Below are 230,686 nucleotides of genomic sequence, written 5' to 3'. Positions count from 1 at the left end.
GCTCGGCGTCGTGCACATGCCCGGCGATCTGGAGGTCACGGTGGAGGTGACGGGTACACCCGTGGAACTGCCGGGCGACCTGGACCACGCGTTGCTCCGCGTGGCCGGAGAGGCACTGTTCAACACGGCGGTGCACGCCGATGCGACACATGCCCGCGTCCAACTCGGATACGAACACGACCGCGTCCGGCTCGCCGTCGACGACGACGGCTCCGGCGAACCCGGCGCGCTCCGCTCGATGCTCGCGGTGTCGAGTCGGCGCGACATCGGCGGACTGCATCGGGGTCTGGCGAACATGGCCGGACGCGTGGCCGACGTCGGTGGCGAGTTCCGCGTCCGTCGATCGCGGCTGGGCGGCGTGCGGGTGGTCGCGACCATCCCGATCGGCGCCGGTCCTCTCGTCCCCGAAGCGGTGGGGGACGAGTCGTGACGACGATCGCCCTCGTGGACGACCACGCCATTCTGCGCGAGGGTCTGCGGTCGGTCCTGGAACGTGAACCCGATCTGACGGTGGTGGGTGAGGCGGCCACGAAGGAAGAGGCCGCGGTCATGGCCGGCCATCACACGCCCGACGTGGTGCTCATCGACCTGAAACTCTCTGCTGGAGCGGATTTCGAGGGACTCGCACTCTGCGCGGAGCTGTCTCGATCGCACCCGTCCATGGGTCTCCTGGTCCTCACGACATCTCTGGACGAGAGGCTCGTGGTGGAGGCGGTGCACGCCGGGGCGCGGGGCTATGTCGTCAAGGACGTCGACACCACCGAGTTGGTGCGTGCGATCCGGGCGGTGTCGCGGGGCGAGTCGGCCTTCGACTCACGCAGCGCCGCGGCGATGGTGCGATCGGTGGCCGGTGGAACTATCGCGGACACCCGACTCAGTGAGCGCGAGCTCGAGGTGCTCCGACTGCTGGCGGCCGGACAGTCCAACGCCCAGATCGGGGCATCCCTGTACATCTCACCCACCACCGCCAAGTTCCACATCAGCAACATCATGCGGAAACTGGGTGTGCGACGTCGTGCCGAGGCGGTCTACGAGGCGAGCAAGTCCGGTCTCATCTGAGCGGTGGGTCATCCCACGTCGATCACCAGCCACCCGCCGTGATGGTCGAACACGATGTAATCCACGCCCAGTTCCGACCCGATGCAGTGCAGCGATGCGCGGTCGAAGGACCGCACGTGCCCGTGGCAGAGTTCCGGCGCGGCCTCGTACGGCACCGCGACGACGACGCGTCGCCGGGCGACGCGGCACGCCTCGCGCAGAACACGCATGCCTGTGCCGTGGTCGACGTGCTCGAGGAGGTGGAGTGCGGTGACCGTGTCGACCATGCCGTCGGGGAAGGGCAGGTCGGCCGCGTCGCAGGCGCGGGTGACGACCGGGACCCCGATGCGCCGCGAGGTCCGGGCGAGGAGTTCCATCGTGGCCCGGTGGACGTCGGTGGCGATGACGGAACGGTCGGGATCGGCGAGCGCGAGCTGGAGCGGGAAGAAGCCGAAGCAGGAACCGAGGTCGAGGACCGACCCGGTGGTCAGATCCGCGGCGCGGCGGTGAACGGGCGCGAACGCGGCGGTGCCGTCCAGCAGTTCGGCGAGCGAGTTGCGGTAGAAGGTGGCCCAGGCCTCGTGAGGATCGTCGACGGTGGTGCGGACGAGACCCACCATGGCCGTCTCGAACTCGGCGCGACCCCCGCCGGCTGCCGTCACCACCGATGTCACGCTGTCGACCAGGCTGTCGGCGAGATGCCGGGCGGCGAGGTTGTGGCGCACCACGATCCGTCGATCCTCGCTGTAGGCGGTGACCGACCGCGTCGGCAGGGAGGTGTCGCGGCGGACGATCGTGCGCCCTCGCTGCCAGACACCCGGAGACGCGGGTGCGAGACAGTCGAGCTCGACGGTGCTGCGCGGTGCGTGGGTGGCCATGGTGCTCTTCTCTCGCGCGGGGCCGGACGGTCGGGAGATCTCGGGCCACGGTAGGAACGCTCCCGCGAGCGCGATGGGGAGTTCGTCAGACGTCGACCGGACGGTCGACGAGAACGCACTGTCAGGGCGGGTGGCCGGCCTGCCCGATCGGGTGGGTCGGCGTTCCGAACGGTGGGTTCGCGTTCGACCTGCGACGACAACGCCGCGGCCACTCCTACGGTGAGCGCACACGACCACCGATCGAGAGGAATCATGATGGCCGAGAACACTGTTGCCACCGGCGTCGACGCACGCGAGTCGGCGGTCGAGGTCCCCGCCGCCGACCTGGTGTCGGAGAGCCTCGTCGAGGAGGTCTCGATCGACGGTATGTGCGGGGTCTACTGAGATGGCGTCGCCCGCCGCCCTCGGGTTCGACGCGTCGATCGCCTGGGTGCTCGACCCGCGGGTGGCGGTGCGACCCGAGCCGTTCGGCGCCCTGCTCTATCACTTCGGTACGCGCCGGTTGTCGTTCCTCAAGAGCCTCGCTCTCGTCGAACTCGTCCGCTCCCTCGGCGACCACCCGACGGCCGCAGAGGCCGTGATGTCCTCCGGCATCGCGACCGAGGATCGTTCGGTCCACCTCGCCGCGCTCGCATCGCTCGCCGCCACGCGAACCATCGTCCCCGTGGACACCGACCAGGAGATCTCATGACCTCGATGCTCGACCGCCCCGCTTCTCAACCGGTTCCGCGTCTGGTGGATCAGTTCGAGCGCGGCCTGGATGCGCCGATCTGCCTGACGTGGGAGCTGACGTATGCCTGCAACCTGGCGTGTGTGCACTGCCTGTCGTCGTCGGGCAAGCGCGACCCCCGCGAGCTGTCCACCGAGCAGTGCAAGGCCATCATCGACGAGTTGCAGCGGATGCAGGTGTTCTACGTCAACATCGGTGGCGGGGAGCCGACGGTGCGGTCGGACTTCTGGGAGTTGGTCGACTACGCGACGGAGCATCAGGTGGGGGTGAAGTTCTCCACCAACGGGTTACGGATCACCCCGGAGGTGGCGGCCCGGTTGGCGGCGTCGGATTACGTGGACGTGCAGATCTCGCTCGACGGGGCCACCGCGGAGGTCAACGACGCGGTGCGGGGTGCGGGGTCGTTCGACATGGCGGTGCGTGCGCTGCAGAATCTCGCCGACGCCGGGTTCCGCGACGCCAAGATCAGTGTCGTCGTCACCCGTCACAACGTGTCGCAGCTCGACGAGTTCAAATCTCTCGCGGATCGTTTCGGGGCGACGTTGCGGATCACGCGGTTGCGTCCGTCGGGTCGGGGTGCGGATGTGTGGGATGACCTGCACCCGCGGCCGGAACAGCAACGCGCCCTCTATGACTGGCTGGTCGCCCATGGGGAGGGTGTGTTGACCGGGGACTCGTTCTTCCACCTGTCCGCGTTCTCCGACGGCTCACCCGGCGGTGCGTTGCCGGGGTTGAACCTGTGCGGTGCGGGACGGGTGGTGTGCCTCATCGACCCGGTGGGCGATGTGTATGCGTGTCCGTTCGCGATCCACGAGAACTTCCTCGCCGGCAACGTCACCGAGCCCGGTGGCTTCCGGGAGGTGTGGCAGCACTCGGAGCTGTTCACCGAACTGCGGGAACCGCAGAGCGCCGGCGCGTGCGCGTCGTGCAACCACTACGACTCCTGTCGTGGCGGGTGCATGGCGGCGAAGTTCTTCACCGGCTTGCCGTTGGACGGCCCGGACCCTGAATGCGTGCAGGGCTACGGGGAGTCGCTGCTCGCCGGCGACCGCAGCACGCCGACGCCGAACAAGGACCACTCCCGTGGCGTGCCCCTACAGCTCATGACCCGACCCCCGTCGCGGGACTGCGACGAGAACCCCCTCGCGGGCTTCGCCCGCTGACGACCACACCGCGGGCTTCGCCCGCTGACCTCTCCACGAAAGCAGTTGATCACCCATGTCGAATCCCTGGTTCGAGACCGTTCTCGAGGCGCAGCGTCGCGCGAAGAAGCGCCTGCCGAAGTCGGTGTATTCCTCGCTCGTCGCGGGTAGCGAGAAGGGAGTCACTCTCGCCGACAACGTGGAGGCGTTCTCCGAGATCGGGTTCGCGCCGCATGTCGTCGGTGCGCACGCCGACCGCGAGTTGTCGACGTCGGTGATGGGCCAGGAGATCTCGCTGCCGGTGATCATCTCGCCGACCGGCGTGCAGGCGGTGGACAAGGAAGGCGAGGTCGCCGTCGCCCGCGCAGCCGCCTCCCGCGGCACGGCGATGGGTCTGTCGAGCTTCGCCAGCCGGGCGATCGAGGACGTCACCGCTGTCAACGACAGCATTTTCTTCCAGGCCTATTGGCTGAACTCGAGGGAGGACATCCTGCGGCGAGCCGAGCGTGCCCGCGCGGCCGGGGCGAAGGGTCTGATCGTCACCACCGACTGGTCGTTCTCCATGGGGAGGGACTGGGGGTCGCCGGAGATCCCGGAGAAGGTCGACGTCAAGGCGCTGCTGAAGTTGGCCCCGGAGATCGCGATGCGCCCGCGGTACCTGTGGGACTGGTTCAACAAGGGCAAGCCCGTCATCCCCGATCTCACCGCCCCGAACGTCGTCGACCAGGGCCAGAAGGGCCCGACGTTCTTCGGTGCGTACGGGCAGTGGATGCAGACCGCGCCGCCGTCGTGGGAGGACCTGGCCTGGCTGCGGGAACAGTGGGACGGGCCGTTCATGGTCAAGGGCATCACTCGGCTCGACGATGCGCGTCGTGCGGTGGACATCGGTGCGACGGCGATCTCGGTGTCGAACCACGGCGGCAACAACCTGGACGGGACGCCGGCCTCGATCCGCATGCTGGGACCGATCGCCGACGCCGTCGGTCACGACGTCGAGGTACTGCTCGACGGCGGTGTCCGCCGCGGCAGTGACGTGGTCAAGGCCGTGGCGCTCGGTGCGCGTGCGGTGATGATCGGCCGCGCCTACCTGTGGGGTCTTGCGGCCAACGGCCAGGCCGGCGTGGAGAACGTCCTCGACATCATGCGCGGCGGCATCGACTCCGCACTGATGGGACTGGGCCGCAAGAGCATCCACGAACTCACCCGCGACGACCTCGTCATGCCCGAGGGCTTCGAGAAGCGATTCGGACACGACGCTGTCCGCTGACGGCCCGGCGAGTTCCGGTGTCCTACCCGACGGATTCTGTGTCGAGGTCGATCGCAGCGGGTTCGTCGTGGTCGACCCGTGGCTCATCGGCGGATGGCCCCTGCGGACGGTGCGCCTGGACCAGACGACCTCACGGTTGGCGAGGCGGGATCGGTTCGTCGTGGGCGACCCCGCGTCGGCGCGGTTCGCGCGGACGCTCATCGAGCTGGGTGTCGCGACCCCGATCGTGCGGTCCGGCAGGACGGGGATCGCGGTGACCGTCGTCGTGCCCGTACGCGACGACGCGGCGGGTCTCGACCGGCTCCTGCGATCGGTGCGGGACACGCCGGTCATCGTGGTGGACGACGCATCCGCGATCCCGGTGCGGGTCGACGTCGACGTGCATCCGTCGGTCACCGTGATCAGGCTGCCCGTGAATCGTGGTCCGGGGGCGGCGCGGGTGGTCGGTGCGCGTGCGGCGGGCACTCCGCTCGTGGCGTTTCTCGACTCGGATGTCGTCGCCGAAGCCGGTTGGCTCGACCACCTGCTCCCGCATTTCGACGACCCCCTCGTCGACATCGTCGCGCCCCGCGTACTCGCCGACACCGGCAGCGACGGCGTCGTTGCGCGATACGACGCCGCGACCAGCTCACTCGATCGCGGCGACCGGCTGTGTCGTGTCGCACCGCACACGGCGGTCACCTTCGTGCCCGGTGCGGCGATGGTGGTCCGCAGCACGTGGGCGACGGCGTGGGATGAGGATCTGCGCATCGGTGAGGACGTCGACCTGTGTTGGCGTGTGGTCGCCGCCGGTCGAGCCGTCCAGTTCGTGCCCACGGCGCGGGTCCGACACCAGCACCGGCGTACCGGTCTCCTCGGGGTGCTGCGTCGTCGCCATCAGTACGGCACAGGGACGTGCGGTCTTGCCCGGAGGCACCGCGCAGCGGGGGCGCCGATCGAGCTGACGCCGCTGACAGCAGCGGTCCTGCTCGCCGCGACCGGCCTCCCGTGGCACATCCGCGCAGCCGCCGGTGTGATCGGGCTGGCGACGGACCACCGCCACCACCGGCGCCTCGTCGCACAGACACCCGTCGCGAGCGCCGTCGCGACGCGTGTGGTGGCACGGGCTGCACCCCACGCGCTGAGGCATCTCGCATCGCTGGCGGTCCGCGTCTACGCGCCGGTCGCGGTTGCCGTCGCGGTGGTGTCACCCGTGTCCCGCCGATGGGCAGCAGTGGCGATCGCCGCGGACCTCGTCCTGCGGACACGGGACGCGGTGACGCCGGCCTCCCACGGCGCCGGGAAGCGAGCCGTCGACGTCGTGGCGTTCCCCGTCATCGGTCTGCTCGACGACCTCGCCTACTGCGCCGGCGTCTGGAGCGGCGCCGTTCGCGCGAGGTCGGTGGCCGGTCTGCTGCCGACCGTCCGACCTCGCGCGCGGACGGCTCAGGTCGCCGGGGCGGTGAACATCCCGACGACCTCGCGGTGGAACGCGTCGAGGTCGTCGGGGCCGGCGAGGTCGCGGTCGAGTTCGCTGACGCGGTACCACTCGGCCGCGTCCTCGTAGCGGACGCGAACCGTGGCGTGCGCAGAATCGTCGCAGTCGCAGACGATCTCGACCGATCCGGTGATGACTCCGACCTCGTCGGTCATGACGGCACCGGGGGTGACGGTGGTGACGGTAAACAGTTCGGGCACGGTGGATCCTCTCAGCAGGCGTCGAGTGCGGCGGACAGTGCGGACTTCTCGGAGGACTGGAGGCTCAGGCCCCACGCGTCCTTCGAGCCGATCCACATGCGGGCGTAGGTGCATCGGTAGGACGTGAGCGTCGGCTGCCACGTGGACGGGTCCTGGTCGCCCTTGCTGCGATTCGCACTCGCCGACACCGCGATCAGCTGTGCGTGCTGCAGGTCGTTGGCGAACGCCTGCCGCCGCGCCGTCGTCCACGACGCCGCACCCGACCGCCACGCCTCGGCCAGTGGCACGACGTGGTCGATGTCGACGTCGGAGGCCGCGGTCAGCGTCGCCCCGTCGTAGGGCGAGTACCAGCGGCCGGACGTCGGGTAACAGTCGCTGCCGGTGACGACGCTGGTGCCGTCGCGCTTCAGGACGGTCTCGCGGGTGTCGCAGGTGCCGGACTGGGCGATCCAGTGGGGGAACAGGTCACGCGAGTACCCGGACATCGAGCCCTCGGCGGCAACGGTCAGCCCCGCGAGCATCGATCGCGCGGTCGACGCCGACGGGATGTCGGGTGGTGTGGCGCCGGCCGGTCCGGCGACGAGAGTCGTTGCCGACGTGGCGAACACGACCAGCAGGGCGGCAAGGAGCCGCCCGCGTGACAGCAAGGGCATGGGTTGTGGATCCTTCGCGTCGTCCCCCGTCGTCCCCCTTGTCGCGGACGCTAGGGACCTCGGATGCACGGACAGTTGCATCGACACGAATGGTGTGCGAACTAACGGAATGGCCGAATGCCGCCGGTGCCGAGCAGCGCGTGGCAGGCTGGTCGGCATGACTGACGAGCACGACGGTGTGCGGGTGACGACGGCTGCGGGTGTCCTGCGGGGAGCGCGGGTGCCGGTGGGGGACAGCACCGTCCACGCGTTCCTGAACATCCCGTACGCCGCGCCGCTGGTGGGGGAGGCGCGGTTCGCCGCCCCGGCTCCCGTCCACCCGTGGGACGGCGAGCGCGACGCGACGGCGCACGGCCCGACCCCGCCGCAGACGCCGTACGTCGCACCGTTCGATCAGTTGCTGCCGGCCTCGGTCTCGCCGGGTGACGAGTCGCTGAACCTGTCGGTCTGGACGCCCGACCCCGGCGCCCGCGGGCTGCCGGTGATGGTGTGGATCCACGGTGGCGCGTTCGTCCGCGGCGCCCACAGCATCCCGACCTACGACGGGGCGGCGTTCGCGCGCGACGGTGTCGTCATGGTCGGCATCAACTACCGCCTGGGCGCGCTCGGGTTCCTCAGCCTCCCCGGCGCGCCGGACAATCGGGGCCTGCTCGACCAGATCGCCGCGCTGCGGTGGGTGCAGGACAACGTCGCCGCGTTCGGCGGAGACCCGGACCGCGTCACCGTCTTCGGGGAGTCGGCCGGCGCGATGAGCATCGCGTCGCTGCTGGCGTCACCGCTCGCCGCGGGCCTCTTCCGTCGCGCGGTCGTCCAGAGCGGCAGCGGGGCGGCCGCGGCCGAGGTCGCCGACGCGCGTCTCGTCACCGCCGACTTCACCGAGCGGTTCAGCCTGCCGCCCACCGTGTCCGGCGTCGCCCAGCTCGACACCGACACGATCCTCAAGGCCCAGACCGACCAGACGGTCGCGCTGATGACCGATCCGAACCCGCAGCGATGGGGTCGCTCCATCGTGTCTCGCGGGCTCGGGATCATGGCGCTGTTCCCCACGATCGACGGTACCGTGCAGGAGCAGCTGCCGATCGACGCGCTGCGCGGCGGCGCGGGCACCGGTGTAGACGTGCTCGTCGGCACGACGCGCGACGAGTTCCGTTTCTTCCTCGTGCCGACCGGGGTCGCCGGTGGTGTGACCGAGGAGCTGCTGCCGGCGGTGTTCGCGCGTTTCGGCATGGACGGCGACGCGGCGTCGGTCTACTCGGGCAACCGTCCCGGCGCGACCCCCGGGGACGTCCTGTGTGCCGCACTCACCGACCACGCGTTCCGGTCGGGCAGCGCCGACATCGTCGACGCGATCGCCGCGCGCGACGGGCAGTCGGCGTGGCAGTACGAGTTCGCCTGGCCCACACCGGTGCGCGACCTGCGCTCGGCGCATGCGCTCGAGCTGCCGTTCGTCTTCGACACCCTCGACCGAACCGCGGCGATGACGGGCCCCGAGGCGCCGCAGTGGCTGGCCGACGACGTCCACGCGACCTGGGTCCGGTTCGCGACCACCGGCGATCCCGGCTGGGACGCGGTACGTCCGGACTCACCTCGCCCTGTCCGCACCTTCGGCGACCCCGACCTCGCGCCCGACGCCGTCGTGCACGACCCCCGCGCCGACGAACTCCCCCTCACCGGAGTCCGCTGACGCCGATCCGTAGCGATGTTTCCCGCTGAGCGGGAACGATCACTACGCCTGTGTGATCGGCACGAAGTGCTCGACGGTGGGGAACGGGTCGTAGAAGCGGTGCAGCAGTTCCTTCCGCCGCGTGTGGCCGGATGACCCTCGGAAGCCGCCGGTGTGCGCCTCGACGGATTCCCACCGGACGAGCAGCAGATAGGTGTCGGGCGACTCGATCGACCGGAGCAGCTCGAGCCCGCCGAACCCGGGCGATGCAGCGATGACGTGCCGCGCCTCGTCGAACGCGGCCTCGAACTCGTCGGCGCGATCGGGATCGACGGGCAGCAACGCGTGTTCGGTGATCACCGATTGATCGTCGTCGATACGGGCGAAAATCCGGTCGACGACGGGTCGCGTCCGGCCGTACGGTTCCCGCCTGTGGAGATCAGGCGACTCACCGGCGACGACTGGGCGGAGTACCGCGCGTTCCGGATCTCCGCTGCGATCGAGTCGCCCCACGCGTTCGGGGCCACTCCCGAGGACATGGCCGCTCGCCCCGACCAGTCGTGGCGGTCGCTCCTCGAGGCGCACCGCGATCCACACGGCGTCGCTCTCGTCACCGTCGACGGTGCGCGGTGGATCGGTTCGATGCGCGCACACGTCGCGGACGGCGTGGCCTGGGTCTACAGCGTCTATGTCATCCCGGACGAACGTCGATCGGGTGTGGCGTCCGCGCTTATGACCGAGCTCGTCGCGTGGTCTGCACAGCACGCGCCGTCGGCCATGCTCCACGTCGCCGAGACGAACGACCGCGCCCGGCGCCTCTACGAGCAGTTCGGCTTCGCGCCCACCGGCGTCACCGTGCAGAACCCCGCCTACCCGTCGTTGACTGAACTGGCGATGCGACTGCCGCTGCATCCGTGATCTGGACGCACGAGGAGGCGGTTGTTCCCGCTGGCCGGGAAGAACCGCCTGAAACCGGGATCCGATCTGTGCCACGGTGGATCGGTGAGCATCCCGAGCCTCGAGGAGATCCTGGACACCGCGCAGGTGGTGGCGTTGCCGATGCGAGAACGGTTCCGCGGCATCACGACCCGCGAGGTGATGGTGTTCCGCGGGCCGGCCGGATGGGGTGAGTTCGGACCGTTCCCCGAGTACGACGACGCCGAGGCGGCCTGGTGGTTGGCGGCCGGGATCGAGGCTGCGTGGCAGGGCCCTCCGTCGCCGCTCCGCGACAGCGTCGAGGTCAACGCGACCGTCCCGGCCGTCCCCGCCGACGACGTCGCAGCCATCCTCGACCGCTTCCCGGGCGCGACGACGGCGAAGGTCAAGGTCGCCGAACCGGGGGACACCCTCGACGACGAGGTGCGGCGCGTCGCGGCCGTCCGCGACCGCGTCCCGAACGTCCGTGTCGACGCGAACGGGAAGTGGACTCCGCAGCAGGCGATCTCGACGATCCGCGAGCTCGGCGAGCTGCAGTACGCGGAACAACCGTGCGCCACCGTCGAGGAGCTGGCGGCGGTTCGCGCCGCCGTCGACACCCCGATCGCGGCCGACGAGAGCATCCGTCGCGCCGAGGACCCGCTGCGGGTGGTCCGCGCGGGCGCGGCCGACGTCGCCGTGGTCAAGGTCGCACCGCTGGGTGGGATGCGACGGGTCCTCGCGATCGCCGCCGACATCGACCTCGACATCGTCGTGTCGAGCGCACTGGACTCGGCCGTCGGCATGGCCGCGGGTGTCTCCTGCGCCGCGGCCCTCCCCGGCGAGACCCTCGCCTGTGGGCTGGGCACCGGGACGATGTTCACCCGCGACGTCGCGACGCCGTTCGTCCCGGTCGACGGTCGGGTCCACCCGCGCCTCGTCGCCCCCGACGACGACCTCCTGCTCGCCGACCCCGTCCGCGCGACGTGGTGGCGCGAGCGGCTGACCCGGACCCACGCCCTGCTCGCGGCTGGACACGCCGCGTCGGAGTGGGCGCGAGTGTGACCTGGTAGACACCGGCCGCCTCCAAAGATACGATTCTTCGTATCTGTTCCAATGGAGGTGCATGAGATGACGGCCACGACGTTCCGGGCTCCGACCGACAGCGGCTTGAAGGAGGTCCCGCTCCAGAAGAAGAACGGGGTCATGGCCGTGCTGCAGATGCGCCACGACCCGTTCGGATTCCAGCGCAAGCGCCTCGCCGAGTTCGGCAAGATCTCGGCGCTGAAGATGTTCGGGCGCGACTGGGTCGTCGCCTCGGGGCCGGAGGCCACCGAGCAGGTCCTGATGAACAAGGACAAGGCGTTCGCGAACGGCCCGGCGTGGACGTTCCTCATCGGACCGTTCTTCAACCGGGGCGTCATGCTGCTCGACTTCGACGAGCACCGCAGCCACCGGCTGATCCTCCAGCAGGGCTTCAACCCGGCCGTGCTGAAGAAGTACATGGCGCTGATGCAGCCGATGATCGCCCAGCGCATGCAGACCTTTCCGACCGGTCAGGTCGAGCTGTTCCACGAGTTCAAGGCGCTCACGCTGGACGTCGCCCTCGAGGTGTTCCTCGGCCTCGAACTGCCCAAGGCCGAGGCCGATCGCATCAACAAGGCGTTCCTCGAGACGGTGCAGGCCGGCGTCGCGGTGATCCGCAAGCCGATCCCGGGCACCCGCTGGGGCAAGGGGATCCGCTCGCGCAAGATCCTCGAGGACTTCTTCTACTCGCACATCCCGGCCAAGCGGGCCACCAAGACCGACGACCTGTTCTCGGTGCTGTGCCACGCGGAGAGCGAGGAGGGCAAGACCTTCTCCGACGAGGACATCGTCAACCACATGATCTTCGTGCTCATGGCCGCGCACGACACGTCGACGATCTCGATGACCCAGATGTGCTACCGGATGGCGAAGTCGCCGGAGTGGCAGCGCCGCGCCCGCGAGCAGTCGCTGGCGATGGACTCGGAGCTGTCGTACGACGACCTGGGCAAGTTGACCGAGCTCGACCTGATCTTTAAGGAGTCGCTGCGGATGTGCACCCCGGTGCCCGCCCATCCGCGCGCCGCGGTGAAGGACACCCAGATCCAGGGCTACTTCGTGCCGAAGGGCACCTTCGTCTCGCTGACGGCTCTCAGCGACCACTACGACCCGGAGATCTACAGCGATCCGTGGCGCTTCGATCCCGAACGCTTCGGTCCCGACCGGGCCGAGGACAAGAAGCACCGGATGGCGTGGCACCCGTTCGGCGGTGGCGTGCACAAGTGCATCGGCCTGTACTTCGGGCAGATGGAGATCAAGACGATCATGCATCAGCTGCTGCGGAACTACGAATGGTCGGTGCCCGACGACTACACGCTGCCTATGAACTACAGCTCGCTGCCGATCCCGAAGGACGGGTTCCCCGTGACGCTGCGGAAGCGATGAGCCGCAAGACCCGCAACACCGACGACCCGGAGCTCCAGGAGGAGGCGATCCTCACCGCCGCCGCGCAGGAGTTCACCGAGGTCGGGGTCCGCAAGGCATCGGTCGACGAAATCGCCCGCCGCGCCGAGGTGTCGCGCAGCACGCTCTATCGGCGCTTCCCGAACAAGGAGTCGTTGCTGGTGGCCGTGGCCACCCGTCTCTACAAGGACGGGATGGCCCAGATGGAGCAGGCGATCGTGGGCCTCACGCCACCGGAGGCGATCGCCGAGGCGTTCGCCGTCGGCGCGCAGCTCATCCTGAAGGATCCGCTGATGCACCGGCTCGTCGTCGACGACCTCGAGATGAAGGGCATCACGTCGTCGTCGGTCACGTCGATGTTCATCGACGCGGTCACCGCGCGCACCGTCCGCGCGTTGCGCGGGGTGGGGGCGGTGCGCCCCGACCCCGACCTCACCGACGCCGTCGAGATCATCGTCCGACTTGTCATCTCACAGCTCGAGGTCCCGGGGTCGGAGGAGAAACAGGAACCCGAGTACGTCCGCGCCTTCGCGGCCAAACATCTGTCCCCCATGGTGTGGTGACGCGCCGCGCGCGCACCACTCCGCACGAGAGAGAAACCAGGAGTACCCCATGAGCCCGAAGACCGGCATCCTGTCGCGGGTGCGCGGCAAGCGCGCGACCGCCGACCGTCCCGACGTGCGCGGCCTGACGATCGCCATCACCGGTGCCGCGCGCGGCATCGGTCTGGAGACCGCGAAGACCCTCCGCGACGCCGGCGCGACCGTCGTCATCGGTGACATCGACGACGAGGCGGTCGGCAAGGCGGCCGCCGACCTCGGCCACGAGGGCTTCGTCCTCGACGTCACCGACCCCGAGTCGTTCGAGAACTTCCTCGACGAGGTCGAGAAGGTCGCCGGACCCATCGACGTCCTGATCAACAACGCCGGCATCATGCCGACCGGTCCGCTGCTGAACTACGACCTCAACGTCATCAAGCGGAACTTCGACATCGACCTGCTCGGCGTCGTCATCGGTACCCAGTGCGCGGCCAAGCGCATGATCGCCCGCGGCGGCGGTCAGGTCATCAACATCGGGTCGGTGGCCGGCCGGCTTCCGGTCCCGGGCCTGACCATCTACAACGGCGCAAAGGCCGGCGTCATCACCTTCTCCGAGGCCGCCGACGTCGAGCTGGCACCGCAGGGTGTGCGGGTGAAGACGGTCAACCCGACCTTCACCCGGACCGCGCTCATCTCCGGCATCGCGACGAACAAGTTCGTCCAGACCGTCGGCCCCGAGGACGTGGCCCGCGAGGTGCGCAACAGCATCCTCGGCTCGACGACGCACATCACGGTGCCGCGCTCGATGGCGTGGGTCCACGCGAACCCGGTCATGGCCCCCGGCCTCAAGCGATCGCTGGGTCGTCTCACCGGGATGAACAGCATGTTCCTCAGCTACGACGACGTCGAGCGCGCCGAGTACCTCAAGCGGGTGAACGGCACCCCCGTCGCCAAGTAGCAGCGACCCGCCACACGACGAGACCCCGCCGACGGATGTCGGCGGGGTCTCGTCGTGTCAGGAGCGAGTCGAGCCGGGACTCACCACTCGTCGAGGCGCGTGTAGCCGTCCTGGATGGCGCGGGCGAACAGGTTCGCCTTCGAGCGGGCGGGCCGACCGACGGCGGTGTACTTCGCCCGGATGCGGGTCAGGTGGGTGTTGACCGTCGAGGCGGTGATGTAGAGGGCCGCGGCGGCCTCGGCCTTCGACTCGGCGGCGAGCCAGGCGAGCAGGACCTCGACCTCGCGACGGGACAGCGACGGGCGCTCGACAGGGGGCGCGGGCGGCGCGGCCTCGACCGCCGGCGCGGGCGGGGTCGGGACGACCCGGAGTGCGGAGGGTCGGCGCAGCGGGTGCGTGGAGGCGGGTGCGCTCGACGCCAGTCGGGCGTAGGGGGACACAACCGGCATATGGGGGGCCACGGACATGGGTACGATTTCCTCCGGTCGGGGGACCTGTGTGCACCTGCAGTTGCTGAACAGGTGTGCGATGTGAGAACTATCTCCGGCGGGGCGTGCGCGTTCCAGCGGTGGCGGCACGTACGGCCAGGTCCGTACGGAGGTCCGTACGTCGTACAGCCGGGTGACGGGTGAAAGCCCAGGTGGAGGGGATCTGTGCGACCCGAGACGATCGAGACGCGCGAGGAGCTCGCGCGTGCCCTGACCGAGCAGAAATCGGTCGCGGGGCTCTCGATCCGCGAGATCGCGGGCCGGGCGGGCGCCAGCGCCGCGACCGTCGGGGGATGGTTCGCCGGGCATCACGCCCCGCAGTCACAGATGGAGGACGCGCTCCGGCGCGTGCTCGAGGCGATCGGGGTCGCCGAGCCCGAGCACGACGAGTGGCTGGACGCCGCGGCCCGTGCGCGGCGGCAGGCGCCGCGGAAGAACGCCCTCCCGGCGTCGCCCTATCGGGGGTTCACCCCGTTCGAGGTCGACGACCACTCGGTGTTCTTCGGCCGCGCCGACGTGACCGACCTCGTGATCGAGACCGTCCTGGAGCAGTCGGAGCGCCCGACGGCGATCGTCACCGGCGTCGACCGGTTGCCGGTCGTGACGCTCGTCGGTCCCTCGGGTGCCGGGAAGTCGTCGGTGCTGCGGGCGGGACTGCTCGCGCAGATCGGCCGGGAGGGCCCGTTCGAGGACTGGCGCTACCTCCTCTTCACCCCCGGCGGCGACCCCGTCGGGTCGTTCCGCTCGGCCGTTGCATCGCTGCCCGCGGGAGACGGGCCGGTGCTGATCGCCATCGACCAGTTCGAGGAGATGTACACGGTCAACGACTCCGACGCCCGCCGCGACCTGATCGTCGCGCTGGCGGAGTTCACCGCGTCGCGCCGGGAGCGGACGTTCGGCGTCATCACCGTCCGGGCCGACTACTACGGCGTCCTCGCCGAGAACCCGCGCGCCGCCCGCGCCCTGCAGAACGCGACGGTGCTGGTGCCCGCGCTCGACCACGGTCAGCTCCGGGACGTCATCGTCGGGCCGGCCGCGGTCGCGGGCATCACGGTCTCCGACGATCTCGTCGACCTGCTCATCGCCGATCTGCGTCCGGGGCTCACCGCGACCGGTCTCGGCAGCGCTCTGCCCCTGCTTTCGCACGCCCTGCTGTCGACGTGGTCGCGCTCGAACAAGCGGACACTCACCGTCGCCGACTACGTCGCGACCGGACGCATCCGCGGCGCGGTGGAGCAGACCGCGGAGCGGGTCTACAGCGAGCTCGACTACGCCGAGAAGATGGTGGCCCGCCGGCAGCTGCTGGCCATGACCATGGTCGACGACGACACCACGTCGCGTCGTCGTGCGCCGTTGGCCGAACTCGGCGTCCCGGCGGCCGACAAGCCGGACGCCAAGCGTGACGTCCGCGAGCGCCGCGCGGCCGGAGTGCTCGACAGGTTCGCCGCCGCCCGCCTGGTGTCGGTGTCGGAGACGCACGCCGAGATCGCCCACGAGGCGCTGCTGTCGGCGTGGCCCCGTCTCATGCGGTGGGTCGACGAGGACCGCGACCAGCTCCTCATCGCCCGCCGCCTCCAGGCCGCGGTCGAGCTCTGGGTCGACGGCGACGAGGCACCCGAACTGCTGCCCCTGGGCGGCCGCCTCGACCTGTTCACCGAGTTCGCCGACTCCCCGGAGAACGCCATGCGTGTCACCGGCGAGCAACGTCGCTTCCTCGACCGGGCCGTGGCCCGTCGCGACCACATCGCCGAGCGCGGCAAACGACAGGCCCGTCGGATGCGGGCGATCACCGTCACCGCCTGCCTGTTCGCCGTCGTCGCCCTCGTCGCCGCGGTGCTGGCGGTGGTGGCGCGGTCGGAGGCGGTGTCCCAGCGCAACGCCGCCGAGAACAGCCGGCTCGACGCGACGTCGGCGCGGCTGGCGAACGTCGCCGACGAGCAGCGGCTGCGCAACCCCGCCCTCGCACTGCAGTTGGCGTTGGTCGCGTATCGGCTCAGCCCCACGATCGAGGCGCGCTCGGCCCTGCTCGACCTGACGTCGGGACCGATCCCCGCGCGGCGCGCCACGGCCGGCGGGGGTGTCGGGCTGGCGGTGTCACCCGACGGCACGTTCGTCGCGGCGGCGTCGTCGGATCACCGCGTGCGGTTGTTCCGACTCACCCCGACGGGTCTTTCGCCGTCGATCGCCACGGTCGGCGCGGCGAGCGACGATCAGCGTCTGCTGGGTGTCAAGTTCTCGCCCGACGGGTCGACGCTCTGGGCGGCCGGCACTGACGGACTCGCGGCATGGGACGTCCGAGACCCGGCCCGCCCCAGAGCGCTGTCCGACATCCCTCGCGTCACCACGTCGATCGTCGACCTCGCGCTCGACCCCACGGGTCGGATGCTCGCCCTCGCGCTCGACGGGCCGGGAATCCAGGTCTACCGACGGGACGCGTCGCACCGGTGGACGCCGCTCGCGACACCGCCGTCGTTCGCGGGCGCGGCGACCATGGTCGCGTTCAGCCGTGACGGGCGGATCCTCGCGAGCGCCAGCGCGTTGCAGCGGGTGGACATCAGCGCCGTCGACCTCGATGCGATCCGCCCCATCTCCGCCATCGCGTTGCCCGGGGCGAGCAACATCAGTGCCGACGACGCGGACTTCTCGCCCCGCACCGGTGAGCTGGCGCTCGCGCTGAAGAGTCGGGACATCAAGACCTATTCCATGACGGACCCGACACGCCCGGTGATGACCGCCGACTACACCGACTTCGGCAGCTACGTGAACGGAGTCGCCTACAGCGACGACGGCACCCACCTCGTCGGCTCCAGCAGCGACGACACCGCGCGCGTCTACGACCTCGTGAACCGGACACCGCCGCAGGCGTTGCGGGTCGGCAACACCGTCTCGCAGGCCGCGTTCGCGGGGAGCACGGTCGTGACATCGAGCGGGGACGGCGCCGTCGCGGTGTGGCCGTCCAGGCAGTACTCCGTGCAGGCCGGGCCGAAGAACACCTTCCAGTTCGCCTTCCAGTCCGACGGTCCGCGCTTCACGGTCAGCACCTCCGACGCCGACGGCGCGTTCTCGCAGTGGCGGATCGACCCGACCGCCGGCCTGCAACGCGCGGGTCCGAACGTGTCACCCCCCGCCGGAACGGGTTTCACGGCGTTGGACATGACGCGGGACGCGAGACTCGTCGCCGTCGGGACCGTCGACGGGCGGATGTACATCGCGGACGTCTCCGACCCCACCCGGGCGTCCGTGGTGTCACCGCCGGTCGACCTCACCCCCGGGAAACTCGTCGAGACCATGGGTGTCAGCGACGAGAGCGCGGTGGCGATCGGTGGCTCGACGCTGTCGACGCAGATGCCGGTCATCGACATCGCGGACCCGCGTGCGCCGCGACAGGTCGCCTCGCTCGACATGGGCGACGGGCTCGCGTGGGTGTCGATGGCGCCGGGCGGCCGTCGCGCGGTCGTCTCCACCGTGAACGGCTACGTCGTGGTGGTCGATCTGTCCTCGCCGTCGCGCCCCAGGATCCTGTCCCGCACGAAGCTGTTCGAGACGGGTGCTCTCGCGTCGCGGTTCTCTCCGGACGGCCGGCGGGTGGTGGTCAGCTCGGCGACGAGTCAGGTGAAGTTGGTGGACGTCTCGGATCCGGCGGCCCCGCGGGTGGTCTCCGATCTCGGCGGCCCGACGGGGGCGGTCTACGGGGCGACCTTTAGCCGCGACGGGACCAGGGTCGCGGCGGGTGGTGCCGACGGGCGACTGTGGGTCTGGGACGTCCGCGATCCGCGGCGTCCCACCGCGTCGGCGCGCCTGCAGGCGTTCCCGGGGCGCATCTACGACGTCCAGTTCGGGCCGGGAGACAAGCAGGTGCTCGCCACCGGTGCGGCCGGCGTGGTCGGGTCGTGGGACACCGACGTGACCGGCGTCGTGGACGCCGCGTGCCGCATCGACACCGACCCCATCTCCCGCGACGAGTGGGCCCTGTACGTCCCGGGGCTGCCGTACCAGCCCCCGTGTCGGTGAGATCGCCGCGACCCGTGTGACACCTACGATGTGCGGGACCGGCCGGGGGTGCAGCGGTCCCGGTCGAGAAGAGGTGAGGCGTGGGTTCGGACAGGCGGGATGCCCGTCGGGCGGTGCGCCGTGCGCGGCGCGAACTCGTCGCCGCCGAGGCCGACCTCCGACGCCTCGAGGGGGGCGCCCGCGCGCCGGGCGTACCGCGATGGACGATCGCGGCCCTCGTCGTCGTCCTGGCGGTGGCCGTCGCGGCCGGGATCGTCGTCGGGCGCCGAATGGCCACCACCGTGCCGAGCGACGCCGACGTGCTCGCCGCGGCGCGAACGCTGGCCACCCCGCTGCTCACCCCGGACTCGCGTGATCCCGACCGGGCAGGTCGCGTCCTCGACGACGCGACGGGGGAGTTCCGGGACGAGTTCGCCCAGTCGAGCGGTTCGTGGAGTGCCGTCGTCGCGCGGCTCGGGACGCAGACCACCGGTGACGTCGACGGCGTCGCGCTCGTCGGCCGTCGTGGCGACGGGGGGTCGGTCCTCGTGACGGCCGTGCTCGTCACCCGCCGCACCGACGCGGCCGTGCAGGAGGGCGATCCGCGCCGGCTGCGGCTCGTCGTCGACGTCGCCCGCGACGACGGGCGGCTCAAACTCGCGTCGGTCGGGTTGGTCCCGTGACGCCGATCCGACGTGTCGTGCAGATGTGGGTCGGCGGCGCGGGGCTGACGGTGGCCGTCGGCCTGGTCGCCCTCATGGCGATGGTGGTCGGCACGCCCGGCTGGTGGCTGTCCCTGCTGCTGACGTCGGTCGTCGCCGCCGTGGCACTCACTGTCGCGGTGCGCGTGGTGCGAGCTCCCGAGGCGGTCGTCGCCGTCGGCGCGGGCGTCGTGGTCCTCGCGGCCGCCGGCGGTCTCGTCGGCGTCGCCGCACATGAACGGTCCGACGCTCGGTCGGTCGACACGACGAGGGCGCAGGTCGGGCAGGTGGGCGCCGCGACCGTCTGTCGCGTGCTCGAGCGCGGGTCGCCCGAGCGCCAGGCAGCGGCGCTGGCCGCCGCGACCGGCGACCTCGCCGACAGGTTGCGTTCGGGCGCAGCCGTTCTCGGCGGTTCGGAGGGACGGGCAGATTGTCGTCCCCTCCAGACCGGGGTCACCACGGCGTCACCCGCCGCCGCCGGCGTGGTCGCGCTCGTCGAGGTGACCACCGACGGAGCGAGCGCCACGCGAGCGGTGACGGCCGAGCTCCGCCGCGTCGATGGGCGCTGGGCGGTCGCGACGTTGCAGGTGGTCCGATGAGCGCGGACGCGTCCACCGGCGCCGGGAAGGACTCCCGTCGGCTCGTCGTCGCGCGCGAGCGGGTCGTCGCGGCGCGGGCGGCGGTCGACGCCGCGACGGAGCGTCTCGAGGCAACCCGGGCTCATCCGTCCCGGGACGGACACCGGATCGCGGTGGCCGCGACGGGGATCGGCGTCACCGTGGCGATCGGCGCGGCGATCGCGAGTCCGATCCTGCACGCGCAGAGCGCATCCGGCCCGTCGGACGACGTCGTCCGCGCCGCGTCGACCGCGGTCGCCACGGTCCTCACCGCCGATCCCGCCCACCCCGACCGCTACCTCGCGGCTGCCCGCGCGGTGAGCGGTGGGGAGTACCGCCGGCGGGTCGACGCGGCCGGTCCGGCGATCGAGTCCGCGGTCGCGTCGCTCGGCGCCGCGGGCACCGGTCAGGTGGTGGCGGCCGGCGTCGTCGGTGGCCCCGTCTCGTCGTCCGGACCCGCCGACGTCCTCGTCGTCGCCGAGACGACCGCGCCGCAACTGGTCGGGGGGAACGTGGGGGATCGGCGGATCGTGCTGTCGGTGAGCATGATCCGCGAGGCGGGATCCTGGGTGATCGGACAGGTGGCGCTGCGATGAGGGCCGTGCGGATCGTGGTCGCGCTCGTCGCGCTCGCCGGTGTGGGTGCCGTCCTGTGGGTTCTCGGTGCCCCGGGCTGGTCGATCCCGCCGGCGGTGGCACTCGCGGTCGCGGTGGTCTGCCTGGCCGCCGTCGGTGTGCGGTCGTCGCGTCCGGTTCGCCTGGTCGACGGGGGGCTCGTCGGCGTCGCGGTGGGGACGGCCGTCGCGGCCATCGTCGTGGCTCTGGTCGTGCCGCGGTCCGGCGACGCCGACGACGCCACGCTGCGGGGGCGGACGGCGGAGGTGGTCACCGCCTATCTGACCATCGGGCCCGGGGCCGACAGCCCCGCCGCGGTCGCCGCGCGACTGCGCACCCTCACGCCACTTCTCACCGACCGCGCCCTGGCCGACCTCCGCAGCCAGGGTCCCGACGCCGCGCTCCCGGGTGCGGTGGCCACGTCCGCCACCCAACAGGCGGTGGTGCAGTCGGTGGGTGTGGCCGAGAAGAGTGGCGGCACCGCGCGGCTCCTCGTGTACGCCGCACTTCGAGCGACGATCCCGCGGGTGTCCCCGGACGCCGCGACATCGTCGATCGCCCGCTGGGCGGTCATGCGTAGAGTCGATGACACGTGGCGGCTCGCCGACATCTACCCGGTGGGTCCGGGCGGATGACGCGCCGGCGGCACGGTTCTCCGCACGACGAGCAGGAGGGTGGTCCGATGGGCGCTGGTGTGGTGATCGTGGGAGCGGGTCTGGGCGGTGTGCGACTCGCCGAGAACCTCCGTCAGGCCGGGTACTCCGATCCCGTCACCCTCGTCGGCAAGGAACCGCACCTCCCGTACGACCGCCCGCCACTGTCGAAGGCCGTCCTGCGCGGCGAGCGCGGACCCGTCGAACTGAAGTCGCGGGAGTGGTACGACGACAACCACATCGCGCTCCTGCTGGACACCGAGGTGACGTCGATCGACCTCGACGGTCACACCGTCTCCGTCGGGTCCGGCGAGACGCTCGCGTTCGAGTCGCTCGTGCTGGCCACCGGCCTCGACCCCCGCTTCCTCCCCGACGACGTCCTCGAGGGTCAGGAGGCGACCTCGGTCGCCGAGCTGGGCGGCGTGCACGTCGTCCGCACCGCCGACGACGTCTCGGCGCTGCGTGAGGAGCTGCGGGACGGTGTCCGGATCGTGGTGGTCGGCGCCGGTTTCATCGGGTGTGAGACCGCGGCCAGCCTGTCGACCCTCGGCGCGCAGGTGACGATCGTCGAGCCCGCCCCGTCCGTCCTGCACGCCGCGTTGGGGCGGGAGATCGGTGCGCGCGTCGAGAAGATGCACACCGACCGTGGCGTCACTGTGCGCACGGGTGTCGGGGTGACCGGTCTGACCGTGGGCGACGGCGCGGTGCGGGGCGTCGTCCTCGACGACGGCTCGACCCTCGACACCGATCTCATCGTGATCGGCATCGGTTCGATCCCGATCACCGAACTCGCGAAGTCGGTGGGTCTCACGCTCGCCGACAGGGCGGTCGGTGGAGGGATCTCCTGCGACAGCGGCGGTCGCACGTCGGTACCGGGTGTCTACGCCTTGGGCGACGTGGCCAACTGGGCCGACGAATCAGGTGAGTTCGGTCGCCGCGTGGAGCACTGGAACCACACCGTCGAGCAGGCGAAGGTCCTCGCCGACGTGATCGCCGGCACCGAGAAGGCCGCGACCGCGCCTGCGGTGCACTACTTCTGGACCGATCAGTTCGACGTCAAGATCCAGTGCCTGGGCACGCCGGCCGCCGATGACGACATCCACGTCGTCGACGAGGACGGCGAGAAGTTCCTCGCCTACTTCAGCCGCGACGGCAAGCTGACCGGGGTCGTCGGAGCCGGACGGGCCGGCGCGGTGATGAAGATGCGGAAGACCGTCGCCGACGCCCCGCCGATCGAGGAACTGCTGCAGAAGAACTGACACCACGCCGGGCGTGGATTACCCACAACTGTTGGGCACCAGGAATTTTCGAGTGGGCGCTCACCGACGTCGAGTGGGCGGTTGTCGACGTCGAATGGGCGGTTACCGACGTCGAGTGGGCGGAGGGCGCATGACGCGACGGGGCGTGCTGCGGGGATCCGACCCTGGCAGCGTCCGTTCGATCAACGTCGGACGTCCGACAGATGGTTGCCGACGCCCGACAAGCGGCTCCGGCCGCCCACTCGGCGTCCAGAACCGCCCAGTCGACGTCCGGAGCCGCCCACTCGACAGGCGGGGACGGGCTAGAACTCGATGGTGAGTTCGTCCGACGTCGGGCGGGCCTGGCAGCCGAGGATGTAGCCGTCGTCGATGTCCTCCTGGTCGAGGGCGCCGACGTTGTCCATCTGCACGGTGCCGTCGACGACCGTGCATGCGCAGGAACCGCATTCGCCCTCGCGGCACGAGTAGGGGACGTCGAGTCCGGCCGCCAGCATGATGTCGACGAGAGTCTTGGACCGGGGCCACGTCAGTTCGTGCACCGTGCCGTCGAGCTCGACGGACACGGTCGCGGCGTCGGCCGACTCCTCCTCGGACGGCGCCTCGAGATCGGGGTCGTCGAACGGGTCGCCGGACAGCGACGTGAACACCTCTGCGTGGACACGGTCGTGGGGGAAGCCGGCGTCGGCGAGCGCGGTGTGCACCGCGTCCATGAACGGCGCGGGGCCACACATGAACGCGCTGTGGCCGGAGAACGGGGCGACCAGCGCCCGCAGCGCCGGGGCCGAGGGCAGACCCTGCACGGACTCGAGCCAATGGATGACGGCGAGCCGGTCGGGGTTCTCGGCGGCGAGCGTGCGCAGCTCCGCCCGGAAGATGACGTCGCTCTCGGACCTGTTCGCGTACACCAGGACGATCGGGGCGCTGCCCTTCTCGAGCGCCGCCTTCAGGATCGACATGATGGGGGTGATGCCGCTGCCTGCCGCGAGCAGCAACAGCGGTGCGTCCAGATCGCCGGGGGTGAAGACCCCCGACGGGGGCAACACCTCGAGCTCCGTCCCCGCGGAGACGTTGTCGCAGAGCCAGTTCGAGCCGTACCCCTCTGCGGTGCGCTTGACGGTGACCTTCGGGCGGGTGTCGGTGAACGGCGACGAGGAGAGCGAGTAGCAGCGGGCGACGGAGCCGGTGCGGTCACTGGGGATACGGACGGTGAGGAACTGGCCCGGCCGGTAGGCGGTGAACTTGTCGGCGCCCTCACCGGGGACGTCGAAGACGATCGAGCGCGCGTCGGCGGTCTCCTCGATCACCTCGGCGACGGTGAGCACAGCACTGCGGACGCTGTGCGGCGTCAGGGACGTCATCATCACCCTCCGAAACGAGAACACGTTCTAGTTCATCTGCACGCTACCGCGGTGCGGCGTGGCGCCGCCAGATCCGGTCGACCCGGCGGATGGCCTAGAGGCCCCGATCGAGGATACGGCTGCCCTCGGTGAGCAGTCGGTCCAGGTCGGCGCGGTCGTCGGCCAGCCACTGCTCGTAGGCGGCGAGGGCGATGCCGAGGAGGAGCCAGGCCACGGTCTGAGGCCGATGGTCGCGGGGACGCTCGCCGGTCACGGCGGCGACGTGGTCGGCGACGACCTCCCGCCATCCGGCGTACATGAGCATCGAGTGCGCCTGCAGTGCCGGCACGGTCAGCAGCAGGGCCATCCGTCGCCGGTGAGCGGGCACTTCGGAGGGATCGAGGCGGTTGAAGGCCACGAGCGACGAGCGCAGGGACTCGGCGAGACCGACCGACGGCGGGATGTCGGCGAGGTGGCGGCGCATGCCCTCCAGATGGGTGTCGAACTCACCCCAGGCGATGGCGTTCTTGGAGGGGTAGTAGCGGAACAGGGTCCGTCGGGCGATCCCCGCGGCGGCGGCGATGTCGTCGACGCTCGTCTCGTCGAAGCCCTGCTCGGTGAACAGGTCGATGGCGATCGCGCTGATGCGGGCCCGTGTGGTGCTCGGACGTCTCCCAGGCGTCGTCATCCCGCTCGCTCACCGCCTGTCGACACGATTTTTGGAACACGTTCTCGTTTTCTCTGGCGTTCTGGCACCCGGTGCCACTATAGTCCGCTGTGACCCAGTTCACGTCACCTCACGGAGGTTCCCATGTCCGACGCGCACGTCACCGCCGGTACCGACGTCACCGAGACCGAACTCGTGGCCGAGAGCCTCGTCGAGGAGGTCTCGATCGACGGCATGTGCGGCGTGTACTGACCGTGGTCGACGCAACGCTCATCGATGCCGCGGCGTTCGATCCCGCCGGTGCGTGGGAGCTGGACCCGCGGGTCGCGGTGCGTCCGGAGCCGTTCGGCGCGTTGCTGTACCACTTCGGGACGCGGAAGCTGTCGTTCCTGAAGAACACGACGGTGGTCGAGGTGGTGCGGTCCCTGGCCGACCATCTGTCCGCGGACGCGGCGATCGCGTCCGCTGTTCCCGACCCGGCCGCGCATGCGCCCTACGTGCAGGCACTCTCGACCCTGGCGGCCTCGGCGATGATCCGACGCGTCGCCCCCGATCTCGCGGAGACGACATGACGAGCACGCTCGACCGACCGGCGACTGCGCCGGTGCCGCGTCTGGTGGACCAGTTCGAACGGGGACTGGACGCCCCGATCTGTCTGACCTGGGAGTTGACCTACGCCTGCAACCTGGCGTGCGTGCACTGCCTGTCGTCGTCGGGCAAGCGTGACCCGCGGGAGTTGTCCACCGAGCAGTGCAAGGCGGTGATCGGCGAGCTGCAGCGGATGCAGGTGTTCTACGTCAACATCGGCGGCGGCGAGCCGACGGTGCGGTCGGACTTCTGGGAGTTGGTCGACTACGCGACGGCCCACCAGGTCGGGGTGAAGTTCTCCACCAACGGATTACGGATCACCCCCGAGGTCGCCGCGCGGCTGGCGGCGTCGGACTACGTCGACGTGCAGATCTCGCTCGACGGCGCCACCGCGGAGGTCAACGACGCCGTCCGCGGTGCGGGCTCGTTCGACATGGCGGTGCGCGCTCTGCAGAACCTGTCCGACGCCGGCTTCCGCGACGCCAAGATCAGCGTCGTCGTCACCCGTCACAACGTGTCGCAGCTCGACGAGTTCCGCGAGCTCGCCGACCGTTTCGGCGCGACGCTGCGGATCACCCGCCTGCGTCCGTCGGGACGTGGTGCCGACGTGTGGGACGACCTGCACCCGCTGCCCGAACAGCAACGCGCCCTGTACGACTGGCTCGTGGCGCACGGTGACGGCGTCCTGACCGGTGACTCGTTCTTCCACCTGTCGGCGTTCGGCGACGGTTCGTCGGGTTCGGCGTTGCCGGGGCTGAACCTGTGCGGTGCGGGGCGCGTGGTGTGCCTCATCGACCCGGTGGGCGACGTCTACGCCTGCCCGTTCGCGATCCACGAGAACTTCCTCGCCGGCAACGTCCTCTCCGACGGCGGTTTTCGGACCGTCTGGCAGCACTCGGACCTGTTCCGTGAGTTGCGGGAACCGCAGAGCGCCGGGGCGTGCGCGTCGTGCAACCACTACGACTCCTGCCGGGGTGGGTGTATGGCGGCGAAGTTCTTCACCGGGCTGCCGCTCGACGGACCCGACCCCGAATGCGTGCAGGGACACGGGGAGTCGCTGCTCGCCGGTGACCGGAGCAAGCCCTCGGCGAACAAGGACCACTCGCGCGGGGTACCCCTGCAGCTCATGACCCGACCACCGTCGCGGGACTGCGACGAGAACCCGCTCGCGGGCTTCGCGCCCGCCTGACCCCGAATACGAAAGCAGTCGCCCACCCATGGCCAATCCCTGGTTCGAGACCGTCCTCGAGGCACAGCGACGTGCCCGCAAGCGCCTCCCGAAGTCGGTGTACTCCGCGCTCGTCGCCGGCAGTGAGAAGGGCATCACGCTCGCCGACAACGTCGAGGCGTTCGCCGAGATCGGGTTCGCCCCCCACGTCGTCGGCGCCCACGCCGACCGGGAACTGTCGACCACGATCATGGGCCAGGAGATCGCGCTGCCGGTGATCATCTCCCCGACTGGGGTGCAGGCGGTCGACAAGGACGGCGAGGTCGCCGTCGCCCGGGCGTCCGCGGCGCGGGGGACGGCCATGGGCCTGAGCAGCTTCGCGTCCAAGCCCGTCGAGGAGGTCGCCGCGGCCAACCCGAAGACGTTCTTCCAGATCTACTGGCTGAACTCGCGGGAGGAGATCCTCAGACGCGCCGAGCGTGCGCGCGCCGCCGGCGCGAAGGGCCTGATCGTCACCACCGACTGGTCGTTCTCCATGGGCCGAGACTGGGGGAGCCCCGCGATCCCGGAGAAGGTCGACCTCAAGGCCATGCTCAAGCTCGCGCCGGAGATCGCGATGCGCCCGCGGTACGCATGGTCGTGGTTCAACAAGGGCAAGCCGATCGTCCCTGACCTCACGGCACCGAACCTCGCCGACCCGGGCCAGATCGCGCCGACCTTCTTCGGCGCGTACGGGCAGTGGATGCAGACCGCGCCGCCGAGCTGGGAGGACCTGCAGTGGCTGCGCGAGCAGTGGGACGGCCCGTTCATGGTCAAGGGCATCACACGCCTCGACGACGCCAAGCGGGCCCGTGACATCGGCGCGTCGGCCCTGTCGGTGTCGAACCACGGTGGCAACAACCTCGACGGCACCCCGGCGACCATCCGCATGCTCGGACCCATCGCCGACGCCGTCGGCGGCGACATGGAAGTCCTCCTCGACGGCGGCATCCGCCGCGGCAGCGATGTCGTCAAGGCCCTCGCCCTGGGCGCCGACGCCGTCATGATCGGCCGTGCCTACCTGTGGGGTCTGGCCGCCAACGGCCAGGCCGGGGTGGAGAACGTCCTGGACATCCTCCGCGGCGGCATCGACTCCGCCCTGATGGGACTGGGCCGCAAGAGCATCCACGAACTGACCCGTGACGACCTGATCATCCCCGACGGCTTCGAGAAGCGGTTCGGCGAGACGACGGACGAGGAGCACTGAGCGACGTGCCAGGACGATTCGACGGCGCCGTCGTCTACATCACGGGGATCGCCCGCGGACAGGGCCGCAACCACGCCGTCCGCTTCGCGCAGGAGGGCGCGGCGGTCATCGGCATGGACATCGCGGGACCGATCGCGGACCACACCACCTACCCGGCGGCCACCCCCGACGACCTCGCCGAGACGATCCGGCTGGTCGAGGAGGCCGGGGGTCGGATCCTCGCGCGCCAGGGCGACACCCGCGACCTCGCGTTCCAGGAGCAGCTCGTCGCCGACGGCGTCGAGCGGTTCGGTCGACTCGACCACGTGGTCGCGAACGCGGGCGTCCTCACCTGGGGCCGCATCTGGGAGCTGACACCCGAGCAGTTCGACGACGTGATGGCCGTCAACGTCCGGGGCACGTGGAACACGTTGCGCGTCACCATCCCGGTGATGATCGAACACGGGATCCGGGGCAGCATCACCGTCGTCAGCTCCAGCGCCGGCCTGAAGGCCATGCCCTTCCAGGCGTCCTACTCCGCGTCGAAGTTCGCCATCCGCGGGATGGCGCAGTCGGCGGCGAAAGAGCTGGGGGAGCAGGGGATCCGGGTCAACACCATCCACCCCTACGCCGTGAACACCCCGATGGCGTTCGAGGACACGAAGGCCTCCGAGGTGTTCGCGATGGAGCGGTTCATGCCGAACTTCGTGCCCATCCTCGACAAGCCGTTCTTCTCGACGTGCGACGAGGTCACCGACATGGTGATGTTCCTCTGCTCGGACTCGGCCAGGACGATCACCGCGTCGGAGTTCTCGATGGACCAGGGGTCCGTGAAGGTCTGAGCCCGTGAGGGTGCAGCCCCGGGGCCGCGTCTCAGTCGGTCCACACCTGGGCGGCCGGCGTCGCCGTGCGGACCGGGCCCTGCGGGGTGTCGGGCACGGTCCGGGAGAACCGCGGTGCGACAGAGGCCTGCGTGACGCCGTCGATGTCGGCGATGGTGCCGCGCGCCGCGAGATGCGGGTGGTCCGGTGCCTCGGTGAAGTCCAACACCGGGGTGGTGCAGGCGTCGGTGCCGTCGAACACCGCGGCCCACTCGTCCCGGGTACGGCTCCCGAACGTCTCGGTGAACCGGGCCCGCAGCTCTGGCCAGCGGGCGATGTCGTTCTGGTCGGGCAGGTCTGCGTCGGACAGGCCGAGGCCCTCGATCAGCTGGGCGTAGAACTGCGGCTCGATGGCGCCGACCGCCATGTAACGACCGTCGGAGGTCTCGTACACCTCGTAGTACGGGGCGCCGGTGTCGAGGAGGTTGACGCCGCGCCGGTCCTGCCACAGCCCGGTCCCGCGGAACGCCCACATCATCTGGCCGAGGACGGATGCGCCGTCGACCATGGCCGCGTCGACGACCTGACCACGGCCCGAGATGCCCCTCTCGACGAGCGCCGCGAGCACGCCGACGACGAGGAACATCGACCCACCGCCGAAGTCCCCCACGAGGTTCAGGGGAGGGACGGGGCGCTCGTCGGCGCGGCCGATCGCGTGCAGCATGCCGGTGAGCGAGATGTAGTTGATGTCGTGGCCGGCACGGTCGGCCAGTGGGCCGTCCTGGCCCCATCCGGTCATGCGGCCGTAGACGAGTCGCGGATTGCGCTGCAGCAGCTCGTCGGGGCCGAGCCCCAACCGTTCCATCACCCCCGGCCGGAAACCTTCCACGATCACGTCGGCCCTCTCGACGAGTCGCAGCACCTCCTCGCGGTCCGCGGGCGACTTGAGGTCGGCCTCGACGACCGAGGACCGACCGCGCAGCAACTGGTCGGCGGCCCGGCCCTCCGCGGGCAGCGATCCCGCCCGCTGCACGCGGACGACGTCGGCGCCGAGATCGGCGAGCAGCATCGAGGCGTGGGGGCCGGGACCGATCCCCGCGAACTCGATGACGCGGATGCCGCCCAGTGGGCCGGGTCGCGTGGTCGTGGACCGTGCCGTCGTCTCGGGGGTACCGGTGTTCGGGGCGCTGCTCATGGGCCACCTCGTCGTCGCTCGTTCGCCTACAGACCGAGCACTCGCTCGCCTCGTCGAACAGCATCGCATGAGCCCTGGCGCGTTCGGGCGTCAGGGTGGGGGCCGCGCCTGCGGTCGGCTGTCGGACCGCGGTCGCGGAACGGTCAATTGCGTTCGTGGATCGGGTGTTCAGAATCCGTCGCGGTGACTAGCATGGCCAGGATGACCCGCCCCGGTGGGCTCGGTGCGCAGACCTGGCCCGAGCTGGACGACCGCCGGTGGACGGTCGTGGTCCCGCTCGGAGCGCTCGAGCAGCACGGGCCCCACCTCCCGCTCGACACCGACACCCGGATCGCGGAGACCGTCGCCCGTCGGGCGGTCGATCGTCTCGCGGCGGAGGGTCACGACGTGGTGCTGGCGCCGCCGCTCGCCTACGGCGCGAGCGGCGAACACGAGGGGTTCCCGGGCACGGTGTCGATCGGGCACGACGCGCTCCGGCTGCTTCTCGTCGAGTTCGGACGCAGTGTGTGCCGGTGGGCGTCGCGGCTGCTCGTCGTCAACGCGCACGGTGGCAACGCGCACACCGTCGTCGATGCGGTCGCCCTGCTCCGGTCGGAGGGGCGGGACGTGGCGTGGTGGGCATGTGTCGCCCCCGACGGCGACGCGCACGCAGGTCGGACGGAAACGGCCGTGCTGCTGTCGATCTCACCCGACGCGGTGGTCCGCGAACAGATCGCGGTGGGCGCCACCGCGCGCATCGGGGACCTCATGGGCACGCTCCGGACGGCCGGCGTGCGCGCCGTCAGTGCGAACGGCGTCCTGGGGGACGCCCGCTCCGCCGATCCCGAGGACGGTCGTCGCATCGTCGACGGGATGGTGGACCGACTCGTCGCGGGGGCGCGGCGCTGGTCGCCGGGCGATCGGGGGGTGCTCGCATGACCGACGAGGTGCCGACCGCTGCGCAGGACGGCCCGCCGACGACCCGACTCCCCGACGGGTTCCAGGTCCAGGTCGACTCGCGCGTCACCGTCTCCGCGGACGGGCGACACCTCGTCGGCGGGTCGCCGACGCGGCTGCTGTCGCTCGCGCCGCGGGCCGCCTCGATGATCGACTGCGACGGTCGGCTCGTGGTGTCCGACGAGGCGACGGCGACCGTCGCGCGACGGCTGCTCGACGCGGGCGTCGGCCACCCGCGGCCGATGTTCGGACCGTCCGTCGACGACGTCACGATCGTGATCCCCGTGCGCGACAACCAGTCCGGGATCGATCGACTGTTGGACGCGCTCGACGCGGCGCACGTGGTCGTCGTCGACGACGGTTCGCGCGTCCCGGTGGTGGCGCCCGGCGCGGCCGTCGTGCGCACCGAGGAGAGCGTGGGCCCCGGCGCGGCACGCAACCTCGGGGCCGCCCGCGCGCAGACGCCGTTCGTGGCCTTCGTCGACTCGGACGTCGTGCCCGAGAGTGCCTGGCTGTTCACGCTTCTCGCGCATTTCTCCGATCCTGCGGTGGCCGTGGTCGCGCCCCGGGTCGTCGCACTCTCCCACGACGGGGGCGTGACCGTGCGGTACGAGGCGCTCTGTTCGTCGCTCGACATGGGACGTCGGGAGGGTCCGGTGGTCCCCGGCACCCGACTGTCCTACGTGCCGAGCGCCGCGATCATCGTGCGACGCAGCGCATTCCCCGGATTCGACGAGCGCATGCAGGTCGCCGAGGACGTGGACCTGTGCTGGCGTCTCACCGCCGCGGGCTGGACCGTGCGCTACGACCCGATCGCCCGGGTCGCCCACGACCACCGGACCGCGCTCGGCGCAGCTCTGTCCCGGCGCCGCTTCTACGGGACGGGAGCGGCGCCGCTCTCGGACCGACACCCGGGGCATGCGGCCCCTGTCGTGGTGACGGTGCCGACGGCGATCGCCGCGCTCGCCGCACTCACCCGGTCTCGGTGGGGCGCCGGGGTGATCCTGGCGATGATCGCGGTGATCGCGGGCCGGGTGTACCGCCGGGTCGAGACCGTGCCGGACGCCGCGACCGTCGCCGCGCGTCTCACCGCCGAGGCGGTGGGGTTCGGCTTCCTCCAGATGGCCGCCGCGCTGTGCCGCCACTACTGGCCGGTCTCACTGCTGCTCGCGCTGCTCTCCGCACGCTTCCGCAGCGTGCTCGTGGCGGTCGCAGTGGTCGACGGTGTCGCGGAATGGGTTCGCGCGGAGATGCTCAACCCCGACCCGATCGAGCCGCTCGGGGTCACCCGGTTCCTGGTGCTGCGCCGCCTCGGCGACCTCGCCTACGGCACGGGCCTGTGGCAGGGAGTCGTGACGACGCGGACCACCACCGCCCTGCGGCCCACCATCGTGCGGGCGTCCGGCGCCTCCCGGCCGCGGTCGGTCGCGACGTCGGCCGCGCACTGACACCGCGGATCGTGACCGTCCGGAGGCGCGTCGTCGTCGTGGGGGCGGGCAGCGCCGGATGCGTCGTCGCCGACAGGGTCGGTCGATCCGGGGTCGACGACGTACTGGTGCTCGAGGCCGGGGGCGCCGCGCCGCCGGTGGATCTGGCGGTCCTCCCGCTCGCCGACCCGTCGCGGGTCCGGGTGCACCACGACCGCGACGGGACCGCCCTGCCGCGAGGCGCCGGGCTCGGCGGGTCGTCCGCCGTGAACGGTGGATACTTCCTGCGCGCCCACGCCTGCGATCTCGCCGGCTGGGCCCGGTCCACCTGGGATCCGCAGCTCGTCGAGGACGTGTACACCTCGCTCGACGGCGGCGACGCCGGCGGGGGAGCGATGGCCGTCCGTCGCGTCCCGGACGCGGAACTACGTCCCCGTGCGCGGGCGTTCGAGGCCGCGATGCGACGTGCCGGCCACGAGCACGTCGCGGGGGTGTGGCCCACCGCGGGCATCGTACGGGTGCGGCTGAACGCGACGGGTTCGCGACGGCGGACGGCGGCGGATGCGCTCCTGTCCGCCGCCGTCGCGCGCCCGAACGTCACGCTGCGCGTCCGCAGTCCTGTCGAGCGGATCGAGATCGACTCGGAGACAGTGCGATCGGTGATCCTTGTCGACGGGACGGCCATCCCGGCCGACGTGGTCGTGTTGTGCGCCGGCACGATCGGATCCGCCACGGTGGCCGCCCGGTCGGGTGTGGCGACCACCATGCCTCTCGCCGAACACCGTGAGGTGCTGGTCCGCAGTCGAGGTGTGTCCATCGGTCCGGGGCCGATCGGGCCGGTGCTGCAGAGCGTGGTCCACACCGACGACGGGTTCGAGATCCGCTGCTACGAACACGATTTCGCGGACCACGTCGACGGTGTACCGCGGTCCGGGCCGGCGATCGGGGTGGCGGCGATGCGGCCGGTCGGACCGGGGTCGATCACGATCGCGCCCGACGGCACGTCCGACATCGACCTCGGACGGCCGGACGCGGCGGGCACGGCCCGGATGCGAGCGCTCGCCGACGAGGTCGCCGCGATGCTCGACGGACCCGACTTCGCCGGGCTCGTCGTCCCGGGATCGACGACCGTCGACGACACGCTCAGCACCTCCCACCATGCCTGGGGGGCACTGCCACTGGGGAGCGCGGCCGACTGGGACGGCCGGGTCCGTGGCGTCGACGGGCTGTGGGTCGCCGACGCGGCTGGGCTGCCGACACCGCTCTCGAGCGGACCGCACGCGACGGTGATGATGGCGGCGTCGGTGATCGGCGAGCAGGTCGCCGCGGCGGGACTATCCTGACGGCCATGGCCTCCTTGGACGACCCGCAGATCCGTGCATTCCTCTCGGAGGGGACGAGGACCGGTCACCTCGGGTGGACCGCCTCCGACGGGCGGCCGGTCGCCGCCCCGGTGTGGTTCGTCCTCGACGGGGACCGCATCGCCTTCAACACCGGCGCTGCCACGGCGAAGGGGCGTGCGATCTCCCGGGATCCGCGGGTGGTGATGACCGTCGACCTGCCCGAGCCGCCGTATGCCTTCGTCCAGGTCCAGGGGATCGCCAGGATCGGTGAGGACATGGACGAGGTCCGTCGGATCGCCACCGAGACCGGCGGACGCTACATGGGTGCCGACCGCGCCGAGGAGTTCGGCGCGCGCAACGGTGTCCCCGGCGAGCTCGTCGTCTGGATCGAACCGACCAAGGTCATCGCCTCACTCGACGCGACCGCCTGAGCCCACCTCGACGGACCGCAGCGCGGCGCGGTGCTCGTCGAGCGATGCCCGGAGTGCACGAAGGTAGGCCGTCATGTCCGGGAGCACCCGGTCGTCGGCTGTGACGCACAGTCGGACGCGGCCGAGGCCCACGACAGCGCAATGGGAGAGGGCGGTCTCGTTCCCCAGGGGGGAGACCGCGAACCCGGACACCACGGGCACGCCCGCCACCGTCGCGACCGGCGTCGTGTTGACGATCGTCGAGACCACCGTGTTGACCGCCGTCGTGGCACCCGGCATGTGGCCTCGACGACGCGCCACGGCGCCCGAGATCCGGAGTGCCGAGGCGGGCGCGAGTTTCACAGCGTGCCAGAAGTGGCTCGTCACGACGGTCTCGGCTCGCTCGCGTTCGGCTCGTGAACTGCGGGCGATCGCCTCGACACGAGCGGTGACGTCGCCGACGTCGGAGTGGAGCGAGACCGTCAGCGGCAGGAAACGGTTGGCGGTACCCGGATCGGTCTCGTCGGACTCCCATCGTCTCGTGCTCATCGGCACCAGGCAGACCAGCGGCCGGTCGGGGCGCTCGTCGGCCTCGGACAGGAACCGGTGAACGGCACCGGCGACCACCGACAGCAGCGCGTCGTTCGCGGTCGCGCCCGCTGACAGTCCGGCGATGCGGGCGAGCACGTCCTCGTCGAACTCCACGTAGTCCGTCCACCGGCGACCGCGCAGACCGAGGTTGAACCGCGTGACGGGCGCACCGCGGCGGTCGTACACGGCACCGCGGGTCGACGATCGGCGGGCCCGACGGCGAGTCTCGACCACCGCGCGCACCAGCGCGACGACGAATGTCGCCCACCGTATCGGTGACCACAGGGCATCGCGCGTGACGATCCACCACCACGCGGTGTCCAGCGGCCCGATCGGGGTGGGTTCCGCAGGTCGGTCCGGTTCGTCGGCGAGGAGACGGTGCATCCGGCGCTCCCAGGCGATGCCGTCGAACGCCGCATGATGGAAGGACACGGCGAGCACCGTCGACGAGCCGGGGCGGGAGGGCATTCCGACCACGTCGGACAGCACGACGATCGACCACAGCGGACGGCGGGTGTCGAACGGTTTCTCGGCCTCGTCGGCGATCAGCTCCTGCGCCTGCCGCCACGTCATGCGCTCGGGTCGCACCCGGATGTGGTCTTCGATGTCGACACGGGGATCGACGACCCAGTAGGGCTCTCCGACGTCCGCCGGTGAGCGTCGGAGTACCGACGCGAACATGTCGTCGACCGAGAGTCGGCTGCAGAGCAGGTCCACGAAGGACCGGCCGTCCAGTCCGGTCGGGTCGCCGTCGTCTCGTGCCAGCACCCAGCACGAGATGACACGCGAGCTGATGAACCCGTCGACCAGGTAGACGTACCCCGCGTCGCGCGGCGTGAGTCGGCGCATCGGTCTCCTCCCCCCGGGGAATCGGGCGATGTGGCGTCCGTCGAATGCACGACGGCAAACTGCGCGTTCTCGGTAACACGGGCTTTTCGATCACCGATCCCTTTACCATTGACGCACGGATCCTCATGGTGTCACCCCACACGCACTGAACGAGCCGAACCGCGAGCGGCCGATGTCAGCGCAGAGAGGCAGCGATGACCCGCTTCCAGTCCCTCACCGAGACCCTCGGCAGCACCCCGCTGGTCGGCCTGCCGAGGTTGTCGCCGAAGTGGAACAACGACGCCTACGGACCATCGGTGCGTCTGTGGGCCAAGCTCGAGGGCAACAACCCGACGGGATCGGTGAAGGACCGGCCGGCGGCGAAGATGATCGAGTGCGCCGAGAAGTCGGGACGACTGCGTCCCGGTGCCACCATTCTGGAGGCGACCAGCGGTAACACGGGGATCGCCCTGGCCATGAATGCCCGGCTGCGGGGATATCGCCTGGTGTGCGTGATGCCCGAGAACTCCACTGCCGAGCGTCAGGCGATGCTGCGGATGTATGGGGCGACCGTGGTCCTGACCCCCGCCTCGGAGGGATCGAAGGGCGCCGTCGACGAAGCGCACCGCATGGCCGAGCGCGACCCCCACCTGGTGATGCTGGATCAGTACCGCAACCAGGCCAACGCGTTGGCCCATGCGGAGGGCACCGGGCCAGAACTGCTGCAGGACCTGCCGGAGATCACCCACTTCGTGGCCGGCCTGGGCACCACCGGGACGTTGAACGGCGTCAGCCGCTTCATGCGGCGGAACAAGCCAGGGGTGAAGATCATCGCCGCCGAACCCGTCGTCGGCGACAAGATCTGCGGCCTCCGGAATCTGGACGAGGGCTTCGTCCCCGAGCTGTACGACCCCGCGCTGCTCAGTGAGCGATTCCCCGTGCACGCGGAACGGTCGGCTGCGTTCGTACGCGCTCTGCTCGCGATGGAGGGCATATTCGCCGGAGCGAGCACCGGCGCGATCCTCGAGGCCGCGATGGGCGTGGGGGAACGCGAACTGGCCGCGCGACGTCGTGCGGACATCGCGTTGATCGTCCCTGACGGGGGCTGGAAGTACCTCTCGACAGGTGCCTACGAGGAGACGGACCGCGAGGTCGTGGCGCTGTCCGACGGGACCTGAGGTCTCACGCGGCGGCGGTCAGCGTGCCGCGGCGGCCCGCCGGTAGCCGCGGATGGCGGGGTAGGTGAAGACGAGCAGCGCGCCGATCGCCCAGGCGCACGTCTTCCACAGGCTCGACCCGAGGTCTCCACCGGTCGCCAACGCCCGCATGGCGTCGATGGCGCAGGTCATGGGTTGATTCGCGACGATCGGCCGCAGGATCTCCGGGTAGGCGCGGATCGGGGAGAACCCCGAGTTGAAGAACATGAACAAGCTCGACACAAGTGACACGATCGGGACCAGCGGCAATCGCGACGACGACAGGGCGAGCGCCAAGACCATCGTCGAGAACGCGGCGCCGAAGAGGAGCGCGACGGCGAAGATGCCGAGCGACGGCAGGAGACCCTGGTTGAAGCGGAACCCGATGATCGTGCCGAACGCCGTGAGGATGATGGTGCCCAACAGGATCCGCGCCAGCTCGGTGATGATCCTCGCCGAGAGGTCGGCACCTCTGTGTACGGGCAGCGCGTAGAGCCTCGTCAACAGCCCGGTCTTCCGCTCGCTCTGCAGGCGGACGCCGCCCGCCAGTGAGCCGAACATCGCGCCGACCAACACGACGAGCGGAACCGTGCCGAACGCCGAGTTCTGGCCGGTCGCGCGACCGATCGCGTCGCCGAGCACGACCTTGAACATGATCATGCTGAGCGCGGGGAAGAGCAGCGTCTGCAGCAGGGTCGTCCGGTCGCGGACCCACACCAGCAGCTGCCGACCCGTGAGGATCGCCGTGTGCTCGCGATAGGCACGCCAACCGGTTTCGCCGGTCTCGTGCGGACGCGGGAACACGGTGGCGAGGGCACGGACGTCCGCCGGAGCCCCGGTGGCTATGGGCACGCCCCGGGCGAGGAGCGCGGTGAGCCGCACCGTCGACGCGTCGTCCACGCCGGGCTCGGGGTACTCCGGATGGGGATGACGGGGGGTGCGTCCGGCTGCGTCGTCGGAGAGGACGGTCCATGTCCCGACCACCGAACGGATCGATCCGGTGCCGGGGAACATCACCTGTCGTCCGGTTCCCGGCTGACCCGGGGGAGGAGATGGCGTGGGAGCGCTCCGGGCCCGGGCGCCCGCGTGCGGGATGGCGACGGTCTCGGCCGCCGCGATCGCGTCCGGATCGGGTGGGGTCGGTCGCCACCAGTGGTCGGCGGATGTGTCCCGGCCCGACCGGTGGCGAGGGCGACGGGTCGGCCGGGACGAGTCGCCGTCGCCGGTCGTCGGCACGCCGGTGATCTCCCAGCTCACTTGCGGTACCCCCTGGCGAAGACGACGCCGAACCCGACGACCACCGCGACGAGGATCCCGAGGGCCCAGGCGCCGGGGGCGACGAACCGGTCGATCGGGACCGACCCGTTGTCGAACGCCCGCATCAACTCCGTGAACAGGGAGATCGGCTGGTTCCGTGCGAAGGGGCGGATCCACTCCGGGAACTGCGACTCCGGCACGAACCCGGTCGAGAGCATCCCGAGGATGAGCTGGGGGAGCGCCAACGCCTGGCTGGTGGCCTCCGGGTTGTTGGCGAGGATCCCGATCGCGTCCGCGCCCACCGCCAGCAGGATCCCCACCACCAGGGCCACGACCACGAACCCGAGGAAGTAAAACACGCCGTGTTCGGGACGCCACCCGATGACCAGTCCCGCGAGCAGCGCCCACGCGAGCGACACGAGCAGCAGCAGGGTGTTCGCCAGCATTCGCGCGATCATCGGGATCATCGGGTTGACCGGCATGCTGCGGAGCCGTTCGGTGATGCCCACCGACGCGTCCGTCGCGGCGCGCATCGCCGCCGAGGTCGCCACGAAGCCGACCGACTGCAAACAGATGACCGGCATGAGGAACTGCCCGTAGTGCACCCCGGGGATCGAGTCGAAGATGCTGCGCAGGGGCACGTAGAAGCAGATCGCCAGCATGATCGGCGCGAAGATCCCGAGGTAGAACTCACCCTGGCGGAACATGGACCGCAAGGACCGTGCGGTCAGGGCTGCGATCTGGCCCATGGGGCGGACGTCGGGACGGACCCCGTCGCCGACCATGAGCTGGGAAACCCGCTCCGACGACGGCGCGACCTCCGCGGTGCCCTGCCCCGAGCGGGTCATCGGGGAGCGGGACCGGGTGACGCGGGGATCTCCGCGGGCGACTCGGTCAACTTCAGGAACACGTCGTCGAGCGACGGCCGACGCAGTCCGACGTCGGTGAGTTCGACACCCGCTGCGTCGAGACGCCGGACGACCTCGACCAGGGTCGCCGTGCCGGTCCGTGCCGGGACGGTCAGTGCGGTCTGTGTGGCGTTGCGGCGGACACCGTCGGGGGCGAGGTCGGCGAGGAGATCCGCGATGCGGTCGAGATCGTCCGGATAGCTCGGCACGACCTCGCACACGGTCCCCGCGACGCGGTCCTTCAACTCGTCGGCCGTGCCCTCGGCGATGACGCGACCGGAGTCGATGACGACGATGTTGTCGCTGAGGAGATCCGCCTCCTCGAGATACTGCGTGGTCAGCAGCGTCGTGATGCCCATGTCCCTGAGCGAGGTGACGATGTTCCACACGTCCTGGCGGCTACGGGGATCCAAGCCGGTGGTGGGTTCGTCGAGGAATACGACCTCCGGGCGCACCACCAGTCCGCACGCGATGTCGATCCGCCGTCGCATGCCGCCGGAGAACGTCCCCACCCGACGCCCGGCGGCCTCCGTCAACGCGAACGCCTCGAGCAGTTCCTCCGAGCGGCGGCGCGCCGTCTTCTTGTCCAGGCCCATCAGCCGGCCGAAGAGGACGAGGTTCTCCCTCCCGGTCAGGGCCTCGTCGAGGGCGGCGAACTGGCCGGTGAGCATGATCGACTGACGGACACCTGCGCGCTGGGTCACGACGTCGTAGCCGGCGATCGTCGCCGAGCCGCCGTCGGGGACGAGGAGGGTGGCCAGCATGTTGACCGTGGTCGTCTTCCCGGCGCCGTTGGGGCCGAGGAGCCCGAGCACGGTGCCGGTCGGCACACGGAACGACACGCCGTCGACGGCGGTGAAGTCACCGAAGCGTTTGACGAGACCGTCGGCGACGACGGCGGGGGCCGTGGCGGACCGGTCGTCGCCGGCCGGCCGGCCCTTCGTCACTGACATTCGGTTCGACTTCCTGCTCGGATTCCCGCGCGCACGGATCGGTATAGCGAAGTCGCGATGGCGACTGTCACGACGAAGATAGCCGACCGCCCGGTCGTCGCACCGCAGGCTCGGGGGCTTGTAACGCTCTCGTGAAGCCCGTCGATATACGGATCGAGTCGACCGGGAATTCGTGATGACGTATTTCTGGTTGCGACATCTCGGATATCATTTCGCCCGTCCGAAGAAGTCGGTGATCGGCAGTCGAGACCACCGTTCGTGAGGGGCACACGAGCTGGAGGAGGGACCGTGGCGACCACGCTCCGGGCAGATGTCGACACCCCGCGTGGGAAGGGCGCAGCGCCCACCCTCGGCGATCTCGTCACCCGCGCGGCCGCGACGGCGCCCGAGGCGGTCGCCGTGACCCGTCCGGATGTGCGCGTCTCGTTCGGGCAGCTCGCCGGCGCGGCCCGTGCCGCGATGACGTCGATGGCGTCTTCGTCCTCGATCGACGACTCCACCCTCACCGTGGCGTTGATGATGACCGTCCCCGGGCTCGCCGCGTCGGGGCCGTCGGGGCTGGCGGCTACGCTGGCCTCTCTGCGCGCTTCGGCGGTCGTCGCCGCCGGCGCCTGACGAACGCACTCGCTGACGAGGAGGTCGACGCCATGAGCAACCCGTTCGACGACGAGAACGGCCGGTTCTTCGTGCTGGTCAACGATGAGAACCAGCATTCGCTGTGGCCGACGTTCGCCGACATCCCCGCCGGGTGGACGAAGGTGTTCGGCGAGGCCTCACGCCAGGAGTGCCTGGACTACGTGAACGAGCACTGGACGGATCTGCGACCCAAGAGCCTCATCGAGGCCATGGAGGCGGACGCAGGCCAATGATGGCACGCGTGACCTGCACGTTCAGGCCACGCCCAGATCACAGCAGTGACACGAATCACATGGGTGACGCCTGTGTTTCTTCTGTGAATGCGGTGTCAACCGCCTGGTCAGAGGCTCTTTTGTAGGAGTCCTCCAGTAGAAAGCGTTCCAACCTGTAACGGAACGTACACACCCTCGCGCCCTTGCTGCGGTTACTGTGTCCCCACACACCGTCGAAGTCGCACAGGTACAGGGGTGAGAGATGACTTCCACAGCAGTTCGGTCGGGGGGAACGGCCGCGTCGGACCAGTCGCTCGGGGCGAAGGCCTCGGACCTGGTCACTGCCGTCCGCCGAGTTGCTGCGGCCACGCCAGGCCGTGTGGTCACGCGGTACCACTACCGTGGTCTGACGTATCGCGAACTCGATGCCGCGCTCGACCTCATGGTCCCGGTCACCCGCGGTCAGCAGATGGACGACCGTGCGGCCGTCGTCGCGGCCGTGTTCGCCGCCATCCCGTCGTTGTCGGCTGAGCGGGATCCCGCCACGGTCGCCGCCGTGATCGACGGCACGTTCGCGCGGGTCCTGACCGACCTGGCCGAGCTCGACATCGCAGCCGACAGCTCGCCTCAGCGTGGCGTCGGCACCAGTGAGATCGACCTCCGCGGGATCGCCAGCCGTCTCGCCGGCGCCTGAGTCGGACCCCGCTGACGGCGGGGCCTGCACATACACCTCTCTCGACACCGAGGAAGCTCCCGGACGCCTCTCTCGCTCGTCGTGCTCATGTAATATCGACAGGCGTTTTGCCGATGTTTCATGACGGCATTGCGATTGCACAGTCTGTCCATACAAAGGGCAGGCGGGAGGAACTGGGCGTGTCACCACGCCCGCCGGTCCGTTCATGACACGATCGATGAGCACTGCTTCAGAACAGTGCATCGCTGGTTGTGCGTCAGCGGACCCTCGTTCGGGATGGGAGCACGAGAGACTTGGTAGTCGGAGGCTCCGACACACCGCAGGGTGACCCGACGTTCGACCTGTCCGCCGCCCAGCGAGGGATCTGGTTCGCACAGCAGGCGCTGGGGTCGATCCCGATCAATATCGCCGAGTACGTCGAACTCACCGGTCCGATCGACCGCGACGCGCTGACCGCGGCATGCAATCGGATCGGTCGTGAAGCGGGCTCGGGGTTCCTGCGCCTGGTCGACACCGGCGACGTCCCCCGGCAGTGGGTCGACGACGCGCGGGATGAGTCGATCGGGTTCCACGACGTCTCGGACGAGCCGGACCCGCGCGCGGCTGCGCTGGAGTGGATGCGCTCCGATTACAGCCGCCCGCTGGATGTGTTGTCGGATCGCCTGACGATCGCGGAGCTGTTCCGTCTCGGACCCGACCGCCATCTCTGGTATTGGCGCGCCCACCACATCGCCATGGACGGGTTCGGTGCGACGGCCATGTTGTCGCGCGCGTCGGAGATCTACCGGTCGCTCGTCGAGGGCCGGGAGCCGCCGCCGTGGAAGGGTGCGACCCTGCAAGAGGTCGTCGACAGCGAGAGGTCCTATCGGGCGTCGTCGCGGTTCGACAAGGACCGGGAGTACTGGGTCGAGCGCAACGAGGGACTGCCGGCGGCGCTGTCGCTGGCATCGCGACGCGAACCGCCGGGGGAGTACTCGCGCCTGGCGTCGGTGGAGCTGACGGGCCGTGTGGCCGACCTGGTCGACGAGGCCGCGGCAGAGGCCGCGGGCAGCCCGGCGCCGGCCGTGATCGCGGCGTTCTCGGTCTACCTGTCGCGGATGCTCGACGTCGAGGACGTCGTCCTGTCGCTGCCGGTCTCCGCGCGCAACACCGCCAAGCTGCGGTCGGCCGCGGGGATGGTGTCGAACATCGTCCCGTTGCGAGTGCAGGTGCCCGTCGACGCCCCCATCGCGACGGTCCTCACCGACACGCAGACCGCCCTGACCGGCGCTCTGCGGCGTCAGCTCTACCGCCACGAGGACATGCGGCGTGACCTCGGCCAGGGCACCGGCGAGCGCGGCCTGTTCGGTCCTTCGGTGAACCTGATGATGTTCCAGTCCGAGCTGGATCTCGGCACGGCGACCGGCGCCGTTCATGTGCTGACGACCGGTCCGGTGGAGGACCTGGCCGTCAACATCTACCCCGGGGCCGCCGGCCATCGCCTGCGCATCGATCTCGAGGCGAACCCGCGGCTGTACGACGACGCCGATCTGGCCGAGCACCTCGACCGTTTCGTCGGTCTGCTCGAGGCCTTCCTCGGTGCTGATCGCGAGGCGCCGGTCGGGACGGTGTCGCTCGGCTCGGCCGAGGAGATCGACACCGTCGTCCGTCGCTGGAACGCCACCGCACACGACGTCCCCGAGGCGGTTCTGCCCGCCCTCCGGCAGGCCCGGGCGGCGGCTGTGCCCGACGCGCCCGCCCTCGTCGTCGGCGACGTCGAGCTGAGCCAGGCCGATTTCGGCGCCCGCGTCGCCCGACTGGCCCGTCACCTGATCGGGCTGGGCGTCGGCCCCGACACCCACGTCGCGGTCGCGATCCGTCGGTCCGTCGAGATGATGGTCGCGATCCACGCCGTGGTCGACGCCGGAGGCGCCTACGTCCCGATCGACCTCGACAGTCCCGCGGACCGCGTCGCGGCGATCCTCGACGGGGCCCGCCCGGTCGCGGTGCTCACCGCGTCGGCCGACGGGTTCGTCCTCCCCGATGATCTCGATCCCGCGCCGACCGTCCTCGTCGTCGACGAGCTCGACCTGACCGGTGTCTCCGACGCTCCCGTCACCGACACCGACCGTCGCGCACCGCTTCGACCGGACCACACCGCCTACGTCATCTACACCTCCGGCTCCACGGGGAAGCCCAAGGGTGTCGCCGTCGCCCACCGCGCGATCGTCAACCGGCTGGCGTGGATGCAGGGCGAGTACCCACTCGACGAGTCGGACGCGGTGCTGCAGAAGACGCCGATCACGTTCGACGTGTCGGTGTGGGAGTTGTTCTGGCCGTTGCATGTCGGGGCGCGGTTGGTGGTCGCCGCCCCGGATGGACACCGCGATCCCGAATACTTGGCGCGTCTGATCGCCGACCGCGAGGTCACTACGATCCACTTCGTCCCGTCGATGCTGGCACTGTTCGTCGAGTCGGCGCCGGCGGCGTCGTTGTCGTCGCTGCGGCGGGTCTTCGCCAGCGGCGAGGCCCTCACGCCGTCTGTGGCGTCCCGGTTGGCGGAGATCACCGACGCGGGGTTGCACAACCTGTACGGCCCGACCGAGGCCGCGGTCGACGTCACGTACCACCCGTTCGACACCGCGTCCGACACAGACGCCGTGCCGATCGGTCGTCCGGTGTGGAACACCGCGGTCCACGTGCTCGATCGCCAGCTGCGTCCGACGGTCGTGGGCGCGGTCGGGGAGCTGTACCTCGGTGGCGTGCAGCTGGCACGTGCCTACGTCCGCGACGGTGGTCAGACGTCGGGTCGGTTCGTGGCGGCACCGTTCGGTGCGCCGGGCGAGCGGATGTACCGGACCGGTGACCTCGTGCGCTGGACGCGCGACGGCGAGCTGGAGTACGTGGGACGCAGCGACTTCCAGGTGAAGGTGCGTGGTCTGCGTATCGAACTGGGTGAGATCGAGGCGGCGGTGCTGTCGGATCCGGCGGTGCGCGAGACCGTCGTGACGGTGCACGGGAGTGCGCAGGGTCAGCGACTGGTCGCCTACGTCGTCGCAGCGTCGGGTCGGGCCGTGGACACGGCCTCGGTGGTGGCGAATGTGCGGGCTCGTGTGCCGGGCTACATGGTCCCCGACGCGGTCGTCGTGTTGGACGCGATGCCGCTGGGCGCCAGCGGCAAGGTCGACCGAAAACTGCTTCCGGCACCGGACTTCTCGGCCCACGCCGCACCTTTCCGCGCGCCGGTCACCGAGACCGAGAAGACGCTGGTCGGTGTCGTCGAGGACCTCCTCGGGCGCGACGGTGTCGGGCTCGACGACTCGTTCTTCGGGCTCGGTGGCGACAGCATCATGTCGATCCAGCTCGTCAGTCGCGCGCGAGCGATGGGGTTGCGGTTCACCTCCCGGCAGGTGTTCGAGCACAGGACGATCGGCGAACTGGCAGCTGCGGTGCAGTCCGAGGTCGCGGTGGCCGAGGAGCTGCCGGGCGGCGCGGTCGGCGATGTGGACCCCACGCCGATCCTGCTGCGCCTCGCCGAGGACCCGGCCGCGGTCGGTCCCGTGTCGCAGTCGATCGAGGTGACTGCGCCCGACGACCTCGACCCTGACGCACTCGCTGCAGCCCTGCGGACCGTCGCCGATCGCCACGATGTCCTGCGTTCCCGCCTCACCGTCGACGACGGTGGTGCGCTGCACCACGTCGTCGACGCGCCCGGTGCGGGGGAGATCGCACTGACCGACGTGCCGGTCGCGGCCGAGCCCGACTCGCCGGCGTGGGTCGACGCGGTGGACGCCGCGGTGCAGCGGGCGACCGACGCCCTCGACCCCGCGTCGGGACGGATCGGGTCGATCCTGCTGCTGCGCACGGGTTCCGGCGTCGACGCCCCCGTGGCCCGACTGGTGATCGTCCTGCACCACCTCGTCGTCGACGGTGTCTCCTGGCGGATCCTGTTGCCGGACCTCGCCATCGCCTACGCGCAGCACGCCGGGGGCGCCGCGTCGGTCGAGCTCCCCGCGGTCGGCACGTCGATGCGGCGGTGGGCACGCGGGCTCACGGAGTTGGCCGGGTCGGTCGGAGTACGGGGTGAGCTCGATCTGTGGCGCGGGATCGTCTCCGACGGCGACGGTCTCGGTCTGACTGTCGATCCGGTGCGTGACACGGTGGCCACGCTGCGTCGGCAGGAACTGAGGCTCTCGCCGGAGCTCACCGAGACGTTGCTGACGCGTATCCCGCAGGCGTTCCACGGAGGCGTCAACGATGGGCTCCTCGCGGCGCTCGCGCTGGCGGTGGCCCGCTGGCGTGGCGGGGACGTCTCTGCCGCCGGATCGCGGATCGTCGTCGAACTCGAGGGCCACGGGCGCGAGGAGGAGTTGCTCCCCGGCTCCGACCTGTCGCGCACGGTCGGGTGGTTCACCACCGCCTACCCGGTGGCGCTCGACGTCTCCGGCGTCGACCTCGACGCGGCGATGTCGGGTGGGTCGGCTGCAGGCGACGCCGTCAAGGCGGTCAAGGAGCAGGTGGCCGGCATCCCGCGCCGCGGTGTGGGTTTCGGCTTGCTGCGACATCTCGACGTGCAGGGGCGTGAGGCCCTGGGTTCGGCGGCGGTGCCGTCGATCGGGTTCAACTACCTCGGTCGCCTCGTCGGCGGCGAGACCGGCGGGCCGTGGGTGCCCGCCGGCGACGCCGCACTGCGGGGGACGCGTGGCGCGGACGTCGCGGTGCGTCATGCGATCGACATCAACGCCACCGTCGTCGACACCCCGGAGGGTCCACGGCTCTCGGCGACCGTCGACCATCCGGCCGGTGCGGTGTCGGGCGAATCCGTCGACCGCCTCGTGGACCTGTGGCAGCAGGCACTGGAAAGCGTTGCCCGGCATGCATCGTCGCCCGATGCCGGTGGGTACACCCCGTCGGATCTCGACCTGGTGCACGTCACGCAGACCGACATCGACCGTCTCGAGGCGACGTTCGTCCCGCTGGTCGACGTGTGGCCGCTGACACCGTTGCAGACCGGCCTGCTCTTCCATGCCGAGCTGTCGGTCGGGTCTGTCGACCTGTACACCGCGCAGCTCGTCCTCGACGTCACCGGCGTCGACCCCGACCGCATGCAGCGTGCGGCCCAGGCCCTCGTCGAGCGGCACCCGACGCTGCGCACGGCGTTCGTCACCGCGGCCGACGGAACACCGCTGCAGGTCGTGACCTCGGAGGTCACCGTCCCGTTCACGGTGCACGACGTCTCGGGCGCAGCCGACCCGGACGAGGCGCTGGCCTCGATCGCACGCACCGAACGCGTCACCCCGTTCGCCATGGCCGAACCGCCGCTGCTGCGTTTCGCTCTCGTCGCACTCGGTGACGACCGGTGGCGCCTGCTGTCGACGAACCACCACATCCTGCTCGACGGCTGGTCGTTGCCGGTGTTCGCCGCCGACCTCTTCGCCCTCTACGCCGCCGACGGAACGCAGGCGCTCACACCGCCCCCGTCGTACCGGACCTACCTGTCGTGGCTGGCCGGCCGCGATCACGGTGCCTCGGTCGCGGCGTGGGAGTCGGCGATGGCAGGACTCGACGAGCCGACCCTGGTCGCCGGAGAGGCATCCGCCGCCGGCGACGGGGTCTCCGAGCAGGTAGAGGTCACCGTCGACGACGACCTCCTCGAGGGACTGCAGGCCTGCGCACGGTCGGCGGGCATCACCTTCAACACGGTGTTGCAGGTGGCGTGGGCGTTGGTGCTCTCGCGCCTGACGGGCCGTTCGGACGTGGTGTTCGGGACGACGGTGTCGGGTCGTCCGCCGGAGGTGTCCGGTGTGGAGTCGATGGTGGGCCTGTTCATCAACACGCTGCCGGTCCGGGTGACCATGCACGACGGCGACGACGTCGATGCGGTTCTCAAGCGGGTCGCCGACGAGCAGGCGGATCTGCTCGATCACCACTCGGTCGGTCTGGCCGACATCACCGCCGCGACCGGTCTGGACGTGCTGTTCGACACGATGATGGTCTACGAGTCGTATCCGTTGGATCGGGATGCGCTGTCGCAGGAGACATCTGTGGCCGGCGCGACGGTCACCGACGCCGATGTCGTCGACGCGACGCACTACCCGCTGACGGTGATCGCGCTGACCGACCCGTCGCTGCGGCTGTCGGTGAAGTACCTGCCGTCGATGGTCCCGCAGGAGCGGGCGCGCGCGGTGCTCGACATGATGGTCCGCGTTCTCGCCCGCATCGCCGACGCGCCCCGCGCACGGATCGTCGACGTCGATGTCCTGTCGGATGTCGACCGTGAGGAACTGCTGTCGCGCAGTGGTCTCGGCGACGTCCCGCAGGCGCGACCCCTGGCCGACCTGCTGGCCGACGCTGCTCGGATGGGTGCGGGTCGGGTGGCGGTCGAGTCGCCGCAGGGGTCCATCACCTACGACGACCTCGACGCCCGCTCCACCGCACTGGCCCGTGTGTTGATCGCTCGCGGCATCGGGCCGGAGCAGATGGTGGCGATCGGGATCGGCCGGTCGGTGGAGTTCATGGTCGCGCTGTGGGCGGTGGCCAAGACCGGTGCCGCGTATCTGCCGGTCGACATGCGGTACCCGATCGAGCGGATCGAGCACATGCTCACCGATTCCGGTGCGGTGTACGGCATCTCGACGTCGCGGTGGGCCGACGTGCGTCCGGACACGGTTCAGTGGCTGGATCTCGACGACCCGGCCACCGCAGATGTCCTCGCGCGAGAGTCGGTCGACCCGATCACGGACGCCGATCGGGTGGCGCCGGTGCGGGTGTCGAATCTGGCGTACATGATCTACACGTCGGGCACGACGGGTGTGCCGAAGGGTGTGGCGGTCACCCATGGTGGGTTGGCGGCGTTGACGGCCGAGCAGTCCGACCGTTTCGTCCTCGGACCGGACTCGCGGACACTGCATTTCGCGTCACCCAGTTTCGACGCGTCGGTGTTGGAGTTGTTGCTGGCGTTGGCGCACGGCTCGACGATGGTCATCGCACCGACCGAGGTCTACGGCGGCGACGATCTCCACGACGTGCTGGCGCAGTTCCGCGTGACCCACGGCTTCGTCACGCCGGCGGCGTTGGCGTCGGTCGACCCGGCAGGTCTCGAGCACCTCGAGTCCGTCGTGGTGGGTGGTGAGGCGTGCCCGCCGGAACTGGTGGCGCGCTGGGGCGTCGACCGCCGCATGTTCAACGGGTACGGGCCGACGGAGGCCACGTGTTTCGCCGACATCGCCGGCCCGATGGTGCCGGGGGAGCCGATCACGATCGGTCGTCCGGTGCGCGGGTTGACGTCGATGATCCTGGACCGTCGCCTGCAGCCGGTGCCGCCGGGCGTCGACGGTGAGCTCTACCTCAGTGGTCCCGCGCTCGCCCGCGGGTACCACGCCCGGCCCGGCCTCAGTGCCGACCGTTTCGTGGCGAACCCCCACGGGGTCGACGGTTCCCGCATGTACCGCACCGGTGACGTCGTCCGGTGGGTGCGGGTCGGTGAGGCCTGGGAGGTCTTCTACGTCGGGCGCAGCGACTTCCAGGTGAAGGTGCGCGGGTTCCGGATCGAGCTCGGCGAGGTCGACGCCGCCGTCGCATCGCACCCGGACGTGGCGTTCGTGACGACCATCGGCTCACCGATGCCCGCGGGGACCACCGCCCTCGTCTCCTACGTCGTGCCGGTTCCCGGTGCCACGGTCGACCCTGCGGCGATCCGCGAGCACGTCGGACGCACGCTGCCGTCGCACATGGTGCCGTCGCTGGTCATCGGCCTCGACGAGATCCCGTTGACCCGGACCGGGAAACTCGACCGTGCGGCGCTGCCGACCCCCGACCCCGCGCAACTGGCCGGAACCGGCGAGGCCGTGGCGCCACGGACGGCGGTGGAGTCGCAGCTCGCCGAGATCCTCGCCGACGTCCTCGGACTGCCCGAGATCGGTGTCACCGACTCGTTCTTCGACCTCGGCGGCAACTCGCTCGTGGCCACCCGCGCCGCGGCACGACTCTCGACGGCGCTGGGACGCCGCGTCGCCGTGCGCGAGATCTTCGACAACCCGACCGTCGAGGCGCTGGCCCGGGCGACCGACACCGCAGGGGAGCCGACCTCCGACGGCCCGGCGCTCGTCGCGGGTCGGGCCGGGGACCGACCGGTGCTCTCACTGGCCCAGCAGGCCATGTGGTTGGTGAACCGGCTCGACCCGTCCTCGCCCGCCTACAACGTGGTGCTGCCGCTGCGTCTTCGTGGCGAGCTCGACATCACCGCGTTGACCGCGGCGTTGCGCGACGTGATGGGACGTCAGCAGTCGCTGCGGACCGTCTTCCCCGACTCGCCGGACGGGCCCTGGCAGCAGGTGGTCTCCGTGGACGACGCGGCGGTCGCGCTCGACCTCGTCGACGTCGTGGCCGACGACCAGCTCGACGCCGCGGTGCGGTTCGCCGGCGACGGCTTCGACGTCACGGCCGCGGTCCCGCTGCGCGCCCGACTGTTCCGCGACGGGACCGACCACCTGCTGGTGGTCGTGATGCACCACATCCTCACCGACGGCGCGTCGCTCGCGCCGCTGGCACGCGACCTCGTGACCGCCTACCTCGCGCGCGCCGCCGGTACGGAGCCGCAGTTCACCGCGCTGCCCGTGCAGTACGTCGACTTCGCCCGCTGGCAGCGGGACACGCTCGGCTCCCTCGACGACCCGACATCGCCGGTCTCCCGGCACCTGACCTGGTGGCGCGAGACCCTCGCGGGTGCACCGGATGCCATCGAGCTCCCCCTCGACCGCCCCCGGCCGACACAGCGGACGACCGAGCCCGGCATCGTGCCGGTGCGCCTCGGCCCCGACGTGGTGGAGGGCCTCGACGCGCTCGCGCACCGCACCTCGACGTCGATGTTCATGGTGGTCCACGCGATCCTCGCGTCGCTGCTCGCGCGGTTGTCGGCGGCCGAGGACATCGTCGTCGGGACGCCGGTCGTCGGGCGCGGTCATCCCGACCTCGACGACCTGGTCGGCATGTTCGTCAACTCCGTGGCGCTCCGCACTCCCGTGGATCCGGGCGAGTCGTTCGAGGGTCTCCTCGACCGCGTCCGTGACATCGACCTCGCGGCGTTCGCGCACGACCACGTCCCGTTCGAGAACGTGGTCGGCGCCGTCGTCCCGCGGCGCGCCACGTCGCACTCACCGATCTACCAGGTCCAGTTGTCCTACCAGAACAACGAACCCGCGTCGGTGTCGTTGCCGGGTCTCGAGGTCTCCGTCGCGGCCGACGACACGATCCTGGGCGCCAAGTTCGACCTGACGCTCGTGATCGGGGAGAAGTCCGACCCCGACGGGACACGCACCCTCACAGGCCATCTCAACTTCCCGGTCGACGTGTTCGACACCGCATCGGTGCAGAACATCGCGGAGCGGCTCGTGGCCGTGGCCGCGGCGGTCGCCGCCGACCCCGGCGTGGCCGTCGGGGACATCGACATCCTCCTCGAGTCCGAACGTCTCGACGCCGCACCGGATGTCGCGCTGACGCCCGCGGCCGCCCCGACCGCGGACGACCTGCCCGCCATGCTGGCCGCGGCCGTCGACGTCGCCGCCGACGACGCCGTGCTCGACCGCGACGGTTCACGGGTCACGTTCGGCGAGCTGCACGAACGGTTCGAGCAGCTGTACGGCCCGATGTCGCAGCGCGGCATGGACGCCGAGGCGATCGCCTCCATCGCACTGACCGGTCTCGCGCCCCTCGTGGCCGCCGCGCCGGAGGGCTTCACCGCCGTCCTCGACGACGTGATCGCGCGCACCGCCGCCGCGGTCTCCGGTGTCGACCTGTCCGCGTACGCCCGCGCCACGGGGGCGGACACCCCTACGGCCGCCCCGACCTCCTCCTCCGACGAGCCGTGGACCGGGACCCCGTTGTCGGCGTGGGCCGACCGCGTCGCCGAGGACCCCACCGCCCTCGCCGTGCGCGGCCCCGAGGGTGAGTTGACCCGCGGTGAGCTCGACTCGGCCGCCAGTCGCCTCGCGCGCGAGCTGATCGCCCACGGCGTCGGCGCGGACGACGTCGTCGGTGTGCTCACCCCGCGGTCGGTGAACTGGGTGGTGGCACTGCTCGCGTCGTGGAAGGCCGGTGCGTCGTACCTGCCGCTCGACCCGCATGCACCCGCGGAGCGCGCGCTGTCCGTGCTCGCGGACACCGGGTCGCGCGTCGTGGTGTCCACGGCGTCGGAGACCGAGGACGGGTACCGCGCCGGGCTGGCCGACGCCGGGATCACGCTGATCCCGCTCGGTGACCCCGACACCGACCGACGACTGCAGGCGCACGACGACGGTCCGCTGCCGGACCGGTGGACCGAACCGGGCGCGCTGGACCGCCTCGCCTACGTCATCACGACGTCGGGCTCGACGGGCAAGCCGAAGCCCACACTCGTCAACGCGCGCGGCATCTTCAACATGTACGCGTGGTACCGGTCGGCGATCGTCCTGCGCCGCGGCGCAGGTGTGCTCATCGCGCAGTCGCCCCGCTTCGACTCCACGCAGAAGAACATCTGGAACACGTTGGCCTACGGGTGTTTCATCCGCGTCGTCTCCGAGGGGTTCGACCCCGAGGAGGTCGTCGCGGTGCTGCGCGACGAGGACATCTCGCTGCTCAACCTCGCGCCCAGCGCCTACGAACTGCTCGTCGAGATGGACCCGGACGCGACCATCGCGTCCATCGACACCGCGGTCGCCGGCGGCGAGTACAGCCTCCCGGCCGTGTACCGGACCATGCTCGGCACGAAGACCCGTCTGCTGTGCACCTACGGCCCGACCGAGACCGCCGCCACCTCGTCGGCGATCGCCTACGACCTCGAGGCCTACGACCCACCGCCACCCGGCGAGGTGCGGGACATCGGTCCCATCCCGATGGGACCCACCATCCCGAACGTGCGCCACGTCGTCCTCGACAATCGCCTCCGGCCCGTGCCGGTGGGCGTCGTCGGCGAGCTGTACATCGCCGGCGTCGCGCCCGCCCGCGGCTACGGCGGCATGTTCGGTCTCACCGCGGCCCGGTTCGTCGCCGACCCGTGGGGACCGCCGGGCGCCCGCATGTACCGCTCGGGTGACCTCGTCCGTCGCCTGCCCGGCGGTGACACCCAGTTCATCGGCCGTTCCGACTTCCAGGTGAAGGTCCGCGGTCTGCGCATCGAACTCGGCGAGATCGAGAGCGCACTCACCGACATCGACGGCATCCGACAGTCGCTGGTCGTCGCGCACGGCGAGGCGTCCCGTGCGCGTCTGGCGGCCTACGTGGTCGGCGACAACGGTCGTGACTCCGTCGCGGTCGACGACGTCCGCAGGCATCTGGCGGCCCGTCTACCGGACTACATGGTCCCCGAGGCGATCATGGTCCTCGACGCGTTCCCGCTGAGCGTGTCGGGCAAGACCGACCGGAAAGCGTTGCCCGAGCCCGATTTCGGTGCCGCGGACGACGCGATCGCGCACGTAGCACCCCGCACCCCGCTGGAGGAGGTCGTCGCCGGCCTGTTCGCCGACGCCGTCGACGCCGAGCGCGTCGGCGTCACCACGTCGTTCTTCGAACTCGGCGGCAACTCGCTCAGCGCGGTGCGTCTGGCGTCGCGCCTCTCCGAGACCCTCGGCGTCCCGATCCGTCTGCGCACGCTGTTCGAGGAACCGACCGTCGAGCAGATCGCCCGCCTCGTCGAGCGGTCCCGCGGCGGTCGGACCGCCGAGGGTGGAGACGCCGACCCCGCGGCGGACGACACCGCCCCCGTGCGATTCCCGGGACCCGCCCTCGACCGACCGGACCGGATCCCGCTGTCGCTGGCGCAGCAACGGCTGTGGTTCATCAACAGCTACGACACCGACTCGGGCGCCTACAACATCCCGATGACGCTCCTGCTGACCGGCGACCTCGACATCGACGCGCTCAGCGCGGCCCTCGTCGATCTGGTCGACCGGCAGCAGACGCTGCGCACGATCTATCCCGGCGGGCCGCAGGGTCCACACCAGGTCGTCGTCCCCACGATCGACGCCCTCCCGCCCGTCCGGGTCGACGACGTCCGCGCCGACGAGGTGTGGGAACGCCTGCGCGAGTTCGCGACCCCCGGCTTCGACGTGGCGACCACCGTCCCGATCCGCACCGCGCTGTGGCGGATGGCCGACGACGGCGACGGGTCGGGCCCCCTACGCCACCTCCTCGTGTTCGTGGTGCACCACATCGCGTCCGACGGCCTCTCGATGCGTCCGTTGATGACCGACCTGCTGACCGCCTACCAGGCGCGGCTGCACGGGGGCTCGCCGCAATGGACCCCGCTGTCGGCGCAGTACGTCGACTTCGCGATCTGGCAGTCGGAGACCTTCGGCGACGCCGCCGCGGACGACTCGCCGGCCCGCCGTCAGCTCGAGTTCTGGCGCCGCACGCTGGCCGGATCGCCCGAGCTGATCGGACTGGCCACCGACCGCCCACGTGCCGGCTCCCGGTCCGGGGTGGGAGCGACGCACCCGTTCTTCATCCCGCCGGAGCTGCACGCGCGCCTCGTCGCGCTGTCCAACGCCACCGGCGTCTCGCGGTTCATGTTGCTGCACACGGCCCTCGCGGTGCTGCTGGCCCGGCTGAGCAACGAGACCGACATCGTCATCGGGTCGCCCATCGACGGTCGTGGCAGCGAACAGCTCGACGGCATCGTCGGGATGTTCGTGAACACGCTGGCGCTGCGCACGGAGATCGGGGAGGGCGCGACCGTCCGCGAGCTCCTCACCGACATCCGTCGTCGAGACCTCGAGGCGTTCGCGCACAGCGACGTGCCCTTCGAGCAGGTCGTCGACGCCATCGCCCCCACCCGGACCTCATTGCACACACCGCTGTTCCAGGTGGTGCTCAGCGTCAACGGCTCGAACCGCATGTCCGTCGACCTCGACGGCCTCACCGTCGACCCCGGTGCGATCGACACCAACTACAGCAAGTTCGACCTGACGTTCGACCTCACCGAGAACGCCGACGGCTCCGGTGCCCCTGCGGGCATCGCCGGGTTCCTCGGGTACGCGGTCGACATCTTCGACGCAGCCACCGTCGAGGCCCACGCGCGTCGGCTGGTGCGCATCCTCGAGGGGATGGCGCAGGACCCCGACGCGGTGGCCTGGGAGATCCCTCTGCTCGACGCGGAGGAGAGCGTCGACCTCGTGCCGGTCCGCGGGCCGGCCACCGACGCACAGGGCACCCTCGACTCCCTGCTGCGCGCCGCGGCCGCGGCCGAACCCGACAGGGTCGCCATCGTCGACGGTGACAGGACCATCACCTACCGCGAACTGGACCGGCGGGCGAACCAGATCGCACGCGAGATCATCGCCCGGGGCCACGGCGCGGAGGACGTCGTCGCCCTCGGCATCACCCGCGGCATCGCGTCGGTCCTCGCGGCCTGGGGCGTCACCCGTTCCGGCGCCGCGTTCGTCCCGGTCGACCCGACCTACCCCGCGGACCGCGTCGAGCACATGCTCACCGACTCCCGCGCGGTCCTGGGCATCACCACCTCCGCCGACGCGGCCGGCCTCCCCGACGTGGTCGAGTGGCTCGTCCTCGACGGTCCCGAGATCGGTTCGCGCACGGACGAACCGGTCGAGCCGACGGAGCTCGTACGCCCCGTGCACCTCGCGGGGTGCGCGTACATCATCTACACCTCGGGGACGACCGGTAAGCCGAAGGGCGTCGAGGTCACCCACGCGGGTCTGGCGCCGTTCAGCGCCGAGCAGATCGATCGGTACGACCTGACACCCGAGGCCCGTGTCATGCACTTCGCGTCGCCGTCGTTCGACGCCTCGATCCTCGAGCTGCTGATGGCGACCGGCGTCGGGTCGACGATGGTGATCATCCCGCCCGGCACCTACGGCGGCGACGACCTACGGCAGGTGCTGGCCCGGCACCGTGTCTCGCACGGGTTCATCACCCCTGCGGCGTTGGCGTCCGTGGACCCGGAGGGTCTCGACCACTTCACCCACTTCTCGGTGGGCGGCGAGGCCGTGCCGACCGACCTCATCGCGCGATGGGCTCCCGGGCGGTCCGTGCTCATCGGCTACGGCCCCACCGAGACGACCATCATGGCCACGATCACCGACCCGCTCGTCGCCGGTGACCGCCACACCATCGGCTCCCTGGTGCGGGGTGCGTCGGCGGTGGTGCTCGACGCACGCCTGCGACCGACCCCGATCGGTGTCCCCGGCGACCTGTACGTGGCCGGTCCCGGTGTCGCGCGGGGCTATCGCGATCGGCCCGGGCTGACCGCCGAGCGCTTCGTCGCCGACCCGTACGGCCCGCCCGGCGGCGTCATGTACCGGACCGGCGACGTGGTGCGGTGGACCCGGGTGCAGCTCGACGACGGGTCGACGCGGCTCGAGCCGATCTACGTCGGACGGTCGGACCACCAGGTGAAGGTGCGCGGTTTCCGCATCGAGCTCGGCGAGATCGAATCCGTCCTCGGCGCCCACCCCGCCGTCGACTACGTGTACGTCCTCGGCGTCACCGGACCGACGGGTGACACCGCGCTGGCGGCGTACGTCCAGCCCTCGCCCGGGTCGACGATCGACGCCCGCGACCTCGCCGACCACGCAGCGCAGACGTTGCCGAAGCACATGGTGCCGTCGGCGATCACCATCGTCGACGCGTTGCCCCTCACCCCGGTCGGCAAGATCGACCGCCGCGCGCTGCCCGCTCCCGAGTTCCTCGGCGCCGCACGGGAGTACACCGCCCCGCGCACCCCGATGGAGCGCATCGTCGCGAACGCCTTCACCGAGGTCCTCGGCGGCGAGCAGATCGGCGCGGACGACTCCTTCTTCGACCTCGGCGGCAACTCCCTGGCCGCGACCCGCGCGATGGCACGGATCAACGAGTCGCTCGGTGTGCGCCTCGGTGTGCGGATGCTGTTCGAGACGCCGGGCGTGGCCGACCTCGCGGCGGCGATCGAGGCGTCACCCGACCTGTCCGGGGACGCCGTCGCGCCACTCACGGCCACCGATCGACCGGATCGGATCCCGCTGTCGCTGGCCCAGCAGCGGATGTGGTTCCTGAACCGGCTGGACCCGACGGCTGCCGACTACAACATCCCGCTCGGTCTGCGGCTCACCGGCGACCTCGACGTCGCCGCGCTCACCGCGTCGCTGACCGACCTCGTCGCCCGGCAGGAGATCCTGCGGACGTCGTACCCGGACTCGGTGGACGGGCCGTACCAGCGGATTCTCGGTGTCGACGAGTCGTCGGTGGCGCTGGAACGGCACACGGCCACGAGCGAGCAGATGGTGCGCGACATCTGCCTCGAGGTGGCGAGCACCGGCTTCGACGTGACCGCGGCGCCCCCGCTGCGCGCCCTGCTGATCGAGATCGCCCCGACCGATCACGTCCTGCTGCTGGTCATCCACCACATCGCGGCCGACGGGTCGTCGCTGGTGCCGCTCGCGACGGACCTGATGACCGCGTACACCGCCCGGGTGGCCGGCGCCGAACCGCGCTTCCGGCCGTTGACGGTGCAGTACGCCGACTTCGCGATCTGGCAGCAGACCGTCATGGGGTCTCCCGAGGACCCCGACTCGGTGACCGGTCGTCAGCTGCAGTTCTGGCGGGACCACCTCGCCGGTCTGCCGGATCTGCTCGAGATCCCGACCGACCGTCCCCGCACCGACCGCCGTTCCCTGGTCGGCGGGGAGGTCACCTTCAGCATCGACGCCACGCTGCAGCAACGCCTGCACCGCATCGCCGCCGACACCGACTCGACGATGTTCATGGTCGTGCACACCGCGTTCGCGGCGTTGCTCGCCCGCCTGGCCGGCACCGACGACGTCGCCGTCGGTACGCCGACCGCAGGGCGCACAGCGTCCGCTGTCGACGGCCTGGTCGGCATGTTCGTCAACACGCTGGTGATGCGCACACGTGTCTCGGGGTCCGACACGTTCGTCGACGCCCTCGCCCGCACCCGCGAGGCCGACCTCGCCGCGTTCAACAACTCGGACGTGCCGCTGGAGCAGGTGGTGGAGGCGGTCGCGCCTGTACGCACCCGCAAGTACGCGCCGCTCGTGCAGGTCAACCTGACCATGCAGAACATCGAGATCCCGACGGTGGAACTCCCCGGTCTCAGCGTGACGCCGCTCGAGTGGGGCGTGCGGTTCGCCAAATCCGATGTCGGCATGACGATCTCCGAGACGTTCGGCGCCGACGGACGCGGCCGCGGCATCGACGTCCTGCTCGACTACGCCGTCGACATCTTCGACGAGGAGACGGTCGCCGCGATGGGGGAGCGCTTCGTCGCGGTGCTCGCCGCCGTCGCCGACGACCCGTCGGTGACGCTGGGCGACATCGACATCCTCACCGACGCCGAACGCGACCAGCTCGAGAAGACCGGGGACGCCGACCCGCGGGGGCGTGATGCCGACGCAGAGGGTCTGCGGGGTCGGTCCCTCGACGAACTGCTCGCGACGGCGGCCCGGATCAACCCGGACGGGGTCGCCCTGTCCCACGGTGGGGTGGACGTCACCTACGGCGAGCTCCAGGCGAAGTCGACGGAGCTGTTGGCGACGCTGGGTGCGGTCGGCATCGGGCCGGAGGCCGCGGTCACGATCGCCCTGTCGACGCTGTTGCCGGGACTCCTCGACGACACCGGCGGTGCGTTCGCCGAACAGTTCTCCGGGATGCTGGCCTCGGTCATCGCCGAGTCCGGCGCGGCACCCACCACCGACGCGCTGACCCTGATCGACCTCTTCGAGGAACAGGTGCGTCGGACTCCGGCCTCGACGGCGCTGGTCGTCGAGGGCGCATCGATCGACTACGCGGAGTTCGCCGCGCGCGCGCACCGTCTCGCGCGCCACCTCGTCGCCGCGGGCGTCGGGCCCGACGTCCACGTCGGACTCGCGATGCGGCGCTCGACGGACCTGCTCGTCGGCATGTACGCCGTCGTCGCGGCGGGTGGTGCGTACGTGCCCGTCGATCTCGACCACCCCGCGGAGCGCGTCGCCTACATCCTCGACAGCGCGCGGCCCGCCGTCGTGCTCACCACCGGTCGCGACGGGTTCACCCATGACGGGGCGCCGGTCGTCGAGATCGACGCCCTCGACCTCGGCTCCGTCGACGACGGCCCACTCACCGACGACGAGCGGATCGCCCCGCTGCGGCCGGACCACACCGCGTACGTGATCTACACGTCCGGGTCGACCGGGCGCCCCAAGGGCGTCGCGGTCACCCACCGCGCGATCGTGAACCGTCTGCGATGGATGCAGTCCGAGTACCCCATCGGCGGTGACGACGTCGTCATGCAGAAGACCCCCGCCACCTTCGACGTCTCGGTGTGGGAGTTCTTCTGGCCGCTGCAGACCGGTGCGACCCTGGTCGTCGCCGCCCCCGACGGGCATCGGGACCCGGCGTACCTGGCGCGACTGATCGCCGAGACCGGTGTCACGACACTGCACTTCGTGCCGTCGATGATGTCGGCGTTCACCACGGCCCTCGCGTCGGAACCCGGTGTCGCCGACGGCCCTGTCGCCGCGCTGCGCAGCCTGCGTCTGGTGTTCGCCAGCGGCGAGGCCCTCCCGCCGCACGTCGCCGCCCGCATGGCGTCGATCTCCGGCGCGGCCGTCCACAACCTGTACGGCCCCACCGAGGCCGCGGTGGACGTCACCTACCACCCGTACACCGCCGCCGACACCGACACGGTCCCCATCGGACGTCCCGTCGCCAACACGGGTGTGCACGTCCTCGACGACCGCCTGCGGCCCGTCCCGCCGACGGTGTCCGGGGAGCTGTACCTCACCGGCGTACAGCTTGCCCGCGCCTACGTCGGCCGCCCGGATCTCACCGCCGACCGCTTCGTCGCCGACATCACCTCGGCGCGCGGCGAGCGCATGTACCGCACCGGCGACGTCGTCCGTCGCCGACCGGACGGCGAGCTGGAGTACGTCGGCCGGTCGGATTTCCAGGTCAAGTTGCGCGGACTCCGCATCGAACTCCCCGAGATCGAGTCGGCGCTGACCGAGGTGGACGGTGTCTCCGACGCGGTCGCGGTCGTCGTCGAGGCGGCGGGCGATGCGCAGCTCGTCGCCTACGTGGTCGGACCGATCGCGGCCGACGCCGTCCCGACGGTGCCCGGCGAGATCCCCTCGACCCACCCGCTCTTCGAGCACCTGCGGTCGCGGTTGCCGGCGTACATGGTGCCCGCCGCGGTCCTCGTCCTCGACGCGTTCCCGCTCACCGCGAACGGCAAGCTGGACCGTCGGGCCCTGCCCGAGCCGGACTTCGCCGCCGTGGCGGTGGAGTTCGTCGAACCGCGCACGGAGCTCGAGATCGCCATCGCCGGGGTCTACGCCGACGTCGCGCGGCGCGACCGCGTGGGTGCCGACGACTCGTTCTTCGACATCGGCGGCACCTCGCTCGGTGCCACCCGTGTCGCCGCCAGGGTGCAGGCCGCGCTGGGTGTGTCGGTGGGCGTGCGCGACGTCTTCGACCACCCCACGGTCGCGGGCCTGGCCGCCCTGCTCGAGGGCCGCGAGTCGTCTGCCGCGCGACCGCCGCTCGCACCACGCTCGCGTCCCGACCACGTCCCGCTGTCGCCGGCCCAGGCGCGCATGTGGTTCATCAACCGGTTCGACCCGTCGTCGCCGGCCTACAACCTGCCGCTGCCCGTCCGCCTGACCGGCACCCTGGACGTCGCGGCGTTGCGCGCGGCGATCGTCGACGTCGCCGAGCGCCACGAGGCTCTGCGCACCGTCTACCCCGACTCGGCCGACGGACCGCACCAGGTCGTGCACCCCGCGCAGGAGGCGGTCGCTGCGATCTACCGCGAGACCACCGTCCGTCCCGACGAGGTGCGCACGGAGGTCGTGCGCGCCGCGACCGCAGGTTTCGACGTCACCACCGGCTTCCCCGCGCGGATCGTGCTCATGCGTCTGGCCGACCGGCAGGGCGCCGAGAACGAGGCGCAGTACGTGCTGATGCTGGTCGTGCACCACATCTCGGCCGACGGTGCGTCGCTGGCACCGTTGTTCCGCGACCTGGTGGTCGCCTACGAGGCGCGGCGGACCGGCGTCGCGTCCTCGCAACCGGCCCTGCCGGTCCAGTACGCCGATTTCGCGCTGTGGCAGCGCGACCTCCTCGGTGACGAGGACGACCCCGACTCCCTCGCCGCACAGCAGATCGAGCACTGGCGGCGCACCCTGGCGGGGGTCCCCGAGTCGCTCGACCTGCCCACCGACCGGCCGCGACCCGCAGTCGCCTCCCTGCGCGGTGACGCGGTGCGGTTCGCGCTCGACCCCGGCCTGCGTCGCCGGTTGGCGACGGTGGCCCGTCAGCACGACGTCAGCCTGTTCATGGTCATGCACGCCGGACTGGCGATCCTGGCCGAGCGGTTGTCGGGGTCGACCGACATCGCGATCGGCACGCCGGTCGCGGGTCGTGGCGAGGAGGCGCTCGACGACCTCGTCGGCATGTTCGTCAACACCGTCGTGCTGCGCACCGAGGTCGACCCCGACCTCACCGTCGCCGACCTGTTGGCCACGGTGCGCGCGGGCGACGTCGACGCGATGGCCCACGCGGACGTGCCGTTCGAGCGACTCGTCGAGGTCCTCGACGTGCCCCGCTCCACCGCGCACCACCCGCTGTTCGGGATCGCGTTGTCCTTCGACAACAACGAGGCACCGGCCCTGGAACTGCCCGGCCTGCGCGTCGACGTCGTCGACGCCGACGTGGAGATGGCCAAGTTCGACCTGCAGCTGACGGTGGGCGACAACGCTCCCGAGGACGAGCCCGCCCCCGCGACCTTCACCTACGCCACCGACCTGTTCGACCAGTCGACGGTGCGGTCGTTCGCCGATCGGCTCGTGCGCATCCTCGAGGCGATCGCCGCGGATCCGTCGGCGCGCGTCGGCGCCATCGACATCCTCGGTCCCGCCGAGCGTTCGGAACTGACGGCCGTCACCGGCCCACCGGCACGACCGCGCGCGACCCTGCCCGAGCTGCTCGCCGCCGGTGTGCGGGTCTCACCGGACGCTCCCGCTCTCGTCTTCGGCGACACGGCGATGACCTACGCCGAGCTCGACCTCGTCAGCAACCGGGTGGCTCGACGCCTCATCGCTCTCGGCGCGGGCCCCGGGACGGTGGTGGCCCTGGGCATGCGGCGGTCACTGCACTCGGTGCTGGGCATCTGGGCGATCGCCAAGACCGGTGCGGCGTACCTGCCGATCAATCCCGAGTACCCGGCCGGCCGCGTCACCACGATGCTCACGGACTCGCGCGCCCTCCTCGGCGTGACCGTGGCGTCGGACCGGGACGAGCTCCCCGGCGACGTGGGCTGGCACGACCTCGCCGATCTGGTCACCCCCGGGGTCGACGACGACGACGCGCCGATCTCCGACGCGGATCGCACCCGGCCGCTGCGCCTCGACGACGCCGCCTACCTGATCTACACGTCCGGCTCGACCGGGACGCCCAAGGCGGTCGTCGTGACCCACGCCGGCCTCGCCGACCTGACCGCAGACGTCGTCGAGCACTACGCGGTCCGGCCGGACTCACGGGTGTTGCACGTGGCTCAGCCGAGCTTCGACACCTCCGTCGGCGAGATGCTCGCTGCGTTCGGTGCCGGTGCGGCGCTCGTGGTCTCGCCGCAGGACGTCTTCGGCGGCGACGAGCTCGCACGGTTGATCGCGGAGCAGCGTGTGTCGGTGGTCGTGATGACCCCGACCGCCTTGATGACCGTGGACCCCACGGGTCTCGACGGCGTGGAGTCGCTCGTCGTCGGCGGTGACGTCTGCACCCCCGAACTGGCGGCACGGTGGGCGCCGCGCCTGCGCAACGCCTACGGCCCGACCGAGACGACGGTCATCTCCACGATCACACCCGGACTCGACCGCGGCGACCGCGTCACCATCGGTGGCCCCCTGCGCGGCGAGAGCGTCCGCGTCCTCGACTCGCGTCTGCGCGTGGTGCCGCGCGGCGTCGTCGGCGAGCTGTACCTGGCCGGGTCGGGACTGGCCCGCGGCTACCACGATCGCCCGGGGACGTCGGCCGAGCGGTTCGTGGCCGACCCGTTCGGTGCCCCCGGTGACCGCATGTACCGCACCGGCGACCTCGTGCGCTTCAGTCTGGATCCGACGGCTCCGCCGAACGCCCTCGAGTACGTGGGCCGCAGCGACTTCCAGGTCAAGGTGCGCGGGTTCCGCGTCGAACTGGGGGAGATCGACCGCGCCCTCGTCGACGCGGGGGACCTCGAGTTCGCCGTCACGCTCGGTGTCGACGGCCCCGACGGCGCGACCGCGCTCGCCTCCTACGTGTTGCCGCGGTCCGGCGGGACGGTGGACACCGACGCGCTGACAGCCGCTCTGGCGGAACGGCTCCCGGGCCACATGGTCCCCGCTGCGGTGATCGTCCTGGACGAGATCCCGTTGACGCCCATCGGCAAACTCGACCGTCGCGCACTGCCCGCGCCGGAGTTCGCCGTCGTGGAACGCGAGTACCGCGCACCCGAGACCGATCTCGAGCACACGATCGCCGGGGTCTTCGCCGACGTCCTCGGCGTCGAGCGCGTCGGTCGCGACGACTCCTTCTTCGACCTGGGCGGCAACTCGCTGAGCGCGACGAAGGTCGTGGGACGCATCGGTGCCGCTCTGGACAGCACGGTGGGGGTGCGCGAGCTGTTCGCGGCGCCGACCGTCGCGGGGATGGCCGCACGCATCGCGAGCGGCCAGACCACCCGTCCGCACCGGGCACCCCTCGTCGCGCGCCCCCGGCCGCACCGGATCCCGTTGTCGCTCGCGCAGACCCGCATGTGGTTCCTCAACCGCTTCGACCCCGACTCGCCCGCGTACAACATCCCCGCCGCCGTGACCCTGCTCGGTGACCTCGACGTCGACGCCCTGCGGAGCGCCGTCGCCGACGTGGTGGACCGGCACGAGTCGCTGCGCACGGTCTACCCCGACTCCTCGAGCGGGCCGCACCAGGTGATCCTGCCGACCGCGCAGGCGCTCCCGGAGATCGACGTCGTCGACGCCGCGGCCGACGAGCTGCCGGACCGTCTGCGTGCGTTCGTGGTCGGCGGTTTCCGAGTCGAGGAGGCGGTTCCGCTCCGGATACGGCTGTGGCGCATCGACACCGACCGCCACGTGCTCGCCGCCGTGGTGCACCACGTCGTCGCCGACGGCGAGTCGATGGTGCCGTTCGTGGCCGACCTCGCCACGGCCTACGCCGCCCGCTCGGTCGGATCCGAACCGCAGTGGCGCGCTCTGCCCGTGCAGTACGCCGACTACGCCCTCTGGCAGCGGGAGGTCCTCGGCGACGAGGACGACCCGACCAGCCTCCTCTCGGCCCAGATCGGGTTCTGGCGTACCACCCTGGCGGCGCTGCCCGACCAGCTCGAGCTGCCCACCGATCGTCCGCGGCCGCCGGTGCAGTCGTTGCGAGGCAGCCAGCACCTGTTCCGCATCCCCGCGTCGACGCACACGCGGATCGCGGAGTTCGCCCGATCGCGCAACGCGTCGACCTTCATGGGGTTCCACGCCGCGTTCTCCGTCCTGCTGGCGCGGCTCTCCGGCAGCCCCGACATCATCGTCGGCACGCCGATGGCCGGGCGCGGCGAGCGAGAGCTCGAGGGCGTCATCGGCATGTTCGTCAACACGCTGGCCCTGCGCCTCGACGTCGACGGCTCGATGGACTTCGCCGCGCTGGTCGACGCCGCCCGCGACCGTGACTCCGAGGCGTTCAGCCACGCCGACGTCCCGTTCGAGCGGCTGGTAGAGGTCCTCAACCCCGTCAGGTCGACGGCGCGGCACCCGATCTTCCAGGTCGGCCTGTCGTTCCAGAACATCGCCCGGCCGACGATGGAGCTCGCGGGCCTGCGCATGGAGCCGGTCGAACTGCCCGAAGGTGTGGCCCAGTTCGACCTGCATCTGATCCTGTCGGACACCTACGACGAGACGGGCGCCCCGGCCGGGGTCGAGGCGGCGTTCACGTTCGCCGACGACCTCTTCGACCGGTCCACCGTCGAGGATGTCGCCGCCCGGTTCGTCTCCCTGCTCGACCGACTCGTGGCCGAGCCCGACCGACCCGTCGGCGACGTCCCGATGCTGTCCGCGGCCGAGCGCGTCGAGGTCGTCGAGGCGCGCAACAACACCACCGTGGTGCTCGCGCCGACCACGCTCGCCGACATCCTCGCGTCGGCGTTCGTGGCCTACCCGTCCCGGGTGGCGATCGACGCCGACGGCGACGCCACCTCCGGGTCCGAAGGCGGCACGCTCGACTACGCGACGCTGGGTGGGCGGGTCAACCGCCTGGCCCGTGCGCTCATCGACCGCGGTGTCGGTCCGGAGACCGTGGTCGGTCTGGCCATGCCGCGATCGGTCGACCTCGTCGTGGCCATGTATGCCGTGACCACCGCCGGCGGCGCCTACCTGCCCATCGACCCCGATCACCCCGCCGACCGCGTGGCCTACATCGTGGACAACTCGGCACCCGCGCTCGTCCTCGTGTCGGGGGAGGCGCCCGAGGCGTTGTCCGCGGCGCAGACACTGCAGGCGGACCGCGTGGTCGACGTCCACACCCTCGACCTGCACGACTACTCCGGTGCCGCCGTGGCCGACTTCGAACGTCTGCGGACGTTGCGGCCGAACGACATCGCCTACGTCATCTACACGTCGGGCTCGACCGGTCGCCCCAAGGGCGTCGCGGTGCCGCACTCGGCGATCGTGAACCAGCTGAACTGGCTGTCGGTGCAGTTCCGCCTCGCCGCCGACGACGCACTCCTGCTGCGCACCCAGGCCACCTTCGACCTGTCGGTGTGGGAGTACTGGTGGGCGGTCACGGCCGGGGTGCGACTCGTCGTCGCGGCACCGCAGGGCCACCGCGACCCCGCGTATCTCGCCGACCTGATCCACCGCCGTCGGGTCACCGTCACGACGTTCGTGCCGTCGCTGCTGTCGGCGTTCCTCCTCGACGTCGAACCCGCGCAGATCGCCGGCCTCACCACGGTGCTGTGCATCGGCGAGGCGCTGACCGCCGACACCGTGGCACGGCTCCGGGCCGTCGGCGACGCCGCGATCCACAACCTCTACGGACCCACCGAGGCCGCTGTCAGCGTCACCCACCAGCAGGTCCCGGCGCTGCTGTCCGACGGCGCCGTGCCGATCGGACGGCCCGAGTGGAACACCGGTGTGTACGTCCTGGACACGCGCCTGCAGCCGGTGCCCGACGGCGTCACCGGCGAGCTCTACATCGCAGGTGCTCAACTCGCCCGCGGGTACCTCAACCGCGCGGACCTCACGGCCGACCGGTTCGTCGCCGACCCGTTCGGCCGGGCCGGTGCGCGGATGTACCGCTCCGGGGACCTGGTGCGCTGGGCGCATGTCGGCGACGACCACGCACCGACCCTGGTCTACGTTGGCCGCAGCGACTTCCAGGTGAAGGTCCGCGGCCTGCGGATCGAGCTCGAGGAGATCGAGCGCGTGCTCGGCGCCTCCGATCGCGTGGACACCGCGGTGGTGACCGTCCACACCGATCCCAGTGCGGGCGAGCACATCGTCGCCTACCTCGTGCCGGCGCGCACCACCGCCGGACCTGCCGAGCTCGACACCCGGGTGGTGCTCGAGGAGGCCGCCGAGGAGCTGCCCTCGTACATGATCCCGACGGTGACCGTCGTGCTCGACGCCCTGCCGTTGAACATCAACGGCAAACTCGACCGTCCGGCGCTGCCACGTCCCGACTTCTCGACGGCCGATGCGCACCAGGAGCCCCGCGGCCCGGTGGAGGAGATCGTCGCCGGCGTCGTCGCCGACATCGTCGGTGCCGAGCGCGTCGGTGCCTTCGACAGCTTCTTCGCGGTGGGCGGCAACTCGCTCTCGGCGACACGGGTGGTCGCCCGCGTCAACGACGCGCTCGGGGCCTCGCTGACGGTGCGCGACCTGTTCACCGACCCCACGGTGGCCGGCATCGCCGCGTCCGCCGAGCGCAGCACCGCCTCCGACCGCCCCCGACTGCACGCGATGCCGCGACCGGCCCGGATCCCGTTGTCGCCGGCGCAGACCCGGATGTGGTTCATCAACCAGTTCGACACGTCCTCGCCCGCCTACAACATCCCGGCGGTCCTGCGTCTGTCCGGTCGTGTCGACGTCGACGCACTGCGCGCCGCGGTCGGCGACGTCGTTGCCCGCCACGAGGTGCTGCGGACCCGCTACCCGGCGGACGCCACCGTCGACGGCCGCGAGCGCGCGCCGCGCCAGGAGATCCTGTCGCCGGAGCAGGCCCGGGCACGCGAGGTGCTCGAGGTGCGGGACGTCGACGGGCTCGACGCCGCCCGGGTGGCCGTCGGGGAACTGGTGTCGGCGGGCTTCGACGTGGCGTCGGCGGTGCCGGTGCGGATGGCTCTCCTGCGCGTCGCCCCGGAGGAGTCCGTGCTCGTCGTCGCGGTGCACCACATCTCGGCCGACGGGGCGTCCGTGGCGCCGCTCGCGCGCGACGTCATGGTGGCCTACGGCGCACGCCATGCCGGTGAGGACCCGTCGTGGGGTGCTCTGCCGGTGCAGTACGCCGACTACGCGCTCTGGCAGCGGGCGGTGCTCGGCGACGAGAGCGATCCGACCTCGGTCGCGGCCCGCCAACTGGACTTCTGGGCGACGGCCCTCGACGACATCCCCGAGGTCATCGATCTCCCCCTCGACCGTCCGCGCCCGGCCGTGCAGTCCGTGGCCGGTGCGCAGGTGCGCTTCGAGATCGACGCGAGCACGCGGGCCGGGCTTCAGCGACTGGCCAACGCCCACGGCGCGACGATGTTCATGGCCGTCCACGCCGCGTTCGCGGTGCTGCTGTCGCGGTCGGGCGGCACCGACGACATCGTCGTCGGCACCGCCGTCGCCGGTCGCGGCGACGCAGCTCTCGACGACCTGGTCGGCATGTTCGTCAACACCCTCGCGCTGCGCACACCCGTGGACCGGTCCGCCGGGTTCGGCACACTGCTGGAGTCGGTGCGTGACGTCGACGTGGCCGCCTTCACCCACACCGAGATCCCGTTCGAGCGGCTCGTCGAGGACCTGGCGCCGGAGCGGTCGACCGCGTTCTCACCGCTGTTCCAGGTGGTCCTCGCGTTCGGCAGCACCGACCAGCCCGATCTCGAGCTCCCGGGTCTGCGGGTGTCCGGGCTCGAGGTGGACAACACGACCACCAAGTTCGACCTCCAGCTGACCGTGGCCCAGTCGTCGGACAGCTCCACCGGTTTCGAGTGCGTGTTCACGTATGCCACAGCGCTCTTCGACGAGTCGACCGTCGCCGAGCTGGGTCGACGGTTCGCCGCCGTCGCGGCGGCTGTCGTGGCCGACCCGCACTTGCCGGTCGGCGACATCGACGTCCTCGAGCCCGCCGTGTCGGACCGGCTGCGGCACATGGCGTCACCGCCCGCGCCGGAGCGGGGCACGCTCGGGGACGTCTTCGCCGACGCGCTGGCCGCCGACCCGGGCACCGCTGCGGTGATCGCGGAGGGCGGTCGCCTGACGTGGTCGGAGCTCGACGCGCGGGCGCGTCACGTCGCCGCCGTGCTCCGCAGCCGAGGCGTGGTCGACGGCACGCCGGTCGGCCTGGCGATCGGGCGGTCGGTCGAGTCGATCACAGCGTTCTGGGGCATCGTCGCCGCGGGCGGAGCGGTCGTGCCGATCGACCCGAACTACCCGGCTGAACGCGTCGAGCACATGGTCGCCGACGCCCGGATCACCGTCGGGCTCACCGTGTCCGAGGTCGCCGACGGGTTGCCGCGCACGGTCGGGTGGATCGACCTGCACGCCCTGCCCGAGGCGCCCGAGGGAACCGCCACGCACGACGGGTGGGCGCGCCCGTCGCTCGACGAGCTGGCCTACATCATCTTCACCTCCGGCTCGACCGGCCGGCCGAAGGGCGTCGCGGTCACGCACCGCGGCGTCGCCGACATCGTCGCCGAGATCCGCGGGAGGTTCGGGGTCGCACCGGGATCGCGCGTCCTGCACTTCGCGTCCCCGAGCTTCGACGCGTCGATCTTCGAGGTGCTGTTGGCCGTGAGCGGTGGGGGCACCCAGATCGTGGCGCCGCCGCGCATGTTCGGCGGCGACGAGCTGGCCCGCCTGCTTCGCGACGAGCACGTCACCCACGCGTTCGTGACGCCGGCGGCGCTGGCGACGGTGCCCGCCGTCGGCCTCGACGATCTGGAGGTCGTGTGTGTCGCCGGCGACGTCTGCCCGCCGGAACTGGTGCGGCGCTGGGCCGTCCCCCGCGCCGACGGGACGCTGCGGCGGATGTACAACCTGTACGGCCCGTCGGAGGCCACCATCTGGTCGACGACGACCGACGCCCTGACGCCGACGACGCCGCTCACGATCGGTGGTCCGGTGACGGGCGTGCGTCTCGCCGTCCTCGACGACCGTCTGCGTCCCGTGGCGCCCGGCGTGCCGGGTGAGCTGTACGTCGCCGGCGACGTCCTGGCCCGCGGGTACGTCGGGCGCCCGGGCCAGACCGCCGAGCGGTTCGTACCCGACCCCTTCGGTGCGCCCGGCGCGCGGATGTACCGCACCGGAGACCTGGTGCGGTGGCGGCACACCGCCGACGACCGGTGGGAGCTGGAGTTCAACGGCCGCACCGACTTCCAGGTCAAGGTGCGCGGGTTCCGCATCGAACTCGGGGAGATCGACGCGGTGCTCGGCGCGCAGCCCGACGTCGACTTCGCGACGACACTCGGACTGCCGCACCCGGTCACCGGCGCCACGATGCTGGTGTCCTACGTGCACGGCCGCGTGACCGACGCCGCCGACCTCACGTCCCGGGTCGGGCGTACTCTGCCCGCCCACATGGTGCCGTCGGCCGTGGTCGTCCTCGACGAGATCCCGCTGACCCCCGCCGGCAAGGTCGACCGCCGCGCGCTGCCCGCGCCGGAGTTCGGGACGACGAGCGGACCCTCGCGCGCCCCGTCGGACCCGGTCGAGGAGACGCTGTGCCGTCTGTTCGCCGAGACGCTCGGGGTCGAGGAGATCGGTGTCGACGACTCGTTCTTCTCCCTCGGCGGCGACAGCATCATGGCCATCGGCCTCGTCACCCGCGCACGCGACGCCGGACTGGTCTTCACCCCGCGCGACGTGTTCGACCGGCGGACCCCGGCCGAACTCGCCGCCGTGGTCACGACATCCGCCGAGGCCGCACAGACCGTGCTCCCCGAACTCGAGGGCGGCGCGGTCGGGACGATGCCGCTGACGCCGATCATGCAGTGGCTGATCGGAACCCGCCGCGAGTACCGGACGTTCTCGCAGGCGAACCTGCTGACGCTGCCACGCGACCCGGGCGCCGACCGCCTCGCCGCCGCGCTCGACGCTGTCCTCGCGACCCACGACGCCCTGCGCGCCCGGTTGGTCGTCGACGACGCCGAACCGGCGTACCTGGACGTCCCGGGCGTCGGCTCGGTCACCGCCGCTGACGTGCTACGGCGGGTGGAGTTCACCGACGAGCCGGGCACACCCGCGTTCGTGGACACGGTCCAGCGGGAGGCCTCCGCCGCGAACGACCGACTGGACCCGTCTGCGGGCGTCATGCTGCAGGTCGTGTGGTTCGACCCGTCGCCCGACCTCGGGCCGGAGGTCACCGGCCGCCTGTACGTCGTGATCCACCACCTCGTGGTCGACGGCGTCTCGTGGCGGATCCTTCTCCCGGATCTGGTGGTCGCCTGGGCACGGACGGACCCGACCGGCGTCGAGGCCGGCACCGCGCCGATCGAGCTCGGCGAGGTGGGCACGTCGCTGCGCACCTGGTCGCACGCGCTCGCCGGGACCGCACCGACCTTCACCGACGCGATCGAGGCCTGGGCGCAGGTCGTCTCGGTCGACGACCCGCCGCTGGGCAGCGGTCCCCTCGACCCGGAGCGCGACACCGTCGCGACCATGCGCCGCGTCTCCGTCGACATGCCCGTCGACGTCTCCGACGCCGTGCTGCGCGAGATCGGACCGGCCTATCGCACCGGCGTCGACACCGCGCTGCTCACCGCGCTGGCCGTCGCGGTCCGCCGGTGGCGACTGCGCCGTGGGGTCGACGCCCCGGCGCTGCTCGTCGAGCTCGAGGGTCACGGTCGCGAGGAGTTCGCGGTCGCGCAGACCTCGGCCGGCGCGCGTGCGGATCTGCACCGCACCGTCGGCTGGTTCACCACGACCCGGCCCGTCCGACTCGACCTGACCGGTGTCGACGTCGACGCCGTGGTCGACGCCGAGCAGTCGGCGCCCGCGGCGGGCGCGGCGATCAAGGCCGTCAAGGAGGACCTCACCGTCGTGCCCGGCGGCCACGGCGGGATCGGCTTCGGTGTGCTGACCCGCTTCGGCGGCCCGGAGGCCGACGTCCTGCGCGGACGTGGGGAGCCGCAGATCGCGTTCAACTACCTCGGCCGGGTGTCGGCGGGGGAGACCGAGACGGCGGAGTTCGGCTGGCAGCCGGCGACCGACGGTGGTGAGCTCGGCGGGTCCATGGACGCCGGCATGGTCGTCCCGGCGGCGCTGACGATCAACGCGCTCGCGACCGACACCGCGTCGGGGCCGGTCGTCTCGGCGTCGTTCGCCTTCGCGGGCGAGCTCCTCGACGAGGACGACGTCCGTGAACTCGCCGACGAGTGGGTCGCGGCGGCCGCGGCACTCGCGCGACACGTCCGGACCGGCTGGACCGGTGGCCTCACCCCGTCCGACGTCCCCCTCGCACCGGTGTCCCAGCACGACCTCGACGTCATCGAGGATGCGCACGGGCGCGTCGACGACGTGTGGCCGCTCGCGCCACTGCAGGCCGGCCTGCTCTACCACGCGGAGATCGCCGGCGACGAGGCCGTCGACATCTACACCGCCCAGGTGGTGCTTGAACTGCGCGGCCCGCTCGACGCGGACCGCATGCGCGTCGCAGCCGACGCGGTGGTGGCACGGAACCCCGTGCTGCGCAGCGCGTTCCACGCGACAGAGGACGGCACGCCCGTCGCGGCGATCGTCGCGGAGGCGCGCGTCGAGTGGGAGCGGGTCGACCTGTCCGGCCGCGACGACGCCGCCGACGAGGCCGACCGCCTGCTCCGCGGGCACCGGCTCGCCCGCTTCGACATGGCGTCGGCCCCGCTCATGCGGTTCCTGGTCATCGACCTCGGGATCGACGACGCGGGCACACCCCTCACGCGGATGTCGATGGTCAACCACCACATCCTGCTCGACGGCTGGTCGGGACCGTTGCTCATGCAGCAGCTGATGGCGTTGTACGCGCTCGGCGGCGTGGATCAGCTCCCGTCGGCCGACCACACCTACCGGGACTTCCTCGAGTGGCTCTCGCGGCGCGAGCCGGGAGCAGCGCTGGCAGCGTGGCGTCAGGCCCTCGATGGGCTCGACCGACCGACCATGCTGGTCGACCGGGGGGCCGCACCCGACGTCCGCGACGACGACGTCGAACTCGCCTCGGTCGAGGCGGACTCGGTCGTGCCGGTCGACCGCGTGCTCGACCTCGACGAGCCCACGGCGGCCGGCCTGGCGGAGCTGTCGCGGGACCGCGGGATCACCGTCAACACGATGCTGCAGGCGGCGTGGGGTCTCGTGCTGGCCCGATCGCTCGGATCCGACGACGTCGTGTTCGGCGCGACGGTCTCCGGCCGCCCGCCCGAGGTCCCCGAGGTCGGCAGCATCCTCGGCCTGTTCATCAACACCATCCCTGCGCGCGTCCGGCTCGACGAGCGCGAGACCGTCGTCGGTCTGCTCGAGCGCCTGCAGTCGGAGCAGGCCGGGCTGCTCGACGCCCACCACGTCGGGTTGCCCGCGATCCAGCGCGAGCTCGGCGTCGGCGCGCTGTTCGACACGCTCGTCGTCTTCGAGTCCTATCCGATCGACCGGGACTCGCTGGAGCAGGGCGCCTCGATCGACGGGCTGTCCATCGACGGCGCGCAGGTCAACGACGCGTCGCACTACCCGCTCACGGTGCTCGGTCAGGCCGATCCGCACCTGTCGGTGACGCTCCGCTATGTCCCGGCGCTGGTCTCCGACGCGCGCGCCGCGGACCTCGCGGCCCGCCTGCAGCGGGTGCTCACCGCGTTCGCCCGCGCCAGCGCCACTCCCGTGCGCGACGTCGATCTCGTCGACCCGGCCGAAATCGCCGCACAGTTGCGCGCCTGGAACGACACCGATCGTGTCGTCGAGGACACGACGGTCGCGAGGTTGTTCGCCGAGCGGGTGGCGCGGACACCGGACGCCGTGATGCTGGTCGACGGCGACACCACGATCACCTTCGCCGAGTTCGACGCCATGGCGAACCGTCGTGCCCGCGTGCTGATCGCGCACGGCATCGGTCCGGACGACGTGGTCGCGGTCGCCATGGTCCGGTCGGTCGAGCAGCTCGCGACCGTGCACGGCATCCTCAAGGCGGGCGCCGCGTACCTCCCCGTCGACGTCGACGCCCCTGCCGACCGCGTGGCCGGGATCATCGCCGAGGCCGGTGTGCGCTGCGCCGTCACCGACGCCGACCGGCTGGCGCGACTGCGGTCGATCGTCCGACCGGTGGCCTGCCTCGACCTCGCCGCCCGAGGCCTACGGCACATCGACGACGGCCCGATCTCCGCGTCGGAACTGCGCGGACGGCTGCACCCGGCCTCGTTGGCCTATGTCCTGTTCACCTCCGGCTCGACCGGCCGGCCGAAGGGCGTCCAGATCACGCAGCGGGCGCTGGTCAACCAGGTCCGGTGGATCGCCGACGAGTACGGCATCGACGAGAACGACACCGTGCTGCTCAAGACACCGTTCACGTTCGACGCGTCGGTGTGGGAGATGTTCACCCCGGGGCTCGTCGGGGCGACGACCGTGGTCGCCGGTCCGCGCGCGCACACCGAGCCCACCGAGATGGTCGAGCTCGTGGCGACGCACGCGGTGACGGTGGTGCAGTTCGTGCCGTCGGTGCTCGCCGTGTTCGTCGAGTCCGCCGGTGACTCGGCTCTGACAGGACTCCGACTGGTGTTCAGCGGCGGTGAGGCGCTGCCGCGCTCGCTCGCCGCCCACGTCGCCGAGCGCAGCGGTGCGCGGGTGGTCAACCTCTACGGTCCGACCGAGGTCACCGTCGACGCGACGTCCGCGGTCGTGGTCGGCGACGAGCGGCCGCAGTCGTCGGCCGTCGCCGCCGTCGACCGTCCGCGGTCGGACGGATCGGTGGTCTCCATCGGGCGCCCGGTGTGGAACACCCGCGGCTTCGTCCTCGACCGGTGGCTGCGTCCCTGTGTCGTCGGTGCGGTGGGTGAGCTCTACCTCGGCGGCGACCAGCTCGCACGCGGTTATCTCAACCGCCCCGGGCTGACGGCGGAACGGTTCGTGCCCAACGTGTTCGGGCCGTCCGGCTCGCTCATGTACCGCACCGGTGACCTGGTGCGGCGTACGCCGGACGGATCGCTCGAGTACGTCGGCCGTGTCGACTTCCAGGTCAAGCTGCGTGGTCTGCGCATCGAGCTCGAGGAGGTCGAGGTCGTCCTCGCCCGCCACGCGTCGGTGGGGCAGGCCGCGGTCGTGATCCGGGAGGTGGCCGGACGCGAGCAGCTGATCGCCTATGTCACCGGCGATCTCGGGGCCGACGTCGACGTGGCGGCCCTGCGCGACTTCGCGGGACGGGCACTGCCGGGCTACATGGTCCCCGAGGTGATCGTCGTGCTCGACGAGTTCCCGCGCGGGCGGTCGGGCAAGATCGCGCGCTCGGAACTGCCCGTCCCCGACGTCGCCCGAGCGGAGCGCCGGGCGCCGGCGACCCCCGCCGAGGAGATCCTGGTCCGCATCGCGGGCGAGTTGCTCGGCACCGAGATCGGCGCCGACGACTCGTTCTTCGAGATCGGTGGCGACAGCATCGGTGCGATGCAGCTGGTCACCCGTGCCCGCGCCGCTGGCCTGTCGTTCACCGCCCGCGACGTGATCGAACAGCGCACCCTCGCCGCACTCGCACAGCGGGCCGAGTCCGCCGCCGGCGCCTCGGCACCGGACGGGTCGTCGGGACGACGGACCGGTCGGGCGGAGGCGACCCCGGTCATCCGGAAGATGGTCGAGCGCGGCGGTGATTTCCGTCGCTTCGTGATGCCGATGGCGTTCATCGTCCCCGGCGACGTCACCGAGGAGCAGATCACGCGTGTCCTCGGCGCGGTCGTCGACGCGCACGACGTGCTGCGGTCGAGGTTCGACCCGACAGGTGCGTTGGAGGTCGCAGAGCCGGGCGGTGTGGACGTGGTCGCGACACTGACACGGGTCGACCTGGGCGACGACACCCTGCCCGGGACCGACGGCTACACGGAGGTCCTGCGGACCGCCGTCGCCGACGCCATCGACCTGCTCGACCCGGCGGCGGGCGCCATGATGCGTCTGGTCTGGCTCGCCCCGCCGGCGCGATCCGGTCGCACCGGGCGCCTCGTCGTGGTGCTGCACCATCTCGTCGTCGACGCGGTGTCCTGGCAGATCCTGCAGTCCGACATCGCCGTCGCGGGCAGCCAGGTCTCGGCCGGCGACGTGCCCGCCCTGCCCGGCACGGGGACGTCCTGGGTCGACTGGAGCGCCGCGCTGCGGGAGGCCGCGTCGCTGCGTCGGGACGAGATCGACCACTGGGTGAGCACCCTGGACGTGGAGGACCCCGACCTCGGCACCCGCCGACTCGACCTCACCCGCGACGGCGTCGACCGTCTGGCGCGGATGGAGATCGAGATCCCCGCCGAGATCGTCGAACCCCTCACCGCCGGTGTCCGGTCGTCGGGCGCGGAGGGCGAGACCGTCGCCGACCTGCTCGTCGCCGGACTCGCCGCGGCCGTCGTCGGATGGCGTGCCGACCGGGGTGTCGAGGCGCCCGGCGCGCTGCTCACCCTCGAGGGTCACGGTCGCCAGGAGTCCGTGGTCGACGGACGGGTCGACCTCTCGCGCACCGTCGGCTGGTTCACGTCGATGTTCCCGACCTTCGTCGACCTCGACGGTCGCACAGCCGTCGACATGCTCGACGATCCTGCCGCGGCCTCCGCGGTGGTCTCCGCCGCGCGGTCGGCGATGGCGGCGCACAAGGATCGCGGCATCGGATACGGGATGCTGCGCTACCTCGACCCCGAGGGGTCCGCGCGGCTGGGCGAGTTCGCCGAACCCCAGATCGTCTTCAACTACATCGGGGCGGTGCCCGGGGCCGACGCGGCGACCGACATCGGTGAGGTGCCGTGGTTCCCGGATGTCGCGGGTCCGGGTCTCGTCGACACCACCGACCCGGCCGCGCTCGCGCGGGGCAACCGCATGCCGGCGCAGGCCGAGATCGACATCCAGTCGATGACCACGGTCACCGCCGAGGGCCGGGTCGTGCGGGCACAGGTGACGTGGCTCGACGAGGCCATCGACCGGGCCGACCTGGCCGAACTCGTCGAGCACTGGAAACTGGCGCTGCGCGCCATCGTCGACCGGGCCTGAGCGCGGCCCGTCGCACCTCGACCGCTCCGTACACCACGACGCCCGCCGCAGGATCTGCGGCGGGCGTCAGGTCGGCGGTGTGGAGCCGGTCAGGGGCAGGGTGCGGGGTGGGTTCTCGCCCAGGTGGGATCGAGCGCGCCGAGAACGATCCCGATGGCCCGGGGGTCGGAGGTCATCTGCATGTGGTCGACCTGGGCGGTGGGACAGCCGTCCTGCACCCACAGGTTGCGGACGCTCGCGCCCGGGCCCGCGGTGAGGAACGTCCGTTCCTGCGGGGTGACCATGTTGTCGTCTCGTGTCCCGACGACGACGTAACGGACCCCCGGCTGGGTGTCGCCGCCTGCGTTGAGCGCGTTCATGAAGGGCGAGCCGATCATCTGCTCGACGTAGGACGGCCCGACGGCGAGCGCGGCCAGCCGGACGACCGGGATGCCGAGCATCTCGCCGACCGCGCCGATGAACTGGTTGCGGTTGAACGAGGTCCCGTGGTTGGTGCCGGCCAGGCTCACCAGGGTGTTGACCTTGTTCGCGGCCGGGTTGGACGGGGTCGTGCCCCCGTCGAACTTCATGTACTGGCGAGCGACGACCGCGCCCTGCGAGTGGCCCACGATGTCGACCTGGGCGGCGCCGGTCTCGGTGAGGACCGTGTCGACGAACTTGCCGAGCATGCGCGCCGACTCGCGGATGGAGTCGCCGCCGAACAGGTCGAGCAGGTTCTGCAGGCTCGCGGTCTCCCGCTTGCCGTACGAGATCGTGTAGACGCAGTAGCCCTGGTCGCGCAGCGCGGGTGCGAGCTTCTCCCACGTCTTCGTCGGGTTCGACCAGGTCCCGTGCACGAGCACGACCGGTCGCGGGTGCGCGGCGGAGGGTCGGCAGGTCGGCTCGTCGACACCGGACGTCGGTCGCGGCGCCGCCCCTGCCTGCGCGGGGATACCCAGCAGGATCGCGACGATCGCGGTCAGAACCGAGACCCGTCGTACGACGCGGGCAGACACCATCGAGCCACTCCTTCTCTCAGCCCCCGCCGCACATGACAAACTCTTTACGATCGCGAAAAAACTCCGCTATGACGCGACGGTACGCCACACTCGCCCGAGAACGGGAACTGGTTCACCCGTGCCAGAGCGCGTGGGCCGAGTCGTCACCGGACCGATGCCACGACGAGACGTTCGACGGGTCCGGTCTGTGCCGAATGCTCGGTTCACGCGATCGCCGGCACGAGAAGCACGTACATGACGAGGAACACGGCGCACAGGCCGGCGGAGACGGCGACGACCATCTGGTGCGCGATCGAGGTCCGCGAGCGGGTCAGTTCGGCCAGGACGATCAGCACGGTGACGATCGGGAGCGCGGCACGGCCGACGGCCTGCAGCTGACCCGAGCAGACCGGCAGGGCGATCATCGCCGCGGTGAAGACGGTGTACGTCGGCGGGAACCGGCGGACCATCAGACCGAGCGCGACGACGCAGACCGCGAGAACCGTGAGGTTCAGTGGGCCGAAGAGATAGTTCCCCGGGTCGCCCCACGTGGTGTCCCGGACCGCGTGGCCGACCGCGACCCACGGCCAGTCCAGCTCGCGGTGCCACCGATGCGCGTTGACGTGAAAGGTGACCAGCCGGTCGCCGGTGCGGATCCAGCCGTACGCCAGGAACGCGATCAGACCCGTCGGTGCGATCGCGACGCCGACGAGCGGCCGCAGCAACGGCACCCGCGCGCCGGCCCGACGGGCCACGACGACCACGACGATCACCTCTGCGGCGATCACGAGCGTGAGCATCACCCCCGGTGGCCGCGTCGCCGACGCCAGTGCCGCGACGGCGCCCGCGGCGATCCAGCGATGCTGTCGTGTGAGGAGCAGGGTGGCCACGGCGAGAAGTACGAACAGGCTCTCGGCGTAGACGGCGGAGAGATAGAAGCCGAGTGGCGTGACGGCGAAGTAGATGCAGGCGCGTCGGGCCACCCCCAGGCCGAAGTCCCGGCGGACGACGAGGTGGACGAGGACGGACGCGACGAGGCCGGCGGCGTTCGCGACGACGAGTCCGGCGACGACGTGCGCTGTGTGGCCCCCGCCCCCGACGTAGCCGAGCAGCCGCACGAGAGCCGGATAGAGGGGGTAGAACGCCCACTCGTCACCGGGCCCCGCACTGTAGCCGTGGTCGGCGATGCCGAGGTAGTAGTCCGCGTCGAAGTGGCTCCAGATCGGCTCCGACCGGCCGGCGACGCCCGTCGCGATCGGCGCCAGGTAGGCGCTCGCGAACGCCGCGAGTCCGAACAGGGCCGCGTGCCAGATCGCGAACGGCGCCACGGCGTCGGGGACGGCCTGTCGCAGTCCGCCGTCGGCCGAGGGTCGCAGCCGGTCGAGGACCGTCGTGCGGACCATGGGGTGGGTGCTCACCGCCCATGCATAGGCGGTGCGGGGCCGGTGTCACCGGCGAGCGACGGCCGTTCCTCCGTTCGGAGGACAGTGCCCCTGGCCGGCGGCAGGTCTCAGCGCGGCGTGACCCAGCAGGTGATGGCGCAGTGCACGACCTCGACGCCGTGCTTGTCGGAGATGGCGATGTCGACGACGACGTCGCGGCCCTCGCCGACCGTCGCAGGGTCGATCGGGTCGGCCAGCGTCGCGACCGCGCGCAGTCCGGTGGTCGCCTTGGTGAGGTATTGCGACGTCATGCCCTTGGGGATCCACCGCAGGTCGGTCGGCGTCGACGCCTCCATCAGCATGCCCATGGCCGTCTCGGCGAGATTGCACGCGGCGATCGCGTGATAGGTGCCGATGTGGTTGTGCACGCCGAACCACTTCGGCGACGTGACCACGCACCGTCCGGGCTCGAGCTCACGCACCAGCGGGAGGATGGTGCCGAAGTAGGGGACCCGTGCGACCATCCCGAGGGAGAACACGGTGGCGCCGACGATGCCGCTCGGCAGCCGACGCCACAGCGCGTAGGTGGGCGTGACGCCCGCGGGACGGGCCGGCGCGACGGTGTGCTGTTCGCTCATGCGGCGAGACTAACGGCCATTTGGACCGGCACCGGGTCCTGGTGCATACTGTTCGGGTTGCCCAGAGCGGGTGCCGTCTCGTGCGGCCTTGATCCGGGCGCCGATCGTCCCGGCGGAGCAAGCGGTTCCCGAACTGCTCCGAGCACCGGGGGTTCGATCACCGAGCTCGATCACATGCGGTCGGAACAAGGGTGACAGCGCACAGGTATGTCCGGTGCGCGCGACACGCCCGACCGCGGGTGCCGGAGCAGCCCCGGCGCGACAGAAGAGCTGTGGCGTCCGCCGACCACCGTCGACGGACGCGAACGCACAACGACAGATGAACAGTGTCGATCACCCACCCGGGCGTCCGGGTCGGACGGCGTGTGAGCCGTCCGGTGGTCTGTCCTGACCCGCGCACGCGGGGCCCGTTCGCGGGGCATCTGTCGCCGAGTCACCAGACGGAAGAGGACACAGCGTGGCGGGACAGAAGATCCGCATCAGGCTCAAGGCCTATGACCACGAGGCGATCGACGCATCGGCGCGCAAGATCGTGGAGACCGTGACCCGCACCGGGGCGCGTGTCGTCGGCCCGGTGCCGTTGCCGACCGAGAAGAACGTGTACTGCGTCATCCGCTCGCCGCACAAGTACAAGGACTCGCGCGAGCACTTCGAGATGCGGACGCACAAGCGTCTGATCGACATCCTCGACCCGACCCCGAAGACGGTCGACGCGCTCATGCGCATCGATCTGCCGGCCAGCGTCGACGTCAACATCCAGTAGTCGGCACCGGAGTGGGTCGCGACGCCGATGCGTCACGCGGGCCCGCTCCGGAGGCCGCCTGTAGGGATCGAACACACAGGGACCAGATACAGACATGACTCAGAACAGTGGGAAGGGGATCCTGGGCACCAAGCTCGGGATGACCCAGGTCTTCGACGAGAACAACCGCGTCGTGCCGGTGACCGTCGTCAAGGCCGGTCCGAACGTCATCACGCAGATCCGCACCCAGGAGACCGACGGCTACACCGCCGTGCAGCTCGCCTACGGCGCGATCGACCCGCGCAAGGTGACCAAGCCGGTCGCCGGGCAGTTCGCCAAGGCCGGTGTCACGCCGCGTCGTCACGTCGCGGAGCTCCGCGTCGACGACACCGCGGAGTACAGCGTCGGCCAGGAGCTGACCGCCGAGATCTTCGCCGACGGCGCGCACGTCGACGTGACCGGCACCTCCAAGGGCAAGGGCTTCGCCGGCGTCATGAAGCGTCACGGCTTCGCCGGCCTGGGCGCCAGCCACGGTGCGCACCGCGTCCACCGCGCCCCCGGCTCGATCGGTGGCTGCGCCACCCCGGGTCGTGTCTTCAAGGGCATGCGGATGGCCGGGCGCATGGGCAACGAGCGCGTCACCACGCAGAACCTGACCGTGCACAAGGTGGACGCCGAGGCCGGCCTGCTGCTGATCAAGGGAGCCATCCCGGGTCGCAAGGGCGGCGTCGTCATCGTCCGCGACGCAGTGAAAGGCGGTGTGAAGGCATGAGTGTCGACACCACGAAGTCGGCCACCAAGCTGACGCTGGACGTCCGGACCGCGGACGGCAAGACCGACGGCACCGTCGAGCTGCCCGCCGCGATCTTCGACGCGCCGGCCAACATCGCGCTGATGCACCAGGTGGTCACCGCGCAGCTCGCGGCGGCACGCCAGGGCACGCACTCCACCAAGACGCGCGGTGCCGTCAGCGGTGGCGGCGCGAAGCCGTACCGCCAGAAGGGGACCGGCCGCGCCCGTCAGGGTTCGACCCGCGCCCCGCAGTTCACCGGCGGTGGCACGGTCCACGGCCCGCAGCCGCGCGACTACAGCCAGCGCACGCCCAAGAAGATGAAGGCCGCCGCCCTGCGCGGTGCCCTCTCCGACCGGGCGCGCAACGAGCGCATCCACGTCGTGACCGAGCTCGTCGCGGGGCAGACCCCGTCGACGAAGTCGGCCCGGCAGTTCCTGGAGCTGCTCAGCGAGCGCCGCAAGTTCCTGGTGGTCATCGGCCGTGAGGACATCACCGCGCAGAAGAGCGTGGCGAACCTTCCCAACGTGCTGCCGATCAGCCCGGACCAGCTCAACACCTACGACGTCCTCGACTCCGACGACATCGTGTTCAGCGTCGAGGCGCTCAACACCTTCGTCGCGCGGGCCACGGGCGACGCAGCCGCGAAGGAGGCGTGACCATGACCGTGCAGCACAGCGATCCGCGCGACATCATCCTCGCGCCGGTGATCTCCGAGAAGTCCTACGGACTGATCGAGGACAACGTCTACACGTTCATCGTCCACCCGGACTCGAACAAGACGCAGATCAAGATCGCCGTCGAGAAGATCTTCGACGTCAAGGTCTCGAACGTGAACACCGCCAACCGCCAGGGCAAGCGCAAGCGGACCCGGTTCGGTTACGGCAAGCGCAAGGACACCAAGCGCGCGATCGTCACCCTGACCGCCGACAGCAAGCCCATCGAGATCTTCGGGGGACCGATCGGCTGACGCCGGTCGGATCCGAGGAGAGGCAGAGGACGAAGAGTCATGGCCATTCGCAAGTACAAGCCGACGACACCGGGCCGCCGCGGCGCCAGTGGCGCCGACTTCGCCGAGGTCACGCGTGACCACCCGGAGAAGTCGCTGGTGCGTCCGTTGCACGGTCGCGGTGGACGCAACGCCCACGGGCGCATCACCACCCGGCACAAGGGCGGCGGGCACAAGCGTGCCTACCGTCTGATCGACTTCCGTCGCAACGACAAGGACGGCGTCAACGCCAAGGTCGCGCACATCGAGTACGACCCGAACCGCACCGCGCGCATCGCGCTGCTGCACTTCGTGGACGGCGAGAAGCGCTACATCATCGCCCCGCGCGGGCTGAACCAGGGCGACGTCGTCGAGTCGGGAGCCACCGCCGACATCAAGCCCGGCAACAACCTGCCGCTGCGCAACATCCCGACCGGTACCCAGGTCCACGCGGTGGAGCTGCGTCCGGGCGGCGGGGCCAAGATGGCCCGCAGCGCCGGCGCGTCGATCCAGCTGCTGGGCAAGGAGGGCGGCTACGCCACCCTGCGCATGCCCTCGGGTGAGATCCGCCGCGTCGACGTGCGCTGCCGCGCCACCGTCGGCGAGGTCGGCAACGCCGAGCAGTCGAACATCAACTGGGGCAAGGCCGGCCGCATGCGGTGGAAGGGCAAGCGCCCCACCGTCCGCGGTGTCGTGATGAACCCCGTCGACCACCCGCACGGTGGTGGCGAGGGCAAGACCTCGGGTGGTCGCCACCCGGTCAGCCCGTGGGGTCAGCCGGAGGGCCGCACCCGCAAGAACAAGGCCAGCGATCAGATGATCGTGCGCCGTCGTCGTACCGGCAAGAAGCGCTGAGCAGGAGGGAGTAGAACATGCCACGCAGCCTCAAGAAGGGCCCGTTCGTCGACGACCACCTGCTCAAGAAGGTGGACGTCCAGAACGAGAAGGGCACCAAGCAGGTCATCAAGACCTGGTCGCGCCGTTCGACCATCATCCCCGACTTCATCGGTCACACGTTCGCCGTCCACGACGGCCGCAAGCACGTGCCGGTGTTCGTGTCGGAGTCGATGGTCGGGCACAAGCTCGGTGAGTTCGCGCCGACGCGCACGTTCAAGGGCCACATCAAGGACGACCGGAAGGCGAAGCGTCGATGAGCACCGCTGAGACCACCGCCAACCCGACCGCGAAGGCCACGGCCAAGTTCGTCCGCGTCACGCCGATGAAGGCGCGTCGCGTGATCGACCTGGTGCGCGGCAAGAAGGTCGACGAGGCACTCGACATCCTGCTGTTCGCGCCCCAGGCGGCGAGCGAGCAGGTCGCGAAGGTCGTCGCCAGCGCGGCGGCCAACGCGGAGAACAACCTCGGGCTCGACCGGCGCACGCTGGTCGTCTCGCAGGCGTTCGCCGACGAGGGCCCGACCATGAAGCGCTTCCGTCCGCGGGCCCAGGGCCGTGCGTTCCGGATCCGCAAGCGCACCAGCCACATCACCGTGGTCGTGGAGAGCGTGCCGGCAGGGCAGCAGGGCCGCGCGCGGTCCAAGCAGCCCAAGAAGCAGCAGACGAGCAAGGGAGCCTGACCAGTGGGCCAGAAGATCAACCCGCACGGCTTCCGTCTGGGTATCACCACCGACTGGAAGTCGCGGTGGTACGCCGACAAGCAGTACGCGGACTACGTGAAGGAAGACGTCGCCATCCGCAAGCTCCTGTCCACCGGACTCGAGCGCGCCGGCATCGCGAAGGTCGAGATCGAGCGCACCCGTGACCGGGTCCGCGTCGACATCCACACCGCCCGTCCGGGCATCGTCATTGGTCGCCGCGGCGCCGAGGCCGATCGCATCCGTGGCGAGCTGGAGAAGCTGACCGGCAAGCAGGTGCAGCTGAACATCCTCGAGGTGAAGAACGCCGAGAGCGAGGCGCAGCTGGTGGCGCAGGGCGTCGCCGAGCAGCTGAGCAACCGTGTCGCGTTCCGTCGCGCCATGCGCAAGGCGATCCAGTCGGCCATGCGGCAGCCCAACGTCAAGGGCATCCGCGTGCAGTGCTCCGGCCGCCTCGGCGGTGCGGAGATGAGCCGCAGCGAGTTCTACCGCGAGGGCCGCGTGCCCCTGCACACGCTGCGTGCCGACATCGACTACGGCCTCTACGAGGCGAAGACGACCTTCGGCCGCATCGGCGTGAAGGTGTGGATCTACAAGGGCGACATCGTCGGTGGCAAGCGTGAGCTCGCCGCCGCGGCCGCCCCCGCCGGTGACCGTCCGCGCCGTGAGCGCCCGCAGCGTCCGCGTCGCAGCGGCGCGTCGGGCACCACCGCGACGAGCACCGAGGCCGGCCGCGCAGCCGCCGACACCGCGACCGCGGTGGCGACGGAGGCCCCGGCCCCGACCGAGAACCAGGAGGGCTGACCCATGCTGATCCCTCGCCGGGTCAAGCACCGCAAGCAGCACCACCCCAGCCTCAAGGGGCAGGCCAAGGGCGGCACCCAGGTGACGTTCGGTGACTACGGCATCCAGGCACTGGAGAGCGCGTACATCACCAATCGTCAGATCGAGTCCGCGCGTATCGCCATCAACCGGCACATCAAGCGTGGCGGCAAGGTGTGGATCAACATCTTCCCGGACCGTCCGCTGACCAAGAAGCCCGCCGAGACCCGCATGGGTTCGGGCAAGGGTTCGCCGGAGTGGTGGGTGGCGCCGGTCAAGCCGGGCCGCGTGCTGTTCGAGATGAGCTTCCCCAACGAGCACACCGCTCGTGAGGCTCTGCGCCGCGCGCAGCACAAGCTGCCGATCAAGACCCGCATCGTGACCCGAGAGGAGCAGTTCTGATGGCACTGGGCATCGCCGCGTCCGAGCTGCGCGCACTGGGTGACACCGAGCTCCTCGAGCGCCTCAAGGAGTCCAAGGAGGAGCTGTTCAACCTCCGGTTCCAGATGGCGACCGGGCAGCTCGACAACAACCGCCGACTGCGGCTGGTCCGTCGTGAGATCGCACGCGTCTACACCGTGCTGCGGGAGCGCGAGCTGGGCCTGGCCGCAGGTCCCGACGCCGACGGCGGTGACGACGCATGAGTGAGGATTCGACAGTGAGCACCGCAACAAGCGCCTCGGGGACCACCGAGCGCAACCAGCGCAAGACGCGGGTGGGCTACGTCGTCAGCGACAAGATGCAGAAGACGATCGTGGTCGAGCTCGAGGACCGCGTGAAGCATCCGCTGTACGGCAAGATCATCCGCACCACCTCCAAGGTGAAGGCGCACGACGAGCAGGAGATCGCCGGCATCGGCGACCGTGTCCGTCTGATGGAGACCCGACCCCTGTCGGCCACCAAGCGGTGGCGTCTGGTCGAGGTCCTCGAGAAGGCCAAGTAAGCCCCTCGAACACGTGAGAAGGCCCGTCACCCCTGCGGTGGCGGGCCTTTTCCGTGCGCCGGGCACCTGGGGGTCAGCTGTGAGTTGTCACGGAATCCGGCTGTCCTGGTTGCGCGGATTGTCGATCGTTCGGGTGACCTCCCGGTGGGGCTGTTGTTGCTGATGATGTCCAACGATCCTGTTGCGGCGCAATGTCTTTGACGGTGCGAAAAGCTCGTGGCGTGCCACATCGACGGCCGACGAGAACGGTGCGAAATGCACTCGATCAACGACAGTGGATCGTGAGATCGCACAGTTATGATCAGTGCGGCTCACCGGCGCACCTCGGGGGATGTGCGCGCAGGCGGGCCGGTCTGTCGAGGGTCGTGGGAGAAATGTCGAAGGGGCGATGGCTGATGTGGGCGGTGGGGGAGTTCGGTCGTGGCCGCAGGAGGCCGACCATCTGACGTCGCGCCTCGTCGGGCTCACCGCGGCCCAGCGGGCCATGTGGTTCGCCGAACAGGCCGACGCGGGTCGGTCGGTGACGGTCGCCCATTTCCTCGACGTCGTCGACGGCGAGCGTCCGTTCGACCGCGAGTCCTTCCGACGCGCGGTCGTCGCCGCGGCGCGGGATCTGCAGTCGGCGCACACGCGGTTCACCGTGGTCGACGACGAGCCGTTCCAGTGCATCGATCCCGACGGCGCGTTCGACGTCGACGAGATCGACCTCCGCGACGAGACCGACCCGGTCGCCGCCGCCCACGCCTGGATGGCGGCCGACCACGAGCGTCCGATGGACCTCACACGGGAGCCCGTCGCGGTGTCGACCTTCCTGCGCGTCGCGGACGACCGCACGTTCTGGTATCTGCGCGGGCACCACATCGCCTTCGACGGGTTCGGCGCGTTGACCTGTCTGCACGAGGCGATCGACCGGTACAACGCCGCGACCCGGGGTGACGCGTTCACCCCGCCGCGTCGCGCGGACATCGCCGAGGTGGTCGCGGACGACGCCCGGTACCGATCCACCGGCCGGTACGAGACCGATCGTGCCCATTGGGCCGAGCGCGTCGTCGACCTGCCCGAGCCGATCACGCTCACGCGCCGGGCCACCCCGGCGCCCGACGACCCGGACCGGCACCGCCACGTGGCCGCCGGCTCGCGACTCGCCCCCGAGGTGCAGATCCGGCTGTCCGAGGCCGCGACCGGCATGTCGGCGTCGGTGCCCGCGGTGGTCGGCGCGGCGTTCGCCGCGTTCCTCGCCCGCATGACCGCGAGCGACGAGGTCGTGCTGAGCCTGCCCGTCACCGCCCGCACGACGGCGCTGGTGAAGAGATCCGCGGGCATGGTCGCGAACATGCTGCCGGTGCGACTGCCCGTCGCCGACGGCACCTCGGTCGCCGACCTCGTCCGGGCCGCCACGCTCGAGCTGACCGGATGCCTGCGACATCAGCGGTTCCGCTTCGAGGACATCCGCGCGTTGGCCGGTCGCACCGACGCGTCGTCCATGTCGTTCGGGCCGATCGTGAACATGGTCCTGTTCGACCGACCGCTCGCGCTCGAGGGCGCCCACGTCGACTACCACATCCTGTCGTCCGGGGTCGCGGAGGACCTGCGGCTGAACGTCTACCAGGCCGGTACCGACGCCCCGCTCGAGATCGACCTGCACGGGAACGCCGCCCGGTACACCGCCACCGAGATCGACACCCACCTGCGGCGGTTCCTGACGTTCCTCGACCGGTTCGTCGCCGCAACCGACGTCTCCGTCGCCGACCTGGATCTGCTGCTGCCGGGCGAGGTCGGACGCGTGGAGGCGTTCTCCGCCGGGCCCGCCGTCGAGACGCCGGCCGACGACGGTGACGTCCTCGCCGCGTTCGAGCGACACGTCGCGGCCACACCCGACGCGGTCGCCCTGGACCACGGCGCCGGGGTCCTCACCTACGCCGAGTTCGACCGTGCCCGTCGCGGACTCGCGGGCGTGCTCGCCGACGAGGGGGTCACGCTCGGGGACCGGGTCGTCCTGTCGCTGCCGCGTGGCGTGGAGCAGGTCTGCTCGGTGTACGCGGCGCTGACCCTCGGCGCCGCCTGGGTCCCGGTGGACCCCGCCGACCCCGCCGACCGGCGTGCCGGCATCGCCCGACGGGTCCGTCCTGCCGCGACGGTCGACGCCGACTTCGTCGGCCGGACAGGTGGCCTCGTCTCCTGGCGCGCCGCCGAGCCCGTCGCGTCCTTCGCGCAGCCCGTCCCGCACGATCTGCCCGCGTACGTGCTGTTCACGTCCGGGTCGACGGGGGAGCCCAAGGGCGTCGAGGTCGGCCACGCCGCGGTGCAGACACGCCTGGCCTGGATGCAGGACGACCACTCGCTCACCGCGACCGATGCGGTGCTGTACAAGACGCCGTCGACGTTCGACGTGTCGGTGTGGGAACTGCTGTGGCCGTTGACCACCGGGGCCCGCATGGTCCTCGCCGCACCCGACGGCCACCGCGATCCGGACCACCTGCGGACGCGGATCGCCGCGGCCGGGGTCACGGTTCTGCATTTCGTGCCGTCGATGCTGGACACCTACCTCGACGTGGTCGGGGCGTCCCCCTTCCCGCCGGGGGTCCGGCTGGTCATCACCTCCGGCGAGGCACTGGACGCGGCGACCGCGGCGCGGGTGCTCGCCCACGACGGTCCGACGCTGGTCAACCTGTACGGCCCCACGGAGGCGACGGTCGACGTGACGAGCCACGTCGTCGGCGGTGAGGACCCCGTCCCGATCGGGCGACCGGTGCCGGGGACCGTGACCCGAGTCCTCGACGCGCACCTGCGGCCGGTCCCGGCGGGCGTGATCGGCGAGCTGTACCTCGCCGGTGCCCAGATCGCGGCGGGGTACGTCGGGGCCACCGGGCTGACGGCGGAGCGCTTCGTGGCCGACCCGTCCGGCGACGCCGGGACGCGCATGTACCGCACCGGCGACCTCGTCCGGTGGGGCGACGACGGCGTGCTCGACTACCTCGGTCGCGTCGACGACCAGGTGAAGATCCGCGGCCGCCGTGTCGAACTGGGCGAGATCGGCGCCGTCGTCGCGGCGATGGAGGGCGTCGGCGCCGCCGTCGTCGTCGCCCGCCGCGACATGGGACCCGCGCCCGTGCTCGTCGCCTACGTCCGGGGCGACGCGGACACCGACGCGGTCCGGGCGTGGTGCGCCGACCGACTGCCCGAGCACATGGTGCCCGCGGCGGTCGTCACGGTGGACGAGTTCCCGACCACGCGCTCGGGCAAGCTCGACCGACGCGCACTCCCTGCCCCGGTGGCGCACCGCGCCTCGGCCCTCGTCGCGCCCGCGACGCCCGTGGAACGGATCGTCGTCGACCTCGTCGCCGACGCCCTCCCCGGCGCGCCGGTCTCCGTGACCGACAACCTGTTCCGGCTCGGGGGCGACTCGATGCTGGCCGCACGCCTGGTGTCGCGCGCCCGCGCCGTCGGGGTCGACCTGGCGCTGGTCGACGTCTTCGACGCACGCGACCTGCGTGCCCTCGCGGCGCGTGCCGTGCCCACGGACGTGGTCGTCGCCCCGGCCCGGCGTCCGCGGCCGGAACCGATCCCGTTGGCACCCGCCCAGACCCGCCTGTGGTTCACCCACCGGATGGCCCCGGACGACCCGGCCTACAACATGTCCGGTGCCCTCGCGCTCGCCGAGGCCGCCGACGTCGACGCCTTCCGCTCGGCGGTCGTCGACGTGCTCGACCGCCACGAGATCCTCCGGACGGTGTTCCCCGCGGTCGACGGAGAACCGGTCCAGCACATCCTGTCGACGCCCGCCGCGATGGCACGCCTGGAGTCCGGCTGCCCGGTCGTGGTGGACGCGGCCGCCGGGGGCCGCTCGGCGGCCGTGGCGCGTCTCGCCGGGACGGGTTTCGACCTGCAGTCGCAAGTCCCGTTGCGGGCCACGGTGGTCACCGGTGACCCTGCCGGGGACGTCGCGGTCGTCGTGGTCCACCACATCGCCGCCGACGGGTTCTCGTTGCGACCACTGCTGTCGGATCTGGTCCACGCCTACGAGGCCCGGCGCTCGGGGCGGGCACCGGCGTTCGCGCCACTGCCCCTGCAGTACGCCGATGTCGCGGTGGCGCAGGCGGAGTCGCTGGGCACCCCGGACGCCCCGTCGTCGGCACTGACCGATGGGATCGCGTTCTGGGAGGAGGAGCTGCGCGGGGCACCGCAGCTGCTCGAGCTGCCGACCGATCGCCGCCGGCCCCGGGTGGCGTCCGGCGCGGGGGCGACCGTCGACCTGACCGTGCCCGCGGAGCTCGCCGACGGTGTCCGCGACGCCGCCCGCGCATTCGGCACGACACCGTTCACGGTGTTCCACACCGCGCTCGGCATCCTCCTCGCGCGTCTCGCGGCGACCGACGACGTCAGCATCGGCACCGCCGTCGCCGGCCGTGACGACCCGGCGACCACCGACCTCGTCGGCATGTTCGTCACCACCGTGGTGCTCCGCACGCCACTGCGCGCCGACGCGACCGTCGCCGATCTGCTCGCGGACAACCACCGTGTCCGCGCGGATGCGCTGGCACACGCCGACATCCCGTTCGAGCGGGTCGTCGACGCGCTGGCGCCGCAGCGCACGCCGGCGCACGCCCCGCTGTTCCAGGTCGCGCTCACCGTCGGACCCGACCACCTCGCCGACCTCGGTGCGTGGCCGGGCGCGGCCGGACTGATCGACGCGCGCGTCCCCGCCGCGAAATACGACCTGACGTGGACGGTCACCGAGGGTGCCGACACCACCCGCATCGAGATCTCCTACGCCACCGACCTGTTCGACGAGGCGCGCGTCGTGGGGTTCGGCGACATGTTCGTCCGGGTGCTCGCCGCGGTGATCGCCGACCCCGGCCGCGCCGCGGGGACGATCGACGTCCTCGACGCCTATGCGGTGTCCGCGCTCACCGCGCCGCGCCGAAGCGCCACGGCGCCCGTCGTCCTCGCCGACCTGCTCGACGCCGGCGCCGCCCTCGCCGATCCCACGGCGCCGGCGCTCACCGGCGACGTGACCCTGTCGTGGACGGAGTTCCGCTCGGCGACCGCCGCGCTCGCGCGCGACCTGATCGCCCAGGGGATCGGACCCGGCAACGTCGTGGCCGTCACGATGCCCCGGTCGGCTCATCTGGTCCTCGCGATCGCCGCCGTCGCCACCACGGGTGCGGCTTTCGTGACCGTCGACCCCCGCCATCCGGCGGCCCGCGTCACGGCGATGATCGACGACAGCGGGGCACGGCTCGTTCTCGCCACCGGCGACGCTGCACCCCACGACACGGCCGTCCCGGTCGTGGTCGTCGACGACCCCGATGTGGAACTGCGCTGCGCCGGTCACCGGACGGACCCGGTCACCGACACCGACCGCACGCGCACGATCCGCGTCGACGACCTCGCCTATCTGCTCTTCACGTCGGGATCCACCGGGACACCCAAGGCAGCCGGTGTCACCCACGCCGGGCTGGCCGCCCTCGTCGCCGAGCAACGCCGGCTGCTGTGCGTCTCGCCGTCGAGCCGTGTCCTGCACGTCGCGTCGCCCGGGTTCGACGTCGCCGTCTTCGAGATCGTCCTCGGGCTGTGCGCCGGTGCCGAACTGGTCGTCAGCCCGTCGGACGTCTTCGCCGGGGCGGACCTGGAGTCGGTCGTCGACCGGCACGGGGTGACCCACGCCGTGCTCACGCCGTCGGTGGCCGCCACGATCGACCCGGCCGCGGTGCCGTCGATCGCGACCATGATGGTCGCGGGCGAGGTCTGCCCGCCGGAACTCGTCGCCCGCTGGTCCCGCAGCGGTCGCGGTGTGGTCAACCTGTACGGCCCGACGGAGGCCACCATCACCTCGACGGCGACATCGCCCCTGCGCGAGGGCGACCCGATGACCATCGGCACCGCGATCGACGGCGTCGGCGCCCTCGTCCTCGGTCCGGGCCTGCGGCCGGTCCCGGTCGACGTGGTGGGGGAGCTGTACCTGTCGGGAGCCGCGCTCGGTCGGGGGTACCACGGTCGTCCCGACCTCACCGCGTCGCGATTCGTCGCGTCCCCGTTCGTCCCCGGCGAGCGTCTCTACCGCACAGGCGATCTCGCGTCGCGCACGGATTCCGGGGCACTCGTCTACCACGGTCGCAACGACTTCCAGGTGAAGATCCGCGGCATGCGGATCGAACCGGGCGAGGTCGACGCCGTGCTCACCGCCGATCCCGCGGTCGACGGTGCCGTCACCGTCGGCGTCACGGCCCCGTCCGGGGAGACCGTGCTCGTCTCCTACGTGACCGGCCGCGACGCCTCGCCGGAGCGACTGATGGACCGCGCCCGCACGCGACTCCCCGCGCATCTGGTGCCGCACACCGTGGTCGTGCTCGACGCGTTCCCGACGACGCGCACCCACAAGATCGACCGCACGGCCCTGCCGCCGGTCGAGATCGTCGTCGCCGGCGAGGGTGTCGCGCCGCGCACCCAGATGGAGACGGTGGTCGTCGCCGCGGTCGCCGAGATCCTGGGTGATGCCGGCGTCGGAGTGCACGACGACTTCTTCGCCCGCGGCGGTTCGTCGCTGTCGGCGGCGCGACTCGCCACCCACCTGGACCGTGTCCTCGACCGGCGGGTCCCGGTCGCGACGGTCTTCGAGAACCCCACGCCCGCAGCGCTCGCCGCGGTCCTCGCGACCGCGCCGACGAGTGGACGTCCCGACCTCGTTCGTCGTCCCCGTCCCGAGGTGGTCGGGGTCTCCGACCGCCAACGCGGTCTGTGGACGATCAACCGAGCCGACCCGCAGTCCTCGGCGTACGTCATCGCGCTCGTGCTCGACCTCGCCGGCCCGCTCGACGTCGACGCGCTCACCGGTGCGGTCCGCGACGTGATCGAACGACACGAGACGTTGCGAACGGTCTACCCGTTGGTGGGGGACCGGCCCGTCCAGGTGATCGTCCCGGCGGACCAGGCCCTCGACGCGATCGAGATCGCCGTCCGCGACGTGGATCCCGCCGCGCTCGACGCGGCCGTCGCAGAGGTGACCGGTCGCGGCTTCGACCTGGTCGCCGAGCCGGGCGTCCGCGCAGGGATCCTGTGTGTCGACCCCGAGCGCCATGCGCTCGTCGTCGCGATCCACCACATCAACGCCGACGGCGCGTCGCTGGCGCCACTGACCCGGGACCTGGCCGCCGCCTACGCCGCTCGCGTCGGCGGGACACGGTCGGTCGTCGACGGTCGTCGCCCGACCGAGGTCGACTACGCGGACTGGTCCCGCTGGCACGCGGAGTTCCTGTCGACGGCCGGTCCCGACAGCACGACGGAGGAGCAGCGCCAGCTGGCCTACTGGTCGCGCCGGTTGTCCGGGGCGCCCGAGCGCAGCGACCTGCCCACCGACCGACCGCGTCGGGACCGACCGGGGAGCGGTGGGACCGTGGACGTCACCGTCCCCGCCGACATCGTCGCGGGTCTCGAGGACATCGCACGATCACATGCGGCGACGCTGTTCATGGTCGTCCACGCGGCGTGGTCGGTGCTGCTCGCGCGGTCGTCGGGCCGCACCGACGTCGTCGTCGGGACACCCCATGCGGGTCGCGACGACCGACGGGTCGCCGACGTCGTCGGGATGTTCGTGACGTCCGTGCCGCTGCGCACGCGCATCTCGCCGCACGAGCCCTTCACCGACCTGCTCGACCGGGTCCGCGCGGAGGACCTCGCCGACCTGGCGCACACCGACGTCCCCTTCGACCGCATCGTCGACCACGTCCTCGGTCGAGCGCCGTCGTCGGCGACCCCTCTCTTCCAGGTGACGCTGGCGTTCCAGGATCTGGACCTGCCGGCGGTGACGCTCGACGGACTGCGCGTGACGCCGCGGCATGACGCCACCACGACCGCGAAGGTCGACCTCGAGGTCGCGATCTTCCCCGGGGACCGCGATGGGGTGGACCGTGCCGGCGCGCTCGGTGGTCGCGTCACCTACGACACGGCCCTCTTCGACCGCGCGACCGTCGAGACGCTGGTGCAGCGCTGGCTCCGATTGCTGCGCGCTGTCGTCGACGATCCCACGACGGCCGTGGGAGACCTCACGATCGAGGACGTGGACCTCGACGACCCTTCCGACGGGTTCCGTTCCGGCCGGGGCGCTCTCGTCGCGGCGTCCGCCGCCGCCGGTCTGGTGTCGGCCGCGGCGGCCGTGCTCCCCGACGTGGTCGCGATCGACCAGGACGGGGCCGCGGTGACGTTCCTCGACCTCGAGGCGTCGGCGGTGGCCATGGCGACGGCACTCCCCGACACCGACGCGGGCACGGCCCTCGTCGTCGCCCTCACGAGCCTCGTCCCGACCCTGGCGGTGACCGCCGGGTCCGACGGGGACCCCGTCGAGGTCGCCGTGGACGCGATCGCCCGCCGCGCCGCCGAACTCGTCGATGCCGTCGGCGGTGCCTTCGGCGGCCAGGACACGGCGTTCTCGACGGACGGGGCCGAGTCCGCGTGACCGTGACCGGTACCGGCGCGCACCGCGCGCCGCCGCGCTCGCGCGACCGCCCGGGCCTGGTGGAGCTCATCGCGGTCGCCGCGCGCGTCGCACCCGAGTCCCCGGTCCTGACCGGCGAGCCGCTGTCGTTCGCCGACCTGCACCGCCGGGTCGCCGCGGCGGCGGCCGCCTTGGCGTCCCGTGGTGTCGACCCCGACGCGGCCGTCCGTGCCACCGTCACCGCACTGATGCCGCGAGACGGGCTGGCGCCGGCGGAGATCGCGGCGGCCGCGGCCGCCCGTACCGCCGCCGTCGTCGAGGCCGCGATCGCCGCGATCGGCACACGGGACTGGCGCACGGTGCCGGGGCTGGTCCGCGGGGCGGCCCGCCGGCGTCCGGATGCGGTCGCCGTCACCGACACCGCCGGTCGCACAAGGACGTTCGCCGAACTCGACGCGGACTCGGAGGCCCTGGCCCGCGCGCTCGTCGCCGACGGAGCCGGTCCCGGACGGTTCGTGGCCGTCGCGCTGCGGCGCGACGTGGACCTGGTCGTCACCCTTCTCGCCGTGATGCGCGCCGGGGCCGCCTACGTCCCGCTCGACCGCGCGCACCCGGCGGCCAGGGTGCAGGCGGTGCTCGACGCGGCCCGTCCCGTCCTCGTGGTGGTCACCGACGACGCCGACCCCGACGACCTGGGCGGCACGGGCGCGATCCTCGTCCGGAGGCTGGGCGACCTGCAGGCCGCCGCGGCGGACGCGGACGCGGCCCACGTGGATCCGGATCCGCGTGACGCCGCGTACGCGATCTTCACCTCCGGGTCGACCGGTGTCCCGAAGGGCGTCGTCGTCGAGCACCGCCAGGTCACAGCCCTGTTCGCCGCAGCGCAGGAGGTCATGTCCACGAGCGCCGACGATGTCTGGTCGGCGCTGCACTCCCCGGCCTTCGACGTCTCGGTCGCCGAGATGTGGACGCCGCTCACCGTCGGCGGGCGGCTCGTCGTCGTCGACCCCGACACCGTGAGCGACCCCGTCGATCTCGTCGACGTCCTCGACCGCGAGGGCGTGACGGTGATGGGTGCGACGCCGTCGCTGTTCCACACCGTGGCCGAGGTGTTGCGGGCGCGGGGCATCCCGTCGGCGCTGCGTCGGATCGCACTGGGCGGTGAGTCCCTGGACCCCGCCGCCGCCCGTCGCTGGCACGACGACCACCCCGCTGCCCGGACCGCGCTGGAGAACGTCTACGGGCCGACCGAGGCCACGGTGTACCTGACCCACCGCGCCATGACGGCGGACTTCTCCGCGACGGCGACCGAGCCCGACATCGGGATCGCGTTCCCGGGGTCGAGAGCGGCGGTGCTCGACGCACGGCTCGCCGCCGTGCCCGACGGTGTCCCGGGCGAGCTGTATCTGGCCGGGGGACAGCTCGCCCGGGGGTACCTCGGTCGCCCGGACCTGACGGCTCTGCGTTTCGTGGCCGACCCGGCCGGCCCGCCGGGGTCACGCATGTACCGCAGCGGTGACGTCGCCCGGCCGCGGGGCGGATCCCTGATCTTCGTCGGCCGCGCGGACGACCAGGTCAAGCTGCGCGGGCACCGGATCGAACTCGGCGAGGTCGAGTCCGCGGTGTACGCCGCCCCGGGGGTGTCGTCGGTCGCGGTCACCGTGCACCGCCCGGACGTCGGTCCCGCCGACGGGTCGGCCGATCGTCTCGTCGCGTACGTCACCGGCGCGGGCGCGGGCGCCGACGGGGTCCGCGCAGCGGTGGCCGCGCTCTTGCCGGCCTACATGGTGCCGTCGGACGTGGTGGTCCTCGACCGGATGCCGACGACCGTGAACGGCAAGGTCGATCGGGCGGCGCTGCCGGCGCCCACGTCCTCGGAGACCGGCGAGGACGCCCCGCCGGCGACCCCCACCGAAGAGGTGCTCGCCGCCATCGCCGCCGAGGCGCTCGGTCTCCTGGACATCCCGGTGACCGCGTCCGTGTTCGACCGCGGCGCCAACTCGCTGGCCGCCGCCCGCTGGGCGATCGGGGCGTCGGAGCGTCTCGACGTCGCGGTCTCCGTCCGCGACGTGTTCGCCCACCCGACCGTGCGGTCGCTCGCCGCCGTCGTCGAGGGTCGGGTCGGCGGACCCACCCGACCGGCGCTCGTGTCGGTCGATCGAGACCGGACCGTCCCGTTCACGGCGCCGTTGTCGCCTGCGCAACACCGTGTCTGGTTCCTCGACACCCTCGACCCCGGCGGCGTGGGGTACCTCATCCCCGTCGCCCTGCGACTCACCGGGGACCTGCGCCCGGACGTCCTCGCCGCGGCCGTCGACGACCTGATCGGCCGTCACGAGACCCTGCGCACGCGGTTCGTCGCCACCGACGGCGTCCCGACGGCCGTCGTCCACCCGGACACCACCGGTGTCGACGTCCTCGTGGACCCGCCGCTCGACCGGCGGTCCGTCGACGATCCCACCGGCTCCGCGATCGCCGAGACCACCGCGACCGGAATGGATCTCGCGACGCGGCCGCCACTGAGGGTGCGCCTGTACCGGACCGACGACGACACCTGGCTGCTCGTCGTCGTGCTGCACCACATCATCGCCGACGGCGCCTCCGTCGGGCCGATGGTTCGGGACCTGATGGCCGCCTACCGGTCCCGCCTCGAGGGCCTACCGCCCGACCTGCGCCCACTACGGGTCCAGTTCACCGACCACGCCGCGTGGCAGGGAGATCGGCTCGGCGACCCCTCCGACCCGGAGTCGCTCGCGGCGACGCAGCTCGCGTTCTGGCGGACGCGCCTCACCGGGGTGGAGGGCGTCACCGACCTCCCGCTGGACCGCCCGCGCCCACCGGTGTGGGTCGACGGCGGTGCCGAGCAGCGGTTCTCGATCGACGCGGCCACGTGGGCGGCCCTGTCGGACCTCGCGCACCGCCACGGCGCCACGCCGTTCATGGCGATGCATGCCCTCCTGGCGCTGACCCTCGCCCGGTCGGGGACCGACGACGACATCGTCGTCGGCAGCCCCGTCGCCGGTCGCGACGCACCCGGGGTCGACGACCTCATCGGCATGTTCGTCACGACGGTCGCCCTGCGGACACCGGTCGACCGCAGGCGGGGATTCCTCGACCTGCTCCGTCGCGCCCGCGACGTCGACATCGAGGCCATGGACCACGCCGACGTCCCGTTCGAGACCGTCGTCGCCGAGCTCGCACCCGAGCGCAGCACCGCCCACGCGCCGATCTTCGGTGTCGCGCTGGCGTTCCAGAACCACCACCGGCCCGAGCTGGCGCTGCCCGGCGTCGAGGTGGAGTCGGTCGACGTGCCGGTGACGACGACGAAGGTCGACCTGCAGCTGACGGTCGACGCCCCGGCGGGCCGCGACGAGACCGGGGACGTCCCGGCCGTGATCACCTACGCGACAGCGCTGTTCGACCCCGCGACCGTCGTCGAGTTCGGCGAGCGCCTGCGCGCACTGGCCGCGGCGGTCGTCGCCGATCCGGACGCGCCCGTCGGGGACCTGCCGCTGCCCGACGTCGCCCCGGCCGGGGGACGATCCGACGAGACACCGACCCGACCGTCCACCGGTCGACTCCTCGTCGACGTCCTCGGCGACGCCGTGGCCGCTCACCCCGACAGGCCCGCCGTCAGCGGGTCGGGCACGACGCTCACCTACGCCGAGGTGTCGCGTCGCGCGGATGCGGTGGCCGGCCGGATCGCCGCCGCAGGGGCCGCCCCGGGCGACGCCGTCGCGATCGTCCTGGCGCGTGAGGTCGACGCGACCGTCGCCCTCTGGGCGGTGGTCCGCAGCGGGGCGGCGCCCCTCCTGATCGACCCCACGACACCCGCCGACCGCGTCGCCGACATGGTCGCCCTCGCCGACGTCCGCATCGCGATCGCCCGGGACGACGCCGCTCTCCCCGCTGCGGTGGTGCGCATTCACCCGTCGGACGCCGGTGGGGCCGCGTCGTCCCCCTCGCCCCGCCCACGCCCCGCCGACACCGCGTACCTCGTGTTCACATCCGGTTCGACCGGCACCCCGAAGGGTGTCGAGGTGACCCACGCCGGGGTCGGTGCGCTCGCCGACGAGGCGGTGCAGCGACTCCACCTCACCTCGCAGTCGCGTGTGCTGCGGCTCGCCGCACCGGGATTCGACGCCGCCGTCTTCGAGACCGTCGTCGCGGCCGCGTCCGGAGCAGCGCTCTGCGTCGTCGAGCCGGGGATCGTGGGTGGCGACGACCTCGCCGCCGTGCTGCGCCACGAGCGGGTGACGCATGCCGTCGTCACACCCGCGGCGCTCGCGACGGTCCCGCCCGAGGGCCTCGACGACCTCGCCGTCCTGTGCGTCGCCGGCGACGCCTGCGGCCCGGACCTGGTGCGCGCCTGGGCGCCGGGCCGGACGATGCTGAACCTGTACGGCCCGTCGGAGGCGACCGTCTGGTCGACCGTGAGCACACCGATGACACCCGAACTCCCGCCGACCATCGGCACCCCGATCGACGGTGTCGGCTGCGAGGTCCTCGACGCCCGCCTTAAGCCGGTGCCGGTCAACGTGACCGGCGAGCTGTACCTGTCGGGACCCGCCCTCGCGCGGGGCTACCGCGGCCGGGCCGACCTCACCGCCGACCGGTTCGTCGCCGGCCCGGACGGCCGACGTCGCTACCGCACCGGCGATCTCGTCCGTCGGCGCCGCACCGGTGACCTCGAGTACGTGGGCCGCAGCGACTTCCAGCTCAAGATCCGCGGCGTCCGCGTCGAACCCGGTGAGGTCGACGCGGTGCTCACCGACCGCCCCGACGTCGCGGCCTCGTTCACGACCGGCGTCGAGCACCCCACCACGGGGGAACCGACCCTCGTCTCGTGGGTGGTCTCCGCGGACCCCGCGGTGACGTCGTCGGACCTCCTGGACCACGCGGCGCGGCGGCTCCCGGGCCCGATGGTCCCGTCGGCGATCGTCCTCGTCGACGCCCTGCCGCTCACACCGGTCGGCAAGGTCGACCGACGTGCGCTGCCCGCGCCGGTGATCGAGCGCGCAGCGTTCGTGGCCCCGGCGGACGATCGGGAGCGTGCCGTCGCCGACGTGATCGCGACGGTGCTGCAGCTCGACCGCGTGTCGGTGGTCGACGACTTCTTCGCGCTGGGTGGGACGTCGCTGTCGGCGACACGTGTTGTCGCCCGCGTCGCCGACGCGCTCGGTGTCGCGGTCGGTGTCCGGGACGTGTTCGCGCACAGCACGCCTCGAGCGCTGGCGGCGGCGCTGGCCGGTCGCGAGGTCGAGCGGCGGCCGGTGGCCGCAGGATCGCGGCCTCGTCCGGATCGACTCCCGCTGTCGCATGCGCAACGGCGGATGTGGTTCGTGAACCAGCTCGACACCACGTCGTCGGCGTACACGATCCCCGTGGTGGTCCGGCTGACCGGACCGCTCGACGTCGATGCGGTGCGCCTGGCCGTGCTCGACGTGGTCGACCGTCACGAGGTCCTGCGGACCGTCTATCCGGCCTCCGCGAGCGGTGAACCCACCCAGGTCGTGCTCCCGACGGCCCCCGTCGCCGACCGGTTCGACTGGGGCACCACCGGGGGACCCGGCGCGGAGACCACCGCGCGGGCCGTGCTCGACGACGGCGTCGACGTGACCGTCGACCTCCCGCTCCGGGGGCGTCTCGCGTCCCTTGCGCGCGACCGCCACCTCCTGGTGCTCGCCGTCCACCACATCGCCGCCGACGGCCAGTCGGCGCCGATCCTCGCCGCCGACATCGCCACCGCCTACACCGCACGTGCCGCCGGTCATGCGGCCGACTGGACGCCGTTGCCCGTCCAGTACGCCGACCACGCCCTCGCGGAGCGTGAGCTCCTCGGTGACGCCGAGGATCCCGCGTCGGAGATGAGCCGAGCGCTCGCGCACTGGCGCACGGTGCTCGACGGTGCGCCCGACCTGCTGCCGCTGCCCACCGATCGGCCCCGGCCGACCGTCGCCGACACCCGCGGTGACACGGTGCGATGGTCACTGCCGGCGCAGGTGCGGGATCGACTGCGCGCGAACGCCGGCCGCCACGGTGCGACCCTGTTCATGGCCGTCCACTCCGCGCTCGCGCTGGTGCTCGCGCGGGTCACGGGCACGACGGACATCACCGTCGCGACACCCGTCGCGGGGCGTGGTCGAGCCGAGATCGACCCGCTGGTCGGGATGTTCGTCAACACCGTCGTGCTCCGCACGCGCGTCGATCCCGCCGACGCCCTCGACACACTGCTGCGCGAGGTGCGTGAGGTGGACCTCGACGCGTTCGCGCACGCACACATCCCGTTCGAGCGCGTCGTCGACGCGATGGACCCGGTGCGGTCGGAGTCGTTCGAACCGCTCGCCCAGGTGATGCTCGTGCTCGACGAGGGCACCACCCGCGCGGCTGCGACGGCGACGGTCGGCGACCTCGAGGTGGCCCTCGCCGACCCCGGCCCCGAGCCTGCGAAGGTCGACCTGACCATCGGCGTCACCGACACCGACGACGGGCTGGACGGCGTCCTCACCGTCGCGCGCAGCCTGTTCGACGTCGAGACCGGGGAGATGATCGCCGACGCTCTCGTCCGCGCGCTGACCGCGCTCGCCGAACCACCCGCGTCGACGGCGGTCGGCGACGTCGACCTCCTCGGGGCGGCCGCGACGACGCGGGCGCTCGCCGCCGCGAGCGGCCCGCAGGCCCTGGTGCGCGGAGCGGCAGACGAGACTCTGGTCCACGCGGTCGCGGCGGCGTGCGTCGATCACGCGACCTCGACGGCGGTCGTCGACGGTCCGACCGGCCGGTCGCTGACCTTCGTCGAGTTCGGTTCGGCGGTCGCGCATCTCGGCCGCGCACTGCTCGCGGCCGGAGTGGGGCCGGAGACCGCTGTCGTCGTATGTTTGCCCCGGTCGATCGACCTCGTCGTCGCCGTGCACGCCGTCCTCGGCGCGGGCGGGCAGTACGTCCCCGTCGACCCCTCGACACCGCCCGATCGGGTCGCGCACATCGTCGACACGGCCGGCGCGACGCTGGCGGTCTCCACGGACCCTGTTCCGGAGGCACTGCGCGACAGCGGACTCCGCGTCACACCGGTGACCGTCGACACCAGGCCGGCCCCGCCGATCTCCGACGCCGAGCGCGGCGGGCCCGTCCATCCCGACGCCGCCGCGTACACCCTGTTCACGTCCGGGTCGACGGGCCGGCCGAAGGGCGTGACCGTGGCGCACCGCGCGGTCCTCAACCGGATCCGCTGGGGGCTCGCGGCGTTCCCCCTCGACGGTGACGACGCGGTGATGCTCAAGACACCGGCCACCTTCGACGTGTCCGTGCCCGAACTCGTCGCACCCCTCGTGGCCGGTGCGCGCATGGTCGTCGCCGGCGCCGACGGGCACACCGACCCCGAGCACATCGCGGACCTCGCCGCGCGCCATCACGTCACGTCCGTCCACTTCGTCCCGTCGATGCTGGCGGTGTTCCTCGACGTGGTCGGCGCCGATCGCCTCGCCGGGATGCGGGACGTCCGGTACGTCTTCTGCTCCGGCGAGGCGCTGACGCCGGCCGTTGCCCGCGCCGTCCGCGCTGCCCTCCCGCACGCGGCTCTGCACGACCTGTTCGGACCCACCGAGGCCGCGGTGGAGGTCCTCCACGCCCCACTGGACGCGATCGGTGACGTCGTGCCGATCGGACGACCGGTCCCGGGCGCACAGGCGCATGTCCTCGACGCCAGACTGCATCCCGTCGCCGACGGCGTGGTCGGCGAGCTGTACCTCGGCGGCGTGCAACTCGCCCGCGGGTACGCCGCATGTCCCGACCTGACCGCCGAGCGGTTCGTCGCCCATCCGGTCGAGCACGGCGCCCGGCTCTACCGCACCGGCGATCTCGTCCGCCGCACCCGCGACGGGGACCTGCAGTACCTCGGCCGCTCCGACTCCCAGGTCAAGATCCGCGGGCAGCGTGTCGAACTCGGGGAGATCGAGGCGGTCCTCGCCGAGGCGCCGGGCGTCACCCACGCCGCCGTCACCGTCGTCCGCGCGCCCGGGGGAGCCGACCACCTCGCCGCCCATGTTGTCGGCCACGACGACGCGGACACCCTGCGCGCCTCGGCGACACGTGCTGTGGCGCAGGCCCTTCCCGAGTACATGCGGCCGACGGTGTGGACCGTGCTCGACACCGCACCGATCGGCCCGAGCGGCAAGCTCGACCGGCGCACCCTGCCCGTCCCCGACCTCGCCGCCGTCGACCCGGTCGTCGTGGCCGCACCCACGACCCACGACGAGCACGTGATCGGTGACGTCGTGGCCGGTGTGCTGGGCGTCGACACGCTGTCGGTCACGACGTCGTTCTTCACCGCCGGCGGCGACTCGATCGCCGCGATCCGACTGACATCGCTCCTGAGGTCGGCCGGGTACACCGTGTCCCCCCGCGACGTGTTCGCGGCACCGACGGTGCGAGAGCTCGCCGTCCGCCTACGACAGGCCCGGACCGCCACCCTTTCCGAGCCGGCGGACGGGCCGACCGGGGCGATGCCCCTGCCGCCGCCCGTCGCGTGGCTGCGGGACCTCGCGTCCGGCGACCCCGACCGCATCCGCGACTTCTCGCAGGCCGCCGTGCTCGCCCTCCCGGACGGGGTCGACGAGGACGCGCTGCACACCGTCGTCCGAGCCGTCGTGGCCGCACACCCGATGCTCACCGCGGGACTGACGGTCGCCGACGGGCAGTGGACGGTCACCGCCGGCACCGGTGACCCGTCCGCGGTCCACACCGCCCTGCTCGCCGACGGCGACGTCGACACCGCCCATGCGACGGCTCTGCGCGCACTCGATCCCGCACGCGGGGTCATGGTCGCTGCGGTCGGTGTGCGCGGTGCGCCAGGGGAGGGGCGGCTGGTCGTCGCGGTCCACCACGTCGCGGTCGACGCGGTGTCGTGGCAGGCGATCGTCACCGGTCTCGCGACCGCGTGGTGGCAGCACGCGTCGGGCGCGACGATCGACGTCCCGGTGCGCGGGACGTCCTACCGTCGCTGGGCACAGGTGCTCGCCGACCTCGCGGACCGCACCGACGAGATCGACCTCTGGCGACGGCGACTCGACGTCCCACCGCCCGTGATCGACGGGGCGGCCGTGGTTCTCCACCCCGACCGTGACCGCCAGGTCGACACGCGGACGGTGTCGACCACCCTCGACGCCGCGGTGTCGCAGACGCTCCTCGACACGACCGCCCCTGCGTTCACGACCGGTGTCGACGTGCTGCTGGTCGCCGCGGTGCTGCAGGCCCTCGCCGGGGACGCCGAGCGTGTCGCGGTCCTCGTCGAGAACCACGGTCGCGAGGAGGGCGTCGCCCCCGGCGCCGACCTGTCCGGCACCGTTGGATGGTTCACCGCGTTCGCCCCGATCGCCGTCGACGTCCCGACCGCCGACGATCACGCCGCCGCGACCATCCGACTCGTGCAGGCCACCAAGGACGCCGTCGCACGTACCCCCGACCGCGGTGTCGCGTTCGGGACCCTGCGGTGGGGGACACCGGGATCGGCGCTGCGCGACCTGCCGCTGCCGCCCGTCACCGTCAATCACCTCGGCACCCTGCGCACTGCCGAGACAGCCGCGTTCGGGCCCGTGGCCGACGCGCCGTCACTGCCCGCCGTCGTCGATGGGACCATGACGGCTCTGGCGGCGATCACGGTGACGACCGCGGTCGTCCACGACACGGACGGCCGACGCATCCGGGCCGAGTTCACCGTGGCGCCAGAGGCACTCGGCGGGGCTTGGGAGCGCAGGGCGCAGGCACTCGTCGAGCGATGGGTGACGTCGGTGCGGGGCATCGTCGACGCCGCCACCGTCCGCGCGCCGGGACCGAGCGAGACCGACCTCGCCGCAACCGGTCTCACCCAGGACGAGATCGACGATCTGTTCCGCACCCACCCCGGTGCGCGCCTGTGGCCGCTCACCCCGCTGCAGCAGGGGCTGCTCTTCCAGGTCGAGGTGTCCGACGACGGGCTGACCGGCGACGCCGAGATCGACCCCTACATCACGCAGTCGGTGATCACCCTCGCCGGCGACCGCACGCCCGACGACCTCCGCGCCGCGGCGACGCGAGTCCTCCGGCGGCACCCGGCGCTGCGGTCGACCTTCCACCGCCTCGACTCCGGCCGTGCCGTCGTCGTCGTGGACCCGAGCACCCAGCCCGACTGGCGCGCGGTCGGTCTCGGTGACCGGACGGCCGGTGGCGACGCCCTCGCCGCTCTCGCCACCGACGAACGCACTCGCCGGTTCGACCTCGGCGCCCCCGGGCTCATCCGGTTCCTCGCGGCGACCCACCCCGACCCGCAGACGGGGGAGCGGCTGCTGTCGCTGGTCGTCACCGCGCACCACCTGATCGTCGACGGCTGGTCGGGGCCGGTGCTCCTCGCGGACCTGCTCGCGGGAGACGGGGAGGACACCCCGGACACCCTCGAGGACCTCGACGTCGGCCGCCACCTCGAGTGGCTCGGACGCCAGGACGTCGACGCCGCCCTGGACGTGTGGCGCGAGGCGCTCGCGGCGGTCGACGGACCCACCCTCCTCGCGCCCACGCTCCCGGCCCCGACACCCGGAGGGACGGGCGGCGAACACCGTTCGACGAGCACCACCCTCGACGCGGGCACCACCGACACGCTCACCGCCCGGGTCCGCGACCTCGGGGTCACGACGAGCTCGGCGCTGCACGCGGCGTGGGCGGTGGTCCTCGCGCAGCGCACCGGTGAGGACGTCGTGCTGTTCGCCGAGACGGCGGCGGGACGACCCGCCGAGGTGCCGGGTGTCGAGCACATGGTCGGACTGTTCATCACCACCGTCCCGGTCGCGGTCCCCGCCGCGCCGGGGGACACGCTGGCGGACGTCGCCCGCGCCGCACACCGCCACCGCACCAGGGTCGTCGACCACCAGTTCGTCGGACTCGACGACATCGCCCGCGCGGTCGGTCGCGACATCTCTGTGGACTCCCTGGTCGTGTACGAGAACTTCCCGGTCGACGTCGACGGCGTCGGTGCAGCCGCGGCGGCGTCGGGCGTCGACATCCGCCGCATCGAGACGTCCGATGCGACGCACTACCCGGCGGCCCTGGTGGCCGCGCCCACCGACGACGGCCTGACCCTGACGCTCAAGTACCGCGCGTCGGTGGTCGACGACGACGTCGCCGCGGATCTGCTGGTGCGCGTCGCCGCGGCGCTCACCGGGCTCGCCCACTCCCCGGGTCTCGCGGTCGGCGACCTCGACCGGATCGACGACGCCACCGCCGATCTCGTGGGCGGCTGGTCGCGCGGGGAGTCGACGGCGGTGCCGGACCGGCGGTTGTCGGACCTCGTCGCCGACGGGGTCGCGGCCGCGCCCGACGCGATCGCGGTGCGCCACGGTGCGCGGACGCTCGACGGCCGATCGTTCGCGGCGCATGTCGCGTCGCTCGGCCGCCGGCTGATCGCGCTCGGCGTGGGACCGGATGTGGCGGTCGCCGTCCGCATCCCGCGGTCGATCGAGATGATCGTCGCCGTCCACGCGGTGGTCGCCGCGGGTGGACATGTCGTGCCGATCGACCCCGATGCGCCCCTCGACCGTGTCCACCACGTCTGTGCGACCGCGTCCGTCACCCGCATGCTCGTCGTCGACGACGGGGACGAGGACGGGGCCGAATCCCCGGTGCCGACGACGGTCGTCGACTGCTCCGGCCCTGTCCCCGACGTGGCACCGATCACCGACGCGGATCGCGTCGCCCCGCTCCGCGGATCGCACGCGGCGTACACCCTCTTCACCTCCGGATCGACCGGTCGGCCGAAGGGGGTCACCGTCGGCCACGATGCCGTGGTCAACCGGATCTGCTGGATGCAGCACGATCTCGGGCTCGGCGCCCACGACGTGATCCTGCAGAAGACGCCCCTGACGTTCGACGTGTCGATGTGGGAGGTGTTCCTCCCGCCGATGGTCGGGGCGACGATGGAGATCGCCGACGCGGGTGGCCATCGCGACGCCGCGTACCTGGTCTCGCTCGTCGAGCGCGCGGGGGTGACCTGCCTGCACTTCGTCCCGTCGATGATGGCCGTGTTCACCGAGACCATCCGCGCGGCCACCGGCGGCGACGGTCCGGACCGCCGCCTGCGGTCGGTGCGCCACGTCGTCGCGTCGGGCGAGGCGCTCCCCGCCGCCACCGCCACGGCGCTGCTGGCCGCGGCCCCCCACGCGCGGCTGCACAACCTCTACGGGCCGACCGAGGCCGCGATCGACGTCACCGCCCACGAGGTCCGACCGGACGCGACGACGGTGCCGATCGGTCGACCGGTCCCGAACACGACCGTCGCCGTGCTGGACCGTCGCCTGCACCCGGTCGGTCCCGGGACGACCGGGGAGCTGTACCTGGCCCGCGTGCAACTGGCCCGGGGTTACGTGGGACGGCCCGACCTCACCGCCGAGCGTTTCGTCGCCGACCCCTCAGGGTCCGGTGGGCGCCTCTACCGGACCGGCGACCTCGTCCGGTGGACCACGGACGGCGAGCTGGAGTACTTGGGGCGCAGCGACTTCCAGGTCAAGCTGCGGGGGCAGCGCATCGAGCTCGGCGAGGTGGAGAACGTCGTCGCCTCCGTCGACGGGGTGATCGCCGCGACCGCCGACGTCGTCGCCGACCGACTCGTCGTGTGGGTCGCGGGTGCCGTGACCGCCGACGACCTCGCCGACCACGCGGCGGCCGTCCTGCCGCCGGGACTGCGACCGGACACCTGGGTCGTCCTCGACCGCCTGCCCGTCACCCCGTCGGGCAAGGTCGACCGCCGCGCACTGCCGGCACCGACCGCCCGTACGGCCACGCCCGCAGCGGGATCCGACCCTCGCACCGGAACCGAGCGGGTGATCGTCGACGTCGTCGCCGGGGTACTCGGCCTCGACAGCCTCTCGGCGACCGACGACTTCTTCGACCTCGGCGGGACGTCGCTGTCGGCCACACGCGCGACAGCTCGCATCTCGGCGGCACTGGGACTCCGGGTCGGCGTGCGGGACCTCTTCGAGGCCCCGACCGCGCGCGCCCTGGCGCGCCGCATCGTCGACGCCGCGCCGTCGATCCCGGATCACCCCCTGGTCGCCGTGCCACGGCCCGAACGGATCCCGGTGTCCCCGGCGCAGCGGCGCATGTGGGTGATCAACCGCCTCGACCCGACCTCTCCGGCCTACAACATCCCGTTCGTCCTGCGGCTCGAGGGGCCGGTGGACGAGACCGCGCTGCGCACCGCGATCGGCGACGTGGTCCTCCGGCACGAGAGCCTGCGCACCGTCTTCCGCCAGGACGACACCGGAGCGGTCCACCAGCACGTCCTCGAGCCCGGCGAGGGATCGTGGTGGGTCGACGCGTCCTGGTGGGTCACCGAGGACGTCGCCGGCCTGCCCACCCGACCGTTCGACGTCACCCGCGAGATCGGCGTCCGCGCAGGCGTGCACGTCGTCGGCGACGATGTGTGCCACCTGGTCGTCGTGCTGCACCACATCGCCTCCGACGGCCAGTCGATCGCCCCACTCACCCGGGACCTCGTCGCCGCGTACTCCGCGCGTCTCCGTGGGGACGACGCCGCGCTGCCCTCCCTCGCGATCCAGTACGCCGACGTCACGCTCTGGCACGCACGAACACTCGGCGACCCCGACGACGACACGTCGCCGATGGCACGTCAACTCGACTGGTGGACCGAGCGTCTCGCCGGGGTCGCCGATCCGGCCACGGTCCCGACCGACCACCCGCGACCCGCCGCGCCGACAGGACGGGGCGGCGAGGTTCGTGTCCCTCTCGACGCGATCGCCGACCGTCTCGACCGGTGGTGTCGCGACCGCGGGATCACGGTCTTCATGGCTGTGCACGCCGCGCTCGCCGTCGTGCTGGCGCGCCGGAGCGGCCGGACGGACGTCACCATCGCCACCCCGGTGTCCGGGCGCGGCCGCACCGAACTCGACGACCTCGTGGGCATGTTCGTCAACACGCTCGTGCTCCGGACGACCGTCGCGCCGCACGACGACTTCGATGCGCTCGTGGACGCGGTGCGGGCGACCGACCTCGCCGCCTTCGACCACGCCGACGCACCGTTCGAGCTCGTCGTCGACCGCGTCGCCCCCCGCGACGTCGACGGTTTAACGCTGGCGTCGGTGATGGTGTCCGTGGCCGAAACCCCGAGCGGCGCCATCGAGGTCGACGGACTCGCCGTCACCCCGGTCGACCCCGGCCCTCCCGCAGCGCGTTTCGACCTGACCGTCGGCGTCACCACCACCCGCGACGAGACCGGTGCCCTCGTCGGACTCCGGGGCGCCCTCGCCTACGCCACCGACCTCTACGACCCGGCGACGGCCGCGTCCGTCGCGCGCGAGCTCGCCTCCGTCCTCGCCGAGGGCGTCGCCGCGCCCGACCGTGCGGTCGGGGACCTGGGCGCGGGGCCCGCGTCGGCTCGGTCGGCGGTCCCGGCCGCCGTCGTGCCGTCGGTCGATCTCGCCGACCTGCTCGTGTCGCGCGGTGCCCTGGCCGCGCAGGTCGAGTCCGTCGCCGCCGACCTCGCGGCCCGTGGTGTCCGACCGGGAACCCCGGTTGCCGTGGCGATCCCGATGTCCGACGAGTTCGCCGTCGGGGTCCTCGCGGTGCTCGCCGCGGGCGGCCACGTCGTGTCCGACGCCGACCGGGCTGCCCACCGGCTGGTATCGGTCGACCGGCCGGCGGCGACGTTCCCGCCCGTGCACGCCGACCCGGGACTTCCCGCGATCGTCGCCGAGGGACACACGGTCACCCGCGCCGCGCTGGCCGCACATCTCGCCTGGCGCGCCGAACGACTGCCCGTCGACTCCCGCGACGACGTGCTCGTCGCGCACGACGCCGGCAGCCCCGCGGGCGTCGTCGCCACGCTGTGGGCGGCGCTCGGGGGCGCGACGATCACCCACGACCGCGCCGCCGCGTCCGTCGTCTGCACACCGGCCGACGTGGTCGCGACGACCCTCGAGACGACCCCCGCCGCACGGCTCGCGGTCGTCACAGGGCGTGGTGACGCGATGTCGACCATGCCGGCGGTCGTCGACCGGTTCCGCCGCGTACGGCTCCACACCCTGACCATGCTCGACGGGATGCCGCTCGGTGTCCTGCATCGCGACGTGTCCCCGGATGCCGTCGTGTCCCTCGGTCGTCCCCTGGGCGGGGTGACAGCCCATGTCCTCGACGCCCGACTGCGACCCGCGGCGCCCGGGGCGGTCGGATCGCTGTTCCTCGCCGGCGACATGGTGCCATGGGCGACGGGTGACGCCGGCGCCACGGCAGCGCACGTCGTCGCACCGCCGACCGGCGAGCCGGGGGAGCGGTGGCTCGCCGCCGGACTCGCCGTGCGATGGTCGCGGACCGGGGAACTCGTGCTCGCCGTCATCGACGCACCGAGGCGGTCGACGCGTCCCGCCGTCGCCGACCACGTCGACGAGTCCCTGCTCGCGCTGGTCACGGGGATCGTCACCGACGTGCTCGATCTCGACGCCGCCGCAGAGGGATCCGTGCCTGACGGGTCGTTCACCGATCTGGGCGGGACGTCGCTGAGCGCGGCCCGCGTCGCCGGGCGACTGTCCGCCGTCCTCGGCCACGACGTCGCCGTCCGCGCGGTGTTCGAGGCGTCGACGATCGCCGACATCGCCCGCGCCGCGCAGGACGCCGTCGGCGCCGGGCGCACCGACCTCCCGCCGCTGCGACCGGTCGACCGCGACCGGCGTCTGCCGCTCTCGCACGCGCAGCAGCGCATGTGGTACCTGAACCGTCTCGACGACGACCGCGGTGTCGCGGGGTACGTCATCCCGCTCGCGGTCCGACTTCGGGGCGGGATCGACGCGGGCACAGTGCGTTCCGCGATCATGGACCTCCTCGCGCGCCACGAGGTGCTCCGCACGGTGTACCCGGAGGACGCCGACGGACCGCATCAGGTCGTCGTCGACGCGCAGACGGCGGCCGACCGGCTCGACCTCGCGATCGTCGACAGCGCCGACGAGGCGATTGCCGTGCTCGGTCGGCCGTTCGACCTCCGCACCGATCTGTCGCTACGCGCCCGGGTCGCACCCAGCGCCGAGAACGCCGACGCCCCGACGACCGTCGTGCTCGCGGTGCACCACGTCGCGGCCGACGGCGAATCCGTCCCGGTCCTGCTCAGAGACCTCCTCGCCCTGTACGCCGCCCGCGTCGGCGGCACGACGCCCGCACTGCCACCCTTGCCTGTCCAGTACGCCGACTACGCCGTCTGGCACCGCGGAGTGGTCGAGGCCGACGAGGTCTCCGACGCCGGCGATCTCGCCTTCTGGTCGAGCGCGCTCGCCGGGGCGCCGGCCGTCCTGGACCTCCCGCTCGATCACCCGCGCCCGCCGGCCCCGTCCGGGGTGGGCGTCGCCGGAGAGGCCGCGGTGGCCCGGGATGCCGCCGGGGCACTCGACGCACTCGCCCGGCAGATCGGCGCGTCCCGGTTCATGGTCGTCCACGCCGCAGTGGCGGTGGTGCTCGCCCGCGTCGCGGCAACCGAGGACGTCGTGATCGGCACGCCGGTCGCGGGTCGCGGGCGTGCCGAGATCGACCAACTGGTCGGCATGTTCGTCAACACGGTGGTGCTCCGCACGCCGGTCGACGACGACGTCACGCTCGGCGATCTCGTCGCCGAGATCCGCGGCCGCGACCTCGACGCGTTCGCCCACCAGACCACCCCCTTCGAGCACCTCGTCGAGCGCTTCGCGGCCGACACCGGGAGAGCGGGCTCGGTGCCTCCGCTGACCCAGGTGCTGCTGACCGTCGCCGACGCAGCCCCGCCCGTCGACGGCACGATCGCCGGGGTCACCGTCGAACCCGTCGATCTCCCGGTCACCGAGGCGAAGGTCGACCTCACGATCGGCGTCGTCGCCGGCGCCGACGGCTGGGACGTGCGCGCGATCGGTGCGGCCGACGTCCTCGACGGCGCGACGGTGCAGGCACTGGCCGAGCGGATCGCCCTGGTGCTCACCGCGATCGCGCAGGATCCACAGCAACGGGTGGCCGACGTCGAGGTCGTCCTGGACGGTCGGGACACCCCCGTCCTCCTCGGCCCACCCGCCGTGCCGGCGCGCACCCTGCGCGACATCCTCGCCACGCCTGCGGATCCCGAGGCGGTCGCGCTGATCGACTCCGACGCCGTCTGGACCCGCCGTGAGGTCGACGCCGCCGCCGGCGCTCTCGCCGTCGACCTGCGCGCGCTGGGGGTCGGGCCGGAGACGGTCGTCGTCGGCCTGCTCCACCGGTCGGCCGCGGTCCACGTCGCGCTGCGCGCCGTCGCGCTCGCCGGCGGTGTCTGGTGCCCGGTGGATCCGCGGTACCCGGCCGACCGACGAGAGCGCGTGCTTGCCGAGGCCGGGGCCCGGGTCGTCCTCGTCGGTCCCGGTGTCGATCGCGGGGAGCCTGATCCCGGCGCCGCGCAGATCGTCCTCGACGCGGCGACCCTCGCAGATCTGCGCGACAGGCCGGTCACGGTTCCCGACTGGCCGACGGTCCCCGTCGACGCGGGCGCCTATCTGATCTTCACGTCGGGGTCGACGGGGATCCCGAAGGGCGTCCTCGTCACCCACCGCGGGCTGGCCGGGGTCGCCGCGACCCTGCGGGACCGGCTCGCGCCGGATGCGAGCGCGCAGTGGTTGGGCATCTCTTCGCCGTCGTTCGACGCCGCGATGCTCGAGGTGCTGGGGTCGGCGGACGCCGGCGCCCCGATCGCGCTGGTACCCCACGACATCGTCGGCGGACGGGATCTCGCGGAGTGGATCACGCGACACGGTGTCACCCATGCGTTCCTCGTCCCCTCGGTCGCCGCGTCCATCCCGGACCCGTCGTCGCTGCCCCTGGTGCATCTGATGGCCGGCGGTGAGGCGGTCCCCCAGGCGGAGATCGCCCGGTGGCCGGGAGCCGTCCACGACGGCTACGGTCCGACCGAGACGACGATCCTCGCGGTCACCAGCCCGGCGATGTCCTCGGACCTTCCTGTGCCGCTGGGTGTCCCGATGCCGGGTGTCGTCGCTCTCGTCCTCGACGCCCGCCTCCGGCCGGTGCCCGACGGCACGATGGGGGAGCTGTACCTGATGGGCCCCGGACTGGCCCGCGGCTACCACCGACGTCCTGACCGCACCGCCGAGCGATTCGTCGCCGCCCCCGGCGGCGCGCGGATGTACCGCACCGGCGATCTCGTGCGGCGGCGCGCCGGCGAGCTGTACTACGCCGGTCGCGCCGACGGTCAGGTCAAGCTGCGCGGTCAACGCCTGGAGCTGGGAGAGATCGAGACCACGCTGCTGCGACACCCGGCGGTGCGGCAGGCGGCCGTCGTCGTGGTGGGGGAGGGTTCGTCGGCGGCGCTCGCGGGGTACGTCGAGACCGGCGAGACCGGCACGGCGACCGTCGATCTCGTCTCGGCGATCACCGAGTACCTCGGCGCGCGGCTCCCCGGGTACATGGTCCCCTCGACGATCACCGTGCTCGACGCGATGCCCCTCACCCCGGTCGGGAAGATCGACCGCGCGGCGCTCCCCGATCCGGTCGCCGCAGCGCCCGTCGCGGAGAAGGCCGCCGACGACCACGAGCGCCTCGTCGCCGGCGTCCTCGCCGACGTGCTCTCTCTCGACGAGATCGACGTCGGCGCCGACTTCTTCGTGAGCGGCGGCAACTCGCTGTCCGCCACCAGGGTCGCCGCACGCCTCAGCGACACGTTCGGGGTGCGGGTGGGTGTCCGCGACCTGTTCGAGACGTCGACGGCCCGGGGTCTCGCCGCGCGCATCCGAGCCGCGGACGGCGGCGTGACGCTGCCGCCGATCACGCCGCAGACCCGCCCCGAGCACATCCCCCTGACCATCGCGCAGCAGCGCATCTGGTTCCTGCACCGTTTCGACCCCACCTCGACCGCGTACGTGATCCCACTGGTCGTGCGCGTGCCGGGACCGCTCGACCCGCCGGTCGTGCGGGCCGCGGTGATCGACGTCCTCACCCGACACGAGGTGCTCCGGACGGTCTTCCCCGAGCACGCGGGCCGCGCGACGCAGCGGGTGCTGCCGGTCGACGACGCCGCGACGGCCCTCACGGTCGATGTCGCCGACACCCCGGCCGACGAGGCGATCCCGGCCTTCCTCGCACGGCCGATGGACCTCCTGCGCGAGATGCCGGTGCGGGTACTCCTCGTGCCGGGGGGGCGACAGGACGAGGCCGGGGTGCTCGCGCTCGCGCTGCACCACATCGCGGTGGACGGGGAGTCCATGCGGCCGCTCCTCACCGACCTCGCGACCGCCTGGGCCGCGCGGTCGGCCGGGCACGCACCCGATCTGCCCCCGCTGCCGCTGCAGGTCGCGGACGTCGCGCTCTGGCAACACACCGTGCTCGGGTCGGTCGAGGACCCCACCACCCCGCTCGGGTCCCAGGTCGCGCACCGGGTCGAGCGCCTGCGAGGGCTGCCGGACCTGCTGCCCCTCCCCACCGACCGGCCGCGACCGCTCCGCGCGTCGGGTGCCGGCGACCGCGTCCGTTTCACCGTGCCCGCGGCGCTCGCGCAGCGGGTCCGCGCCGCGGCCCGCCGTCACGCCGCGACGGAGTTCATGGTCGTGCACGCCGCGCTCGCCGTGCTCCTCGCGCGCCTCTCCGCGACCGACGACATCGCGGTGGCCACCCCGACGGCGGGTCGTGGGCAGGCCGGTCTCGACGACCTCGTCGGGATGTTCGTGAACACCCTCGTCCTGCGCGTGGCCGTGACACCGGACCTCACCGTGGACCGACTGATCGCCACGGTGCGGGAGGCCGACCTGGACGCTGTCGCGCACGCCGACGCGCCCTTCGAGCACCTCGTCGAACACCTCGCACCGGTCAGGTCGGAGTCGCACGCGCCGCTGGCGCAGGTGATGCTGTCCTTCGACCAGTCGAGCGGCCCGGCCGGCCCCGACGCCCCGGGCGGCGCCGTCGGCATCGAGGTCCTCGATCCCGGGACACCAGCCGCGCGGGTCGACCTCGAGGTCACGGTGTCGAGTGCGCCCACGCCGGACGGCGACTGGCCCGGCGAGATCGTCTACGCCACCGACCTGTTCGACCCCGACACCGTCGAGACGATCGCGGCGCGACTCGTGCGTGTCCTCGCCGCGATCACCGACGACGCGGCCGGTCGTGCGGTCGGCGACATCGACCTCCTCGACGGCGCCGACCGTGCCGCGATCGCCGCGGCCGACCACGGGCCGACGGTTCCGCGACCGACCACGACCCTGGCCGACCTCCTCCTGACGCGGTACGCGTCCGACCCCGACGCCGTCGCCGTCACCGACGACGACGGCCCGATCACGATGCGCGCGTTCGCCTCCCGCGTGCATCGCCTCGCCCGTCGTCTCGTCGACGAAGGCATCGGACCCGAGGACGCGGTCGCGGTGGTGATGAACCGATCGGTCGACCTCGTCGTCGCGATCCACGCCGTCGTCGTCGCGGGCGGGCAGTACGTGCCGCTCGACCCGACCGCGCCGCGCGATCGCGTCGCCGACATCCTCGCCACGGCCTCGGTGCGCCTCGTCCTGACCACCGCCTCCGACCGTCCCGACACCGCGCTGCCCGTGGTCCTCGTCGACCCGGATCGTGACGGCGGGAACGGATCCGCGCAGAACTCTTCTGGGGAGAACGGATCTGGGCCGACACCGCCGTTCACCGGTGCCGACCGTCGCGCGCCGCTGCACCCGACCAACGCGGTCTACACGATCTTCACCTCCGGATCGACGGGACGACCGAAGGGCGTCACCGTGTCCCACGCGGCGGTTCTCAACCGACTAGCGTGGGGGTCGGAGACATTCCCCCTCAGCGCCGGCGACGGTGTCGTCCTGAAGACGCCGACCACCTTCGACGTGTCCGTGCCCGAGCTGTTCGCTCCCACGCTCGCCGGGGCGCGGATCGTGGTCGCCCGCGCCGACGGGCACACCGACCCGGCGTACCTCGCGGAGCTCGTCGCCCGGACACGCGCGGCGACGGTGCATTTCGTGCCCTCGATGCTCGCCGTCTTCCTCGAGGTCGTCGACGACGCCGCTCTGGCCCGGCTCGTGTCGCTCCGGCACCTGTTCGTCTCGGGTGAGGCGCTGCCGCCCGCGCTCGCCGCGCAGGTCCGGACACGACTGCCCGGGGTGGGCCTGCACGATCTCTTCGGCCCCACCGAGGCCGCCGTCGAGGTGACCCACCAGACCCTCGTCGACGTCGGCGACGTCGTCCCGATCGGGCGTCCGGTGGACAACACCGTCACCCGCGTCCTCGACGCGCGGCTGCACCCGGTCCCGGCCGGGGTGCCCGGGGAGCTGTATCTCGGCGGGGTCCAACTCGCGCGCGGGTACGCCGCGCGCGGCGACCTCACCGCCGACCGCTTCGTCGCCGACCCGCACGGCGCCCCGGGAACGCGCCTGTACCGCACCGGTGACCTCGTCCGCCGCAACCGCGACGGTGCGCTCGAATACCTGGGGCGCACCGACTTCCAGGTGAAGCTGCGGGGCCAGCGCATCGAGCTCGGCGAGGTCGAGTCGGTCCTCCTGCGGGCCACCGGCGTCGTCCACGCGGCGGCGACCGTCGCCGAGACCGCAGGCGGCGCGCAGCATCTCGTCGGATACGTCGCCGGCACCGACATCGACCTCGACGCCGTCGGCGCCACGGCCCGGGATGCGCTGCCGGAGTACATGGTCCCGACCTGCTGGGTCGTCCTCGACGACGTCGTCCTCTCGACCGCCGGCAAGCTCGATCGTCGCGCGCTCCCACCGCTGCGCGACGACACCGGGGGCGATGCGCTCGTGGCCCCGGCGACGTCGGACGAGCGTGTCGTCGCGGATATCGTCGCGGCGGTGCTCGGTCGCCCCGCGGTGTCGGTGACGGAGTCCTTCTTCGCCCTGGGTGGCGACTCGATCATGTCGATCCGCCTGGTCTCCCTCCTGCGCGCAGCCGGTTACACCGTGACGCCGCGCATGGTGTTCGACCACCGCACGGTCCGCGCGATCACGGCGGCCGCACAGGCGCACGCCGTGCCGCCGCTCGCCGAGTACCCCGGCGGCGCGGTCGGTCCCGTCACGCCGACCCCGACGCTGCGATGGATGGCCGACCTCGTCCCCGACGACGACCCCGACGCCATCCGCGACTTCTCCCAGGCCATGGTCCTGGCCCTGCCCGCGGACGACGGGGTCGACCCGACCGCGGTCCTGCGTGCCGTCATCGCCCACCACCCGATGCTCACGGCGTCGCTCGTCCCCGTGGACGCGATCCGGACAGGCGATGACCTGCCGTGGCGGGTGGTCGCCGGTGCCGGAGACCCCACCGGCGTGGTGATCCGCGTGCACGACCGGGTCGCCGAGATGTCCCTGTCGACGGCGATCCCGCGCGCACACGCCCGCGTGCTCGCCGACCTCGACCCCGCCCGCGGTGTGGTGGTCGGCGCGACGCTGGTCCCCGTCGGCGACGGTCCCGACCGACTCGTGATCGCGATCCACCACATCGCCGTGGACGCGGTGTCCTGGCAGATCATCGGCACCGACCTCGCGGTCGCGTGGTCACAGATCCGGGCGGGGCGACCCGTCGCGCTCGCCGAGCCGGGCACGTCGGCCCGTCGCTGGGCGGGGGTCCTGAACGAGATGGACCGCGACGACCCGGCGCCGTGGGCCGCGGCGACCGCGCCGGGGGCGATCGGGACCGGCGCCGGGCCCGAGCGGGCGATGGACCCCGCGCGCGATCGTCAGTCCACGGTCACCACGACGCGGACGACGGTGCCCACCGAGATCGCCGAGGCCGTCCTCACCGATGTCGCGACCGCCTACGACACCGGCGTCGACACGGTCCTCGTCGCGACCCTCGCGCACGCCCTCGTCGACGTGCTCGGCCGTCGCGACCCCGCGGACATCGACGAGAACCGGGTCGCGGTCCTGACCGAGACACACGGCCGCGAGGAATCCCTCGCGGCCGGTGCCGATCTCAGCGGCACCGTCGGGTGGTTCACGGGACTGGTCCCGGTGGCGGTTTCCGTCGGGCGGGATGTCACCGCCACGGTCAAGGCGGTCAAGGACACCCGCGCCCGGATGCCGCGCCGGGGACTGGGTTTCGGTGCCCTGCGATGGGCGCCGGGATCGACGCTGACCACCCCGGCGATCGCGCTCAACTACTTCGGTGCGGCCGGCGGGGTCGGCGGCGAGCACGACGGGCGCGCGCCGGACGTCCCGGTGTCCGACGTCACCGCGCCCGGCCTCCCGGCGACCGTGCGCGGCACCATGGTCGCGACGGCCGCCCTCACCGCGACGGTGACCACCGCCGCGACACCCGGTGGGCGCGTCATGGATCTCGAGATGGCCTGGCCCGCAGCCCTGCTCGAGACCGACGACGCGCGGGCCGTCGCCGACCGCTGGCGTCATCACCTCGCCACGGTCGCCTCGTACGTCGCGGCGGTCGGCGACCCCGGTCCGAGCGAGACCGACCTCGGCGGCACCGGACTGACGCAGTCCGAGATCGACCTGCTGCTCCGGGACCATCCCGGCGCCACACTCTGGCCGACGACCCCGCTGCAGGCCGGGATGCTCGTCGAGTCCGAGGCGGCACTCAGCGGTGTCGACGACCCGCTCGACGTGTACGTCGTCCAGACCGTCCTCACCCTGGGACCCTTCGCCGATCCCGTCCGGATGCGCGCCGCGGCGGACGCGCTCGTCGCGCGTCACCGGGTGCTGCGGTCGGGCTTCGTCCGGTCGGCGAGCGGCAGGCCCGTCGTGGTGGTCGCGGAGACGGCGCGGGCCGGGTGGGCACAGGACGACCTGACCGACCTGCCGGGCGATGCGGCGTCGCGGGTCGCGGCTCTGGCAGACATCGACCGCGTCACCCCCTTCGATCTCGGATCCCCTGCACTGCTGCGTTTCCGGTGGATCAGCCATGTCCTGGCCGACGGGGAGATCGGCGCGTCGTTCGTGATCACCGCGCACCACCTCGTGCTGGACGGGTGGTCGGCGCCCCTGGTCCTCGCCGAGCTGCTCGCCGGGCACGACGACCTCCGCAGCCTGGATGGAGTGCCCGAGAACGACTTCGGGGCGTACCTCGCGTTCCTCGCCGACGCCGACACCGACTCCGCGCGATCCGCGTGGGCGGAGGAACTCGCGGTCCTCGAGGAACCGACGCTCGTCGCACCCGACCTGCGGGCACCCCATCCGTCGGCGCCGCGGACCCGTGAGTGGGTCGTCGACACCGACCTCACGGCCGCGCTCACCGCCACCGGCCGCCGTCTCGGGACGACCACGAACACCCTCGTGCAGGCGGCCTGGGCGATCCTGCTGTCGGGGATGACCGGGATCGAGCAGGTGGTGTTCGGCGAGACGGTGTCGGGGCGCCCACCCGAACTCCCCGGCGCGGACACGATGGTCGGGCTCTTCATCAACACCATCCCCGCGACCGTCGCCGTCCGCGACGAGGCGACCGTCGCCGATGTCGCCACCGACCTGCAGTGGTCGAAGACCCGCATGCTCGACCACCAGCACCTCGGACTCGCGGACATCGCGGCCGCGGCCGGGGGTGGGCCACTCTTCGACACCGTCACGGTCTTCGAGTCCTTCCCCGTCGACACCGAGACCCTCGCCGCGGCGGACGGGCTCGACATCCGCGGCGTCGTGTCCACCGACGCCACCCACTACCCACTGACACTCGTCACGGTCCCCGCCGCCGACCGCCTGGTCATCCGGCTGCGTCACCTGCCCGAACGCGTCGACGACGACCGGGCCGCTGCGGTCCTGGACACCCTGCGTCGGGTCCTGTCGGTGGTCGGGCGCAGTCCGTCCACGTCGGTGTCCTCGATCTCGGCACGCGGGGGCGAGGCGTTCGACAACCGGCCGGTGTCGCGAGCCCGCGCGTCCACAGCGGAGGCCGAGCGATCCGTCGAGCACACGGATCCGGTGGGCGACCTCGAGGAGTTCGTGGCGGCCCTCGTCGCGGACGTCGTCGGGACCCCGACGCCGTCGGTGCTGGCGACACTCGCCGATCTCGGCGGGAACTCGCTGTCGGCGGCCCGGATCGCCGCGCGGGTCACCGCCGGGACCACCGTGACCGTCGGCGTCCGCGACGTGCTCGAGACAGGGACGATCCGCGGCCTCGCGGCGCTGATCGTCGCGCGCGGTGGGGATCTCGCCGAGAGCGCCGACACGATCCCGACCGGCCCCCGCCCCGAGCATGTTCTCCTCACCCCCGCCCAGACGCGGATGTGGTTCATCAACCGCTGGGACCCGCAGTCCCCGGCCTACACGATCCCGTTCGCGATGCGACTGCGCGGCCCGCTCGACGTCGCGGGGTTGCGCGCCGCGGTCGGGGACGTCATCGCCCGCCACGAGACGCTGCGCACCGTCGTCGCCCAGGACGACTCCGGGGCGCCCTGGCAGCACATCCTCGACGCCGACGAGGTCGTGAGCAGCCGGTCGTGGTGGCTGGAGGACCCCGACGCCGTGCGCGCCGCCCCCGCACGGGGTTTCGACGTAGCGTCGGAGGTCCCGATCCGGGTGGGCGTGGTCCGCGAGGGCCCCGAGAGCCACCTGCTGGTGGTGACGCTGCACCACATCGCCGCCGACGGTGAGTCGCTCGGGCCGCTGGTGTCCGACCTCGCCACCGCATACGGCGCCCGCCTCCACGGCTGTGCGCCGGACTGGGAACCGTTGCCCGTCCAGTACGCCGACGTCGCCCTGTGGCAGGCGGCCCGTCTCGGCGCTCTCGACGACCCGCGCTCGCCGATCGCCGCGCAGGAACGGTTCTGGCGCGACCGCCTGGCCGGTCTCCCGGACCTGCTCGAGCTCCCGACCGACCGCCCACGTCCGGCGGAGACGTCGCAGCGGGGCGGACTGGTCCGCGTCGACATCCCCGACCCCGTCCGTGACCGCGTCGACGCCCTGGCCCGGGCGCACGGGGCGACGCCGTTCATGGTGCTGCACGCCGCGCTCGGCGTGGCGCTCGCGCGCACGGCGGCCACCGACGACGTCGCCGTCGCCACCCCGGTGGCCGGTCGTGGACGCGCCGAACTCGACCCGCTGATCGGCATGTTCGTCAACACGCTCGTCCTGCGGACCCGGGTCGACCCCGCCCAGCCGTTCGGGACGTTTCTGCGCATGGTCGCCGCGGCCGACGCGGACGCCTTCGCCCACGCCGACCTGCCGTTCGAGCATCTCGTCGACGTGCTCGCCCCGACGCGGTCGACGGCCTTCGCGCCGCTCGCGCAGGTCATGCTCACGCTCACCCAGCACCGGGGTATCGAGCTCGACGCCATGCCCGGCCTTGCGGTGACGCCCGTCGACCCGGGTGTCCCGGCCGCACGCTTCGACCTGTCGGTCGGCTTCTCCGCCGACCGCGCCGACGACGGCTCACTGCGCGCACTCGACGGCGAGATCGTCTACGCCACCGACCTGTTCGACGCGGACACCGTGGCATCGCTCGGTCGACGGATCGTGGCCGTGCTCGAGGCCGCCATCGCAGACGCGCGTGTCCCGATCGGTGCCATCGACCTGCTCGGCGACGCGGAGTCGCGCACGGTCCATACACTCTCGACCGGCCCGACGGTCCACACGGATCCGACCTGTCACTGGGATGCCGGTATCGACACGGATACCGACCTCGCCGCGCTGGTCGCGCACCAGATCGCGGCCACGCCGACCGCACCCGCCCTCGTCGGCCCGGACGGGACCGTCCTCGACTACGCCGGCTTCGGGGCGCGAGTCGCCGCGGTCGTGGAGGACCTCCGTCGCCGAGGGATCGGCCGGGGCGACGCGGTCGCTGTGTGCATCGACCGGTCGGCCGCGCTGGTCGTCGCGATCCACGGGATCGTCGCCGCGGGAGCGCAGTACGTGCCCATCGCGGTGGACGCGCCGTCGGCCCGCGCCGCGTCGATGCTCTCGACCGCCGGGGTCCGATTCGTCCTCGTCGACGACGGGTCCGTCCCGGACGCGCTGAGCGGGACCGACGTCGACCTTCTGCCCGTGACATCGCGGACCGCGGACCACCACGCGGTCGCGCGCGTGCACCCCGACGAGGCGGCCTACACGCTGTTCACGTCGGGCTCCACCGGGACGCCCAAGGGGGTCACCGTCTCCCACCGCGCGGTCGTCAACCGACTCGCCTGGATGCAGGACGACCACCGGATCGACGCGACCGACGCGATCGTGGGCAAGACCCCGGTCACGTTCGACGTCTCCGTGTGGGAACTGTTCTGGCCGTTCCTCACCGGTGCACGCCTGGTCCTCGCCGAACCGGGGCGTCACGGCGATCCGCACCACCTGCTCGACCTCGTGCGCCGGTCGCGCGCGACGGTGATGCACTTCGTCCCGTCGATGCTCGGTGTGTTCGTCGACGAGATCGGTGACCGCGTCGGCGACCTCGCGAGCCTGCGCCTCGTCGTCACCTCGGGAGAGGCGCTCACCGCGGCGACCGCGCGGGCGCTGCTCGCCGCGCTGCCCGGTCTCGCCCTGCACAACCTCTACGGTCCGACCGAGGCCGCCGTCGACGTCACCGCCTATCCCGTCGCGCCGGGCGACGACCCCGTGCCCATCGGTCGGCCCGTCGCGAACACCACGACGTGGGTGCTCGACGACCGCCTCACCCCGGTGCCGACCGGTGTCGCCGGCGAGCTCTACCTCGGGGGTGTGCAGCTCGCGCGCGGCTACGCGTCGCGACCGGATCTCACCGCCGACCGCTTCGTCGCCGACCCGCTGGGTGCTCCGGGATCACGGCTGTACCGCACCGGCGACCGCGTGCGATGGACCGCGCGCGGCGTGCTGGAGTACCTGGGCCGCATGGACTTCCAGGTCAAGATCCGGGGACAGCGCATCGAGCTCGGGGAGATCGAGGCCGTCCTCGGCGCCGCGTCGGCCGTGCGGTCGGCGGTCGTCACCGTCGCCGGGAGCGGCGAGGGGGCCCGACTCGTCGGTCACGTCGTGACCGCTCGGAACGACGTCACGGACGACGATCTGCGCGAGGCCGTGCGCGACCTGCCGGGCTACATGCGACCCGACACCTGGGTTCGGCTCGCCGCGATCCCGCTGACCCCGTCGGGGAAAGCCGATCGGCGGGCACTGCGGGGTGTCGACCCCGGACCAGCCGTCGACGACCACGTGGCCCCGGAGGGCACGGTCGAGGAGGCCATCGCCCGCATCGTCGGCGACGTCCTCGACGTCGAGAACCCCTCGGCGACCGCGGATTTCTTCGCCCTCGGTGGCACGTCGTTGTCGGCGACGCGCGTCGTGGCGCGGCTCTCGGCCGCCCTCGGTGTCGACGTCGGCGTCCGCGATCTGTTCGATGCGCCGACGATCTCCCGCCTCGCCGCGGTCGTCGCCCGCGCACCGCGCCGGGACATCTCGGTCCCCGTCCCGCGCGAACGACCCGACCGTCCGCCCCTGTCGTCGGCGCAGCGGCGGATGTGGTTCGTCGAACAGCTCGCACCGGGGACGCCGTCGTCGTTCATCCCGATCGCCCTCCGCCTCCGCGGCGCGATCGACGTCGACGCCCTCCGGCTCGCCGTGGCGGACGTGCTCGACCGCCACGAAGTCCTGCGGACGGTCTACCCGACCGCGCCCGACGGGACGCCGTGGCAGCGGGTCCTGGCCCCCGCGACCGCGGCGGCGCGCCTGGACCTCGCGGTCGTGTCCGACGAGGCCGCGGCGTTCGCCCTCCTCGACCGCGAGATCGACCTCACCGCCGACCTCCCCGTGCGGGTGCGGCTCGTGGTCGGGGAGCCGTCGCTGCTCGTGCTCCTCGTCCACCACATCGGCGCCGACGGCGAGTCCGGCCCGGTGCTGCTCCGCGACCTCCTCGTGGCCTACGTCGCGCGGGCCGCGGGCGGCGCGCCCGACTGGGCGCCGCTGCCGGTGCAGTACATCGACCACGCCCTCTGGCAGCACGAGACCCTCACCGCCGCCGGTGGTCTCGACCGCCAGTTCACCTTCTGGGACACCGCCCTCGCCGGTGTGCCGCCCGTTCTGGACCTCCCCGCCGACCGCCCCCGCCCGGCGGTCGCGAGCGGCCGTGCAGGCACCGTCGAGACCGTGATCCCCGCCGACGTCGCGGCCGCGGTCACCGCGTTGGCCCGGCGGACGGGTACCACGCCGTTCATGGTGCTGCACGCCGCGCTCGCCGCGTTGCTGCACCGGCTTGCGGGGACGGACGACGTCGTCGTCGCCACCGCCGTCGCCGGACGTGGTGCGGCGGACCTCGACGAGCTCGTCGGGATGTTCGTGAACACGATCGCCCTGCGCACCCCGGTCTCGGGATCCGAGACGTTCCTCGACCTGATCGACGCGGTCCGTCACGCCGACCTCGACGCGTTCGCCCACGCCGACGCCCCGTTCGAGGACGTGATCGAGCGGGTCGGCGCCGTGCGCACCGACGCCTTCGCCCCGCTCGCCCAGATCCGTCTCACCGTCACCGAGGATGCCGCGGTCGACATCGCGACGGTCGCTGACCCGATCGGGCACCTCGACGCCGAGATCGTCACGACGCCGGTCACGACCGCAGCCGTCGACCTCACGTTCGCCGTCGCGACGGCCGACGACGACGCGTGGCGCGTCGGTGTCGTCCACGCACTCGACCTGTTCGACGACGACACCGCCGCGCGGATCGCCCGCCGATGGGTACACGTGCTCCGCGCGCTCACCGCCGACCCGGACGAGGTCGTCGGCGACGTCGACCTGCTCCTGGACGACGAACGCGCACGGGCCGTCCCGGTGCCGGTCGACCCGCCGGCGCCGCTGCTCCTGCCCGACCTGCTCGCTGCCGCGGCGGCACGGGACCCTGATGCCCCGGCCGTGCTCGACGCGGGCGCGCTCTGGACACACCGGGACCTCGACGCCGTCAGCTCGGTGCTCGCCCGCGACCTCGTCGCCCGTGGGATCGGGACCGAGGACGTCGTCGTCAGCGCCCAGACCCGGACCGCACTCGTCCAGGTCGCCGTCTGGGCGGTCGCCAAGGCCGGGGCCGTGTACTGCCCCGTCGACCCCCGCCACCCCGAGCAGCGGGTGCGTGCGGTGATCGCCTCGAGCGGCAGTGTCCTCGCACTGCACGACGCCTCCACCACCGTCGACGCAATCCCGTCGATCCGCCTCGACGCCGCGACGGTCGCCGACCTCCGTCGCCGCGCGGATGAGGACCCGTCGCTGCGCGCACCGCTCACCGACCGCGACCGACTGCGTCCGGTGCGGCCCCACAACGGCGCCTACCTGATCCACACCTCCGGGTCGACGGGGACGCCGAAGGGTGTGGTGGTCAGCCACACCGGACTCGCCGGGGTGGTCGCGACCCTGCGGTCACGCCACCACGTCGACCAGGACACCCGCTGGCTCGGGATCAGTTCCCCCGCATTCGACGTCGCGATGCTCGAGGTCCTCGGGGCGTTCTGCGCGGGCGGGGCGATGGTCGTCACACCAGCCGAGGTGATCGGGGGCGACGAGCTCGCGGCGTGGATCGCGGCCACGGCACCGACGCACACGGCGATCGTGACCAGTGTGCTGGCGTCCCTGCGCGATCCGGCGCGCGTCCCGATCCGGCACCTGCTGGTCGGCGGCGAGGCCGTCCCCGACGCGGAGATGCGCCGATGGGCGGGCGACCGCGCGTTCTACGACTCGTACGGCCCGACCGAGACGACGATGGCATGTCTCACCTCGACCCCCGTCGACCCGAACGCCTCGGTGCCGCTGGGCCTCCCGATGCCCGGATCGACGGCGGTCGTCCTCGACGCGCGTCTGCAGCCCGTGCCCGACGGGGTCCGCGGTGAGCTCTACGTCATGGGGGACTGCCTGGCACGGGGGTATCACGGTCGTCCCGACCTCACCGCCGACCGGTTCGTGCCGTGTCCCTTCGGCGCGCCCGGCGAGCGGATGTACCGCACCGGCGACCTCGTCCGTCGCGCCGCGGACGGGCAGCTGTACTCCGACGGCCGCACCGACCACCAGGTGAAGATGCGCGGGCTGCGCATCGAACTCGGCGAGGTGGAATCCGCGCTGACCGCGCACCCGGTGGTCGTCGCGGCGGCGGTCGTCGGCGTGGGAGACCCCGTCATGGCACTCGCCGGCTTCGTCGAGGCCTCCGCCGAGATCACTCCGGCCGACCTGCGCCTGTTCCTCGCGGACGCCCTGCCATCGCATCTCGTCCCCGCGACGATCACCGTGCTGCCCGCGCTGCCGCGCACGCCGATCGGCAAGATCGACCGTCGCGCACTGATGTCGGACACACCGGCGAGGTCCCGCCCGTCGACCCCGACGGCGGACGCCGGCGACACCGTCCGCGCCGTCGCCGTGCTGGTCGGTTCCGTCCTCGACATCGACCCGGACGGACTCCGCCCCGACGACGAGTTCGCCGCCCTGGGCGGGACCTCGCTGTCGGCGACACGCCTGATCGCCCGCGTCGCCGACGAGATGGGCGTCGCGCTCACGGTGCGCGACGTGCTCGACGCGGCGACCATCGCGGACCTGACGGCGCGGATCCGTGCCCTGCCCGCGATCGCGGGACCGCGTCCGACCGCGGGAACCGCACGGCCCGAACACATCCCGCTGTCCTTCGCGCAACAGCGCATCTGGTTCCTGAACCAGGTCGACCCGACGTCGACGGCGTACACCGTGCCCATCGGGGTGCGTCTGCGCGGTCCCCTCGACGTCGCGGCGTTGCGCGATGCCGTCGCGGCCGTCGTCACGCGGCACGAGGTGCTGCGCACCGTGTTCCCGGCCGCAGCGGGGGAGCCGTACCAGCGGATCCTCGACCCCGCCGAGGCGTCCGTCGCCGTCGACGTCGTCGCGTCCACCGACGACGACCCCGGCGCGGACGTACGCGCGGCTCTCGCGCCGGTCGCGACGTTCGACGTGACCACGGATCTGCCCCTGCGGGTCCGCGTCGTGGCTCGCGCCGACGACGACTGGCTCGTCGCGCTCGTCGCCCACCACATCGCCGTCGACGGACAGTCGGCAAAGCCGCTCGTCGGCGATCTCATCGCCGCCTACAGCGCCCGGATCGCAGGTCGGGCGCCCCTCTTCGTGCCGCTGCCACTGCAATTCGCCGACCACGCCCTGTGGCAGCGGGAGTCCTTCGGCGCGGCCGACGATGTCACCTCGCGGCTGGGTCGCGACCTGCGGTGGTGGCTGGAGCGCCTGGCCGACGCGCCGCCGCTGATCCCCCTGCCGACCGATCGGCCACGGCCGCCGGTGGCGTCGGGGCGGACGGGCGTGGTGCGAGAGTCGGTCCCCCGCGACCTCGCCGCAGCGGTGGACGTGCTGGCCCGCAGGCAGGGCGCGAGCACCTTCATGGTCGTCCACGCCGCCGTCGCCGCACTGCTGGCGCGCCTCACCGGGACATCCGACATCCTCGTCGCGACACCGGTGTCGGGGCGCGGGGGCGCGGTGGTCGACGACGTCGTCGGCATGTTCGTCTCGACGCTCGCGCTGCGGTCCACCGTCGACACGGGCGGGTCCTTCGAGGATCTGCTCGATGTGGTCCGTGACGACGACATCGATGCGTTCGACCGCGCGGAGGTGCCCTTCGACCTGCTCGTCGACCGCCTCGTCCACGACCGGTCGGAGGCCTTCGCGCCGCTCGCACAGGTGATGCTGGCGATGAACCACGCCGAGTCGGTCACGGTGACCGCCGCACCCGATGGGCTGACGGTAGAACCGCTCGCCGTGGGTGTCTCCTCCGCACGTCACGACCTCGGCATCACGGTGACCGTGACCGACGTCGGCGACTGGGAGCTCGAGATCGTCCACGACGCAGGGTTGTTCGAGCACACCACCATCCGGCGCTGGACCCGCATGCTCGTGACGATCCTCGAGACGGTCACGACGACACCGCATGTCCCCGTCGGCGACATCGACCTCCTCGACGCGGAAGAGGCCGCACAGGTGCGGCGACTCGCCGACGGCGGGGCGGCGGTCCCGCCGCTCGGGTCGACGCTCGCGGAGGTGCTGCGGGGGCTGCCCGCCGGTGATCCGACCGCGACAGCGGTGGTCGCACACGGCGCGGAGGGTGGGCAGGAGTCGATCACCAACGCCGACCTCGCAGCCCGGACCGCCCGCCTGTCGGCGGACCTCGTCGCGCTCGGTGTCGGTCCCGACGTACCGGTCGGTGTGGCGATCGCCCGGTCGATCGAGATGATCGTGGCCGTGCACGCGGTCGTCGTCTCCGGTGGGCAGTACGTGCCCCTGGACCTCGACGCCCCGGTGCACCGGTCGGCGGAGATGCTGCGGACCGCCGGCGCCCCCGTGGTCCTCGTCTCCCGCGACGCCCCGTGGGTCGGCACCGAGGACGTCCGCAGCGAGGTGACGGTCGTGGCGGTCGGCGACGAGCGCCGACCAGCCCCGGTCGCACCGCCCGTGCCGCCGGTCCGCCCCGATCACGCCGCATACACGATCTTCACGTCCGGGTCGACCGGTGCGCCGAAGGGCGTGACCGTCAGTCACCGGGCGATCCTGGCCCGGCTCGCGTGGGGTCAGCGCGATCAGCCGCTGGGACCCGACGACGTCGTGCTGCAGAAGACCCCGATCACCTTCGACGTGTCGGTGCCGGAACTGTTCTCGCCGTTCCTCGTCGGGGCGACCGTCGTCCTCGCGGAGCCGGGCCTGCACGGCGACCCGTTCCACATCCGCGACCTCGTCGCCGCGCACGGCGTCACGAGCGTGCACTTCGTCCCGTCGCTGCTCTCCCTCTTCTGCGACGTCCTCGCCGGTGACCCGCGGACGCGGGAGATGCTCTCGACCCTGCGGCGCGTCTCCACGACCGGTGAGGCGCTCTCGGTCGCGGACGCGCGCGCTGCGCGTGCGCTGATGCCCGGTGCGCCCCTGTGGAACCTGTACGGCCCGACCGAGGCCGCGGTGGAGATCACCGCCCACCGGGTGGACGCGGACGCCGCGACCGTCCCGATCGGGCGTCCGCTGCCGCAGAGCGTCACCCATGTGCTCGACGAGCGGTTGTGTCCGGTTCCGCTCGGGGTCGTGGGCGAGCTCTACCTCGGTGGTCCCCAACTCGCGCGGGGATACGCCGCGAGAACCGGTCTGACGTCGGAGCGTTTCGTCGCCGACCCGCTCGGCGAACCGGGCGCCCGCCTCTACCGCACGGGCGATCTGGTCCGCTGGAACGCCGACGGCGACCTCGAGTACCTCGGGCGGCGCGACTCCCAGGTGAAACTGCGGGGCCACCGCATCGAGCTCGGCGAGGTCGAGGTCGCGATGTCGACCGCAGCGGGCGTCATGCAGGCCGCGGTGACGATCGTCGAGGCGCCCGGCGGTGACCTGCTGGTCGGGTATCACACCGGTTCCGCCGAGAGTGACTCCGTGGCAGCGCATGTCGCGGGGATCCTGCCGGCGCACATGCGTCCGACCCGGTGGGTCCACCTGGAGGCGATGCCGCACAACGTCGCCGGCAAGATCGATCGGAAAGCGTTGCCGGCGGCGTCGGTCGACGCGGTCCCGGCACCAGCTGCCCCGCCTGCCGATCCTGTCGCGGCCCGTGTCGCGGGGATCGTCGAGGACGTCCTGGGCGTCACCCCCGATGCGACCACCGACTTCTTCGCCCTCGGCGGGACGTCGCTGTCCGCGGTACGGGTGGCGGGCCGCGTCGGCGAGGCGTTCGGGGTCGACCTCGGTGTCCGCGACTTCCTCTCCGCCCCCACCGTTCTCGGCCTCGTGGACACGGTCCGTGCTGCGCGGCGGGCGTCGCATCCGCTGGGGCCGCGCGACCCGGACGCCGTCGTGCCCCTCGGGCTCGCGCAGCGACGGATCTGGTTCCTCAATCAGCTCGACCCGTCGTCGACGGCCTACCTCATGCCGGTCGCGCTCGACATCGACGGTGCGCTCGACCGCGTGGCCATGCACGACGCCGTCGGTGACGTCATCGCCCGCCACACCGCACTGCGCACGGTGTTCCCGACCGGCGACGACGGGACACCGCGTCAGCAGGTGCTCGACGTCGGCGACGCGCTCGCCCGGCCGTGGTGGCAGGAGGCGCCGTCCGTCGAGGCGGCGATGGCACTGTGTGGCCGGGGATTCGACGTCACGCGGGACATGCCGATCCGTGCCGCCCTCGCCGGCGACGGCGGGCGTCACCGTCTCGTCGTCATCCTGCACCACATCGCCGGTGACGCGGCGTCCGGCGACATCCTCGCGCGCGATCTCACCGACGCCTACCGCCGTCGGGTCGCCGGCGACCGGCTTCCGGAGCTCGCCCTCGGCCACGCCGATCACACCCTGTGGGAGCAGGCGGTTCTCGGTGACGTCGACGACCCCGCCTCGGTGCTCGGGGAGCAGTCGGCGTGGTGGCGTGATCGTCTCGCCGACCTGCCCGCGCGGACCGACATCCCCACCGACCGGCCGCGTCGCCGCGTGGAGGACAGCACCGGCGGACGAGTCGAGCTGACCCTCGGGCGCGAACGGTCCGCGGCACTGCTGACATTGGGACGCCGGCGTGGGCTCAGCACGTTCATGACGCTGCACGCGGCGTTGTCGGTGACGGTCTCCGCATTCACCGGCTGCGACGACGTGGTGATCGGCGCCCCGATCAGCGGTCGGCGGCACCCCGCGACGGCCGACATGGTCGGCATGTTCGTCAACACCGTCGTCCTGCGGACATCGGTGCGGCCCGACGACGCCGTCGACGACCTGCTGGCACGCGTCCGCGACGACGACACCGCCGCGTTCTCACACGCCGACCTGCCGTTCGACCTGCTCGTCGAGCTGCTCGCCCCCGACCGCGCCGACCGGCGTCCGCCGATCCACCAGATCACCCTCAACGTCCTCGACGAGGCCGTGCCCGTCGACGGCGCGCTGACCGACCTCGGCCTGACGGTCCACGGCGTCGAGCTCGGGCCCGAACCGGCGAAGGTCGACATCGCGGTCGGCGTCACGGAGACCGCCGACGGGCTGCGCGGGTCGATCACCTACGCCGCCGCGCTGTACGACGCGTCGACCGTCGAGCGGTTCCGCGACGTGTTCCTACGCGTCGTCGACGCGCTCGTCGCGGGCGTCGCACCGGTCGACGCGGTGCTCGGTGGGGAACCCGTGACCGTGGGACCCCACGATCCTGTCGTCCTCGACCGGCGGTTGCGCCCACTGCCGGCCGGTCTCGTCGGTGATCTGTGGCTGCGGGGGAGCGCGGTGCCGACGCTCCTGCCCGGTGCGGCGGCCGCCACACGCGTCGTCGCCGACCCCGCGGGGCCGGCAGGAGCGCGGATGTACCGCACCGGTGATCTGGCGCGGATGCGTGACGGCGGTGTCGAGGTGATCGGGGCGCAGCCGTCGGCTGCGGCGCGGCCTCCATCGCGGTCGGACGCGGAGATCGTCGAACCCGCGGTCGGCGTCCTCGGCGAGACGGAGCGGTGGATCGCGACGGTCTTCGCCGACGTAGTCGGGGCGTCTGCCATGGCGGTGACCGACAACTTCTTCGACGTGGGCGGGACCTCGCTGTCCGCGGCGCGCGCGGTCGCGAGGCTGCGACGCCAGGGTGTCGCCGTCGAGTTGCCGTGGGTCTTCTCCGATCCCACCCCGCGCGCACTCGCGGCGCGGGTCGCGAGCGGCGCGGGCGGCGGCCGGGTGTTGCTGACCTTGCGTGGCGAGGGCAGTGGACCGCCGCTCTTCTGCGTCCACCCCGCCGGCGGACTGGCGTGGATGTACGGCGGCCTCGCACCGTTCCTGCCGGACCGACCCGTCCACGCGCTGCAGGACCCCGCCGTCGTCGCCGCCGAGCCGGCGCCGGAGTCGATCGAGGACTACGCGCAGCGCTACGTCGCCGAGATCCGCGCGGTCCAGCCGCACGGTCCGTACCACCTGCTCGGCTGGTCGCTGGGCGGGCACATCGCGCACGCCATGGCCGAACAACTGGAGGCGGCGGCGGAGGAGGTCGCCGTGCTCGGCCTGCTCGACACCTGGGTCGGTGACCTCGACGTCCGCACCGCCGACGACGCACCCTCCGACCCGCTCGACGGGTGGCGGACCCTGTTCGACCTCGGTGACGACGTGCAGGCGTCGACGCCGGACGAGGTGGCAGCAGTGGTGCGGGAGCACATCGTGCGGAGCGGCCTGCTGCCGGCCGACCGGGTCACTGCGATCATGGACAGCTTCGCCGGCGCCGACGCGATCGCGGCCGGGCACCGCCCCGGCCGGGTGCGGGCACCCGCCGTGGTGTTCGTCGCCACCGCCGACAAGTCGGACCCCGACGCCGTCACGACGAGCTGGGAACCGCACTGCGGCAGCGTGACCCGCGTCGACGTCGGCGCCGGACACCTGGAGATGGGGAATGCCGACGTCCTCGCCGTCGTCGCCCTCCACCTGCGCACCCCCTGACCCGCCGCCTCGCCGCCCCGCCGCCCCGCCGCCCCGCCGCCCGGCCGCCCGGCCGCCTCGCCGCCTCGCCGTTCGTTGGGCAGCAGGAACCGTTCGTTGGGCAGCAGGAACCGTTCGTTGGGCAGATGGGGACACCGGAAACGGTTGTGCACAAGGCTCTTTGAGGCAGAAGTCTTGTCGGACCCCTCGTGTACACATGTCCGTATGGAGCTCACCGGCATCGTCGACGCGCAGGACGCGCTGCGCGAGATGCTGACTGTGCTCGCCGAGCTGCCCGCGGCCGACACCGAGGTCGCGGCAATCGATCTGATCTCGCTGGCGGAATCGGTGAAGTCCTCCTGTGCCGCGGTGCAGGCACGGCAGACGCTGCGTCTGCAGGAACTGCGGTTCGCCGCGGAGGCGGAGGCCGGTGTTCCGGTCGAGCGGCGGTGTCGGGGGTTGTCTGCGGAGGTGGCGTTGGCTCGGCGGGTGTCCGGCAACGCCGGTGGCCGCCACCTCGGATTTCCGCGGGCGATGGGCGAGATGCCCAACGCGTTCGCCCGCCTGGCGAGGGGTCGTTGTCGGAATGGCGAGCCACGCTTCTTGTCTGTGAGACTGCCTACCTGCAGGTCGAGGACCGTCGGGTCAGCGATCACGCGCTGCGCGGACCCGGCGACCCTCGATGGGGTGGGTGACCGTGCGCTCGAGGCGTTGGCCAAGCGCATCGCCTACGAGCGGGACCCGCAGGCTGTGGTCGACCGGAACGCCTCCGCCCCGAAGGACCGCAGGGTGACCATGCGGCCGAAACCCGATGCGATGGTGCAGCTGTCGGCGCTGTTGCCCATGAAGGCAGGTATCGCGGCGTACGCCGCGCTGAAGCAGCACGCGGACGGGCTCGTCGGGGACGGGGACCGGACCCGCGCTCAGGTCATGGCCGACACCCTCCTCGAACGACTCACCGGCAAGGCCGGGGCGGAGGACGTCGCGGTCGCGGTCGATGTCGTCATCTCTGCCGACGCACTTGTCGCTGGTTCCGACGCCACGGCGGACGTTCCCGGCTACGGACTGATCCCGGCCGACACGGCGCGGAGCCTGATATCCGACGCGCTCGACGCTGACGCGCTCGTCACGCTGCGGCGGCTGTTCGCCGCCCCGGACTCCGGCGCGCTGGTCGCGATGGAGTCTCGGGCCAGGATTTTCCCGTCCGGCCTGCGGCGGTTCATCGTCCGACGCGACGTGTCGAATGCCGTACTGCGATGCCCCGATCGCCGAGATCGACCACGCCCACCCCCACGCCGACGGCGGATCCACGGACAGCGTGAACGGCAACGGTCTGTGCCGGAACCACAACCGGCAGAAGGAGAACCCCGGCTGGGCGGTCACCACCGCCATCGACGTCGGCGGCACCCACGAGGCGCTGATCCGCACGCCCACCGGCCACGAACACCGCTCCCGTGCGCTGGCGTCACCCGGCGAAAACGGTTCGGCCGAAGTCCGACCCGACGAGTTCGACCGGGTCGACACAGCCGCATGACGCCTACTGCCCAACCGACGTCTGGTAACGCCCACTCGACGTCGGCAACCGCCCACTGGATGCGATCACCCGGTTCCTGGAGGACGCGCGGTCGCCCTGTGCAGGCGTTGAGGTGCCGGTACACTCGTGCACCGACATCGGGGATGCGATCGGGGGGTCGTCAGATGACAGCAGGTACGCCGTTCGGACTGACCGCGGCACAACGCGGTATGTGGGACGCCGAGCACCTGCAGGACGACTACTCGGCGACCGTCGCCCACTACCTCGACATCCGTGACACCGACCGCCCGTTCGACCGCGACCTCTTCCGGGCCGGTGTCCGCCAGGGTTCCCGACTGCTCGAGACCGCGTACTCCCGCTTCACCGTCGTCGACGGCGAGCCCCGACAGTACGTCGACCTCGACCTGCCGTTCGACGTCGTCGACGTCGACCTGCGCGACGAGACCGATCCCCTCGCCGCCGCCCACGCGTGGATGGCCGCGGACCACCAGGGTCTGATGGACGTGACCCGCGACCCCGTCGCGATCTCCGCCTTCATCCGTGTCGCCGACGATCGCACCTTCTGGTACCTGCGCGGCCACCACATCGCGTTCGACGGGTTCGCCGCGCTCACCTGTCTGCACGAGGGCGTCGATCGGTACAACGCCGCCGTCCGCGGGGAGGAGTATGTCGTCGCGCCGCGCGCGACGCTGGCCGAGGTGTCGGCCGACGACGAGAAGTACCACGCAGGGAGTCGTCGGTCCGTCGACGAGCAGCACTGGCGGTCCAAGGTCGCCGATCTGCCTGCGCCCGTGAGTCTCTCGACCAGGGAGCCGACCCTGCGCTACACCGCCGACCACGTCGTGTGTTCCCGCACGATGGACCCTGCACTGCAGAGCCGGGTCGAGGGTGCGGCGGCGGATCTGGGGGCGTCGACGGCCGCGGTCCTCGCGGCCGCGTTCGCGGCCTACCTGTCGAGTGCGGGCGGGCGCGACGACATCGTGCTGACCCTGCCCGTGACCGGCCGCGCCACCGCGAAGATCAAGCGCGCGGGCGGGATGGTGGCCAACATGCTGCCGGTCCGCCTCGACGGGGTCGGCGGTCACACCCTCGCCTCACTGGTGGAGGCGGTGACCCTCGAACTCACCGGATGCCTGCGCCATCAACGCTTCCCGTTCGCCGAGATCGCCCGGGCCGCCGGAATAGACGATCCCCGGGTGACCGCGTTCGGCCCGATCGTCAACCTCGTCTTCTTCGACAAGCCGCTCGCCCTCGACGGTGCCGCCGTCGGGTACCACATCCTGTCGTCGGGGATCCTGCAGGACCTGCGTGTGAACCTGTACCAGGCGGGTGCGGGGTTGCCGATCGTCGTGGACCTGCACGGCAACTCGACGATGTACGGCCGGGACGAGATCGACACGCACCTCGAGGCGTTCCTCGGGCTGCTCGTGACGGTGCTCGACGCGCCCGACACCCGCATCGCCGAGATCGCGGGGTCGCTCGTCAGCCGCTGAGCGCCCGCCGCAGCAGGTGCATCGCGACGGTCACCGACCGCTCGCGCACGTCGGCGCGGTCACCGGGGAGGACGAGGCGGCGTGTGACCACCTCGCCGCCGGCGCGGGCGATGCCGAAACACACCGTGCCGACGGGCTTCTCGTCGCTGCCACCGCCGGGACCCGCGATGCCCGTCGTCGACACCGCGATGTCGGCACCCAGCCGGGAGAGGGCGCCCGCGGCCATGGCCGCGGCGACCTCCTCGCTGACGGCCCCGTGCTCGGCGATCATCGCGGCGGGCACGTCGAGAACGTCGGTCTTCGCCGAGTTGTCGTAGGAGACAACGCCTCCCATCACATACGCCGACGACCCGGCGCGATCGGTGAGGCGGGCGGCGATCATCCCGCCCGTGCACGACTCTGCCGTCGCGACGCGGTGCCCCGACAGCAGCTCGGCGACCTGGTCGTCCACGGTCGAACCGTCGGTGGAGAACACGGTGGCGCCGTGCCGGTGGACGACGAGGTCCGCGACGGCGCGGTAGGCGTCGGCGGCATGGGGTGCGAAGCGGGTGACCATCTCCAGCTCACCCCGCCGCAGGCAGGTGGTGATCTCGAGGGTGTCGAAACCGTCGACCTCGGCCTCCGCGTCGCGAAGGGTCTCGGCGAGTTCGGATTCCGCGGTGCCGAACATGAGGATCGTCTCTGTGGTCGACTCCGTCCGCCCGGCGATCGCGGCGACCACGTTGTCGGCGACGATCGACGCGGGCCACATCTGCTGCAGCTCGCGGGGTGGTCCGGGGAGCACCATCACCACGGGTGTGCGGTCGCCCGCGGGGACGACGACGCCCGGCGCCGTGCCGGCCGGGGCGATGACGGTCGCCCCGGTGGGGACCATCGCCTGCTTACGGGTGGCGGCGCGCACCGACTCGAGGTCGGGGTCGGCACCGCGCTTGAGACTCCACGAGCGGACGATGTCGGCGATCTGCGCCTCGACGGCCGTGTCGAGTGTGAGTTCCCGCCCGCAGAACTCGGCGACCGTCGCGACCGTGAGGTCGTCGGCGGTCGGGCCGAGACCGCCGCTGGTCACGATCAGGTCGACGTGTTCGTCGGCGAGGAACCGCAGCGCCGCCCGCAGATCGTCGGGGCGGTCGCCGCACACGGTGATGTGGGCGACGTCGACGCCGAGGTCGAGCAGCTGGGTCGAGACCCACGGCCCGTTGCGATCGGAGATCTGACCGGTGAGGACCTCGGTCCCCGTGACGACGATGCCCGCGCGCGCACTCACATCGACCGACACTACGCGGGCGCGCTCAGCGATCGACCGCCTCCGCGGCCCGCAGCACGTCCGCACACCGCGGACGTCCGAGGTGACCGGCCCAGGCGAGCGGGGTCGCCCCGAAACGCGCGTCGCGGACCGTTGTGTCCGCCCCGTGCTCCAGCAGCCAGGCCACCAGCTCGACGTCGTCGCGCTCGACCGCGGTGTGCAGCGCGGTCTGCCACGGCTGGTCGATCGGCGCGTCCGACCGGCCGAGGCCGTCGACGTCGAAGCCCGCGGTGACCGCCGCTACGACAGCGGCGACGCCGCGGTTCGCAGCCCACGCGGTGAACCCGGGGTGACGCCGACGCGCCTCGACGAGGACCGACTGGTCGGCTGTCCGGGCGGCCTGCCCGTCACCGGCGAGGATCGCCCCCAGCAGTATGTCGACGTCGTCGACCTGCGGTTCGCCCGCGCCGCGGGCACGCAGGTCGGCGGCGATCTCGGGATGTCCGCTCCGGATCGCGAGGGTGATCGCGGTTCCGTCCGCGCGCACCGGCCCGGGCCCGTCGGGGAGGGGCGCCACGACGTCGACGCCGTGCTCGGCGAGCAGCGTGACCCGGTTGCGCATGCCGTGGAGAACTGCCCATGTGACCTGCTGCCGCAGCAGCACGTCGGGGCGTGGGACCAGGTCGGGCAGGCGCCGACGCCACGGACCGCCGTCGCCGGATCCGAGACCGAACCCGAACAGCAGGCGCAGGTGATGGTCGTCGTCGGAGAACATCCGGTCGTAGAGCACTTGCGCGTCGGTCGGCTCGGCGCCCGCGCGGAGAAGCCTGCGGGCGAGGACATCTCGACAGGGATGCGGGGACTCGTCGTGCTCGCCGCCGCCGAAGAGTCCCGTCAGCACCGTGAACGGGCTGGCGTGCCCGGTGAAGTGCCGTCCGTCGTCCGGATCGGCGCCGGCGCGCAGGAGCTCCTCGACGACGCCGAGCGCGTCGGCCTCGCTCACCGGCCACCGGGAGTACGCGGCGTACATCAGCGGTGACCACCCGAACGGACCGCACGGGGCGTCGGGGCGCTCGGAGCGGCAGTGCTCGCACACCCGCCCGACGTCACCGAGGACGGTCGCCGCGGCCACGTCGTCGGCGATCTCGGGGTGCGTGGCGAGAACGGCCCGCGCGATGTCGAGGTCGGGGGCGGTGCCGGTCCAGGTCTCGCAGACCGCCCGCACGAACCGGTGTGCGGGTGACTGGTCCTGCGGGGGTGGGCTCGGGATCCACGTGCGGCCGGCGATGGCACGGACGTGCGACTGCAAGCGTGGCCAACTGGCGAACCCGTGCTCGCGGGCGATGACACGCTGGGCGTCGCCGAGTCGGAAGGCGTTGTCCGCGACGGGGACAGACGACCGTCGGAGCGCGGCGGGGTCACCGGCGCGCACGCCCCGTTGCAGGTCACGCGCCTGACGCCGGAGCCAGTCGATGTCGGGTCGTTCAGGAAGGGTCGCCACCGCGATCTCCTCTCGCGTCCCCGTGGTCCGCGTGACGGGGCGAGAAGAGGTGACGACGACAGGACACATCACCGTGCAGGTGGGCTCAGCCCTCTCCGCGGACCCGGGGGCGTCCTGCGCGCCGCAGGCGACGATACCGCTATTCGGCGCGGTGGAACACCGTGAGGACGGTGAGGGCGAGGATCTTGAGGTCGAGCGCGAGGGACCAGTTCTCGATGTAGTAGTTGTCCCACTCGGCGCGGTCGGCGATCGACGTCTGACCGCGCAGTCCATGGACCTGCGCCCACCCGGTGACGCCGGCCTTCACGCGATGTCGCTCGCCGTAGCGCCGGATCTGCATCTCGAACAGCTCGACGAACTCGGGCCGCTCGGGCCGCGGGCCGACGAGGCTCATGTCTCCACGCACGACGTTGATTAGCTGCGGCAGCTCGTCCAACGACGTCGACCGCATGATCTTGCCGACCTTGGTGCGGCGGTCGACACCCTCGACGCCGCCCGGCGCGGCGCCGGCCTTGAGCTCGAATGCCTTGTCGGCCTCCGTCGGCGGGCGCATCGATCGGAACTTGAGACAGCCGAACACCTTGCCGTTGCGACCGACCCGCTCCTGGGAGAAGAATATCGGGCCCGGCGAGCTCAGCCGGACGAGCAGCATCAGGGTGAGGAAGATCGGCGAGATCATCAGCAGGCCCAGCGCGCCGGCCGTCCGGTCGAACGCGTGCTTGACCGTGAACTGCCAACTGCGGGGGTTGATCCGGGGGAGGATCAGCAGCGGCACACCGCCGAGGTGGTCGATGCGCGCCCTGGCCCCGACCGCGTCGTGCGCGCGGGGGAGGACCCACGCGCGGATGCCGCGCCGGTGGGCGGCGCGGACCACGCGGGCGAGCTGATCGTCGTCCATGTCCTCGGCGGCGACGACGATCTCCTCGGCCTGGGTGGCCGCGATCGCGTCCGCGACCGCCCGCGGCGGGCCGAGCCGCGGGACGTCGGGCGACACCGCGTCGCCGGCGGGTGCGTCGCCGGCGACCTGCAGCGGTGTGGCGGCGAGGATGCCGACCGGCCGCAAGCCGTACTCCGGCATCTCCTTCATGCGGGCGATGAGCTGGTGGGCGACCGGCCCGTCGCCGACGACGAGCGTCGGTGCGAGGGAGCCGCGCTTGGTCCGCAGGTTGCGCTGGATGACGACCCGGACGAACCGGCCGACGGTGACGAGGACGACCGCACACACCCAGACCTTCGTCGTGGTGATGCCGGTCTGGGACGCGGAGGTGACGAACGTGACGATGAACGCCAGGGTCACCACCGCCGCGACGGCGAGCGCCGTCATGACGGGTGCGAGTTCGTCGAGGAAGTTGCGCCGCAACTGTTTGCGGTACATCTGTTGCAGCGCGAACGTCATCACGACTGTCGGGACGAAGAGCCACAGTGCCCACAGCGGGGGGTGCTGGGGCTGGGTGGCGTCGGCCCAGAGCGAGCCGACGATCACTGCCACCGATGCGGCGACGACGTCGATGACGACGGTGACGATCGAATGGCCGGGGTCGCGACGGATCTGGCGGAGGAACGCGGTGTCCGCGCCACCGCCGATCGCGGGCGCGGCGGTCAGAGAGGGTGCCGAGGCGGTCTGCAGAGCCATCGCGGACAGCTCAGAATCCTGTGCCTGTCATGGAATCCACTGTAGTGAATCGACGATGCGTCGTTCACGAATACCGGCGAATCGCCGAGCGGTGACTCAGAACTCGTCGTCGCCGAAGATGCGCTCACGGACGATCGTGGCGAGGTCCTCGAGGACCTGCACGTGCCCGGTCGTCCACTGCTTCGGCTTGTCGTCCCAGGCGCACAGCGTCCCGATCGCATGTCCCTGCGCATCCGTCAGCGGGATGCCCGCGTAGGCGACGACGGTGCCGTCGGCGACGATCGGGTGCTCGGAGAGGGTGGGGTGGACGCGGGCGTCCTCGATGATGAGAGGCGTCCCGGACGAGACGGCGTACTGACACAGCGACCGGTCCATCGAGACGGTCCTGGTCTCGGCCAGCTCACCGGACAACCCGGCTGCGCTGCAGAACCACTGCTTCTCGTCGGAGACCAAGGACACCCCGGCGCTCGGGACGTCGAGCGCGTCGACGGCCATCGCCGCGATGCGGTCGTAGGCGGGCCCGGCCACGGTGTCCATGAGGCCGGTGTCGAACAGGACCCGCAGGCGCTCGGGGTCGCGGATGACGGGATCGGTAGCCGCCGTCGGTGGTGTGAGCGGGATCCCATCGCCGTCGGTCGACGGCGCCCCGGTCAACCCGGTGCTGCGCAGGGCCGTGATCACGGTCGTGAGGTCCGGGTCGTCGGATCCCAGGAGGTCGGCGGCCAGTCGGGTCGCGACGGCGCGTCCGATGTAGACGTCGACGTCCTCGCCGGTGGACTGGGCGGCGCGCGTCAGGACCTCGGTCACCACCGGGTCGACGGCGGGAGATGTGCCGGACATGCGGTTCACGATAGCGAATCTTCGCTGTTCTTCGGGCACATGTGTCACAGTCCCGCACACGAGTTCGGGGCCCGTCGGCCGGCGGCGCGGTCGTCGACCCAGTCCTGCGGCGCGGGACCCAGATCGAGCGTCCCGTGTGGCTGTCCCTGCACCACCCGGAGGTCGACGGTGTCGCCGGAGCGGCAGGCGCGCCGGACGGCGTCGACGGTCCAGCGGGGGTCGATGAGCGTGTCGTCGGTGCCGTACGCCACGAACATCGGTGCGGTCGCGCGCACCGACGGCAGCGGGACGGCGAACTGGCCGAGCTGGTCACGCAGGCGGTCGGCGGCGGCGCTCGACGACGGTCGGAAGTCCGACGCCGGTGCCGCGGTGGCGATCCCGGTCTTCGCCGACTCCTGGTCGCCGGTGCACGAGAGGAACACCGAACGCGCCGCCAGCATCGAGCCGTGCAGGTAGTCCTCGATGCGGAAGCCGGGGAACGCGGCGCTGACGCCCTCGAGCACGACGGGCAGGGCGACGCGCTGCGCGACGCTGAGCGTGCCGGCCTGCATCTTGTCGACCAGCCCGCGCAGGTCGGCCGACGGGGAGATGCTGAGCGACCCGAGCAGTCGCAGTCCGCCGCCGTAGCTGTCGGCGAGGTCGTTGGCGGCCCACGAGGCCTGACCACCCTGGGAGACGCCGTAGGCGACCCAGTCGGCCGAGGTCGAGGCGACGACCGTCCGGGCGGCGCGGACCCCGTCGATCATGGTGTGGGCGCCGCTGTACGGCTCGAGGAACGGGTGCGGACGCGCGGTCGCCGTCGCGGTGCCGTCGCCGGCGTCGGTCAGGGTGCCGGCGTCGTCGACGGTCACGGGGTCCTCGGTGAAGACGACGACGTACCCCGCGGCGAGGAAGTACGCGACGGAACCGAGGCTGCCGAGCAGACCCGGATAGGACGTGGGGGCGCAGTCGCTGGAGGCCCCGGTGTTCGGATGGGCGACCGCCGCGATGCGGTATCCGCCCCGGGGTGGGTCGTCGCGGGGGACGAACACCACGCCGTTGGCCGAGCGCGGGGACCCGTCGCGTGCGGTGGTCGCGTAGCGGATCGCGGTGATGTCGCGGGTGACGTCGTCGAGAGCCGGGTAGCCGTTGTCTCGGCTCGGTGTCCCGATCACCGACCCGGGCTGCGCCGACACCGACGGCGTCGCCACGTCGGCGGGGGTGGTGGTCGCGCATCCGACCAGCAGGACCGCGGCCAGCACGAGGCACGCCGGGACGGCGATCCGCGTTGCCGGGGTGCGGCGACGCCTGGTCTCGACGTCGTGCGCGGTCATCGCCGCGCGCTGATCAGCTCACGCCTCACGGGCCCGCCGTCTCGAGGACCGCGACGGGATCGCGGCAGATGTCGGTCAGCGCGGAGTGCACCGCGCGTGCGTCGATCACGTCGGCGTGGAACGTCGCGGACAGGGTTCGCGCGCCGCCGGTCTCGCTGACCAGCAGCGTGAGGGCCTCCGGTCCGTCGGGGTCGATGCCCGCCCCGAGCTGGGGTGGTGATGCCGGCGCCGGGGGGACGACGCCGTCGAAGATGGGCAGACGGCCGATGTCGCTGACGGACAGCCGCACGTGCGGTGACCTGCGGACGGTCTCGGCGGGTTCCGGTGACGAGGGCGGTGTCCCGCGACGCAGACGGGCCCGGGTGGCGCTGATGCCCAGGACGGCCAGCGGCCAGGCGGACTCGGTGGCGGTACGGACCCGCTGACGCACCGAGGCCGGCGTGACGGGTGCCGGCATGCGGATCGGCAGCGCGATCGCCAGGTTGCCCATCCCGGCGTCGCCGCGTCGCAGGTAGCGGCGGCAGTCGACGAGGACCTGCACCACCTCGTCGGTCGCGACACCCGCACGGCGGAGCGCGGCGACCCAGATCGCGACGGTCGACGACGCGTCGGACGCGCCGTCCATCGTCGAGATCCGTTGTCGCAGAGCGGCGACACGGTCCGCGGGGACCGTCACGGAGACCGTGCGGACCCGGTTCGGGTCGACCGTCACCGGTTCGGCCAGGTCGGCCTCCGGGGCGTTGTCCGCGCGGAGTCGTCGGGCCTCGGCGAGACGCCTGGGATGTCGGAGCACCTGGTCGGCGAGGGCGCGGCGCACCGATCCCGCGGGCGCGTCGTGGGCCAGCGCCGCGTGCACCGACGGCGGTGCGGAGTCGAGCAGGACCGCCTGCAAGGTGGGCGCGAGGCGTCCGTCGCCGAGTCCGTGGGAGTGGTCGACGACGAGGTGGTCGTCGCAGACCGCGACACGGAGAGGGGCTGGATCGTAATGTCGCACATGGGTGGCGATGACCCCCAGCTGCGCTCCGGGCACGTCCGGGAGGTCGCCGGACGGGGTGGGCGCGGCGAGGTCCTCGACGACGAGCGTGTCGGTGCGGCGGGTCCACGTCCCGTCGGCCGAGAACGGGTCGAGGCGCAGCCGCGGCACCTCCGCGGCGATCGAGCGCAGACGCACGGTGAGCAGATCGCGGTCCAGGTCCGGCACCGGACCGAACACCGCGATGTTCCGGGAGTGCGCGAGTGCGACGTCGAGGGCGCTGGGGCGGTGCTCGCCGATCTCCTCGACGGAGCGGACGGCGTGTCGATCAGACCGCGGCATCGACGACCTCACGCATCTGCCGTCGGAACTCCGAGCGCGAGAACCGTTGCGACCACTCGCGGATCGCGTGCCGGTCGAACGCCGAGGGGTCGAAGTCGCGCATGGCCGCGGCGAAACGGTCGGCGATCTCGTCGTCGGTGCCGGGCTCCACCAGCAGGCCCGTCTCACCGGGGCGCACGGAGTCGAGCGCACCGCCCTCGCCGAGCGCGATGACCGGTGTGCCGGTGGCCATCGACTCGACCGGCACGATGCCGAAGTCCTCGATGCCCGGCATCAGCAGTGCGCGGGTCCGTCGGTGCAGGTCGAGCAGCTGGTCGTGCGGGACCCGTCCGAGGAACGTCGTCTTGGGCCCGGCGATGGCCTGGCACGCCTCCATCGCGCGGCCGTCTCCGGCGACGACGAGCGGCACGTCGGCGAGGGCGGCGGCGCGGATGGCCAGGTCGGGGCGCTTGTACGGGACGAGGCGACCCGCCAGCAGGAAGAAGTCCTCGCGCCCCACGGCGTCGTCGGGTGTGAAGCCCGCGGTGTCGACGGGCGGGTGCACGACGATCGCGTCACGGCCCCACCAGTTCCGGACACGCTCGGCGACGGCCGAGGAGTTGGCGACAATGGTGTGCAGCCTGGGTGCCGCGGACACCTCGCACCGTCGGGCGACCGCCGACAGCCCGGTCAGGATCGCCGCCCCGACCGCCCCGCCGCCCTCGCCGGCGCGCAGGCTCGCGTCCCACGCCCATCGTGCGGGGCTGTGCACGTAGGCGATGACGGGCGCCTCGGTGGCGAACACGACCTGCGTCGCGAACGCGTGGTGGCTGGTCACGACGACCTCGGGGTCGCCGCCGGGGCCGCGGAGGTCCATGTGCCGGAACGCGAGAGGCATGAACGGGAGGGTCGGCGCGTACGAGCGGTGTCCGATCGCGGAGTAGAGACCGTTCAGCCAGGTGGTCTGCGGCGGGGACGGGAGGTCGCGGGGAATGCCCTGTTCCCGGGCGATCGGCGCGTGCACACTGCCCTCGGGCCATTCGAGGGCCAGCTGCTCGACGACGTGCTCCGACCCCGCGATCTCGGTGAGGCGTTCGTGTACGACGGCCACCCGGCGGGTGGTACCGCGGCCGGAGGCCGCTGCTCGGTCGGCGGGATCAGAGGTCACGCGGTCTTTCCCTTCGTCCCCCGACGGGTCCGGCCTCCCCGCCGGGTCTGCAGGACGAGGTATCGGGTCGCACCGAGATCGGCGAGCTGCGCCAGAGAATCCGTGGTGGTGGTGCGGTCACGGCCGCGCACGGAGATCACCACGACCGCCGCGACGAGGTCGCCGAGATCGACGTCGCGCCACCAGTCGTCGACCAGCGCACCCTTCTCGACACGCTGGCCCCACTCCTCGGCGGAGCCGCCGGGCACGACGACGTCGACGGCGTCCGCCGACTCCCCGGTGAGGATGGCCGCGGACCGCCCACGTCGATGGCGGTGCGCCAGTTCGCCGTACAGGAGTTTCGACGCGTCGAACGGGCCGGGACCGGCCACGAGCAGTCGGGCACCGTACTTGTGCGCGACACGTCGAGCCCAGATCCGGTTGTTGCGCGTGCCAAGGCGGCCGCGCGCCAGCACGAGCAGCTCGGCGGCCACGATGACCGCGACGATCCCGGCGACCAGCGCCGTCGACATCGGTTTCGGGGACACCGGCGACGACGACGCCTCCGGCACGGAGAGCACCGTCAGCTGGTTGCCGCCGGCGCCGGCGATCTGGTCGCGCTGGGCCCGCAGCTCGGCCAGCCGGGCGTCGGACTGGGTGCGCGCGTCGCTGCCCGCGGCGAGTCGGCCGTTGCGGGCCTGCTCGAACGCGATGGAGGCGTCGATCTGGTCGACACGGCGGGCGACGTCGCGGGCCGCGTTGGCCTCGTTGGCCTGCGCGACGGCCGCGACCATCGCGCGGGCGACCTGTTGGGCGGTGCGGGGGTTGTCGGCGGTGGCGGTGAACGTCAGCAGGGACGGCGCGGTGCCGGGGGTCAGGGTGAGGTGGCTGCTCAGCTCGCTCGTCGTCCACCCGGTCGACACCTGGGTGAGGACCTGCGACAGCACGCCGTCGTCGGTGGCCAGTTCCTGGAACGGGGCACGGAGCTGTTCGACGAACGCGTCGCCGGCGACGATCTCGCCCTGCGTCGTGACCTGCGTGACGACCGACGCCGAGTACTGCTTGGTCTGCGCGGACAGATAGGCGAACACCCCGCCCCCGACGAGCACGCCGATGAGCAGAGCGGGGAGCAGCATGCGCGCCAGATCGCGGAAGTGTCCGGCGAGGTCGATGGGGGGTGGCGCGTCGCGATGTGTCGTCGCGGCATCGACGGTCACCGGCGGACTCCTTCGGGCGACGGCACTTGGACATTGTGAATCGAGACTTTGCCGATCATAACTAGTTTCGATTCGGTCATCCGGTGAACGGGGCCGCCTCGCGGCGATGAGTTCGCGGACCGGCGACGGTCACACCTTCCGACCACCGACACACAGGAGCCAGCCATGAGCGCCGAGTACACCGTCGACCTGTTCACCACACTCGACGGCTTCGCCGCCCCGAAACCCGGTACGTGGGGCGGCTACTGGGGCACGGAGAGCGACGAGTGGCTCGCCCACCGGCGGCGCCAGTTCGACGCCGACCACCACATGGTGTTCGGTGCGGACACCTACCGGCTGTTCCGCCACTTCCAGGACATCGGCGTCGAGTCGGACCCGTGGGTCGCACGCATGCTCGGGTCACCGACGACGGTGGTGTCCTCGACGCTGAGCGAGCCCCTCGGGTGGGCGAACGCCACCGTCGCGGAGGGGGACGCCGCGGATGTGGTGGCGCGCCTCGAGGCCGAGACGGACGTGCCGCTGCGGTCGCACGGCAGCGTGACGCTGAATCGGGCGCTCCTGGCGGCCGGGGTCGTCGACCGCCTGCAGCTGACGATCTTCCCGGTGGTCACCGGACGCACCGGCGACGACCCGATCTTCCGCGACGGCCCCGACTTCGAGCTCGACCTGATCAGCAGCACCGCCTTCGACGGAGGGATCGTCGAACTCGTCTACCGACCGACCGTCCTGGGGCAGGGCCGACTGCGTCAGGTGTAGGACGCCATCTCCTGGTACGCGGGCTTGGGCGCGAAGTTGCGGTACAGCAGACCGAAGTTCTGCTCGGGGTCGGTGGGATCGCTGCCCGCGTCGCGGATGCTGTAGACGTACGCCGGACCCAGCCACGACGTTCCCTTCGCGGCGTCGAGGATGATGCGGATCGTGTCGGCCTGCGTCTGCGGCGTGACCGACACCGGTGACGTCCCCGTCGGCGCACCGAACTCGGTCATCCAGATGCGCTTGGCCCCGTCGCCGCGGCCGACCATGATGTCGTGCATCGGCCACATCTGTTGTGCCGCACTGAACGAGCTCGTCGACGGGTCGTTCGGCAGATACGGATAGGTGTACGGGTGCATGCCGACCGCGTCGAAGCTGCCGCGGGCACCGGCGTCGTACATCCCCGCGAGAAACGTCAGGGGCGCGATGTCGCGGCCGTTGTCGGCGGCCGGCGCCATGCCGGCGGAGATGACCCCGAGTGACGCGCTGACGCCCTTCACCGCGGCGTACCCGGCCTTGAGCAGCTGGGTGTAGTACGCGGCGTCGGTCGTCGGCTTGAAGAAGTTGAGCGTGTTCGGTTCGTTCCAGATCTCCCACGCCGACACCGTGGACCGGTAGCGCAGCGCCGCGGTCCGCACGAACTGCCCGTAGCGGGCCGGGTCCTTCGGTCGGTAGTGGCTGTCGGTCGGGTTGTCGGCCGGGTTCGTCGCCCACCGCGGGGTGAAGCCGATCAGTCCGAGCGGGCACATCCCGGCGCTCGCGACGGCAGCGATCGCGCGATCCGTCGACGCCCAGTTGAAGACACCCGGGCTGGTCTCGATCGCCGACCAATCGACGTCGATACGCACGGTCCGGATGCCGGCCTGTTTCGCCGCGTCCACCTCGGCGGCCTGGTCGGAGTTCGACAGGTAGAGGAAGCCCGCGCCGGGCGACGCGCCCTTGACGACGCCGCCGCCGGTGAGGCCGGGTGCGGGGAAACAGGACGCGGTCGCCGACGGCACCGCGCCGGCCTCCGGTAGGCCCACCACCGTGCCGATCAGCAGGGTCAGCACGACGACGACCAGTGCTCGGGTGGTCGCGGGCCCTCCGACCAGGCGTGTACGCATCGATCTCCTTCGCGACGGCATCGCGGCAGGAGGGCGTGTCTGTCCCCCTCAGGTCAGCAGCGCGTCCAGCATGGCGGGCAACGTCCGCGACAGATCGTGCTCGTCGGCGACCCGCTGTCGCGCTGCGGCGATCATCCTCGCACGGAGGTCCCCATCCGACAGAACTCGGCTTATGCCGTCGGCGAGGGCGGTGGGATCACCCGGCGGGACGAGCACCCCGGCGCCGCCGGTGAGGAACTCCGTCGTGCCACCGTGGTCGGTCCCGACGACCGGCTTGCCGTAGGACATCGCCTCCAGCACCGACAGCGGGCCCGCCTCCGGCTCGACACTCGCCGACACGACGACGTCCCAGCGTGCGAGGGCGGTCCGCAGGTCGGTGTGCCCGAGGAACCGCACCCGGGCGTCGAGGTCGGTCGCCGCCGCGCGGGCGTGCAGTTCCGCGACGTGGTCGACGTCGCCGGGGAACGACCCTCCCGCGAACTCGACCTCGATGTGGGGCAGGGTCGCGGCCGCCTCGAGGAGGACCTTGTGGCCCTTCCACGGCGTGAGAAGCGCGAGCATCCCGACGACGGGTGGTGAGTGCAGCTCCGACGGCAGCTGATCGACCGGCCAGCGGACACCGTTGTGCGCGACGACGACCGGCACCCCCATCGCTCGCAGCGGCGCCGCCGTGGCCGACGACACCGCGACCGCCCGTCGGATGCGGGGCTTGGCCGCGCGGACGACGGCCTGCTGCCGTCCGGACACCGCGGTGTCGTGGACCAGCCAGGACACGCCGTCGTCGCCGGCCGCCCAGCGCATCGCGGGCAGTGCGTACAGCGAGTTCACGACGGTCGCCGTGCCCGGGGCGGTGACGAGCGGCCGCAGCGCGCGTCCGACCGCCCGCCATCGCGCGAGGAGCCGTGCCCCGCCGACGAGCCGGGCCGCGCCGCTCTCCCCGGTCAGGCCGAGGTGACCGATCTCGACGTGGTCGACACCGGCGGGGAGGCGATCGACCAGCGGGCCCGCGGCGCACGCCACCGTGACGCCGAGACCGTCGCTCACGGCATGGTGCACCAGGTCGAGCATGACCGTCTCGGCGCCGGACACCTGCCCGGAGTGGGCGACGAACAGCACCCGGTCGACGGGCCTGCGCTCGGTCGTCATGACTTGCTCACCTGCACTTTCGTGTGTCGGCCGGGGGTGCGCGCGGAGGCGCGGAGCAGGGGGAGGGCGACGGCGGCGACGATCAGCGCGGTCATCACCGACACGACCGGCCACGGCACCCACCGGACCAGGACCGTCCCGCCGAGGCAGACCGCCGCGCACACGACGGCGAGTGTCGACAGGGTGCCGAGCGGGAGCATCCCGATGATCGGCACGGTGCGGATGATCACCACCCACAGCACGACGAGGACCGCGCCGAGGGTGGCCACCGTCGCGATGGCGGCGCCGTCGTAGGACAGATGGGGGATCAACAGGAGGTTCAGCACGACGTTGAGCACCAGGCCGCCGAGGGCGACGAGCGGGTAGCTGCGGGCGTGGCCGGCGGAGGCGAGCAGGTAGATGCCCAGCACGATCAGAGCGGTGAGCGACGCCCCGAGGACGAGCAGCCGGGCCGCGAACGCGCCCACCACGAACCGGTCACCGTAGAGCAGCCCGATCACCTGCGGCGCCGACGGCCAGAACGCCGCGACGGCCAGGGCGCCGCCCGTGCCGAGTGCGGCCCCCGCGGTGCGGCACTTCTGCCGGAACACCCCCGGCTCGTCGGGCCAGGCGGCCACCAGCAACGTCGCGATCGGCCCGGCGGCGGCGAGCACGAAGGTGTCGAGGATGTCCGAGAACTTGTAGCCGATGCCGTAGATGCCGACTGCGTCGAACGTGTCGAGGACGCTGAGCAGCAGCATGTCGACCTTCTGCAGGGCGATGGTCAACGCGAACCCGATGGCCAGCGGGGCGGCGTCGAGGAGCATCGACCGCCACCGCGCGAACTCGACGTGGCGGGACGGTCGCAGGCCGCCGTCGCGGCGCGCGATCCCGACGGTCTTCATCGACAGTGCGAGCACCTCGTTGACCACCGGCGCGAGCACGAAGATCAGCAGGTACGGCGCGACGATCGCCGCGGCGATGGTGATCGCCAGTTGTAGTGCCTGCCCGAGGCTCTCGGCGATCGCCGACAGCATCAGCCGGTGTCTGCTCTGGTACACGACGGTCAGCGCGTGACCCGGTGTGGCGAACACGATGACGAGGCCGGCGAGCGCGGTCGCACGGATGACGTCACCCGGGTACTGCAGGATCACGACGTACGCCAGCGCGATGACGTACCCGCCGAGACCGAGGAGCAGCCGCAGCGCGATGAACGCCGACGACGTCCGGGCGACCTCCTCGGGGTCGTCGACGATGAGCTGGGCCATGACCGCCCGGCCGACCCCGAGGTCGGTGAAGATCGCCATCAGGCCCAGCAGCGCGAACACGAACGTGTAGTGGCCCCAGGCCTCGGGCGACAGGATCCGCGCGATGATGACGCTGCCGGTCCACCCGAGCGCCGCGATGACCAGGCGGCTCGCCAGCATCGCGCCCGTCGCCTTCGCCGCGGCGCGCCCGTCGGACGCCTCCGACGCGGCCTGGCCGGGACGCACTGCGGCGGGGTCGATCTCGGCGACCGTGGGATCGGGCGGTGGGGGGCCGGCCTGCGCCACCGACTCCAGGCTCACGGCGGGGTCCGGCCGGTCACGGTGAGATCCCCTCGCGTCGGTACACGTCGACGGTGGCGCGCGCGGTCCGCTCCCAGGTGATCGGCTCCATGGTCGTGATCGCCGCGCGGGTGAGCTCGTCGCGCGCGGACCGATCGCGCACCAGCGGTTCCATCGCGGCGACCCAGTCGTCGACGTCGTCGGCGGCCACCAGTCGCGCGCCGTCGCCGACGACCTCCGGCAGCGCGCCGACGGCGCTGGCGACCACGGCCCCTCCGCAGGCCATCGCCTCCACGGGAGGCAACCCGTATCCCTCGTAGTACGACGCGTAGGCGGTGACCGTCGCGGCGCCGTACAGGGCGGGCAGGTCCTCCACGTCGACGTACCCCAGTCCGATCGCCGACGCGGGAGCGTCGGGGCCCGTCGACCCGCCACCGGCGAGCACGCACGGGATGCCCAGCCGCTGCGCCGCCTCGGCGACCAGCGCGACGTTCTTGCGGGGTTCGACGGTGCCGACCTGCAGCAGGAACTGTTCCGGCAGGTCGTGCGCGGCGCGCACGCGCTCGATGTCGGCCTCCGACGGCGGCGTCGCCCACACCGCCGGCGCCAGCTCGACGACGTGGGCGTCGCGGCCGGCGATGTCCTTGATGCGATCGGCGGTGAACCGCGACACCGCGATCAGCACGTCGGCCTTGCGGAGCACCCGTCGGACGAGGACGTTCTCACCGGCGGCGCGGAACCGGCTCGACGCCGACGGCATGTCGATGACCGACAGGTCGTGCACGGTCGCGACGGTGGCGGCCGGTCCGGTCAGCGGGAGGTCGACGTCGAGCCCGTGGAACACCGAGGTGCGCAGCGGCGCGGCGCCGTACACGGCGCGACGGGCACCGTCCGACACCGGCCGGGTGATGGCGTGCATCCCCGCGGGCAGCTCGCCGACGGCGTCGGCCTGGACCAGCGCGGTGGTCGGTGCCGGGGCGAGCAGCTCCGGCATGTACCTCAGGAGCTCGCGGATGTAGGTCTGGACCCCGCTCCCGCCGGGTCGGAGTGCGAGCGCACCGAATGTGAACCCTGCTGTGCCGTCGCGCATCCCACCACTCCCAGGAGAAGCCAGAAATGAACATCCATCGGAAAGATCTCGAAGTACGTCGCCACCAGGCTCGCCACCATCGCCGCGACGACGGACGCACTCACCCCCAGTGCCAGGGCACTGTCGCGGCCGGGCAGGGTCCGTGACGACCGCACACACCAGACGAGCGCGGTGACGATCAGGGCCAGGAACACCCACAGGCCGATCGGGCCGAGCTCGAGCAGCGTCTTGATGTAGTAGTTGTCGGGCTGATAGTTCGCCGATCCCGACTGGATGGTGCCGCCGGCGCCGGCGGTCACCGTCGTCGTCGACGTGCCCTGGGCCGTCGAGATCCGGTCGGCGGCTGCGCCGCTCGATCCCAGTCCGCGCCCCAGCGGGTGCACCAGGATGCTCGAGATGATGTCGCTCCACCCCGCGCCGCGCTGGCCCAGGCTGCTCGAGGAGAAGAACACCGACGTCGCCGACTTCGGCAGGAGCGGGAACGCCGCCACCGCGACGACGGCGATCGTCACCAGGGGAGCCAGCAGGTACCGGAAACGCAACGCGGCCAACCAGATCACCCCGACGACGAGACCGATGATCGCCGCACGCACCACCGACGTCGCCATGACGACGGCCATCACCGGCCACAGCCAGAGGAAGACGCGGTTGCGTCGCCGACGCGGATCGGCCAGTGCGACGGCGCCGCCGACCAGCAACGCCACCATCACGTACAGGCCGAACCCGAACGGTTGGTTGAAGGTGCTGAACGTCCGGAACAGCGGGCCGCTGGTGCGGACCTGCTTGCCGAACTCATAGCCGAGGTTGACCAGTTCCCCGGGCCCGACGATCTGCTGCGCGATCCCGACGAGGCTCACGAGGATGCACATCCCCATGAGGATCGACATGAGGTGGTCGCGGTCGCGGGCGTCGAACGGAGCGGACCACAGGATCAGCAGGACGAAGATCATGTAGAAGAACGTCACCTTGGCCCCGACGAGCCCGAACGGACCGTAGGTGACCACCGCCGAGACGAGTCCGAACGCCACGAAGGCGACGACTGCCGGCCAGTAGGGGATGTGCAGCGGGGGCCACGACCGTCGACGAGCGCGTTGGGCGAATGCGCAGACCAGTGTCAGCGCGACGAGACCCTCTTTCCAGGCTGACGCGACGTGGGGCACCGGCGCGATGTCGAGCAGCCCGTGCAGTGGGGTGAACGCGGCGAGGAGCAGCAGGCCGCGTTGCGGACGGATCCAGATGAACCGGATCGCGGCGACGGCCACGACGAGGACGACGACACCGAGCGCGCCCTCGACGAGGATCTGCACCGTTCACCGCCTCTCACCCGGATGCGTTCGTGCCGTGAATTCATTTTGTCGAATTCAACGGTCGTTCGCGTGCATTCTCCGGTGTCGCGCGGGTCAGTTCCTCGGTCGGGGCGGGCGGACGGGGACGACGACCCGGTGGCCGGCGACGACACCCGAGGCCATCGCGACGCCGTAGACCTCGCCGAGCAGCTCGGCCGTCATGGTCTCCTCGGGTGACCCGGTCGCGACGACGCCTCCGTCGGCGAGGACGGTCACGGTGTCGCTGTACGCGGCGGCCAGGCCGAGGTCGTGGACGACGGCGACCACGGCGCATCCCTCGTCGCGACGGGCGGTCACCACCGCCATCACCGACTCGGCGAAGTGCGGATCCATCGCCGCGGTCGGCTCGTCGAGGACGAGCACAGGGGTCCGCTGCGCCAGCACCCGCGCCAACGCGACGCGGGCCCGCTCGCCGCCGGACAGCGTCGCGAACGGACGCTCGGCGAAGGCCTCGACGTCGCAGCGCGCCAGCGCCTCGGCGACCGCGTCGTCGTCCTCGGCGTTGCGGGGCGTGCGGTTCCACGGGTAGCGCGCCATCTGCACCACCTCGCGGCACGTGAACGCGCCACCCACGACGTGGTCCTGCGGCAACACCGCGCGTCGCCGCGCCTGCTCGACGGGGGAGAGGTGCGCGATGTCGTCGCCGACCAGCGACACCGTCCCCGCCGTCGGTGTGAGCGACCCCGACAGCGCGGCGACCAGGGTCGACTTCCCCGCGCCGTTGGGACCCACGACGCAGCGCAGCTCGCCCGCGCCGACGGTGAGCGCGACGTCGGCGAGGACGGGTCGGCCGTCGCGGTGCACGGTCAGTCCGTCGACGGATATCAGCGCCGTCATGTCCACCCCCCACGTCGAGACCGGGTGCGTCGCAGGAGGATCAGGAACACCGGACCGCCCACGAGGCTGGTGAGCATGCCCAGGGGGAGGTCGGCGTAGTCGACGAGGGTGCGTGCGGCGAGGTCGGCGAGTACGAGTCCGACGGCCCCCGCGAGCGTCGCCGCGGGCACCAGGACCCGGTGTCCCGGCCCGACGATCAGGCGCATGAGGTGGGGGATCACGAGACCCACGAACAGGATGATCCCGCAGAACGCGACCGCGGCGGCGGTGAGGACGGCGACGATCACGATGGCCACCCGGCGCAGCGCCTCCACGTCGACGCCGAGGTGTCGGGCCGAGTACTCGCCCAGGGCGAGCAGATCCATCCGACGGGCGATCGCCATCGCGGCGACCAGCCCCACGGCGACGAACCCGAGGACGAGGAACACCTGGTCCCAGGTCGCCCGGTTGAGTGACCCGAGCTGCCAGAACACGATCTGGTCGCGGGCGGTGGGTGTGGCACGGAAGGTGAAGAAGGCGATGAGACCGCCGGCGAAGGCGTTGACGGCGATGCCGGTGAGCACCAGGGTGACGACCTCGGTCCGGCCCGCCGACCGCGACAGCAGGTACACCGCGGCCGCGGTGACCAGCCCTCCGACGAAGGCGCCGCCGGCGACCGCGTACCCCGCGACACCGACACCGGCGAGCGCGATGACCCCCGATGCGCCCGCCGCCGCCCCCGACGAGACACCGATGATGCCGGGCTCGGCGAGCGGGTTGGCGAACACGCCCTGCAGCACCGCGCCGGCGCACCCGAGCGCCGCACCGACGAGCAGCGCGAGCACGACGCGGGGCAGCCGCACGTTCCACAGCGTGTTCTCGCCGACCTGGTCGGGCAGCGGCCCGGCCGGCAGGTGCAGGTGGTGCAGGATCGACCCGATCACCTCGTCGATCGGCACGGGGTTCTGGCCGATCCCCGCGGCGACCACCGTCGACACGGCCACGGCGATCAGTCCGACGATGAGCACCGCCGGCAGCGCGGCGCGGCGGGCGCGCGCCGCGGGTCGTCGCAGGCGCGGGCGTCCGACGGGCGTCTTCCCCGTCGCCGGCGCGGTCATCGTGGTCCGTACAGCGCGCGGGTGAGCGCGAGGACGACGTCGCCGGTGCGGGGGCCGAACGAGAGGAGTTCGCCGTCGTCGGCGTCGACGACCGATCGGGTACGGCCCGCCGGTGTCTCGCTGACGCCGGGGACGCGGAGCAGACCGTCGACACCACCGACCGACCGCAGCCCGTCGGTGAGCATGAGGATGACGTCGGGGCGGGCGCGGATGAGGCCCTCTGACGTCAGCGACGTGAAGGCGTCGGTGAGGCCCGCGGCGGTGCCCGCGTCCCGCCCGCCCACGGCGTCGATCAACGAGTCGGCGCCCGACCCGGGACCGCCGAGGATGAGCAACCCGGTCCCGCGGGCGTAGAGGAAGGCGATGCGCGGACGGTCGCCGTCGGGGACGTCCGGGCGGTCCCGACGCGCCTGGGCCAGTCCGTCGTCGACCCGGCGGACGAGGGTCTCGCCGGCCTCGGGGACCCCGAGCGCCCGGGCGACGAACCGCACCTGCTCCGGGGCGTCGGCGACGTCGCGCTTCTCGCTGCCGACGACGACGGGGATGCCCGCCGACGACAGCTGTCGCACCACGGTCGCGGACGAGGGGAGTGAGGCGTCGGTGAGGACGACGGTGGGCCGCAGAGCGATGATCGCCTCGACGTTCGCGTCGGTGCCGCCGAGCGTGAGGACCGGGATCGACTGCGCTGCCGGGAACTTCGTCGCGATGTCACGGCCCACGAGGTTCCCGCCGAGCCCGAGCGCGAACACGGTCGTCCCGTAGGTCCCGTACCGGTCGAGCGCGACGATGCGGCTGACGTCGGTGACGGTGACGCGGCGACCGTCGGCGGTGTCGACCGTGGCGGGCAACTGCGGAACCGGGCTGGGTGTCACCGCGATCGGATCGGCCTGAGCGAGTGTCGCCGTCCGCGGACCGGTGGACGTGGCCGGGGTCGACGTCGTCGAGCCGACGTCGAGCGGGGCGGTCGAGCACCCCGCCACGACGACGGTCGCCGCGAGCAGGGCGGCGACCGCGGCGACGGGGCGCAGGGAGCGGATCAGCGCGGTCCGCTCGCCATCCCGAGCAACGCGCCGACCGCGTCGGACGAGAGCTTCCACTTCCCGGCGACCCGGACGTAGCCGTACTGCACCGAGACCGGCGCCGGGGTGTGCGGGCTGGCGACGGCGACCGTGGCCTGTGCCTTGTCTGACCCGTCGGCGCGGACACCGGTCACCGTGAACTTGTCCGGCGTGTACCCGGCCTGTCCGGCGCCGCGCGCGAAGCCGTTGAGCTGCTCTCCGATCGTCGCGTTTCCGGAGTCGACCAGGTCGGCGATCACCTGCGGCGACGTCGTCGGGTCGAGGACGGTACGCAGGATCTGTTGTGCGGCAGCGGAGTCGAGGCCGGCCGGCGCGTCGACGTCGCCGCTCGCGGGGCCCGCAGCCGTCGAGGACGTGGAGGGGCTCGCACTCGAGGACGAGGAGTCGTCGGCGCAGGCCGCGACCGGCGCGGCCAGCAGCAGGCCCGCGGCCGCGATCGCGGCCACACGCGCGCGACGGCGGGAGACGGAGGTGAGGTGCATGCGGACTCCTCGGGTCGGGCGTGCAGTCGGCCGATGCCGACTTAGGTGATGCTAACGAACCTTCCCTGAGAACCCGGTCAGGGGTCTGGCAGGTGACCACCAGTCGGCGGCGCAGGGGCCTGCCAGGATGGCTCCCTAGTTTCGTGCTCAGGCCGGTCGAGGTGGCCGGTGGATGACACGAAGGTGGTTGTGGGACATGCGGATCAAGAAGATCGTCGTGGGGACGCTGGCGGCCGGCGGAATCGGGTTGGCCTCGCTGGGAGCCGGTGCGGGGATCGCGTCGGCGGCGCCGACGCACCAGGTCACCCAGCAGCAGCAACAGCAGCAGTGGCAGCAGCAGCGGCCGACCAGTCAGCCCGGCGCGGTGAAGCGACCCGACCACCGCGCGTTCACCTACCGCGGACAGCGGGTACAGCCGCAGTACAGCGCCGCGCACCACGGATGGGGCTTCTGGTTCTTCGGCTTCTGGGTTCCGGTCGTCACGCGCTGACGCCGCCCGGGGCCGCGCCGGAGGAGTCCGGTGGACCGGCGGCGTGCCTCAGCGGCCGAGAAGGCCGCCGAGCGCGCCGCCGACACCGGACTGCTCGCCGGCGCCGGTGCCGCCGATCATCCCGCCCGGCGGGAGCTCCGACGGCTGCACGATGACGAAGCCGTGCCCGGAGAAGGACAGGGTGAACCGCTCGCCGGTCGACCGACCGATCAGCGTCCCGAGGTTGAAGGTGTCGTTGCTCTTCACGCCGGTCTGCAGGCTCGACGACCACGCGACCGCGGCCTGCGGGTCGGCGTACGTCGGCTGGTCGACGTTGAGCACGACCGGCGTCCCGTCGGTGGTGATCGCGATGCGGCCGCGGCCGGTGAAGACGCAGTTGAAGAGGCCCGCGTTGCTCGCCGCGGCCGCGCCGGACACCCGGCCGATCCGGTAGGACAGCGTCGACTCGAACGCGAGGACGTTCGCGCCGTTGATGGTGAGGCCGTCGGTGCCGTCGAGGTCGATGAGGTGGACGTCCGACGACGCGTTGGCGAGGAAGAGGTCGCCGCGACCGGACACCTTCATCAGCGGCACGCCCTCGCCGGTGAGGCGCTGGCGGATCGCGTTGCCGATGCCGCCGGAACCCAGGGCCTCGAACCGCAGGTCGCCCTGGTAGGCGACCATCGACCCCGACCGGGCCATGACCTCGCCGTTCATGGCGACCTTGCACATCTTGCTGCCCTGCTTCTGGATGCCGGGCTCGGTGCTCTCGGCGTACTGCGGGGCGAACAGTTCACTGTGCATCGGGGGACCTCCGTGGGCCGTTGGTTGGGCAGCAGGAGCCACTTGGTGGGCAGCCGGAGCCGCTCGTTGGGCGGCAGGAGCCGCTCGTTGGGCGGCCGGAGCCGTTGGTTGGGCAGCGGGAGCCGCTCGTTGGGCGGCCGGAGCCGTCGGTTGGGCGGCGGGGGTCGGCTCGTCGTCGACATCGATGCCGTAGGCGGTCGCGATGCCGGCGAGTCCGTCGTCGTACCCCTGCCCGACGGCGCGCACCTTCCACGCATCACCGCGGCGGTAGACCTCCACGCACACGACGGCCGACTCGGTCGTCAGGCCGGTCATCTCGAAGCCGACGGTCTCGCCGCCGGCCGTGATGGACGCGACGAGCGTCGGCGCGCTGCCGAAGGTCGCAGGACCCGATCCGTCGAGGCTGGCGGTGATCGCGACGGTGGTCACGTCGCTCGGGACAGCCGTCGTGTCGATCGCGACGACGTCGGGAGCCCCCGCGCCGTGCCGGTACTGCACGCCGGGTCCGACGGGATTGTTGAAGAAAACCAGGTCGGCGTCACCGCGGACCCGACCGTTCTCGGCCAGCAACAACGCGGACACGTCGACCGGGACCGCGCACGAGACGGACACCGACACACCCGAACCGGCCAACGGACGGTTCTCGCCGGGACGCAGGTCGCTCACGCGGCCAGTCTGTCAGGGAATCGGACGAACCGGCAGTCTCAGCTCGCCCCGATCCCCGAGAACCCGCGATCTGCGAGGGAACCCGCGTCGTGCTCGGCGCGGATTCACCCGCTGGGCGCGGAACAGGCGCGACCTGACGAGGATGCGGGACCGCGGTTTGCTTCCGACCTGCGGGTTCACCTACCCTGGGGCGGTTGCCTGCGGCGCGTCGTGCGTCGCGAGTCGGCACACGAACCCATCGCGGTCTCTTCGGAGGGGCGGGCAGGCGTGTGTCGATGGCGACAGACCGTGCGCGTCGGGTCGGAAATCCGGCGGGCAGACAACCCAGGTCGAGGAGAGAAAGTGATCCAGCAGGAGTCACGCCTGCGGGTCGCCGACAACACCGGTGCCAAGGAGATCTTGTGCATCCGTGTGCTCGGTGGCTCGTCCCGCCGTTACGCGGGCATCGGCGACGTCATCGTCGCCACCGTCAAGGACGCGATCCCGGGCGGCAACGTCAAGCGGGGTGAGGTCGTCAAGGCCGTCATCGTCCGCACCACGAAGGAGCGCCGTCGTCCGGATGGTTCGTACATCCGCTTCGACGAGAACGCCGCGGTGATCCTCCGCAACGAGAGCGACCCGCGCGGCACCCGCATCTTCGGGCCCGTCGGGCGCGAGCTGCGCGACAAGCGCTTCATGAAGATCGTCTCGCTGGCTCCGGAGGTGTTGTGAGATGAAGGTCCACAAGGGCGACACCGTCATCGTCATCTCGGGCAAGGACAAGGGCGCGAAGGGCAAGGTCATCGAGTCCTACCCGCAGCGCAACCGGGTCCTCGTCGAGGGCGTGAACCGTATCAAGAAGCACACCTCCGCCACGCAGACCGAGCGCGGTGCCTCCTCGGGCGGCATCGTCGTGACCGAGGCTCCCATCCACGTCTCGAACGTGATGGTCGTCGACTCCGACGGCACGCCGGCCCGCGTCGGCTACCGGATCGACGAGGAGACCGGCAAGAAGGTCCGCATCTCCCGCAAGACCGGGAAGGACATCTGACATGACCACCACCGAGAACGCACAGCCGCGCCTCAAGGCGCGCTACCGCGCGGAGATCAAGGACTCGCTGCAGCAGGAGTTCAGCTACGCGAACGTCATGCAGATCCCGGGCGTCGTGAAGGTCGTCGTCAACATGGGTGTCGGCGACGCTGCCCGCGACGGCAAGCTGATCAACGGGGCCGTGAACGACCTCGCGCTGATCACCGGCCAGAAGCCGGAGATCCGTCGGGCCCGCAAGTCCATCGCGCAGTTCAAGCTGCGTGAGGGCATGCCCATCGGCGCGCGCGTCACCCTGCGTGGCGACCGCATGTGGGAGTTCCTCGACCGCCTCGTGTCGATCGCCCTCCCGCGTATCCGCGACTTCCGCGGTCTGTCCGACCGCCAGTTCGACGGTCACGGCAACTACACGTTCGGCCTGAACGAGCAGTCGATGTTCCACGAGATCAACATCGACAACATCGACCGGCCGCGCGGTATGGACATCACCGTCGTGACCTCGGCCACGAACGACGACGAGGGCCGGGCGCTGCTGCGTCACCTCGGCTTCCCGTTCAAAGACAACAGCGTGAAGGACAACTGAGATGGCAAAGAAGGCTCTGGTCAACAAGGCCAACAAGAAGCCGAAGTTCGCCGTGCGCGGTTACACCCGCTGCCAGAAGTGCGGTCGCCCGCACTCGGTGTTCCGCAAGTTCGGCCTGTGCCGTATCTGCCTGCGGGACATGGCACACGCGGGCGAGCTGCCCGGCGTGCAGAAGTCCAGCTGGTGAGCTGACGCGCGAGACCCACGACGACCCCCGACCCTCGCGGTCGGGGGTCGTCGTGCGTCCAGGGGCGGTCACCGTCGTCGGCGTCTGCGCGTTCGACGCTGAGCGCGGTTCGGTCCGCCACCCGAGCGGATGATCCTGGGACCGGTCGGACGCGTGCCGGGCGTCGCGTCGGGGAAGCCGTAGAACTGCTGGGCGTCCGCGGGGAGGGAGTAGTCGTCCTCCCAGGGGTAGTGACCGTGCTCGTCGGCCCAGACAACCTGCAGCGCCGGGACGTTCGGGAACAGGGCGCGGGCGTGGATCAGGTCGAGGGTGTCGATCATCTCGACCAACCGGACCGGGACGTCGAGGGTCTCGGTGGTGAGCTCGACGCCTCCGTCCACGAGCTGCTTCCAGTCGTGCACCGACAACCGCTCGACGAGTTCGTCGAGGAGGTCCCACGTCTCCTGCGGGGTGAGTCCGTAGACGGCGAGTTCCGGGGTGCCGCGCAGCGACGCCCCCACGCTGTACCCGAAGGTGCACTCGGGCACCTCGGGTGACTCGCCGTTCCTGATGCACTCCTCGCAGATGTCGCTGATGGCGACGATCGCCCAGCCGAACTCGCGGACGCGGTCGATGGTCTTCCGGACGGCGGGATCCGGATGCCACCGCGGCAACCCGGGGACGGTGATCTCGTGGTCGGACATGAGCCCTCCTCCAGCAGGACCGAACAGGCGTTCGATCGATTGTCGGGAGGAGATCACACGCCACCGACAGATCGTCAGCCGTCGCCGCGGGCGATGTGGAGAACCTCATCCTCGGTGGGTGGACTCGCCGGGTGGTGGCTCAGGCACAGCGGGGCCTGCAGGTCGACGAACGGCGCGCCGTCGATCGATGCGTAGAACCGTCCGGTGGTGAGTCGGCCGACGTCGCCGATCTCGCTACCCTTCGACGTGGCGACCTCGCGGGCTGCGGCGATCTGCACCGGCGACGACAGCTTGCCGAAGAACTGCGTCGACGCGTTGCCGGGGATCTTGTTGTTCAGTCCCTTGGGTGCCTGCGTGGCGAACACCAGACCGAGTCCGTACTTCCGCGCCTGCGATGCGAGAGCCAACGTGCTCTGCGTGCAGGCGGTGAACCGGCCTGCGGGGGCGAAGTTCTGGGCCTCGTCCATCACGAAGAGCCCGCCGAGGGGGCGATCACCGGCCGGGTGGCGCCGGATGTGGGCGAACAGCGCCATCTGCAGCTGGTTCACGAAGTTGTCCCGCTTGTCCTCCGTCGTGAGCCCCGCGAGGTTGATCACCGACACCCGCGCGCGTCTGCCCGGAGACGGGGTGAGGAGCGTCGCGGGATCCATCGGGTCGGCGTCGCCGCCGAGCATCGGGTCGTTGGCCATCGCGACGCGGAGACCGTCGGCGATGTCAGAGGCCAGCTTGCCCGGGTTTCGCAGGTCACTGACCTCGGGCGGGAGCTCGGCGAGAAGCTCGATGAGATCGCGGAGTGTCCCGCCACCTCGGCTCCCGAACCACCGCATCGCCTGGTTCAACATGGCCTGGCGCCGGTTGGCGGTCGCCGACGTGCCCGCCGCGTTCACCCGCGGGGCCAGTGCGGCCACCGCCGAATCGACTGCGGCGCTGAATTCGTCGGGGTCGGTGAGGTCGGCGAAATCCGGGAGAGGCTGAAAGGACAGCGGCCTACCGGTCGCCCGTCCCGGTGTGTAGACGACGACCTCGGTGCCGGCGAAGTAGCGACGTGCCTGCTCGGCGTCCTCAGGTGTCCAGTCCCGCGAGCCCTCCGGCCAGGGTTCGCCCATGCGGGCCAGGTCGTTGTTGACGTCCAGGACGATCGACGAGACCCCGGCGAGCGCGCACTCCTCGACGATGCGCCGGATGAGAACGGTCTTGCCCGAACCGGATCCGGCGAAGAGCGCGGTGTGTTTCCTCAGTGCGGCCAACTCGACGGCGACCGGACGCCCGGCGGCGGTTCCGATGTCGATGGTGTCCGCGGACGAGGTGGTGTCGACGACGGGCTCGGTCGTCACGGCATGGGTCGCTTCCGAGGTCTCCAGAACGGGTTTCGGTGTCGGGACCGGTGACGACCGGGGGACTGCGGCTGCCGAGTCCGCGGTGGACTCGACGTCGGACGGCTGGGCTTCGAGGACGTGGAGGAAGCCGATGCCGTCGACGGGTCGGCGTGCGACGAGCCAGGGGATGAGGTCGTCGGGACGTTCCTCGAGCAGGGTCGCCAGCGCCATGAGCGTGCGGACCTCGTCGGGCGTCCACGCGACCAGGACACCGCCGTTGTCGACGAGTTCGTCGAGTGTCTGCCGGGTCTTGGGTCCCGACGGCCACGGCGTCGATCGCAGGAGCACCAGCGCGTGATCAGGAGTCCGGGTGGTGACGCCCGCTGCGGTCGCGGCCTTGCGGACCCGACTGAGTGCGGCGACGGCGTTGAGGCTCTCGACCGACCGGAATCCCCACGAGAACTCGCGATCGGTCTCGAGGTCGATCGTGCGACGGAGGCGGCCGTGCAGAGCGGGCTTCGCGCTCGGTGGCGGGTCCACGCGGAAGTCGCCCGCTCCGCCGCGCTGGTCCAGCCAGGCGGCGAACGCGACCCGCAGCAGGCCGGGGACGACGGTGTCCTCGGTGTCCGCGTGCAGCGCCGGCGACGGATCGGCCGCTGCACGCAGGTCGTCGAACCGGGCGTCGAGACCCGTCGGAGCGCGGCGACCACCGTCGATGTCGCCTCCGGCGGTCGCGGCCGGACTCAGGTCGCTCAGTTCGCTGATCGCACCGGATCGCAAGCAGGCGTTGATGTGTTGATCGGCCGCGACGAGGAGTTCGCGCGGCGTGAAACGTGGTGCCTCGCCGAATGCCTCCGCGGCGATCGGCCACGACGGGTAGGGCGGTTCGAACCCGACCGAGGCGTACCCCGCGCGAAATCGTCTGGCCAGCATCCGCGGACCGAAGTCGGGGTCGTCGGGACGCTGCAGCGGCGGTGGCAGACGGAATCGATCGGACACCGATCGGAGGACGTGGTCCTCGAGGAGGACCCATGTCGCGCTGATGCACGCGACGACACCCACGGTGCGTGCCATCGTCTCTCGCAGGGCCATCAACCCGTGCGCGAGCTCCTCGACGATTCCCTGACCGTCGGATCGTGTGGCCATCGCGACCAGAGTGTCGATCTGGTCGATCGCCATGACGGTCGGGCCGCGCAGCGCGAGCAGTCGCGAGATGTTCTGCGCGATCTCCTCGTGTCCGAGCCGGACCTGACGGATGCCCCACTCCGCCAACTCGTCCTCGAGACCAGGGTCGAGATGCAGAAAGGTGTCGCCGAGATCCTGCAGAGCGAAGTCGTCCGACGCGCGCAGCACCAACGCGCGCAGGACGTGCTGTGACCGGCGGCGATGGCGCGGGTGTCGGCGGTAGACAGCGGTGACGAAGTCCTCGAGTACCTCGACGGTCAACTCTGCACGCCCCGTCAGGGCGGCGATCGCGTCGTCACGGAGGTCTGCCTCACGCGCGAGGGCATCGATGAGGTCGACCAGCTGCGACGGCTGATCCGGCGTCGGACGCGCGAGGTCCTCCAGCATCCCGACGACGACCGAGCGCCAGAAGTCGGTGCCGTCGAGCAGGCGGATGAGGAAGAAGTAGCCGCCGGAGCGCTGGGCGTGCTCACGGACCTGCCCGAGCAGGTGGGTCTTGCCGGATCCCGCTGGTCCCTGGACCACCACCCCCAACGGGCTGCCGCCATCGGTGACCGCGTCGGCGTCTGCGAATGCGCGACGCAGCTCGTCGAGGACGGCGTCGTGCAAGCCGCCGACGTGGAGTTCGTCCTGCGGTTTCCAGACGTCGTCGGGGGTCGGTGCCCAGCTCAGTCGGACCGTCTCGAGAGCGGTCCGGGCGAGGCTGGTGTCGACGGACGTCATCGCGCGGCGATCGAGAGCAGGTGGCACCGCTGCGTTCCGATGAGGACCGCACTGTCGCGGTCGACGGGCGTCAGACGGCCCTGGTCCTCCTGCGGGATCACACCGACACCCGACTCGCGTTCGAGAGTCCGCACGGCATCGTCGAAATCGGATCGGGACACGTCGTCGAGGTCCGCGCGCAAGTCGGTGAGCGACACCCACGAGGCGGGATGCGCAGCCCGGCGGTGGTACGCCTCGCGGATGCGGTCGGTGACAGATGTGGCCGGCCCAGACGCCACGACGCTCGGCACGCCAGGCGAGGAGTGGTCGGCTGCGAACACCTCATAGATCCGCCTGTCGGTCGACGTCAGGTGGCGGCCGACACCGGCGAGAACGGTGTAGAGCGCTTTGAGCTGAGGCGTGGCTCGCTCCGGGGGGTCCTGCCCGAGCTCCTCGGCGCACCAGGCCCACCCGGCGTCGGTGAGACCGACGGTCATGGCACGGCCCTCGCGGCCGACCTCGATGAGACCTGCGCTCACGAGCTTCTCCCGATCGGGCTTCTTCAGCTCCGGGCCGAACCGGCTGAGGTCGGGGTTGCGGACCTCCTCGGCACGGGCCATCAACACGAACAACACGCTGGACTGCGTCCCGGTGAGGCGGGGGTGGGTCACTGCTGGATCTTCCTCTCGGCGCAGGTGCGGGCCTCGCCTGGGAACTGTACGACCGTCCCACGCTCGACGAGCACCCGCTGCAGTTCGGCCGCCACCGCGGCCACGTCGTCGAGCACCTGGTCGTTGGTGTACCGCAGGACGATGTATCCGTGGCGCTGCAGGAGGTTGTCGCGGATGCGGTCGGCCGCGTATTTCGCGGCCACCCGGTGATCGGCCCCGTCGATCTCGACGACGACCATCGCATCGCGCCACAACAGGTCGACCCGCATCGGGGCATCGAGGTGAGACGGTGTCGCGACGAGCGTGTTCCACCTGCGATCGCGAGCCCAGTCCTGGCGTGCGAGGTGACGTTCGAGCACCTGTTCCGCGGGGCTGTTCGGAGCGGGTAGGCCCGCCACCGGCGGGATGGTCACCTTCTCCGCCGGGGTGGGAGAACTCGCCGTGTCGACCGGATCGCCCACCAGAGAGGTGAGTTCGACGATCGGGTATCGGCTGAGGCAGTCGCCGTCTGGCACGTCGATCCACACCGCGACCTCGCCGTGGGCGGCGACCCATTCCGCGGTCTCGCCGAGCGCCGCCGAGCCGGAGCCGCCAGCCGGCATGGTCGGGGTCAGCACGACCACGAGCGCGCGGCGATAGGACCGGGCGATGATGCGCAGCGCACCACGGATGCGCTGTTCGAGGGCGAGGCCGGTGGCGACGGGCCGCCCGGTCAGCGCCGCCGATGCCACCGCGCGGAGGTAGGGCGCATAGTCCGGCGATGAGCGGCACAGCCTGTCCACCAACGTCTCCGCCGCCGACAGGTCCAGCGTCGCCGAACCGTCGATCGCGTCCGACCCGGGAAGCCACGACGGGAACAGTCCGACCGCGATCGACTGCAGGGCGGCATCGCAGTCCTCGACGATCGTCCGCGCAGAGGTGGACGCGTCGACACGGATCCCGAGCAGGACGGGGTCGTCGGCGAGTGGATCGGCGCCGAGGAGAGTCCGCACACCGAGCACCCGCGCCACCGAACCGGGCGCGGTCGGGGCGGGCCGGCTCGTCACCCCGTCACTGTCCCATTCGCCCGGTTCGAGTGCGCGACAGAGGTTCGTTCTCAGCAGGTCGACCGTGCAGGGGATCCCGAGTAGCGGTCGGTCAGGTAGCGGAACGCGGAGGCCTCGAAGCGTGGGAACGCAGCGGTGTGGTCCGCACCGGCGTATCGCTCGTAGACGACGCGGGCGCCGCGGCCGCAGTAGGTGCGCGCCAGCCCGGCGACGTCGGCGGTGATCATCACCGTGTCGCCGCGGGCGTCGCTCTGTCCGACCGCGAGCAGCAGCGGCGCACGGGGTGTTCCGGCAGTGCCCATCGTGTTGCGGGCGACCGCCTCCCGGACGGCCGCGACGTCGAGCAGCGACCGGTACGGCGGCCGGACCATGTCGGCGTCGGTCAGCCGACCGAACGCGCCCGCGAACGTCCCGATGCACTGGTCCTGGATCGACGAGGTCGCGGCCAGACCTCGCGCGGAGAGGAAAGACCGCAGGTCCAGTCCGTACGCCCGCTGGTAGGCGACGGCGAGGGCGGGGATCACGCCCGACCACTGCGGGCTGCCGCTGACATACGACAGGTTGTGGGCCGGATCGACGGGAAGGCCACCCGCGGCGGCCCCGACGATCCTGAGTTCGGGGGCGTACCGCGGCGCCAGTTCCGCACCCCACTGCGTCGGCACGGACCCGCCCGAGTACCCGATCAGGCCGGTCGGGGTCGATGTCGGCACGCGCAGGAACCGCTGCGCTGCGCGGATGCCGTCGAGCGCGGCGTACCCCGACTCCCGGCCGACCGTCCACCGCAGGTCCTGGCCCTCGTAGTCGGGCACGACGACGGTGTAGCCCGCCGCCAGCCAGCCCGCGATGACGGCCTGCTCTGCGGTCGCCACGCGTGTGGGGGCGTAGCCGCGCAGCGTGTACGACGGGTCGCACGCCGATCCCAGGCCGTCGTAGGCGGTGTGATAACTCAGGATCCGCGTCGGTCCCGGGGTGGGCGGGCGCAGCACGGTCGTGACCGTCGTCGACGGGCTGCCGTCGTCGGCGGTGGTGCGGTAGAGCACCTGGGTCGCCGAGATCGGTGCGGTGACACCGGCCTGGGAGAAGGCGACGGGCCGGGTGCGCAGGACGGTCCCGGGTGCCGCCCCCGCGAGCGGCGCCGACCACGAGTAGAACGGGTCGGCCGACGGTGACGGCGGGGGAGCAGGGGCCGCGACGGCCGGCCCGGGCCCCGCGAGGGCGGCGACGACGACACTGCTGAGCGTCGCGACGACGAAGCACGCGATCCCTGATCGGCTCATGTGACGAAGTGAAGCAGCCCGGCCCGGGTCGGGAGGCATGATCGCCCCATGTCCGACTTCGTGTTCGCGGTGTGGTGCGACGACCCCGCTGCTGTCCTCGACCCGGCCCTGCACGCGCGGACCGGCGCCCGCACCGTGCAGACCAACGTCGCGGGCGACCCGCGGTTCGCCGACGCCCTCGCACTGCAGGCGATGCCGGAGCCGATCGACGCGGTGGTGACCGTCGAGGCCGACGACCCCGCGCCCGTCGAGGCCGCTCTGCGGGACGTCGCCCGACGGGTGGTGGGCTGGGAGGTGCAGCGGCGCACCCCGATCCGTCCACCGGACACCGCCGACGGCGAGCCGGCCGACGCGATGGCCAACGTCGCGTTCCTGCGGCGACCGACCGACCTCACCCACGAGGAGTGGCTCGCCCGGTGGATCGGCAGCCACACCCCGGTCGCGATCGCGACGCAGGGGACATTCGGCTACGTGCAGAACATCGTCGTCCGCCCGGTCACCACCGACGTCGAACGCGTCGACGGGATCGTCGAGGAGCTGTTCCCGGTCGCCGCGGCGCGCGACGCGCACGCGTTCTACGGCAGCGACGGCGACGACGACGAGTTGAGCCGGCGGATGGGGGCGATGCTCGACAGCGTGGTGTCGATCGGCGCCCACCGCGACATCGACGTGGTGCCGACGGTCCGGCGGGTCCACACGGTGCGGACGGCGACGACGGGATAGCGTCGACCCATGGGGACAGATGCGCTGCTGGGGGTTCTTGTCGACTACATGGCGCACCACCCGACGGACCTGCTGACGACGGCCGTGCTGCAGCCGATCGCGTACGTCTACGGGCTCGTCGTCCATCCCCTCGGCGTCTGAGACGCCTCCTGCGCCCCTGACCACGGCTGATTTGGTCGCACGCGCGGGTTTCTCTACACTTGAGCGGTTGCCCGAACCGGGGCTCGTCGTGCCGTGCGCACGGCAGGGTGTCCGGATCCGGGGGACGACCCTCTTCTCGGCCTGACGGCCGCAGATGCCGGCGGCTGCGCGAGCACCGCTGGAGTACGGCCCCGCACCGGCACGCCTGTCGGTGCGGAACACGAATCCGACTTCGTGGAAGGCCCACCACGTCACGGGACAGGCCGCTGATGTCGCACGACATCGGCGGAACCGGCGCGAGCGTGCTGCATGGGAACCGCCACGAGAAAGGTTGACGGTCACTCATGACCATGACTGATCCGATCGCAGACTTCTTGACGCGTCTGCGCAACGCCAACTCGGCGTTCCACGACGAGGTGACCCTGCCGTCGTCGAAGATCAAGGTGAACATCGCCGAGATCCTCAAGCGCGAGGGCTACATCACCGACTACCGCACCGAGGATGCGGAGGTCGGCAAGAACCTCGTCGTCACCCTCAAGTACGGCCCGAGCCGTGAGCGGAGCATCGCCGGTCTGCGGCGCGTCTCCAAGCCCGGCCTCCGGGTGTACGCGAAGTCCACCAACCTGCCGAAGGTGCTCGGCGGCCTGGGCGTGGCCATCATCTCCACGTCCTCCGGCCTGCTGACCGACCGCCAGGCAGCCAACCAGGGCGTGGGCGGCGAAGTCCTCGCCTACGTCTGGTAAGGGGCCGATAGACATGTCGCGTATTGGAAAGAACCCGGTCGCCATCCCGGCCGGAGTGGACGTGAAGATCGAGGGCCGCGACGTCCGCGTCAAGGGTCCGAAGGGTGAGCTCGCGCTGACCGTCTCGGAGCCGATCGACGTGGCGACCGAGGACGGCGCCATCGTCGTCACCCGCCCCGACGACGAGCGTCGTAGCCGGGCCCTGCACGGCCTGAGCCGCTCGCTCATCAACAACCTGGTCGTCGGTGTGACGCAGGGCTACACGACGAAGATGGAGATCTTCGGCGTCGGCTACCGCGTGCAGCTGAAGGGCCGCGACCTCGAGTTCGCGCTCGGCTACAGCCACCCGGTGCCCATCACCGCGCCCGAGGGCATCACCTTCGCGGTCGAGTCGCCGACGAAGTTCTCGGTCTCGGGCATCGACAAGCAGCAGGTCGGCCAGATCGCCGCCAACATCCGCCGCCTCCGGCGCCCGGACCCCTACAAGGGCAAGGGCATCCGCTACGAGGGCGAGCAGATCCGGCGCAAGGTCGGAAAGACGGGTAAGTGACATGAGTGACACCAAGCAGCACACCCCGGTGGGCAAGGACGTCTCCACCCGCCGTCGGCGGTCCGTGGCGCGTCGCCGCTTCCGCCTCCGCAAGAAGATCAGCGGCACCCCGCAGCGGCCGCGCCTGGTCGTGAAGCGCTCGTCGCGGCACATCCACGTGCAGCTCGTCGACGACCTCGCCGGCAAGACCATCGCCGCCGCCTCCACCATCGAGGCCGACGTGCGGGCGTCCGGCGGCGACAAGTCGGCGCAGAGCGCCAAGGTCGGCGAGCTGATCGCCGCCCGCGCCAAGGCCGCCGGCGTCGACGCCGTGGTCTTCGACCGCGGTGGTCGCGACTACCACGGGCGCATCGCGGCTCTCGCCGACGCCGCCCGCGAGGGAGGGCTCCAGTTCTGATGAGCACCCCCACGACCACCACTGCACGTATCCACGGAAGGACCATCTGATGCCGGGACGTCAACGGCGTGACGGCGGAACCGGACCCGCCACCAACGACCCCAACGCCCCCGCGGGCGCTGCCGGCGGCAACGACCGCCGTGGCGGCGGACGCGGCGGCAACGACCGTCGCGACAACCGCGGCGGCCGCGACAGCGACCGCAACCAGCTCGAGCGCGTCGTCGCCATCAACCGTGTCTCGAAGGTCGTCAAGGGCGGCCGTCGGTTCTCGTTCACGGCGCTCGTCGTCGTGGGTGACGGCCAGGGCATGGTCGGTGTCGGCTACGGCAAGGCCAAAGAGGTCCCCGCGGCCATCCAGAAGGGTGTCGAGGAGGCCCGGAAGAACTTCTTCCGCGTGCCGCTGATCGGCAGCACCGTGACCCACCCCGTCCAGGGTGAGGCCGCGGCCGGTGTCGTCATGCTGCGTCCGGCCTCGCCCGGTACCGGTGTGATCGCCGGTGGCGCGGTACGCGCCGTGCTCGAGTGCGCCGGCGTCTCCGACGTCCTCGCCAAGAGCCTCGGCTCCGACAACGCGATCAACGTCGTCCACGCCACCGTGGCGGCGCTGAAGATGCTGCAGCGTCCCGAGGAGGTCGCGGCCCGCCGCGGTCTGCCGATCGAGGACGTCGCCCCGGCAGGCATGCTGCGGGCCCGAGCCGGTCAGGGAGTGTGACATGGCAGAGCTGAAGATCACCCAGATCAAGGGCACGATCGGCACCAAGAGCAATCAGCGCGACAGCCTGCGCACCCTGGGTCTGCGCAAGATCCGCCAGAGCGTCGTGCGCGAGGACACCCCGGCGAACCGCGGTCTCATCAACGTGGTCCGTCACCTCGTCACCGTCGAAGAGGTTGAGAAGTCATGACCATCAAGCTGCACCATCTCCGGCCCGCCCCCGGGTCGAAGACCGACAAGACGCGCGTCGGCCGCGGTGAGGGCTCCAAGGGCAAGACCGCGGGTCGCGGCACCAAGGGCACCAAGGCGCGCAAGAACGTGCCGGCCGCCTTCGAGGGCGGGCAGATGCCGATCCACATGCGGCTGCCCAAGCTCAAGGGCTTCAACAACAAGTTCCGCACCGAGTACCAGGTGGTGAACGTGGGCGACATCGCGCGCCTGTTCCCCGAGGGCGGCACCATCGGCGTCGACGACCTCGTCGCCAAGGGTGCGGTGCGCAAGAACGAGCTGGTGAAGGTCCTCGGCGACGGTGACCTCGCTGTCGCCGTCCAGGTCTCGGCCAACAAGTTCTCGGCCTCGGCCACGGAGAAGATCACCGCCGCGGGCGGCAGCACCACGCTGGTGTGACCCGCAGGGGACCCGTCGGAGTCCCCGTCGGGCGCCGAGAAGCGCTCGACGGGGACCCGCGGGACCCACTGTTAGAGTTCAGAACCATCCCGGGCAGGTGACTCGACGCCGCTGGGGGGCGTGTTCGTTGGGCAGGAGGAATTAGTGCGATCGTCCGTTGTCTCGGCCATCCGGACACAGGACCTGAGGCGGAAGATCCTCTTCGTCATCGGGATTCTCGTCCTCTACCGACTGGGCGCGACGATCCCGTCGCCGGGTGTCGACTACAAGGTCGTCCGCGGGTGCATCAACGAGGTGTCGAGCGGCAACTCCGCCGGCATCTACTCGCTGATCAACCTGTTCTCCGGCGGCGCGCTCCTGCAGCTGTCGGTCTTCGCGATCGGCATCATGCCGTACATCACGGCGAGCATCATCGTGCAGCTCCTGACCGTGGTCATCCCGCGGTTCGAGCAGCTCCGCAAGGAGGGCCAGTCCGGCCAGGCGAAGATGACGCAGTACACCCGCTACCTCACGGTGGCGCTGGCACTGCTCCAGTCGACCGGCATCGTCGCCCTCGCCGACCGCGGTGACCTGCTGCGCGACTGCTCGCGCGGCACCGAGATCCTGCGCGACCAGTCCATCTTCGGGCTCATCATCATCGTGCTCGTCATGACCGCCGGTGCCTGCGTCGTCATGTGGTTCGGCGAGCTGATCACCGAGCGCGGCATCGGCAACGGCATGTCGCTGCTGATCTTCGCCGGCATCGCCGCCCGCATCCCGGCCGAGGGCAAGCAGATCCTCGACACCCGCGGCGGCCTGGTGTTCGGCCTCGTGATCGTCGCGGCGCTGATCATCATCGCCGGCGTCGTGTTCATCGAGCAGGGCCAGCGCCGGATACCCGTGCAGTACGCCAAACGCATGGTGGGCCGGAAGATGTACGGCGGCTCCTCGACGTACCTGCCGTTGAAGGTCAACCAGGCCGGCGTCATCCCGGTCATCTTCGCCTCGTCACTGCTGTACCTGCCGAACCTGATCGTTCAGCTGACGCAGAGCAACTCCGGCGACCAGCCGGCGTGGCAGCGGTACATCCAGCAGTACCTGGTCGACCCCAGCAATGGCGTCTACATCGCCGTGTACTTCCTGATGATCATCTTCTTCACGTACTTCTACGTGGCGGTGACCTTCAACCCGGCCGAGCGTGCCGACGAGATGAAGAAGTACGGCGGGTTCATCCCCGGCATCCGTCCGGGCCAGCCCACGGCCGACCACCTCGGTTACGTGCTGAGCCGCATCACCCTGCCGGGGTCGATCTACCTCGGCGTGATCGCGGTCCTGCCCAACCTGTTCCTCGAGATCGGCAACTCCGGTGGCGTGCAGAACCTGCCGTTCGGTGGCACCGCGGTGCTCATCATGGTGGGCGTCGGCCTGGACACCGTGAAGCAGATCAACAGCCAGCTCATGCAGCGCAAATACGAAGGGTTCCTGAAGTGAGACTCGTGATCCTCGGCCCGCCCGGAGCCGGTAAGGGCACACAGGCGGAGATGCTGTCCGAGAGCCTGGGCATCCCGCACGTCTCGACCGGGGACCTGTTCCGCGCCAACATCTCCGAGGGCACGTCCATCGGGCTCGAGGCCAAGAAGTACCTCGACGCGGGCGACCTCGTGCCGTCGCAGATCACCGTGGACATGGTGAAGGCGCGTGTGCAGGAACCCGACGCCACCAACGGGTTCATCCTCGACGGGTTCCCGCGGTCGACCGAGCAGGCCGATGCGCTGACCGAGATCCTCGCCGAGCTCGGCACCTCGCTCGACGCCGTGCTGTCGTTCGTCGTCGACGAGGACGTCGTGGTCGAGCGGATGCTCGCCCGCGGTCGCGCCGACGACACCGAGGACGTCATCCGCAACCGGATGCAGGTCTACGTCAAGGAGACCTCCCCGCTGCTCGAGTACTACGGCGACCAGGTCACCGTCGTCGACGCCGTCGGCGACGTCGGCGAGGTGCACCAGCGGGTCCTGCGCGCCCTGAACGTCTGACCTGATGGGTCTGCGTCGCACGAAGACCGTGCCGTTCCGAACCGCCGGCGAACTCGACGCCATGGCGGCGGCGGGCGCGGTGGTCGGCGCGGCCCTGGTCGCCGTGCGCGACGCCGCGAAGGCGGGCGTCAGCACCCTCGAACTCGACGAGGTCGCCGAGTCGGTGATCCGCGGAGCGGGTGCGGTGCCGTCGTTCAAGGGCTACCACGGGTTCCCCGGTTCCATCTGCAGCTCCGTCAACGACGTCGTCGTGCACGGCATCCCGTCGGCCGACGTCGTCCTCGCCGAGGGGGATCTCGTCTCGATCGACTGCGGCGCGATCCTCGACGGCTGGCACGGCGACTCCGCCTGGACGTTCGGGGTGGGGGAGCTGTCCGCGGCGGACGCCGAGTTGTCCGCCGCCACACGGGAATCCATGGAGGCGGGCATCGCCGCCATGCTGCCCGACAACCGCCTCACCGACGTCTCGCACGCGATCGAGGCCGAGACCCGCGCGGCGGAACAGCGCTACGGCCGGTCGTTCGGCATCGTGTCCGGCTACGGCGGACACGGCATCGGGCGTCAGATGCACATGGACCCGTTCCTGCCGAACGAGGGCAAGCCCGGTCGCGGCCCGCGTCTCGTCGTGGGCAGCACGCTGGCCATCGAGCCGATGCTGACCCTCGGCACCACCGAGACGTCGGTCGAGGCCGACGACTGGACGATCACCACCGACGACGGCTCCCGCGCCGCCCACTGGGAGCACACCGTCGCGGTGACCGAGGACGGCCCGCGCATCCTCACCGTTCGTCCGTCCTGAGCCGCGCGTCGGCCACTGTTCACCTGACGTCGGAGCGGTCGTCATGATCCGTTCTCCCGGCCCGTCGACAGTGCCGAGGTGCCCGCAGACACCGAACGGACCCTGCCGCGGTCCGGAGGCGGGTCGCTGTGGAACCGCCCGTGGCGTGACTGGGCCCTGTTCCTCGTCATCGTCGGCCCGAACCTGGTGTTGCTGGGCGTCTTCACCTACCGCCCGCTGATCGAGAACATCCGCCTGTCGTTCTACGACTGGAACATCTCCTCGGACACCATCCGCTTCCTCGGGTTCGACAACTACGTCGAGTGGTTCACCCGCGACGACACCCGCACCATCGTCGCCAACACGGTGATCTTCACCGTCGCAGCGGTTCTCGGATCGATGGTCATCGGGCTGGCGCTCGCGCTCCTGCTCGACCGGAAGCTGCGTGGCCGGAACCTGGTGCGGTCGGTGGTGTTCGCGCCGTTCGTCATCTCCGGCGCCGCGATCGGCATCGCGTTCCAGTTCGTCTTCGACCCCAACTTCGGTCTCATCCGCGACCTCATGCACCGGTTCGGGCTCGGACTGCCGCCGGACTTCTACCAGGACCCGCACTGGGCGCTGTTCATGATCACGGTGACCTACCTGTGGAAGAACGTCGGGTACGCCTTCGTCATCTACCTCGCCGCGCTGCAGGGTCGACGGGAGGACCTCGCCGAGGCCGCCGCGATCGACGGTGCGTCGTCGTGGACGTACTTCCGGCGCGTCCTGCTCCCGCAGCTGCGCCCGACGACGTACTTCCTGTCGATCACCGTGATGCTCAACTCGCTGCAGGTGTTCGACATCATCAACGTGATGACCCGCGGAGGCCCGCTGGGCACCGGCACGACGACGATGGTCTACCAGGTCTACGAGGAGTCGTTCGTCAACTTCCGAGCCGGGTACGGGGCGACCGTCGCGACAGTCATGTTCGTCGTGCTCCTGCTCGTCACGGTCGCGCAGGTGCGGATCATGGATCGTGGGCGGGTCTCGTGACCCGCACGCGTGCAGGGCAACTCGCCGGATACGTCGCGATGGTGCTCGTCGTCCTGGCCATCGCGGTGCCGTTGGCGTGGGTGGTGCTCACCTCGTTCAAGGAGCGCGGCGACATCTACGTCCAGCCGGCGATCTGGTGGCCGCGGGTGTTGGCGGCGTCGAACTACTCCGACGCGACGACGTCGGTCCCGTTCTGGCGGTTCCTCACCAACTCGCTGATCGTCACCGGCGCGCTGGCGGTCATCAAGTTCGTCCTGGGCATCGCGTCGGCGTACGGGCTGGTGTTCCTGCACTTCCCGTTCAAGCGGCTGATCTTCGTCGTCGTCATCGCCGCGCTGATGGTGCCGAACCAGATCACCGTCATCGTCAACTACTCGCTCGTCGCGCAGCTCGGGTACCGGAACACGTTGCTGGGCATCATCGTCCCGCTCGCCGGCGTCGCGTTCGGCACGTTCCTGATGCGCAACCACTTCCTGTCCATCCCGGCGGAGATCATCGAGGCCGCGCGGATGGACGGAGCCGGGCACCTGCGGCTGCTGTGGCGGATCATCCTGCCGCTCTCGGGGCCGACGATGGTCGCCTTCGCCGTCATCACCATCGTCAACGAGTGGAACGAGTACCTCTGGCCGTTCCTCATGGCCGACGACTCCTCGGTCGCGACCCTGCCCGTCGGTCTGACCAAGCTGCAGAACAGCGACGGTCTCACCAACTGGGGTCCCGTGATGGCCGCGACGGTCCTCGCGATGATCCCCGTCCTCGCCGTGTTCCTGGTGCTGCAGCGCCAGATGATCCGCGGCCTCACCTCCGGCGCCGTCAAGGGATGACGACTCCGGCGCACCGCCACACCCCGCTCGAACAGAAAGAGTCACAGCCATGGTCGAACTGAGCCGTCGCGGCTTCCTCGCCGCAGGCGTCACCGCCGCCGCGGGTGCCGTCCTCACCGCCTGCGTCGGGTCCGGCAACTCCGGGAGTGGGTCGGGCGGAGGGAACTCGAACACCATCACGTGGTGGTCGAGCCACCCCGGCAAGTCGACCGACGTCGAGAAGGACCTGATCACCCGCTTCCAGCAGGCGAACCCCTCGCTGACGGTCCAGCTCGTCGACGGCGGCAAGAACTACGAGGAGGTGGCACAGAAGTTCAACGCGGCTCTGTCGGGTGGTGCCCTGCCCGACGTCGTGATGCTCTCCGACGTCTGGTGGTTCAACTTCGCGCTCATCGGTGCGATCGCACCGCTCGACGACCTCTTCGGCAAGGCGTCGGTGAACACCTCGGACTACGTCGACTCGCTCTACGCCGACTACGCCTGGAACAACAAGCACTGGGCACTGCCGTACGCACGGTCGACCCCGCTCTTCTACTACAACAAGGCCGTGTGGCAGCAAGCCGGACTGCCGGACCGGGGGCCGACGAGCTGGCAGGAGTTCGACGAGTGGGGTCCGCGCCTGCAGGACGTCGTCGGCTCGGGCAAACTCGCCCACGGCTGGGGCAACGCCACCGACTACCTCGGCTGGACGTTCCAGGGGCCGGTGCGCACGTTCGGCGGCCGGTACTCCGACCAGTTCGACCTGAAGTTCACCGAACCGGGCACCATCGCCGCCGCGAACTACCTGCGGAGCTCCATCCACGACAAGAAGTACGCGGCGATCTCCAACGACATCGCCAACGACTTCGGCGCCGGGATCATCGCCTCGACCATCGCGTCCACCGGGGACCTCTCGGGTATCGCGAAGAACGCCAAGTTCGACGTCGGCACGGCGTTCCTGCCCGCGCCGAACGGGCCCGGATGTGTCACCGGCGGAACGGGTCTGGCGATCCCGGCGAAGATCAGCGACGAGCGCAAGGTCAATGCGCTGAAGTTCATCGACTTCATCACGAACACCGACAACACCACCTACTTCTCGCAGAAGGTCGGCTACATGCCGGTGCGCAAGTCGGCGCTGACGTCGGCGTCGACCGAGCAGTTCCTCGCGAAGAACCCGAACTTCGCCACCGCGGTGAACCAGCTCCCCAAGACGACGTCTCAGGACTACGCCCGTGTGTTCGTGCCCGGCGGCGACAAGATCATCGGAACCGGCTTCGAGCAGATCGGTCTGCGCAACGCCGACGTGGACTCCACGATGGCGTCGGTCCAGTCGCAGATCCAGCAGATCATCGACCGGCAGATCACGCCGAAGCTTCCGAAGTAAGCCGTGGCGTCCGTCGAATTCGACTCCGTCACCCGCGACTTCGGTTCCGGGCGGCCCGCCGTCGACCAGCTGTCGCTGTCCATCGGTGACGGGGAGTTCCTCGTCCTCGTGGGCCCGTCGGGGTGCGGCAAATCCACCAGCCTGCGGATGCTCGCCGGACTCGAGCCGATCCAGGCCGGTCGCGTCCTCATCGACGACGTCGACGTCAGCGGACGGGCACCGAAGGCCCGTGACGTCGCGATGGTGTTCCAGAACTACGCGCTCTACCCGAACATGACCGTCGCGGAGAACATGGGCTTCGCGCTGCGTAACGCGGGGATGAGCAAGGCGGACACCGCGACCGCGGTCGACGAGGCGGCGTCGATGCTGGAGCTGACCGAGGTCCTGGGCCGCAAGCCGTCGGCGTTGTCGGGCGGTCAGCGACAGCGCGTCGCGATGGGCCGGGCGATCGTGCGGCGCCCCAAGGTCTTCTGCATGGACGAGCCGCTGAGCAACCTCGACGCGAAACTGCGCGTGAGCACCCGCGCCCAGATCGCCGCGTTGCAACGGCGTCTGGGCACCACGACCGTGTACGTCACCCACGACCAGGTCGAGGCGATGACGATGGGGGACCGCGTCGCGGTGCTCCGGGACGGGCTGCTGCAGCAGGTCGCCGCGCCCCGGACGCTCTACCTCGATCCGGACAACGCCTTCGTGGCCGGGTTCATGGGCTCGCCGGCGATGAACCTCGTCGACGACCTCACCGTCCTCGACCGCACGGTCCATCTCGGCGGGCTCGCGCTGCGCGCGCCGTCGGCGGTGTCGTCGACGACGGTGACCGTCGGTGTGCGTCCCGAGTCATGGGAGCTGACGACGCCGTCCGGGGACACGCTCGACTGCCGGATCGACCTCGTCGAGGAACTCGGTGCCGAGCAGTTCGTGCACTGCGTCCCACTCGACGAGACCGTCGCACCGCGGGGAGGGAAGGTCGTCGTGCGGATCGATCACCGGCGGTCGGTGGCGGTCGGCGACACCGTCGGCCTGCGCGTTCCCGAGGACGACGCGACCTACTGGTTCGACGCGGTGGGCGGCGACCGCATCCGCTGACGGGTCAGGCGTCGGCGCGGGCCCATCGGGCGCCGACGAAGTCGCGATTGCGGCCGGTGTCGAGCAGACGCCAGCGCGACGCGGTGGGTAGCACGGGCCGGCCGGCGCCGAGCGTGCACGGCGCGTAGTGCACCCACATCTCGTCGACGAGGCCCGCGGCCACGAACTGGGCGGCGAGGTCGCCGCCGCCGACGACCCACACGTCGCGACCGTCGGCGGCGTCGACGAGCTGCGGGTGCAGGCTGGCGACGTCACCGGCGTAGGTGTGCACCCCGGGCGCGGTGACCGCATCCGGATGATTCGTCACGACCCATGTCGGCTGCTCGTACGGCCACACGTCGGGCTCGTGCTCGACGAGCCAGCGGTGGGTCGACGCGCCCATGACGATCGCGCCGACGCCGGCGATGAAGTCGTCGTAGCCACCGAACCCGGTGCCGTCGACGTCGTTGCGCATCAACCACTCGAGGCTGTCGTGCTCGTCGACGACGAAGCCGTCGAGGCTGGAGGCGGTGTAGTAGACGGTGCTCATCGCGACTCCCGGTGTGTCACATCTCGATCAGGATGGTCACCGGTCCGTCGTTGACGCTGTGCACCCGCATGTGGGCGCCGAACCGGCCGGTTGCGACGGTAGCGCCGAGGTCGGACAAAGCGGTCACGAACCGGTCCACGAGTGGCTCGGCGACGTCGCCGGGCGCGGCGGCGTTCCACGACGGCCGCCGGCCCTTGCGGACGTCGCCGTAGAGCGTGAACTGGCTGACCACGAGTACGGGTGCGCCACGATCCGCCGCGGACGTCTCGTCGTCGAGGATCCGCAGGGTCCAGATCTTGTCGGCCATGCGGCGCACGGTGTCCTCGGTGTCGTCGTGGGTGGCGCCGAGCAGGACGAGCAGGCCCTGCGCGCCGTCGTCGAGGTCGAGCTGTCCGACGGTCTCACCGTCGACCTCCACGTGGGCCGCCGTCACCCGTGTCACCACCGCCTTCATGACGCGAACGCTAGTGACACCGCGACGACGGCGTCAGGACGGCGTCAAGATCGCTCTGCGCGGTGTCGAGATCGCGTTCAGACGGTGGTCGCGTGGGGGAGAGCGGGACGACCGTTGTCCGGTGACCACCGCTCACCGCATCCGCCCGACCTGCACCTCCGACATCGCCCTGTCCGCGCGAGGCGTCGTGATCCTGCCCGTCGACGACGTCCGCGCCCCCTGCCACGAGGCCGTCGTCCGTGCCCGGTGCTTCGGACGCATGGTCCGTGCGGTCCACGTCTGCCCGCGCGGCACCGACCACCAGGACCTGCGGCGGATGTGGCACGCCGAGCACCCGCTGGTCGACCTGGTGATCCTCGACGCCGAGCCGGGGGAGTCGCCGGCGGCCGTGCTGGCCGACTGGGTCGCGGTGATGGGATCGGTCGACGACCTCCTGGTCGTCCTCGCCGACGGCTCGCGCGAGAGCGGGACCCGCGCGATCTCGGTCGGGCTCGCCGTGCGGCTGTCGCGAGCGTTCGCGGCACACCCGGCGACGCTCGTCGCCCACCTGCACACGGCCTGACCCCGGACCGTCCGACGCGGAAGCAACTGCGCTCCGCCGCCGTTGTCGTTTCCATGAGCACCGCGGACAAGCACGGTTTCGGGACCCACGGCATCTGGATCTGGCACGGCGGGTTGACCCCGCACCAGGCGGCGCGGGTCGAGCAACTCGGCTACGGCACCATCTGGCTGGGCGGTTCACCGGAGGACCTCGCCCCCGCGCGCAGGGTCCTCGCGGCGACGGACTCCATCCGCGTCGCCACCGGGATCACCAACATCTGGAACACCGATCCGCTCGCGATCGCACGCGAGTTCGCCGACCTCGACAAGGACTTCCCCGGCCGCTTCTTCCTCGGCGTCGGCGTCGGCCACCGCGAGGCCACGCAGGAGTACGCTTCGCCGTACGACTCGATGGTCGACTACCTCGACAGGCTCGACGAGGGCGGACTGCCCGTCGAGCGCCGGGTCCTCGCGGCCCTCGGGCCGAAGATGCTCAAGCTCTCGGCCGACCGCGCGCTCGGCGCACACCCCTACCTCACACAGCCCGAGCACACCCGGTACGCGCGGGAGATCCTCGGACCGGACGCGTTCCTCGCGCCCGAACACAAGATCGTCCTCGAGAGCGACCCCGAGACGGCACGGTCGATCGGGCGCCCGCCGGTGAACAAGCCCTACCTGCACCTGCGGAACTACGTCGCCAACCTCAAGCGGCTCGGCTGGACGGACGACGACATCGCCGACGGCGGGAGCGACGCGCTCATCGACGCCCTCGTCGCGCACGGCACGGGGGAGCAGATCCGTGATCAGGTGGACGCCCACCTGGCGGCCGGCGCCGACCACGTCGCCATCCAGGTACTGGGGGCCGAGGACGTCACCGACGTGCTGGAGCAGCTGCCGGCGGGGTAGTCCGCGGACGGATTTGGCCCACACCTGCGCAGACGCGTACAGTGGAGCGCTGGTGCGTGTCCACCGATGGTTGCCTGCCGCTCGCGGCCGGTCGTCGTCGGGATTACGCGTACCGACACGGTAGACGACGAGTCCGCTTCGCGGGCGATGCCGCACGGCACCGCCCGGGTCCGGACCGGATTGTGGAGGACATGGCAAAGAAGGACGGCGCCATCGAGGTGGAGGGTCGCGTGGTCGAGCCTCTGCCGAACGCGATGTTCCGCATCGAGCTGGAGAACGGGCACAAGGTGCTCGCGCATATCAGCGGCAAGATGCGTCAGCACTACATCCGCATCCTCCCCGAGGATCGCGTCGTCGTGGAGCTGTCGCCCTACGACCTCGCCCGCGGACGCATCGTCTACCGGTACAAGTAAGCGCCACACAACATCCCGAGAGGCACCGACGTGAAGGTCAACCCGAGCGTCAAGCCGATCTGCGAGAAGTGCAAGGTGATCCGCCGCAACGGCCGGGTCATGGTGATCTGCGACAACCTGCGCCACAAGCAGCGTCAGGGCTGATCTGCACCGGGCTCCTCGGGGCCCCGCGGTCGCTTGAGTGACACACAACTGAACATCGACAGATGAGACTCCCGGCGCCACCGGGGACAGACGAGTCCCCGGCCACCTCTGGACGAAGGCCGGAGCCCCACACGGGGGACGGACCGGGAGCAGACCTTCGAACCGAAAAGGAATCACCACATGGCACGTGTTGCCGGTGTGGATCTCCCGCGCGAGAAGCGCCTGGAGATCGCACTGACCTACATCTACGGAGTGGGTCGTACCACCTCGAAGGAGATCCTCGCGGGTACCGGGCTCAGCCCCGATCTGCGCGCCAAGGACCTCACCGACGCCGACGTCGCGAAGCTCCGCGAGTACATCGAGGCGTCCGTGCAGGTCGAGGGTGACCTGCGCCGCGAGGTCCAGGGCGACATCCGTCGCAAGATCGAGATCGGCTGCTACCAGGGCCTGCGGCACCGCCGTGGTCTGCCCGTGCGTGGTCAGCGCACCAAGACCAACGCCCGCACCCGCAAGGGCCCCAAGAAGACCATCGCCGGGAAGAAGAAGTAACGCATGCCTCCGAAGTCACGCGCTGCCGGGCCCAAGAAGGGCACCTCGCGTCGTCGCGAGAAGAAGAACGTCCCGCACGGCCACGCGCACATCAAGTCCACGTTCAACAACACGATCGTCTCGATCACCGACCCTGCGGGCAACGTGATCTCCTGGGCGTCCTCGGGCCACGTCGGCTTCAAGGGCTCGCGCAAGAGCACCCCGTTCGCCGCGCAGCTCGCCGCCGAGAACGCTGCCCGCAAGGCGCAGGAGAACGGCGTCAAGAAGGTCGACGTGTTCGTCAAGGGCCCGGGTTCGGGCCGTGAGACCGCGATCCGCTCGCTGCAGGCCGCCGGCCTCGAGGTGGGCACCATCTCCGACGTCACCCCCGCCCCCCACAACGGCTGCCGCCCGCCCAAGCGGCGCCGGGTCTAGTCGGGAAGGGAAGGAACCCACTCATGGCTCGTTACACCGGACCCGCCACCAAGAAGTCGCGCCGCCTGCGCGTCGACCTCGTCGGTGGAGACCAGGCATTCGAACGTCGCCCCTACCCGCCCGGCCAGCACGGCCGCGCGCGGATCAAGGAGAGCGAGTACCTGCTCCAGCTGCAGGAGAAGCAGAAGGCCCGCTTCACCTACGGCGTGCTCGAGAAGCAGTTCCGTCGCTACTACGAGGAGGCCAACCGCCGCACCGGCAAGACCGGTGACGAGCTGCTGCGCATCCTCGAGACCCGTCTCGACAACGTCGTGTACCGCGCGGGCCTGGCCCGCACGCGTCGTCAGGCGCGGCAGATGGTCAGCCACGGCCACTTCACCGTCAACGGTGTGAAGGTCGACGTGCCCAGCTACCGCGTCTCGCAGTACGACATCATCGACGTCCGTCCGAAGTCGCTGCAGACCGTGCCGTTCCAGATCGCCAAGGAGATCCAGGGCGAGCGTCCGGTCCCGGGGTGGCTGCAGGTCGTCCCGTCGACGCTGCGGATCCTCGTGCACCAGGTGCCCGACCGCGGCCAGATCGACGTGCCGCTCACCGAGCAGCTGATCGTCGAGTTCTACTCGAAGTAACACGCGTGCCGTCCCCCGCCGGGTCACCGGTGGGGGACGACCTCGCCCGACGTCGATCGTCGCCGGGCACCCGAGGGCGTCATATGGCGGATGCCCACACAGGAGGACTTACCACCCATGCTCATCTCACAGCGACCCACCCTGTCCGAGGAGACGCTGGCCGAGAACCGGTCGAAGTTCGTCATCGAACCGCTCGAGCCCGGCTTCGGCTACACCCTGGGCAACTCGCTGCGGCGCACCCTGCTGTCGTCCATCCCGGGCGCGGCGGTCACCAGCATCCGGATCGACGGCGTGCTCCACGAGTTCACCACCGTGCCGGGGGTCAAGGAGGACGTCACCGACATCATCCTGAACCTCAAGGGCCTCGTGGTGTCCTCCGAGGAGGACGAGCCGGTCACGATGTACGTCCGCAAGCAGGGGCCGGGCACCGTCACCGGTGCCGACATCGTGCCGCCGGCCGGTGTCACCGTGCACAACCCCGACCTGCACATCGCGACCCTGAACGACAAGGGCAAGCTCGAGATCGAGCTGGTCGTCGAGCGGGGCCGCGGCTACGTGCCGGCCGTGCAGAACAAGGCGTCGGGCGCCGAGATCGGCCGCATCCCGGTCGACTCGATCTACTCGCCCGTGCTCAAGGTGACCTACAAGGTCGAGGCCACCCGTGTCGAGCAGCGCACCGACTTCGACCGTCTCGTCCTCGACGTCGAGACCAAGAACTCGATCACCGCGCGGGACGCGCTGGCCTCGGCCGGCAAGACCCTCGTGGAGCTGTTCGGGCTGGCGCGCGAGCTCAACGTCGAGGCCGAGGGAATCGAGATCGGGCCGTCGCCGGCCGAGGCGGACCACATCGCCTCGTTCAGCCTGCCGATCGAGGACCTCGAGCTCACGGTGCGCTCGTACAACTGCCTCAAGCGCGAGGGTGTGCACACCGTCGGCGAGCTGGTCGCCCGCACCGAGTCGGATCTGCTCGACATCCGCAACTTCGGGCAGAAGTCGATCGACGAGGTGAAGGTCAAGCTCCACACGCTGGGCCTGTCGCTGAAGGACAGCCCCGCGAGCTTCGACCCGTCGCAGGTCGCCGGGTACGACGCGAGCACGGGTACGTGGTCCGACGACGCATCGTTCTCCGATGCCGACTCGGGCGAGGATTACGCAGAGACCGAGCAGCTCTGACGAGCTGCGCCCTACCTTCTCCCGGCCGAGAGGCCGTGAGCGTCTTACAAGGAGACACCGATGCCCAAGCCCACCAAGGGCGCCCGTCTCGGCGGGTCGGCCTCGCACCAGAAGGCGATGCTGGCGAACCTCGCCACGTCGCTGTTCGAGCACGAGCGGATCACGACCACCGAGGCCAAGGCCAAGCGCCTGCGGCCGTACGCGGAGAAGCTGATCACCCACGCCAAGGCGGGCACCCTCGCCCACCGTCGTGAGGTGCTCAAGGACATCCGCGACAAGGACGTCGTGCACAAGCTCTTCGCGGAGATCGGCCCCTCGTTCGCCGAGCGCGACGGCGGGTACACCCGCATCGTGAAGACGCTGCCCCGCAAGGGTGACAACGCGCCGATGGCCGTCATCGAGCTGGTGAGCGGTCCGACCGCGTCCAGCGAGGCCAGCCGCGCGACCCGCGTCGCCGCCTCGAAGGCCGCCGCCCCGGCTGCCGCCGAGACCTCGGACAGCTCGGCCGCGGACACCGCCGCCGAGGCCGCCGAGGACGAGAACAACGTCGTCGCACAGGTCGAGGCGGAGGCCCCGGCCGAGGCCGTGGAGAACGCCGACGCCGTCGCCGAGGGAACCACCGAGGAGACCTGGGCCGAGAGCGCCGCGGAGATCGTCGACGAGTCGGACGAGAAGAAGTCCGACGACAAGTGACGTCGCGCCCAGCGTGAGCACACCGGCCGAGCCCGCCCCCGACACCGTCGGCGGCGGGCTCGCCCGTCTGTCGGGCCCGCCTCCGGCATCCGTCCGCCTCCGGTTCGACGTCGCCTACGACGGCACCGACTTCACGGGCTGGGCACGCCAGCCCGGCCACCGCACGGTGTGCGCGACCCTCGAGGACACGCTGGGAACCGTTCTGCGGACACCGGTCTCGCTGACGGTCGCCGGGCGGACCGACGCCGGGGTGCACGCCACCGGCCAGGTCGCCCACGCCGACGTCCCCGAGTCGGCGTTGAAAACGCGCTCGATCGCCGGCGACCCGTCCCGGCTGGTGCGGCGACTGGCGAAGATGCTGCCCGACGACGTCCGCATCACCGCCGTGCAGGTCGTCGACGGCGCCTTCGACGCCCGGTTCGCCGCGCTGCGTCGTCACTACCGGTACCGGCTGACCGACGCCGCATTCGGCGCGGAACCGGTCCGCGCCCGCGACACCGCCGCCTGGCCGCGACCGCTCGACGTCGCGGCGATGGCCGCCGCAGCGCGGACGCTCGTGGGTCTGCACGACTTCGCCGCGTTCTGCCGGCGACGCGAGGGGGCGACGACGATCCGCGACCTGCAGCGATTCACCTGGGAGCGCGCCGACGACGGGGTGCTGATCGCGCAGGTGAGTGCGGACGCGTTCTGCTGGTCGATGGTGCGGTCGCTCGTCGGCGCGGTCGCGGCCGTCGGCGAGGGACGCCGGGACATCTCATGGTGCACGGGACTGCTCGAGCAGACGCAGCGCACACCCGACGTCCCGGTCGCACCGGCGCGAGGACTGACCCTCGTCGGGGTCGACTACCCGCCCGCCTCGGAGTGGGCGCGGCGTGCCGAGGTCACCCGCGACGTGCGCGAGCGCCCGGCTCCGCCGCCTTGCTGCTGAGCGTCAGGATCGCAGCAGGAGGCCCTGCCCGTCGCGGGGGCTGCCGACGAGGATGACGATCGCGTCGATGAACGCCCACAGCGCGAGCGCGAACCACAGGAACATCCCGATGATGAACACGAACGTCACCACGGCGACGAGGAACAGCACCAGCTGACAGACGCCGATCGCCGTCGACCCCATGTAGAACCGGCCGATGCCGAGCCAGCCGAGGAAGAACTGCAGCAGCCCGGCGACGACCTTCGACTTGTCCGACAGCGGCTGCCCGGTCAGCGGATCCCGGCCGTAGGGCGCCGACGGGTCGTATCCGTACCCGCCGGGGGTGTACGCCGGCTGCCCGTAGGGCTGCTGCGCGTACTGCGGAGGCTGGGAGTACTGCCCGCCGTACAGCTGCTGGTCGTAGGGCGCCTGCGGATGCTGTTCCGTCTGTCCCCACGGCGCCGACGACGGGTACGGCTGTGTCGGCGGTGGGTAGGCGGCCGGTGGCGGGTACGGCTCCGGTGCGGGGGTCCACGCCGACGGGTCGGGGTCCCCCTTGCCCAGCGAGACGCGATCGTCGCCGGGATGCTGTTCGCTCATGCGTGCAGTCTGGCAGATGCCGCGGACACGGTCAGGTCGCGCTGCGCTGCGTCATGAGTCGCTGCGCTGCGTCATGTGGCGCTACGCTCTGCGGCCAGTTCCTCGAGGACCTCTTCCTGCACGCTGCGGGGACCGGTGAGGTCGTCGACGCTCGGACCGGCGGAGAGCAGCTCCGACCACTCGTCGGTGTCGTGCTCCATGGGTGCGGTCGCCGCGATGAACCGCTCGACGGCGGTCACGAATCGACCCGGGTCGTCGTGATGTGGAAAATGTCCCGCCCCCTCGAAACTCTCGAGCAGGGAGTGCGGCATCGCCGAGTGCGCGAGCAGCGCATGGTGGTGCGGGATCACGGTGTCTCCCGTGCCCCACACCAGCATCACGGGCAGGCGGGCCGTCAGGTACGAGCGGTCGAGCATGGTCACCACCTGACCGCGCCAGTCGACGACCGCCCGTAGGGTGCGGGTGAACGCGGCGTGCGCGGTGGCCTCGGCCAGGCCGTCGACGATGCGCATCACCTCGGGGGCGTCGTGGATCATCTCGCGCACCCTACGGGGCAGGGCGGGGGAGACGGGGTCGAGCGCACGGCCGGCCACCGTCCCGACGTGGTGGGACGCCGGTACCAGTCCGGGCAGCCGCAGGGCCGCGATCATCGCGTTGATCCCCGGCAGTGCCAGCAACCGCAGCATCGGGCTGACGTCGCGGGTCACGCCCCCGGTCGACACCAGCACCAGGCGTTCGACGAACTCGGGGAACTGGTAGCAGAACTGCATCGCGACACCGCCGCCGAGGGAGTGGCCGATGACCGTCACCCGACGGATGCCCAACACCGACAGCAGGTCTCGCATCGCGTTGGCGTAGGCGGCGACGGAGTAGTCGGCGCGCGGCTTGTCCGACAGGCCGTGACCGAGCAGGTCGGGTGCGATGACCGTGTGGTTCGGGGCGAGCATGTCGATGATCTCCGTCCACGCCGACGAGTTGTCGCCGATGCCGTGGATGAGCAACACCGCCGGGCCGCGACCGGCCATCCGGAACGCGCGTCGGTAGCCGTGGATGGTCCGGAACTCGAGGGACTGGGCGCCGTCGGGCACGGGGCGCAGCGTCGTGGTCTCGGCACCCACGCCGCTGTCCACGGGCGTCACGTCACGGCCGGAGCGTCGTCGGATCACGGTCTGCTCCCCTCGTTCTGACGGTTCATGACAGTGAACCGCATCACCGCGTCCGGCGCGCGGCGAGCGACCCGTCGAGCCGGCGGTGAACTCTGCGTCACGCGGCGGTGAACCCTCGGCGCACCGTCCCGCACGAGCGCCGGGGTGCCTGTCGCGCCTGCGTATCGTCGGGTGGCGTGAACCCGTTCGACGTCTCCTCGTTCCTCGCGACGGGCGGGTTGATCGGACTCTGCGTCCTGGTGTTCGTCGAGACCGGACTGCTCATCGGGTTCGTCTTCCCCGGCGACTCGCTGTTGTTCACCGCCGGCATCCTCGCGGCCGCGCCGGATCCCTATGCCCCGCTGTGGGTCCCGTGCGTCCTCGTCCCGCTCTCGGCTGCCCTCGGTGACCAGTGCGGTTACCTCATCGGGCGCCGGATGGGGGAGAGCGTGCTGCGTGGGCGGACGATCCGGTTCATCGGCGACGCACCGGTGCAGCGGACCACGCGCTTCTTCGAGAGGTACGGCGCCGCCACCGTGTTCTTCGGCCGGTTCATCGGCATCGTGCGCACGCTGGTCCCGCTGCTCGCCGGCTTCACGGGTATGCGTCACCGCGACTTCACCGTGTTCAGCATCCTCGGCAGCATCGTGTGGGGCGCGGGCATCGTCGTGCTCGGATACCTCCTGGGGAACGTGCCCCTCGTCGCCGACAACATCGACTGGTTCATCCTCGCGTCGGCGTGCACCGTGATCGTGCCGCTGGCCGCCCATCTCGTACACCGCGGATTACGGCGACGCCACCGGAGCGACGACACCCCGGCGGAGGAGACCCCCGCCGAGGCGTCCGGACGCCCGTGACGCGCGGTCAGCCGAGATACGGGTCGACGCGCCGCATCGTCGTGGACGAGAAGTCGTCGGCGACGACCGCCGCGAGCTCCACCAGAGCGCGGTGGGTGTGCTTGTTCAGCAGCTCGAGATCGACCTCGGCGCCCTCGGACAGGTGATCGTCGAAGGGGATCATCTGCACGGCACGGCACCGCGTGAGGAAGTGCTGGCTGAGCTGCTTGGTGTCGATGGTCGACGAGCCCGATCGCGACGAACTGAGGACGACGACCGCCCGGCTCACGAGGTGGCCGTAGCCGTGGGCCTGCAGCCAGTCGAGCGTGGCGCCCGCGCTGCGGGCACCGTCGATGGCCGGTGAGCTGACGAGGATGAGGGCGTTGGCGAGGTCGAGGACCCCGTTCATCGCCGAGTGGCTCAGGCCGGTCCCGCAGTCGGTGATGATGATGTTGTAGAAGCGCTGCAGCACCTTCATGACACCGCGGTAGTCGTCCTCGCTGAACGCCTCGGCGATCGCCGGGTCGCGTTCGGACGACAGGACCTCGAGCCGGCTGGGTGCCTGCGAGGTGTGCGCCCGCACGTCGGAGTAGCGGTAGATCGAGTTGTCGGCCAACAGGTCCCGCACCGTCGACCGGGTCTGCTGCGGGACCCGCTGCCCGAGCGTCCCCAGATCCGGGTTGGCGTCGACGGCGATGACACGGTCCCCGCGCAACGACGCGAAGATCGACCCGAGCCCCACGGTCGTCGTGGTCTTGCCGACGCCGCCCTTCAGCGACAGCACCGCGATGCGGTAGTCACCCCGCACCGGGCGATTGACCCGCTCGACCAGCTCGGCGTAGTGCAGCGCGTCCGGGGACTCGCCGGGGTTGATCGATCCGCCCGACATGCGGTGCACCGCACGACGCCAGCCGCTGTGCGGTGCGCGCCGAGCCTTGCGCAGCAGTGCGACCTCGTCGAGCGCACCCGGGGCCGACTGGCGGGGGCCGACTCCGGGCGGCGCCTGACCCGCCGGCACACCCGGCCCCTGCGGGCCGGGGCCGTAGGGATCGGACCCCATCGGGCCGTAGGGCTCGGGGCCCTGCGGCCGCCAGCCCTCGGGACCCTGCGGTCCGGCCGGCGGGCCACCCCACCCGGGGCCCTGCGGCCCTGCGGGACCGACGCCGGGATGCGGGCCGTCCCAGCCCACGGGTTCGCGGGGCGCGTCCTCGACGGCCGGGCCGTGCGGCGGGCCGGGCGGGAACGGCGGCTGGTTGTCGGGGCCGAACGCCCACGGCGGCGGACCCTCCGGACCGACGCCCGGGGGCGGGAAACCGCCGGGCGGGAAACCGGGATCGAACGGCGGGTGCTGCGGCCAGGGATTCCCCCCGGACCCCGGGTCGCCAGGAGGCGGACCGGAGAAGCCCTGTGCCTGCGGTGGGCCGGCCCAGGGCTCCGCCGCCGGTCGCGGGTCGTCGGCGCCGGACGGCTCCTCACCCGGCCACGGAGCGTTCACCCAGCGGGGCGTCTCCATCTGCCAGTCGTCGTGCTGCGCTGCCGGGGCCGCGGTCTCGTCGACGTGACGTCCGTTCGTCGCGGCCCGGTCATCGTGGTCCTCGGCGCCCCGGACGTCCTCACCGGCCGCGTCCTGCGGCGTCCGCTCGGACTGGTCGGGCACAGTCGACTGCAACCACGGCGGCGTCGCCGGGATGCCTCGGTGGTTCGAACTCACGTGACATCATCCCCTGTAGAAGTCGTCGCGCCCGGCCGAGACGACGGCCTCGTGGACGCGCCGTGCGGGTCCCTCCCCGGACCCGCGCCCGGTCGGTGACCAGGCACACGGCACGACCAGTTTACTATCGCACAGCGGTCCGGAAGGACCCGACGCCGAGAGAGGCCCCCGATGTCGTCTGAGGGCTCGACCAAGGCCATCCTCGCCGCGCTGACCGCGAACGCGGGCATCGCCGCCGCCAAGTTCGTGGGATTCGCGATCACCGGCTCCTCGTCCATGCTCGCCGAGGCCGTCCACTCCGTCGCCGACACCTCCAACCAGGGACTCCTCCTGCTGGGCCAGCGGTCGGCCCGCAAGAAGGCCGATCGGCTGCACCCCTTCGGGTACGGACGGAGTCGGTACTTCTACTCGTTCGTCGTCGCGCTGGTCATCTTCAGCCTGGGGTCGGTCTTCGCGATCTACGAGGGCGTCGAGAAGCTCCTGCACCCGCACGAGCTGGAGTCGCCGATCGTCGCCGTCGTCATCCTGCTCGTGGCGATCGCCCTCGAGGGCTACAGCTTCACGACGGCGATGCGCGAGTCACGACCGCTTAAGGGCCGGGCGAGCTGGTGGCGGTTCATCCGGACGTCGCGGAACCCCGAACTGCCGGTCGTGCTCCTCGAGGACACCGGTGCGCTCCTGGGCCTGCTGTTCGCGCTGGTCGGCGTCGGGCTGGCCACGCTCACCGGGGACGCGGTGTGGGACGGCGCGGGCACGCTCGCGATCGGTGTGCTGCTCGGCGCGATCGCGATCCTGCTCATCGTGGAGATGCAGAGCCTGCTCATCGGCGAGGGGGCGACGCCCGACCAGGAGCGGGCGATCGTCGACGCGCTGTCCGGCCAGGACGGTGTCGAGCGGGTCATCCACTTCAAGACCCAGTACCTGGGACCGGAGGAGATGCTCCTCGCGGCCAAGATCGCGATCCCGCCGGGCGTCGACGCGGCCACGGTGGCCGCCACCATCGACGCCGCCGAGGCACGGGTCCGCGAGGCGGTCCCCGTCGCACGGGTCGTCTACCTCGAGCCGGACATCCTCCGGGGCTGACGCTGCGCGGAGTGCAGTCGCGGTCCGATCACGAGAACCCCGTGTCCACCCGGACGTCGGGGTGGCCTGTCTAGAGTCGCATCAGCACCGAATCCGACATTCCCGATCGTGATTCGTCCCGCCAGTGGAGGAGGTCGCGCATGACGCGGTCGCAGAGTTCGCCGCAGACGTTCCGCGGCTCGCTGTCGCGCACGAAGTCCATCGAACAGTCGATGGCCGACACCGACGAGCCCGGCTCGCAGCTGAAGAAGAGCCTGTCCTGGTGGGACCTGACCGTCTTCGGCGTCTCCGTCGTCATCGGCGCGGGCATCTTCACCATCACGGCCTCGACCGCCGGCGACAAGGCCGGCCCGGCCATCTCCCTGTCGTTCGTCATGGCCGCGATCGCCTGCGGACTCGCCGCCCTCTGCTACGCCGAGTTCGCCTCGACGGTGCCGGTCGCGGGATCGGCCTACACGTTCGGGTACGCGACGTTCGGTGAGTTCCTCGCGTGGATCCTCGGCTGGGACCTCATCCTCGAGTTCGCGGTCGGCGCGGCCGTCGTCTCCAAGGGCTGGTCGAGCTACCTGGGGACCGTCTTCGGGTTCTCGGGCGGCACGGTCGACGTCGGCGGGCACGAGGTCGACTGGGGTGCCCTGCTCATCGTCGCGGGCATCACGACGTTGCTCGTCCTCGGCACGAAATTGTCCTCGCGCGTCAGCGCGGTGATCACCGCGATCAAGGTGGCCGTCGTCCTGCTGGTCATCATCGTCGGCTTCTTCTACGTGAAGTCGTCGAACTACTCGCCGTTCGTCCCGCCGGCGGAGTCGTCGGAATCGGGCGGCCGGTCCCTGGACTCGACGCTGTTCGCGCTGATCACCGGCGGCGGCGACTCCAGCTACGGCTGGTACGGACTGTTGGCCGCGGCGTCGATCGTGTTCTTCGCGTTCATCGGCTTCGACGTCGTCGCGACGACGGCCGAGGAGACCAAGAACCCCAAGCGCGACGTCCCGCGCGGCATCCTCGGCTCGCTGGCCATCGTCACGGTGCTGTACGTGCTGGTGACGATCGTCGTGACCGGCATGGTCAACTACAAGGACCTCGCCACCACGGCCGACGGGACGCAGCGGAACCTGGCGTTCGCGTTCGGCGCCAACGGCGTCACCTGGGCCGAGAAGGTCATCTCCATCGGCGCCCTCGCCGGTCTGACGACCGTCGTCATGGTTCTCATGCTCGGGCAGTCGCGCGTGCTGTTCGCGATGTCGCGCGACGGTCTGCTCCCGCGGGGCCTGGCCAAGACCAGTCGGTTCGGCACACCGGCGCGCATCCAGATCATCATCGGCGTCGTCGTGGCCGTGGTCGCGGCGTTCTTCCCCATCAACAAGTTGGAAGAGATGGTGAACGTCGGCACGCTGTTCGCGTTCGTCGTCGTCGCGGCGGGTGTGATCGTGCTCCGCAAGAACCGTCCCGATCTCCAGCGCGGGTTCACCGTCCCGTGGATGCCGGTCATCCCGGTGCTCGCGATCATCGCCTGCGTCTGGCTGATGCTGAACCTGTCCGCACTGACGTGGGTCCGGTTCGCCATCTGGATGGTGATCGGCGTCGTCGTCTACTTCCTGTACAGCCGCGGCCACTCGATGGTCGGCAAGCGCGAACGCGGCGAGATCCCCGGTGCGCCGGAGAAGTCCGTCACCTGAGTGGGTCGTTCGCATCGCTAGGATCGGGCTCGTGTCCGACCCGGAGCGCACCACCGGCCCCGCACCGGCCCGCCGACCGCGGTTCGGCGCGTCCGGGCAGGCGTCCCGCCAGGCTCTGCGCAGCGGGCTGCTCGACGCGATGCGCGAGCACCTGCGCCACTCGGACTGGTCCGCGGTCACCATGACCGACATCGCCGCCGCGGCCGGTGTCTCCCGGCAGACCGTGTACAACGAGTTCGGCAGTCGCCAGGGCCTCGCGACCGCGTACGCCCTGCGCCTCATCGACGAGTTCTGCGCGGCCGTCGACACGGCGGTGGAGGACAACGTCGGGCGGATCCGCGACGCGTTGGGCGAGGCCCACCGCGCCTTCTTCGCCCTTGCCGCGGCCGATCCGCTGGTGCAGTCGCTGCTGTCGGGGCGGGCCAAGCCGGACCTGTTGCGGCTCATCACCACCGACGCCGCACCGCTGATCCTGCACGCCACCGGGACGCTCGCCGACACCCTGCACCGGTCGTGGATCGGGGCGCCGTACGACGAGGCGCGTCGTGTCGCGTCGTCGATCGGTCGGATGGCGCTGAGCTACATCGCCATGCCGCCCGAGGACGACAGCGACGTCGCCGACCACCTGGCCCGGCTGTTCGAACCGGTGATCGCGTCGGTGGCGCGGTCCGCCGCCTGACGCGGGCCGTCGCCACGCTGTCACCGGTCACAGCGCGGCGCGGTGCTGGACGGGTCGTTCACGATCCGCCTTTCGCGACCAGGGCCTCCGTTCGTTAGCCTGTTAGCCGGATCCGGCGCGTCCGGACACGTCATGCCACCGGGGACCACCCGGACACATCGGGGCCCACCCCGCCGCAATCGCCAGACCAGGAGAGATCGATGACATCGGTGCAGACCACGTTGACCGCGGACAGCAAGGGAGGGATCGACTACAAGGTCGCCGACCTCTCGCTGGCCGCGTACGGCCGACTCGAGATCGACCTCGCCGAGGCCGAGATGCCCGGCCTGATGGAGCTGCGTCGTGAGTACGCCGAGGTGCAGCCGCTCAAGGGTGCGCGCATCTCCGGTTCGCTGCACATGACCACCCAGACCGCGGTGCTCATCGAGACCCTCGTCTCGCTCGGCGCCGAGGTCCGCTGGGCCTCGTGCAACATCTTCTCGACCCAGGACCACGCCGCGGCCGCGGTCGTCGTGGGGCCGCACGGCACCCCGGAGGAGCCCAAGGGCGTCCCGGTCTTCGCCTGGAAGGGCGAGAGCCTGGAGGAGTACTGGTGGTGCGCCGAGCAGATGCTCACCTGGCCGGGCGAGCCCTGCAACATGATCCTCGACGACGGCGGCGACGCCACCATGATGGTGCTGCGCGGCGCGCAGTTCGAGAAGGCCGGCGTCGTCCCGCCCGTCGAGGACAACGACTCCGCCGAGTACAAGATCTTCCTCAACCAGCTGCGTGAGCGCTTCGAGACCGACAAGACCAAGTGGTCGACCATCGCGGATTCGGTCAAGGGTGTCACCGAGGAGACCACCACCGGCGTGCTGCGCCTGTACCAGTTCGCCGCCGCCGGCGAGCTCGCCTTCCCGGCGATCAACGTCAACGACTCGGTCACCAAGAGCAAGTTCGACAACAAGTACGGCACCCGCCACTCGCTGATCGACGGCATCAACCGTGCCACCGACGTGCTCATCGGCGGCAAGAAGGTCCTCATCGCCGGCTACGGCGACGTGGGCAAGGGTTGTGCCGAGTCGCTCGCCGGCCAGGGCGCCCGCGTCCAGGTCACCGAGATCGACCCGATCAACGCACTGCAGGCGCTCATGGACGGCTTCGACGTCGTCACCGTCGAGCAGGCCATCGGCGACGCCGACATCGTCATCACGTCGACGGGCAACAAGGACATCATCACGCTCGACCACATGAAGTCGATGAAGGACAAGGCCATCCTCGGCAACATCGGCCACTTCGACAACGAGATCGACATGGCCGGGCTCGAGAGCTCCGGCGCGAAGCGCGTCGTCGTCAAGCCGCAGGTCGACCAGTGGATCTTCGACTCCGGCAAGTCGATCATCGTGCTGTCCGAGGGTCGTCTGCTCAACCTGGGCAACGCCACCGGCCACCCGTCGTTCGTGATGAGCAACAGCTTCTCGAACCAGGTCATCGCGCAGATCGAGGTCTGGACCAAGAACGACGAGTACAGCAACGAGGTCTACCGCCTCCCGAAGCACCTCGACGAGAAGGTCGCCAAGATCCACGTCGAGGCGCTCGGCGGCACGCTGACCAAGCTCACCAAGGAGCAGGCCGAGTACATCAACGTCGACGTCGAGGGCCCGTACAAGCCGGATCACTACCGCTACTGATCCGCCTGTCCGCGGTCTGACGGCCGCTCCCGCGACACGAATCCGCTCCCGCGACTGTGATCACAGTCGCAGGAGCGTTTCGTTGTCGCGGGAGGCTCCGTCAGACCTGCGCCGCGAGGACGTCGGCGTCGTCGGAACCGGTGATCGCGGTCCACGGTGACCGCCACGAGCGGGCGGCCAGCGACCGGTAGACGGCGAACGTCGCGTGCTGCAGTGCGGTGTCGCGCTCGTAGGCGTCCATCGCGCGCGAGGAGTCGCCGGCGGCGCGCGACGTCGCGCGGCTGCGGGCGAGTTCGGGGTCGGTGCCGAGGAGCACCTGTCGGTCCGGGACCGGTAGTCCGAAGCGGTCGAACTCCAGCGCCTCCACCCACGCGACGGCGTCGCCGTCGGCGGACTGATCGAGACGCGCGGCGGTGTAGGCGGCGTTCGACGCGACGTAACGGTCGAGCAGGACGACGTCGACGGTGGCGAGCAGGTCGCGGATCTCGTCGGCGGCGTCGCGGCGGTCGAGGGCGAACAACATCGCCATCGCCGAGGCGCTCGACCGGAGATCACCGTGCTCGCCGTGCAACGCCTCCGACGCGATGTCGGCGTGCACCGACCGTCCGTAGCGGGGGAAGGCCATCGTCGCGACCCGGCGTCCGTCGGCCTCCCAGCGGGCCGTCACCCGGTCGACCAGCGTTCGCTTCCCCGCGCCGTCGAGGCCCTCGACGGCGATCAGTGTGCCCACGTCCCGGGATGCTAGTGGTCCCCGTCAGCGGCGCGTCACCGTGGACTGGACGTGCACCAGTGTCACGATGGGACGCATGAAGCCCAGGATCCTTGTCGTCGACGACGACGCGGCGCTCGCCGAGATGCTCACCATCGTGCTGCGGGGTGAGGGCTTCGAACCGTTCGTCGTCGGTGACGGCACCCAGGCCCTGTCCGCGGTCCGCGACATCCGCCCCGACCTGGTCCTGCTCGACCTGATGCTCCCGGGCATGAACGGCATCGACGTGTGCCGCGTCCTGCGCGCCGACTCGGGTGTCCCGATCGTGATGCTGACCGCCAAGAGCGACACCGTCGACGTCGTGCTGGGCCTGGAGTCCGGCGCCGACGACTACATGGTGAAGCCGTTCAAGCCCAAGGAGCTCGTCGCCCGCGTCCGCGCCCGCCTGCGGCGCACCGACGAGGAGCCCGCCGAGCTGCTGTCGATCGGTCCCGTCGAGATCGACGTGCCCGCGCACAAGGTGACCCGCGAGGGCACCCCGATCTCGCTGACGCCCCTGGAGTTCGACCTTCTGGTGGCCCTGGCCCGCAAGCCGCGCCAGGTGTTCACGCGCGACGTCCTGCTGGAACAGGTGTGGGGATACCGTCATCCGGCCGATACTCGGCTGGTGAACGTCCACGTCCAGCGACTGCGCGCGAAGGTCGAGACCGACCCGGAGAACCCCGAGGTCGTGCTCACGGTGAGAGGGGTCGGCTACAAGGCCGGCCCGCCGTGATCCGCCGCGGACGCCGGCGGATCAACCCGGCGTTCGGGCGGTTCCTGCGCCGCATCGGTGCGCTCGGCCGGTTCCTCGGCCGACGGTGGCGGCGGTCGTTGCAGCTGCGCGTCGTCGTGTCGACGATGGTGCTGTCGTTGGCGATGCTCATGGTGCTGGGATTCGTCCTCACCAGCCAGATCACCGACCGCCTGCTGGAGCTCAAGCTGCGTGCCGCGACCGAGGAGATCGACCGCGCCCGCACGTCGGTGGAACGGGACCTCTCGGGCGGGGACTCCAACGCGTCCATCGCCAACCGACTGCGCCAGACCAGGTCGATCCTCACCGACCGCGACGTCGACACCACCCCGGCGTCCGGCGTCGTCGGCACCTTCGACACCGTGCTGCTGGTGCCGGGCGGCGGTCCCCGCGACACTGCGTCGGTGGGTCCCGTCGAGGAGATCCCGGACAACCTGCAGCGGATGGTGCGCGGTGGGAGGATCGCGTACCGCTACTCGTCGGTCGCGGGGACGTCGGGTGACCGCATCCCGGTGCTCGTCGTCGGTACGCCGACGTCGACGGGCATCTCCGGACTCGAGCTCTATCTGGTCTTCCCGCTGACCAACGAGCAGAACACCGTCTCGCTGGTCCGTGGGACGCTCACCACCGGTGGCATAGTGCTGCTGATCCTCCTGGCGGCCATCGCCGGACTGGTCTCGCGCCAGGTCGTCATACCGGTGCGGTCCGCGTCGCGGATCGCCGTGCGGTTCGCCGACGGGCGGCTCAAGGAACGTATGCCCGTACGGGGCGAGGACGACATGGCACGGCTTGCCATGTCGTTCAACGACATGGCCGAGAGCCTGTCGAAACAGATCAGCCACCTCGAGGAGTTCGGCGGGCTGCAGCGTCAGTTCACCTCCGACGTCAGCCACGAACTGCGGACCCCGCTCACGACGGTGCGCATGGCCGCCGACGTCCTCTACGAGGACCGCGACGAGCTCGATCCGGTCCGCAAACGGTCGGTCGAGCTGTTGAACAAGGAACTCGACCGGTTCGAGACGCTGCTGAACGAGCTGCTCGAGATCTCCCGCCACGACGCGGGTGTCGCGGAGCTCGCGGCCGAGAAGGTGAGCATGAGCGTGCCCATCGAGGGGGCGTTGGCGACGGTCCGCCATCTCGCGCAGGACACCGACACCCCACTCGTCGTCGACCTGCCCGAGGAGCCGGTGATCGCCGAGATCGACCCCCGCCGCGTCGAACGCATCCTGCGCAACCTGCTGGCCAACGCGATCGACCACGGTGAGCAGAAGCCGGTGACGCTGACGATGCGATCGGACGGCGACGCGGTCGCGGTCACGGTGCGCGACAGGGGGATCGGGCTGCGGCCGGGGGAGGAGAAGCTGGTGTTCAACCGCTTCTGGCGGTCGGACCCGTCACGGTTCCGGCGCTCGGGCGGCACCGGTCTCGGACTGGCCATCAGCATCGAGGACGCGAGGCTGCACAACGGGCGACTCGAGGCGTGGGGTGAACCCGGCCAGGGTGCCAACTTCCGGCTCACCCTGCCGTTGGTCCGCGGACACAAGATCCTGGGGAGCCCGTTGTCGCTCAAGCCGATCGGGCCGCGGAAGGTGGCTCCCCGTGAGTGACCCCCGCAGGCCGCGCGTCGTCGTGCTCCTGATCCTGGCCATGGCCGCGACGGTGCTGTCGGGGTGCGTGTCCATCCCGACGAGCTCGAGCCCGAAGCCGATCGGCACCCTGCCCAGCCGGGGACCGTCGGCGGCGGTGCCCACACCGCGCGCGGGCATGACCCCCGAGGCGTTGGTGCGCGACTTCCTCAAGGCGACAGCCAATCCCGGCTCGAACCACCAGGCCGCGCGGCAGTACCTCACCGAGTCGGCGGCGTCGGCGTGGGACGACCGCGGCGACGCGCTGATCGTCGACCAGATCAGCGTGCTCACCGACGCCCGCACCGACGACTCGTACTCCGTGCGCGTCATCGCCGACAACACCGGGACCCTCTCGTCCGACGGCCATCTCACCCCGGCCACCGGTCGCGTCGAGAGCAGCCTGCGGCTGACGAGCGTCGACGGGCAGTGGCGGATCGACGGTGCGCTGCCCCGCGGGGTGATGATCGACCGGACGCAGTTCACCTCGAGCTATCGCACGCACAACGTGTACTTCCCGTCACCCTCGGGCGAGCGACTCGTCGCGGACCCACGCTGGGTGTACGCGACTGGCGGGACCGTCGCCGACCAGGTGATCGACCTCGTCGTCGGCGGGCCGTCGGCCGAACTCGCACCCGCCGTCGACCCCGTCCTCCCCGGGTCGGACTCGGTCCGCGCCTCGGTCCAGACGAACAACGCGGGCGGCCGCACGCTGACGTTCGCCGGACTCGGCAACGTCGACGCGCGGGGCCGGGCGTTGTTCGCCGCGCAGGTCATCTGGACCCTCGCCGGCGCGGACGTCCCGGGGCCCTACGTCATCCAGGCCGACGGCGCCCCCCTCGACGAGCGCTACGCCGACGGGTGGACGACCGCCGACGTCGCCTCCCTCGACCCGGCGGGCCCGTCGCGGTCGTCGACGGGGCTCCTGGTGATCCGGTCGGGATCACTCGACCGCGTCACCGACACCGCACTCGCGCCCGTGTCCGGCACGCTGGGTTCCAGTGGATCCGTGCTGTCGGCGGCGGTGTCCGACAACGGTCAGCGGGTGGCCGCGGTGACCCGGACCGCATCCGGCGAGGAACTCGTCCTCGGCGATCTCGGCGGGTCGGTGACGTCGGTCGCGTCGGGACGGGTGATCACCCGACCGTCGTTCGGGGCCGACGACGACACCGTCTGGGCGGTCGTCGACGGTCGCGTCGAACGGTTCCGCCGCGATGCGACCGGCGCGATCACCAGCGCCGGGACGGTGTCGTCGAACGGTGTCGCGGCCGTCGCCCCGGGCGACATCACCGAGTTGCAGGTGTCGCGAGACGGCGCGCGCGTCGCGGCCGTCGTCGGGGGAGTGCCGGTGCTCGCCGTGGTCGCCGTCGCGACCGACGGCACGGTGTCGCTGACCGGGATCCGGGTGGCCGCCTTCAACATCGGGTCACAGGCCGCGTCGCTCGACTGGGTGTCGGGTGACACCGTCGTCATCGCCCGCCGGACGACGGACTCACCGATCGTGCAGGTGACCGTCGACGGCACCCCGGCCGTCGGGCTGCTGAGCGGGAACCTCACCCCACCGGTCACCGCGGTGGTCGGGGACCGCACGACGCTCTACGCCGCCGACGCCCGCGGCATCCTCCGCCTCGGCAGCACCAACGGCGACCCGGACCAGTACTGGAACGAGGTCGGCCCGACCGTCGGCACCGGAGCCATCCCCGTGCTGGCCCAGTAGGCCCGGGCCCTCACGCGCCGGGCGTGCCGAAACCCCTCGTCGAGCGTGCCGAGACCCCTCGTCGAGCGTGCACTCGATGCCGTCGACCGTGCATCAGATGCCGTTCATCGTGCAGTCGATCCCGGCTCACGAGCGCGAATTGCACGGTCGGCGCGATCGAGTGCACGCTCGGGCGTGTCCACTGCACGGTCGAGGCATTGTTTCGGCACGGTCGGCGGGATGTTTCGGCACGGTCGGCGTCGTCGTGGGGTGGTGGTCGACGGCGATCTGGGGACAACGTGCGCCCGATGCCCTCCCGGTCGGTGGATCGGTCGCGTCGGGCGGGCACCGTGGACCCCGTGGGCTCGTCGGGGCTGTGGTCGGTGGTCGTCGCCGGGGCCGACCTCGTCGTCCCCGTCCGCTGCGGCGGGTGCGGGGCATCCGGGTCCCGATGGTGCGCTCGATGCGCCGACGTCCTCGCCGACGACCCCGTCGAGCTGTCGCCTCGCGTCGACCCCGGGGTGCCCACGTGGGCGATGGGCCGCTACCGCGGCGTCCACCGCGCGGCCGTGCTGGCGCTCAAGGAACGCGGCCGCGACGACCTCGTCGCACCCCTCGGCGACGCGCTGGCGCGGGGTGTCCTCGACCTCGCCCGGTGGTCGGAGATCCCCGTCGACCGTCCGCGTCTGGCACTCATCCCCGCGCCGACCCGACGCCTGTCCGCGCGACGGCGCGGTGGTGACCCCGTGACCGCGATCGCCCGCCACGCCGCCGACCGACTCGGCCGGTCCGTGGCCGTCCACCCGGTGCTGCGGACGTCGATGTGGGCACGGGACTCGGCGGGCCTGTCCGCCCGCGACCGCGTCGCCAACCTCGACGAGTCCGTCGTCGTGCAAGGCCCCTCCACCCGCCTCGACGACCTCCGTGCGGGCCGTTGCGCGGCGCTCCTCGTCGACGACGTGATGACGACCGGGGCGACCGCCGCCGAGTCGGTGCGAGTGCTCGCGAACAGGGGCGTCACCGTGCATGCGGTGCTGGTGATCGCCGCCGCGTGAGGCCGGTGCGACACCGGTCGATCCGAGATGTCCCCGTGGTGAATCGGTGATGTCCAAACGATGGCGTCCGACGGTGGCGGGGACTACCGTCGGGGCCACGGTGAGCGCACCCGAGGCGGCGAGTTCTCGTCGCGGCCGAGGACCGCTGGAACCACGGAGTCAACCGGCAACCCTTGGAGGTGAGGCCACTCCCACCAGAGGTGTCGTCGCGGTGCGCGCAGCCAGGTCTCCCGGGGTCCTCACCGGAATCGTGTGCGCACAGGTGGAGCGTCGTGGCAATCACCGCGCGTCGGCATTGCATCCCACTCGTCGACGCCCGTGCCTGCCGTGCGGCGTCGACGTACCACCCACACAGGAGGTCATCGAGTGTCGACACCCACCCACGTCAAGCCGTCCACCGCGTCGGACGCGTTCGATCGCCGTTCGGCGTTCGTCGCCGACGACGACGCCACCCCCGCGCAGCCGACGGCCAAGCTGACCGTCACCGGTCGCAACGTCGAGATCCCGGACCACTTCCGGGTGCACGTCGGCGACAAGCTCGCCCGCCTGGAACGGTTCGACCCCACGATCTTCGCCTTCGACGTCGAGTTGCACCACGAGCGGAACCGACGACAGGCCAAGGTGTGCCAACGGGTGGAGATCACGGCACGCGGCCGTGGACCGGTGGTCCGCGCCGAGGCGTGCAAGGACAACTTCTACGCCGCGCTCGAGGAGGCGGTCGACCGACTGCAGTCCCGCCTCCGTCGGACCAAGGACCGACGCCGCGTGCACCACGGCCTGCGGACGCCCACCTCCGTCGCCGAGGCCACGGCCGACTTCCCGTTGCCGCCGCTGCAGGAGAACGGGGTCGAACCGGCGTGGGCGCAGGTGCCCGAACCCGACGAGCCGGGCCGCATCGTGCGCATCAAGGAACATCCCGCGGTGCCGATGACGACCGACGACGCCCTCTACGAGATGGAGCTCGTCGGCCACGACTTCTTCCTCTTCCACGACTCCGAGACCGACCAGCCGTCGGTCGTCTATCGACGGCACGCGTTCGACTACGGACTGATCCGCCTGACGCCCGCGCCCGACCGGGACTGAGCCACCGTGGCGGGCGGGTCGGCGACGATCCGCCCGCCGGAGCGGGCGCGCGGTGACGCACGGATGATCGGTGGCGACGCCATGGTCAGTACCATGGACGCGACCTGTGCGCGCTTGGGGCTTCCACCTGCGCCGACACGACCACAAAGGGATCATCAGTGCTCAACAAGATGCTGCGGATCGGCGAGGGCCGGATGGTCAAGCGCCTCGACGCCATCGCATCGGTCGTCGAAGAGCTGTCCGACGAGTTCGAGGCCCTCACCGACGACGAACTGCGCGCGAAGACCGGCGAGTTCCGCGACCGCCTGGCGAAGGACGAGACGCTCGACGACCTCCTGCCGGAGGCGTTCGCGACCGCCCGTGAGGCGGCCTGGCGCGTCCTGCAGCAGAAGCACTTCCACGTCCAGATCATGGGTGGCGCGGCGCTGCACTTCGGCAACATCGCGGAGATGAAGACCGGTGAGGGCAAGACCCTCACCTGTGTGCTCCCGGCGTACCTCAACGCCCTCGCCGGTGAGGGCGTCCACGTCGTCACCGTCAACGACTACCTCGCCAAGCGCGACGCGGAGTGGATGGGCCGCGTGCACCGCTTCCTCGGCCTGGAGACCGCGGTCATCCTGACCGGCATGACGCCCGACCAGCGTCGTGAGGCCTACGCGGCCGACATCACCTACGGCACGAACAACGAGTTCGGCTTCGACTACCTGCGCGACAACATGGCGCACTCGCTGGCCGAGCTGGTGCAGCGCGGGCACTCCTACGCGATCGTCGACGAGGTCGACTCGATCCTCATCGACGAGGCCCGCACCCCGCTCATCATCTCCGGACCGGCCGACTCGTCGAGCAAGTGGTACGCCGAGTTCGCCCGTATCGCACCGCTTCTCAAGCGCGACGTCCACTACGAGGTGGACATCAAGAAGAAGACGATCGGTGTGCACGAGGCCGGCGTCGAGTTCGTCGAGGACCAGCTCGGCATCGACAACCTCTACGACGCGCAGAACTCGCTGCTCGTCAGCTACCTGAACAACGCCATCAAGGTGAAGGAGCTGTTCGAGCGCGACAAGGACTACATCGTCCGCAACGGCGAGGTCCTCATCGTCGACGAGTTCACCGGCCGTGTGCTCGACGGTCGACGCTTCAACGAGGGTCTGCACCAGGCGATCGAGGCCAAAGAGGGCGTCGAGATCAAGGCCGAGAACCAGACGCTCGCCACGATCACCCTGCAGAACTACTTCCGCATGTACGACAAGTTGTCGGGCATGACCGGTACGGCACAAACCGAGGCCGCCGAGCTCGACCAGATCTACAAGCTCGGTGTGCTGCCGATCCCGACGAACAAGCCGATGGTCCGCGCCGACCGCACCGACCTCATCTACAAGACCGAAGAGGCCAAGTTCGACGCGGTCGTCGACGACATCACCGAGCGCCACGAGGCGGGCCAGCCGGTACTGATCGGTACGACGAGCGTGGAGCGGTCGGAGTACCTGTCACGGCAGCTGACCAGACGCGGCATCCCGCACAACGTGCTGAACGCGAAGTTCCACGAGCAGGAGGCGCAGATCATCGCCGAGGCCGGTCGCTCCGGCGCGGTGACGGTCGCGACCAACATGGCCGGTCGCGGTACCGACGTCGTGCTCGGCGGCAACCCCGACACCATCGCCGACACCCGACTGCGCAAGCAGCGCCTCGACCCCGTCGAGACCCCGGACGAGTACGAGGCCGCCTGGGACGAGGTCATCGAGACCGTCCGCGCCGAGGTCGCCGCCGACGCGGTGAAGGTGCGCGAGGCGGGCGGGTTGTACGTGCTGGGCACCGAGCGCCACGAGTCGCGCCGCATCGACAACCAGCTGCGCGGCCGGTCCGGTCGACAGGGCGACCCGGGCGAGTCGCGGTTCTACCTGTCGCTGGGCGACGAGCTGATGCGTCGCTTCAACGGCGCGGCGCTCGAGACGATCATGAACCGCGTCAACCTGCCCGACGACGTGCCGATCGAGGCCAAGATGGTCACCCGCGCCATCCGCAGCGCGCAGACCCAGGTCGAGCAGCAGAACTTCGAGATCCGCAAGAACGTCCTCAAGTACGACGAGGTCATGAACGAGCAGCGCAAGGTGATCTACGCCGAGCGTCGCCTCATCCTCGAGGGCGAGGACCACTCCGCGCAGGTCAACCGCATGATCGACGAGGTCATCGCCGCCTACGTCGCCGGCGCGACCGCCGAGGGCTACGTCGAGGACTGGGATCTCGACCAGCTGTGGACCGCGATCCGCACGCTGTACCCGATCGACCTCGACCCGGCGCAGATCGTGCCGGAGAACGAGCTCGGGGAGCGCGAGGACATCTCGGCCGAGGAACTCACCGAGATGCTGCAGGCCGACGCGCACAAGGCCTACGCCGAGCGCGAGAAGGAGATCGACGGCATCGCCGGCGAGGGCGCCATGCGCCAGCTCGAGCGGACCGTGCTGCTGAGCGTCCTCGACCGCAAGTGGCGCGACCACCTCTACGAGATGGACTACCTGCGCGAGGGCATCCACCTGCGGTCGATGGCCCAGCGCGACCCGGTGGTGGAGTACCAGCGCGAGGGCTACGACATGTTCTCCGCCATGCTCGACGCGATCAAGGAGGAGTCCGTCGGGTTCCTCTTCAACGTCGCCGTCGAGGCCAACCCCGCTCCCGAGCAGGCGCCCGTCGCGGCGCCGGTCCAGCCCGCCCCCACCCCGGCCCCCGCGCCGCGGCCGCTGCCGACCGAGGAGCCCGTGGCCGCGCAGCCCGGCCGCTCGGCCGCGCCGACCGCGCTCCGGGCAAAGGGGTTCGAGGACGAGCAGCGCGACCTCGTCTACACCGGCCCCGCCGAGAACGGCGGCACCCGGGAGATCTCCGACGGCGCCGACACCGCCGGCGTCTCGGCGAGCCGCCGCGAGCGTCGGGCCGCCGCCCGGCAGTCCGGTCGCTCGACGACGAAGCCGCCGAAGGCCCGCCGCAAGCGCTGAGCCGGCCCGCCGGCGAGCGCTGAGCCGGCCCGCCGGCCGTCACCGATCCCACGCCGCGGTCGGTTCGCCTCGTCTCGAGGGGAACCGACCGCGTGTGCGCTGCGTCCAATCGTCGAGAAGGACGGCATCGAACGAGGGTGCCGCCGGGCGAGGGGAGCAACGCATGACCACGATGACGACGCAGGATCGGGGATCGGTTGGCCCGGTGACCTGCGGATTGACCTTCCGGGACATCCCGCGGTGCGTCCCCGACCCGTCCGACCGCCCGATGCAGCCGCGGGCCGTCTCGCCCGTCCCGCGCGTCGCCGACACCGTCGACCCGGCCGCGCGGGCGTTCGCCGTCTCGGCGGTGACGATGGTGCTCGAGGTCCTCGACCGGCGTCGACCGCTCGCGCATCTCTCCGGGGTCGCCGTCGGCCACATCGTCGACCAGGTCGCGGTCCTGACCGCCGCGCGGGCCGCGCTCACACGCCCGCCGGGAACGGTCCCCGCGACGGCGTCGCTGTCCCGGGTGCACCTGCAGTGGTCCGGGCCCGACGCCGCCGAGATCACGGCGAGCTACGCGCGCGGGCCGCGCGTGCACGCCCTCGCGGCCCGCATCCAGCGGATGCCGGTGCGGGTCCGCCCGGAGACACCCGGCGGGCCCCGACGGACTCGTCTGCAGTGGATGCTGGTGAACGTCACCACGGTCTGACGCGTCAGTGGAGCGGACCCACGCGCAGGACGCCGGCATCTGACCGACATGCGGTGAGACCGGTCGTCCGCACGAACAGCGAGTCGCGATCGTCCGGTGGGTAGACGCGCAGTCCGTCCGCGGTCTGCGGGGAGCAGTCGGGATGGTTGCCCGCCTGCACGACGGTGAGATCCGACGACGCCGACTGGCCGGGTGCGAGCCGGAGCGCCGCGCCGGAAGACCCCTCCCGTCGCGCGGGAGCGCCGAGCTGGGTGCCGGTGCCGTCACCGACGAACGAGACGCCGGGGAACCCACCCGCCGTGCACGCCGACGAACCGGTGTTCGTCAGGGTGAGCTCGTAATGGGCCGCGCCGGCGGACGCGCCGCCCGGCGCCGGTGTCAGGGAACCGGCCAGCTGTGCCGCCCGGCAGCGGTCGGATGCGCCACCGTCCGACGGCGAGCCCGACGAGCCCGTCGTCGACGGTGTCGGCGCCGGGCTGCTCGGGCTCGTGGTCCGTGTGACGACGACGGTCGTCACCGACTGCGACGCGGGCGCCGACGACGGTGACCCCGACGTGCAGCCGGCGAGCGCGGCGGCGACCGCGACGAGACCGACGGTGATCGAGGCTGCGCGGGTGATCGTCATGCGTCCGATGATGCGCCGCCGCTTACGATGGGCGCGAGCACAGGAGGGTGGACGCGCAGTGGTGACACGACTGTCGACGCAGGACGCGCTGTTCTACTACCTCGACGAGCAGGACGCCACGACGCACATCGGCTCGCTGCTCATCCTCGACCGGGGCTCGGACCAGTTGCAGTACGACCGACTCCTCGCGACGGTCGAGAGCCGGCTGGGGGCCGTGCCGCGCTACCGTCAGCGGATCCGGGAGGTGACGCTCGGCCTCGGCAGGCCGGTGTGGGTCGACGACAACGGGTTCGACATCACCTACCACGTGCGGCGGTCGGCGCTGCCGAGCCCGGGCGCCGAGGAACAGTTGCACGACCTCGTCGCACGTCTGATGTCCCGCCCCCTGGACCGCTCGCGGCCGCTGTGGGAGATGTACCTCGTCGAGGGGCTCACCGACAACCGGATGGCGGTCCTCACCAAGACCCACCAGGCGCTGGTCGACGGCCACGACGCCGTCGAGATCAACCAGGTCCTCGTCGACGACTCGCCGCGCGCCCCCGACGCCCCGCAGGACATCTGGCTGCCCGCCCCCGAGCCGTCGGACGCCTCGCTCGTGGCGGGTGCCCTCACCGACGTCGCCACCCGCCCGCGGGAGATCGTCGGCGCCCTGCGGGGGCTGTCGGCGCCGGTCGCGGGCGTCGGGTCCGCGGTCACCGGGTCGTTGCGTCGCGTCGGGTCGATGCTCCGGTTCGCGACCGACGGTGCCCCCGACAGCCCGCTGAACGGGCCCACCAGCGGTCGTCGCAGGTTCACGGTGGCCTCGGCCGACGCCCGCACCTGCGCGCGGATCGCCCGGCACAACGACTGCTCGGTGACCGACGTCGTGCTCGCCGCCATAGCCGGAGCCCTCCGGCGCTGGCTGCTCTCGCGTGACGCCGCCGTCGACGCGACCGCCACGGTGCGTGCGCTGGTCCCGCTGGGCGCCTACAACGGCTACGGCGACCCCGACTCGCGGGGCGGCTCCTGGGAGCAGATCGACGACGCGGAGTGGACCGCCGCGGGTGTGCGCGGCTTCGTGACCGACCTGCCCGTGGGAGAGCCCAACCCGACCGTCCGTCTCTCCCAGGTCGCCCACCTCACCGGCCGACACTCCACGTCGGGGCGCCGGGTCGCGATGGGCACGCGGTCGTGGCTGCCCGAGATCGGCCCCGCCACGTTCCACGCGATGACCTCCCGGGCGGCGGCGACGCTGTCGGGCCGGTCGTTCAACCTGCCGATCAGCATCGCCGGCGGGGGATCGGCGCCGCAGTACCTGGCCGGCAACCGCATCGTCGCGGCGTACCCCGTGCCCGCCCTGGTGCCGCAGCGCGCGCTGGCCATCGGGTTGAATCACTACAACGGTCGGATCTTCGTGGCGTTCAACGCCGACCGGGACATCATGTGGGACCTGGCGTCGATGCCGGAGTACCTCGCCGAGGCCGTCGGCGAGCTCGCCGTCCGCGCGTCGGAGCCCTGAGCAGCAGGAGGCGGCACCGGTGAGGGTCTACATCCCCGCGACGTTGCGGATGGTCAGTGGACTCACCGAGTCCGGGACGTTCGAATCGATCGGTGGCACCGCGTTCGCGCTGACCCCCGCGTTGCGCGAGTCGTACACCTCCGGTGACGACGAGGAACTCGCCGAGGCGGCGATGCGGGAGGCGGCCCGCGCGTCGTTGCGACTGCTCTCCGCCGAGGGCGAGTCCACCCCCGACGACCCCGACGCCACACCCCTTCCGCCGCGTCGTGTGGTCGTCGCCGCGGACGTCGAGCCGGTGACGCTCCGGCCCGACCTCGACGCCGCCGTCGTGAAGATCCCGCCGTCGGTGCCGCTCACGGCGATCGCGTCGGTCCACGTCGACGTGTCCGAGGCCGAGGCGGCGGTCGTGGCGGCGATGTCGGCGGTCGACGCCGCCGACCTCGGGGACGAGGACGCCGAGCTGACCATCGGCGACGTCGACGACCACGACCTCGCCTGGTACGCGACCCAGGAACTGCCCTTCCTGCTCGAACTGCTGTAAGCCGGCGCCGCGGGGGTGGCGTCGGCGTTGGGCCGACACACCGCGGTCGCCCGCCGGGCCTGTGATCCAGACCGCATCCTGTTGCGTCCGTGGACACCTACGCGTCCGTAACCTACGCTTTCGTAGGCAGAGACCTACGGTTCCGTAGGTTCATCAGACCGGAGGGTTCAGGGAGGACCGCGTGGCGATCACCAACATCCCCGAGTACGCCCATCTCACCGACGCCGACGTCGAGGAGTTGGGACGAGCGCTCGACCAGATCCGTGCCGACATCGAGGCGTCCCGCGGTGAGCGCGACGCGCGTTACCTGCGCAACACCATCCGGTTCCAGCGCGGCCTCGAGGTCGCCGGACGCGCCATGATCGTCGGCGCCCGGAACCGCAAGCTCTGGTGGGCCGGCGCGAGCGCCCTCGGCGTGGCGAAGATCGTCGAGAACATGGAGCTCGGGCACAACGTGATGCACGGGCAGTGGGACTGGATGAACGACCCCGAGGTCCACTCGACCAGCTGGGAGTGGGACAACGCGGGCGCGTCCGAGTACTGGAAGCACACCCACAACTTCGTGCACCACAAGTACACGAACGTCCTCGGCATGGACGACGACGTGGGCTACGGCACGCTGCGCGTCACGCGGGACCAGCGCTGGCACCCCTACTTCCTCGGCAACGTCGTCTACATGACGCTGCTGCAGGTGCTGTTCGAGTACGCCGTCGCGATCCAGCACCTCGAGATCGGCCGCGCGGTGAAGGGCAAGATGCCCCGCGAGGAGTTCCGGTCCCGCGGCAAGGTCGTCGCGGCCAAGATCGGCCGGCAGGTGCTCAAGGACTACGTCCTGCACCCTGCGCTCGCCGGCGGTCTCACCCGATCCCGCTCGGGGGCCCGCAAGGCCCTCACCGCGACCGTGATGGCGAACGTCATCCGCAACGTGTGGAGCAACGCGATCATCTTCTGCGGCCACTTCCCGGACGGCGCCGAGAAGTTCACCAAGCAGGACGTCGACTCCGAGACCCGCGGCGAGTGGTACCTGCGTCAGATGCTCGGCAGCGCCAACTTCCACTGCGGCCCGGTGCTGGCGTTCATGAGCGGGAACCTCTCGTTCCAGATCGAGCACCACATCTTCCCCGACCTGCCCAGCAACCGCCTGCGGGAGATCTCGCTGCGGGTCCGGGCCCTGTGCGACGAGTACGATCTGCCGTACACGACGGGATCGTTCCCGGTGCAGTACGCGAAGGCGTGGCGGACCATCGCCAAGCTCTCGTTGCCGGACAAGTACCTGCGGGACACGCGGGACGACGCTCCGGAGACGGCATCGGAGAAGCGGTTCGCGGATCTGTCGTGGGACGGTGGCACGTCCGCCTCGGTCGATCCCAGCACCGGACGCCGACGGGGCCTCGCGACCGCGATCGCCGCGCTGCGTGCGCGTCGACGAGGTGGTCGGGCCCGGCTCGTGCCGCAGGCACGGCGCGTCGAGAGCGATCGCGCCGCGGCCTGACGTCCCCCGGCGTCACCAGCTCCACCACCGTCCGGAAGGGGTACCGGCCGCATGGCCATCACGGACATCAACACCTACGCGCACCTGACCGACGACGACGTGGCCGCACTCGGCGACGAGCTCGACGCGCTGAGGCGCAGGGTCGAGTCCGATCGCGGGGTGCGTGACGCCCGGTACCTCCGGCGGACCATCACCGCCCAGCGCATCCTCGAGGCCGCGGGCCGACTCGTCCTGTGGAACAACCGCTCTCGGACCGGCTGGCTGGCCGGCACGGGTCTGCTCTCGGTGGCGAAGATCGTCGAGAACATGGAACTCGGGCACAACGTGATGCACGGGCAGTGGGACTGGATGAACGACCCCGAGGTCCACTCCACCTCGTGGGAGTGGGACATGGTGTGCGCCGCACCCCACTGGAAGCACTCGCACAACGTGGTCCACCACAAGTACACGAACGTGTGGGGGATGGACGAGGACCTCGGCTACAAGGTCATGCGGGTGACGCGGGACGAGCCGTGGCAGCCGAAACACCTCGGTGGGCCGTTCGTCAACGTGTTCCTCGCGGCGACCTTCGAATGGGGCATCGCGCTGCACGACCTCAGCCTCAAGGAGGTCGTCACCGGCGAGAAGTCCTGGGAGGAGGCGCGTCCCGAGGTCCTGACCTTCCTGCGCAAGGTCAGCCGTCAGATGCTCAAGGACTACGCGCTGTTCCCCGCGCTGTCGGGTCGACGGGCCCGCCGGACGTTGACGGCGAACCTCACGGCCAACCTCGTCCGCAACCTCTGGGCGTACGTCGTCATCTTCTGCGGCCACTTCCCCGACGGTGCCGAGAAGTTCACCGTCGAGTCGCTCGAGAACGAGACGCCCGGCCAGTGGTACCTGCGGCAGATGCTGGGCACGGCCAACTTCCGGGCCGGCCCCGCGATGGCGTTCATGAGCGGGAACCTCTGCTACCAGATCGAGCACCACCTGTTCCCGGACCTGCCGAGCAACCGTTACGCCGAGATCGGCGTCGAGGTCCGCCGCCTGTGTGCCGAGTACGACCTGCCGTACACCACCGGATCCCTGTTCCGGCAGTACGGACAGACGCTGCGCACGATCTGGAAGCTGTCGCTGCCCGACCGCTTCCTGACGGCGACCGCCGACGACGCACCCGAGACCGCGTCCGAGCGACGCTGGTCGTCGCAGCCGAACGCCGCCACCGATCCGTCGCGCCGGACCCGTCGGGTGCAGAGCGGGCTGAAGAGCGCCATCGCGCGTCGTCGTCAGCGCGCGGCGGCCTGACCCGCGGCGTCAGGGACGCTCGGGGTCCTCTGTTCGTCCGGGGTCCTCGACCCGCCCGCGGGCGGGGTCGGTGGCCTGCAGCAGTCGGCGCACGGCCATCGCGCGACGACCCGCTGTTCCCGTGAGTCCGTCGAGTGCGCACTCCGGGTCCGACGGCGGTCCGAGATGGCGGCAGCCGCGCGGACAGTTCTCGACGACCTCGGCGAGGTCGGCGAATGCCTTCACCACGTCGTCGGGGGAGACGTGGGCGAGCCCGAAGGAACGGATGCCGGGGGTGTCGATCACCCAGCCACCGCCGGGCAGTCGCAGCGCGACCGACTGCGTCGAGGTGTGCCGCCCCTTGCCGACACCGGACACCTCGCCGGTCGCGCGGTCGGCGTCGGGGACGAGGCGGTTCACCAGCGTCGACTTGCCGACCCCCGAGTGCCCGATGAGGCAGGTGACCTTACCCAGCAGCATGTCGGCGACGACGTCGGTCGGGTCGTCGCGCCCGGCGACGACGATCGGCAGGTCGAGGTCGGCGAACGCCGAGCGGAACTCGTCGGGGTCGGCGAGGTCGGACTTGGTCAGACACAGGATCGGTTGCGGCCCACCGGCGTACGCGGCGACCAGAGCGCGCTCGACGAACCCGGTCCGCGGCGGCGGGTCGGCGAGTGCGGTCACGATGAGCAGCTGTTCGGCGTTGGCGACGACGATCCGCTCGTAGGGGTCGGTGTCGTCGGCGGTGCGCCGCAGCTCGGTGCTGCGCTCGGCGACGCGGACGATCCGCGCGAGCGACCCCTCGTCGCCGGACAGGTCACCCACCACCGAGACGTGGTCCCCGACGACGACCGGGGTGCGGCCCAGTTCCCGGGCCCGCATGCACACGACCTCGCGCTCGTCCGGGGTGTCGAGCACACAGCCCCACCGGCCGCGGTCGCGGGACACGACGAGGGCCTCGACGGCGTCGTCGTGCGCGGGGCGTGTCTTGGTCCGGGGCCGGCTGCCCTTGCCCGGCCGGACGCGGACGTCGCTCTCGTCGTAGCGCCGCACGGAGCGACCGCCCCCCGCGTCAGCCACCCGTCATCGCCGACCACATCGCGGGGAAGTCGGGGAGCGTCTTCGAGGTGCAGCCGATGTCGTCGACCTCCACCCCGTCGACCACGAGGCCGATCAGGGCGCCCGCGGTGGCCATCCGGTGGTCGGCGTAGCTGTGCCAGGTGCCGCCGTGCAGCGTCGCCGGTTCGATCCTCAGTCCGTCGTCGGTCTCGACGCACCGGCCTCCGAGACCGGTGATCTCGGCGGTCAGCGCCGCGAGGCGATCGGTCTCGTGACCGCGTAGGTGCGCGATCCCCGACAGCGTCGACGAGGTGTCCGCCAGCGCGCACAGCGCCGCGATCGTCGGGGTCAGCTCACCGATGTCGCCGAGGTCGGCGCTGATGCCGGTCAGCCGGTCGGGGCCGCGGACCGTGAGCGTCCCGTCCGAGAGGGTCGTCGACGCGCCCATCCGGTCGAGGACGTCGACGATCTGTGCGCCCGGCTGGGTGGTGCGCGCGGGCCAGTACGGCACCGACACCGATCCGCCCGTGGCCGCGGCCGCGGCGAGGAACGCGGCGGCGTTGGAGAGATCGGGTTCGATCGTCCGGTCGACCGCCGCGATCGGGCCGGGTGCCACGCGCCAGGTGTCGGGTTCGCCGTCGTCGACGTGCACCCCTGAATCTCGCAACATCTCGATGGTCATGTCGATGTGCGGTTGTGACGGAACGGGTTTCCCGACGTGGTGGACGGTGATGCCCTCGTCGAACCGCGCGGCGCCCAGCAGCAGGCCGGAGACGAATTGCGACGACGACGACGCGTCGATGGTGACCGCGCCCCCGCGGACGGCGCCTCTGCCGGTGATCGTGAAGGGCAGCGACTGCCCGTCGACCGCCACGCCGAGATCGGCCAGGGCGCGCAGGATGGTGTCGACCGGACGCGCCCGCATCTGCTCGTCCCCGTCGACGGTGACCGCGCCGTCGGCGAGCGCCGCGACCGGCGGGACGAACCGCATGACGGTCCCGGCGAGGCCGCAGTCGACGTGGCCGCCGTGCAGCGGGCGGGGGGTCACGACGACGGTCGTGGGTTCGCCCGCGTCGGCGTCGACCCCGACGCCCAGCCCGCGTATCGCGGCGAGCATCAGATCGGTGTCCCGGCTGCGCAGCACTCCGCGCAGGGTGCTGGGTCCGTCGGCCAGAGCGGCGAGGACCAGTGCGCGGTTGGTGATCGACTTCGACCCGGGCAGGGGGACCGTCGCCGTCACGGGGCCGGTCGCGGTCGGTGCGTGCCAGGTGCTCATCGCCGCCGATTGTCCCACGGGGGTTCAGTGCGCGACGACGACCTTGATCGCGACGATCGCCGTCGCCAGCGCGGCGGTGGCGAGGGCGCCGACGAGGACCCGCAGTGTCATCGGTCGGTCCTGCAGACGCTGGATCGCGATCTCCGCGAGCGCGATCCGGGCGATCGGACCGGCGCCGGCGAGGACGTAGGCCCACGTCGAGGACAGGGCGCCGAGCCATCCGAGCGCGAGGAAGAACGCAGGGAACGCGCCCGACGAGGCGATCGGGAGCGCGTCGCGCAGCTCGTCGGCGGCGGCACGGGCACGCACCCGGTCGCTGCGGTCGTCGTCGACACCGATGGCCCGGTAGGCCACGATCTCGGCGAAGACGTGCGCGAGGAACGTCGTCGCGGTGGTGCCGAGGACGATGAGGACGGCCGACCCGTCGTCGATCGCGTGCGGGTCGACCACGACGACCGCGGCCAGCGCCAGCAGGGTGCCGTAGACGTACGCCGACATCCGCGCGCGGGCGCGTTCGGGTGCGAGCGGTCCCTGCGCGCGACGGACGAGTCGTCGGTGCAGACGGGTGATCGCCGCGCGGGTGGTCATCGTCGGATGCTCGCACGTCGCGACCCCGATCGGTGCGCCGACCGTCGGTGCGGGATGTCAGCATGGACGCATGTGCGGACGGTATGCGGTGACCACCGACCCGGCGACCCTCGCCGCCGAGCTCGACGCCCTCGACGAGGTGAGCGCACCGGCCTCGCAGGAGACCGAGAAGGACGTGCAGGAGGCGGCCGCGTCGGACACCGGTGACACCGCGACCGCCGGCAGGCGCGGACCGGGCGTCAACTACAACGTGGCCCCGACGACGACCATCATGACCGTCGTCTCCCGCCACGACCACGACGATCCGGACTCCCCGGCGCGGATGCGGGTGCGCGCGATGCGGTGGGGTCTGGTCCCGCCGTGGACGAAGGATCTCGCCAAGGCGCCGCTGCTGTTCAACGCGCGCGCCGAGAGCGTGGCGGAGAAGTCGTCGTTCAAGTCGTCGCTGAAGGGCCGTCGGGCGTTGGTGCCGATGGACGGCTGGTACGAGTGGCGCAAGGGCACCGGCGCCGACGGCAAGCCGTCGAAGACACCGTTCTTCATGTCGCCCGTCGACGGGACGCGCCTGTTCATGGCCGGGCTGTGGACCACCTGGCGACCCAAAGACGCCGGCGCCGACACGCCTCCGCTCATGAGCTGCACCATCATCACCACCGACGCCGTGGGGCCGCTACGCGACATCCACGACCGGATGCCGCTGATCATGCCGTCGGAGAACTGGGACGCCTGGCTCGACCCGGACGCGCCGCCCGCCGAGGCGCTGCTGGCCCCGCCGTCGGACGAGGTGGTCGAGGCGATCGCCCGCCGCGAGGTGGCGCCGCTGGTGAACCGCGTCGCGAACAACGGCCCCGAACTCCTCGCCCCCGTCGGCGACCGTCCGGAACAGCAGACCCTCCTGTAGACCCCGAGGGCTCTCCCCGGCCCCGGCGACCCTCTGTGGTCCCAGACCCTCCCCGCGACCTCCCCGAGCGTGCACCTGATCGCATCGACCGTGCACCAGATCCCGCCGACTGTGCAGTCCCGTCGTCGTCGCCACATCGAGTGCACGATCGAGCGGATCGACTGCACGGTCGAGGAGATCCGGTGCCCGCTCGGCGGTGGTTTCTGCACGCTCGGCGGTGGGTTTCTGCACGCTCGGCGACGGGTTTCGGCACGGTCGGCGAGTGGCACGCCGGTGTCAGGCGCAGATGTCGGCGACGACGGCGTCGGTGACGGCGACGAGGTCGGCGGGGGAGAGCTCGATCTCCAGTCCGCGCCGGCCACCGCTGCACAGGATCGTCGCGAACGCTGTCGCCGAGGTGTGCACGACGGTGGGCAGGGCGCGCCGCTGACCCACCGGGGAGACACCGCCGAGCACGTATCCCGTCGCCCGCGTAACCGCCGCCGGGTCGGCCATCTCCACGCGGGACACCCCCAGGGCCGCGGCGACGGCCTTCGGCGCCATGCGTCGGGGGACGGGCACGACGGCGACCGCGAGCCCGGCCCGACCGGCTCCCGGTGCCGCGACGACCAGGGTCTTGAACACCCGCTCGGCGGCGACGTCGAGCGCTGCACCGAGCTGATCGACCGCTTCCTCACCGAACGATCCGTTCACCATCACAGAACGGTAACGATGCACGGTGTAGGGCACCCTTGCCGCGGTCAACGCGGCGGTCGCGGGAGTACTCACGCCCACGTCAGGCGCCATCCGGAGGGGTCACGAGGATCGATCGTAGTGCTGCGGAACATTCCGCCCCGTGCCACTGTTGAGCGATTCGGAGACAGGATCCGACCCGCAGACGGACGAGTTGTTCACCATCTCGTTACCGATTTGCGATCACAGATCCGACCGGTCTGCCCGACCGGCACGACGAGAGGACGAGGAGGTCGACATGGTGGGCACAGTCCTCGACGCACCGACCCGCGTCCGACCCGTGTTCGTCCACCACATGCCCTCGGTACGCTCATCGGATGGCCATGACCATGGCCGGTCCCGCGTGAGCACAGCCGAGAGGGTGTTGGTGAGCGATCCCGAAGCGACGGCAGCGGCCGATCCGGAGGCGATCGACCAGGAGGTCGAGACGCAGGCTGAACGCGATGCGCGGTTCGAGCGCGACGCGTTGCCCCTGCTCGACCAGATGTACGGCGCGGCCCTGCGGATGACCCGCAACCCGGCCGACGCCGAGGACCTGGTGCAGGAGACCTACGTGAAGGCGTTCTCGGCCTTCCACTCGTTCAAGGCGGGCACGAACCTCAAGGCGTGGCTGTACCGCATCCTGACGAACACCTACATCAACGGGTACCGCAAGCGTCAGCGGCAGCCCGCGCAGTACCCCACCGACGAGATCACCGACTGGCAGCTGGCCGCCACGGCCGAGCACACGTCGACGGGGCTGCGGTCGGCCGAGATCGAGGCGCTCGACGCCCTCCCGGACGACGACATCAAGAACGCACTGCAGGAACTCCCGGAAGATTTCCGGATGGCCGTCTACTACGCCGATGTGGAAGGCCTGCCCTACAAGGAGATCGCCCAGATCATGGACACTCCCATCGGAACCGTCATGTCCCGGTTGCACCGCGGTCGCAAGCAGCTCCGTTCGCTGCTCGCCGACGTCGCGGCGGAGCGTGGGTTTGCCCGTCGATCCGGCGGCGACACCGCGGAGGTGACCCGATGACCGCCGAGCACACCGATCCGACACAGGTCGACGCGACCGCGATGTCCGCGGCCGAGGACGCCGAGTTCGAGCAACTCGACTGCTCGGCCGTCATCGCCGACGTCTGGCTCCTGCTGGACAACGAGTGCGACGAGGACGTCCGTGAGCGTCTGCAGTCGCACATCGACGAGTGCTCGAGTTGCCTCGCGCACTACGGGATCGAGTCGCAGTTGAAGAACCTGGTGAACCGCAAGTGCGGTGGCGACAGGGCACCGGACTCCCTGCGTGACCGGCTGACCACGGAGATCCGCAAGACCGTTATCACCCGCGCCACCGAAGGCTGAACAACCCCTGCACGACGAGGGCCGGACCTGTGATCAGGTCCGGCCCTCGTCGTCTGCGCTCCGCACGTCAGGCGTTGGGGCGCTTGCCGTGGTTCGCGGCGTTCTTCTTGCGACTGCGCTTCTTGCGTCCTCGCTTGCCCATGGGGACTCCCTTCGTCGCGGGCCATTCTCCCACGACCTGCGCACCGCATCCCAATCCGTCGCGATAGGTTGTCTCCCGACAGTCGACGTCGCGGCGACCCCGTGACGTCGCGGCATCGGTGTGGAGGATGGCTGTGGCAGAACCAGTGGTGGCCGAGATCGTGGCGAGCGTCCTCGAGGTGGTCGTGTCCCCGGGGCAGGAGATCGCGCCCGGCGACACCATCGTCCTGCTGGAGTCGATGAAGATGGAGATCCCCGTCCTCGCCGAGGAGGCGGGCACCGTCGGCGAGGTGAAGGTCGCGGTCGGCGACGTCATCCAGGCCGGCGACGTCATCGCCACCATCGACTGACCTCGTCGGCCGACAGAGCATGTCGACGCTGACCGATCTGCTCGCCGAGCACACCGATCTCTCCGGGGCCGTCGCCGGTCACCTGCAGCGGGTCGTCGCCGAGTGGCAGCTGCTCGCCGACCTCTCGTTCGCCGACCTGCTGATGGTCGTCGACGCCGCCGACGACGGCCTGATCTGCGTGGCCCAGTGCCGCCCGAACACGGCGTCGACGGTCTACCCGGTCGACCAGGTGGGCCGCTCGACGTCGCCTGCGGACGACCCGCTCGTGGCCGAGGCGATCCCCGCACGCCGGATCGTGCGCGGACCCGAGCCGACCGTGCTCGAGCTCGAGGTCCGGCGCGAGTCGGGACCCATCCAGGTGCAGCGGGAGGCGGTCCCGGTGACCTTCGACGGGGAGGTCGTCGCCGTCGTCACGCGCACCGCGAACCTCGCGCAGCTGCGGCTGCCGTCGTCGCTGGAGATGTCCTACCGCGACTGCGCCGACGACCTGTCGCAGATGCTGGCCGACGGCACGTTCCCGCAGAACGAGGGCAATCCGCGCGGACTGTCGACGCCGCGCGCCGGGGACGGGTTCATCCGCATCGACACCCACGGTGTCGTGGCGTTCGCCAGCCCGAACGCGCTCTCGGCGGTGCATCGCATGGGGTGGACCGCCGACCTGACCGGCAACCGGCTCGTCGACGTGATGTCGGAGCTGCTCACCGACCGCTTCGAGGCCGAGGAGGTCGTCGGGATGATCACCGACGCCGTCGCGGGGCGGTCGGGGATGCGGACCGAGGCCGACGCCCGTCGCGCGACCGTCCTGCTGCGTGCGGTGCCGCTGCACCCCGAGGGGCGCCCCGCGGGGGCGGCGGTGCTGCTGCGCGACGTCACCGAGCTCAAGCGGCGCGACCGCGCGTTGATCAGCAAGGACGCGACGATCCGCGAGATCCACCACCGGGTGAAGAACAACCTGCAGAGCGTGTCGGCGCTGCTGCGGCTGCAGGCCCGCCGCACCGACAACCCCGAGGCGCGGGGTGCGTTGAACGAGGCGGTGCGGCGCGTCGCGGCGATCGCGCTGGTGCACGAGCTGCTGTCGGGGTCGGTCGACGAGGCTGTCGACCTCGACGTCGTCGTCGACCAGTTGGTGCCGGTGCTCGCCGACGTCGCGGCCGGCGACGGTCAGGCCGTGGTGCGACGGGCGGGCAGGCTCGGCGTGCTCCCGTCGGACCTGGCCATGCCGATGGTGATGGTGCTGACCGAGCTCATCCAGAACGCCGTCGAACACGGATTCGCCGACGGCGACGAAGGCGAGGTGGTCATCGACGCCGACCGGAACACCCGGCGACTCGTGGTCGCGGTGCGTGACGACGGCGTCGGGCTGCCCGAGGGTTTCGACCTGCGTGCGGCCGAACGGCTCGGTCTCCAGATCGTGCACACCCTGGTGCGGATCGAACTCGGCGGCACGCTCGAACTCTCCACGCGCCCCGAGGGCGGCACGCAGGCGGTCCTGACCGTCCCGCTGCGCTGACCACCCGACCCCGGACATGCGACGAGCCCGGCGGGAACCGCCGGGCTCGTCGTGGTGGTCTGCGAGATCAGACGGTGCTGCGGCTCCGCGTGCGTGCGTTGCGGCGCTTCAGCGCGCGACGCTCGTCCTCGCTCATGCCGCCCCACACACCCGCGTCCTGACCGGACTCGAGCGCCCACGAAAGGCACTCGGCGGTCACGGGACAGCGGTTGCAGACGAGCTTCGCGTCGGCGATCTGCGCGATGGCCGGGCCGCTGGTCCCCACGGGGAAGAACAGCTCCGGATCCTCGTCACGACAGATCGCCTTGTGCCGCCAGTCCATTCCTGCTCCTTCGCATGCGCGTTCCACACGCGCGCCGTATGTCATGTCTCGTTCACGTGTGCGTACTGAATGTTTCCGCACTGTTGCTTGTGAATGCTTTCACGAATCACGATCAAGTCAATGGTCTCGCCCCTACCAGTGGGCAAGGTCACTGACTCGAAGGGGGTACCCGTCGTGTCCTCGAACCGTTGTACTACCTTCGACAGAGCTGTGCCGAGATTTTCCTGATCAGGCCAGTGATCCCTGTCACGCCCTCAGTGGCGTGGCCCGGCGCCGACCGGAGGCGCCACGACCTCGATCCGGTCCTGCACGCAACCGAACTCCACGGCCGTCCGTTCGCCGATGTAGTCGCCGTCCATCTGCAGATCCGTGGGCACCGACGCGTCGATGCGCACCCGCGCGACGTCGTCGTCGCGGACCAGATGACCGACGTGGGGCGCGATCCCCAGCAGCAGCTGTGCCGCCAGGGGGAGGATGCGCAGCACCCGCATGGACCGCACCGCGAACAGGCCGAGTCCCGTCGCGTAGCCGGTGTCGGGATTGGTCCAGACCGGCCGCTCACCGATGTACGTCCACGGGTTGGCGTTGCTGACGAACGCGAAGTGGACGCCGTCGACGACGCGACCGCCTCCGTCGGGTGCGGGCACGGTGACCGTCAGCGTCGGGGACCGTCGGGAGCCGCGCAGGAAGTGCGAGACCGTGGTCGCGATGTAGCGGGCGTCGCTGGCGGCCTTGCCCGCGCGGCGCTGGTCCTCGATGGAGTGCACGACCTCGGCGTCGACGCCGAGGCCGGCGTTGAACAGGAACCACCGACCGTCGACGTGGCCCAGGCTGATCCGCCGGCGTGAGCCCACAGACAGCAGCGTGACGAGCTGCCCGGTCGCCTGCAGGGGCTCGGCGAGGACCCCGAGCGAGCGCGCGAACACGTTCGCGCTGCCGCCCGGCACCACCGCCAGCGCCGGCACCGGACCCGATTCCACCGGTGCGCCGGGGGGTGTGATGAGCCCGTTGACGACCTCGTTCACCGTCCCGTCTCCACCGTGCACGATGACGACCTCGAAACCGCGCGCGCCGGCACCGGCGGCGATCTCGCCCGCGTGGCCGCGGTGGGTGGTCAGTTCGACGGTCAGATCGCACCGCGCGGACAGGGTGTGCGCCAGCGCGTCCCGCCCTGCGTCGGTCGTCGACGTCGCGAACGGGTTGACGATCAGGAGGGCACGCACGATGTCCGAGCCTAGAGGGTCACCCCCGGGTCGGGCCCCGCCCGTCGTGCCGGTCGCGTGGGCCGTCCATCAGCTCGTCCAGCAGGTCGAGTGCGCGCGCCGTGAGATGGGCATAGCGCGCGGGGTCGGCGACGGGCAGGTCGTGGTCGGCCTCGGTCTCGACGAGACGCGCTCCGAGCAGCTCGGCGGCCTCGCGTTGCAGGCGCGGCGGACACACCCGATCCGACCGCATCAGCGTCACGACACTCGGCGCCTGCGGGCGCAGGTGCCGGTGGTCGGTGCGCCCGACGGCCGCGAACACCGTCGCCGGCTGCGGACGCCCGGTCACCGTCGCCGTAGCGCATCGCCGCGGCCTGCACGACGATCCCCGCGACCCGCGAGGGGTGACGGTCGGCCGTCACCATCGCCGTGATCCCGCCGAGCGAGTACCCGAGCAGCACCGCGCGGGGGACGCCGAGACGGTCGAGGACGGCCACGACGTCGTCGGCGAGATCGGTGAACGCGAAGCGGCGCACGCGGATCCCCGCGCCGTGGTTCGGCAGGTCGAACACGATCGCCGGACGCCGCGCACCCACCACGTCGGCCAGGGCGAAGAAGTTCAGGTCGGCGGTGAGGGTCACCCCGTGCAGCAGCACGACGGGCGGCACACCGGCCTCGTGCAGACCCGGCGTGTGGCGGACCCGCAACCGGCCCCGTGTGCCGAGGTCGACGTCGGCGACCTCGGTCCAGGGGAGGTCGGGTTCGGCGAGCTGAGGCACCCCTCGGACGGGCGCCACCATCGTCGACACCGACCGCAGGTCGGACACCATCGGCGCCATCGCACGGACCGCCGCCATCGTCCGGGTCACACGACGGACGCTGACACACCGCACCCGACGCGTCAACGACCGGCGTCGAGGGCCGGGCGCTCTCCCGGCCCGAACTAGGCTGGCGGGGTGACATCGACCGATCCGTCGGGCCCGGACCCGCAGGACACCCGACGGCTCGACCCGCCGCCGACCGCCGTGCGTCGCGCGGGACTCCTCGTCGCACTCGAGGGTGCGGTCGGGATCGCCCTCGCCGTCGTGTTCGTCGTCCGGGAACTCGTCGGCGCCGAGCACGCGAACTTCATCAACTCCTACGGCACCGCGGCGTGGTTCGCGATCCTCGGCGCCGGCGTGATCACCGGCGGTGTCGCGCTCGTCCGCGGCCGCCGGTGGGGCCGCGCGATCGCCGTGGTCGCGCAGATCCTGCTCATCCCCGTCGCGTTCGCGCTGCTCACCGACAGCGGGCAACCGTGGTTCGGCGCCCCGCTGCTGGTGGTCGTCGTGATCGTGCTCGGGCTGCTGTTCTCGCCGAAATCGGTGCGGTGGCTGTCGGGTGGGGCCGCCCCCGACGCCGACGACTGACCACCCGGCCGGTCACCCCATCCGACGGCTCGGCCGGTCACCCCATCCGACAGCTCGGCCACTCAGCCCATCCGACGGCTCGGCCGTCCTGCATCGACGTAGTCCGCGCTGCGGTAGCCGGTGATCCCGAGCGCCGTGAGGTTCTGCGACCGGCCGTCGAAACCGAGCACCGCGATCGACGCGGGCAGCATCGTCAGGTGCTGACCCAGACCGATCGGCGCACCCACCCACCGCGCGAGCAGGCTGCGCGAGAAGTGCCCGTGCGTCACGACGACGACGTCGCCGGTGTCCAACCGGGGACGGATCGCCGCGATAACCCCGTCGACCCGACGCGTCATGTCCTCGGGGGACTCGCCCCCGGGACCGCCGTCGGCGAACACCGTCCAGCCGGGGTCGTCGCGGTGGATGTCGGGGCTCGTCCGCCCCTCGTACTCGCCGTAGTCCCACTCGGTGACCGACTCGTCGACGGCGTCGACGCGCAGACCCGCCAGCTCGGCGGTGCGCTGCGCCCGGACCCGCGGTGAGCTGATCACCCACGGCGACACCAACGACAACTCCTCGACCGGCCCGGTCAGCGACCGCGCCTGGTCGACCCCGAGGTCGGTGAGATCGATGTCGGTGGTGCCGGTGTGCCGCCCCGTCTTCGACCACTCCGTCTCGCCGTGGCGGACGACGACCAGTCGGTGGGTGGCGACGTCCTCGCCGGCGGATCCGGAGGCGTCCGGCCGTGTCGTCTCGACCATGCGCCCATCGTGGCACCCCGCCGCCTATCCTCGACAGGCACGGTGCCCGCAGAGCGACCCGCGGCCCGCCGACGTCTGTGCTGGAGAGGGAGCCGCCCGATGACCGTCCCCGCGAACGCCGATCGCCGATGAGCCGCACGCTGGCCGTCGCGAACCAGAAGGGTGGGGTCGCGAAGACGACCACCGTCGCGTCCGTCGGTGCCGCGCTGTCGGGGATGGACCTGTCGGTCCTCGTCGTGGACCTCGACCCGCAGGGCTCGCTGACGTTCTCCCTCGGTCACGATCCCGACCAGCTCGAGGTGTCGGTGCACGAGGTGCTGCTCGGTGAGGTGGAGATCGTCGACGCGCTGCTGTCGACGGAGGACGGCATGACGCTGTTGCCCGCCACGATCGACCTCGCCGGTGCCGAGGCGTTGCTGCTGATGCGCCCGGGGCGTGAGTACGCGCTCAAGCGTGCGCTGGCTCAGGTGGCACAGGACTACGACGTGATCCTCGTCGACTGCCCGCCGTCGCTCGGGGTCCTCACACTCAACGGCCTCACCGCCGCCTCGGAGGTGGTGGTCCCGCTGCAGTGCGAGACCCTCGCGCATCGCGGCGTCGGGCAGCTCCTGCGGACGGTCACCGAGATCCAGCAGATCACCAACCCGGACCTCACGCTGCTCGGCGTGGTCCCCACGCTCTACGATTCGCGCACCACCCACAGCCGCGACGTCCTCGCCGACGTGTCCGACCGCTACGACCTTCCGGTGCTGCACCCGCCGATCCCCCGGACGGTCCGCTTCGCGGAGGCGTCCGCGTCGGGCACGAGCGTCATGACGGGCCGCAAGCACAAGGGGTCCGAGGCGTATCGCGAACTCGCGCAGAACCTCTGGGACCACTGGGACGGCGGCAAACCGTTGACGACGATCGAGGCGGCCGTCTGACCCGACCGCGTCAGGCGGTACCGCGGAGCAGGTGGACGCCCCCGTCGTACTGGACGGCGATGTCGGTGCCGATCGGTGCCAGGCCGACCGTGCCGCCGGTGTACCCCGGCCGCGCCACCGCGATGGTCCGTCGTTGCGCCCCGGTGGCCGGGTCGACGACGGTGATCCCGGACGGGCCCGGCACGATCAGGTCGGCGCCCATGAGCACGGCGGGGCCCAGCGTGCCGGGGATCTGGTAGCGCGGCGTGAGGGCCGTCGGGTCGAGGACGACGGTGGCACTGCCGGTGAACACGGTCAGCGCGGTCTGGCCGTCGCCGCTCGTCGAACGCACCGGGACCGAGCCGGGCGGGATGTCGCTCGCGCCGAGGACCTCGTGGGTGCTGCGCAGGGCGGCGTCGGTGCCGTAGACGCGGATCTGCGGGCCGAGGGCCGCCGACGCGCCGGTGGACGAGGCGGCGGGGGAGCCACCGCGGTACACCGCGACCGCCCCCGACGACACCGCCACCACCCGCGGGACGGGTCCGGCCAAGCCGTCGGTGATGAGACGCGACCCGAGCTGGGTGACCTTGCCGTCCTTGTCCTGCGACGCCGCGATCACGGTGAGGCGGTAGCCGTTCTCGTCCGGGCACTGCTCGACGACGGCGATGTCGTCGGCGCCGGTCGCGCTCGACTGCAGGCGACACCCGGACCGGGGTTGCGTGTTCGGCTGCACCGGGGCGGAGACGCGTCCGTACTCGACGCCGCGGACCAGCGAGGACCCCCACGACTCGAGGCGGCTGTCGCCCTGCGCGACGACGTAGTCCGACGCGGTCTGCAACAAGATCCGGTCGTCGGCATCGCTGCTGCGGCTCGACGACCGGCGCCCGTCGTCGGCGCGCAGAGCGGTCACCTCGCCGCATCCGCGGCTGTTCCGGTACGCGGCGACCACCCTGGGCGCCGACGGGAACGCGGCGATCACGCCGCACAACGGCAGGTCCCGGCGGTAGCTCCACACGATCGACCCGTCGTCGGGGTCGTGGGCGACGACCGATCCGCCGTCGGCGGTGACGACAGCCGACTCCGTCACGACCGGCATCGGCGTCACCGGCGAGGGCGCCGTCCACCCCGGCACCAGCGTCGCGGGTGCCGCGGTGGCGTCGCCCACGGGCTGCAGCGGCACCGGCGCCGAGTCGACCTCGGTGTGCCGCGACGGCGCGACCCACCAGACGACCGCCGCGACGACGAGCACCACGACCACGACAGCGGCGGAGACGATCAGGTCCGTGCGGGTCCGACGTTCCGGACGGATCCGGCGCGGCGATCCCGTCGGCCGGGTCATCGTCGGGCTCATCGGTGCGCGGTTCCCCCCGTTGTCGGTCCGGACTGCCGGGTCAGCGGATCACTGGTCGGACGACGCGGTGGCGTTCGACGCCGCGGCCTGCGCGGTGCCCTCGCCCGATCCGCCGCGACCACGGCCGCGACGACGCCGCCGCCGGGGACGGGACGAGCCGTCACCGCCGTCGCCGGAGGCCTCGGACGATGCCTGCGACTTCTCGGACGCACCTGCGTCCGACGTGGCCTTCTCCGCCTTCGCCGACGCGGCGTCGCCCGCCGACCCGGACCGCGCGCCGCGGGTGCGGCGACGCTCGCGGTTCGCGCGCGGCGCACGCTGCTCCCGACGACCGCCGTCCGAGGTGCCCTCGCGCTCGGTCGGTGCGGGCGGGGCGATGCGACCGGTGGCCGACTCGGGGATCGACAGGTCCGACCGCAGGTGATCGGAGCTGGAGTACGTCTCCGCCGGCTCGGGCATCCCGAGGTGCAGGGCGTCGTCGATGATCTTCCACTTGTGCAGCTCGTCCCAGTCGACGAGCGTCACCGCGATACCGGTGCGGCCTGCGCGGCCGGTGCGGCCGATGCGGTGGACGTATGCCTTCTCGTCCTCGGGGCACTGGTAGTTGATGACGTGGGTGACATCGTCGATGTCGATGCCGCGGGCCGCGACGTCGGTGGCGACGATGACGTCGATGGATCCGTCGCGGAAGCGGCCGAGTGCCTTCTCGCGGGCCACCTGGCCGAGGTCGCCGTGGACGGCGCCGACCTTGAAGCCGCGCTCGGCGAGGTCGTCGGCGACCTTCTGCGCGGTGCGCTTGGTGCGGGTGAAGATCATCGTCGCGCCGCGGCCCTCCGCCTGCAGCACCCGGGCCACCAGCTCGGCCTTGTCGAGCGCGTGGGCGCGGTAGACGAACTGCGTCGTGCGCTCGTGCACGGCGGAGTCACCCGCGTGCTCGGCGCGGATGTGCGTCGGCCGGTTCAGGAACGTGCGCGCCAGGGTGACGATCGGACCCGGCATGGTCGCGGAGAAAAGCATCGTCTGGCGCTGGTCGGGCAGGGCCCGCATGATGCGCTCGATGTCGGGCAGGAAGCCCAGGTCGAGCATCTCGTCGGCCTCGTCGAGGACGAGGATCTGCACCTTGCCCAGGATGAGGTGGCCCTGCTGGGCGAGGTCGAGCAGCCGGCCGGGGGTGCCCACGACGACGTCGGCGCCGGCCTGCAGCTCGGCGATCTGCGACTCGTAGGGGCGGCCGCCGTAGATCGAGACGATCGACAGCTTCCGCTTCGGGTTCGGCTGCGGGTCGACCTCGATGTCCTTGCCCGCGACCTGGAGGTCGCCGGTGACCTGGAGACACAGCTCGCGGGTCGGGACGATCACGAGCGCACGCGGTGTGCCGTCGAGCGGGCGCAGCGGGCCGTCGGAGCCGGGCGCGACCTGGGTGATGCGGTGCAGCAGTGGCACGCCGAACCCGAAGGTCTTGCCCATTCCGGTACGGGCCTGGCCGATGAGGTCGTCGCCGGCGAGGGCCAGCGGCAGGGTGAGCTCCTGGATCGCGAAGGTGTGGGTCTTGCCGTCGGCCTCGAGTGCCTTGACGATCTCGTCGCTGACGCCCAGCTCGGCGAACGTCGGCGCGACGTGGGTGTCGGTGTCGACGATCGTCGTCTGGGGGACGTCGGGGTCGATGGGGGACTCGCCGGTCACGATGGTGGTGTTGTCGGTGGTGATGTCGGTGCCTTCCGGTGTCGCATCTGCGCGTACCCGGGTTCGGTGGCGTTCTCGAGGGGGCGGGAGCCGCCCGCGGAAGCTTCAGCGTTGGCGTCTCGCCTGCGGCGGGTCCGGATGTGATCGCGGCTGCCGCGCGGCGTCGACGTACGCGGTACGCGCGCATCTGTCGTGACGATCGGTTCCGCCGCGGCGACGCGGACGTGGGTCTCGTGTCACCGATCGCAGCGGCGACCGTCCCCGCGAGTGTACGTGCTGCCTGCGCGGACGCGTCATCGGCGCAGCGTGTCCGGGCCCGGGACGTCCACCGACGGGGTCGCCTACGATCGCCGCATGGCCGCCTCGACATCCGGACAGGACCCGCAGTCGTCACCCACCGAGGTGCTGCCGGGATCGTCGGCGTCCATCGCCCCGCACGTCCGTCCGCGCGGTGAGACGCGGCCTCTGCCGGACGACCATCCGGGTGTGACGGCGCTGTTCGGGGTCCTGCTCGCCGGCGAGATCGCGGCGTTCTACCGGCTCACCGCCGAGGCCGCGATGGCCCCCGACCTGCGCGGTCGCGTCGCCATGGCACAGATGGCGGGCGCGGAGATGGTCCACTTCGAGATCCTCGCCGAGGAACTCGGCAGGCGCGGGCACGACATCGGCGACACCGTCGAGCACTACGCGCCGGTCCTCGACCGCTACCACGGGTCGACGACCCCGAACACCTGGCTCGAGTCGATGGTCAAGGCCTACATCGGCGACGGTCTGGCCGCCGACTTCTACCTCGAGGTCGCGCACACGCTGCCCCACGACGCCGAGGCGATCGTGCAGAAGGTGATGGCCGAGACCGGGCACTCGGAGTTCGCCAGGGAGCAGGTGCGTGCGGCCGTCGCCGCCGACCCCGACCTCACATCGCCGCTGCGGCTCTGGGGCCGCCGTCTGCTCGGCGAGGCGATCACGCAGGCCCAGCACGTCCTCGCCTCCGAGGAGGCGCTCACCGACGTCCTCTTCAGCGAGGCCGCCGACCTCGGTCGCGTCTCGGCGTTCTTCGAGTCCATCCAGGACCGTCACGCCGCGCGCATGCGCGACCTCGACCTCGGCTGACGTCGACCTCGCCGGGCCTGACAGCGGACGTCGGACCGGTCCGGGTACGCCCTCAGCGGAAGTCGATGGGGCGCGAGCGGGACGCTCCACTAGCCTTGGGTCGACAGCCCAGAGGGATCGAACCCAGTCGGGTGACGCGTGGAGGAGGACGGCCGTGGCGGTGGACGTGAAGATCGGTATCTCGGACAGCTCGCGCGAGGTGCTCGTGCAGACCGATCAGACCAGCGACGACGTGCACGCCGCCGTCGAGGCCGCCCTGTCCGGCAAGGAGCAGCTGCTGAAGCTCACCGACGACAAGGGCGCGCGCTACCTGATCCCGGTCACCAAGATCGCCTACGTCGAGGTCGGCTCGGCCGAGCGTCCGCGCGTCGGCTTCGGCGCCGCCTGAGCGACGCCTGCCCCCGACGCCGCGGGTTCAGCCCTGCGGCGCGGGGTTGCCCTGCAGCGGCACCCGCGACAACCCGCCCCACAGCAGCGCGACGGTCGTCTCGACCGCGTCGGCCTTGCTGATGGGGCGGCGCGCGTCGAGCCAGTAGCGGGCGTTCACCTGGCTCGCGCCGACGAGCCCGGCCGCGAGCATCCGTGAGCGGTACGGGTCGAGTCCGGAATCGTGCATGACGAGCCCGTAGACGGCGTCGACGCACGCCTCGGTCGCGCTCTCGACGCGACGGATGGCTGCCGGGTCCAGGGCGTCGGACTCGAAGATCAGCCGGTACCCCTGGTGGTCCTGGTCGATGAAGTCGAAGAAGGCCTGCACCGCGGCCCGCACGCGGAGCCGGTTGTCGGTGGTGGTCTCCAGCGCCTTGCGCACCTGCGCCACCATGGCCTCGGCGTGCTCCTCGAGCACCGCGAGATAGAGATCCAGCTTGCCCGGGAAGTGTTGATAGAGAACGGGTTTGCTCACACCGGCGTGGATGGCGATCTCGTCCATTCCGGCCGAGTGGTAACCGCGCTCGACGAAGATCTCGCTGGCCGCGTCGAGCAGCTGCACGCGACGCGCGCTGCGCGGCATGCGCGTGTTGCGGCGCGCAGTCTCGTCGGCCACCCCGACGGAGTCGCGCTGGGGGGCTCCGGGCATGCGACGACACTACTCGGACCCCGGCAGGGGTGAGGCATGCTGGACCGGTGTCGACACCCCGGGCCGAGCCGACGGCCTCGACGACGTCCGCCGCCGATCTGCTCGCCCCGCTCGACCGCACCAGTCCGTTGTGGCCGGGCAGCCGCGTCGAGATCGACGGGCGGGGAGTGTTCCTGCGCCGCGTCCCCCGGCCGGCGGACGCGGAACCGGCCGCAGGGCGCGCTCTCTTCGTCCACGGACTGGGTGGGTCGTCGCTGAACTGGACCGATCTCGGCGAGGTCCTCGCGCCCGTGGTCGACGGCTACGCCATGGACCTGCCGGGGTTCGGCTTCTCCGACCCGCCGGTCGGCGACGACTACTCGCTCACGACGATGGTCGAGTCGGTGATCGCCGTCCTCGACCACCTCGGCGGTGCGCATCTCGTCGGCAACTCCCTGGGAGGCGCGATCGTCGCGCGGGTCGCCGCGGCCCGCCCCGATCTGGTGACCACCCTGACCCTCATCTCGCCCGCGTTCCCGGACCTGCGTCCGCGCATCCGACGTCTGAGCTTCGTGCCGCTCACGCTCGCGCAGGTGCCGCGGGTCGGTCCGGCCGTGTTCGGCTATCTCGGGCGGTCGCACCCGGAGCGGCAGGTCGCGCAGACGCTGCGCGAGATCATGGTCGACCCGTCGCGGCTGGGCCCCGTGCGCACCACGCAGGCGGTCGAGCACGCGATCGCCCGCGCCGGTCTGCCGTGGGCGCCGGTCGCGCTGTCGCGGACACTGACCTCGCTGGTCACCAGTTGGGTGTGGATGTCGGGCCGGACGCACTGGCGGACCGCCACGGCGATCACGTCGCCGACGCTGGTGATCTGGGGCGGCCGCGACAAGCTCGTCAGCTCCGCGATCGCGCCGCGACTGGTGCGCGCGATCCCGGACTCCCGGCTGGTGATGTTCGGCGCCGTCGGCCACGTCTGCCAGATGGAGATCCCGGTCGAGACAGCCCGCGAGATCGCCCGCCACGTCGGGTCGGCGGCCACGTCGCCGACCCCCTGACGTCGTCGGACGTCTCCGGCGAGGGTCCCCGAACGGCCACCGCGCATGTGAGATGGTGGCCGACGTGAGCACCGGCGGCGGTGGACGTCCCCGCACCCCGACGGCGCCCGGGCCGCAGGGCCCGTCGGCGCCCGGTGGCGGCTACCCGCCGTCCGGTCCGATGCCTCGTCCGCCCGGTCCGCCGCCCGGTCCGCCGCCCGGTCGACCGCCGGCCGGAGGGCCGCCCCCGCCCGGTGCCGTCCCGGGCGGTCCGCACCCGTCGGGGCCGATGGCCGCGGGTCGGCCTCCGTTCGACCCGCCGGCGGCTCTGCCGCCCGGACAGCCCCGTCCCGGGCGACAGCGTCTCGATCAGCCGCGTCCCGACCGCCCGGCCGACGACCAGCCGCTGCGCGCCCACTGGGACCCGACGGAGGTCGACAGCAGGGGACGGCGCGGGCCGAGGCCGCCGCGCAGGAAGCAGTCCGCCCTCGGGCGGTTCGTCAGCACCTACGGGTGGCGGGCCTACGCCATCCCCGTGCTGGTGATCCTCACCGTCGTGCTGCTCGTCGTGACCATCACCGACGACGGCTCCTCGAGTTCCGCGCAGCCGGCGACGACGCCGTCGGAGACCCGCAACACCGCGGTCAACTCCGAGACGACGGCGATCGGCGCACCGAGCGGCTCGATCGCCGCGTCGAGCCTGCCCGCGGGTCAGCTGCCCGACGGCGGCCCGTTCACGACGGACGGGGCGAAGTCGTGGCGGACGGTGTCCGGCACCACCGGCGTCGTCGGCAACCCCCGCGCGAGCCGGACGTACACCTACTCCATCGAGGTCGAGAACGGCCTGAACCCCGCGGACTACGGCAGCGACAGCGCGTTCGGGAAGCTGGTCGACGCGACGCTGGCCAACCCGCGCAGTTGGATCGGCGGGGGAGCGGTCGCGTTCCGCCGCGTCGACGCCGGCACCCCCGACTTCCGGGTCTCGCTGACGTCGACGAACACCACCCGCGAGCTCTGCGGGTACCAGATCAAGCTGGAGTCGAGCTGCTACTACCCGCCCGACGGTCGGGTCACGGTGAACGAGGCGCGCTGGGTGCGTGGGGCCGTCTCCTACCAGGGCGACGACCTGCTCTACCGGCAGTACCTCGTCAACCACGAGGTCGGCCACGCCATCGGCTACGAGCAGCACGAGCCGTGCGGCAGCCAGGGCGCGTTGGCGCCGATCATGATGCAGCAGACCTTCGGCGTCTCGAACAGTCAGATCATGGCCCTCGACCCGGACATGCGCGCCGACCGCGACCTCACCTGCCGCGCGAATCCCTGGCCGTTCCCCCAGGCCTGATCCCCGGGCGCCGCGCCCCACCCGTCCCGCGACCGGAACTCCCTCCGGCGACCGTTGCGACGGTCGCGCGAGGCGGGGACGGTCGCGCGAAGGGTGGGGACGGTCGCGGGAGGCGGGAGACGGTCGCGGGAGCGGCCTCGATCGCCGGCCGCCGTCGCAGGCCTACCCTGGACGGGTGACAGCCCTCCCGCCCCTGGTGGACCCCGCCCCGTCACTGGGGAACGACGAGGTCGCCCGCTACAGCCGTCACCTCGTCCTCCCCGACATCGGCCTCGACGGCCAGCGTCGGTTGAAGGCGGCACGCGTCCTGGTGATCGGTGCCGGCGGCCTCGGCTCTCCTGTCCTGCTGTACCTGGCCGCCGCCGGGGTCGGGACCCTCGGCATCGTCGAGTTCGACGTCGTCGAGGAGTCGAACCTGCAGCGTCAGATCATCCACGGCCAGTCCGACATCGGACGGTCCAAGGGAGCCAGCGCCCGCGACGCGATCGCCGAGGTCAACCCCCACGTCGAGGTCGAGCTCCACGAGCACGCCCTCACACGCGAGGACGCCGTCGAGCTGTTCGGCCGCTACGACCTCGTCCTCGACGGCACCGACAACTTCGCCACCCGCTACCTCGTCAACGACGCCGCGGTGCTGGCCGGGGTCCCGTACGTGTGGGGATCGATCTTCCGGTTCGAGGGCCAGGTGTCGGTGTTCTGGGAGGACGCCCCCGACGGTCGCGGACTGAACTACCGCGACCTCTACCCGCAGGCGCCGCCCGCGGGGTCGGTGCCCTCGTGCGCCGAGGGCGGGGTGCTCGGGATGCTGTGCGGGACAGTCGGTTCGATCATGGCGACCGAGGCCGTCAAGCTGATCACCGGCACCGGCGACCCGCTGCTGGGACGCGTCCTGCTCTACGACGCGCTGCGGATGTCGGTCCGGACCGTCGAGGTCCGGAAGGACCCCTCCGCCGCCCCGATCACCGGGCTCGTCGACTACGAGGCGTTCTGCGGGGCGCCTGTCCCGGAACCGGCCGCCGCCCCGGACACGCTGTCGCCCACCGCGTTGCGCGACCGGCTGGCCGCGCCCGAGCCGCCGGTCCTCGTCGACGTCCGCGAGCCCGTCGAGTGGGACATCGCGCACATCGACGGGGCGACCCTGATCCCGGTGGGCGACATCGAGTCCGGGTCCGGGATCGACCGTGTCCCGCGGGATCGACCCGCGGTCCTCTACTGCAAGACGGGGATCCGGTCGGCGCGGGCGTTGCGGGCCCTCCGGGACGCGGGGTTCACCGACGTCCGCCACCTCGACGGCGGGATCGCGGCGTGGACCCGGGAGATCGACCCGTCGCTGCCCGTCTATTGAGCACCGCCCCGCCCCCGCAGCCGGGTACGCCCGGGGTAGCTCTCGCGTCGCCGCAGGGGCGGTGGGTGGTCGCGGCGGCGGTGTTGGGCACGGCGATCGTCATGCTCGACTCGACGGTGGTCAACGTCGCCCTGCCCCGGATCGCCGCGGACCTGGACGCCGGGCTGGCGTCGCTGCAGTGGACCGTCACCGCCTACATGACGACGCTGTCGGCGCTGGTGCTGCTGGGCGGCTCGCTCGGCGACCGCTTCGGTCGCCGGCGCGTGTTCCTCGCGGGCATCGTCGTCTTCGCCCTCGCCTCGCTCGCCTGCGGGCTCGCGCCGGGGATCGAGGTCCTCGTGGCCGCACGGGCGGTGCAGGGGATCGGGGGCGCGCTGCTGACACCGGGGTCGCTGGCGATGATCCAGTCGTCGCTGCGTCCCGCCGACCGCGCGCGGGCGATCGGGCTGTGGTCGGGGCTCGGGGGCGTCGCGTCGGCCGTCGGCCCCTTCGTCGGGGGTGCGCTCGCCGACGGCCCCGGCTGGCGATGGGTGTTCCTCGTCAACATCCCCGTGGCGATCGCGTGCATCCTCGTCGCCGTCCGGCACGTACCCGAGACGCGGGACACCCAGCCGCACCACGGATTCGACACCCTCGGCGCGGGCGCGGCGATCGTCGCCCTCGCCGCGACCACGGTCACGCTCATCCGCGCCGCCGACGGCGGCTCGGGCCTCGAGGTGGGTCTCGAGGCAGTGATCGCCGTGGTGGCCGGGACGGTGTTCGTGGCCGCCGAGCGTCGCGCGCGTGAACCGATGGTGCCGCCACACCTGTTCTCCTCACGCACCTTCACCGTCGTCAACGTGATGACGTTCGCGATCTACGCCGCCATCGGCGGGCAGCTGTTCCTCACCGCGCTGCAACTGCAGGTCGTCGCGGGGTACCCGGCGGTGTGGGCCGGTGCGGCCCTGCTCCCCGTCACGGTGCTGATGCTGCTGCTGTCGGCGCGGTCGGCTGCGCTGGCCGCCCGGATCGGACCGCGCATCCCGCTCACCGTCGGCGCGTGCGCCCTCGCCGGCGGACTCCTGCTGTTCCTGCGGATCGGACCCGACGCGGACTACGTCACCGACGTCCTCCCCGGCGCGCTGCTCATGGGTGTCGGGCTGGTGACGCTGGTCGCCCCGCTCACCTCGACGGTCCTCGCCGCCGTCGACGACGCGCACTCCGGACTCGCGAGCGGCGTGAACAACGCCGTCGCCCGGGCGGCGGGTCTGCTGGCCGTGGCGGCGGTCCCGCTGCTGGCCGGCACGTCGGCCGCGGGCACGCTGGACGCCTCGTTCGACACCACCTTCCGTCGCGCGGTGCCGGTCTTCGCCGGCGTCGCCCTCGTCGGCGCCGTCATCGCCTGGGTCGGTCTGCGCGGACGCGAGCCCGATGTGTCCGACGGCGGCACGTCGGCGCCGGACACCGCCGGGCGCCTCCCCGGCAACGACGCCGTCGATCGGTAACGTGACCTCCCGTGAACGCACCGGAGCCGCCCGATCACGTCGTCGCGACGTTCGGGCTGTCCGGGACGGAACCGATCGCGCTGACCCGGGAGTGGGAGGGCGGCTGGCGCATCGGTGAGG

166 protein-coding genes (2 of these 166 only partly in view) are annotated in these 230,686 nt (G+C 71.5%); 109 read left to right on the top strand and 57 right to left on the bottom strand.

The features are described 5' to 3' along the window. A protein-coding gene (locus tag LX12_RS13225) for a MadS family sensor histidine kinase (RefSeq protein WP_308214006.1) crosses the window boundary here: on the top strand, positions 1-430 show its 3' portion. It extends 929 nt beyond the left edge of the window; 430 of the gene's 1,359 nt are visible here — the last part of the coding sequence; its start codon lies off the left edge, out of view; its stop codon occupies positions 428-430. After that, complete coding sequence (locus LX12_RS13220; protein ID WP_253655004.1) at positions 427-1,059, top strand: MadR family response regulator transcription factor; 633 nt, start codon at positions 427-429, stop codon at positions 1,057-1,059. The genes LX12_RS13225 and LX12_RS13220 overlap by 4 nt, the downstream gene beginning before the upstream one ends. Before the next feature lie 8 nt (positions 1,060-1,067). Here LX12_RS13220 and mftM read toward each other — a convergent pair whose 3' ends face one another. Further along, positions 1,068-1,916 carry a mycofactocin oligosaccharide methyltransferase MftM gene (mftM, locus tag LX12_RS13215; protein WP_253655003.1) on the bottom strand — a complete coding sequence of 283 codons (849 nt, stop codon included), beginning with the start codon at positions 1,914-1,916 and terminating at the stop codon, positions 1,068-1,070. Positions 1,917-2,171: 255 nt separating this feature from the next. On the opposite strand from mftM, the gene mftA (LX12_RS13210) reads away from it, so the two are divergent. From mftA (LX12_RS13210) to mftF (LX12_RS13190), 5 genes are all read left to right on the top strand, one after another. After that, positions 2,172-2,300 carry a mycofactocin precursor MftA gene (mftA, locus tag LX12_RS13210; RefSeq protein ID WP_253655002.1) on the top strand — a complete coding sequence of 43 codons (129 nt, stop codon included), beginning with the start codon at positions 2,172-2,174 and terminating at the stop codon, positions 2,298-2,300. 1 nt (position 2,301) lies between these two features. Further along, on the top strand, positions 2,302-2,607 hold the full coding sequence (mftB, locus tag LX12_RS13205) for a mycofactocin biosynthesis chaperone MftB (protein ID WP_253655001.1): 306 nt from the start codon (positions 2,302-2,304) through the stop codon (positions 2,605-2,607). Beyond that, positions 2,604-3,809 carry a mycofactocin radical SAM maturase gene (gene mftC, locus LX12_RS13200; protein ID WP_253655000.1) on the top strand — a complete coding sequence of 402 codons (1,206 nt, stop codon included), beginning with the start codon at positions 2,604-2,606 and terminating at the stop codon, positions 3,807-3,809. Before mftB (LX12_RS13205) ends, mftC (LX12_RS13200) begins: the two co-directional genes overlap by 4 nt. Before the next feature lie 55 nt (positions 3,810-3,864). Next, positions 3,865-5,055 carry a pre-mycofactocin synthase MftD gene (gene mftD / locus LX12_RS13195; protein WP_253654999.1) on the top strand — a complete coding sequence of 397 codons (1,191 nt, stop codon included), beginning with the start codon at positions 3,865-3,867 and terminating at the stop codon, positions 5,053-5,055. A 67-nt stretch (positions 5,056-5,122) separates the two neighbouring features. Then, positions 5,123-6,601: a mycofactocin biosynthesis glycosyltransferase MftF gene (gene mftF / locus LX12_RS13190; protein WP_253654998.1), complete on the top strand. Its 1,479-nt coding sequence runs from the start codon at positions 5,123-5,125 to the stop codon at positions 6,599-6,601. A gap of 142 nt (positions 6,602-6,743) precedes the next feature. Here the strand turns inward: mftF (LX12_RS13190) and LX12_RS13185 are convergent, their stop codons facing one another. Beyond that, positions 6,744-7,385, bottom strand: coding sequence for an HNH endonuclease family protein (locus LX12_RS13185; RefSeq protein ID WP_253654997.1), 642 nt, complete (start codon positions 7,383-7,385; stop codon positions 6,744-6,746). Positions 7,386-7,542: 157 nt separating this feature from the next. On the opposite strand from LX12_RS13185, the gene LX12_RS13180 reads away from it, so the two are divergent. Next, entirely contained in the window at positions 7,543-9,069 is a 1,527-nt protein-coding gene (locus LX12_RS13180; RefSeq protein WP_253654996.1) for a carboxylesterase/lipase family protein, read from the top strand. Positions 9,070-9,111: 42 nt separating this feature from the next. Here the strand turns inward: LX12_RS13180 and LX12_RS13175 are convergent, their stop codons facing one another. Next, entirely contained in the window at positions 9,112-9,408 is a 297-nt protein-coding gene (locus LX12_RS13175) for an antibiotic biosynthesis monooxygenase family protein (protein ID WP_253654995.1), read from the bottom strand. A 72-nt stretch (positions 9,409-9,480) separates the two neighbouring features. Here LX12_RS13175 and LX12_RS13170 point away from each other — a divergent pair, with 72 nt between their 5' ends. The 5 genes from LX12_RS13170 (at position 9,481) to LX12_RS13150 (ending at position 13,947) form a co-directional block, all read left to right on the top strand. Then, the gene (locus LX12_RS13170) at positions 9,481-9,966 is read left to right on the top strand and encodes a GNAT family N-acetyltransferase (protein WP_253654994.1); all 486 of its coding nucleotides are present in this window, start codon (positions 9,481-9,483) and stop codon (positions 9,964-9,966) included. Between the two features lie 84 nt (positions 9,967-10,050). Next, on the top strand, positions 10,051-11,028 hold the full coding sequence (locus tag LX12_RS13165; protein WP_372505005.1) for an o-succinylbenzoate synthase: 978 nt from the start codon (positions 10,051-10,053) through the stop codon (positions 11,026-11,028). 66 nt (positions 11,029-11,094) lie between these two features. Next, positions 11,095-12,432, top strand: coding sequence for a cytochrome P450 (locus LX12_RS13160; RefSeq protein WP_253654993.1), 1,338 nt, complete (start codon positions 11,095-11,097; stop codon positions 12,430-12,432). Then, positions 12,429-13,013 (top strand): TetR/AcrR family transcriptional regulator, encoded by a 585-nt coding sequence (locus LX12_RS13155; RefSeq protein ID WP_253654992.1) that lies wholly within the window; start codon positions 12,429-12,431, stop codon positions 13,011-13,013. The genes LX12_RS13160 and LX12_RS13155 overlap by 4 nt, the downstream gene beginning before the upstream one ends. Positions 13,014-13,062: 49 nt before the next feature. Then, positions 13,063-13,947 (top strand): SDR family NAD(P)-dependent oxidoreductase, encoded by an 885-nt coding sequence (locus LX12_RS13150; RefSeq protein WP_253654991.1) that lies wholly within the window; start codon positions 13,063-13,065, stop codon positions 13,945-13,947. A gap of 80 nt (positions 13,948-14,027) precedes the next feature. On the opposite strand, the gene LX12_RS13145 is transcribed toward LX12_RS13150, so the two are convergent. Next, positions 14,028-14,396: a LuxR C-terminal-related transcriptional regulator gene (locus LX12_RS13145; RefSeq protein WP_253654990.1), complete on the bottom strand. Its 369-nt coding sequence runs from the start codon at positions 14,394-14,396 to the stop codon at positions 14,028-14,030. Positions 14,397-14,600: 204 nt separating this feature from the next. Here LX12_RS13145 and LX12_RS13140 point away from each other — a divergent pair, with 204 nt between their 5' ends. The 6 genes from LX12_RS13140 (at position 14,601) to LX12_RS13115 (ending at position 22,269) form a co-directional block, all read left to right on the top strand. After that, a complete protein-coding gene (locus LX12_RS13140) occupies positions 14,601-18,446 on the top strand; it encodes a WD40 repeat domain-containing protein (protein ID WP_253654989.1) in 3,846 nt (1,281 codons plus the stop codon). Between the two features lie 80 nt (positions 18,447-18,526). Further along, positions 18,527-19,108 (top strand): Rv1363c family protein, encoded by a 582-nt coding sequence (locus LX12_RS13135; RefSeq protein ID WP_253654988.1) that lies wholly within the window; start codon positions 18,527-18,529, stop codon positions 19,106-19,108. Further along, complete coding sequence (locus LX12_RS13130) at positions 19,105-19,725, top strand: hypothetical protein (protein ID WP_253654987.1); 621 nt, start codon at positions 19,105-19,107, stop codon at positions 19,723-19,725. The genes LX12_RS13135 and LX12_RS13130 overlap by 4 nt, the downstream gene beginning before the upstream one ends. Then, complete coding sequence (locus tag LX12_RS13125) at positions 19,722-20,339, top strand: hypothetical protein (RefSeq protein ID WP_253654986.1); 618 nt, start codon at positions 19,722-19,724, stop codon at positions 20,337-20,339. Before LX12_RS13130 ends, LX12_RS13125 begins: the two co-directional genes overlap by 4 nt. Then, positions 20,336-20,992, top strand: coding sequence for a hypothetical protein (locus tag LX12_RS13120; RefSeq protein ID WP_253654985.1), 657 nt, complete (start codon positions 20,336-20,338; stop codon positions 20,990-20,992). Before LX12_RS13125 ends, LX12_RS13120 begins: the two co-directional genes overlap by 4 nt. Before the next feature lie 47 nt (positions 20,993-21,039). Next, the gene (locus LX12_RS13115) at positions 21,040-22,269 is read left to right on the top strand and encodes an NAD(P)/FAD-dependent oxidoreductase (protein ID WP_253654984.1); all 1,230 of its coding nucleotides are present in this window, start codon (positions 21,040-21,042) and stop codon (positions 22,267-22,269) included. Between the two features lie 302 nt (positions 22,270-22,571). Here the strand turns inward: LX12_RS13115 and LX12_RS13110 are convergent, their stop codons facing one another. Continuing rightward, complete coding sequence (locus LX12_RS13110; protein WP_253654983.1) at positions 22,572-23,627, bottom strand: ferredoxin--NADP reductase; 1,056 nt, start codon at positions 23,625-23,627, stop codon at positions 22,572-22,574. A 94-nt stretch (positions 23,628-23,721) separates the two neighbouring features. Next, a complete protein-coding gene (gene mftR, locus LX12_RS13105) occupies positions 23,722-24,294 on the bottom strand; it encodes a mycofactocin system transcriptional regulator MftR (RefSeq protein ID WP_253654982.1) in 573 nt (190 codons plus the stop codon). Positions 24,295-24,417: 123 nt separating this feature from the next. On the opposite strand from mftR, the gene mftA (LX12_RS13100) reads away from it, so the two are divergent. From mftA (LX12_RS13100) to LX12_RS13080, 5 genes are read left to right on the top strand one after another with little or no spacing between them, the layout of a single operon-like run. Next, a complete protein-coding gene (gene mftA, locus LX12_RS13100) occupies positions 24,418-24,525 on the top strand; it encodes a mycofactocin precursor MftA (protein WP_253654981.1) in 108 nt (35 codons plus the stop codon). Next, entirely contained in the window at positions 24,510-24,845 is a 336-nt protein-coding gene (gene mftB / locus LX12_RS13095) for a mycofactocin biosynthesis chaperone MftB (protein ID WP_372505004.1), read from the top strand. Before mftA (LX12_RS13100) ends, mftB (LX12_RS13095) begins: the two co-directional genes overlap by 16 nt. Further along, entirely contained in the window at positions 24,842-26,050 is a 1,209-nt protein-coding gene (mftC, locus tag LX12_RS13090) for a mycofactocin radical SAM maturase (RefSeq protein WP_253654980.1), read from the top strand. The genes mftB (LX12_RS13095) and mftC (LX12_RS13090) overlap by 4 nt, the downstream gene beginning before the upstream one ends. A gap of 28 nt (positions 26,051-26,078) precedes the next feature. Further along, positions 26,079-27,275, top strand: a complete 1,197-nt coding sequence (gene mftD, locus LX12_RS13085) for a pre-mycofactocin synthase MftD (RefSeq protein WP_253654979.1) — start codon at positions 26,079-26,081, stop codon at positions 27,273-27,275. A 5-nt stretch (positions 27,276-27,280) separates the two neighbouring features. Then, on the top strand, positions 27,281-28,096 hold the full coding sequence (locus LX12_RS13080) for a mycofactocin-coupled SDR family oxidoreductase (protein WP_253654978.1): 816 nt from the start codon (positions 27,281-27,283) through the stop codon (positions 28,094-28,096). Positions 28,097-28,127: 31 nt separating this feature from the next. On the opposite strand, the gene LX12_RS13075 is transcribed toward LX12_RS13080, so the two are convergent. Then, a complete protein-coding gene (locus LX12_RS13075; protein ID WP_253654977.1) occupies positions 28,128-29,270 on the bottom strand; it encodes a CaiB/BaiF CoA transferase family protein in 1,143 nt (380 codons plus the stop codon). A 201-nt stretch (positions 29,271-29,471) separates the two neighbouring features. On the opposite strand from LX12_RS13075, the gene mftE reads away from it, so the two are divergent. The 4 genes from mftE to LX12_RS13055 are packed head-to-tail and all read left to right on the top strand — an operon-like array spanning position 29,472 to position 33,407. Continuing rightward, entirely contained in the window at positions 29,472-30,188 is a 717-nt protein-coding gene (gene mftE, locus LX12_RS13070) for a mycofactocin biosynthesis peptidyl-dipeptidase MftE (protein WP_253654976.1), read from the top strand. Next, complete coding sequence (mftF, locus tag LX12_RS13065) at positions 30,185-31,654, top strand: mycofactocin biosynthesis glycosyltransferase MftF (RefSeq protein ID WP_253654975.1); 1,470 nt, start codon at positions 30,185-30,187, stop codon at positions 31,652-31,654. Before mftE ends, mftF (LX12_RS13065) begins: the two co-directional genes overlap by 4 nt. 11 nt (positions 31,655-31,665) lie before the next feature. Beyond that, complete coding sequence (gene mftG / locus LX12_RS13060; protein ID WP_253654974.1) at positions 31,666-32,976, top strand: mycofactocin system GMC family oxidoreductase MftG; 1,311 nt, start codon at positions 31,666-31,668, stop codon at positions 32,974-32,976. A 5-nt stretch (positions 32,977-32,981) separates the two neighbouring features. Continuing rightward, the gene (locus tag LX12_RS13055) at positions 32,982-33,407 is read left to right on the top strand and encodes a PPOX class F420-dependent oxidoreductase (protein WP_253654973.1); all 426 of its coding nucleotides are present in this window, start codon (positions 32,982-32,984) and stop codon (positions 33,405-33,407) included. Here the strand turns inward: LX12_RS13055 and LX12_RS13050 are convergent. Next, positions 33,387-34,826 carry a wax ester/triacylglycerol synthase domain-containing protein gene (locus LX12_RS13050; protein ID WP_253654972.1) on the bottom strand — a complete coding sequence of 480 codons (1,440 nt, stop codon included), beginning with the start codon at positions 34,824-34,826 and terminating at the stop codon, positions 33,387-33,389. The genes LX12_RS13055 and LX12_RS13050 overlap by 21 nt on opposite strands. 194 nt (positions 34,827-35,020) lie before the next feature. Between LX12_RS13050 and LX12_RS13045 the strand changes: the two genes are divergently transcribed. Beyond that, positions 35,021-35,983 carry a PLP-dependent cysteine synthase family protein gene (locus tag LX12_RS13045; protein ID WP_253654971.1) on the top strand — a complete coding sequence of 321 codons (963 nt, stop codon included), beginning with the start codon at positions 35,021-35,023 and terminating at the stop codon, positions 35,981-35,983. 18 nt (positions 35,984-36,001) lie between these two features. Here LX12_RS13045 and LX12_RS13040 read toward each other — a convergent pair whose 3' ends face one another. From LX12_RS13040 to LX12_RS13030, 3 genes are all read right to left on the bottom strand, one after another. Continuing rightward, positions 36,002-37,015, bottom strand: coding sequence for an ABC transporter permease (locus tag LX12_RS13040; protein ID WP_253654970.1), 1,014 nt, complete (start codon positions 37,013-37,015; stop codon positions 36,002-36,004). A 239-nt stretch (positions 37,016-37,254) separates the two neighbouring features. After that, positions 37,255-38,106 carry an ABC transporter permease gene (locus tag LX12_RS13035; protein WP_253654969.1) on the bottom strand — a complete coding sequence of 284 codons (852 nt, stop codon included), beginning with the start codon at positions 38,104-38,106 and terminating at the stop codon, positions 37,255-37,257. After that, the gene (locus LX12_RS13030) at positions 38,103-39,119 is read right to left on the bottom strand and encodes an ATP-binding cassette domain-containing protein (protein ID WP_253654968.1); all 1,017 of its coding nucleotides are present in this window, start codon (positions 39,117-39,119) and stop codon (positions 38,103-38,105) included. The genes LX12_RS13035 and LX12_RS13030 overlap by 4 nt, the downstream gene beginning before the upstream one ends. A gap of 288 nt (positions 39,120-39,407) precedes the next feature. On the opposite strand from LX12_RS13030, the gene LX12_RS13025 reads away from it, so the two are divergent. From LX12_RS13025 to LX12_RS13010, 4 genes are all read left to right on the top strand, one after another. Next, positions 39,408-39,734 (top strand): hypothetical protein, encoded by a 327-nt coding sequence (locus tag LX12_RS13025; RefSeq protein WP_253654967.1) that lies wholly within the window; start codon positions 39,408-39,410, stop codon positions 39,732-39,734. A gap of 32 nt (positions 39,735-39,766) precedes the next feature. Then, the gene (locus LX12_RS13020) at positions 39,767-39,988 is read left to right on the top strand and encodes an MbtH family protein (protein ID WP_253654966.1); all 222 of its coding nucleotides are present in this window, start codon (positions 39,767-39,769) and stop codon (positions 39,986-39,988) included. A 241-nt stretch (positions 39,989-40,229) separates the two neighbouring features. Then, a complete protein-coding gene (locus LX12_RS13015) occupies positions 40,230-40,661 on the top strand; it encodes a hypothetical protein (RefSeq protein WP_253654965.1) in 432 nt (143 codons plus the stop codon). Positions 40,662-40,954: 293 nt separating this feature from the next. After that, positions 40,955-75,022 carry a non-ribosomal peptide synthase/polyketide synthase gene (locus tag LX12_RS13010; RefSeq protein WP_253654964.1) on the top strand — a complete coding sequence of 11,356 codons (34,068 nt, stop codon included), beginning with the start codon at positions 40,955-40,957 and terminating at the stop codon, positions 75,020-75,022. Positions 75,023-75,111: 89 nt separating this feature from the next. Here the strand turns inward: LX12_RS13010 and LX12_RS13005 are convergent, their stop codons facing one another. The 3 genes from LX12_RS13005 to LX12_RS12995 form a co-directional block, all read right to left on the bottom strand. Beyond that, positions 75,112-76,020: an esterase/lipase family protein gene (locus LX12_RS13005; protein WP_253654963.1), complete on the bottom strand. Its 909-nt coding sequence runs from the start codon at positions 76,018-76,020 to the stop codon at positions 75,112-75,114. A gap of 203 nt (positions 76,021-76,223) precedes the next feature. Next, positions 76,224-77,417, bottom strand: a complete 1,194-nt coding sequence (locus LX12_RS13000) for a mannosyltransferase family protein (protein WP_253654962.1) — start codon at positions 77,415-77,417, stop codon at positions 76,224-76,226. 92 nt (positions 77,418-77,509) lie between these two features. Continuing rightward, on the bottom strand, positions 77,510-78,019 hold the full coding sequence (locus LX12_RS12995) for a hotdog fold domain-containing protein (protein ID WP_253654961.1): 510 nt from the start codon (positions 78,017-78,019) through the stop codon (positions 77,510-77,512). A gap of 457 nt (positions 78,020-78,476) precedes the next feature. Here LX12_RS12995 and rpsJ point away from each other — a divergent pair, with 457 nt between their 5' ends. The 11 genes from rpsJ (at position 78,477) to rpsQ (ending at position 83,898) form a co-directional block, all read left to right on the top strand. After that, entirely contained in the window at positions 78,477-78,782 is a 306-nt protein-coding gene (rpsJ, locus tag LX12_RS12990; protein WP_003938093.1) for a 30S ribosomal protein S10, read from the top strand. Between the two features lie 94 nt (positions 78,783-78,876). Then, entirely contained in the window at positions 78,877-79,533 is a 657-nt protein-coding gene (gene rplC, locus LX12_RS12985) for a 50S ribosomal protein L3 (protein WP_253654960.1), read from the top strand. Beyond that, a complete protein-coding gene (rplD, locus tag LX12_RS12980) occupies positions 79,530-80,210 on the top strand; it encodes a 50S ribosomal protein L4 (protein ID WP_253654959.1) in 681 nt (226 codons plus the stop codon). The genes rplC and rplD overlap by 4 nt, the downstream gene beginning before the upstream one ends. 2 nt (positions 80,211-80,212) lie before the next feature. Continuing rightward, positions 80,213-80,521, top strand: a complete 309-nt coding sequence (gene rplW, locus LX12_RS12975) for a 50S ribosomal protein L23 (RefSeq protein WP_253654958.1) — start codon at positions 80,213-80,215, stop codon at positions 80,519-80,521. Positions 80,522-80,560: 39 nt separating this feature from the next. Then, entirely contained in the window at positions 80,561-81,394 is an 834-nt protein-coding gene (rplB, locus tag LX12_RS12970) for a 50S ribosomal protein L2 (protein WP_253654957.1), read from the top strand. Positions 81,395-81,411: 17 nt separating this feature from the next. Continuing rightward, positions 81,412-81,693 (top strand): 30S ribosomal protein S19, encoded by a 282-nt coding sequence (rpsS, locus tag LX12_RS12965; RefSeq protein WP_026917259.1) that lies wholly within the window; start codon positions 81,412-81,414, stop codon positions 81,691-81,693. After that, complete coding sequence (rplV, locus tag LX12_RS12960; RefSeq protein ID WP_253654956.1) at positions 81,690-82,115, top strand: 50S ribosomal protein L22; 426 nt, start codon at positions 81,690-81,692, stop codon at positions 82,113-82,115. Before rpsS ends, rplV begins: the two co-directional genes overlap by 4 nt. Before the next feature lie 3 nt (positions 82,116-82,118). Further along, positions 82,119-82,937 (top strand): 30S ribosomal protein S3, encoded by an 819-nt coding sequence (gene rpsC, locus LX12_RS12955; protein WP_253654955.1) that lies wholly within the window; start codon positions 82,119-82,121, stop codon positions 82,935-82,937. Positions 82,938-82,940: 3 nt separating this feature from the next. Continuing rightward, positions 82,941-83,357 carry a 50S ribosomal protein L16 gene (rplP, locus tag LX12_RS12950; RefSeq protein ID WP_253654954.1) on the top strand — a complete coding sequence of 139 codons (417 nt, stop codon included), beginning with the start codon at positions 82,941-82,943 and terminating at the stop codon, positions 83,355-83,357. Further along, positions 83,357-83,599: a 50S ribosomal protein L29 gene (gene rpmC / locus LX12_RS12945; RefSeq protein ID WP_299571588.1), complete on the top strand. Its 243-nt coding sequence runs from the start codon at positions 83,357-83,359 to the stop codon at positions 83,597-83,599. The genes rplP and rpmC overlap by 1 nt, the downstream gene beginning before the upstream one ends. Further along, positions 83,596-83,898, top strand: coding sequence for a 30S ribosomal protein S17 (rpsQ, locus tag LX12_RS12940; RefSeq protein WP_253654953.1), 303 nt, complete (start codon positions 83,596-83,598; stop codon positions 83,896-83,898). The genes rpmC and rpsQ overlap by 4 nt, the downstream gene beginning before the upstream one ends. 87 nt (positions 83,899-83,985) lie before the next feature. Here the strand turns inward: rpsQ and LX12_RS12935 are convergent, their stop codons facing one another. Next, positions 83,986-84,213, bottom strand: a complete 228-nt coding sequence (locus tag LX12_RS12935) for a hypothetical protein (RefSeq protein WP_253654952.1) — start codon at positions 84,211-84,213, stop codon at positions 83,986-83,988. A gap of 73 nt (positions 84,214-84,286) precedes the next feature. On the opposite strand from LX12_RS12935, the gene LX12_RS12930 reads away from it, so the two are divergent. From LX12_RS12930 to LX12_RS12915, 4 genes are all read left to right on the top strand, one after another. Next, entirely contained in the window at positions 84,287-92,350 is an 8,064-nt protein-coding gene (locus LX12_RS12930) for a non-ribosomal peptide synthetase (RefSeq protein ID WP_253654951.1), read from the top strand. Further along, complete coding sequence (locus tag LX12_RS12925) at positions 92,347-129,612, top strand: non-ribosomal peptide synthase/polyketide synthase (protein WP_253654950.1); 37,266 nt, start codon at positions 92,347-92,349, stop codon at positions 129,610-129,612. Before LX12_RS12930 ends, LX12_RS12925 begins: the two co-directional genes overlap by 4 nt. Positions 129,613-130,834: 1,222 nt before the next feature. Beyond that, on the top strand, positions 130,835-131,125 hold the full coding sequence (locus LX12_RS12920; protein WP_253654949.1) for an HNH endonuclease signature motif containing protein: 291 nt from the start codon (positions 130,835-130,837) through the stop codon (positions 131,123-131,125). Positions 131,126-131,289: 164 nt separating this feature from the next. Further along, positions 131,290-132,618, top strand: a complete 1,329-nt coding sequence (locus tag LX12_RS12915) for a condensation domain-containing protein (RefSeq protein ID WP_253654948.1) — start codon at positions 131,290-131,292, stop codon at positions 132,616-132,618. Here the strand turns inward: LX12_RS12915 and LX12_RS12910 are convergent. The 8 genes from LX12_RS12910 to LX12_RS12875 all read right to left on the bottom strand — a co-directional run bounded on the left by LX12_RS12910 (position 132,608) and on the right by LX12_RS12875 (position 142,806). Then, positions 132,608-133,882 (bottom strand): competence/damage-inducible protein A, encoded by a 1,275-nt coding sequence (locus LX12_RS12910; protein WP_253654947.1) that lies wholly within the window; start codon positions 133,880-133,882, stop codon positions 132,608-132,610. The genes LX12_RS12915 and LX12_RS12910 overlap by 11 nt on opposite strands. A 25-nt stretch (positions 133,883-133,907) precedes the next feature. Then, positions 133,908-135,362 carry an ankyrin repeat domain-containing protein gene (locus LX12_RS12905; RefSeq protein ID WP_253654946.1) on the bottom strand — a complete coding sequence of 485 codons (1,455 nt, stop codon included), beginning with the start codon at positions 135,360-135,362 and terminating at the stop codon, positions 133,908-133,910. 139 nt (positions 135,363-135,501) lie between these two features. Beyond that, complete coding sequence (locus tag LX12_RS12900) at positions 135,502-136,995, bottom strand: sugar transferase (protein WP_253654945.1); 1,494 nt, start codon at positions 136,993-136,995, stop codon at positions 135,502-135,504. 96 nt (positions 136,996-137,091) lie between these two features. Further along, complete coding sequence (locus LX12_RS12895; protein ID WP_253654944.1) at positions 137,092-137,835, bottom strand: GAF domain-containing protein; 744 nt, start codon at positions 137,833-137,835, stop codon at positions 137,092-137,094. 44 nt (positions 137,836-137,879) lie between these two features. Next, the gene (locus tag LX12_RS12890; protein ID WP_253654943.1) at positions 137,880-139,148 is read right to left on the bottom strand and encodes a lipase family protein; all 1,269 of its coding nucleotides are present in this window, start codon (positions 139,146-139,148) and stop codon (positions 137,880-137,882) included. A gap of 25 nt (positions 139,149-139,173) precedes the next feature. Next, positions 139,174-140,463 (bottom strand): hypothetical protein, encoded by a 1,290-nt coding sequence (locus LX12_RS12885; protein ID WP_253654942.1) that lies wholly within the window; start codon positions 140,461-140,463, stop codon positions 139,174-139,176. Then, the gene (locus LX12_RS12880) at positions 140,450-141,610 is read right to left on the bottom strand and encodes a glycosyltransferase (RefSeq protein WP_253654941.1); all 1,161 of its coding nucleotides are present in this window, start codon (positions 141,608-141,610) and stop codon (positions 140,450-140,452) included. Before LX12_RS12880 ends, LX12_RS12885 begins: the two co-directional genes overlap by 14 nt. Continuing rightward, positions 141,607-142,806 (bottom strand): YveK family protein, encoded by a 1,200-nt coding sequence (locus LX12_RS12875; protein ID WP_253654940.1) that lies wholly within the window; start codon positions 142,804-142,806, stop codon positions 141,607-141,609. The genes LX12_RS12880 and LX12_RS12875 overlap by 4 nt, the downstream gene beginning before the upstream one ends. Before the next feature lie 165 nt (positions 142,807-142,971). On the opposite strand from LX12_RS12875, the gene LX12_RS12870 reads away from it, so the two are divergent. After that, positions 142,972-143,562, top strand: a complete 591-nt coding sequence (locus LX12_RS12870; RefSeq protein ID WP_253654939.1) for a dihydrofolate reductase family protein — start codon at positions 142,972-142,974, stop codon at positions 143,560-143,562. Here the strand turns inward: LX12_RS12870 and LX12_RS12865 are convergent. The 9 genes from LX12_RS12865 to LX12_RS12825 form a co-directional block, all read right to left on the bottom strand. Continuing rightward, positions 143,553-144,665: a glycoside hydrolase 5 family protein gene (locus LX12_RS12865; RefSeq protein WP_253654938.1), complete on the bottom strand. Its 1,113-nt coding sequence runs from the start codon at positions 144,663-144,665 to the stop codon at positions 143,553-143,555. The two genes, LX12_RS12870 and LX12_RS12865, sit on opposite strands and share 10 nt — an antisense overlap. Before the next feature lie 48 nt (positions 144,666-144,713). After that, positions 144,714-145,811, bottom strand: coding sequence for a glycosyltransferase family 4 protein (locus tag LX12_RS12860; RefSeq protein ID WP_253654937.1), 1,098 nt, complete (start codon positions 145,809-145,811; stop codon positions 144,714-144,716). Further along, the gene (locus tag LX12_RS12855) at positions 145,808-147,358 is read right to left on the bottom strand and encodes an oligosaccharide flippase family protein (protein WP_253654936.1); all 1,551 of its coding nucleotides are present in this window, start codon (positions 147,356-147,358) and stop codon (positions 145,808-145,810) included. The genes LX12_RS12860 and LX12_RS12855 overlap by 4 nt, the downstream gene beginning before the upstream one ends. A 16-nt stretch (positions 147,359-147,374) precedes the next feature. Further along, positions 147,375-148,331: a glycosyltransferase family 4 protein gene (locus LX12_RS12850; RefSeq protein WP_253654935.1), complete on the bottom strand. Its 957-nt coding sequence runs from the start codon at positions 148,329-148,331 to the stop codon at positions 147,375-147,377. A gap of 5 nt (positions 148,332-148,336) precedes the next feature. Next, a complete protein-coding gene (locus LX12_RS12845; RefSeq protein WP_253654934.1) occupies positions 148,337-149,734 on the bottom strand; it encodes an O-antigen ligase family protein in 1,398 nt (465 codons plus the stop codon). Positions 149,735-149,827: 93 nt separating this feature from the next. Then, complete coding sequence (locus tag LX12_RS12840) at positions 149,828-150,610, bottom strand: heme ABC transporter ATP-binding protein (RefSeq protein ID WP_253654933.1); 783 nt, start codon at positions 150,608-150,610, stop codon at positions 149,828-149,830. After that, entirely contained in the window at positions 150,607-151,707 is a 1,101-nt protein-coding gene (locus tag LX12_RS12835) for a FecCD family ABC transporter permease (RefSeq protein ID WP_253654932.1), read from the bottom strand. Before LX12_RS12835 ends, LX12_RS12840 begins: the two co-directional genes overlap by 4 nt. After that, entirely contained in the window at positions 151,704-152,735 is a 1,032-nt protein-coding gene (locus LX12_RS12830) for a heme/hemin ABC transporter substrate-binding protein (RefSeq protein ID WP_301284581.1), read from the bottom strand. Before LX12_RS12830 ends, LX12_RS12835 begins: the two co-directional genes overlap by 4 nt. Positions 152,736-152,743: 8 nt before the next feature. Continuing rightward, a complete protein-coding gene (locus LX12_RS12825; RefSeq protein WP_253654930.1) occupies positions 152,744-153,268 on the bottom strand; it encodes an MTB12 C-terminal domain-containing protein in 525 nt (174 codons plus the stop codon). Between the two features lie 196 nt (positions 153,269-153,464). Between LX12_RS12825 and LX12_RS12820 the strand changes: the two genes are divergently transcribed. Next, positions 153,465-153,758, top strand: coding sequence for a hypothetical protein (locus LX12_RS12820; protein ID WP_253654929.1), 294 nt, complete (start codon positions 153,465-153,467; stop codon positions 153,756-153,758). A 48-nt stretch (positions 153,759-153,806) separates the two neighbouring features. On the opposite strand, the gene LX12_RS12815 is transcribed toward LX12_RS12820, so the two are convergent. Continuing rightward, a complete protein-coding gene (locus LX12_RS12815; RefSeq protein ID WP_253654928.1) occupies positions 153,807-155,207 on the bottom strand; it encodes an AIM24 family protein in 1,401 nt (466 codons plus the stop codon). A gap of 342 nt (positions 155,208-155,549) precedes the next feature. On the opposite strand from LX12_RS12815, the gene rplN reads away from it, so the two are divergent. From rplN to LX12_RS12795, 4 genes are read left to right on the top strand one after another with little or no spacing between them, the layout of a single operon-like run. Further along, a complete protein-coding gene (gene rplN, locus LX12_RS12810; protein ID WP_253654927.1) occupies positions 155,550-155,918 on the top strand; it encodes a 50S ribosomal protein L14 in 369 nt (122 codons plus the stop codon). Between the two features lies 1 nt (position 155,919). Continuing rightward, a complete protein-coding gene (rplX, locus tag LX12_RS12805; RefSeq protein WP_253654926.1) occupies positions 155,920-156,237 on the top strand; it encodes a 50S ribosomal protein L24 in 318 nt (105 codons plus the stop codon). 1 nt (position 156,238) lies between these two features. After that, on the top strand, positions 156,239-156,817 hold the full coding sequence (rplE, locus tag LX12_RS12800) for a 50S ribosomal protein L5 (RefSeq protein ID WP_253654925.1): 579 nt from the start codon (positions 156,239-156,241) through the stop codon (positions 156,815-156,817). 1 nt (position 156,818) lies between these two features. Further along, on the top strand, positions 156,819-157,004 hold the full coding sequence (locus LX12_RS12795; RefSeq protein ID WP_253654924.1) for a type Z 30S ribosomal protein S14: 186 nt from the start codon (positions 156,819-156,821) through the stop codon (positions 157,002-157,004). A 68-nt stretch (positions 157,005-157,072) separates the two neighbouring features. Here LX12_RS12795 and LX12_RS12790 read toward each other — a convergent pair whose 3' ends face one another. From LX12_RS12790 to LX12_RS12770, 5 genes are all read right to left on the bottom strand, one after another. Further along, on the bottom strand, positions 157,073-157,687 hold the full coding sequence (locus LX12_RS12790) for a DUF4262 domain-containing protein (RefSeq protein ID WP_253654923.1): 615 nt from the start codon (positions 157,685-157,687) through the stop codon (positions 157,073-157,075). A gap of 74 nt (positions 157,688-157,761) precedes the next feature. Then, positions 157,762-160,911, bottom strand: a complete 3,150-nt coding sequence (locus LX12_RS12785) for a helicase HerA domain-containing protein (RefSeq protein ID WP_253654922.1) — start codon at positions 160,909-160,911, stop codon at positions 157,762-157,764. Beyond that, on the bottom strand, positions 160,908-161,561 hold the full coding sequence (locus LX12_RS12780; protein ID WP_253654921.1) for a MarR family transcriptional regulator: 654 nt from the start codon (positions 161,559-161,561) through the stop codon (positions 160,908-160,910). The genes LX12_RS12785 and LX12_RS12780 overlap by 4 nt, the downstream gene beginning before the upstream one ends. Further along, complete coding sequence (locus LX12_RS22260) at positions 161,558-162,607, bottom strand: endonuclease domain-containing protein (RefSeq protein WP_253654920.1); 1,050 nt, start codon at positions 162,605-162,607, stop codon at positions 161,558-161,560. Before LX12_RS22260 ends, LX12_RS12780 begins: the two co-directional genes overlap by 4 nt. A gap of 50 nt (positions 162,608-162,657) precedes the next feature. After that, positions 162,658-163,884 (bottom strand): lipase family protein, encoded by a 1,227-nt coding sequence (locus LX12_RS12770; RefSeq protein ID WP_253654919.1) that lies wholly within the window; start codon positions 163,882-163,884, stop codon positions 162,658-162,660. 48 nt (positions 163,885-163,932) lie between these two features. Between LX12_RS12770 and LX12_RS12765 the strand changes: the two genes are divergently transcribed. From LX12_RS12765 to LX12_RS12700, 15 genes are all read left to right on the top strand, one after another. Further along, positions 163,933-164,607, top strand: a complete 675-nt coding sequence (locus LX12_RS12765; RefSeq protein ID WP_253654918.1) for an EthD domain-containing protein — start codon at positions 163,933-163,935, stop codon at positions 164,605-164,607. Between the two features lie 9 nt (positions 164,608-164,616). Then, a complete protein-coding gene (locus LX12_RS22015; RefSeq protein WP_301284507.1) occupies positions 164,617-164,748 on the top strand; it encodes a hypothetical protein in 132 nt (43 codons plus the stop codon). A gap of 344 nt (positions 164,749-165,092) precedes the next feature. Beyond that, complete coding sequence (rpsH, locus tag LX12_RS12760) at positions 165,093-165,491, top strand: 30S ribosomal protein S8 (RefSeq protein WP_253654917.1); 399 nt, start codon at positions 165,093-165,095, stop codon at positions 165,489-165,491. Between the two features lie 13 nt (positions 165,492-165,504). After that, positions 165,505-166,041, top strand: a complete 537-nt coding sequence (rplF, locus tag LX12_RS12755; protein ID WP_253654916.1) for a 50S ribosomal protein L6 — start codon at positions 165,505-165,507, stop codon at positions 166,039-166,041. A 1-nt stretch (position 166,042) separates the two neighbouring features. Then, the gene (gene rplR, locus LX12_RS12750) at positions 166,043-166,438 is read left to right on the top strand and encodes a 50S ribosomal protein L18 (RefSeq protein WP_253654915.1); all 396 of its coding nucleotides are present in this window, start codon (positions 166,043-166,045) and stop codon (positions 166,436-166,438) included. Between the two features lie 49 nt (positions 166,439-166,487). Next, positions 166,488-167,150, top strand: a complete 663-nt coding sequence (rpsE, locus tag LX12_RS12745) for a 30S ribosomal protein S5 (protein WP_253654914.1) — start codon at positions 166,488-166,490, stop codon at positions 167,148-167,150. 1 nt (position 167,151) lies between these two features. Continuing rightward, positions 167,152-167,340, top strand: a complete 189-nt coding sequence (rpmD, locus tag LX12_RS12740) for a 50S ribosomal protein L30 (RefSeq protein WP_214242625.1) — start codon at positions 167,152-167,154, stop codon at positions 167,338-167,340. Beyond that, positions 167,337-167,777, top strand: a complete 441-nt coding sequence (gene rplO / locus LX12_RS12735) for a 50S ribosomal protein L15 (RefSeq protein WP_253654913.1) — start codon at positions 167,337-167,339, stop codon at positions 167,775-167,777. Before rpmD ends, rplO begins: the two co-directional genes overlap by 4 nt. A gap of 144 nt (positions 167,778-167,921) precedes the next feature. Beyond that, positions 167,922-169,247, top strand: a complete 1,326-nt coding sequence (gene secY / locus LX12_RS12730) for a preprotein translocase subunit SecY (RefSeq protein WP_253654912.1) — start codon at positions 167,922-167,924, stop codon at positions 169,245-169,247. Continuing rightward, a complete protein-coding gene (locus LX12_RS12725) occupies positions 169,244-169,789 on the top strand; it encodes an adenylate kinase (protein ID WP_253654911.1) in 546 nt (181 codons plus the stop codon). Before secY ends, LX12_RS12725 begins: the two co-directional genes overlap by 4 nt. Before the next feature lie 4 nt (positions 169,790-169,793). Beyond that, positions 169,794-170,588, top strand: a complete 795-nt coding sequence (map, locus tag LX12_RS12720) for a type I methionyl aminopeptidase (protein WP_253654910.1) — start codon at positions 169,794-169,796, stop codon at positions 170,586-170,588. A gap of 78 nt (positions 170,589-170,666) precedes the next feature. Further along, positions 170,667-171,599, top strand: coding sequence for a carbohydrate ABC transporter permease (locus tag LX12_RS12715; protein WP_253654909.1), 933 nt, complete (start codon positions 170,667-170,669; stop codon positions 171,597-171,599). Between the two features lie 38 nt (positions 171,600-171,637). Continuing rightward, positions 171,638-172,423, top strand: a complete 786-nt coding sequence (locus LX12_RS12710; protein WP_253655113.1) for a carbohydrate ABC transporter permease — start codon at positions 171,638-171,640, stop codon at positions 172,421-172,423. A 49-nt stretch (positions 172,424-172,472) separates the two neighbouring features. Next, positions 172,473-173,786 carry an ABC transporter substrate-binding protein gene (locus LX12_RS12705; RefSeq protein ID WP_253654908.1) on the top strand — a complete coding sequence of 438 codons (1,314 nt, stop codon included), beginning with the start codon at positions 172,473-172,475 and terminating at the stop codon, positions 173,784-173,786. Positions 173,787-173,789: 3 nt separating this feature from the next. Continuing rightward, positions 173,790-174,872 carry an ABC transporter ATP-binding protein gene (locus LX12_RS12700; RefSeq protein WP_253654907.1) on the top strand — a complete coding sequence of 361 codons (1,083 nt, stop codon included), beginning with the start codon at positions 173,790-173,792 and terminating at the stop codon, positions 174,870-174,872. 4 nt (positions 174,873-174,876) lie between these two features. Here the strand turns inward: LX12_RS12700 and LX12_RS12695 are convergent, their stop codons facing one another. Then, on the bottom strand, positions 174,877-175,401 hold the full coding sequence (locus LX12_RS12695) for a dihydrofolate reductase family protein (RefSeq protein ID WP_253654906.1): 525 nt from the start codon (positions 175,399-175,401) through the stop codon (positions 174,877-174,879). A gap of 16 nt (positions 175,402-175,417) precedes the next feature. Then, positions 175,418-175,855, bottom strand: coding sequence for a D-aminoacyl-tRNA deacylase (gene dtd, locus LX12_RS12690; RefSeq protein ID WP_253654905.1), 438 nt, complete (start codon positions 175,853-175,855; stop codon positions 175,418-175,420). Positions 175,856-175,976: 121 nt separating this feature from the next. Here dtd and LX12_RS12685 point away from each other — a divergent pair, with 121 nt between their 5' ends. The 10 genes from LX12_RS12685 to truA all read left to right on the top strand — a co-directional run bounded on the left by LX12_RS12685 (position 175,977) and on the right by truA (position 182,244). Further along, the gene (locus LX12_RS12685) at positions 175,977-176,417 is read left to right on the top strand and encodes a hypothetical protein (protein WP_253654904.1); all 441 of its coding nucleotides are present in this window, start codon (positions 175,977-175,979) and stop codon (positions 176,415-176,417) included. A gap of 53 nt (positions 176,418-176,470) precedes the next feature. Continuing rightward, positions 176,471-177,301, top strand: coding sequence for an LLM class F420-dependent oxidoreductase (locus LX12_RS12680; RefSeq protein WP_253654903.1), 831 nt, complete (start codon positions 176,471-176,473; stop codon positions 177,299-177,301). A 191-nt stretch (positions 177,302-177,492) separates the two neighbouring features. Beyond that, positions 177,493-177,714 (top strand): translation initiation factor IF-1, encoded by a 222-nt coding sequence (gene infA, locus LX12_RS12675; protein WP_007616247.1) that lies wholly within the window; start codon positions 177,493-177,495, stop codon positions 177,712-177,714. A 30-nt stretch (positions 177,715-177,744) separates the two neighbouring features. Beyond that, positions 177,745-177,858: a 50S ribosomal protein L36 gene (gene rpmJ / locus LX12_RS12670; RefSeq protein ID WP_013127970.1), complete on the top strand. Its 114-nt coding sequence runs from the start codon at positions 177,745-177,747 to the stop codon at positions 177,856-177,858. Between the two features lie 180 nt (positions 177,859-178,038). Further along, positions 178,039-178,407 carry a 30S ribosomal protein S13 gene (gene rpsM / locus LX12_RS12665; RefSeq protein WP_253654902.1) on the top strand — a complete coding sequence of 123 codons (369 nt, stop codon included), beginning with the start codon at positions 178,039-178,041 and terminating at the stop codon, positions 178,405-178,407. Between the two features lie 3 nt (positions 178,408-178,410). Next, positions 178,411-178,821, top strand: a complete 411-nt coding sequence (rpsK, locus tag LX12_RS12660; protein ID WP_253647524.1) for a 30S ribosomal protein S11 — start codon at positions 178,411-178,413, stop codon at positions 178,819-178,821. A gap of 23 nt (positions 178,822-178,844) precedes the next feature. Then, positions 178,845-179,450 carry a 30S ribosomal protein S4 gene (rpsD, locus tag LX12_RS12655; protein ID WP_253654901.1) on the top strand — a complete coding sequence of 202 codons (606 nt, stop codon included), beginning with the start codon at positions 178,845-178,847 and terminating at the stop codon, positions 179,448-179,450. 117 nt (positions 179,451-179,567) lie between these two features. Continuing rightward, positions 179,568-180,623: a DNA-directed RNA polymerase subunit alpha gene (locus LX12_RS12650; protein ID WP_253654900.1), complete on the top strand. Its 1,056-nt coding sequence runs from the start codon at positions 179,568-179,570 to the stop codon at positions 180,621-180,623. A 60-nt stretch (positions 180,624-180,683) separates the two neighbouring features. Then, positions 180,684-181,316, top strand: a complete 633-nt coding sequence (rplQ, locus tag LX12_RS12645) for a 50S ribosomal protein L17 (RefSeq protein WP_253654899.1) — start codon at positions 180,684-180,686, stop codon at positions 181,314-181,316. 67 nt (positions 181,317-181,383) lie between these two features. Further along, positions 181,384-182,244, top strand: a complete 861-nt coding sequence (truA, locus tag LX12_RS12640) for a tRNA pseudouridine(38-40) synthase TruA (protein ID WP_253655112.1) — start codon at positions 181,384-181,386, stop codon at positions 182,242-182,244. Positions 182,245-182,247: 3 nt separating this feature from the next. Here truA and LX12_RS12635 read toward each other — a convergent pair whose 3' ends face one another. Then, a complete protein-coding gene (locus LX12_RS12635) occupies positions 182,248-182,823 on the bottom strand; it encodes an NINE protein (protein WP_253654898.1) in 576 nt (191 codons plus the stop codon). Between the two features lie 71 nt (positions 182,824-182,894). Then, a complete protein-coding gene (locus LX12_RS12630) occupies positions 182,895-183,941 on the bottom strand; it encodes an alpha/beta fold hydrolase (protein WP_253655111.1) in 1,047 nt (348 codons plus the stop codon). Between the two features lie 224 nt (positions 183,942-184,165). Between LX12_RS12630 and LX12_RS12625 the strand changes: the two genes are divergently transcribed. Beyond that, positions 184,166-184,825 carry a DedA family protein gene (locus LX12_RS12625; protein WP_253654897.1) on the top strand — a complete coding sequence of 220 codons (660 nt, stop codon included), beginning with the start codon at positions 184,166-184,168 and terminating at the stop codon, positions 184,823-184,825. A 7-nt stretch (positions 184,826-184,832) separates the two neighbouring features. Here the strand turns inward: LX12_RS12625 and LX12_RS12620 are convergent, their stop codons facing one another. Continuing rightward, on the bottom strand, positions 184,833-186,317 hold the full coding sequence (locus LX12_RS12620; RefSeq protein WP_253655110.1) for a MinD/ParA family ATP-binding protein: 1,485 nt from the start codon (positions 186,315-186,317) through the stop codon (positions 184,833-184,835). Between the two features lie 369 nt (positions 186,318-186,686). On the opposite strand from LX12_RS12620, the gene LX12_RS12615 reads away from it, so the two are divergent. The 4 genes from LX12_RS12615 (at position 186,687) to ahcY (ending at position 191,623) form a co-directional block, all read left to right on the top strand. After that, positions 186,687-187,598: a cation diffusion facilitator family transporter gene (locus LX12_RS12615; RefSeq protein WP_253654896.1), complete on the top strand. Its 912-nt coding sequence runs from the start codon at positions 186,687-186,689 to the stop codon at positions 187,596-187,598. 140 nt (positions 187,599-187,738) lie between these two features. After that, a complete protein-coding gene (locus LX12_RS12610; RefSeq protein ID WP_253654895.1) occupies positions 187,739-189,274 on the top strand; it encodes an amino acid permease in 1,536 nt (511 codons plus the stop codon). Between the two features lie 31 nt (positions 189,275-189,305). Next, complete coding sequence (locus LX12_RS12605; protein WP_308214003.1) at positions 189,306-189,953, top strand: TetR/AcrR family transcriptional regulator; 648 nt, start codon at positions 189,306-189,308, stop codon at positions 189,951-189,953. 200 nt (positions 189,954-190,153) lie between these two features. Further along, entirely contained in the window at positions 190,154-191,623 is a 1,470-nt protein-coding gene (ahcY, locus tag LX12_RS12600; RefSeq protein ID WP_253654894.1) for an adenosylhomocysteinase, read from the top strand. 100 nt (positions 191,624-191,723) lie between these two features. Here ahcY and LX12_RS12595 read toward each other — a convergent pair whose 3' ends face one another. Further along, the gene (locus LX12_RS12595) at positions 191,724-192,353 is read right to left on the bottom strand and encodes a dTMP kinase (protein ID WP_253654893.1); all 630 of its coding nucleotides are present in this window, start codon (positions 192,351-192,353) and stop codon (positions 191,724-191,726) included. Between the two features lie 67 nt (positions 192,354-192,420). On the opposite strand from LX12_RS12595, the gene mtrA reads away from it, so the two are divergent. The 7 genes from mtrA to LX12_RS12560 all read left to right on the top strand — a co-directional run bounded on the left by mtrA (position 192,421) and on the right by LX12_RS12560 (position 202,265). After that, on the top strand, positions 192,421-193,107 hold the full coding sequence (gene mtrA, locus LX12_RS12590; protein WP_253654892.1) for an MtrAB system response regulator MtrA: 687 nt from the start codon (positions 192,421-192,423) through the stop codon (positions 193,105-193,107). Then, positions 193,104-194,732 carry an MtrAB system histidine kinase MtrB gene (gene mtrB, locus LX12_RS12585; RefSeq protein ID WP_308214002.1) on the top strand — a complete coding sequence of 543 codons (1,629 nt, stop codon included), beginning with the start codon at positions 193,104-193,106 and terminating at the stop codon, positions 194,730-194,732. Before mtrA ends, mtrB begins: the two co-directional genes overlap by 4 nt. Further along, a complete protein-coding gene (gene lpqB / locus LX12_RS12580; RefSeq protein WP_253654891.1) occupies positions 194,725-196,467 on the top strand; it encodes an MtrAB system accessory lipoprotein LpqB in 1,743 nt (580 codons plus the stop codon). The genes mtrB and lpqB overlap by 8 nt, the downstream gene beginning before the upstream one ends. 287 nt (positions 196,468-196,754) lie before the next feature. Continuing rightward, positions 196,755-197,501 carry a ComF family protein gene (locus LX12_RS12575; protein ID WP_253654890.1) on the top strand — a complete coding sequence of 249 codons (747 nt, stop codon included), beginning with the start codon at positions 196,755-196,757 and terminating at the stop codon, positions 197,499-197,501. Positions 197,502-197,867: 366 nt separating this feature from the next. Beyond that, positions 197,868-198,584, top strand: coding sequence for a ribosome hibernation-promoting factor, HPF/YfiA family (hpf, locus tag LX12_RS12570; protein ID WP_253654889.1), 717 nt, complete (start codon positions 197,868-197,870; stop codon positions 198,582-198,584). Between the two features lie 158 nt (positions 198,585-198,742). Next, on the top strand, positions 198,743-201,571 hold the full coding sequence (secA, locus tag LX12_RS12565; RefSeq protein ID WP_253654888.1) for a preprotein translocase subunit SecA: 2,829 nt from the start codon (positions 198,743-198,745) through the stop codon (positions 201,569-201,571). A gap of 163 nt (positions 201,572-201,734) precedes the next feature. Beyond that, entirely contained in the window at positions 201,735-202,265 is a 531-nt protein-coding gene (locus LX12_RS12560) for an Rv3235 family protein (RefSeq protein ID WP_253654887.1), read from the top strand. 4 nt (positions 202,266-202,269) lie between these two features. On the opposite strand, the gene LX12_RS12555 is transcribed toward LX12_RS12560, so the two are convergent. Then, complete coding sequence (locus LX12_RS12555) at positions 202,270-202,890, bottom strand: DUF4232 domain-containing protein (protein WP_253654886.1); 621 nt, start codon at positions 202,888-202,890, stop codon at positions 202,270-202,272. A gap of 58 nt (positions 202,891-202,948) precedes the next feature. Here LX12_RS12555 and LX12_RS12550 point away from each other — a divergent pair, with 58 nt between their 5' ends. The 4 genes from LX12_RS12550 (at position 202,949) to LX12_RS12535 (ending at position 207,702) form a co-directional block, all read left to right on the top strand. Beyond that, positions 202,949-204,388: a wax ester/triacylglycerol synthase family O-acyltransferase gene (locus LX12_RS12550; RefSeq protein WP_253654885.1), complete on the top strand. Its 1,440-nt coding sequence runs from the start codon at positions 202,949-202,951 to the stop codon at positions 204,386-204,388. Positions 204,389-204,407: 19 nt separating this feature from the next. Beyond that, the gene (locus tag LX12_RS12545) at positions 204,408-204,929 is read left to right on the top strand and encodes a DUF6912 family protein (RefSeq protein ID WP_253654884.1); all 522 of its coding nucleotides are present in this window, start codon (positions 204,408-204,410) and stop codon (positions 204,927-204,929) included. Positions 204,930-205,110: 181 nt separating this feature from the next. Then, positions 205,111-206,421, top strand: a complete 1,311-nt coding sequence (locus LX12_RS12540) for a fatty acid desaturase family protein (RefSeq protein ID WP_253654883.1) — start codon at positions 205,111-205,113, stop codon at positions 206,419-206,421. A 51-nt stretch (positions 206,422-206,472) separates the two neighbouring features. Continuing rightward, positions 206,473-207,702 carry a fatty acid desaturase family protein gene (locus tag LX12_RS12535; RefSeq protein ID WP_253654882.1) on the top strand — a complete coding sequence of 410 codons (1,230 nt, stop codon included), beginning with the start codon at positions 206,473-206,475 and terminating at the stop codon, positions 207,700-207,702. A 9-nt stretch (positions 207,703-207,711) separates the two neighbouring features. On the opposite strand, the gene rsgA is transcribed toward LX12_RS12535, so the two are convergent. The 3 genes from rsgA to LX12_RS12520 are packed head-to-tail and all read right to left on the bottom strand — an operon-like array spanning position 207,712 to position 210,604. After that, positions 207,712-208,761: a ribosome small subunit-dependent GTPase A gene (gene rsgA, locus LX12_RS12530; protein WP_253654881.1), complete on the bottom strand. Its 1,050-nt coding sequence runs from the start codon at positions 208,759-208,761 to the stop codon at positions 207,712-207,714. Next, positions 208,754-210,016 (bottom strand): 3-phosphoshikimate 1-carboxyvinyltransferase, encoded by a 1,263-nt coding sequence (gene aroA, locus LX12_RS12525; RefSeq protein ID WP_253654880.1) that lies wholly within the window; start codon positions 210,014-210,016, stop codon positions 208,754-208,756. The genes rsgA and aroA overlap by 8 nt, the downstream gene beginning before the upstream one ends. A gap of 24 nt (positions 210,017-210,040) precedes the next feature. After that, a complete protein-coding gene (locus LX12_RS12520) occupies positions 210,041-210,604 on the bottom strand; it encodes a hypothetical protein (protein WP_253654879.1) in 564 nt (187 codons plus the stop codon). A gap of 70 nt (positions 210,605-210,674) precedes the next feature. Here LX12_RS12520 and LX12_RS12515 point away from each other — a divergent pair, with 70 nt between their 5' ends. Next, positions 210,675-211,505, top strand: coding sequence for an SOS response-associated peptidase (locus LX12_RS12515; RefSeq protein ID WP_253654878.1), 831 nt, complete (start codon positions 210,675-210,677; stop codon positions 211,503-211,505). 276 nt (positions 211,506-211,781) lie between these two features. Here LX12_RS12515 and LX12_RS12510 read toward each other — a convergent pair whose 3' ends face one another. Continuing rightward, positions 211,782-212,291, bottom strand: a complete 510-nt coding sequence (locus LX12_RS12510; RefSeq protein WP_253654877.1) for an aminoacyl-tRNA deacylase — start codon at positions 212,289-212,291, stop codon at positions 211,782-211,784. Positions 212,292-212,532: 241 nt separating this feature from the next. Between LX12_RS12510 and LX12_RS12505 the strand changes: the two genes are divergently transcribed. Then, positions 212,533-213,258 (top strand): sigma-70 family RNA polymerase sigma factor, encoded by a 726-nt coding sequence (locus tag LX12_RS12505; protein WP_253655107.1) that lies wholly within the window; start codon positions 212,533-212,535, stop codon positions 213,256-213,258. Continuing rightward, complete coding sequence (gene rsrA / locus LX12_RS12500) at positions 213,255-213,581, top strand: mycothiol system anti-sigma-R factor (RefSeq protein ID WP_372505003.1); 327 nt, start codon at positions 213,255-213,257, stop codon at positions 213,579-213,581. The genes LX12_RS12505 and rsrA overlap by 4 nt, the downstream gene beginning before the upstream one ends. Positions 213,582-213,648: 67 nt before the next feature. Here the strand turns inward: rsrA and LX12_RS22350 are convergent, their stop codons facing one another. Next, positions 213,649-213,723, bottom strand: coding sequence for a 50S ribosomal protein bL37 (locus tag LX12_RS22350; RefSeq protein WP_371865352.1), 75 nt, complete (start codon positions 213,721-213,723; stop codon positions 213,649-213,651). A gap of 133 nt (positions 213,724-213,856) precedes the next feature. On the opposite strand from LX12_RS22350, the gene LX12_RS12495 reads away from it, so the two are divergent. Beyond that, entirely contained in the window at positions 213,857-214,072 is a 216-nt protein-coding gene (locus LX12_RS12495) for a biotin/lipoyl-binding carrier protein (protein ID WP_253654876.1), read from the top strand. 19 nt (positions 214,073-214,091) lie between these two features. Then, positions 214,092-215,582, top strand: coding sequence for a sensor histidine kinase (locus tag LX12_RS12490; RefSeq protein ID WP_253654875.1), 1,491 nt, complete (start codon positions 214,092-214,094; stop codon positions 215,580-215,582). A 67-nt stretch (positions 215,583-215,649) separates the two neighbouring features. Here LX12_RS12490 and LX12_RS12485 read toward each other — a convergent pair whose 3' ends face one another. From LX12_RS12485 to LX12_RS12475, 3 genes are all read right to left on the bottom strand, one after another. Beyond that, on the bottom strand, positions 215,650-215,904 hold the full coding sequence (locus LX12_RS12485) for a WhiB family transcriptional regulator (protein ID WP_253654874.1): 255 nt from the start codon (positions 215,902-215,904) through the stop codon (positions 215,650-215,652). Between the two features lie 254 nt (positions 215,905-216,158). Then, a complete protein-coding gene (locus LX12_RS12480; RefSeq protein WP_253654873.1) occupies positions 216,159-217,127 on the bottom strand; it encodes a diacylglycerol/lipid kinase family protein in 969 nt (322 codons plus the stop codon). An 11-nt stretch (positions 217,128-217,138) separates the two neighbouring features. Continuing rightward, entirely contained in the window at positions 217,139-217,975 is an 837-nt protein-coding gene (locus LX12_RS12475) for an alpha/beta fold hydrolase (RefSeq protein WP_253654872.1), read from the bottom strand. A gap of 87 nt (positions 217,976-218,062) precedes the next feature. Here LX12_RS12475 and LX12_RS12470 point away from each other — a divergent pair, with 87 nt between their 5' ends. Then, positions 218,063-218,515: a hypothetical protein gene (locus LX12_RS12470; RefSeq protein WP_253654871.1), complete on the top strand. Its 453-nt coding sequence runs from the start codon at positions 218,063-218,065 to the stop codon at positions 218,513-218,515. A gap of 62 nt (positions 218,516-218,577) precedes the next feature. Here the strand turns inward: LX12_RS12470 and LX12_RS12465 are convergent, their stop codons facing one another. Next, positions 218,578-219,258 carry an acid phosphatase gene (locus LX12_RS12465; protein ID WP_253654870.1) on the bottom strand — a complete coding sequence of 227 codons (681 nt, stop codon included), beginning with the start codon at positions 219,256-219,258 and terminating at the stop codon, positions 218,578-218,580. Positions 219,259-219,386: 128 nt separating this feature from the next. On the opposite strand from LX12_RS12465, the gene LX12_RS12460 reads away from it, so the two are divergent. Further along, positions 219,387-220,181 carry a ParA family protein gene (locus LX12_RS12460; protein WP_253654869.1) on the top strand — a complete coding sequence of 265 codons (795 nt, stop codon included), beginning with the start codon at positions 219,387-219,389 and terminating at the stop codon, positions 220,179-220,181. Positions 220,182-220,191: 10 nt separating this feature from the next. On the opposite strand, the gene LX12_RS12455 is transcribed toward LX12_RS12460, so the two are convergent. After that, positions 220,192-221,499: an Rv3212 family protein gene (locus LX12_RS12455; protein ID WP_253654868.1), complete on the bottom strand. Its 1,308-nt coding sequence runs from the start codon at positions 221,497-221,499 to the stop codon at positions 220,192-220,194. A gap of 60 nt (positions 221,500-221,559) precedes the next feature. After that, the gene (locus tag LX12_RS12450) at positions 221,560-223,194 is read right to left on the bottom strand and encodes a DEAD/DEAH box helicase (protein ID WP_253654867.1); all 1,635 of its coding nucleotides are present in this window, start codon (positions 223,192-223,194) and stop codon (positions 221,560-221,562) included. Between the two features lie 354 nt (positions 223,195-223,548). On the opposite strand from LX12_RS12450, the gene LX12_RS12445 reads away from it, so the two are divergent. Next, the gene (locus tag LX12_RS12445; protein ID WP_253654866.1) at positions 223,549-224,304 is read left to right on the top strand and encodes a ferritin-like fold-containing protein; all 756 of its coding nucleotides are present in this window, start codon (positions 223,549-223,551) and stop codon (positions 224,302-224,304) included. Between the two features lie 154 nt (positions 224,305-224,458). Beyond that, a complete protein-coding gene (locus LX12_RS12440) occupies positions 224,459-224,692 on the top strand; it encodes a DUF3107 domain-containing protein (RefSeq protein ID WP_253654865.1) in 234 nt (77 codons plus the stop codon). Positions 224,693-224,719: 27 nt separating this feature from the next. Here LX12_RS12440 and fasR read toward each other — a convergent pair whose 3' ends face one another. Beyond that, positions 224,720-225,316, bottom strand: coding sequence for an HTH-type transcriptional activator FasR (fasR, locus tag LX12_RS12435; RefSeq protein WP_253655105.1), 597 nt, complete (start codon positions 225,314-225,316; stop codon positions 224,720-224,722). Positions 225,317-225,429: 113 nt separating this feature from the next. On the opposite strand from fasR, the gene LX12_RS12430 reads away from it, so the two are divergent. The 5 genes from LX12_RS12430 to LX12_RS12410 form a co-directional block, all read left to right on the top strand. Further along, positions 225,430-226,416, top strand: coding sequence for an alpha/beta fold hydrolase (locus tag LX12_RS12430; RefSeq protein WP_253654864.1), 987 nt, complete (start codon positions 225,430-225,432; stop codon positions 226,414-226,416). Positions 226,417-226,684: 268 nt separating this feature from the next. Beyond that, positions 226,685-227,737, top strand: a complete 1,053-nt coding sequence (locus LX12_RS12425) for a DUF3152 domain-containing protein (RefSeq protein WP_372505012.1) — start codon at positions 226,685-226,687, stop codon at positions 227,735-227,737. A 175-nt stretch (positions 227,738-227,912) separates the two neighbouring features. After that, entirely contained in the window at positions 227,913-229,082 is a 1,170-nt protein-coding gene (moeB, locus tag LX12_RS12420) for a molybdopterin-synthase adenylyltransferase MoeB (RefSeq protein ID WP_253654862.1), read from the top strand. Further along, positions 229,079-230,566 carry an MFS transporter gene (locus tag LX12_RS12415; RefSeq protein ID WP_253654861.1) on the top strand — a complete coding sequence of 496 codons (1,488 nt, stop codon included), beginning with the start codon at positions 229,079-229,081 and terminating at the stop codon, positions 230,564-230,566. The genes moeB and LX12_RS12415 overlap by 4 nt, the downstream gene beginning before the upstream one ends. Positions 230,567-230,577: 11 nt before the next feature. Next, a protein-coding gene (locus LX12_RS12410) for a TIGR02569 family protein (protein WP_253654860.1) crosses the window boundary here: on the top strand, positions 230,578-230,686 show its 5' end (the start). It continues 746 nt past the right edge of the window; only the first 109 of its 855 coding nucleotides appear in the window; it begins with the start codon at positions 230,578-230,580; its stop codon lies beyond the right edge, outside the window.

The sequence above is a fragment of the Williamsia serinedens genome (genome assembly GCF_024171725.1).
Lineage (GTDB): Bacteria > Actinomycetota > Actinomycetes > Mycobacteriales > Mycobacteriaceae > Williamsia_A > Williamsia_A serinedens.
This window is presented reverse-complemented; position numbering and strand designations above follow the sequence as displayed.

Excerpts from the sequence above, each read along its gene's own strand:
- mftM (WP_253655003.1), bottom strand. The coding sequence starts at position 1,916 with ATGGCCACCCACGCACCGCGCAGCACCGTCGAGCTCGACTGTCTCGCA.
- mftA (WP_253655002.1), top strand. The coding sequence starts at position 2,172 with ATGGCCGAGAACACTGTTGCCACCGGCGTCGACGCACGCGAGTCGGCG.
- mftB (WP_253655001.1), top strand. The coding sequence starts at position 2,302 with ATGGCGTCGCCCGCCGCCCTCGGGTTCGACGCGTCGATCGCCTGGGTG.
- mftC (WP_253655000.1), top strand. The coding sequence starts at position 2,604 with ATGACCTCGATGCTCGACCGCCCCGCTTCTCAACCGGTTCCGCGTCTG.
- mftD (WP_253654999.1), top strand. The coding sequence starts at position 3,865 with ATGTCGAATCCCTGGTTCGAGACCGTTCTCGAGGCGCAGCGTCGCGCG.
- LX12_RS13185 (WP_253654997.1), bottom strand. The coding sequence starts at position 7,385 with ATGCCCTTGCTGTCACGCGGGCGGCTCCTTGCCGCCCTGCTGGTCGTG.
- LX12_RS13180 (WP_253654996.1), top strand. The coding sequence starts at position 7,543 with ATGACTGACGAGCACGACGGTGTGCGGGTGACGACGGCTGCGGGTGTC.
- LX12_RS13160 (WP_253654993.1), top strand. The coding sequence starts at position 11,095 with ATGACGGCCACGACGTTCCGGGCTCCGACCGACAGCGGCTTGAAGGAG.
- LX12_RS13155 (WP_253654992.1), top strand. The coding sequence starts at position 12,429 with ATGAGCCGCAAGACCCGCAACACCGACGACCCGGAGCTCCAGGAGGAG.
- LX12_RS13150 (WP_253654991.1), top strand. The coding sequence starts at position 13,063 with ATGAGCCCGAAGACCGGCATCCTGTCGCGGGTGCGCGGCAAGCGCGCG.
- LX12_RS13145 (WP_253654990.1), bottom strand. The coding sequence starts at position 14,396 with ATGCCGGTTGTGTCCCCCTACGCCCGACTGGCGTCGAGCGCACCCGCC.
- LX12_RS13125 (WP_253654986.1), top strand. The coding sequence starts at position 19,722 with ATGAGCGCGGACGCGTCCACCGGCGCCGGGAAGGACTCCCGTCGGCTC.
- LX12_RS13120 (WP_253654985.1), top strand. The coding sequence starts at position 20,336 with ATGAGGGCCGTGCGGATCGTGGTCGCGCTCGTCGCGCTCGCCGGTGTG.
- LX12_RS13115 (WP_253654984.1), top strand. The coding sequence starts at position 21,040 with ATGGGCGCTGGTGTGGTGATCGTGGGAGCGGGTCTGGGCGGTGTGCGA.
- LX12_RS13110 (WP_253654983.1), bottom strand. The coding sequence starts at position 23,627 with ATGACGTCCCTGACGCCGCACAGCGTCCGCAGTGCTGTGCTCACCGTC.
- mftR (WP_253654982.1), bottom strand. The coding sequence starts at position 24,294 with ATGACGACGCCTGGGAGACGTCCGAGCACCACACGGGCCCGCATCAGC.
- mftA (WP_253654981.1), top strand. The coding sequence starts at position 24,418 with ATGTCCGACGCGCACGTCACCGCCGGTACCGACGTCACCGAGACCGAA.
- mftC (WP_253654980.1), top strand. The coding sequence starts at position 24,842 with ATGACGAGCACGCTCGACCGACCGGCGACTGCGCCGGTGCCGCGTCTG.
- mftD (WP_253654979.1), top strand. The coding sequence starts at position 26,079 with ATGGCCAATCCCTGGTTCGAGACCGTCCTCGAGGCACAGCGACGTGCC.
- LX12_RS13075 (WP_253654977.1), bottom strand. The coding sequence starts at position 29,270 with ATGAGCAGCGCCCCGAACACCGGTACCCCCGAGACGACGGCACGGTCC.
- mftE (WP_253654976.1), top strand. The coding sequence starts at position 29,472 with ATGACCCGCCCCGGTGGGCTCGGTGCGCAGACCTGGCCCGAGCTGGAC.
- mftF (WP_253654975.1), top strand. The coding sequence starts at position 30,185 with ATGACCGACGAGGTGCCGACCGCTGCGCAGGACGGCCCGCCGACGACC.
- LX12_RS13055 (WP_253654973.1), top strand. The coding sequence starts at position 32,982 with ATGGCCTCCTTGGACGACCCGCAGATCCGTGCATTCCTCTCGGAGGGG.
- LX12_RS13050 (WP_253654972.1), bottom strand. The coding sequence starts at position 34,826 with ATGCGCCGACTCACGCCGCGCGACGCGGGGTACGTCTACCTGGTCGAC.
- LX12_RS13045 (WP_253654971.1), top strand. The coding sequence starts at position 35,021 with ATGACCCGCTTCCAGTCCCTCACCGAGACCCTCGGCAGCACCCCGCTG.
- LX12_RS13040 (WP_253654970.1), bottom strand. The coding sequence starts at position 37,015 with ATGTTCCCCGGCACCGGATCGATCCGTTCGGTGGTCGGGACATGGACC.
- LX12_RS13035 (WP_253654969.1), bottom strand. The coding sequence starts at position 38,106 with ATGACCCGCTCGGGGCAGGGCACCGCGGAGGTCGCGCCGTCGTCGGAG.
- LX12_RS13030 (WP_253654968.1), bottom strand. The coding sequence starts at position 39,119 with ATGTCAGTGACGAAGGGCCGGCCGGCCGGCGACGACCGGTCCGCCACG.
- LX12_RS13020 (WP_253654966.1), top strand. The coding sequence starts at position 39,767 with ATGAGCAACCCGTTCGACGACGAGAACGGCCGGTTCTTCGTGCTGGTC.
- LX12_RS13015 (WP_253654965.1), top strand. The coding sequence starts at position 40,230 with ATGACTTCCACAGCAGTTCGGTCGGGGGGAACGGCCGCGTCGGACCAG.
- LX12_RS13005 (WP_253654963.1), bottom strand. The coding sequence starts at position 76,020 with ATGGTGTCTGCCCGCGTCGTACGACGGGTCTCGGTTCTGACCGCGATC.
- LX12_RS12995 (WP_253654961.1), bottom strand. The coding sequence starts at position 78,019 with ATGAGCGAACAGCACACCGTCGCGCCGGCCCGTCCCGCGGGCGTCACG.
- rplC (WP_253654960.1), top strand. The coding sequence starts at position 78,877 with ATGACTCAGAACAGTGGGAAGGGGATCCTGGGCACCAAGCTCGGGATG.
- rplD (WP_253654959.1), top strand. The coding sequence starts at position 79,530 with ATGAGTGTCGACACCACGAAGTCGGCCACCAAGCTGACGCTGGACGTC.
- rplW (WP_253654958.1), top strand. The coding sequence starts at position 80,213 with ATGACCGTGCAGCACAGCGATCCGCGCGACATCATCCTCGCGCCGGTG.
- rplB (WP_253654957.1), top strand. The coding sequence starts at position 80,561 with ATGGCCATTCGCAAGTACAAGCCGACGACACCGGGCCGCCGCGGCGCC.
- rpsS (WP_026917259.1), top strand. The coding sequence starts at position 81,412 with ATGCCACGCAGCCTCAAGAAGGGCCCGTTCGTCGACGACCACCTGCTC.
- rplV (WP_253654956.1), top strand. The coding sequence starts at position 81,690 with ATGAGCACCGCTGAGACCACCGCCAACCCGACCGCGAAGGCCACGGCC.
- rplP (WP_253654954.1), top strand. The coding sequence starts at position 82,941 with ATGCTGATCCCTCGCCGGGTCAAGCACCGCAAGCAGCACCACCCCAGC.
- rpmC (WP_299571588.1), top strand. The coding sequence starts at position 83,357 with ATGGCACTGGGCATCGCCGCGTCCGAGCTGCGCGCACTGGGTGACACC.
- rpsQ (WP_253654953.1), top strand. The coding sequence starts at position 83,596 with ATGAGTGAGGATTCGACAGTGAGCACCGCAACAAGCGCCTCGGGGACC.
- LX12_RS12930 (WP_253654951.1), top strand. The coding sequence starts at position 84,287 with ATGGCTGATGTGGGCGGTGGGGGAGTTCGGTCGTGGCCGCAGGAGGCC.
- LX12_RS12920 (WP_253654949.1), top strand. The coding sequence starts at position 130,835 with ATGCCGTACTGCGATGCCCCGATCGCCGAGATCGACCACGCCCACCCC.
- LX12_RS12915 (WP_253654948.1), top strand. The coding sequence starts at position 131,290 with ATGACAGCAGGTACGCCGTTCGGACTGACCGCGGCACAACGCGGTATG.
- LX12_RS12900 (WP_253654945.1), bottom strand. The coding sequence starts at position 136,995 with ATGGCTCTGCAGACCGCCTCGGCACCCTCTCTGACCGCCGCGCCCGCG.
- LX12_RS12895 (WP_253654944.1), bottom strand. The coding sequence starts at position 137,835 with ATGTCCGGCACATCTCCCGCCGTCGACCCGGTGGTGACCGAGGTCCTG.
- LX12_RS12890 (WP_253654943.1), bottom strand. The coding sequence starts at position 139,148 with ATGACCGCGCACGACGTCGAGACCAGGCGTCGCCGCACCCCGGCAACG.
- LX12_RS12885 (WP_253654942.1), bottom strand. The coding sequence starts at position 140,463 with ATGCCGCGGTCTGATCGACACGCCGTCCGCTCCGTCGAGGAGATCGGC.
- LX12_RS12870 (WP_253654939.1), top strand. The coding sequence starts at position 142,972 with ATGAGCGCCGAGTACACCGTCGACCTGTTCACCACACTCGACGGCTTC.
- LX12_RS12865 (WP_253654938.1), bottom strand. The coding sequence starts at position 144,665 with ATGCGTACACGCCTGGTCGGAGGGCCCGCGACCACCCGAGCACTGGTC.
- LX12_RS12860 (WP_253654937.1), bottom strand. The coding sequence starts at position 145,811 with ATGACGACCGAGCGCAGGCCCGTCGACCGGGTGCTGTTCGTCGCCCAC.
- LX12_RS12850 (WP_253654935.1), bottom strand. The coding sequence starts at position 148,331 with ATGCCGGAGCTGCTCGCCCCGGCACCGACCACCGCGCTGGTCCAGGCC.
- LX12_RS12840 (WP_253654933.1), bottom strand. The coding sequence starts at position 150,610 with ATGACGGCGCTGATATCCGTCGACGGACTGACCGTGCACCGCGACGGC.
- LX12_RS12835 (WP_253654932.1), bottom strand. The coding sequence starts at position 151,707 with ATGACCGCGCCGGCGACGGGGAAGACGCCCGTCGGACGCCCGCGCCTG.
- LX12_RS12825 (WP_253654930.1), bottom strand. The coding sequence starts at position 153,268 with ATGCACCTCACCTCCGTCTCCCGCCGTCGCGCGCGTGTGGCCGCGATC.
- LX12_RS12820 (WP_253654929.1), top strand. The coding sequence starts at position 153,465 with ATGCGGATCAAGAAGATCGTCGTGGGGACGCTGGCGGCCGGCGGAATC.
- rplX (WP_253654926.1), top strand. The coding sequence starts at position 155,920 with ATGAAGGTCCACAAGGGCGACACCGTCATCGTCATCTCGGGCAAGGAC.
- rplE (WP_253654925.1), top strand. The coding sequence starts at position 156,239 with ATGACCACCACCGAGAACGCACAGCCGCGCCTCAAGGCGCGCTACCGC.
- LX12_RS12795 (WP_253654924.1), top strand. The coding sequence starts at position 156,819 with ATGGCAAAGAAGGCTCTGGTCAACAAGGCCAACAAGAAGCCGAAGTTC.
- LX12_RS12790 (WP_253654923.1), bottom strand. The coding sequence starts at position 157,687 with ATGTCCGACCACGAGATCACCGTCCCCGGGTTGCCGCGGTGGCATCCG.
- LX12_RS12785 (WP_253654922.1), bottom strand. The coding sequence starts at position 160,911 with ATGACGTCCGTCGACACCAGCCTCGCCCGGACCGCTCTCGAGACGGTC.
- LX12_RS12770 (WP_253654919.1), bottom strand. The coding sequence starts at position 163,884 with ATGAGCCGATCAGGGATCGCGTGCTTCGTCGTCGCGACGCTCAGCAGT.
- LX12_RS12765 (WP_253654918.1), top strand. The coding sequence starts at position 163,933 with ATGTCCGACTTCGTGTTCGCGGTGTGGTGCGACGACCCCGCTGCTGTC.
- LX12_RS22015 (WP_301284507.1), top strand. The coding sequence starts at position 164,617 with ATGGGGACAGATGCGCTGCTGGGGGTTCTTGTCGACTACATGGCGCAC.
- rpsH (WP_253654917.1), top strand. The coding sequence starts at position 165,093 with ATGACCATGACTGATCCGATCGCAGACTTCTTGACGCGTCTGCGCAAC.
- rplF (WP_253654916.1), top strand. The coding sequence starts at position 165,505 with ATGTCGCGTATTGGAAAGAACCCGGTCGCCATCCCGGCCGGAGTGGAC.
- rplR (WP_253654915.1), top strand. The coding sequence starts at position 166,043 with ATGAGTGACACCAAGCAGCACACCCCGGTGGGCAAGGACGTCTCCACC.
- rpsE (WP_253654914.1), top strand. The coding sequence starts at position 166,488 with ATGCCGGGACGTCAACGGCGTGACGGCGGAACCGGACCCGCCACCAAC.
- rpmD (WP_214242625.1), top strand. The coding sequence starts at position 167,152 with ATGGCAGAGCTGAAGATCACCCAGATCAAGGGCACGATCGGCACCAAG.
- rplO (WP_253654913.1), top strand. The coding sequence starts at position 167,337 with ATGACCATCAAGCTGCACCATCTCCGGCCCGCCCCCGGGTCGAAGACC.
- map (WP_253654910.1), top strand. The coding sequence starts at position 169,794 with ATGGGTCTGCGTCGCACGAAGACCGTGCCGTTCCGAACCGCCGGCGAA.
- LX12_RS12710 (WP_253655113.1), top strand. The coding sequence starts at position 171,638 with ATGGTGCTCGTCGTCCTGGCCATCGCGGTGCCGTTGGCGTGGGTGGTG.
- LX12_RS12705 (WP_253654908.1), top strand. The coding sequence starts at position 172,473 with ATGGTCGAACTGAGCCGTCGCGGCTTCCTCGCCGCAGGCGTCACCGCC.
- LX12_RS12695 (WP_253654906.1), bottom strand. The coding sequence starts at position 175,401 with ATGAGCACCGTCTACTACACCGCCTCCAGCCTCGACGGCTTCGTCGTC.
- dtd (WP_253654905.1), bottom strand. The coding sequence starts at position 175,855 with ATGAAGGCGGTGGTGACACGGGTGACGGCGGCCCACGTGGAGGTCGAC.
- LX12_RS12680 (WP_253654903.1), top strand. The coding sequence starts at position 176,471 with ATGAGCACCGCGGACAAGCACGGTTTCGGGACCCACGGCATCTGGATC.
- infA (WP_007616247.1), top strand. The coding sequence starts at position 177,493 with ATGGCAAAGAAGGACGGCGCCATCGAGGTGGAGGGTCGCGTGGTCGAG.
- rpsM (WP_253654902.1), top strand. The coding sequence starts at position 178,039 with ATGGCACGTGTTGCCGGTGTGGATCTCCCGCGCGAGAAGCGCCTGGAG.
- rpsK (WP_253647524.1), top strand. The coding sequence starts at position 178,411 with ATGCCTCCGAAGTCACGCGCTGCCGGGCCCAAGAAGGGCACCTCGCGT.
- rpsD (WP_253654901.1), top strand. The coding sequence starts at position 178,845 with ATGGCTCGTTACACCGGACCCGCCACCAAGAAGTCGCGCCGCCTGCGC.
- LX12_RS12650 (WP_253654900.1), top strand. The coding sequence starts at position 179,568 with ATGCTCATCTCACAGCGACCCACCCTGTCCGAGGAGACGCTGGCCGAG.
- rplQ (WP_253654899.1), top strand. The coding sequence starts at position 180,684 with ATGCCCAAGCCCACCAAGGGCGCCCGTCTCGGCGGGTCGGCCTCGCAC.
- LX12_RS12635 (WP_253654898.1), bottom strand. The coding sequence starts at position 182,823 with ATGAGCGAACAGCATCCCGGCGACGATCGCGTCTCGCTGGGCAAGGGG.
- LX12_RS12620 (WP_253655110.1), bottom strand. The coding sequence starts at position 186,317 with ATGGAGACGCCCCGCTGGGTGAACGCTCCGTGGCCGGGTGAGGAGCCG.
- LX12_RS12615 (WP_253654896.1), top strand. The coding sequence starts at position 186,687 with ATGTCGTCTGAGGGCTCGACCAAGGCCATCCTCGCCGCGCTGACCGCG.
- LX12_RS12610 (WP_253654895.1), top strand. The coding sequence starts at position 187,739 with ATGACGCGGTCGCAGAGTTCGCCGCAGACGTTCCGCGGCTCGCTGTCG.
- ahcY (WP_253654894.1), top strand. The coding sequence starts at position 190,154 with ATGACATCGGTGCAGACCACGTTGACCGCGGACAGCAAGGGAGGGATC.
- mtrA (WP_253654892.1), top strand. The coding sequence starts at position 192,421 with ATGGGACGCATGAAGCCCAGGATCCTTGTCGTCGACGACGACGCGGCG.
- LX12_RS12575 (WP_253654890.1), top strand. The coding sequence starts at position 196,755 with ATGCCCTCCCGGTCGGTGGATCGGTCGCGTCGGGCGGGCACCGTGGAC.
- LX12_RS12560 (WP_253654887.1), top strand. The coding sequence starts at position 201,735 with ATGACCACGATGACGACGCAGGATCGGGGATCGGTTGGCCCGGTGACC.
- LX12_RS12555 (WP_253654886.1), bottom strand. The coding sequence starts at position 202,890 with ATGACGATCACCCGCGCAGCCTCGATCACCGTCGGTCTCGTCGCGGTC.
- LX12_RS12535 (WP_253654882.1), top strand. The coding sequence starts at position 206,473 with ATGGCCATCACGGACATCAACACCTACGCGCACCTGACCGACGACGAC.
- aroA (WP_253654880.1), bottom strand. The coding sequence starts at position 210,016 with ATGAGCACCTGGCACGCACCGACCGCGACCGGCCCCGTGACGGCGACG.
- LX12_RS12520 (WP_253654879.1), bottom strand. The coding sequence starts at position 210,604 with ATGACCACCCGCGCGGCGATCACCCGTCTGCACCGACGACTCGTCCGT.
- LX12_RS12515 (WP_253654878.1), top strand. The coding sequence starts at position 210,675 with ATGTGCGGACGGTATGCGGTGACCACCGACCCGGCGACCCTCGCCGCC.
- LX12_RS12510 (WP_253654877.1), bottom strand. The coding sequence starts at position 212,291 with ATGGCGCCTGACGTGGGCGTGAGTACTCCCGCGACCGCCGCGTTGACC.
- LX12_RS12505 (WP_253655107.1), top strand. The coding sequence starts at position 212,533 with ATGCCCTCGGTACGCTCATCGGATGGCCATGACCATGGCCGGTCCCGC.
- rsrA (WP_372505003.1), top strand. The coding sequence starts at position 213,255 with ATGACCGCCGAGCACACCGATCCGACACAGGTCGACGCGACCGCGATG.
- LX12_RS12490 (WP_253654875.1), top strand. The coding sequence starts at position 214,092 with ATGTCGACGCTGACCGATCTGCTCGCCGAGCACACCGATCTCTCCGGG.
- LX12_RS12485 (WP_253654874.1), bottom strand. The coding sequence starts at position 215,904 with ATGGACTGGCGGCACAAGGCGATCTGTCGTGACGAGGATCCGGAGCTG.
- LX12_RS12465 (WP_253654870.1), bottom strand. The coding sequence starts at position 219,258 with ATGGTCGAGACGACACGGCCGGACGCCTCCGGATCCGCCGGCGAGGAC.
- LX12_RS12460 (WP_253654869.1), top strand. The coding sequence starts at position 219,387 with ATGAGCCGCACGCTGGCCGTCGCGAACCAGAAGGGTGGGGTCGCGAAG.
- LX12_RS12455 (WP_253654868.1), bottom strand. The coding sequence starts at position 221,499 with ATGACCCGGCCGACGGGATCGCCGCGCCGGATCCGTCCGGAACGTCGG.
- LX12_RS12445 (WP_253654866.1), top strand. The coding sequence starts at position 223,549 with ATGGCCGCCTCGACATCCGGACAGGACCCGCAGTCGTCACCCACCGAG.
- fasR (WP_253655105.1), bottom strand. The coding sequence starts at position 225,316 with ATGCCGCGCAGCGCGCGTCGCGTGCAGCTGCTCGACGCGGCCAGCGAG.
- LX12_RS12425 (WP_372505012.1), top strand. The coding sequence starts at position 226,685 with ATGGCCGCGGGTCGGCCTCCGTTCGACCCGCCGGCGGCTCTGCCGCCC.